The sequence below is a fragment of the Knoellia sp. LjRoot47 genome (genome assembly GCF_964253435.1).
Taxonomy (GTDB): domain Bacteria; phylum Actinomycetota; class Actinomycetes; order Actinomycetales; family Dermatophilaceae; genus Knoellia.
Genome location: NZ_CAXUQS020000001.1, coordinates 2,876,854 through 3,044,785 on the forward strand (window position 1 = coordinate 2,876,854; position 167,932 = coordinate 3,044,785).

162 protein-coding genes, 1 tRNA gene, 1 pseudogene and 1 riboswitch (1 of these 165 cut by a window edge) are annotated in these 167,932 nt (G+C 70.8%); of the genes and pseudogenes, 93 read left to right on the forward strand and 71 right to left on the reverse strand.

Annotated features, from left to right (window positions below; genetic code table 11):
• The 6 genes from ACSQ11_RS13885 to ACSQ11_RS13910 form a co-directional block, all read right to left on the reverse strand.
• Window positions 1-283, reverse strand: the 5' end (the start) of a protein-coding gene (locus ACSQ11_RS13885; RefSeq protein WP_436006351.1) for an ABC transporter permease. 1,460 nt of this gene lie to the left of the window's left edge; 283 of the gene's 1,743 nt are visible here — the first part of the coding sequence; the start codon lies at window positions 281-283; its stop codon lies off the left edge, out of view.
• Between the two features lie 10 nt (window positions 284-293).
• Entirely contained in the window at window positions 294-1,373 is a 1,080-nt protein-coding gene (locus tag ACSQ11_RS13890) for an ABC transporter substrate-binding protein (protein WP_436006353.1), read from the reverse strand.
• 135 nt (window positions 1,374-1,508) lie between these two features.
• Window positions 1,509-2,255: a response regulator transcription factor gene (locus ACSQ11_RS13895; protein WP_436006355.1), complete on the reverse strand. Its 747-nt coding sequence runs from the start codon at window positions 2,253-2,255 to the stop codon at window positions 1,509-1,511.
• Window positions 2,252-3,070, reverse strand: a complete 819-nt coding sequence (locus ACSQ11_RS13900) for a sensor histidine kinase (RefSeq protein WP_436006357.1) — start codon at window positions 3,068-3,070, stop codon at window positions 2,252-2,254. Before ACSQ11_RS13900 ends, ACSQ11_RS13895 begins: the two co-directional genes overlap by 4 nt.
• Before the next feature lie 10 nt (window positions 3,071-3,080).
• Window positions 3,081-3,329 carry a hypothetical protein gene (locus ACSQ11_RS13905; protein ID WP_436006359.1) on the reverse strand — a complete coding sequence of 83 codons (249 nt, stop codon included), beginning with the start codon at window positions 3,327-3,329 and terminating at the stop codon, window positions 3,081-3,083.
• Between the two features lie 60 nt (window positions 3,330-3,389).
• On the reverse strand, window positions 3,390-4,520 hold the full coding sequence (locus ACSQ11_RS13910; RefSeq protein WP_436006361.1) for a glycosyltransferase family 2 protein: 1,131 nt from the start codon (window positions 4,518-4,520) through the stop codon (window positions 3,390-3,392).
• Between the two features lie 286 nt (window positions 4,521-4,806).
• Between ACSQ11_RS13910 and coaE the strand changes: the two genes are divergently transcribed.
• Entirely contained in the window at window positions 4,807-5,982 is a 1,176-nt protein-coding gene (coaE, locus tag ACSQ11_RS13915) for a dephospho-CoA kinase (RefSeq protein ID WP_436006363.1), read from the forward strand.
• On the opposite strand, the gene ACSQ11_RS13920 is transcribed toward coaE, so the two are convergent.
• Complete coding sequence (locus tag ACSQ11_RS13920; protein ID WP_436006365.1) at window positions 5,967-7,049, reverse strand: Gfo/Idh/MocA family protein; 1,083 nt, start codon at window positions 7,047-7,049, stop codon at window positions 5,967-5,969. The genes coaE and ACSQ11_RS13920 overlap by 16 nt on opposite strands.
• 11 nt (window positions 7,050-7,060) lie before the next feature.
• Here ACSQ11_RS13920 and uvrB point away from each other — a divergent pair, with 11 nt between their 5' ends.
• Both uvrB and ACSQ11_RS13930 read left to right on the forward strand, forming a co-directional pair.
• Window positions 7,061-9,175, forward strand: a complete 2,115-nt coding sequence (gene uvrB, locus ACSQ11_RS13925; RefSeq protein WP_436006367.1) for an excinuclease ABC subunit UvrB — start codon at window positions 7,061-7,063, stop codon at window positions 9,173-9,175.
• Window positions 9,176-9,227: 52 nt separating this feature from the next.
• Entirely contained in the window at window positions 9,228-9,584 is a 357-nt protein-coding gene (locus ACSQ11_RS13930; RefSeq protein ID WP_436006369.1) for an MmcQ/YjbR family DNA-binding protein, read from the forward strand.
• Here ACSQ11_RS13930 and ACSQ11_RS13935 read toward each other — a convergent pair.
• Window positions 9,548-10,372, reverse strand: a complete 825-nt coding sequence (locus ACSQ11_RS13935) for an alpha/beta hydrolase family protein (protein WP_436006371.1) — start codon at window positions 10,370-10,372, stop codon at window positions 9,548-9,550. The two genes, ACSQ11_RS13930 and ACSQ11_RS13935, sit on opposite strands and share 37 nt — an antisense overlap.
• Window positions 10,373-10,855: 483 nt before the next feature.
• Here ACSQ11_RS13935 and ACSQ11_RS13940 point away from each other — a divergent pair, with 483 nt between their 5' ends.
• Window positions 10,856-11,839, forward strand: a complete 984-nt coding sequence (locus ACSQ11_RS13940; RefSeq protein WP_436006796.1) for a TerC family protein — start codon at window positions 10,856-10,858, stop codon at window positions 11,837-11,839.
• A 32-nt stretch (window positions 11,840-11,871) separates the two neighbouring features.
• Here the strand turns inward: ACSQ11_RS13940 and ACSQ11_RS13945 are convergent, their stop codons facing one another.
• The 5 genes from ACSQ11_RS13945 to ACSQ11_RS13965 are packed head-to-tail and all read right to left on the reverse strand — an operon-like array spanning window position 11,872 to window position 15,685.
• A complete protein-coding gene (locus tag ACSQ11_RS13945; RefSeq protein ID WP_436006373.1) occupies window positions 11,872-12,744 on the reverse strand; it encodes an EamA family transporter in 873 nt (290 codons plus the stop codon).
• Between the two features lie 4 nt (window positions 12,745-12,748).
• A complete protein-coding gene (locus ACSQ11_RS13950) occupies window positions 12,749-13,150 on the reverse strand; it encodes an HNH endonuclease (RefSeq protein ID WP_436006375.1) in 402 nt (133 codons plus the stop codon).
• A 21-nt stretch (window positions 13,151-13,171) separates the two neighbouring features.
• Window positions 13,172-13,837, reverse strand: a complete 666-nt coding sequence (locus ACSQ11_RS13955) for an MBL fold metallo-hydrolase (RefSeq protein WP_436006377.1) — start codon at window positions 13,835-13,837, stop codon at window positions 13,172-13,174.
• A gap of 1 nt (window position 13,838) precedes the next feature.
• The gene (locus ACSQ11_RS13960) at window positions 13,839-14,528 is read right to left on the reverse strand and encodes a maleylpyruvate isomerase family mycothiol-dependent enzyme (protein WP_436006379.1); all 690 of its coding nucleotides are present in this window, start codon (window positions 14,526-14,528) and stop codon (window positions 13,839-13,841) included.
• 5 nt (window positions 14,529-14,533) lie between these two features.
• Window positions 14,534-15,685 (reverse strand): hypothetical protein, encoded by a 1,152-nt coding sequence (locus tag ACSQ11_RS13965; RefSeq protein ID WP_436006381.1) that lies wholly within the window; start codon window positions 15,683-15,685, stop codon window positions 14,534-14,536.
• A 73-nt stretch (window positions 15,686-15,758) separates the two neighbouring features.
• Between ACSQ11_RS13965 and uvrA the strand changes: the two genes are divergently transcribed.
• Entirely contained in the window at window positions 15,759-18,968 is a 3,210-nt protein-coding gene (gene uvrA, locus ACSQ11_RS13970) for an excinuclease ABC subunit UvrA (protein ID WP_436006383.1), read from the forward strand.
• Window positions 18,969-19,111: 143 nt separating this feature from the next.
• Here the strand turns inward: uvrA and ACSQ11_RS13975 are convergent, their stop codons facing one another.
• From ACSQ11_RS13975 to ACSQ11_RS13995, 5 genes are all read right to left on the reverse strand, one after another.
• A complete protein-coding gene (locus ACSQ11_RS13975; protein WP_436006798.1) occupies window positions 19,112-19,816 on the reverse strand; it encodes an ABC transporter ATP-binding protein in 705 nt (234 codons plus the stop codon).
• A 5-nt stretch (window positions 19,817-19,821) separates the two neighbouring features.
• On the reverse strand, window positions 19,822-20,691 hold the full coding sequence (locus ACSQ11_RS13980; protein ID WP_436006385.1) for an ABC transporter ATP-binding protein: 870 nt from the start codon (window positions 20,689-20,691) through the stop codon (window positions 19,822-19,824).
• The gene (locus ACSQ11_RS13985; protein ID WP_436006387.1) at window positions 20,688-22,466 is read right to left on the reverse strand and encodes a branched-chain amino acid ABC transporter permease; all 1,779 of its coding nucleotides are present in this window, start codon (window positions 22,464-22,466) and stop codon (window positions 20,688-20,690) included. Before ACSQ11_RS13985 ends, ACSQ11_RS13980 begins: the two co-directional genes overlap by 4 nt.
• Window positions 22,463-23,386, reverse strand: a complete 924-nt coding sequence (locus tag ACSQ11_RS13990) for a branched-chain amino acid ABC transporter permease (RefSeq protein ID WP_436006389.1) — start codon at window positions 23,384-23,386, stop codon at window positions 22,463-22,465. The genes ACSQ11_RS13985 and ACSQ11_RS13990 overlap by 4 nt, the downstream gene beginning before the upstream one ends.
• Before the next feature lie 108 nt (window positions 23,387-23,494).
• Window positions 23,495-24,694 (reverse strand): branched-chain amino acid ABC transporter substrate-binding protein, encoded by a 1,200-nt coding sequence (locus ACSQ11_RS13995; RefSeq protein ID WP_436006391.1) that lies wholly within the window; start codon window positions 24,692-24,694, stop codon window positions 23,495-23,497.
• Between the two features lie 219 nt (window positions 24,695-24,913).
• Between ACSQ11_RS13995 and ACSQ11_RS14000 the strand changes: the two genes are divergently transcribed.
• The 10 genes from ACSQ11_RS14000 (at window position 24,914) to ACSQ11_RS14045 (ending at window position 34,196) form a co-directional block, all read left to right on the forward strand.
• Entirely contained in the window at window positions 24,914-25,396 is a 483-nt protein-coding gene (locus ACSQ11_RS14000) for a Rieske (2Fe-2S) protein (protein WP_436006393.1), read from the forward strand.
• 61 nt (window positions 25,397-25,457) lie between these two features.
• Window positions 25,458-27,425 (forward strand): excinuclease ABC subunit UvrC, encoded by a 1,968-nt coding sequence (gene uvrC / locus ACSQ11_RS14005; protein WP_436006395.1) that lies wholly within the window; start codon window positions 25,458-25,460, stop codon window positions 27,423-27,425.
• Entirely contained in the window at window positions 27,418-28,308 is an 891-nt protein-coding gene (gene rapZ, locus ACSQ11_RS14010; protein WP_436006397.1) for an RNase adapter RapZ, read from the forward strand. The genes uvrC and rapZ overlap by 8 nt, the downstream gene beginning before the upstream one ends.
• Window positions 28,305-29,261: a gluconeogenesis factor YvcK family protein gene (locus tag ACSQ11_RS14015; RefSeq protein ID WP_436006399.1), complete on the forward strand. Its 957-nt coding sequence runs from the start codon at window positions 28,305-28,307 to the stop codon at window positions 29,259-29,261. The genes rapZ and ACSQ11_RS14015 overlap by 4 nt, the downstream gene beginning before the upstream one ends.
• Before the next feature lie 20 nt (window positions 29,262-29,281).
• On the forward strand, window positions 29,282-30,262 hold the full coding sequence (whiA, locus tag ACSQ11_RS14020) for a DNA-binding protein WhiA (protein ID WP_436006401.1): 981 nt from the start codon (window positions 29,282-29,284) through the stop codon (window positions 30,260-30,262).
• 184 nt (window positions 30,263-30,446) lie between these two features.
• A complete protein-coding gene (gene gap / locus ACSQ11_RS14025; protein ID WP_436006403.1) occupies window positions 30,447-31,451 on the forward strand; it encodes a type I glyceraldehyde-3-phosphate dehydrogenase in 1,005 nt (334 codons plus the stop codon).
• Between the two features lie 14 nt (window positions 31,452-31,465).
• Window positions 31,466-32,668 carry a phosphoglycerate kinase gene (locus ACSQ11_RS14030; protein WP_436006405.1) on the forward strand — a complete coding sequence of 401 codons (1,203 nt, stop codon included), beginning with the start codon at window positions 31,466-31,468 and terminating at the stop codon, window positions 32,666-32,668.
• 11 nt (window positions 32,669-32,679) lie between these two features.
• Window positions 32,680-33,489 carry a triose-phosphate isomerase gene (gene tpiA / locus ACSQ11_RS14035; RefSeq protein WP_436006407.1) on the forward strand — a complete coding sequence of 270 codons (810 nt, stop codon included), beginning with the start codon at window positions 32,680-32,682 and terminating at the stop codon, window positions 33,487-33,489.
• A 65-nt stretch (window positions 33,490-33,554) separates the two neighbouring features.
• A complete protein-coding gene (secG, locus tag ACSQ11_RS14040) occupies window positions 33,555-33,800 on the forward strand; it encodes a preprotein translocase subunit SecG (RefSeq protein ID WP_436006409.1) in 246 nt (81 codons plus the stop codon).
• Between the two features lie 42 nt (window positions 33,801-33,842).
• A complete protein-coding gene (locus ACSQ11_RS14045; protein ID WP_436006411.1) occupies window positions 33,843-34,196 on the forward strand; it encodes an RNA polymerase-binding protein RbpA in 354 nt (117 codons plus the stop codon).
• Window positions 34,197-34,286: 90 nt separating this feature from the next.
• Here the strand turns inward: ACSQ11_RS14045 and pgl are convergent, their stop codons facing one another.
• The 6 genes from pgl to tkt all read right to left on the reverse strand — a co-directional run bounded on the left by pgl (window position 34,287) and on the right by tkt (window position 43,002).
• The gene (gene pgl, locus ACSQ11_RS14050; protein WP_436006413.1) at window positions 34,287-35,039 is read right to left on the reverse strand and encodes a 6-phosphogluconolactonase; all 753 of its coding nucleotides are present in this window, start codon (window positions 35,037-35,039) and stop codon (window positions 34,287-34,289) included.
• Between the two features lie 12 nt (window positions 35,040-35,051).
• Window positions 35,052-36,197 carry a glucose-6-phosphate dehydrogenase assembly protein OpcA gene (locus ACSQ11_RS14055; protein WP_436006415.1) on the reverse strand — a complete coding sequence of 382 codons (1,146 nt, stop codon included), beginning with the start codon at window positions 36,195-36,197 and terminating at the stop codon, window positions 35,052-35,054.
• Between the two features lie 100 nt (window positions 36,198-36,297).
• Entirely contained in the window at window positions 36,298-37,842 is a 1,545-nt protein-coding gene (zwf, locus tag ACSQ11_RS14060; RefSeq protein WP_436006417.1) for a glucose-6-phosphate dehydrogenase, read from the reverse strand.
• A complete protein-coding gene (locus tag ACSQ11_RS14065; protein ID WP_436006419.1) occupies window positions 37,842-39,563 on the reverse strand; it encodes a glucose-6-phosphate isomerase in 1,722 nt (573 codons plus the stop codon). The genes zwf and ACSQ11_RS14065 overlap by 1 nt, the downstream gene beginning before the upstream one ends.
• The gene (gene tal, locus ACSQ11_RS14070; RefSeq protein WP_436006421.1) at window positions 39,560-40,684 is read right to left on the reverse strand and encodes a transaldolase; all 1,125 of its coding nucleotides are present in this window, start codon (window positions 40,682-40,684) and stop codon (window positions 39,560-39,562) included. The genes ACSQ11_RS14065 and tal overlap by 4 nt, the downstream gene beginning before the upstream one ends.
• A gap of 5 nt (window positions 40,685-40,689) precedes the next feature.
• Complete coding sequence (gene tkt, locus ACSQ11_RS14075; RefSeq protein ID WP_436006423.1) at window positions 40,690-43,002, reverse strand: transketolase; 2,313 nt, start codon at window positions 43,000-43,002, stop codon at window positions 40,690-40,692.
• Window positions 43,003-43,162: 160 nt separating this feature from the next.
• Between tkt and ACSQ11_RS14080 the strand changes: the two genes are divergently transcribed.
• On the forward strand, window positions 43,163-44,104 hold the full coding sequence (locus ACSQ11_RS14080) for a heme o synthase (RefSeq protein WP_436006425.1): 942 nt from the start codon (window positions 43,163-43,165) through the stop codon (window positions 44,102-44,104).
• On the opposite strand, the gene ACSQ11_RS14085 is transcribed toward ACSQ11_RS14080, so the two are convergent.
• The 3 genes from ACSQ11_RS14085 to ACSQ11_RS14095 are packed head-to-tail and all read right to left on the reverse strand — an operon-like array spanning window position 44,044 to window position 46,886.
• Window positions 44,044-45,354, reverse strand: a complete 1,311-nt coding sequence (locus ACSQ11_RS14085; RefSeq protein WP_436006427.1) for an MFS transporter — start codon at window positions 45,352-45,354, stop codon at window positions 44,044-44,046. The two genes, ACSQ11_RS14080 and ACSQ11_RS14085, sit on opposite strands and share 61 nt — an antisense overlap.
• A complete protein-coding gene (locus tag ACSQ11_RS14090) occupies window positions 45,351-45,962 on the reverse strand; it encodes an ArsR/SmtB family transcription factor (protein WP_436006429.1) in 612 nt (203 codons plus the stop codon). The genes ACSQ11_RS14085 and ACSQ11_RS14090 overlap by 4 nt, the downstream gene beginning before the upstream one ends.
• A 36-nt stretch (window positions 45,963-45,998) precedes the next feature.
• On the reverse strand, window positions 45,999-46,886 hold the full coding sequence (locus ACSQ11_RS14095) for a COX15/CtaA family protein (protein ID WP_436006431.1): 888 nt from the start codon (window positions 46,884-46,886) through the stop codon (window positions 45,999-46,001).
• Between the two features lie 305 nt (window positions 46,887-47,191).
• On the opposite strand from ACSQ11_RS14095, the gene ACSQ11_RS14100 reads away from it, so the two are divergent.
• The gene (locus ACSQ11_RS14100; RefSeq protein WP_436006433.1) at window positions 47,192-49,258 is read left to right on the forward strand and encodes a M4 family metallopeptidase; all 2,067 of its coding nucleotides are present in this window, start codon (window positions 47,192-47,194) and stop codon (window positions 49,256-49,258) included.
• Between the two features lie 69 nt (window positions 49,259-49,327).
• Window positions 49,328-50,776, forward strand: a complete 1,449-nt coding sequence (locus ACSQ11_RS14105) for a M28 family peptidase (protein WP_436006435.1) — start codon at window positions 49,328-49,330, stop codon at window positions 50,774-50,776.
• A 78-nt stretch (window positions 50,777-50,854) separates the two neighbouring features.
• Here the strand turns inward: ACSQ11_RS14105 and ACSQ11_RS14110 are convergent, their stop codons facing one another.
• Both ACSQ11_RS14110 and ACSQ11_RS14115 read right to left on the reverse strand, forming a co-directional pair.
• Window positions 50,855-51,643: an ABC transporter permease gene (locus ACSQ11_RS14110; protein ID WP_436006436.1), complete on the reverse strand. Its 789-nt coding sequence runs from the start codon at window positions 51,641-51,643 to the stop codon at window positions 50,855-50,857.
• Window positions 51,640-52,353, reverse strand: a complete 714-nt coding sequence (locus ACSQ11_RS14115) for an ABC transporter ATP-binding protein (RefSeq protein ID WP_436006438.1) — start codon at window positions 52,351-52,353, stop codon at window positions 51,640-51,642. Before ACSQ11_RS14115 ends, ACSQ11_RS14110 begins: the two co-directional genes overlap by 4 nt.
• Window positions 52,354-52,387: 34 nt before the next feature.
• Between ACSQ11_RS14115 and ACSQ11_RS14120 the strand changes: the two genes are divergently transcribed.
• From ACSQ11_RS14120 to ACSQ11_RS14175, 12 genes are all read left to right on the forward strand, one after another.
• A complete protein-coding gene (locus ACSQ11_RS14120) occupies window positions 52,388-53,065 on the forward strand; it encodes a phosphatidylserine decarboxylase (RefSeq protein WP_436006440.1) in 678 nt (225 codons plus the stop codon).
• On the forward strand, window positions 53,062-53,982 hold the full coding sequence (gene pssA / locus ACSQ11_RS14125; RefSeq protein ID WP_436006442.1) for a CDP-diacylglycerol--serine O-phosphatidyltransferase: 921 nt from the start codon (window positions 53,062-53,064) through the stop codon (window positions 53,980-53,982). The genes ACSQ11_RS14120 and pssA overlap by 4 nt, the downstream gene beginning before the upstream one ends.
• Window positions 53,983-54,046: 64 nt before the next feature.
• Window positions 54,047-54,790 (forward strand): helix-turn-helix transcriptional regulator, encoded by a 744-nt coding sequence (locus ACSQ11_RS14130; protein ID WP_436006444.1) that lies wholly within the window; start codon window positions 54,047-54,049, stop codon window positions 54,788-54,790.
• A complete protein-coding gene (gene sufB / locus ACSQ11_RS14135; protein ID WP_436006446.1) occupies window positions 54,787-56,205 on the forward strand; it encodes a Fe-S cluster assembly protein SufB in 1,419 nt (472 codons plus the stop codon). The genes ACSQ11_RS14130 and sufB overlap by 4 nt, the downstream gene beginning before the upstream one ends.
• Window positions 56,202-57,380 (forward strand): Fe-S cluster assembly protein SufD, encoded by a 1,179-nt coding sequence (gene sufD, locus ACSQ11_RS14140; protein ID WP_436006448.1) that lies wholly within the window; start codon window positions 56,202-56,204, stop codon window positions 57,378-57,380. Before sufB ends, sufD begins: the two co-directional genes overlap by 4 nt.
• On the forward strand, window positions 57,377-57,730 hold the full coding sequence (locus tag ACSQ11_RS14145) for a non-heme iron oxygenase ferredoxin subunit (RefSeq protein WP_436006450.1): 354 nt from the start codon (window positions 57,377-57,379) through the stop codon (window positions 57,728-57,730). Before sufD ends, ACSQ11_RS14145 begins: the two co-directional genes overlap by 4 nt.
• Before the next feature lie 3 nt (window positions 57,731-57,733).
• The gene (gene sufC, locus ACSQ11_RS14150; RefSeq protein WP_436006452.1) at window positions 57,734-58,519 is read left to right on the forward strand and encodes a Fe-S cluster assembly ATPase SufC; all 786 of its coding nucleotides are present in this window, start codon (window positions 57,734-57,736) and stop codon (window positions 58,517-58,519) included.
• 11 nt (window positions 58,520-58,530) lie between these two features.
• Complete coding sequence (locus ACSQ11_RS14155) at window positions 58,531-59,817, forward strand: cysteine desulfurase (protein ID WP_436006454.1); 1,287 nt, start codon at window positions 58,531-58,533, stop codon at window positions 59,815-59,817.
• Window positions 59,817-60,296: a Fe-S cluster assembly sulfur transfer protein SufU gene (sufU, locus tag ACSQ11_RS14160; RefSeq protein ID WP_436006456.1), complete on the forward strand. Its 480-nt coding sequence runs from the start codon at window positions 59,817-59,819 to the stop codon at window positions 60,294-60,296. Before ACSQ11_RS14155 ends, sufU begins: the two co-directional genes overlap by 1 nt.
• Window positions 60,293-60,619: a metal-sulfur cluster assembly factor gene (locus ACSQ11_RS14165; protein ID WP_147065607.1), complete on the forward strand. Its 327-nt coding sequence runs from the start codon at window positions 60,293-60,295 to the stop codon at window positions 60,617-60,619. The genes sufU and ACSQ11_RS14165 overlap by 4 nt, the downstream gene beginning before the upstream one ends.
• Window position 60,620: 1 nt before the next feature.
• Window positions 60,621-61,145: an acVLRF1 family peptidyl-tRNA hydrolase gene (locus ACSQ11_RS14170; protein WP_436006458.1), complete on the forward strand. Its 525-nt coding sequence runs from the start codon at window positions 60,621-60,623 to the stop codon at window positions 61,143-61,145.
• 26 nt (window positions 61,146-61,171) lie between these two features.
• Complete coding sequence (locus ACSQ11_RS14175) at window positions 61,172-61,531, forward strand: hypothetical protein (protein WP_436006460.1); 360 nt, start codon at window positions 61,172-61,174, stop codon at window positions 61,529-61,531.
• An 8-nt stretch (window positions 61,532-61,539) separates the two neighbouring features.
• Here ACSQ11_RS14175 and ACSQ11_RS14180 read toward each other — a convergent pair whose 3' ends face one another.
• Both ACSQ11_RS14180 and ypfJ read right to left on the reverse strand, forming a co-directional pair.
• The gene (locus ACSQ11_RS14180) at window positions 61,540-61,962 is read right to left on the reverse strand and encodes a cupin domain-containing protein (RefSeq protein WP_436006462.1); all 423 of its coding nucleotides are present in this window, start codon (window positions 61,960-61,962) and stop codon (window positions 61,540-61,542) included.
• Between the two features lie 4 nt (window positions 61,963-61,966).
• Entirely contained in the window at window positions 61,967-62,875 is a 909-nt protein-coding gene (gene ypfJ / locus ACSQ11_RS14185; RefSeq protein ID WP_436006464.1) for a KPN_02809 family neutral zinc metallopeptidase, read from the reverse strand.
• Between the two features lie 138 nt (window positions 62,876-63,013).
• Here ypfJ and ACSQ11_RS14190 point away from each other — a divergent pair, with 138 nt between their 5' ends.
• Window positions 63,014-64,612 carry an ABC-F family ATP-binding cassette domain-containing protein gene (locus ACSQ11_RS14190; RefSeq protein ID WP_436006466.1) on the forward strand — a complete coding sequence of 533 codons (1,599 nt, stop codon included), beginning with the start codon at window positions 63,014-63,016 and terminating at the stop codon, window positions 64,610-64,612.
• A 122-nt stretch (window positions 64,613-64,734) separates the two neighbouring features.
• Complete coding sequence (locus ACSQ11_RS14195; RefSeq protein WP_436006468.1) at window positions 64,735-66,621, forward strand: ABC transporter ATP-binding protein; 1,887 nt, start codon at window positions 64,735-64,737, stop codon at window positions 66,619-66,621.
• 427 nt (window positions 66,622-67,048) lie between these two features.
• Here the strand turns inward: ACSQ11_RS14195 and ACSQ11_RS14200 are convergent, their stop codons facing one another.
• Window positions 67,049-68,161, reverse strand: coding sequence for a hypothetical protein (locus ACSQ11_RS14200; RefSeq protein WP_436006470.1), 1,113 nt, complete (start codon window positions 68,159-68,161; stop codon window positions 67,049-67,051).
• Between ACSQ11_RS14200 and ACSQ11_RS14205 the strand changes: the two genes are divergently transcribed.
• Entirely contained in the window at window positions 68,148-68,327 is a 180-nt protein-coding gene (locus ACSQ11_RS14205) for a hypothetical protein (RefSeq protein ID WP_436006472.1), read from the forward strand. The genes ACSQ11_RS14200 and ACSQ11_RS14205 overlap by 14 nt on opposite strands.
• Window positions 68,327-69,076, forward strand: a complete 750-nt coding sequence (locus ACSQ11_RS14210) for a class F sortase (RefSeq protein WP_436006474.1) — start codon at window positions 68,327-68,329, stop codon at window positions 69,074-69,076. Before ACSQ11_RS14205 ends, ACSQ11_RS14210 begins: the two co-directional genes overlap by 1 nt.
• On the opposite strand, the gene ACSQ11_RS14215 is transcribed toward ACSQ11_RS14210, so the two are convergent.
• A complete protein-coding gene (locus ACSQ11_RS14215; RefSeq protein WP_436006476.1) occupies window positions 69,070-69,855 on the reverse strand; it encodes an SURF1 family cytochrome oxidase biogenesis protein in 786 nt (261 codons plus the stop codon). The two genes, ACSQ11_RS14210 and ACSQ11_RS14215, sit on opposite strands and share 7 nt — an antisense overlap.
• A gap of 31 nt (window positions 69,856-69,886) precedes the next feature.
• Between ACSQ11_RS14215 and moaA the strand changes: the two genes are divergently transcribed.
• Entirely contained in the window at window positions 69,887-70,897 is a 1,011-nt protein-coding gene (gene moaA, locus ACSQ11_RS14220; protein ID WP_436006478.1) for a GTP 3',8-cyclase MoaA, read from the forward strand.
• 12 nt (window positions 70,898-70,909) lie between these two features.
• Here the strand turns inward: moaA and ACSQ11_RS14225 are convergent, their stop codons facing one another.
• Entirely contained in the window at window positions 70,910-71,110 is a 201-nt protein-coding gene (locus ACSQ11_RS14225; RefSeq protein ID WP_436006480.1) for a hypothetical protein, read from the reverse strand.
• A complete protein-coding gene (locus ACSQ11_RS14230; protein WP_436006482.1) occupies window positions 71,107-71,403 on the reverse strand; it encodes a DUF3099 domain-containing protein in 297 nt (98 codons plus the stop codon). The genes ACSQ11_RS14225 and ACSQ11_RS14230 overlap by 4 nt, the downstream gene beginning before the upstream one ends.
• 99 nt (window positions 71,404-71,502) lie before the next feature.
• Between ACSQ11_RS14230 and fabG the strand changes: the two genes are divergently transcribed.
• From fabG to ACSQ11_RS14245, 3 genes are read left to right on the forward strand one after another with little or no spacing between them, the layout of a single operon-like run.
• Window positions 71,503-72,216, forward strand: coding sequence for a 3-oxoacyl-ACP reductase FabG (gene fabG, locus ACSQ11_RS14235; RefSeq protein ID WP_436006484.1), 714 nt, complete (start codon window positions 71,503-71,505; stop codon window positions 72,214-72,216).
• Between the two features lie 38 nt (window positions 72,217-72,254).
• Complete coding sequence (gene fabI / locus ACSQ11_RS14240) at window positions 72,255-73,013, forward strand: enoyl-ACP reductase FabI (RefSeq protein WP_436006486.1); 759 nt, start codon at window positions 72,255-72,257, stop codon at window positions 73,011-73,013.
• 25 nt (window positions 73,014-73,038) lie between these two features.
• Window positions 73,039-75,258, forward strand: a complete 2,220-nt coding sequence (locus ACSQ11_RS14245; RefSeq protein WP_436006488.1) for a tetratricopeptide repeat protein — start codon at window positions 73,039-73,041, stop codon at window positions 75,256-75,258.
• 106 nt (window positions 75,259-75,364) lie between these two features.
• On the opposite strand, the gene cphA is transcribed toward ACSQ11_RS14245, so the two are convergent.
• The 5 genes from cphA to glgC are packed head-to-tail and all read right to left on the reverse strand — an operon-like array spanning window position 75,365 to window position 82,519.
• A complete protein-coding gene (gene cphA, locus ACSQ11_RS14250) occupies window positions 75,365-78,265 on the reverse strand; it encodes a cyanophycin synthetase (protein WP_436006490.1) in 2,901 nt (966 codons plus the stop codon).
• Window positions 78,266-78,301: 36 nt separating this feature from the next.
• Window positions 78,302-79,159, reverse strand: coding sequence for a cyanophycinase (locus ACSQ11_RS14255; protein WP_436006492.1), 858 nt, complete (start codon window positions 79,157-79,159; stop codon window positions 78,302-78,304).
• A 19-nt stretch (window positions 79,160-79,178) separates the two neighbouring features.
• Entirely contained in the window at window positions 79,179-80,444 is a 1,266-nt protein-coding gene (gene serB, locus ACSQ11_RS14260) for a phosphoserine phosphatase SerB (RefSeq protein ID WP_436006494.1), read from the reverse strand.
• A gap of 9 nt (window positions 80,445-80,453) precedes the next feature.
• Window positions 80,454-81,269, reverse strand: coding sequence for an LLM class F420-dependent oxidoreductase (locus ACSQ11_RS14265; protein WP_436006496.1), 816 nt, complete (start codon window positions 81,267-81,269; stop codon window positions 80,454-80,456).
• Window positions 81,266-82,519, reverse strand: coding sequence for a glucose-1-phosphate adenylyltransferase (gene glgC / locus ACSQ11_RS14270; RefSeq protein ID WP_436006498.1), 1,254 nt, complete (start codon window positions 82,517-82,519; stop codon window positions 81,266-81,268). Before glgC ends, ACSQ11_RS14265 begins: the two co-directional genes overlap by 4 nt.
• A gap of 78 nt (window positions 82,520-82,597) precedes the next feature.
• Here glgC and glgA point away from each other — a divergent pair, with 78 nt between their 5' ends.
• Window positions 82,598-83,788, forward strand: a complete 1,191-nt coding sequence (gene glgA, locus ACSQ11_RS14275; protein ID WP_436006500.1) for a glycogen synthase — start codon at window positions 82,598-82,600, stop codon at window positions 83,786-83,788.
• On the opposite strand, the gene ACSQ11_RS14280 is transcribed toward glgA, so the two are convergent.
• On the reverse strand, window positions 83,767-84,531 hold the full coding sequence (locus tag ACSQ11_RS14280) for a hypothetical protein (protein ID WP_436006502.1): 765 nt from the start codon (window positions 84,529-84,531) through the stop codon (window positions 83,767-83,769). The two genes, glgA and ACSQ11_RS14280, sit on opposite strands and share 22 nt — an antisense overlap.
• Window positions 84,532-84,573: 42 nt before the next feature.
• Between ACSQ11_RS14280 and ACSQ11_RS14285 the strand changes: the two genes are divergently transcribed.
• From ACSQ11_RS14285 to ACSQ11_RS14310, 6 genes are all read left to right on the forward strand, one after another.
• Window positions 84,574-85,356 carry an ABC transporter ATP-binding protein gene (locus ACSQ11_RS14285; protein ID WP_436006504.1) on the forward strand — a complete coding sequence of 261 codons (783 nt, stop codon included), beginning with the start codon at window positions 84,574-84,576 and terminating at the stop codon, window positions 85,354-85,356.
• 74 nt (window positions 85,357-85,430) lie between these two features.
• Window positions 85,431-85,883 carry an NfeD family protein gene (locus ACSQ11_RS14290; protein WP_436006506.1) on the forward strand — a complete coding sequence of 151 codons (453 nt, stop codon included), beginning with the start codon at window positions 85,431-85,433 and terminating at the stop codon, window positions 85,881-85,883.
• A gap of 14 nt (window positions 85,884-85,897) precedes the next feature.
• Window positions 85,898-87,040, forward strand: a complete 1,143-nt coding sequence (locus tag ACSQ11_RS14295) for an SPFH domain-containing protein (protein ID WP_436006508.1) — start codon at window positions 85,898-85,900, stop codon at window positions 87,038-87,040.
• Between the two features lies 1 nt (window position 87,041).
• Window positions 87,042-87,830, forward strand: a complete 789-nt coding sequence (locus ACSQ11_RS14300; RefSeq protein WP_436006510.1) for a sulfite exporter TauE/SafE family protein — start codon at window positions 87,042-87,044, stop codon at window positions 87,828-87,830.
• Entirely contained in the window at window positions 87,827-88,549 is a 723-nt protein-coding gene (locus ACSQ11_RS14305; protein WP_436006512.1) for a TSUP family transporter, read from the forward strand. Before ACSQ11_RS14300 ends, ACSQ11_RS14305 begins: the two co-directional genes overlap by 4 nt.
• Before the next feature lie 9 nt (window positions 88,550-88,558).
• The gene (locus ACSQ11_RS14310) at window positions 88,559-89,368 is read left to right on the forward strand and encodes a TrmH family RNA methyltransferase (RefSeq protein ID WP_436006514.1); all 810 of its coding nucleotides are present in this window, start codon (window positions 88,559-88,561) and stop codon (window positions 89,366-89,368) included.
• 145 nt (window positions 89,369-89,513) lie between these two features.
• Here the strand turns inward: ACSQ11_RS14310 and ACSQ11_RS14315 are convergent, their stop codons facing one another.
• Together ACSQ11_RS14315 and ACSQ11_RS14320 are read right to left on the reverse strand one after the other, a co-directional pair.
• Complete coding sequence (locus ACSQ11_RS14315; RefSeq protein WP_436006516.1) at window positions 89,514-89,894, reverse strand: DUF3037 domain-containing protein; 381 nt, start codon at window positions 89,892-89,894, stop codon at window positions 89,514-89,516.
• Entirely contained in the window at window positions 89,891-90,655 is a 765-nt protein-coding gene (locus ACSQ11_RS14320) for a HipA family kinase (protein ID WP_436006518.1), read from the reverse strand. Before ACSQ11_RS14320 ends, ACSQ11_RS14315 begins: the two co-directional genes overlap by 4 nt.
• A gap of 57 nt (window positions 90,656-90,712) precedes the next feature.
• Between ACSQ11_RS14320 and ACSQ11_RS14325 the strand changes: the two genes are divergently transcribed.
• The 3 genes from ACSQ11_RS14325 (at window position 90,713) to ACSQ11_RS14335 (ending at window position 93,976) form a co-directional block, all read left to right on the forward strand.
• Window positions 90,713-92,230: a protein kinase domain-containing protein gene (locus ACSQ11_RS14325; RefSeq protein ID WP_436006520.1), complete on the forward strand. Its 1,518-nt coding sequence runs from the start codon at window positions 90,713-90,715 to the stop codon at window positions 92,228-92,230.
• Between the two features lie 30 nt (window positions 92,231-92,260).
• Window positions 92,261-93,163, forward strand: coding sequence for a bile acid:sodium symporter family protein (locus ACSQ11_RS14330; RefSeq protein WP_436006522.1), 903 nt, complete (start codon window positions 92,261-92,263; stop codon window positions 93,161-93,163).
• 99 nt (window positions 93,164-93,262) lie between these two features.
• A complete protein-coding gene (locus tag ACSQ11_RS14335) occupies window positions 93,263-93,976 on the forward strand; it encodes a response regulator (protein WP_436006524.1) in 714 nt (237 codons plus the stop codon).
• Between the two features lie 73 nt (window positions 93,977-94,049).
• Here the strand turns inward: ACSQ11_RS14335 and ACSQ11_RS14340 are convergent.
• Window positions 94,050-94,134: transfer RNA gene (locus tag ACSQ11_RS14340), tRNA-Leu, on the reverse strand.
• 102 nt (window positions 94,135-94,236) lie between these two features.
• On the opposite strand from ACSQ11_RS14340, the gene ACSQ11_RS14345 reads away from it, so the two are divergent.
• Window positions 94,237-95,565 (forward strand): M20/M25/M40 family metallo-hydrolase, encoded by a 1,329-nt coding sequence (locus ACSQ11_RS14345; RefSeq protein WP_436006526.1) that lies wholly within the window; start codon window positions 94,237-94,239, stop codon window positions 95,563-95,565.
• Window positions 95,566-95,596: 31 nt separating this feature from the next.
• Here ACSQ11_RS14345 and ACSQ11_RS14350 read toward each other — a convergent pair whose 3' ends face one another.
• Entirely contained in the window at window positions 95,597-95,782 is a 186-nt protein-coding gene (locus ACSQ11_RS14350; RefSeq protein ID WP_147065665.1) for a DUF5703 family protein, read from the reverse strand.
• Between the two features lie 39 nt (window positions 95,783-95,821).
• On the opposite strand from ACSQ11_RS14350, the gene ACSQ11_RS14355 reads away from it, so the two are divergent.
• The 3 genes from ACSQ11_RS14355 to ACSQ11_RS14365 all read left to right on the forward strand — a co-directional run bounded on the left by ACSQ11_RS14355 (window position 95,822) and on the right by ACSQ11_RS14365 (window position 98,227).
• Window positions 95,822-96,169 (forward strand): hypothetical protein, encoded by a 348-nt coding sequence (locus ACSQ11_RS14355; protein WP_436006528.1) that lies wholly within the window; start codon window positions 95,822-95,824, stop codon window positions 96,167-96,169.
• A gap of 109 nt (window positions 96,170-96,278) precedes the next feature.
• The gene (locus ACSQ11_RS14360; RefSeq protein WP_436006530.1) at window positions 96,279-97,352 is read left to right on the forward strand and encodes an LLM class F420-dependent oxidoreductase; all 1,074 of its coding nucleotides are present in this window, start codon (window positions 96,279-96,281) and stop codon (window positions 97,350-97,352) included.
• Window positions 97,349-98,227 carry an undecaprenyl-diphosphate phosphatase gene (locus ACSQ11_RS14365; protein ID WP_436006532.1) on the forward strand — a complete coding sequence of 293 codons (879 nt, stop codon included), beginning with the start codon at window positions 97,349-97,351 and terminating at the stop codon, window positions 98,225-98,227. Before ACSQ11_RS14360 ends, ACSQ11_RS14365 begins: the two co-directional genes overlap by 4 nt.
• 43 nt (window positions 98,228-98,270) lie before the next feature.
• Here the strand turns inward: ACSQ11_RS14365 and ACSQ11_RS14370 are convergent, their stop codons facing one another.
• Complete coding sequence (locus ACSQ11_RS14370; RefSeq protein ID WP_436006534.1) at window positions 98,271-99,254, reverse strand: magnesium and cobalt transport protein CorA; 984 nt, start codon at window positions 99,252-99,254, stop codon at window positions 98,271-98,273.
• 29 nt (window positions 99,255-99,283) lie between these two features.
• On the opposite strand from ACSQ11_RS14370, the gene ACSQ11_RS14375 reads away from it, so the two are divergent.
• Genes ACSQ11_RS14375 through mshC form a run of 8 tightly spaced genes read left to right on the forward strand, consistent with a single transcriptional unit; the run spans window position 99,284 to window position 105,105 of the window.
• Window positions 99,284-99,976, forward strand: a complete 693-nt coding sequence (locus tag ACSQ11_RS14375; RefSeq protein ID WP_436006536.1) for an MSMEG_4193 family putative phosphomutase — start codon at window positions 99,284-99,286, stop codon at window positions 99,974-99,976.
• Between the two features lie 41 nt (window positions 99,977-100,017).
• Window positions 100,018-100,710, forward strand: coding sequence for an energy-coupling factor ABC transporter permease (locus tag ACSQ11_RS14380; protein ID WP_436006538.1), 693 nt, complete (start codon window positions 100,018-100,020; stop codon window positions 100,708-100,710).
• A complete protein-coding gene (locus ACSQ11_RS14385) occupies window positions 100,707-101,033 on the forward strand; it encodes a PDGLE domain-containing protein (protein ID WP_436006540.1) in 327 nt (108 codons plus the stop codon). Before ACSQ11_RS14380 ends, ACSQ11_RS14385 begins: the two co-directional genes overlap by 4 nt.
• A gap of 1 nt (window position 101,034) precedes the next feature.
• Window positions 101,035-101,796 carry a cobalt ECF transporter T component CbiQ gene (gene cbiQ / locus ACSQ11_RS14390; protein WP_436006542.1) on the forward strand — a complete coding sequence of 254 codons (762 nt, stop codon included), beginning with the start codon at window positions 101,035-101,037 and terminating at the stop codon, window positions 101,794-101,796.
• Window positions 101,793-102,524, forward strand: a complete 732-nt coding sequence (locus ACSQ11_RS14395) for an energy-coupling factor ABC transporter ATP-binding protein (RefSeq protein WP_436006544.1) — start codon at window positions 101,793-101,795, stop codon at window positions 102,522-102,524. Before cbiQ ends, ACSQ11_RS14395 begins: the two co-directional genes overlap by 4 nt.
• A gap of 9 nt (window positions 102,525-102,533) precedes the next feature.
• Window positions 102,534-103,043 (forward strand): DUF3090 domain-containing protein, encoded by a 510-nt coding sequence (locus ACSQ11_RS14400; RefSeq protein WP_436006546.1) that lies wholly within the window; start codon window positions 102,534-102,536, stop codon window positions 103,041-103,043.
• Between the two features lie 3 nt (window positions 103,044-103,046).
• The gene (locus tag ACSQ11_RS14405) at window positions 103,047-103,838 is read left to right on the forward strand and encodes an SCO1664 family protein (RefSeq protein ID WP_436006548.1); all 792 of its coding nucleotides are present in this window, start codon (window positions 103,047-103,049) and stop codon (window positions 103,836-103,838) included.
• Window positions 103,839-103,860: 22 nt separating this feature from the next.
• Entirely contained in the window at window positions 103,861-105,105 is a 1,245-nt protein-coding gene (gene mshC, locus ACSQ11_RS14410; RefSeq protein ID WP_436006550.1) for a cysteine--1-D-myo-inosityl 2-amino-2-deoxy-alpha-D-glucopyranoside ligase, read from the forward strand.
• Between the two features lie 46 nt (window positions 105,106-105,151).
• Here mshC and ACSQ11_RS14415 read toward each other — a convergent pair whose 3' ends face one another.
• Window positions 105,152-105,997 (reverse strand): PAC2 family protein, encoded by an 846-nt coding sequence (locus tag ACSQ11_RS14415; RefSeq protein ID WP_436006552.1) that lies wholly within the window; start codon window positions 105,995-105,997, stop codon window positions 105,152-105,154.
• A gap of 48 nt (window positions 105,998-106,045) precedes the next feature.
• Here ACSQ11_RS14415 and ACSQ11_RS14420 point away from each other — a divergent pair, with 48 nt between their 5' ends.
• The gene (locus tag ACSQ11_RS14420) at window positions 106,046-106,753 is read left to right on the forward strand and encodes an HAD family hydrolase (RefSeq protein WP_436006554.1); all 708 of its coding nucleotides are present in this window, start codon (window positions 106,046-106,048) and stop codon (window positions 106,751-106,753) included.
• Here the strand turns inward: ACSQ11_RS14420 and ACSQ11_RS14425 are convergent.
• Both ACSQ11_RS14425 and ACSQ11_RS14430 read right to left on the reverse strand, forming a co-directional pair.
• Window positions 106,682-107,527, reverse strand: a complete 846-nt coding sequence (locus tag ACSQ11_RS14425; protein ID WP_436006556.1) for a RecB family exonuclease — start codon at window positions 107,525-107,527, stop codon at window positions 106,682-106,684. The genes ACSQ11_RS14420 and ACSQ11_RS14425 overlap by 72 nt on opposite strands.
• Before the next feature lie 194 nt (window positions 107,528-107,721).
• A complete protein-coding gene (locus tag ACSQ11_RS14430; RefSeq protein WP_436006558.1) occupies window positions 107,722-108,981 on the reverse strand; it encodes an MFS transporter in 1,260 nt (419 codons plus the stop codon).
• A gap of 154 nt (window positions 108,982-109,135) precedes the next feature.
• Here ACSQ11_RS14430 and ACSQ11_RS14435 point away from each other — a divergent pair, with 154 nt between their 5' ends.
• Window positions 109,136-109,645, forward strand: a complete 510-nt coding sequence (locus tag ACSQ11_RS14435; protein WP_436006560.1) for a MarR family winged helix-turn-helix transcriptional regulator — start codon at window positions 109,136-109,138, stop codon at window positions 109,643-109,645.
• 72 nt (window positions 109,646-109,717) lie between these two features.
• On the opposite strand, the gene metH is transcribed toward ACSQ11_RS14435, so the two are convergent.
• Complete coding sequence (gene metH, locus ACSQ11_RS14440; protein ID WP_436006562.1) at window positions 109,718-113,545, reverse strand: methionine synthase; 3,828 nt, start codon at window positions 113,543-113,545, stop codon at window positions 109,718-109,720.
• A gap of 38 nt (window positions 113,546-113,583) precedes the next feature.
• On the opposite strand from metH, the gene ACSQ11_RS14445 reads away from it, so the two are divergent.
• The 3 genes from ACSQ11_RS14445 to arc are packed head-to-tail and all read left to right on the forward strand — an operon-like array spanning window position 113,584 to window position 117,404.
• Complete coding sequence (locus ACSQ11_RS14445) at window positions 113,584-114,684, forward strand: site-2 protease family protein (RefSeq protein WP_436006564.1); 1,101 nt, start codon at window positions 113,584-113,586, stop codon at window positions 114,682-114,684.
• 11 nt (window positions 114,685-114,695) lie between these two features.
• The gene (locus ACSQ11_RS14450; RefSeq protein WP_436006566.1) at window positions 114,696-115,706 is read left to right on the forward strand and encodes a tRNA (adenine-N1)-methyltransferase; all 1,011 of its coding nucleotides are present in this window, start codon (window positions 114,696-114,698) and stop codon (window positions 115,704-115,706) included.
• Between the two features lie 33 nt (window positions 115,707-115,739).
• A complete protein-coding gene (gene arc / locus ACSQ11_RS14455) occupies window positions 115,740-117,404 on the forward strand; it encodes a proteasome ATPase (protein ID WP_436006568.1) in 1,665 nt (554 codons plus the stop codon).
• 113 nt (window positions 117,405-117,517) lie between these two features.
• Here arc and ACSQ11_RS14460 read toward each other — a convergent pair whose 3' ends face one another.
• From ACSQ11_RS14460 to ACSQ11_RS14475, 4 genes are all read right to left on the reverse strand, one after another.
• Window positions 117,518-118,588 carry a hypothetical protein gene (locus ACSQ11_RS14460; RefSeq protein ID WP_436006570.1) on the reverse strand — a complete coding sequence of 357 codons (1,071 nt, stop codon included), beginning with the start codon at window positions 118,586-118,588 and terminating at the stop codon, window positions 117,518-117,520.
• Between the two features lie 139 nt (window positions 118,589-118,727).
• Window positions 118,728-119,081, reverse strand: coding sequence for a DUF3054 domain-containing protein (locus ACSQ11_RS14465; protein WP_436006572.1), 354 nt, complete (start codon window positions 119,079-119,081; stop codon window positions 118,728-118,730).
• Between the two features lie 4 nt (window positions 119,082-119,085).
• Window positions 119,086-120,075 carry a ribose-phosphate diphosphokinase gene (locus ACSQ11_RS14470; RefSeq protein ID WP_436006574.1) on the reverse strand — a complete coding sequence of 330 codons (990 nt, stop codon included), beginning with the start codon at window positions 120,073-120,075 and terminating at the stop codon, window positions 119,086-119,088.
• A gap of 22 nt (window positions 120,076-120,097) precedes the next feature.
• The gene (locus tag ACSQ11_RS14475; RefSeq protein ID WP_436006576.1) at window positions 120,098-121,066 is read right to left on the reverse strand and encodes an alpha/beta hydrolase; all 969 of its coding nucleotides are present in this window, start codon (window positions 121,064-121,066) and stop codon (window positions 120,098-120,100) included.
• Window positions 121,067-121,135: 69 nt separating this feature from the next.
• Between ACSQ11_RS14475 and dop the strand changes: the two genes are divergently transcribed.
• Genes dop through prcA form a run of 4 tightly spaced genes read left to right on the forward strand, consistent with a single transcriptional unit; the run spans window position 121,136 to window position 124,553 of the window.
• On the forward strand, window positions 121,136-122,662 hold the full coding sequence (gene dop / locus ACSQ11_RS14480) for a depupylase/deamidase Dop (RefSeq protein ID WP_436006578.1): 1,527 nt from the start codon (window positions 121,136-121,138) through the stop codon (window positions 122,660-122,662).
• A gap of 54 nt (window positions 122,663-122,716) precedes the next feature.
• On the forward strand, window positions 122,717-122,908 hold the full coding sequence (locus ACSQ11_RS14485) for a ubiquitin-like protein Pup (RefSeq protein WP_436006580.1): 192 nt from the start codon (window positions 122,717-122,719) through the stop codon (window positions 122,906-122,908).
• Complete coding sequence (prcB, locus tag ACSQ11_RS14490) at window positions 122,905-123,747, forward strand: proteasome subunit beta (RefSeq protein WP_436006582.1); 843 nt, start codon at window positions 122,905-122,907, stop codon at window positions 123,745-123,747. The genes ACSQ11_RS14485 and prcB overlap by 4 nt, the downstream gene beginning before the upstream one ends.
• On the forward strand, window positions 123,744-124,553 hold the full coding sequence (gene prcA / locus ACSQ11_RS14495) for a proteasome subunit alpha (RefSeq protein ID WP_436006584.1): 810 nt from the start codon (window positions 123,744-123,746) through the stop codon (window positions 124,551-124,553). Before prcB ends, prcA begins: the two co-directional genes overlap by 4 nt.
• 140 nt (window positions 124,554-124,693) lie before the next feature.
• Here prcA and ACSQ11_RS14500 read toward each other — a convergent pair whose 3' ends face one another.
• Both ACSQ11_RS14500 and ACSQ11_RS14505 read right to left on the reverse strand, forming a co-directional pair.
• On the reverse strand, window positions 124,694-125,401 hold the full coding sequence (locus tag ACSQ11_RS14500) for a dienelactone hydrolase family protein (protein ID WP_436006586.1): 708 nt from the start codon (window positions 125,399-125,401) through the stop codon (window positions 124,694-124,696).
• 64 nt (window positions 125,402-125,465) lie between these two features.
• Window positions 125,466-126,101: a peroxiredoxin gene (locus ACSQ11_RS14505; RefSeq protein WP_436006588.1), complete on the reverse strand. Its 636-nt coding sequence runs from the start codon at window positions 126,099-126,101 to the stop codon at window positions 125,466-125,468.
• Window positions 126,102-126,246: 145 nt separating this feature from the next.
• Between ACSQ11_RS14505 and pafA the strand changes: the two genes are divergently transcribed.
• From pafA to ACSQ11_RS14520, 3 genes are all read left to right on the forward strand, one after another.
• Window positions 126,247-127,608 (forward strand): Pup--protein ligase, encoded by a 1,362-nt coding sequence (pafA, locus tag ACSQ11_RS14510; protein WP_436006590.1) that lies wholly within the window; start codon window positions 126,247-126,249, stop codon window positions 127,606-127,608.
• A 97-nt stretch (window positions 127,609-127,705) separates the two neighbouring features.
• Window positions 127,706-128,662, forward strand: coding sequence for an FKBP-type peptidyl-prolyl cis-trans isomerase (locus tag ACSQ11_RS14515; RefSeq protein WP_436006592.1), 957 nt, complete (start codon window positions 127,706-127,708; stop codon window positions 128,660-128,662).
• A 44-nt stretch (window positions 128,663-128,706) separates the two neighbouring features.
• Window positions 128,707-129,093 (forward strand): FKBP-type peptidyl-prolyl cis-trans isomerase, encoded by a 387-nt coding sequence (locus ACSQ11_RS14520; protein WP_436006594.1) that lies wholly within the window; start codon window positions 128,707-128,709, stop codon window positions 129,091-129,093.
• On the opposite strand, the gene ACSQ11_RS14525 is transcribed toward ACSQ11_RS14520, so the two are convergent.
• Entirely contained in the window at window positions 129,080-130,264 is a 1,185-nt protein-coding gene (locus ACSQ11_RS14525; protein WP_436006595.1) for a DUF3866 family protein, read from the reverse strand. The two genes, ACSQ11_RS14520 and ACSQ11_RS14525, sit on opposite strands and share 14 nt — an antisense overlap.
• A gap of 32 nt (window positions 130,265-130,296) precedes the next feature.
• Between ACSQ11_RS14525 and ACSQ11_RS14530 the strand changes: the two genes are divergently transcribed.
• The 6 genes from ACSQ11_RS14530 to ACSQ11_RS14555 all read left to right on the forward strand — a co-directional run bounded on the left by ACSQ11_RS14530 (window position 130,297) and on the right by ACSQ11_RS14555 (window position 137,230).
• Entirely contained in the window at window positions 130,297-131,286 is a 990-nt protein-coding gene (locus ACSQ11_RS14530; protein ID WP_436006597.1) for a helix-turn-helix transcriptional regulator, read from the forward strand.
• On the forward strand, window positions 131,286-132,254 hold the full coding sequence (locus ACSQ11_RS14535; protein ID WP_436006599.1) for a helix-turn-helix transcriptional regulator: 969 nt from the start codon (window positions 131,286-131,288) through the stop codon (window positions 132,252-132,254). Before ACSQ11_RS14530 ends, ACSQ11_RS14535 begins: the two co-directional genes overlap by 1 nt.
• A gap of 29 nt (window positions 132,255-132,283) precedes the next feature.
• Window positions 132,284-132,601, forward strand: coding sequence for a Sec-independent protein translocase subunit TatA (gene tatA / locus ACSQ11_RS14540; RefSeq protein ID WP_436006601.1), 318 nt, complete (start codon window positions 132,284-132,286; stop codon window positions 132,599-132,601).
• Between the two features lie 81 nt (window positions 132,602-132,682).
• Window positions 132,683-133,456: a twin-arginine translocase subunit TatC gene (gene tatC, locus ACSQ11_RS14545; protein ID WP_436006603.1), complete on the forward strand. Its 774-nt coding sequence runs from the start codon at window positions 132,683-132,685 to the stop codon at window positions 133,454-133,456.
• Window positions 133,453-134,349 carry a YegS/Rv2252/BmrU family lipid kinase gene (locus ACSQ11_RS14550; protein ID WP_436006605.1) on the forward strand — a complete coding sequence of 299 codons (897 nt, stop codon included), beginning with the start codon at window positions 133,453-133,455 and terminating at the stop codon, window positions 134,347-134,349. The genes tatC and ACSQ11_RS14550 overlap by 4 nt, the downstream gene beginning before the upstream one ends.
• A 10-nt stretch (window positions 134,350-134,359) precedes the next feature.
• The gene (locus tag ACSQ11_RS14555) at window positions 134,360-137,230 is read left to right on the forward strand and encodes a DEAD/DEAH box helicase (protein WP_436006607.1); all 2,871 of its coding nucleotides are present in this window, start codon (window positions 134,360-134,362) and stop codon (window positions 137,228-137,230) included.
• A 13-nt stretch (window positions 137,231-137,243) separates the two neighbouring features.
• Here ACSQ11_RS14555 and ACSQ11_RS14560 read toward each other — a convergent pair whose 3' ends face one another.
• Entirely contained in the window at window positions 137,244-138,236 is a 993-nt protein-coding gene (locus ACSQ11_RS14560) for a 5'-3' exonuclease (RefSeq protein WP_436006609.1), read from the reverse strand.
• Window positions 138,237-138,277: 41 nt separating this feature from the next.
• A complete protein-coding gene (locus tag ACSQ11_RS14565) occupies window positions 138,278-138,658 on the reverse strand; it encodes a hypothetical protein (protein ID WP_436006611.1) in 381 nt (126 codons plus the stop codon).
• Between the two features lie 37 nt (window positions 138,659-138,695).
• On the opposite strand from ACSQ11_RS14565, the gene ACSQ11_RS14570 reads away from it, so the two are divergent.
• Window positions 138,696-139,118, forward strand: a complete 423-nt coding sequence (locus ACSQ11_RS14570) for an Lrp/AsnC family transcriptional regulator (RefSeq protein ID WP_436006613.1) — start codon at window positions 138,696-138,698, stop codon at window positions 139,116-139,118.
• Between the two features lie 92 nt (window positions 139,119-139,210).
• Window positions 139,211-139,630: a hypothetical protein gene (locus ACSQ11_RS14575; protein WP_436006615.1), complete on the forward strand. Its 420-nt coding sequence runs from the start codon at window positions 139,211-139,213 to the stop codon at window positions 139,628-139,630.
• Window positions 139,631-139,656: 26 nt separating this feature from the next.
• Here the strand turns inward: ACSQ11_RS14575 and map are convergent.
• The 4 genes and pseudogenes from map to ACSQ11_RS14595 form a co-directional block, all read right to left on the reverse strand.
• Window positions 139,657-140,426: pseudogene (gene map, locus ACSQ11_RS14580) on the reverse strand (type I methionyl aminopeptidase).
• Window positions 140,427-140,438: 12 nt separating this feature from the next.
• On the reverse strand, window positions 140,439-140,942 hold the full coding sequence (gene ybaK, locus ACSQ11_RS14585) for a Cys-tRNA(Pro) deacylase (RefSeq protein WP_436006617.1): 504 nt from the start codon (window positions 140,940-140,942) through the stop codon (window positions 140,439-140,441).
• Between the two features lie 22 nt (window positions 140,943-140,964).
• On the reverse strand, window positions 140,965-142,236 hold the full coding sequence (locus tag ACSQ11_RS14590; protein ID WP_436006619.1) for an MFS transporter: 1,272 nt from the start codon (window positions 142,234-142,236) through the stop codon (window positions 140,965-140,967).
• A 154-nt stretch (window positions 142,237-142,390) separates the two neighbouring features.
• The gene (locus tag ACSQ11_RS14595) at window positions 142,391-143,845 is read right to left on the reverse strand and encodes a KamA family radical SAM protein (protein WP_436006621.1); all 1,455 of its coding nucleotides are present in this window, start codon (window positions 143,843-143,845) and stop codon (window positions 142,391-142,393) included.
• An 86-nt stretch (window positions 143,846-143,931) separates the two neighbouring features.
• Between ACSQ11_RS14595 and ACSQ11_RS14600 the strand changes: the two genes are divergently transcribed.
• Genes ACSQ11_RS14600 through ACSQ11_RS14610 form a run of 3 tightly spaced genes read left to right on the forward strand, consistent with a single transcriptional unit; the run spans window position 143,932 to window position 148,361 of the window.
• A complete protein-coding gene (locus ACSQ11_RS14600; protein ID WP_436006623.1) occupies window positions 143,932-145,080 on the forward strand; it encodes an L-erythro-3,5-diaminohexanoate dehydrogenase in 1,149 nt (382 codons plus the stop codon).
• A gap of 18 nt (window positions 145,081-145,098) precedes the next feature.
• Window positions 145,099-147,156: a phosphate acetyltransferase gene (pta, locus tag ACSQ11_RS14605; protein ID WP_436006625.1), complete on the forward strand. Its 2,058-nt coding sequence runs from the start codon at window positions 145,099-145,101 to the stop codon at window positions 147,154-147,156.
• Window positions 147,156-148,361: an acetate/propionate family kinase gene (locus ACSQ11_RS14610; RefSeq protein WP_436006627.1), complete on the forward strand. Its 1,206-nt coding sequence runs from the start codon at window positions 147,156-147,158 to the stop codon at window positions 148,359-148,361. The genes pta and ACSQ11_RS14610 overlap by 1 nt, the downstream gene beginning before the upstream one ends.
• Here the strand turns inward: ACSQ11_RS14610 and ACSQ11_RS14615 are convergent.
• Complete coding sequence (locus tag ACSQ11_RS14615) at window positions 148,346-149,128, reverse strand: class I SAM-dependent DNA methyltransferase (protein ID WP_436006629.1); 783 nt, start codon at window positions 149,126-149,128, stop codon at window positions 148,346-148,348. The genes ACSQ11_RS14610 and ACSQ11_RS14615 overlap by 16 nt on opposite strands.
• Window positions 149,129-149,262: 134 nt before the next feature.
• Between ACSQ11_RS14615 and ACSQ11_RS14620 the strand changes: the two genes are divergently transcribed.
• The 6 genes from ACSQ11_RS14620 to ACSQ11_RS14645 are packed head-to-tail and all read left to right on the forward strand — an operon-like array spanning window position 149,263 to window position 154,935.
• Entirely contained in the window at window positions 149,263-150,852 is a 1,590-nt protein-coding gene (locus ACSQ11_RS14620) for a lysine 5,6-aminomutase subunit alpha (RefSeq protein ID WP_436006631.1), read from the forward strand.
• Window positions 150,849-151,664 (forward strand): OAM dimerization domain-containing protein, encoded by an 816-nt coding sequence (locus ACSQ11_RS14625; protein WP_436006633.1) that lies wholly within the window; start codon window positions 150,849-150,851, stop codon window positions 151,662-151,664. The genes ACSQ11_RS14620 and ACSQ11_RS14625 overlap by 4 nt, the downstream gene beginning before the upstream one ends.
• A 5-nt stretch (window positions 151,665-151,669) precedes the next feature.
• Entirely contained in the window at window positions 151,670-152,059 is a 390-nt protein-coding gene (locus ACSQ11_RS14630; protein ID WP_436006635.1) for a hotdog domain-containing protein, read from the forward strand.
• Between the two features lie 23 nt (window positions 152,060-152,082).
• Window positions 152,083-153,678 (forward strand): apolipoprotein N-acyltransferase, encoded by a 1,596-nt coding sequence (gene lnt / locus ACSQ11_RS14635; RefSeq protein WP_436006637.1) that lies wholly within the window; start codon window positions 152,083-152,085, stop codon window positions 153,676-153,678.
• On the forward strand, window positions 153,671-154,444 hold the full coding sequence (locus ACSQ11_RS14640; protein WP_436006639.1) for a polyprenol monophosphomannose synthase: 774 nt from the start codon (window positions 153,671-153,673) through the stop codon (window positions 154,442-154,444). Before lnt ends, ACSQ11_RS14640 begins: the two co-directional genes overlap by 8 nt.
• Window positions 154,441-154,935 (forward strand): FxsA family protein, encoded by a 495-nt coding sequence (locus tag ACSQ11_RS14645; protein WP_436006641.1) that lies wholly within the window; start codon window positions 154,441-154,443, stop codon window positions 154,933-154,935. Before ACSQ11_RS14640 ends, ACSQ11_RS14645 begins: the two co-directional genes overlap by 4 nt.
• A 206-nt stretch (window positions 154,936-155,141) precedes the next feature.
• On the opposite strand, the gene ACSQ11_RS14650 is transcribed toward ACSQ11_RS14645, so the two are convergent.
• The 4 genes from ACSQ11_RS14650 to ACSQ11_RS14665 form a co-directional block, all read right to left on the reverse strand.
• Window positions 155,142-155,504 carry an RNA polymerase-binding protein RbpA gene (locus ACSQ11_RS14650; RefSeq protein ID WP_035948866.1) on the reverse strand — a complete coding sequence of 121 codons (363 nt, stop codon included), beginning with the start codon at window positions 155,502-155,504 and terminating at the stop codon, window positions 155,142-155,144.
• A gap of 188 nt (window positions 155,505-155,692) precedes the next feature.
• Entirely contained in the window at window positions 155,693-157,078 is a 1,386-nt protein-coding gene (locus ACSQ11_RS14655; protein WP_436006644.1) for an MFS transporter, read from the reverse strand.
• Window positions 157,079-157,147: 69 nt separating this feature from the next.
• The gene (locus tag ACSQ11_RS14660) at window positions 157,148-158,629 is read right to left on the reverse strand and encodes a M15 family metallopeptidase (RefSeq protein WP_436006646.1); all 1,482 of its coding nucleotides are present in this window, start codon (window positions 158,627-158,629) and stop codon (window positions 157,148-157,150) included.
• Between the two features lie 108 nt (window positions 158,630-158,737).
• A complete protein-coding gene (locus ACSQ11_RS14665) occupies window positions 158,738-159,466 on the reverse strand; it encodes an SGNH/GDSL hydrolase family protein (RefSeq protein ID WP_436006648.1) in 729 nt (242 codons plus the stop codon).
• 165 nt (window positions 159,467-159,631) lie between these two features.
• On the opposite strand from ACSQ11_RS14665, the gene ACSQ11_RS14670 reads away from it, so the two are divergent.
• Together ACSQ11_RS14670 and ACSQ11_RS14675 are read left to right on the forward strand one after the other, a co-directional pair.
• Window positions 159,632-162,910, forward strand: coding sequence for a GH92 family glycosyl hydrolase (locus ACSQ11_RS14670; RefSeq protein WP_436006650.1), 3,279 nt, complete (start codon window positions 159,632-159,634; stop codon window positions 162,908-162,910).
• A 352-nt stretch (window positions 162,911-163,262) separates the two neighbouring features.
• On the forward strand, window positions 163,263-163,643 hold the full coding sequence (locus tag ACSQ11_RS14675; protein WP_436006652.1) for a single-stranded DNA-binding protein: 381 nt from the start codon (window positions 163,263-163,265) through the stop codon (window positions 163,641-163,643).
• On the opposite strand, the gene ACSQ11_RS14680 is transcribed toward ACSQ11_RS14675, so the two are convergent.
• Both ACSQ11_RS14680 and ACSQ11_RS14685 read right to left on the reverse strand, forming a co-directional pair.
• Window positions 163,627-163,941: a DMT family transporter gene (locus tag ACSQ11_RS14680; RefSeq protein WP_436006654.1), complete on the reverse strand. Its 315-nt coding sequence runs from the start codon at window positions 163,939-163,941 to the stop codon at window positions 163,627-163,629. The two genes, ACSQ11_RS14675 and ACSQ11_RS14680, sit on opposite strands and share 17 nt — an antisense overlap.
• Window positions 163,942-163,954: 13 nt before the next feature.
• Window positions 163,955-164,020: riboswitch (guanidine-III (ykkC-III) riboswitch) on the reverse strand.
• A gap of 59 nt (window positions 164,021-164,079) precedes the next feature.
• A complete protein-coding gene (locus ACSQ11_RS14685; protein WP_436006656.1) occupies window positions 164,080-164,541 on the reverse strand; it encodes a GNAT family N-acetyltransferase in 462 nt (153 codons plus the stop codon).
• A gap of 58 nt (window positions 164,542-164,599) precedes the next feature.
• On the opposite strand from ACSQ11_RS14685, the gene ACSQ11_RS14690 reads away from it, so the two are divergent.
• Window positions 164,600-165,043, forward strand: coding sequence for a helix-turn-helix transcriptional regulator (locus tag ACSQ11_RS14690; protein ID WP_436006658.1), 444 nt, complete (start codon window positions 164,600-164,602; stop codon window positions 165,041-165,043).
• Window positions 165,044-165,053: 10 nt separating this feature from the next.
• On the forward strand, window positions 165,054-165,464 hold the full coding sequence (locus tag ACSQ11_RS14695) for a VOC family protein (RefSeq protein ID WP_436006660.1): 411 nt from the start codon (window positions 165,054-165,056) through the stop codon (window positions 165,462-165,464).
• Here the strand turns inward: ACSQ11_RS14695 and helR are convergent.
• Complete coding sequence (gene helR, locus ACSQ11_RS14700) at window positions 165,448-167,607, reverse strand: RNA polymerase recycling motor ATPase HelR (RefSeq protein ID WP_436006662.1); 2,160 nt, start codon at window positions 167,605-167,607, stop codon at window positions 165,448-165,450. The genes ACSQ11_RS14695 and helR overlap by 17 nt on opposite strands.
• Window positions 167,608-167,932: the final 325 nt, after the last annotated feature.

Sequence of the window (167,932 nt, forward strand, 5' to 3'; positions counted from 1 at the left end):
TCCCGAGCAGCGCGACGATGATGCCCAGCTGGACGGTGTTCCACAGGATGCGCCGGTTGACCGGGTTGGTCAGCATCGAGCTGACGATCTCCCAGCCCTCGGGGGACAGCGCCACGGTGAGGATCCGCAGCAGCGGGAGCCCGACGATGACGAAGAGCAGGAGCGAGACGACCGTGACCAGCGCGATGAGCGTGAGGTCCCGGCCGGAGCCGCGGCGCGGTCGGGGCGAGGGGGTGCTCGCCCCGACCGGGTCGGCGGCTGCAGGCAGCAGGGTTGCCGTCATGGAGGCGCCGTCACTCCTTGGGGGCGGGCGCGACCTCGGCGTCGAACCGTGCGGTCAGCGCCTTCTTCTTCTCGCCGGCGGCGAGCGAGTCGTAGTCGACGAGCTTGATCTCGTCGAGCTTGACCATGTCCTCGGTGATCTTGGCGTCGGGGTTGGTGGGGATCTGGAAGCTGCCGACGGTGGGCCCGATGTCCTGGTGCTCGGGGGTGAGGGTCCAGTCGATGAACTTCTTCGCGTTCTCGGCGTTGGGTCCGCCCTTGACCATCGACACGGCACCGATCTCGTAGCCGGTGCCCTCGCTCGGGAAGGTGCTCTCGAGCATGTCGAAGCCCTCCTTCTGGTACTTCACGCAGTCGTGGCTGAAGATCACGCCGACGGCGACCTCGCCGCGTCCGGCCATCTGGCCCGGGGCGGAGCCGCTCTTGGAGTACTGCAGGACGTTCTGGTGGAGCTTGCCGAGGTAGTCGAATGTCTTGGCCTCGTCCATGCCGTTGAGCACCATCTGCGTCCACACGGCCGTGTAGGACGTGCCCGACGTCGACGGGTGGGCGATGGCGACCTGCTTCTTGAGCTTGGGGTCGAGCAGGTCGGCCCACGACTCCGGTGCACTGGCGCCGGTCTTGGCGAGCTGGTCCTTGTTGGAGCAGAACCCGAGCACACCGACGTAGGTGCCGGTCCACTTGCCGTCCGCGTCCTTGTACTGGGCGGGGATCTTCTCGGCGTTCGGACTCTTGTAGGCCTCGATGAGGCCGGCGTTGAACGCTGCCACGTGGCCGTCCGACGGGCCGCCGTAGAGGACGTCGAACTCGGGCTTGGACTTCGCGGCGTCGAGTCGGGCGACGCCTTCACCCGAGCTCATCCGCACGAACGAGGTCTTGATGCCGGAGGCCTTGGTGAAGGCCGCCGCCATGGCCTGGCACTGCTCCTCCTGGGGGGTGCACGCGACGACGACCTCGCCGCTGCCCTGGCCGGACCCGGAGCCCGAGCCGGCCTGGGAGCCCGAGGGCTCCTCGACGGCGCAAGCCGCGAGGAGGGCCGTGAGCCCGAGGGGGACGGCGAGGAGGAACGCGGACGAACGGGTACGGGACATGGCGGTTGACTCCTTTGTCAATGACCGACCGTGGGTGCTTACGGCCTGCTGGGGGCCGACCCTAGGCCGAGCCGAGTGGGTCGACGGTCACGACACGGGCGGCGAACGGTCACCGTCCTGTGACCGAACGACTCGTCAGTGGGCCTCGTCGCCGGCCCCGTTCGTCGCCGGGCCGTCCGGTCCGTCCGTCGCCGGCACGGAGTAGCGGTAGCCCACCCCGCGCACGCTCGCGATGCAGCCGCGCGCTGCGGGGTCGACCGACTCGAGCTTGAGGCGGAGGCGGTAGACGGCTGTCTTGAGCAGCTCGCGCCCGCCGAGGAGCTGGGCCTCGCCCCAGCCGAGCAGCAGCAGCTGCCGGAAGGGCAGGTCCTCGTCCGGATGGGTCACGAGGGCCGCGAGGAGGCGGTACTCGTGGGGGGTGAGGTCCACCCGTTTCCCGCGGACGTATGCCGTCGCGGCCCGCAGGTCGAGCGACACCGGTCCCGACTGGGCCAGGGCGCCGTCGCGCACGGGGGAGCGGCGCACGAGGCCGGCCGCGCGCAGGGCGAGCTCGCGCGGGTGGAACGGCTTGGTGACGTAGTCGGACGCACCCGCCTCTAGCCCGGCGATCCGTTGCGACGTCTCGCCGAGCGCCGTGAGGAGGATGACCGGCACCGGGCGGGTGGAGGTGATCCGCCGGCACAGCTCGATGCCCGACATGCCGGGGAGCATGACGTCGAGGACGACGAGGTCGACCTGCTGCTCGGCGATGACCGCCCAGGCGGCCTCGGCCGTGCCGGCCGTCACGGTGTCGAAGTCCTGGGTCTCGAGGGCGAAGGTGATGATGTCGCGCATCGCGGGCTCGTCCTCGACGACGAGCGCCCTCCAGAGCGGTGCACTCATGAGGCGCCCTTGTCCTCGCCCGCGGGGAAGGCGACGAGCATCGTCGTCCCGTGCTGGGCGATCGTGTCGACGAGGATGCGGCCGCCGTGCAGCTCTGCGATGTGCGCCGAGATGTAGAGCCCGAGCCCGGTGCCCTCGCCGATGGGGGCGCTGCTCGAGAAGCGCTCGAAGAGCCTGGACCGCTCCTCCTCGCTCATCCCGCGGCCCTGGTCGCTGATCGTGAGGATGACGTTGCCATCGGCCGTGTGGCCGCGGACGACGACCTCGTTGCCGATCCCCTCGTCGTGCCTCAGTGCGTTGGCGACGAGGTTGCTCACGAGCTGGTGGATGAGCTGCGGGTCGAGATGGACGCGCGTGGGTGGCCCCGGCGCATCGAGGGCGATCGCGCGGTGCCGGTGCACCTGGCGCAGCTCCTGGACGACCGAGCGCAGGTAGGCCCGCAGCTCGACCTGGCGCAGGTGGACCTCGAAGAGCCCGGCCTCGATCCGGGCGTGGGCCAGCATGTCCTCGGCGAGCTCGATCACGTGGTCGGCGCTGCCGGAGATGGTGTCGACGAACTTCGCCTGGGTCCGCGTGAGCGGCCCCGGGGTCTCCTCCGCGAGAAGGTCGGCCGAGCCCTTGATCAGGGCGAGCGGGGTGCGGACCTCGTGGCTGAGGACGGACACCTGGTCGGCGCGACGCAGGGCGACACCCTGCAGCCGGGCGATCTCGTGACCGCTGCGCCGCAACGCCGCCCGGAGCCGCGCGACCCACCATGCAAGGGCTAGTGTCGCGAGCCCCGTGGTCACGAGACCCACCTGGAGGGCCGACGTCATGGTGCCGACCCTACGACGTGGCGGTCTGCGGCCCCTCCCACGTGCTCGACAGGACATCCGCCCGCTTCACGGGTGAGGGCACCCACCTGCCGCCGCGCGCGGGCAGGAGCTTGCGCATGGCCAGGGCCAGGGCGAACAGCGACGTCACCGCGACGATGACGTGCAGGGTCTGCAGACCGCTCGACCACACCGAGGTGACGCCACCGGCGGTGAGGCCGGCGCCCTGGGTGAGACGGGTGATGGGTGCAGCGGAGTACATGGAGTCCTTTCGGGGGACGTCGGTCGGTGGCAGGGGTGGACGTGGGGAGGGGCTCGGGGGTCAGGCGGGTACACGCCGCCGCGGGGGCGCGGTGTCGTGGCGCCACTCGCCCTCGGTACGGCGCAGGGAGGCGAGGACCGCGCGGACGAACGCGATCTGGAGCAGGACGTCGTAGAAGAGCTCGGGCACGAGGAGGACCGCCAGCACCCGTCCACGCCACCCGGCGTGCCAGGCGGTGACGACCCGCTCGAGGGCGAACAGCACGCCCACGCCGGCCCAAAACGGCTGGAACCCGATCCGGCCGAGGACGGCGTCGGCGATCATGACGGTGAGATAGAGCGCCATGGCCAGTGCGCCGATGGCGAGCATGACCTGCTGACGGACATAGCGGCGCGTCACCGGCGTCCAGCCGTAGGTGCGCAGGTTGTCGATGGCGCCTCGGTACCACCGCAGGCGCTGGTCCTGGAGCGCGCGCACGGTCGGCATGAGCTGGGTGCTCGTTCGGCAGGCAGCCGGTGAGCTGAGCGACCAGCCCAGCGAGCTGAGGGCCAGGGTGAGCTCCATGTCCTCGGTGAGTGCCGTGGCGTCGTAGACCTCGCCGGGCGTGCCCGGGAGTAGCGTGCCGCGAGCCCTGCCCACCTCGCGCAGCGCCCTCACCCGGATGACGGACGCGGTGCCGCTGAGCACCTGCACCCGGCGGGTGCGCTCGACCTCACGGGCGTAGCGGGCGTACTCGTTCGCCTGGGCCTGTTCGAGGAATCCCCGGGGATCGGTGCCGGTGAAGATGCCACCGACCGCGCCACGTTCCGGGTCCTCGGCGAGCGCCCGCACCGCCGCGTCGACGAACCCCCGCGCGATCTCGGTGTCGGCATCCATGACGAGCAGGACGTCGTCGTCGTCGAGGGTCGGGAGCAGCACCGAGAGACCCTGGTTGAGGGCGCCGGCCTTCCTCGCGGCGTTGTCGACCGTGACGTGGACCCCCACGCCGTTCGCGCGCGCGATGTCCGCGGTGTCGTCCGTGCAGTTGTCCGCCACGACGAGGATGCGGTCGGACTGCACCTGGCGGCGCACGGCTCCGAGGACGCCGGGCAGGATTGCTGCCTCGTCGTGCGCCGGGATGATCGCGAACACGCGGGCGACCGTCGCCGGAAGGGGGCTCGGTCCGTGCCCGGGAGCGTGGACGTGGGTCATCGGTGCGGTACCTCGGTGGGATGGTGGGGGAGCCCGGCACCGTCGGTGTCGGTGACGACGCGCGTCACCGAGGGCGGGAGCCGATGGTGTTGACGAGCCGCTGTTACCCATTGGTAGTTGAGATCTGCACGGGTTCTTCCCGACTTCGGCAAAACTGGCTCGCACTCGTCACGCCGCCGTCGTCGCCCGGGATCAGGGCGCCATAGTCCTTTCGGGCCAGTTCTCGATGCAGGCGGCGCGTCGACTGGTCCACACCCGCAGGCGGCCCGCCGAGTACGTTGAGCCCATGCTTCGCGTGGGTCTCACTGGCGGTATCGGGTCCGGCAAGTCGACGGTGGCCCGGGCGCTGGCCGACCTGGGTGCGGTCGTCGTGGACGCCGACGCCGTCGCGCGAGAGGTCGTCGAACCCGGTATGCCGGCCCTCGCCGCCATCCGTGAGCGGTTCGGCGACCCGGTGTTCGGCTCCGACGGCGCGCTCGACCGTGCCGCGCTCGGCCGGCTCGTCTTCACCGACCCCGAGGCCCTGGCCGACCTCGAGGCCATCACCCACCCTGCCATCTGGCGACGCACCGCCGACCTGTTGTCGCAGGCGCCCGCGGACGCGATCCTCGTCCACGACATGCCCCTCATCGTGGAGAAGGACATGGGCGCCGACTACCACCTCGTCGTCGTCGTCGGTGTCGAGGAGGACGAGCGGCGTGCCCGGCTCGTCAAGGACCGGGGGATGAGCGAGGAGGACGCGCGGTCGCGGATCGACGCGCAGGCCGACGACGACGCCCGCCGGGCCGTCGCCGACGTGTGGGTCGACAACAACGGCACGCCGGGCCAGCTCGACGTCGAGGTGCGACGCCTCTGGGCCGAGCGGCTCGAGCCCTACAACGAGAACCTGCTGCACGGCATACGGGTCCGTCGTCCCGATGCGCTGACGCTCAGCGAGCCGCGGGAGGAGTGGGCCGCCGAGGCGGCGAGACTCGTCGCGAGGATCGAACGGGCCCTCGGCGTGAGGGCCGCGACGGTCGAGCACATCGGGTCGACCTCGGTGCCGGGGCTGCCCGCCAAGGACGTCATCGACATCCAGGTGGGCGTGGCCTCACTCGCCGACGCCGATGCCGCCGACTTCGTGGAGACGTTGGCGCGCACCGGTTTTCCGCGGGTGGACGACATCACGCACGACAATGCCAAAGACGGCGAGGAGTGGCCGAAACGGTTCCACGGCAGCGCCGACCCCGGCCGGGTCGCCCACGTGCACGTGCGGGAGGTCGGCAGCCCCGGCTACGAGTGGGCGCTGGCGTTCCGCGACTGGCTCCGGTCGGACGAGTCGGCCCGCGACGAGTACGCCGCGCTCAAGATGGAGCTGCTCGGCAAGGGCCTCACACCGTCGGACTACGCGGCGGCCAAGGAGCCGTGGTTCGACTCCGTGCACGAGCGGGTCCTGGCCCACGCGGCTCACTCGCCGGGGTAGCGGACCCCCACCTGGGCGCGGACCTCGTCGAGGACCTCCATGATCCGCAGCGTCTCGGCAGCGGGCAGGAGCGGGCTCTCGGTCCGGCCCGCGTCGATGAGGCGCGCCGCCTCGCAGACCTCGAAGTGCAGGCCGTGCTCGCGGCGCTCGGGCTCCCACGAGACGTCGGTCTCGGCGTCACGCGAGACGAAGCGGACCCGTGACGGGGCGTACCAGCGGTTGTTGGGGTCGTCCGGGTCACCGAGCTCGAGACGGCCGGCGGTGCCGTTGATGCTCGCCGTGGTGGGTGTCCGCGAGGTCATCGTCGCGTGGAGCAGACCCCGGCCGCCGCCGTTGCCGGTGACGAGGATGGTCTCCTCGGCGTCGACGCCGTCGTCGGTGAGCCGACCGGTCGCCGTCACCGTGTCGATGCCACCGAGCGCGAACGACGCGAACGACGTCGGGTAGATGCCGAGGTCGAGCAGCGCGCCACCGGCCAGCGCCGGGTCGGACAGCCGCTGCGGGCCGTTGGGGAACAGCGGCTGGCCGTGGTCGGCGAAGACGTTCTCGACATCGCCGAGCAGGCCCTGCTCGAGGCACTGGCGGACCACGTCGACACCGGGCAGGTAGCGGGTCCACATCGCCTCCATCGCGAGCACCCCCCTGTCGGCGGCGGTGTCGAGCACCTCGCGCGCCTCGGCGGCGTTTCGTGCGAAGGCCTTCTCGACGAGGACCGGCTTGCCCGCGCCCAGGGCGAGGAGGGCCTGGGCGTGGTGCTCGGAGTGCGGGGTCGCGATGTAGACCGCGTCGACGTCCGGGTCGGCGACGAGCTCCTCGTAGGACCCGTATGCCGTGTGCGCACCGAAGTCGTCCGCGAAGGTCTGCGCGCGGCCGAGGTCGCGGGAGGCGACGGCCTGGATGACCTGGTCGGTCTCGGCGCGCAGGGCGGTGGCCATCTCGCGGGCGATGTAGCCCGGGCCGAGGACGCCCCAGCGCAGCGCGGGGGCGGAACGGGGGTCGGGGGTGCGGGGTGTGGGGAGCGCGGTGAGGGTCACCGGCCCATCCTCCCACTGTCGGTGGCACGGCATACCGTGGAGGCATGCGTCCCACCACCGACCTCAAGCGCACGGTTGCGCCCTTCAAGGTCGTCTCCGAGTTCGAGCCCGCCGGTGACCAGCCGGCCGCGATCAAGGACCTCGCCGAGCGCGTCAACCGCGGCGAGCAGAACGTCGTGCTCCTCGGTGCCACCGGCACCGGCAAGTCGGCGACGACGGCGTGGCTCGTCGAGCAGGTGCAGCGCCCGACGCTCGTCATGGCGCCCAACAAGACGCTCGCCGCCCAGCTCGCCAACGAGTTCAGGGAGCTGCTCCCGGACAACGCGGTCGAGTACTTCGTGAGCTACTACGATTACTTCCAGCCCGAGGCCTACGTCCCGCAGACCGACACCTACATCGAGAAGGACTCCTCGATCAACGACGAGGTCGAGCGGCTGCGCCACTCGGCGACCAACTCGCTGCTCACCCGGCGCGACGTCATCGTCGTCGCGTCGGTGTCGTGCATCTACGGCCTCGGCACGCCGCAGGAGTACGTCGACAAGATGGTCCAGCTCCGGGTCGGTGACGAGCTCGACCGTGACGACCTGCTGCGCCGGTTCGTGCAGATGCAGTACTCCCGCAACGACCTCGCGTTCACCCGCGGCACCTTCCGGGTGCGCGGCGACACGGTCGAGATCATCCCCCAGTACGAAGAGCTCGCGGTGCGCATCGAGTTCTTCGGCGACGAGATCGACAAGATCTACACGCTGCACCCGCTCACCGGCGAGATCGTGCGCGAGGAGACCGAGATGTACGTCTTCCCGGCCTCGCACTACGTCGCCGGGCCCGACCGGATGGAGCGCGCGATCGCGGGCATCGAGCACGAGCTCGAGGAGCAGCTCAAGACGTTCGAGAGCCAGGGCAAGATGCTCGAGGCCCAGCGCCTGCGCATGCGCACGACCTACGACATCGAGATGATGCGCCAGGTGGGGTCGTGCTCGGGCATCGAGAACTACTCGATGCACCTCGACGGCCGCACCGCCGGCACTGCCCCCAACTGCCTCCTCGACTACTTCCCCGAGGACTTCCTCCTCGTGCTCGACGAGTCCCACGTCACCGTCCCGCAGATCGGCGCGATGTACGAAGGCGACGCGTCACGCAAGCGCACCCTCGTCGACCACGGCTTCCGGCTGCCGTCGGCGATGGACAACCGCCCGCTCAAGTGGGAGGAGTTCCTCGAGCGCATCGGGCAGACCGTCTACCTGTCCGCGACGCCGGGCAACTACGAGCTCGCCCAGGCCGACGGTGTCGTCGAGCAGATCATCCGGCCCACCGGTCTCGTCGACCCCGAGATCGTGCTCAAGCCGACCAAGGGCCAGATCGACGATCTCCTGCACGAGATCAACGAGCGGGCAGCCAAGGACGAGCGTGTCCTCGTCACGACGTTGACCAAGAAGATGGCCGAGGACCTCACCGACTACCTCCTCGACAAGGGGGTGCGCGTCCGCTACCTCCACTCCGACATCGACACGCTGCGACGGGTCGAGCTGCTGCGCGAGCTCCGGCTGGGCGAGTTCGACGTCCTCGTCGGCATCAACCTGCTCCGCGAGGGTCTCGACCTGCCCGAGGTCTCGCTCGTGTCGATCCTCGACGCCGACAAGGAGGGCTTCCTCCGGTCGGCGCGCTCGCTCATCCAGACGATCGGTCGCGCGGCGCGCAACGTCTCGGGCCAGGTCCACATGTACGCCGACAAGGTCACGCCGTCGATGGCCGAGGCCGTCGACGAGACGTCCCGTCGCCGCGAGAAGCAGATCGCCTACAACACCGAGCGCGGCCTCGACCCGCAGCCGCTGCGCAAGAAGATCGCGGACATCACCGACATGCTCGAGCGCGAGGACGCCGACACCGAGGCGCTCCTCGGGTCCGGCCGGTCGCGGTCGCGTGGCAAGGCCGACGGCGGGCGCGGTGGCCGGGGTGCCCTGGCGGCCGACGCCGTCACGGTCGGCACCGACCGGCTCGCCGGGATGGCCGCGGGCGACCTCGCCAACCTCATCCAGGAGCTCACGACGCAGATGCACCAGGCGGCTGCCGACCTGCACTTCGAGCTCGCGGCGCGGCTGCGTGACGAGCTGGGTGACCTCAAGAAGGAGCTCCGCCAGATGAGCGAGGCCACCAAGTGAGCCGTCGGGCCCCGGAGGGCTCCTCGGGCCGCTCGTGGGTGGGCAACGCAGCGTGACTCCCGAGGAGCTGTCCGTCTACGCGCTGGGCAAGCCCGGCGCGTGGGCGGACCAGCCGTGGGAGGGCGACGACGTGGCCAAGGTCGGCGACAAGATCTTTGCGTTCCTCGGTGGCGGGGGAGTCGGGGTCAAGCTCGGGACCCGCGCCGAGGCCGACGAGTGGCTCGCCGAGTTCCCGCAGGACGCGTCGGTCATGCCCTACATCGGACGCCACGGCTGGAACACCCTGGTCGTCGGCGGGGCGATCCCGGACGACGCGATCCGCGAGGCGGTCGACACGTCCTACGACCTCGTCGTCGCCAAGCTCCCGCGCAGTCAGCGTCCGCCGAGCTCCTCGAGCAGCTCGAGCTGACGCGACCACGCCGGTGAGTCCGGGTCGATGACGACGAAGTGGTCGCCGTCCACGAGCTCGACCGCAGCATCCGCACCGGCGGAGGTGGCTGCCGCGACGTAGTCGCTCGACTGGCTCGGGGGGACGATGTCGTCGACCCGCCCGTGGACGCACCGGACGGGTACGTCGAGGGGCAGCTGCTGCTGCGGGTCCCAGGCCTCGTCGGCGGCCGTGGCCCGGTGACCGAGCAGCCGTTCGACCGCGCCCGAGCCGAGGTCGTCCTGCGAGGCCTGCACGAGGTCGAGCACGCCGGCCTGCGACAGCGCGCCGGTGACCCGGACCGTCGCACCGCTCCACGCGGCATACCGTTGCCGTCCGGCGGCCCAGACCGCGAGGTGACCACCGGCCGAGTGCCCCAGCGTGAGCAGCGTCGTGGTGTCGACTCCCTCGAGGCCGGCCAGGCGCTCGATCGCCGCGTGCACGTCGTCGAACGTGGCGGGGGCGCCACCGCCGGCGTCGACCCGGCGGTACTCGATGTTCCAGGCCGTCCACCCGCGTTCGGCGAGGGAGCGGGCGAGAGGGCGGCCGAGCTCGAGGTCGTACTCCGCCTTCCAGAAGCCGCCGTGGATGACGACGACGACGCCCCTGCTCTCGCCCTCGGGCCGGGTGAGCTCGGCGAACTGCGACGGGTCGTCCCCGTAGGTGACGCGCATGGTCGTGAGCTCCTTGGTGCCGGGGTCGGGGCTGGTGGTGCACCCAGCGAGGGGGAGTGTTGCCGCGGCGAGGAGGAGCGAGCGGCGGGTGGGCACGACCGCAGCCTAGGCCGCCGTGCCCACCGTGCCCGCCGCCAGCATTATCGGGTCACCCGATCATGCTGGGCTCGACCCCGGTTGGCATCCGGGGTGGAGCGAGACAGAGTCGGGTCGAGCGCGGTGGGACCAGCGGAGGGCGGGCCCACTCCACGTGGACGACATCTTGCGATGCGCTCCGCGCGTGCAGCGGAGGGCGGGCCCACTCCGGTGGTCAAGATTCATCTCACGAGCGAAGCCGTGTCAGCGGAGGGCGGGCCCACTCCGGTGGTCAAGATTCATCTCACGAGCGAAGCCGTGAGAGAATCTGGACCAGCGGAGGGGAGTATCCCCAGCGCGGACTCCTCGTCATCACGGCCGTTCGACAGGCCCGGGGATCCGGTCCAGCCCCACGGGCGGGAGAGACCTCCGGGACACGTACCCGACCCTCGGAAGGTTCCGCACTTGCACACCCTCAGCACACTCGCGGCTGCGACGCCGTCGATGAACGTCGCCACCTGGCAGTGGTTCCTCACCATCGGTGTGGCCGCTGCCGTCCTCCTCTTCGACGTCATCATGATCGCGCGCAACCCGCACCGCCCGTCGACGAAGGAGCTCGTCGGCGCGCTGTCGTTCTACATCGGCGCCGCGGTGCTCTTCGGCATCTGGGTGTGGGTCAGCCACGGGAGCCAGCTCGCCGGTGAGTTCTACGCCGGCTGGCTGACGGAGTACTCGCTCTCGGTCGACAACCTCTTCATCTTCCTGCTCATCATGGCGAAGTTCGCCGTGCCCGAGAAGTTCCAGCAGACCGCCCTCATGTGGGGCATCATCATCGCGATCGTCCTGCGCGGCATCTTCATCTGGCTCGGGGCCGCGGCGATCAACAACTTCTCGTGGGTCTTCTACATCTTCGGCGCCTTCCTCATCTACACCGCGGTCAAGCTCGCGACCGAGGGTGAGAGTGACGACGAGGAGTACGAGGAGAACCGGTTCATGAAGTGGGTGGAGAACACCCTGCCGTCGACCAAGGAGTGGAGCAGCAAGCTCTTCACCAAGGAGAACGCCAAGCGGGTCGTCACGCCGCTCTTCATCGTCGTCCTCGCGCTGGGCACGACCGACCTCCTCTTCGCGCTCGACTCGATCCCGGCGATCTACGGCCTCACCAAGGAGCCCTACCTCGTCCTCACCGCGAACCTCTTCGCGCTCATGGGTCTGCGGCAGCTCTACTTCCTGCTCGGTGGCCTGCTCCAGAAGCTCGTCTACCTCAGCCTGGGCCTGTCGGTCCTGCTCGCGTTCATCGGCGTCAAGCTCATCCTGCACGCCCTGCACGAGAACGAGCTGCCGTTCATCAACGGTGGCGAGCACTTCGACGTCCCGGAGATCCCGATCGCCGTCTCGCTCGGCGCCATCGTCGTCATCCTCGGTGTCACCACGGTCGCCAGCCTCTGGAAGACCAAGCGCGACGCCAAGCAGGAGATCAACGCCTGACCCGCGCGACGGCATACGCCGTGTGAAGGCCGCTAGGACCCCGTCGACTCGGCGGGGTCCTTGCGTGCTCCCAGGCCGAGGACGATCGCGGACGCGAGGACGACGAGCGCCATCCCGAGGAGCTGGGTGCCGTGGAGGACCTGCCCGAGCACGAGCAGTCCCGCGAGGGCCGCCACGGCCGGCTCGAGACTGAGCAGGATCCCGAACACCTTGGCCGTGAGCCGGCGCAGCGCGACGAGCTCGAGCGAGTAGGGCAGGACCGACGACAGCACCGCGATGCCGAGACCCCGCGCCAGCGTGCTGGCATCCCAGTCGGGCACCGACGCGATCCCGAAGGGCAGCGTCACGACCGTGGCAACGATCATGGCCAGCGCCAGGCCCTCGAGCTTGTCGAACTCGGCCCCCGTGCGGCCGCTGAAGATGATGTATGCCGCCCAAAACGCTCCCGCTGTCGCCGCGAGTCCGAGCCCGGTCCAGTCGAGCTCGGCGAACGGGACGGACAACGCCTCCGAGATGAGCAGCACGCCGGCCGCGGCCGCGAGCACGGCGGCGAGGTCGAGGAGGCGGCGTGAGAGGACGGCGGCGAGCAGCAGGGGACCGAGGAACTCGATCGTCACGGCGACACCGATCGGCAGGTGGGCGAGCGAGCCGTAGAACGTGAAGTTCATCAACCCGAGTGCCAGGCCGAAGCCGACGACCGTCAGCCAGGCCCGGCGAGAGTGCCCGCGGAAGCGGGGGCGCGCGATGGCAACGAGGATGACGGTCGCGAACAGCAGTCGCATGACGACGGATCCGCCGGCGCCGATCTCGGGGACGAGGGTGGCGGCCAGCGCCCCGCCGAACTGGACGGAGACGACCCCGGCGAGGACGAGCAGGGGTGCGGGGACCGAGCTGACGCGCGACACCCCGTCAGGCTAGGACCGGCGGCGGACCGGCTTCGTCGGCGCCATCTCGTGAGACGGCTGCGGGCACTGTCGCGAGCAGGGTCCTGACCCGGACGTGGCGCTCGAGGAAGGCGCGCTCGTCGTAGCGCTTGCGGCGGAGCCAGCCGGTGACCTCGTCGTTGCACTTGCTCGCGTTGCACGGTCCGCAGGCGGGGGCGATGTTGTCGAGGGTGTAGCGCCCGCCGCGGGAGATCGGCAGGACGCAGTCACGCTGGAGCGGCCGGTCGGTGGCGCCGCAGTAGGCGCAGCCACCCCACGCCGACTTCAGCGCCTCCCACTGCTCGTCGCTGAGGTCGTGCTCGACCGCGTCCATCCGGCGCTTGCGGCGCCGGGCCGCCACGGCTCTCCGACTCCGCTTGACCGCCACGACGCCACTGTAGGTCGGGGCCTACCAGCCGCGTTCGCGCCACTCCGCGAGGTGCGGGCGCTCGACGCCGAGGGTGGTGTCGCCGCCGTGCCCGGGATAGACCCAGGTCTCGTCGGCGTAGACGTCGAACACGCGGGTCGTGACGTCCTCGATGAGGCTGTCGAAGCTCTGGCCCTCGTTCTTCGTGTTGCCGATACCGCCGGGGAAGAGCGAGTCGCCCGTGAAGAGGTGGGTCGGTCCGGCGGGGTCGTCGTAGGCGAGGGCGACCGAACCGGGGGTGTGGCCGCGCAGGTGCACGACGTCGAGACGGACCTCGCCCACCGTGACCGTGTCGCCGTGCCGGAGCCTCACGTCGGGACGCACGGGCAGGGCGTCCGCGTCGTCGGCGCCCGCGTAGGTGCGGGGGTGGAAGGCGTCGACGAGCTCGACCAGCGCCCGCACGTGGTCCCAGTGCTGGTGCGTCGTCACCAGGTGGTCGAGGCTGCCGCTGCCCTCGCGCACGAGGGCGGTGAGGCGGGCAGCATCGTCTGCGGCGTCGACGAGCAGCTGCTCGCCCGTCGCGCGGCAGGTGAGCAGGTAGGCGTTGTTCGACATCTCGGACACCGCGATCTTGCGGATGACGAGCCGCTCGAGCTCGCGGGTCTGCGTCGCGCCGCCGGGGGAGACGTCTCCGTCGTATGCCGTCATGTCACAGTCCCGTCGTCAGCTCGGGCAGCGTGTCGGCTCGCACGCCGCTGGGGTCCTGGCGGGCCAGCCACCGCAGGATGCCACCGCGCGAACCGGTGACGGGGGCGTCGTCGCCGCCGTCACCGAGGGTCCAGACGTCGCCCTCGTCGCTGCGCAGGGTGAGGGACGGTGCACCGGGCACGCCCTGCTGTCGCTTGATCTCGTTGTCGATGAAGAGCACCTGGAGGTCGCCGGCGAGGTCGTCGAAGCCGAAGTCGAGGTCGAGGTCGACGTGGTGGTAGACGACCTCGCGCAGCCGCATGAACGGCAACATCCCGCCCTTGAACGTCGGCCCGCCGGGCGTGCGCTCGAGCACGAGGTCGCGGTGCTGAGGGCCGAGACGGCGCAGGTCCTCGGCGAGCGGCACCGCGGTGTCCTCGACCTCACCGACGACCACGTCGGCGGGGCGCCCGACGCCGTCGTCGATGTCGGAGTCGCGGCGCTCGGGCGAGGCGTACATGGTCTCGCCGGTGCTGTCCACGGCCGAGCGGACGAGCCGGCACAGCGCCTCGGCGTTGCGGGCGAGGTGGTTGAGCACGTGGTCGCGGGTCCAGCCCTCGCAGAGGCTGGGGGCGGCGAGGTCGTCGCAGGCGCGGGCCTCCGAGACGAGCCGGGCGGTGTGCGTGTCGATGGCGGCGAGGAGGTCGGTCACGGTCGTCAGGCTACGCGCGACCGCCACAGGGTGGTGGACCCTCGCGCGTCATCCATCACGACCCACAGCTCGTCCCCGAGGGCGGCGACCGACGTGGGGGTCCCCGCGGGCCCCTGGGCGGTGGTCCAGGACGCGCCGTCGTGGCGGAGCACGGTCGAGCCCGAGGCCGTCGGAGCGACGACGACGTCGCTCCCACCCAGGGTCACGGGAGAGAGGACCGAGCCGTTCTCGTGGATCTCGACACTCGGTATGCCGTCCACCTCACCTTGGGTGCCTGCCTCCACCTTCCAGACCGAGAGGCGGCCATCGGTGACCCCGGTGAGCAGGCAGCGGGCGCCGGTGCAGCGAGCGCCCTGGACCTCGGCGGTGCCGCTGTTCCCGGTGCGCGGGAGACCCACCCGCGTCCACGGCCCGCTCGGTCCGGGTGCGGACCAGACCACCGGCGCGACCTCGACGGACCCGGGTGCGAGGTGCGTGACCGACCCGCCCAGGAGCAGCCCTTCCCCGCGGGTGGTGACGACCCGGGCGTCGGCGAGCTCCTGCGGGGTGCTCGCGAGGGGCGTCCCGGTCGACGGCACCCGGGCCCACCGGTCGCCGGTGCGGTTCCAGGTCGCGACGTCCATGCCGGTCCGCTCGCTCTGCCAGGCGCCGAGGACGACGGGTGAGCGGCCGGCATACGCGATCCCCGCGAGGTCTCCGGCGCCGTAGCTGCCGAACACGCCGAACGGTTGCTCCTGCTCCTCGACGCCCGCGGCGGTCCCGGTCCACGTCGTCCACCGGTAGTTGCCGTGCGCGCCGCCCCGGGCGCCGGCGACGGCGTCGATCCGGTCGCCGTCGGTGGCGAGCTGGAGCCAGCGCCCCTCGAAGGCGTAGGGCGACCTCGGGGTCAGTGGGACCTCGCGGAGGGATGTCGCACCGGGTCCGGCGAGCAGGTGGGGGTGGGGACGCCCGGGGCCGTAGGCGCCCACGACGACTCCCGCGGGCGACGTCACCAGCGTGACGGGTTCGAGCCCTCCGGGCAGGTCCACCCGGATCCAGTCGAGGGTGGCCGCCGACGTGGTGGGGGTGCGTGGTGAGGTGGTCGGTGCCGACGTGCATGCTCCGAGCAGCGCGACGGCTCCGACAGCCACCCCGACGAGCCCGGCACGCACGCTCACGTCCGTCACTCTAGTTCTCGACGGGCGACCGCGGACCGGCTCGGAATGGGGGCTGTCGGTGCGGACACCTAGCATGGAGGACGTGACTTCTGCTGTGACCTCTTCCTCCTCCCGCCGCTCCGGGAGCGCCACCCACGACCACCTCGTGGTGCGTGGCGCGCGCGAGCACAACCTCAAGGACATCTCCGTCGAGCTGCCACGCGACTCGCTCGTCGTCTTCACGGGGCTGTCGGGGTCCGGCAAGTCGTCGCTGGCGTTCGACACGATCTTCGCCGAGGGCCAGCGCCGCTACGTCGAGTCGCTGTCCGCCTACGCCCGCCAGTTCCTCGGGCAGATGGACAAGCCCGACGTCGACTTCATCGAGGGCCTTTCGCCGGCGGTGTCGATCGACCAGAAGTCGACCAACCGCAACCCGCGCTCGACGGTCGGCACGATCACCGAGGTCTACGACTACCTCCGTCTGCTCTTCGCCCGTGCGGGCCGCCCGCACTGCCCGACGTGTGGCGAGCCGATCACCCGGCAAAGCCCGCAGCAGATCGTCGACCGCCTCCTCGAGCTGCCCGAGCGCACCCGCTTCCAGGTGCTCGCGCCGGTCGTGCGCGCCCGCAAGGGCGAGTACGTCGACCTCTTCGCCGAGCTCCAGTCCAAGGGATTCGCGCGCGCCCGGGTCGACGGCGAGGTCATCTCCCTCACCGAGCCGCCCAAGCTCGAGAAGCAGATCAAGCACAGCATCGACGTCGTCGTCGACCGCCTCGTGTCCAAGGGCGGCGACGCCTCGTCCAAGCGTCGCCTCACCGACTCCGTCGAGACCGCCCTCGGGCTCGCCGGGGGAGTCGTCGTCATCGAGTTCGTCGACATCACCACCGACGACGACCCGAGCGGCCTGCCGCGCGAGCGCCGGTTCTCCGAGCGGATGGCCTGCCCCAACGACCACCCGCTCACCATGGACGAGGTCGAGCCGCGCTCGTTCTCGTTCAACTCGCCGTTCGGCGCCTGCCCCGTCTGCACCGGCATCGGCACCGAGCTCGAGGTCGACGCCGACCTCATCGTTCCCAACGACGAGCTGAGCCTCGCCGAGGGCGTCATCGCGCCGTGGGCGTCCGGCAGCGGTGCGTCCGAGTACTTCCAGCGGGTGCTCGGCGCCTTGGCGACCGAGCTGAAGTTCAGCGTCGACGTCCCGTGGCGGGCCCTGCCGGAGCGGGCGCGCGAGGCGCTCCTCAACGGCCGCAACCACAAGGTCCACGTCAAGTACCGCAACCGCTTCGGTCGCGAGCGCTCCTACACGACCGGGTTCGAGGGGGCGATCCCGTTCGTCAAGCGCCGGCACGCCGAGACCGACTCGGACTGGAGCCGGGAGCGCTACGAGGGCTACATGCGCGAGGTGCCGTGCCCGTCGTGCCGCGGCAGTCGCCTCAAGCCCGAGTCCCTGGCGGTCCTCATCGGTGGTCGCAGCATCGCCGACGTCTGCGCCCTGCCGATCTCGGACTCCGCGACGTTCCTCGAGCAGGTCGACTTCACGGTCCGTGAGCGCCAGATCGCCGAGCGGGTCATCAAGGAGATCAACGCCCGCCTCGGCTTCCTGCTCGACGTCGGCCTCGACTACCTCAGCCTCGACCGACCGGCCGGTACCCTCTCCGGCGGCGAGGCCCAGCGCATCCGGCTCGCGACCCAGATCGGCTCCGGCCTCGTCGGCGTCCTCTACGTCCTCGACGAGCCGAGCATCGGCCTGCACCAGCGCGACAACCACCGGCTCATCGAGACCCTCACCCGCCTGCGCGACCTCGGCAACACCCTCATCGTCGTCGAGCACGACGAGGACACCATCGCCACGGCCGACTGGGTCGTCGACATCGGCCCCGGCGCCGGTGAGCACGGTGGTGAGGTCGTCCACAGCGGCACCGTCGCCGACCTGCTCACCCATGAGACCTCGCTCACGGGCAAATACCTGTCGGGCCGCGAGGAGATCCCGCTCCCGGCGATGCGCCGCCCGCAGGACCCCGGCCGTGAGGTCACCGTCGTCGGTGCCCGCGAGCACAACCTCCACGACGTGAGCGCGAGCTTCCCGCTCGGCAACCTCGTCGCCGTCACCGGCGTCTCGGGGTCCGGCAAGTCGACCCTCGTCAACGACATCCTCTACAACGTCCTCGCCAACAAGCTCAACGGCGCCCGCCACGTCCCGGGCCGCCACCGCACCGTCACCGGTCTCGAGCACCTCGACAAGGTCGTCCACGTCGACCAGGGCCCGATCGGCCGCACCCCGCGGTCCAACCCGGCGACCTACACCGGCGTGTTCGACGCGATCCGCAAGCTCTTCGCGACGACGACCGAGGCCAAGATCCGTGGCTACCAGCCCGGTCGGTTCTCGTTCAACGTCAAGGGCGGTCGCTGCGACGCCTGCTCCGGCGACGGCACGATCAAGATCGAGATGAACTTCCTGCCCGACGTCTACGTCCCGTGCGAGGTGTGCCACGGCGCGCGCTACAACCGCGAGACGCTCGAGGTCCACTTCAAGGGCAAGACGATCGCCGACGTGCTCGACATGCCGATCGAGGAGGCCGCCGACTTCTTCGCGGCGGTGCCCGGCATCGCGCGGCACATGACGACCCTCAACGAGGTCGGCCTCGGCTACGTCCGCCTCGGCCAGCCCGCGCCGACGCTCTCCGGCGGCGAGGCCCAGCGCGTCAAGCTCGCGACCGAGCTGCAGAAGCGTTCGACCGGCCGGACCATCTACGTCCTCGACGAGCCGACGACCGGTCTGCACTTCGAGGACATCCGCAAGCTCCTCGGAGTCCTCCAGGGTCTCGTCGACAAGGGCAACAGCGTTCTCGTCATCGAGCACAACCTCGACGTCATCAAGAGCGCCGACTGGATCGTCGACCTCGGCCCCGAGGGTGGCAACAAGGGCGGCACGGTCGTGGCCACCGGCACCCCCGAGGAGGTCGCGGCCAACCCCGACAGCCACACCGGTCGCTTCCTCGCCCCGGTCCTCGCCAAGACGTCGCGCACTCCGACCCGCGCCACGGCGTCGGCCAAGGGTGCGTCATCGGCCAACTCCGCCTCGGGCAGGGCCGCCGCCACGAAGTCCTCGACGACGAAGGCCTCCGGCAAGACAGCTGCCAAGAAGTCGGCGGCCACGAAGTCGGTGGCCAAGAAGTCGGCGGCGACGAAGGCCACGGCGAAGAAGGCGGTGGTCAAGAAGACCGCCGCCGCCAGGACCGCCGCACCCGCCACGACGACGGCGCGCACCACCGGCACGAAGCGGACGCCGCGCAAGAGCGCCTAGCGCGCAGGATGGCATACCCCCGTCGTCCTGCACACCACGAAGGCCCCGCACCGAGAACGGTGCGGGGCCTTCGTGTGGGTGGGACCCGGGCTCAGGCCCACGCACGGGGCCCACGCTCTGCGTGGGCGCGTGGGACCTGACGCCTAGTCCTCGCCGAGGTAGGCCTTGCGGACCTCGTCGCTCTCGAGCAGCTCGGCACCCGTGCCGGAGAGCACGATCTTGCCGACCTCGAGGACGTAGCCCTTGCTCGCCCGCTTGAGGGCCGCCTGGGCGTTCTGCTCGACGAGCAAGATTGTCGTGCCCTGCTCCTGGAGCGTGGTCACGGTCGACATGACGGTCTTCATCATGAGCGGCGACAGACCCATCGACGGCTCGTCGAGCATGAGGAGCTTGGGGCGGCTCATCATCGCCCGACCCATGGCGAGCATCTGCTGCTCACCACCGGAGAAGGTGCCTGCGGCCTGTGACCGGCGTTCGCCGAGGATCGGGAACAGGTCGTAGGCCGCCTGGAGGTCCTTCTTGATGTCACCGTCGCGGCGGGCGAACGCACCGAGCAGGAGGTTCTGCTCGACCGAGAGCCGGGGGAAGATCCGTCGGCCCTCGGGGGAGTGCGCCAGGCCGAGCGTGACGATGTCGTGCGCCGGCGTCTCGTCGATGCGCTTGCCCTGGAAGCGGATCGAGCCGCTCGCAGGACGGAGCAGGCCGGAGATCGTGCGCAGGGTCGTCGTCTTGCCCGCACCGTTGGTGCCGATGAGGGTGACGACCTGTCCCTCGTCGACGGTGAAGCTGATGCCCTTGACGGCCTTGATCTTGCCGTAGGCGACGACGAGGTCCTTGACCTCGAGCATGGGGCTCACTGCTGCTCCTCCTTGGTCTGGTCGGACGCGGCGTCGGCTGGCCGGACCTCGTCCTCGTCGTCGTCGCCGCCACCGATGTAGGCCTCGATGACCCGCGGGTCGGACTGGACCTCACCCGGCGAGCCCTCGACGAGGACCTCGCCGCGCACGAGGCACAGCACGCGGTCGCACAGGTTGAAGATGAACCGCATGTCGTGCTCGATGACGACGACCGCCAGCCCGCTGTCGCGGATCCGGAAGATGAGGTCGCTCGCCTGCTTGGTCTCCTGCGGGTTCATGCCGGCCGTGGGCTCGTCGAGCAGGATGAGCTTGGGGTCGGTGGCCAGCGCTCGCGCGATCTCGAGCCGCCGCTGGTCGCCGTAGGGCATGTTGCGGGCGAGGTTCTCCGCGGAGTCCCCGAGCCCGACGAACTCGAGGAGCTCCTGGGCACGGGCCCGGGTGGCCTCCTCCTCCCGCCGAAACTTCGGCCCGCGGAGGATCGACGTGAGCGCCATCGAGCTGGTGCGGCAGTAGCGGCCGACCATGACGTTCTCGAGGGCCGTCATGTTGGCGAAGAGCCGGATGTTCTGGAACGTCCGGGCCATGCCGGCCATGACGACCGCCCTCGGCTTCGGGGGGATGACCTCGCCGAGCAGGCGGACCTCACCCTCCGTGGGCTTGTAGAGGCCGGTGAGGCAGTTGAAGAACGTCGTCTTGCCGGCGCCGTTGGGGCCGATGAGACCGACGATCTCGCCCGGGTGGACGACCATGTCGACGTCCTTGACCGCGGTGAGACCGCCGAAGCGCATCGTCACCCCGCGGGCCTCGAGAATCGTGCCGGACGCCGTGTCGGTGGGTGCGACGGGCGTGGTGTCGGTGGCGGTCATGCCTTGGCCTCCGCTTCCTCGAGATGGACTTCTTCGATGCGTTGCGCGAGCTCCTCGTCGTCCTCGTGGAACTCGAGCTTGCGCCGCTGGCTGGCCACGAGGCCCTCGGGACGGAACCGCATCATGAGGACGAGGACCAGACCGAAGATGAGCAGGCGGTAGTCGGCGACGAAACGCAGCTTCTCGGGGAGGAGCTTGAGGATCGTGGCGCCGACGAGCACACCGGCCACCGTGCCCATGCCGCCGAGGACGACCGCGGCGAGCAGGAACGCGGACTCGAGGAAGATGTACTGGTCGGGGGTGACGGACACGTCGTGGTGCGCCTTGACGGTTCCGGCCATGCCGGCGAGGAACGCGCCACCGGCGAAGGCGAACAGCTTGAGGCCGAAGACGTTGACGCCCATGGCCTCGGCCGCCTTCTCGTCCTCGCGGATGGCGACCCAGCCACGTCCGATTCGGCTGTTGTTGAGCCGCGTGAAGACGAGGATGATGATCGCCGCGATGACGAGCAGCAGGAAGTAGTAGTTCGCGAACCGGCCCAGCGTGATGCCGGCGATGACGTGGGGCTGCCCGAAGTCGAACCCGAAGAAGTTGAGGTCCGGGATGGCGGGGATCCCGTTGGGACCGTTGGTGAGGACGGGGCCGTTGTTGCCGTCGAGGTTGCCCATCGTGAGGCGGAAGATCTCACCGAACGCGAGCGTCACGATGGCGAGGTAGTCACCCGAGACGCGGAGTGTGGGCGATCCGATGATGAGGCCGAGGAGCGCCGAGAAGCACGCGCCGAGGAGCACCACGACGAGGAACGGTGGCTTCCAGTCGATCGTCGCGAAGGCCGAGGCGGACAGCGTCGCACCGACGTAGGCGCCAGCGCCGAGGAAGGCGATGTAGCCGAGGTCGAGCAGGCCGGCGAGGCCGACGACGATGTTGAGGCCGAGCGCGGTGGCCGCGAAGATCAGGACCTGCGTCGCGATCGACATGTTCTCGTCCGAGCCGCCTTGGGTGAACGGGAAGAGGAACGCCACCGCGAAGGCTCCGAGCATGAGCACCTGACGGTTCTTCTGGGCGATGAGACCGATCCAGGTGAACACGCCGGCCTTGGACAGGCCCCAGGCCACCGCCGCCACGAAGAGCAGGAACAGCACGAAGCTCGCGCCGTCACCCACGTCGAGGGCGTAGGCCGCCCCGAAGAGGACGAGCGCCATGAGCAGGATGATCGTGCAGATCTCGAGCCACGACGACGTCTTCGCGAAGAGTGGGTCCTTGGTCTGTCGTGACACGAGCATGAGACCTGACGCGGCGAGCATGAGCGCGCCGACCAAGGAGATCCAACCACCCGGGTTGATGTTGATGATGCCGCCGGACTTCACGGCGATGGTGCCGAGCGCGCCGAGCATGTAGGCCACGGCCCCGAGCCCGAGGGCCCGCACGGACGTCGCGGTGTCGAGCCAGGCACCGAGGTGCGCCAGCGGTCCGCGGTGCGCCAGCAGGAGCACGAGGGCGACCAGGCCGAGCACGATCATGCAGATCTGCACGCCGCCGGGCCAGAAGTTGACCGACAGGTCGCCGAGGACGTCGTTGGTGTAGCTCCACGAGAGGAACGTGCCCGCGATGAGGACGAGCGCACCGGCGAGGCCGAGCGGCCAGGCTGCCGGGTTGCCGCGACCGGGGACGCGGTCGAGCCAGTGGACCTTGACGAGCTCGTCGTCGTGGTCGGAGTGCGCGGGGGCGACCGAGGCGGCCGGCGTGGGCGGGTTCGAGGGGGTCGAGGTGCTCATGCGCGGTCCACCACCCGGGCGCCGAGCAGGCCCTGGGGCCTGAAGACGAGCACGAGAATGAGGAGCACGAACGCCCACACGTCCTTCCATGCGGATCCACCGAACTGGCCGGGGATGAACTGGGTTGCCATGGACTCGGCGATGCCGAGGACGAGCCCACCGACGATGGCGCCCTGGATGTTGCCGATGCCTCCGAGGACAGCTGCCGTGAAGGCCTTGAGGCCGGCGAGGAAGCCCATCCGGAAGTCGATGTTGGAGTTGAGCAGACCCTGCGCGACTCCGCCGACCGCTGCGAGGGACGCGCCCAGGGCGAAGGCGATGACGATGATCCGGTTGACGTTGATGCCCATGAGCTGGGCCGTGTCCGGGTCTTGCGAGACGGCCTGCATGCCCTGTCCGAGCCGGGTCCGGTTGACGAAGTACCAGAGCAGCGCGGCCGACAGGACGAGCGCGCCGACGGTGAACACCGCGGCGCGCTGGATGTTGAGGCCACCGATCGCGAGCCCCGGGCCCGTGACGACCTCGATCTCGGGGAAGCTGAGCTTGCTCTTGGCGCCGGGGTAGAACAGGCGGACGGCCTCCTGCAGGAAGACCGAGATGCCGATGGCGGTGATGAGCGGGGCGAGGCGGGGTGCGCCGCGCAGGGGTCGGTAGGCGATCCGCTCCATGATCACGGCGGTGAGCACGGACACGAGCACGGCGCCGAGCACCATGATCGGGAGGACCCACAGGCCGGTCTGGCCCTTGAAGAGGACCGTCCACGTGGCCAGGGCGCCGAACGCCCCGATCATGAAGACCTCACCGTGGGCGAAGTTGATCAGCTGCACGATGCCGTAGACGACGGTGTAGCCGACGGCGATCAGGGCGTACAGCGACCCAAGGGTCAAGCCGTTCACAATTTGTTGAAGGAACTCGGTCATCGTGGACCCGTCACCTCTCCTTTGAAGGGTTGGCACATTCAAGCAGGGGCGGACACTCGTCCGCCCCTGCTCGAATGAACTACTACGTCAGCGTGTCGGCCGGTGCCGTCAGGTCACGTTCTCGGACTTGACGCTGACGAACTTGCCGCCCTCGACCTTGTAGCCTGTGATGACCTTGACGAGGGTGTCGCCGAACTCGTCGAACGAGACCTTGCCGGTGACGCCGTCGAACGAGACCTTGCCGACCGCGTCGACCGTGGCCTGGCGGGCACCCTTGACGTCCTCGGCGTCCTTGAGCGACGTCTTGAGGGCCTCGATGATGGCGTTGGCGGCGTCGTAGGAGTAGCCACCGTAGGCAGCGGCCGGCTCGGCGTACTTCGCGGCCTCGTAGTCGGCGAGGAACTTCTTGCCGGCCTCGCTGTTCTCGGTGGGCTCACCGACGGAGGTGGCGAGGTCGCCGTTGGAGGTGGAGCCCGCGAGCTCGACGAACTTCGGGTCGAAGATGCCGTCGCCACCCATGAGCGGGACGTTGAGGCCACCGGCCTTCATCTGCTTGGACAGTGGACCGGCCTGGGGGTACTCACCGCCGTAGTAGACGGCGCCCGGCTTGGACGGAGCGACCTTGGAGACGACCGGGGCGTAGTTGGACTCGTCCGGGTTGATCGTCTCGGCGGCGACCACGGTGCCACCGGCAGCCTTGTAGGCCTCGGTGAAGTACTTGACCAGGCCCTGGCCGTAGGTCTTCTTGTCGTGGATCGTCGCGACCGTCTTGATGCCCTGGTCGATGAGGAACTTGGCCGCGAAGCCACCCTGCGCGATGTCCGTGGTGCAGGTACGGAAGAACGTCTTGTAGGGACGCGAGTTGCCATCGGCGCCACGGGTCAGGCTCGGCCCGGTGTTGGCCGGCGAGATCTGCGTGATGTTGGCGGCCGCGAAGACCGGCTGGGTCTGCTGGCTGACGCTCGAGTTGAGGTTGCCGACGACGCCGATGACCTGGTCGTCGGACGCGAGCTTGGTCGCGCCGTTCTTGCCGACGTCGGCCTTGCCCTCGTCGTCCACGGCCTCGACCTCGAGGGTCCAGCCCTCGATCGCCTTGGAGTCGTTGGCCTGCTTGACGGCCAGCTCGACGGAGTGCTGGATGCCCTTGCCGAGTGCCGACAGGTCACCCGAGAGGGGGGCGATGACGCCGATCTTGGCGACCTTGGCGCTGCCGCCGGTGTCGCCGCCGGTGTCGTTGCTGTCCTCGCCGCGGGTGCCACAGCCTGCGAGGGCGAGTGAAGCCACCAGCATCGAAGCGCCGACGGTCATGACGGAACGCTGAGCCACGTTTCCTCCTGGAATTCTTTCTCCGCGGCCTGTGGACGCGGAGCTCGCGACGGGTGTGCGAGCACCCGAACAATAGCCACGGGCCCGTCCATTTCCAGAGGACTTCGGCGATATTGTGCCGAGTCGTTACCAAGGCCAAAAGCACACAAATCTGTGCGATCTTCACAGGCAGACAACAGAATCCGTCGGCATACTGACGCGATGGAGACGAAAACCGAAGGTCAGGTCAGCCCGGCGTCCACACCCTCCGTCCTCGGCTGCTGCGGCCGCCGTGACGCCCTGCGCGCGGCCGGTGTCGTCGCCGTCGCCGGTGCCGGCCTCACGGCGTGCGGCTCCGACGTCGACGAGGCCGCGGGAGGTGCGGTGAGCGATGCGGCGTCCAGTGCGGCGGGCGCCGTCAAGGACCTCGCGCAGAAGGCGGACATCCCCGTGGGCGGCGGCAAGGTCTTCGACTCGGCCAAGGTCGTCGTGACCCAGCCGACCGAGGGCGACTACAAGGCGTTCTCAGCCGTCTGCACGCACCAGGGCTGCACGGTGACTGGTGTCGACGGGGGCACCATCAACTGCTCCTGCCACGGCAGCAAGTTCGACATCGCCACGGGTGAGGTCAAGGGCGGCCCGGCCACCAAACCGCTGCCCGAGAAGAAGGTCACCGTGGGAGCCGACGGCATCAGCGTCAGCTGAGCGGACGGCATACGCGCGTATGCCGTGTCGTCCCGTCAGGGGCTCGTCCTAGGGTTGGTCCGTGGCCCATCCCTCGACCTACCGTCCCCGGCCGGGGGAGATCCCGACCGACCCCGGGGTCTACCGGTTCCGCGACAAGGACGGCCGCGTCATCTACGTCGGCAAGGCCAAGTCGCTGCGCTCGCGCCTGTCCTCGTACTTCCAGGACATCGGGCAGCTGCACCCGCGGACCGCGTCGATGGTGCTCGCCGGCGCGAGCGTCGAGTGGACGATCGTCACGACCGAGGTCGAGGCGCTCCAGCTCGAGTACTCGTGGATCAAGGAGTTCGACCCGCGGTTCAACGTCAAGTACCGCGACGACAAGTCCTACCCCTACCTCGCGGTGACGATGGGCGAGGAGTTCCCGCGCGCGCAGGTCATGCGCGGCGCCAAGCGCAAGGGCACGCGCTACTTCGGGCCCTACGCCCACGCGTGGGCCATCCGCGAGACGCTCGACCAGGCGCTGCGCGTGTTCCCCATGCGGACCTGCTCCGCCGGCGTCTTCAAGCGCGCCAGCCAGGTGGGGCGTCCGTGCCTGCTCGGCTACATCGACAAGTGCTCCGCCCCGTGCGTCGAGCGGGTCGACGCCGAGCACCACCGCCGGATCGCCGAGGACTTCTGCGACTTCATGGCGGGGGAGAGCTCGAAGTTCGTCAAGCGGCTCGAGCGCCAGATGAAGGCCGCGTCCGACGAGCTCGAGTTCGAGCAGGCCGCCCGGCTGCGCGACGACATCGGCGCGCTGCAGCGGGTGCTCGAGAAGTCCGCCGTCGTCTTCGGTGACGGCACCGACGCCGACGTCTTCGCCCTCGCCGACGACGAGCTCGAGGTCGCGGTGCAGGTCTTCCACGTCCGCGGCGGGCGGATCCGCGGCCAGCGAGGCTGGGTCGCCGAGAAGGAGTTCGAGACCGTGCCCGAGGTCGTCGGGCACCTCCTCCAGCAGCTCTACGGCGGTGAGGAGGGCGAGGCGGTGCCGCGCGAGGTGCTCGTGCCCGTCCTGCCCGAGGACGACGGGTCGCTCGGCGAGTGGCTGTCCGGCCTGCGGGGAAGCAGGGTGGACCTGCGCGTGCCGCAGCGCGGTGACAAGCGCACCCTCATGGAGACCGTGGAGCGCAATGCGACGCAGAGCCTCGCCCGGCACAAGGTCGCGCGTGCCGGCGACCTCACCGCACGGTCGCAGGCGCTGCAGCAGCTCCAGGAGCTGCTCGAGCTCGACGAGTCGCCGCTGCGCATCGAGTGCTTCGACATCAGCCACGTCCAGGGCACCCAGGTCGTCGGCTCGATGGTCGTGTTCGAAGACGGGCTGCCACGCAAGGGGGAGTACCGCCGGTTCATCGTGCGCGGACAGCACGACGAGGACGGCGCCGCGGCGACCATCGACGACACCGCCGCCATGCACGAGGTCCTCACCCGCAGGTTCCGGCGCTACCTCAAGGAGCGCGACGAGCCGCAGGGCCGCGACGAGGAGACGGGGCGGCCGACCCGCTTCGCGTACCCGCCCCAGCTCGTCGTCGTCGACGGCGGCCTGCCCCAGGTCAACGCCGCCGCCCGCGCCATCGAGGACCTCGGCATCGTCGACGTCTCCGTCGTCGGCCTGGCCAAGCGGCTCGAGGAGGTCTGGGTGCCCGGACAGGACTTCCCGGTCGTCCTCCCGCGCACGAGCGAGGGCCTCTATCTCCTGCAGCGCCTGCGCGACGAGGCCCACCGCTTCGCCATCACCTTCCACCGTCAGCGCCGGAGCAAGGCCATGACGAACTCGGCCCTCGACGGCATACCCGGTCTGGGCGACGTCAAGCGCAAGGCGCTGCTCAAGCAGTTCGGCTCGGTCAAGCGGATCCGCGCCGCGAGTGCCGAGGAGCTCGTCGAGGTGCCCGGCATCGGTCGTGCACTGGCGGAGGTCATCCAACGCGAGTTGACTGGTGCACCAGCGGAACCGACCGTGAACCTCATGACCGGCGAGATCGTCGACGAGCCCAGGGAGAGCAATGACTGAGGATGCCGCCACGGCCTCCGGAGCCGACTTCGTCATCGTGACGGGGATGAGCGGGGCCGGGCGCACCACGACGGCCAACGTCATGGAGGACCAGGGCTGGTACGTCGTGGACAACCTCCCTCCGCAGCTGCTCAACTCGATGGCCGAGCTGGGCGACAAGACGCGTGACACGGTCGACGCCATCAAGATCGCTGCCGTCGTCGACGTGCGCAGCAAGCAGTTCTTCGCGGCGTTCGACGGCGCGGTGCAGCAGCTGCGCGAGAAGGGGTGGACGCCGCAGCTCGTCTTCCTCGACGCCACCGACGAGGCTCTCGTCCGTCGCTTCGAGTCGGTCCGCCGACCGCACCCCCTCCAGGGCGAGGGCCGCCTGCTCGACGGCATCCAGAACGAGCGCGAGGTGCTGCGCGACCTGCGCTCCAAGGCGCAGATCGTCATCGACACCTCCGGACTCAACGTCCACCAGCTCGCCCGCAAGGTCTCGCCGCTCTTCGGCAAGAACCGCGGGCCGTCGCTGCGGCTCGCCCTGCTGTCCTTCGGCTTCAAGTACGGCGTGCCTCTCGACGCCGACTTCGTCTTCGACATGCGCTTCCTGCCCAACCCGTTCTGGGTGCCCGAGCTGCGCAACCTCGACGGGCGCGACTCGGCCGTGTCCGATCACGTGCTGGGGCAGGAGGGCGCCCACGAGTTCCTCGACAGGGTGGTGTCGCTCATGGAGCCCGTCACCCGCGGCTACCTGTCCGAGGGGCGGCGCTATGCCACGCTCGCTATCGGGTGCACCGGCGGCAAGCACCGGTCGGTCGCCATGGCCGAGGCCCTCGCCGAGCGGCTGCGCACCGGTCGGATCGACACCTTCCTCGTCCACCGAGACCTGGGACGCGAGTGAGCGGGCCGGTCGTCGCGGCGCTCGGTGGAGGGCACGGCCTGTCGGCCTCCCTGGCCGCGCTGCGCTTCGTCACCGACGAGATCACCGCGATCGTCACGGTCGCCGACAACGGGGGCTCCTCGGGTCGCCTGCGTGGCGAGTTCGGCGTGCTGCCGCCGGGGGACCTGCGGATGGCGCTGTCGGCGCTGTGCGAGGAGACCGAGTGGGGGCACACCTGGCGCGACGTGCTCCAGCACCGGTTCGAGGGCACCGGCCCGCTGGGTGGCCACGCCCTCGGCAACCTTCTCATCGTCGCGCTGTGGGAGCTGCACGACGACCCGGTCGCCGGGCTGGAGCTCGTCGGTCGCCTGCTCAACGCCCGCGGCCGCGTCCTGCCGATGGCGGCGGTGCCGCTCGACATCGAGGCCGACGTGCTCGGCGCCCGGGCGGACTCCCCCTACGAGGTGTCCGTGGTCCGGGGGCAGGCCCAGGTTGCCAAGACGCGCGGACAGGTGCGTGAGGTGAGGCTGCTGCCACCGGACCCGCCCGCGTATCCGGAGTCCGTCGCGGCGATCCGCTCGGCCGACTGGGTCATCCTCGGGCCGGGGTCCTGGTTCACGTCGGTGATGCCGCACCTGCTCGTCCCGGACCTCGCCGAGGCCCTCGCCGTCACCCGGGCCAAGCGGCTGCTCGTCCTCAACCTCGAGATGGTGACGACCGAGACCGCGGGGTTCAGCGCGACCCACCACCTGCAGTCGTTCGCGGCCTACGCGCCCGAGATCCAGCTCGACGCCGTGCTCGCGGATCCGTCGGTCGTCGACGACGAATCGGCTCTCGCTGAGGCGTGTCGCGAGGTGGGGGCCGAGCTACACGTCCACCCCGTGGGCATGTCGACGTCACCGACCCAGCACGACCGGCTCCGCCTGGCGGCCGCACTGCAGGACATCCTTGGCTCGGGGAGCCGCCCCTCATGACGCGTGGCAGGATGACCGGCATGGCAATGACGGCGAAGGTGAAGGACGAGCTCAGCCGCCACGAGGTGACCAAGCCCTGCTGCCGCAAGTCGGAGGTTGCCGCCACGCTGAGGTTCGCGGGCGGTCTGCACATCATCGGGGGTCGGATCGTCGTCGAGGCGGAGCTCGACACGGCGAACGCTGCCCGGCGGCTGCGCCGCGAGATCCACGAGCTCTACGGCCAGACGCCCGAGGTGCTCGTGCTCGCGGCCGGTGGGCTGCGCAAGGGCAGCCGCTACGTCGTGCGCGTCGTCCAGGACGGCGAGGCCCTGGCGCGCCAGACCGGGCTCATCGACGGCCGCGGGCGCCCGGTGCGGGGCTTGCCGCCCAAGGTCGTCTCGGGGTCCGTCTGCGACGCCGAGGCCGCGTGGCGTGGCGCCTTCCTCGCCCACGGCTCGCTCACCGAGCCCGGTCGCTCCTCCGCGCTCGAGCTCACCTGCCCGGGACCCGAGGCCGCGCTCGCCCTCGTCGGCGCCGCGCGCCGGCTCGGCATCCAGGCCAAGGCGCGCGAGGTGCGTGGCATCGACCGGGTGGTCATCCGCGACGGTGACGCGATCGGCGCGATGCTCACCCGGCTCGGCGCCCACGACGCCGTCATGGCCTGGGAGGAGCGCCGGATGCGGCGTGAGGTCCGCGCCACCGCCAACCGGCTCGCCAACTTCGACGACGCCAACCTGCGCCGGTCGGCGCGGGCCGCGGTCGCGGCCGGCTCACGCGTCGGCCGGGCGCTCGAGATCCTCGGCGACGACATCCCCGACCACCTGCGCGAGGCCGGCCAGCTCCGGCTCCAGCACAAGCAGGCGTCCCTCGAGGAGCTCGGCCAGCTGGCCCAGCCCGCGATGACCAAGGACGCCGTGGCAGGTCGCATCCGCCGCCTGCTCGCGATGGCCGACAAGCGCGCCGAGGACCTCGGCCTGCCCGGCACCGATGCCAACCTCACCCCGGACATGCTCGACAGCTGACCCCGGTTGCGGGCCAGCATGATCGGGCGACCCGATCATGCTGGGGGTGGAGCAGCGGGACAGACCGTTCCGCACTGCGGACCTCCGCGAACGTGACCCGGGTCACACCACTAGGGTTGAGGGCATCACGGGTGCCGTGGCCCCTCCATGTGCGCCCCCAACCTCTTCGGAAGGCAGACCGCTCGTGACTGTCCGCGTTGGCATCAATGGCTTTGGCCGCATCGGCCGCAACTTCTACCGCGCCGTGATCGCGTCCGGCGCCGACATCGAGATCGTCGCCGTCAACGACCTCACCGACAACGCCACGCTGGCGCACCTGCTCAAGTACGACTCGATCCTGGGTCGCTTCGACGGTGATGTCACCTCGACCGACACCGACATCACCGCCGGCGACAAGACGTTCAAGGTCTTCGCCGAGCGCGACCCCGCCAACCTCAAGTGGAGCGAGGTCGGCGCCGACGTCGTCATCGAGTCCACCGGCTTCTTCACCGACGCCCACCAGGCCAAGGTCCACGTCGACAACGGCGCCAAGAAGGTCATCATCTCGGCCCCGGCCAAGAACGAGGACGTCACCATCGTCATGGGCGTCAACGACGACGCCTACGACGCCGGCCAGCACACGATCATCTCCAACGCCTCGTGCACGACGAACTGCCTCGCGCCCATGGCCAAGGTGCTCAACGACGAGTTCGGCATCGTCAAGGGCCTCATGACGACGATCCACGCCTACACCGGCGACCAGAACCTCCACGACGGCCCGCACAAGGACCTGCGCCGCGCCCGCGCCGCCGCGCTCAACATCGTCCCCACGACGACCGGTGCCGCCAAGGCCGTCGCCCTCGTCCTGCCCGAGCTCAAGGGCAAGCTCGACGGCTACGCCCTGCGCGTCCCCGTGCCCACCGGCTCCGCCACGGACCTCACCTTCGAGGCCGGCCGCGAGACCACCGTCGAGGAGGTCAACGCCGCGATCAAGGCCGCCGCCGAGGGCCCGCTCAAGGGCATCCTCGTCTACACCGAGGACGAGATCGTCTCCAAGGACATCGAGACCGACCCCGCGTCGTGCATCTTCGACGCCGGCCTCACCAAGGTCATCGGCAACCAGGTCAAGGTCGTCGGCTGGTACGACAACGAGTGGGGCTACTCCAACCGCCTCGCCGACCTCGTCACCCTCGTCGGCACCTCGCTCTGAGCGGACCCGACACCATGAAGTCGATCGCCGACCTGGGCGACCTGCAGGGCAAGCGCGTCCTGGTCCGCTCCGACCTCAACGTCCCGCTCGAGGGCTCCACGATCACCGATGACGGACGCATCCGTGCCTCCGTCCCGACGATCAAGGCCCTGTCCGAGGCGGGCGCGCGCGTCATCGTGTGCGCCCACCTCGGGCGGCCCAAGGGCGCCCCCGAGGACAGGTACTCGCTGGCCCCTGTCGCCACGCGTCTCGGCGAGCTGCTCGGGCGCGACGTGACGTTCGCGACCGACACCGTGGGTGAGAACGCACAGGGCACGGTCCAGGCGGCGCAGGACGGCGACGTCGTCCTCCTCGAGAACCTGCGGTTCAACGCCGGCGAGACGGCCAAGTCGGCCGACGAGCGGGCCGAGTTCGCGGGGCAGCTCGCCGGTCTCGCGGACGTGTTCGTCTCCGACGGGTTCGGGGTCGTGCACCGCGAGCAGGCGTCGGTCTTCGACGTCGCCCGTCTGCTGCCCTCGGCCGTCGGCGGTCTCGTCGAGACCGAGGTCGACGTCCTGCGTCGCCTCACGAGCAACCCCGAACGCCCGTATGCCGTCGTGCTGGGTGGCGCGAAGGTGTCCGACAAGCTCGCGGTCATCGACAACCTCATCCAGACCGCCGACCGCCTGCTCATCGGTGGTGGCATGGTCTTCACGTTCCTCAAGGCGCAGGGCCACGAGGTCGGCACGAGCCTGCTCGAGTCCGACCAGGTCGACACGGTCAAGGGCTACCTCGACCAAGCGCAGGAGCGCGGCGTCGAGATCGTCCTGCCGGTCGACGTCGTCGCGGCCACCGAGTTCTCTGCCGACGCCGACCACGAGGTCGTGGGGATCGACGCGATCCCGGCCGACCGCATGGGTCTCGACATCGGTCCGAAGTCGTCGGCGCTCTTCGCCGAGAAGCTCGCCGACTGCCGCACGGTCTTCTGGAACGGCCCCATGGGTGCCTTCGAGATGACGCCCTATGCCGCCGGCACCGCCGCCATCGCCAAGGCGCTCGTCGACATCACCTCCGACGGTGCCCTCACCGTCGTCGGCGGTGGCGACTCCGCCGCCGCGGTCCGCCAGCTCGGGTTCACCGACGACCAGTTCGGCCACATCTCCACCGGCGGGGGTGCCAGCCTCGAGTACCTCGAGGGCAAGGACCTCCCCGGCCTCACCGTCCTCGACGAAAGCTAGGTCCCCGCACCATGGCTCCTGCCTCCACCTCCCAGCGCGTCCCGCTCATGGCGGGCAACTGGAAGATGAACCTCGACCACCTGCAGGCCACCCACCTCGTCCAGAAGCTCGACTGGACGCTGCGGGACGCCAAGCACGACCACGGTGCTGTCGAGGTGGCCGTGCTGCCGCCGTTCACCGACCTGCGCAGCGTGCAGACGCTCGTCGACGGTGACCGGCTCGCGATCAGGTACGGCGGGCAGGATCTGTCGCAGCACGCCAGCGGCGCCTACACCGGTGAGATCAGCGGTGCCTTCCTCGCCAAGCTCGGCTGCACCTACGTCGTCGTCGGGCACAGCGAGCGTCGTGAGTACCACCACGAGAGCGACGAGACGGTCAACACCAAGGTCGCCGCGGCATACGAGCACGGTCTGACCCCGATCTTCTGCGTCGGTGAGGGACTCGAGATCCGGCAGGCGGGCACCCATGTCGAGCACGTCCTCGCGCAGGTGCGGGCCGGTCTCGAGGGTCTGCCGGCGGACAAGGCCGCAAGCATCGTCATCGCCTATGAGCCCGTGTGGGCCATCGGCACCGGCGAGGTCGCGACCCCCGACGACGCGCAGGAGGTGTGCGGCGCGATCCGCACGGCGCTGGCCGAGCTCTACTCCGGGGATCTCGCCGACCGCGTCCGCATCCTCTACGGCGGCTCGGTGAAGTCGGGCAACGTCGCGGCCATCATGGCCAAGGAGGATGTCGACGGCGCCCTCGTCGGCGGGGCGTCGATCGACCCGGCGGAGTTCGCCGCGATCTGCCGCTTCCGCGACCATCTCCAGACGAGCTGACGATCGCAGGTATCCTGTAGCCGCGCCCCACCGGGCGACGTTCTCGAACTACTTCAAGGAGCACCGTGGACGCGGTACGCATCGGACTCCAGGTCCTCCTGGTCCTGGGTGGGCTCTTCCTCACCCTCCTCATCCTGCTGCACAAGGGCAAGGGTGGCGGCCTGTCGGACATGTTCGGTGGCGGTATGTCCACGTCGCTCGGCGGATCGTCGGTTGCCGAGCGCAACCTCGACCGCATCACGATCGCCATCGCGGTCGTGTGGTTCACCTGTGTCGTCGCGCTCGGCGTGCTCGACCGTTTCGCCGCCTGACCCCGACCCTGCTCGGTCCGACCTGAAAGAAGGCTGATCTCGATGGCTGGTGGAGGAAACGCGATCCGAGGGAGCCGCGTCGGCGCAGGTCCGATGGGCGAGGCCGAGCGTGGTGAGGCCGCACCCCGGGTGCACGTCTCGTTCTGGTGCTCCAACGGCCACGAGACGCGGCCGAGCTTCGCGCAGGAGGCCGACCTCGAGATCCCGGAGACGTGGGACTGCCCGCGCTGCGGCTTCCCGGCCGGACAGGACAAGGACAACCCGCCGGCCCCGAGCAAGGTCGAGCCCTACAAGACCCACCTGGCCTACGTGAAGGAGCGCCGCTCCGACAAGGACGGCGAAGCCATCCTCGACGAGGCCCTCGGCGCGCTGCGCGACCGCGGCCTGATCCAGTAGCGAGAGGCTCACCCGACGAGGCGAGCCCTTATGACGACAGCCCCGGCACGAGCCGGGGCTGTCGTCATGTGTGACGGTGTGTCGTGCGGCTCAGAGCTGCCGGGCGGCGTCCGCGTCGACCAGCCAGAGCGTGCGCTCCTCGCCGCGGACCTGCGCGGCCGAGCTGACCTCTGGCGCAGCGCCGGAGACACCGTTGGCCACGGCCTCCGCCTTGTCGGCGCCGGCGACGACGAACCAGACCTGGCGCGAGCGGCGCAGTGCCTCGAACGTCAGGCTGACCCGGTCCGGCGGTGGCTTGGGGGAGTCGTGGACGGCGACCGCGATGACGTCCGTGGTCTGCTGCGCCGGGTGGCCGGGGAAGAGCGAGGCGACGTGCCCGTCCGGCCCGACGCCGAGGATCATGACGTCGAACGCTCCACCACCGCTCGCGCGCATGCTCTCGCCGTATGCCGTCGCGCTGGCTTCCGCGCTCTCCGCGGTGTCCGGCCCCGGAACCCGGTGCACCTTCGCCTGGTCCAGGGGGAGCGAGGCGAGGCCTGCGGCGTCGTTCTGGACATCGTTGCGGTCCGCGTCGCCGGCGTCGAGGTAGCGCTCGTCGCCCCACCACAGCTCGACCTGCGACCAGTCGACGGCCGAGCGGGCCGCGCAGCCGGTCACCGATGCCCACAGGTCGGAGCCGAGCGAGCCGCCCGTGAGCGACACGTGTGCCACGCCACGCTGCGCCTGGGCGTCCAGGATCGCCGTGACGAGGCGGGCGGCGATGGCGTCGCTTAGGGCCTGCTTGCCGGGGTGGACGACCACCTCGACGTCGCCCGCTGCTGCTGTCTCGTGCGGTGTCGTCATGCCGTGCCTCCGTCAGTCCTTGTTGGCCCGCTTGACCCGGACCTTCTCGAGCTTGGTCGCCGCGGCCTGCTGCACCTGCGCGGGGTCGTCGGCCTTCTCGGGCATCGGAGCCGCTTCGACCATCGCCGAGCTCGCGCTGGAGGTCGCCTCCCGCTTGATGCGAGCGGCGTCCTCGCGGGCCTCCGCGACGGAGGGGGTGATGCCCATCCGCTGCGACTCCGAAGAGGTGCGTCGCGAGTGGCTCACGGTGTCGAGGCCGTCGCGCAGTGCGTCGGCGTAGGGCTCGTCGGGGTCGAGCCGTCGGAGCTCGTCGGCGAGGCACTCGGCGTCGCTACGCGGCGGGAGCGCGATGCTGCGCTCCGGGGTGCCGGGCTGCGACAACGTCGCGGACGTGCCGTTCAGAGGCCGCACGAGGTCAAGCGGCCCGCTCTCGCGGTCGAGCCGGACGCTGATGATCCCACTGCCCACACGGGAGGGAACGAGGGTCACGGGGCAGCGCAGCCGCTTGGCCAGCCACCCCGCGAGGAGCTCGGCCGAGGGAGAGTCCGAACCGCCGGTCACGGTCGCCGCGGTGATCGGCTCGAAGGGCGCCTGGTCGAGCGCCGCGGTGAGCAGAGCCCGCCACAGCGTGATCCGCGACCAGGACAGGTCGGTGTCACCGGGAGCGTAGGAGCGCGCCAGCCGCCCGAGGGCGGACTTCGGCGAGCCCTTGGCCCGGGACACGTCGGTGACGCGCCGCTGGGCCATCGCACCGATGGGGTCGGCGCCCGGGTCCTTCGGCGGGTCGGTGGGCCACCACGCGACGATCGGCGCGTCGGCGAGGAGCAGCGGCGTGACGACGGCGCGCCCGTGGGCGGCCAGCGGGCCGAACAGCCGCAGGACGACGACCTCGCTCGCACCGGCATCGCCACCGATGCGGATCTGGGCGTCGAGCCGGGCCGCGCCACGACGGTTGGCCGTGACGACGACGATGATCCGGCAGGGGTGCTGGCGGCTTGCGTCGTTGGCGGTCTCGATCGCCTCGTCGGCCTCGTTCTCGTCGACGACGACGACGAGGGTGAGGACGCGGGTCAACGCCATCGAGCCCGTGTCCGAGCGGAGCCGGACGAGCTTCTTGGAGATGTTGGCGGTCGTGGTGCTGGGCAGGTCGACGATCACCGGGGTCCCCAATCAGTATCGGAGTCGGGTCCCACGCTCCGCGTGGGCGGGACGAGTGCGGGTCCCACGCCCCGCGTGGGCGGACTTGTCGGGGTGGTGGTCACGGGAGCCTCCACTCGCGGCCGTCACGGCTCATGAGGTCGTCGGCGCTCTGCGGCCCCCACGTGCCGGACGCGTACTGGTCGATGCTGCTGTTGTGCTTGGCCCAGTACTCCTCGATCGGGTCGAGGATCTCCCACGAGAGCTCGACCTCCTCGTGCCGGGGGAAGAGCGGCGGCTCGCCGAGGAGCACGTCGAGGATGAGCCGCTCGTAGGCCTCGGGCGAGCTCTCGGTGAAGGCACGGCCGTAGCCGAAGTCCATCGTCACGTCGCGCACCTCCATCTGGGCGCCGGGGACCTTGGCGCCGAAGCGCATCGTCACGCCCTCGTCGGGCTGGACCCGGATGACGACGGCGTTCTGCCCGAGCTCCTCGGTCGCGGTGTCCGCGAAGGGGAGGTGCGGCGCCTTCTTGAAGACGACCGCGATCTCGGTGACGCGCTTGCCGAGGCGCTTGCCGGTCCGCAGGTAGAACGGCACCCCCGCCCAGCGGCGGGTGTCGATCTCGAGCTTGACCGCGGCATACGTCTCGGTCGAGGAGCGGGCGCCGACGCCCTCCTCCTCGAGGTAGCCGCCGACCTCCTCGCCGCCCTGCCAGCCCTTGGCGTACTGGCCGCGGGCCGTGCCCTTGGCGAGGTCCTTGGGCAGCCGGACGGCCGACAGGACCTTCTCCTTCTCGCTGCGCAGGTGGTCGGCGTCGAACGACACCGGCTCCTCCATGGCAGTGAGGGCGAGCAGCTGGAGCAGGTGGTTCTGGATGACGTCGCGTGCGGCCCCGATGCCGTCGTAGTAGCCCGCGCGACCACCGATGCCGATGTCCTCGGCCATCGTGATCTGGACGTGGTCGACGTAGTGGCTGTTCCAGACCGGCTCGAACATCTGGTTGGCGAAGCGGAGCGCCAGGAGGTTCTGGACCGTCTCCTTGCCGAGGTAGTGGTCGATCCGGAAGACGGAGTCGGGCGGGAAGACGTCGGCGACGATCTCGTTGAGCTCACGCGCGCTCTTGAGGTCGTGGCCGAACGGCTTCTCGATGACGACGCGGCGCCACGAGCCCTCCTCGGGCGTCGAGAGCCCCGAGCGCTTGAGCTGCTCGCACACGGTGGCGAAGAACGACGGCGGGATCGAGAGGTAGAACGCGTGGTTGCCGCCGGTGCCGCGCTGCTCGTCGAGGTCCTTGACGGTCTCGGTGAGCAGGTCGAAGGCCTTCGGGTCGTCGAACGTGCCCGGCACGAACCGGATGCCTTCGCTGAGCGAGCGCCAGACGTCCTCGCGAAACGGTGTGCGGGAGCGCTCCTTGACCGACTCGTAGACGATCTTGCCGAAGTCCTGGTCGGCCCAGTCGCGACGGGCGAAGCCGATGAGCGAGAAGCCTGGCGGCAGCAACCCCCGGTTGGCGAGGTCGTAGATCGCCGGCATGAGCTTCTTGCGGGCGAGGTCGCCGGTCACCCCGAAGAGCACGAGGCTGCAGGGTCCGGCGATGCGGGGAAGCCGCTTGTCGCGAGGGTCGCGCAGCGGGTTGTGCGTCGCGGTGACACGCGCAGGACTCATCAGGCTCCTGAGGTCGAGAGTGCCGACCGCACCTGGCTCAGACCGCGGTCGTGGCTGGTGAGGTGCAGGCGAAGGACGGGACGGTCGTGCTCGGCGAGGACCTGGGCGTCGCCGCCTGCCTGCGCCGCGATGAACTCACCGAAGGTGAACTCCCGGCCGGGGACGGCGAGGTCCTCGTCGGGCTCGGCGGTGACCTGGATGAAGACGCCGTTGGCCGGGCCGCCCTTGTGGTACTGCCCCGTCGAATGCAGGAACCGAGGTCCCCACCCGAACGTCACCGGACGTCCCGTGTGGTCGAAGAGGGTGCGGGCCACGTGCTCGAGGTCGGCGTCCTCCTCGCGGTCGAGGTAGGCCATGACGGCGACGTAGCCGCTGTCCTGGTCGAGCTGGGCGAGCAGGGCGGTTACGGCTCCGGGCAGCGTGTGCGCGTCACCGAGCCAGTCGCCGCCCAGGGCTCGCACCTCGACGGAGCCGTCGACGAACGCCGGCTCCTCGGCGGCTGAACCGGCCTGGTCGAGCAGGCCGCGCGCGGCCTTCTTGGCGCTCTCGACGTCGGGCTGGTCGAACGGGTTGATCTCGAGCAGGCGTCCGGCGACGGCGGTCGCGACCTCCCAGAGGAGCAGCTGCGCGCCGAGGCTGCCGGACACCGTGATGAGCGACCCGGAGTCGCCGAGGCTGGCCTCGGGCACGTCGTCCGCGGGGCCGGGTTGCTCGGCGGCGATCGAGTCGGGGTGTCGAGGCGCCCCGTGGGTGTCAACGGTGGGGTCGGCGTCGTTGTCGTGCTCGTCGGTCGACGAGACGAGTCGCACGACGTTGGCGTCGGCGTAGGTGTGTGTGGGGGCGTCACCGTCGGCGACGACGGGCAGGATGCCGGTGCCGTCCTTGCCGGTGGACTCGGCGATGAGCTGCTCCGCCCACGCCCCGAACCCGACGTTCTCGGTGCCCGCGTCGACGAGGACGAGCTTGTCGCGTAGCGGCTTGGTGCCACCCATGGCAGCCCCGAGGCGCAGCGCGGGGTTGCCCTCGTCGTCGGCGGCCAGCAGGTCGGCGACCGCCTCGGCGTCGTCGAGCAGCGCGCCGACGTCCGCGCCGGCCAGACCGGAGGGGACGAGGCCGAAGGCGGTGAGCGCCGAGTAGCGGCCACCCACGTCGGGGTCGGCGTTGATGACCCGGTAGCCGGCGGTGCGGGCCTCGGCGTCGAGCGGGCTGCCCGGGTCCGTGACGACGACGATGCGCCGGGTGGGGTCGATACCGGCCTCGGTGAAGGCCGCCTCGAACGCGCGGCGCTGCGAGTCGGTCTCGACCGTCGAGCCGGACTTGGACGAGACGACGACCGCGGTCTTGGGCAGGTCGGTCGACACGGCGCGACGGACGACGTCCGGCGCCGACGAGTCGAGGACGACGATGTCGACACCGGCCGTGGCGCAGATGACCTCGGGGGCGAGCGACGAGCCGCCCATCCCGCACAGGACGATCCGCGAGACGCCGTCCTCGCGCAGCTCCTCGCGCAGCGCGGCGATCTCACCAAGCAGCGGTCGCGAGGAGCGGGGGAGGCCCACCCACGACAACCGCTTGGCGGCCTCCTCCTCGGCCGCCTCGCCCCACAGGGTGGCGTCCTGGGCGAAGATCCGGCTCGCGACCTCGTCCTCGACGAGGGTCGGGACGTGCTCGGAGACGGCGTCGGCTGCGGCGCCGCGTGCGCTGACCTCGAGGCTGCTCATCGAGCGGCCTTGTCGAGCTCGGCCTGCACGCCCGCGAGCAGCTCCTCCCACGACTTCTCGAACTTCTCGACGCCTTCCTTCTCGAGCTGGGCGGTGACGTCGGAGTACGAGATGCCGAGGCGCTCGAGGTCGTCGAGCACCTTGGACGACTCCTCGTAGGTGCCCTCGATCGTGTTGCCGGTGATCTCGCCGTGGTCCTTGACCGCGTCGAGCGTCTTCTCCGGCATGGTGTTGACCGTGCCGGGCGCGACGAGCTCGGTGACGTACATCGTGTCGGGGTATGCCGGGTCCTTGACTCCCGTGGACGCCCACAGCGGCCGCTGGGGCTTGGCGCCGTCGGCCTCGAGGCTCTTCCAGCGCGGGGTCGAGAAGACTTCCTCGTAGGCCTGGTAGGCCAGACGCGCGTTGGCGATCGCCGCCTTGCCCTTGAGGGCCTTGGCGGCCTCGGCGTGCTCGCCCTCGATGGCATCGAGGCGCTTGTCGACCTCGGTGTCGACCCGCGACACGAAGAACGACGCGACCGACTCGAGCGTGCTGATGTCCTTGCCGGCCTCGCGGGCCTGCTCGAGTCCGGTGAGGAAGGCGTTCATCACCGCGCGGTAGCGGTCGAGGCTGAAGATCAGCGTGACGTTGACCGAGATGCCCTCGCCGATGACCCTGGTGATGGCGGGCAGACCCTCGACGGTGGCGGGGATCTTGACGAGGAGGTTGGGCCGGTCGACGAGGTCGCGCAGCTCCTTGGCCTGGGCGACCGTCCTCTCGGTGTCGGCGGCAAGGCGGGGGTCGACCTCGATGGAGACCCGACCGTCGAGCCCGTCGGTGGCCTTGAAGACGGGCAGCAGCACGTCGCAGGCGTCGCGCACGTCCTGGGACGTCATGGCGGTGACGGCCTCATCGAGGCTCGTCTTGTCGGCGGCGAGCTGGGCGACCTGCTCGCTGTAGCTCTCGCCGTCGGAGAGGGCGACCTGGAAGATCGACGGGTTCGTCGTCACGCCGACGACGCCCTTGGTGTCGATGACCTCCTGGAGGTTGCCCGAGGTGAGCCGGTCACGGCTCAGGTCGTCGAGCCAGATGGAGACGCCGTTGTCGGCGAGGGCCTTGAGGGCGGTGCTGTCGGTCATGGGACTCACTTCCCAGCCTTGGCCGCGGACTTGCGGGCAGGCTTCTTCGTGGTGGGGACGTCGGTTCCGGTGTCCTTGCGGCTGCGCGGTGCCGTCTCGGTCGGGCTGGCGACGCCGGCTCCGGCCTTCGCGGCCTTGATCGAGTCCTTGGCCGCCTTGACGACGGCCTCGGGGGTGAAGCCGAACTCGGTGAAGAGGGTCTTGGCGTCAGCCGAGGCACCGAAGTGCTCGATGCTGATCGAGCGACCGGCGTCGCCGACGATCTCGCGCCAGCCCTGTGCCACACCGGCCTCCACGCTCACGCGGGCTCGCACGGCCGGGGGGAGGACCTTGTCGCGGTAGGCCTTGGTCTGCTCGTCGAACCACTCGCGGCACGGCATGGAGACGACGCGGGTGCGGACCCCGGACTTCTCGAGGGCCAGCCGCGCGTCGAGCGCGACGGAGACCTCGGAGCCGGTGGCCACGAGGATGACCTCGGGCGTCTGCTTGCCGTCCTCGCCGCCGTCGATGAGGACGTAGCCGCCCTTGGCGACGTTGCTCGCCTTGGCGTGCGTGGACCGGTCGACCGTCGGCAGCGCCTGGCGGCTCAGCGCGAGTGCGGCCGGTCGGGCGTTGCGCAGGACAGCGCCCCAGGCGGCCGAGGTCTCGTTGGCGTCCGCGGGTCGGACGACGTCGAGGCCGGGCATGGCGCGCAGCGAGGCAAGGTGCTCGATCGGCTGGTGGGTCGGGCCGTCCTCGCCGAGGCCGATCGAGTCGTGCGTCCACACGAACGTCACGGGCAGCTGCTGGATGGCGGCAAGGCGCACGGCGGGGCGCATGTAGTCCGAGAAGACGAGGAACGTGCCGCCGTAGGGCTTGGTGAGCCCCTCGAGCGCGATCCCGTTGAGGATCATGCCCATGCCGTTCTCACGGATGCCGAAGTGGAGCGTGCGGCCGTAGGGCCCACCCTTCCACTCCGAGGTCTGCTTCGACTTCGGCACGAACGACGGCTCACCGGCCATCGTCGTGTTGTTGGACTCGGCGAGGTCGGCGGAGCCACCCCAGAGCTCGGGCATGACGGGGGCGAGGGCGCCGAGCACCTTGCCGGACGCCGCGCGGGTCGCGATGCCCTTGTCGTCCGCCGGGAACGTCGGCAGGGCCGAGTCGAGACCGTCGGGCAGGTCGCCGGCGACGAGCCGGTCGAGGAGGGCGGCGGCGTCCTTGTTGCCGCGACGCCAGGCGGCGTACGCCTTGTTCCAGTCCTTGTGGGCCGCCTTGCCGCGGGCCTTGACCTTGCGCGCGTGGGCGAGGACGTCCTTGTCGACCTCGAAGGTCTTCCTGGGGTCGAAGCCGAGCAGCCCCTTGAGGCCGGCGATCTCCTCGTCGCCCAGCGCCGAGCCGTGCGACTTGCCGGTGCCCTTCTTGGTGGGGGAGGGCCACGCGATGACGGTGTGCAGGCGGATGAGGGTGGGGCGCTTGGACTTCTTGCTCGCGTTGAGCGCGGTGAGCAGGGCGTCGACGTCCTCGACGTAGTCGGTGCTCCCGGCGGGGTCGTTGCTCTGGCGCCAGTCGACGTCGACGACCTCCCAGCCGTAGGACTCGTAGCGCTTGGCGACGTCCTCGGAGAACGAGATGTCGGTGTCGTCCTCGATCGAGATCTGGTTGGCGTCGTAGATCACCGTGAGGTTGCCGAGCTCCTGGTGGCCGGCGAGTGAGCTCGCCTCGGAGGCGACACCCTCCATGAGGTCGCCGTCGGAGGCGATGACCCAGACGTGGTGGTCGAAGGGGCTCTCGCCGGCCTTGGCGTCCGGGTCGAGCAGGCCACGCTGGCGGCGCTGCGCCATCGCCATGCCGACCGAGGACGCGAGTCCGGAGCCGAGCGGCCCGGTGGTGATCTCGACACCGGGGGTGTGGTGCACCTCGGGGTGGCCGGGGGTGAGCGAGCCCCAGGTCCGCAGCGCCTTGAGGTCCTTCAGCTCGAGGCCGTAACCGGACAGGTAGAGCTGGATGTACTGGGTGAGGCTGGAGTGGCCGCACGAGAGCACGAACCGGTCGCGACCGAGCCACGTGGGGTCGGACGGGTCGTGCGTCATGACGTTCTGGAAGAGCAGGTATGCCGCGGGGGCCAGGCTCATGGCCGTCCCCGGGTGGCCGTTGCCGACCTTCTGGACCGAGTCGGCCGCGAGGACGCGCACGGTGTCGACCGCGCGGACGTCGAGGTCGTTCCACTTCGCCTTTCGCGCCGTGGGGCGGGCGAGCTCCTTGGAGCGCTGGGCCTTGGGTGCGGTGGTGGCGCGGCGGGCGTTCGCCCGGCCTGCCTTCGTCGTGGTGGTGGACACGTGAAGCCTCTCTGACGTGGCGGCGATGTGATGCAGGTCAAACGATCGTTTCCCACCCTAGACCGCAGGTTCACGCAACGGACGACCGTGTCCCGGTGCATGGGTGGCCACCGTTAGACTCACATCGACCAACCGCTCCAGAGCACCCCCGAAGGACGCCGTGGCAACCGCCCCGATCACCACCGCCTCGTCGGCCCGACCGACGTCGGGCTGGAAGCGATCGGTCGGCAACTACGTCGCGCTCACCAAGCCGCGGATCATCGAGCTGCTGCTCGTGACAACGGTTCCGGTGATGTTCCTGGCTGAGCGCGGGGTGCCCGACCTGTGGCTCGTCGTCGCCACCCTCGTGGGCGGCACGCTCAGCGCCGGAGCGGCCAACACCTTCAACTGCGTCTACGACCGCGACATCGACGCGCTCATGGACCGCACCCGCAACCGGCCGATGGTCACGGGCGAGGTCACCCCCCGCGCGGGCGTCCTGTTCGGCTCGGTGCTCACCGTCGTCTCGACGGTGTGGTTCCTCGTGTTCGTCAACGTCGCGTCGGCGCTGCTGTCCCTGGCCGCGATCGGCCTCTACGCCGTGCTCTACACGATGGTGCTCAAGCGGCGCACGCCGCAGAACATCGTCTGGGGTGGCGTGGCCGGCTGCATGCCGACGCTCATCGGGTGGTCCGCCGTGACCGGCGACGTCGGCTGGCCGGCGGTGATCCTCTTCCTCGTGATCTTCTTCTGGACTCCGCCGCACTACTGGCCGCTGTCCATGGCGTTCAAGGACGACTACGCCAACGCGCACGTCCCGATGCTCCCCGTCGAGCGCGGCGCCGTCGCGGTCGGTCGCCAGATCGTCGCCTACAGCTGGGTCATGGTGGCCGTCTCGCTGTCGCTCGTCCCCGTGGCCGACATGGGCTGGATCTACCTCGTGGCGGCCCTCGTGAGCGGCGTCGTCTTCGTGGGTGAGGCGCACCGGCTGCTGCGCCTGGCCAAGCAGGGTGCCGCGACCAAGGTACTCAAGCCGATGCGCCTCTTCCACTTCTCGATCACCTACGTGACGCTGCTGTTCCTCGCGGTCGCCATCGACCCGCTGGTCCACCTCGCCATCTGATCCGGCAGGTCGCGACCGCGCCGGTAGGGACCGACGAACACGAGCAGCGATCCCACGCCGTGCAGGGCGGCCATGAGCAGGATCGTCTCGCGCACCCCGATCCACGAGCCCAGTCCGCCGGCGACCAGCCCGGCCAGCGGCATCGTGCCGAAGTTGAGCACCGACGACGTGGCCATGGTCCGCCCGAGCAGCTCCGGCGGCGTGTAGCGCGCACGGAACGACGCCCGCACGACGTTGGCGCCGACGACCCCGACGCCGACGAAGAACGAGCCGACGGCGACGAGCACCGCGCCCGGGCCGGGCCAGGCGAGACCGATGAGGATCGCCGGCGGTCCACCGATGACCTGGAGCCAGCGCAGCGCACCGGCCCTGCCCCACCACTGCGTCGCCCGGGTCGAGAGGGTGGCGCCGAGCAGGCCGCCAACCGAGCCCGCCGCCATGACGAACCCGACCGATCCCGGCGGCAGGTCGAGATCGCGCACCATGAACAGGATGAGCAGCGCGCCGTAGCCGGTGAGGGCGAAGTTGCCCAGGCTGCCGAGCAGCGAGATGAACCGCAGGTAGGGGTCACGCGCGACGATGCGCACGCCCTCGCGGATCTGGCGGCCCATCGGCTCGCTCTCCTGGCGCTCGGGTCCCGCACCCAGGTCCTCGGTGCGCATCCGCGCCAGGCACCACCACGAGGCGAGGAACGTCACGACGTCGAGCACGACGGCATACGCGGCCGAGAGGAGCTGGACGAGGAGTCCACCGACACCCGGGCCGGCGATCTGCATCGCGGACTCCGTGCCGTAGATGCGCGAGTTGGCCCGCTCGAGGTCCTCCTGTGCGACAACGCGCGGGACGAACGCGGAGTATGCCGTCCTGAAGAAGACCGTGCAGCAGCCCAGTCCCAGCCCGGTCACGACGAGGTGGGGCAGGGTGAGCACGTCGAACGCCCACGCGACGGGGACGCTGCCGACGACGAGGGCCGAGCCGAGGTCGGCGCGCATCATGACGCGACGGGGGTCGGACCGGTCGACCCAGGCGCCGGCGACGAGTCCGAGGCCGAGCCAGGGCAGCCAGATGGCGCCGGCGAGGAGGCCCATCCAGAACGGCCCGGCGTCGAACTGGGTCACGGCGATGAGCGGGAAGACGACGGTCGTCGTCATCGACCCGAGGACGCTGATGCCCTCACCGGCCCACAGGAGACGGAAGTTGTGGCCGAGCCCGGACGGGGGAGTGGCGCCGCCCGCGCCGGGGGCGCTCACGGCTGCGCCGGGAAGCCCCGGCTGAAGACGAAGACGGACTCACGGACGACCCCGTCGTCGGGGACCTCGCGCCTGCTCCACCGCATGAGGACGTCGACGAGCTCCTCGGCGACCTGGCGGAGCTCGTCGGGGGAGAGCTTCATCCAGTTCTGGGTGGCGAAGGCGGCGTCGTCCCAGTCGGGAACCGTGGCGGCGTTGGCGTTCCACTCCTGGACGCGCTCGAACTGGCGCTGGACGGTGAGGGCCTCGGCGGCGTACGCCGCGGTGACGGCGGCGGTGTCCGAGGCGAAGTCGGCGCGCGACCAGCGCGTGCCCGGGTCGACGAGTCGCCACCAGCGCTCGCGCCGGTCCTTGGCCAGCTCGGGGGCCTCCTCGACGAGCCCGGCCTCGGCGAGCACCTTGAGGTGGTGGCTCGCCGAGCCGACGGCCTGGCCTGTGCGGGCGGCGAGGGCCGAGGCGGTGGAGGGGCCGTCGACCTTGAGGGCGTCCATCATCCGCGAGCGGAACGGGTTCGCCATCGCGGAGAGGGCCTTGGCGTCGGTGATCGTGCGGACGCCGTACGAGGGGTCGGTTGCCCGGCGGTCCGGGCGTCGTTCGTCGGGGGTCATGTCGGCGACGATAGACCCACAAGAACGCTTGTGCAACTATTCTTGTGCAATCTCCCGGAGCGCGACGAGGCCGTGTGTCAGGGCGACGACGAGGGCGGCCGCGCCGAACATGTGCGTGAGGACGAGGACCTCGGGCAGGTCGGTGAGGTACTGGACGTAGCCGATGAGCCCCTGGGCGAGGGTCACGAGGAGGACTGTGCGCCAGGCCCGGCTCACCGACGTGGGGGCGGAGGAGAGCCGGGTGGCCAGCCAGACCGCGATCACGAGGCCGATGAAGAGCATGACGGCGTCGGCGTGCAGCCACGAGATGGTGCGCGGGTCGAAGCCGAAGCGCGCGGGGGCGTCCGCGTCGCCGGAGTGCGGCCCGGACCCGGTGACGACGGTGCCGAGCGTGAGCACCACGGCGGCGACCCCGCAGGTGAGCCACGCGACGCGACGAACGAGGTCGTGGACGAGGAGCCGCGGTGTCCCGTCCGGCTCGGTACGGGCGAACCACAGGTATGCCGCAGCCGCCACGAGCGAGGCCGAGACGAGGAAGTGCGCGGCGACGGTCACGGGATGCAGCTCGGTGAGGACCGTGATGCCGCCGAGCACCGCCTGGACGGCAACCCCGACGAGCACGGTCACAGCGGCGATCTTGAGGCGGCGCACCGGGGTCCAGCGCCAGACGGCCCAGACCGCGAGGACCGCGAGGACGGCGAGGACACTCGTCAGCGTGCGGTTGCCGAACTCGATGACCTTGTGGATGCCCTCCTCCTGCTCGCGCACGGGGACGTAGGACCCGGGGACGCACTCGGGCCACGTCGGGCACCCCAGACCACTTCCGGTGAGGCGCACGAGGCCGCCCGACACGATGATCCCCACCTGCGCCACGAGGTTGGCGAGCAGGACGTGACGATGGATCCGGGGAATGCTCTCACTCACCCCCGAAGGGTAGGCGAGCGAGGCGTGCAGGCCCACGCCGGGCACGGTTCACGGGCCTCGCCGACGGGACGGGTTCCGCGCTTTGACCGTTTCTTGACCGTGGCTTGACCCGGGGTGTGCGGGGGTCGGACAAGGTCCGAGTTTGGCAAAGGATTGGTCAGATTCGTTGACGCGCCTCGGAGCCCGGCGGTTGGGTCGGACCCGCGCCGAAGCCCGTGGCACACCCGAGGCCGCACCGGAGGGGGACGACGCATCACCCGTGGCAGCACGTCACCACGTGCTGCCCGACCGAGAAGAGGCACGACGTGATTCGACGTTCCACCGGAGCCATGGCGGTCACCGCCGCACTGGCCCTTCCCCTGGCGCTGCCCGTGGCGGGCGCCCTCGGCCTCACGGCCGGTCCGAGCGCGGCACCCGCCGCAGCGGCCAAGGCCGACCCGGCGCGTGACCACGCGGCGCTGGGACTGTCCAAGGACGAGAAGCTCGTCATGCGTGCGGTCGTCACCGACAAGGACGGCACGCAGCACGTCCGCTACGACCGCACCTTCAAGGGCCTGCGGGTCATCGGCGGCGACCTCATCGTCGAGAACTCGCCGAAGGGCGCCAAGAAGGACGCCCGCTTCAACGCCTCGGGCCGTGCGTCCGTCGCCTCGACCACCCCGAAGAAGAGCGCCGCCGAGGCCCGTGGGGTCGCGGCGCAGAAGGCCGGTCGCTCCTCGAGCGTCAAGGACAGCGAGCTCGTCGTCTGGGCCGGCGGCGCCTCGCCCCGCCTGGCCTACGACGTCCTCACCGAGGGCATCAAGGCCGACCAGACCCCGACCCGCCTCCACACCCTCGTCGACGCCGACAACGGCGCCGTCCTGTACTCGTGGGACGAGATCAAGCAGGGCACCGGCAACTCGCAGTACTCCGGTCAGGTGACGCTCAACTCGACCCAGTCGGGCAGCACGTGGCAGCTGAGGGACTCGCTCGGCAACTACACGACCGACCTCAACGGCGCCACGTCCGGCACCGGGACGCAGTTCACCGACGCCGACAACATCTGGGGCAACGGGTCGACGACGTCGCGCCAGACCGCGGGTGTCGACGCGCAGTACGGCGCCGAGAAGACGTACGCCTACTACAACTCGGTCCTCGGCCGCCGCGGCATCTGGGACAACGGCACCGGCGCCCGCAGCCGGGTCCACTACGGCAACGCCTACGTCAACGCGTTCTGGGACGGCACCCAGATGACCTACGGCGACGGCTCGGGCAACACCAAGCCGCTCACGTCCATCGACGTGGCCGCGCACGAGATGAGCCACGGTGTCACCGAGAACACCGCGAACCTCAACTACAGCGGTGACGCGGGCGGTCTCAACGAGGCCACGTCGGACATCTTCGGCACCGCCGTCGAGTTCTACGCCAACAGCTCGGCCGACGTGGGTGACTACCTCATCGGCGAGAAGATCAACATCAACGGCAACGGCACGCCGCTGCGCTACATGGACAAGCCGAGCAAGGACGGGTCGAGCCCGGACTGCTGGTCGACCAACACCAAGAACCTCGACCCGCACTACTCCTCGGGCGCGCTCAACCACTGGTTCTACATGGCCTCCGAGGGTTCGGGTGCCAAGACCATCAACGGCGTCAGCTACAACAGCGCGACGTGCGGCGGCGCCCCCGCCGTGACCGGCGCCGGCCGCTCCAACATCGAGAAGGTCTGGTACCGCACCCTCTCGACCAAGCTCACCTCCGGCAGCACGTATGCCGCAGCGCGCAACGGTGCGATCGCGTCCGCCAAGGAGCTCTACGGCGCCTCGAGCGCGACCTGCACCGCGGTCCAGGCGGCGTTCACCGCCATCTCGGTCCCGGCCGGGACGGAGTCCTGTGGTGGTGGTTCCACGCCGACCCCGACGCCCACCACGCCGCCGTCGGGCAACCTCCTCGCCAACCCCGGCTTCGAGTCCGGAGCCGTGAGCTGGACCGGCACGGCCGGCCCGATCACCAACAACACGGGTCGCCCGGCCCGCACCGGCTCGTGGAAGCTCTGGCTCGGTGGCAACGGCTCGACGTCGACCGAGACGATCACGCAGAGCGTGGCCATCCCGTCGAACGTCACCAGCGCCACCCTGTCGTTCTGGCTGCGCTCCGACACCGCCGAGAGCGGGAGCACCGCCTACGACACGATGAAGGTCCAGGTCGTCGACGGGGCCACCACCTCGACGCTCGCGACGTACTCCAACGTCGGGACCAACGCGACCTACACGCAGAAGTCCTTCAACGTCACGGCATACAAGGGCAAGACGATCAGCGTGAAGTTCCTCCTCTCCGAGGACTCCTCGCTCCAGACGTCCTTCGTCGTCGACGACACGGCACTCGCCACGAGCTGACGGCAGACGTGGGCCGGCGTTCCTCGCGGGACGCCGGCCCACACCGCTGTCCCGAACGAAGGACACCCCATGGCGAACCCCACCCGCCTGACGGCCCGACTCGCCGTCTCGGCGCTGTGCCTGGCCGGCGCCGCGTCGGCCGCATCGGCGAGCGCCGCTCCCGTCGCTGCGGCTCCGACCGCCGTCACCGCGAGCCCCGACATCTCGCTCGCGAACACCCAGGCCCACCTCACCCAGCTCCAGTCGATCGCGACCGCGAACGGCGGCAACCGCGGGACGGGGCGACCCGGCTACGCGGCCTCGATCAGCTACGTCAAGGGCAAGCTCGACGCCGCCGGCTTCGTGACGACCGTGCAGAGCTTCTCCACCTCGTCGGGCACCTCGTCCAACCTCGTCGCCGAGTGGCCGGCCGGAGACCCCGACCACGTCGTCATGCTCGGCGGCCACCTCGACAGCGTCGCCAACGGCGCGGGCATCAACGACAACGGCTCCGGCAGCGCCGGGATCCTCGAGTCGGCCCTCACGTATGCCGCGAGCGGCCAGAGCGCGAAGAACCGTCTGCGCGTGGCGTTCTGGGGTGCAGAGGAGCTCGGTCTCCTCGGCTCCAAGCACTACATGAGCACCCTGTCGACGGCCGACAAGGACAGGATCGAGGTCTACCTCAACGTCGACATGATCGGCTCGCCCAACCCGGGCTACTTCGTCTACGACGACAACCCGGCGGGCAACGGCGCCCGTGACGAGCTCACCTCCTGGTACACGGCCAAGGGCATCCCGTGGGAGTACATCGACGTCCAGGGGCGCAGCGACCACGCGGCGTTCCGGTCCTACGGCATCCCGACCGCGGGCATCTTCAGCGGCGCGGAGACCCTCAAGACCTCGAGCCAGGCGCAGAAGTGGGGTGGCACGGGCGGCCGCGCCTTCGACCCCTGCTACCACTCGTCCTGCGACACGACGGCCAACATCAACGCCACGTCGCTCGACCGGGGCGCGGACCTCATCGGTCACATGCTCTGGCTGTATGCCGCGAAGGACTACGGCACGACGCCTCCGCAGCCGACCGGGAACCTCCTGCTCAACCCGGGCTTCGAGTCCGGCGCCGTGAGCTGGGCCGGCACCGTCGGCCCGATCACCAACAACACGGGTCGTCCGGCCCGCACCGGGACGTGGAAGGCGTGGCTCGGAGGCAATGGCTCCACCTCGACCGAGTCCGTCCAGCAGTCGGTCTCGATCCCGTCGACGGCGAGCTCGGCGACGCTCTCGTTCTGGCTGCGCTCCGACACCGCCGAGAGCGGGAGCACCGCCTACGACACGATGAAGGTCCAGGTCGTCGACGGGGCCACCACCTCGACGCTCGCGACGTACTCCAACGTCGGGACCAGCGCGACCTACGCGCAGAAGACCTTCAACGTCACGGCATACAAGGGCAAGACGGTCACCCTGAAGTTCCTGCTCAGCGAGGACTCCTCGCTGCAGACGTCCTTCGTCGTCGACGACACCTCGCTCGCCACGAGCTGAGGTCTCAGAACGGCGATGGGCCGGCACACCTCCGGGTGCCGGCCCATCGTCCTGCCCGGCGGAGGATGAGCGCTCGGCTCAGTCGGACCAGCGGAACCAGCGGGCGGTGGCAGCCGACGCGGCGACCGCCCAGACGAGCAGCACGAGCCACTGCGTGATCGGCCAGCCGCCGGAGACGAGGGAGTGCCGCATCCCGTCGCCGAGCGCCCCGGACGGCAGGACGCGGGCCAGGGTCGTGAGCGCGTCCGGGAGCCGGTCGGTCGGCAGCAGGACACCGAGACCGAGGAGCAGCACCCACGCGAGGTTGGCGAGTGCGAGGACGCCCTCGGCCCGCACCGTGCCGGCGAGCAGGAGGGCGAGCGCGAGGAAGGCCGCCGCACCCAGGACGACGGTGACGAGCGCGGGGAGGATCCCGGCACCGGCCGGCCGCCAGCCGAGGAACGCCGCGATGGTCCCGAGCACGACGAGCTGGAGCGCGATGACGAACCCCACGGCGCCGAGCTTGCCGACGAGCAGCCCCTCGCGTCCCAACGGGCTGGCTCCGAGGAAGCGCAGCACCCCGTGGCGGCGGTCGAAGCCGGTGGCGATCGCCTGGCCGGTGAAGGCGGTGGAGATGACCGCCAGGGCGAGCACCCCTGCGGTCGCGACGTCGACGCGGCGCCCGGGCCCGAGGTCGGGGACGTCGCTCAGGGCGAGGGCGAGCAGGGCCAGGGTGGGGAGCACGAGCGCGACGAGCAGCTGCTCGCCGTGCCGCAGGATGGCGGAGGTCTCGAACCTCGCCTGTGCCGACCAGCGCCGTGACGTCGTCGCGGGCGCGGCGGCGGACGAGGCCGAGGCGGCGGCGGGCGGGGTCGAGGCGGCAGTCATCGTCGACCCCCGGCGGTGAGGGCGAAGTAGCGCTCCTCGAGCGGGCGCCCGTCGCGGACCTCGTCGAGCGAGCCCTGCGCGACGACCCGACCGGCGTTCATGATGACGACGTGGTCGGCGATGCGCTCGGCCTCCTCGAACGAGTGGGTGGTGACGACGACGGCCGCCACTGCCGCGGTCTCGCGCACCAGGTCCCAGACCTCGAGCCGGGCGTGGGGGTCGAGACCGGCGGTGGGTTCGTCGAGGAAGGCGACGTCCGGGTGGCCGACGAGGGCAGCGGCGAGGGCGACCCGCTGGCGCTCACCACCGGACAAGCGCCGGATCGAGCGTCCGCCCACGCGGGTGAGGTCGAGGCGGTGCATGAGAGCCGGGACGTCGGCGGGGGCGGCGTGCAGCCTGGCCACGTGGTGCAGGAGGCGCTCGGCGGTCGTCGTCACGGGCAGACCGCCGTCCTGGAGCATGACGCCCACCCGGGCGCGGTGCTCGGCGGGGGCCCGCCACGGGTCGTTCCCGAGGACGCGTGCGGTGCCCGCGGTCGGCCGTTGGAGGCCCTCGAGGCACTCCATGGTCGTCGTCTTGCCGGCGCCGTTGGGGCCGAGGACCGCGGTCACGGCTCCGGACTCGGCCGTCCAGCTGGCGTCGTCGACGGCACGCACCGCGCCGATGTCGCGGCGCAGACCGACGACCTCGACTGCAGACACGGCGCACATCCTAGGCTGGGGGCCACTCGACCCAAGGAGTCCCATGGTCACCATCGACCGCGAGGCCGCCCCGGCCACCGCCGTCGCCGCCGTCCCGTCCCTCGTCGCCGCCCTCGCCGGGCGCCGCGGGACGGCCCTCGTCCTCGCCGCCCTGCCGGCCGCGGTCGCGCTGTTCTTCCGCGACCCGGACCGCACGCCGGACGTGGGTGTCGCGGGCGGAGCGGTCGACGTCGACACGGTGGTCTCGCCCGCGGACGGCAAGGTCATGTATGCCGGTCCCGGCCAGGACGGTGTCGCCCCCGAGGGGGAGTGGCTCCAGGTGAGCATCTTCCTGTCCGCCTTCGACGTGCACATCAACCGCGCCCCCTACGGCGGCCGGCTGCGCGAGGTGACCTACCGGCCCGGCAAGTGGCTCGCGGCATACAGCCACGAGAGCGCCCACCTCAACGAGCGCACCGACCTCGTGGTCGAGCGTGAGGTCGACGGTGTCACGAGGACGGTCCAGTTCCGCCAGATCGTCGGCCTCATGGCGCGACGGGTCGTGACCCGTGTCGCCGCCGGCGACGAGATCACCACCGGGCAGCGGATCGGCCTCATGAAGTTCGGCTCGCGGATGGACGTGTTCGTGCCGACCGACGCGCGGCTCGAGGTCGCGGCCGGTGCCCGCGTCGTCGCGGGCGAGACCGTCATCGCCCGATGGCCGGGCGGACTCGACGCATGAGCGAGGACACCGGGCGACGCCGGCGGTTCGACCGCTGGCGCCTCGTCTCACCGACCGGTGCAGAGGTCGTCTCGCTGCGCCAGTTGAGCAAGCGGGAGCGGCTGCGGGTCACCGCGCCGACGCTCTTCACCATCGTCAACATGATGAGCGGCCTGTCGTCGGTCCTGCTCGCGTTCCGGGGCCAGTTCACGCTCGCCGCCATCCTCATCGCGGTCTCGATCATCATGGACATCGCCGACGGCGGGGTCGCCCGCCTCGTCGGGGCGACGTCACCCTTCGGGCTCCAGATGGACTCGCTCGCCGACCTCATCGCGTTCGGCTTCGCGCCGGCGATCCTCGTCCACACGTGGGCGCTGCCCGACTACCCGATCCTGTCGTGGCTCGCCGCGTTCTTCTGGCTCGGGTGCGCTGCCTTCCGGCTCGCGCGGTTCAACGTCACCGTCGACCCCACGGCCGACAAGCGCTACTTCGTCGGCCTGCCCAGCCCCGCGGCCGCCGCGGTCGTCATGGCGACGATCTTCGCGCTCAACCAGCCGAAGGCGGGGGGCTACGACACCTCGCTCATCGTCCCGGTCCTCATCAGCTTCGTCCCGGCGGTGCTCATGGTGACCTCGATCAGGTTCCGGTCCTTCCGCAACCTGCTGGCGCCGAGCACCCAGCGCGCGTGGGTCGTCACCGGGGTCGTCGTGCTCGCGATCCTCGTCGGCCTCGTCCTCAACCCCGGGCTCACCGGGGTCGTCATCGCCTACGGCTACATCCTCCAGGCGCCGCTCGGGGTGCTCACGGCGCCGGTGCGAGAGCGGCTCTTCGGCACGGGCGCGGTCGCGCCCCGGCGGCAGCGGATGCCGTCCGTCTTCCTGCCCGACACCGACACGGGGGACGACACCACCGACGACAGCGACCAGCAGCCCGGCTGACGCCCGGAGCAGTAAGGCACACCTTCGTTTACGTTCGCCGGGGTATTTACGTAACATTGCCGTTGTGAATATCCCGGCCAGCACCGTGGTGCCGCAGGTTCTCGAGTCGCGCACGCGCGACCGGGTGCTGCAGGCCATCGGTGAGCGTGGTCCGGTGACCGCCGCCGCACTGGCCGACGAGCTCGGTCTCACCGTCCCGGCGGTGCGGCGTCACCTCGACAACCTCGCCGAGTCCGGGCTCATCGACGACCGTGAGAGCGCCCCGTCGGGCGCCGGCAGCCGCGGTCGTGGACGCCCCGCCCGGGCCTACGTCCTCAGCGAGGGCGGTCACCAGGCGCTGGAGTCCGACTACGACCACCTCGCCACCGAGGCGCTGCGCTTCCTCTCCGCCGAGGCCGGCGACGACGCGGTCCGCCGCTTCGCCGAGGCTCGCGTGGGCCAGCTCGAGCAGCGGTATGCCGTGGAGCTGGCTGCTGCCGGGACCGACACCGACGCGCGGGTCCAGGCCCTCGTCGCGGCCCTCACGCGTGACGGCTTCGCGGCGTCGGCACGCCCGGTCGGTGACCTCAAGGGGACCGGAGGCAGCGGCGTGACCGGGCTGTCCGGCATACAGCTCTGCCAGGGTCACTGCCCGGTCCAGCACGCCGCTCGGGAATTTCCTCAGTTCTGTGACGCTGAAACCGACGCGTTCTCGCGCCTGCTCGGCGTGCACGTCCAACGACTCGCAACACTCGCGCACGGAGACCACGTGTGCACGACATTCGTCCCCACCAAGGCTGAGCCCTCAACAGAAAGGTCTTCGCGATGAGCACCATCGAGGAGCTGAACCCGGGTCTGAAGGACCTGGGCCGCTACGAGTACGGCTGGGCCGACAGCGACACCGCCGGCGCCACCGCGAAGCGCGGGCTCAACGAGGACGTCGTCCTCGACATCTCGCGACGCAAGAACGAGCCGCAGTGGATGGAGGACCTGCGTCTGAAGTCGCTGCGCCTCTTCGGCAAGAAGCCCATGCCGACGTGGGGGAGCGACCTCACCGGCATCGACTTCCAGAACATCAAGTACTTCGTGAAGTCGACCGAGAAGCAGGCCACCTCGTGGGAGGACCTGCCCGAGGACATCAAGGCGACCTACGACCGTCTCGGCATCCCCGAGGCCGAGAAGCAGCGCCTCGTCGCCGGTGTCGCGGCCCAGTACGAGTCCGAGGTCGTCTACCACCAGATCCGTGAGGACCTGGAGGAGAAGGGCGTCATCTTCGTCGACACCGACACCGGCTTGCGTGAGCACGAGGACCTCTTCCGCGAGTACTTCGCCTCTGTCATCCCCGCCGGTGACAACAAGTTCGCCTCGCTCAACACGGCCGTGTGGTCGGGTGGCTCGTTCATCTACGTCCCGCCGGGTGTCCACGTCGACATCCCGCTCCAGGCCTACTTCCGGATCAACACCGAGAACATGGGCCAGTTCGAGCGGACGCTCATCATCGCCGACGAGGGCTCCTACGTGCACTACGTCGAGGGCTGCACCGCGCCGATCTACCAGTCGGACTCGCTGCACTCCGCCGTCGTCGAGATCGTCGTCAAGAAGAACGCCCGCGTGCGCTACACGACGATCCAGAACTGGTCCAACAATGTCTACAACCTCGTCACCAAGCGCGCGACCTGCGCCGAGGGCGCGACGATGGAGTGGATCGACGGCAACATCGGCTCCAAGGTGACGATGAAGTACCCCGCCGTCTTCCTCATGGGTGAGCACGCCAAGGGCGAGACCCTGTCCGTCGCCTTCGCCGGCGAGGGCCAGCACCAGGACGCCGGCTCCAAGATGGTCCACGCCGCCCCCCACACGAGCTCGACGATCGTGTCGAAGTCGGTCGCCCGTGGCGGTGGCCGCACGTCCTACCGCGGGCTCGTCCAGATCCTCGAGGGCGCGCACGGCTCGAAGTCGAGCGTCGTCTGCGACGCGCTGCTCGTCGATACGATCAGCCGCTCCGACACCTACCCCTACGTCGACATCCGCGAAGACGACGTGACGATGGGCCACGAGGCCACGGTCTCCAAGGTGTCCGAGGACCAGATGTTCTACCTCATGTCCCGAGGCATGTCCGAGACCGAGGCGATGGCGATGATCGTGCGCGGCTTCGTCGAGCCGATCGCCAAGGAGCTCCCGATGGAGTACGCCCTCGAGCTCAACCGCCTCATCGAGCTCCAGATGGAAGGAGCAGTGGGTTGAGCCTGCTGACCCCCGAGAAGACCCCCGCCGCCGGCGCGCACACCGACTCCGCCGAGGCCTTCGTCCCCGACCAGTCGCGTGCCGAGCGGACCACCTCGTATGCCGTGGCGGACTTCCCGGTCCCGTCCGGCCGCGAGGAGGAGTGGCGCTTCACGCCCGTCGACCGTCTCCAGTCGCTCTTCCGCGACGAGGCGACCGGCGCGTGCCTCGAGTGGACCGAGACGCTGCCCGACGGCGTGACCCTCTCCACGATGTCCCTCGAGGAGTGGCAGGCGAGCGGTGCTCCCGCACCGGCGGACCGCGCTGCCGTGGTCGCCTCCGCGCACAGCGGCGGGGTCGGCCTCGTCGACATCCCGGCCGAGGCCGAGCTCGCCGAGCCCGTCCGCATCCGTCTCACCGGCACCGAGCGCCAGGTCGTCCACGGCCACCTCATGGTGCGCGTCGGCCGGTTCGCCCGCGCCACGGTGATCCTCGAGCACGCCGGCCTGTCCGACTACACCGAGATGCTCACCGTCCTCGCCGGTGACGGTGCGGAGGTCACGCTCGTCACCGTGCAGGAGTGGGACGACGAGAGCCTCCACCTCGGCCAGCACGACGTCGTCGTCGGCCGCGACGCCAAGGTCCGCCACATCGCGGTGACGCTCGGCGGCGGCATCGTCCGGCTCAACACCAACGCGTCGTATGCCGGTCCCGGTGGCTCGTTCGAGGGCCTCGGCGTCTACTTCGCCGACTCCGGACAGCACCAGGAGCACCGTCTCTTCGTCGACCACGAGGCGCCGCACTGCCACTCCAACGTCGAGTACAAGGGCGCGCTCCAGGGCGACACCGCGCACACCGTGTGGGTGGGTGACGTGCTCATCCGCGCCGCGGCCGAGGGCACCGACACCTACGAGCTCAACCGCAACCTCATCCTCACCGACGGTGCCCGCGCCGACTCCGTGCCCAACCTCGAGATCGAGACCGGCGAGATCGCCGGCGCCGGTCACGCCTCGGCCACCGGCCGCTTCGACGACCAGCAGCTCTTCTACCTGCAGGCGCGAGGCATCGACGAGGACACCGCTCGACGCCTCGTCGTCCGCGGCTTCTTCGCCTCGATCGTCGGCCGCATCGGCGTGCCCGAGGTCGAGGAGCACCTCATGGCGGCGATCGACCGCGAGCTGGAGGGCACCGCGTGAGCGAGGTCAACGAGGTCGAGGCGACGACGGCGGAGTTCGTGCGCGTGTGTGCGCTCGACGAGCTCCCGTCGGTCGGTGCGGCCGCGGCCGAGATCCACGGCCGGGTCGTCTCGATCGTGCGCACCGCCGACGGTGACGTCCACGCCGTCGACGACACCTGCACCCACGCCAACGTGTCGCTGTCCGAGGGTGAGCTCGACGGCTGCACCCTCGAGTGCTGGCTGCACGGGTCGCGCTTCGACCTGCGCACCGGCGACCCGTCCGGCCCGCCGGCCACCACCCCCATCGCCGTCCACACCGTCAAGATCGAGGGTGACGACGTCTACGTCGCCCTGAGCCAGGAGAACTGATTCATGAGCACCCTTGAGATCAAGGACCTTCACGTCACCGTCGAGACCGAGCAGGGCACCAAGGAGATCCTCCGTGGCGTCACGCTCACCATCAACTCCGGTGAGACCCACGCGATCATGGGGCCCAACGGCTCCGGCAAGTCCACCCTCGCCTACTCGGTCGCCGGCCACCCCAAGTACACGATCACGAGCGGCACCGTCACCCTCGACGGCGAGGACGTCCTCGCCATGAGCGTCGACGAGCGCGCCCGCGCCGGGCTCTTCCTCGCGATGCAGTACCCCGTCGAGGTCCCCGGCGTGACCGTGAGCAACTTCCTGCGCACCGCCAAGACCGCGATCGACGGTGAGGCTCCCAAGCTCCGCACGTGGGTCAAGGACCTCAAGCAGTCGATGAGCGACCTCAAGATGGACCCGGCGGTCTCCGAGCGCGGGGTCAACGAGGGCTTCTCAGGTGGCGAGAAGAAGCGTCACGAGATCCTCCAGATGGAGCTCCTCAAGCCCAAGATCGCGATCCTCGACGAGACCGACTCCGGCCTCGACGTCGACGCGCTCCGCATCGTCTCCGAGGGCGTCAACCGCGCCAAGGAGTCCACCGGCGCCGGTGTCCTGCTCATCACGCACTACACGCGGATCCTGCGCTACATCAAGCCGGACTTCGTCCACGTCTTCGTGGACGGTCGCATCGCCGAGGAGGGTGGCCCCGAGCTGGCCGACCGCCTCGAGGCCGAGGGCTACGACCGCTTCCAGCCGGTGTCGACCCCCGAGGCCACGACTGCGGCCCACGCCTGATCGGACACGACATGACAGCGCAGCCGTTCACCGCCGAGGAGGTCGCCCGGATCCGGGCCGACTTCCCGATCCTCGCGCGCACCGTGCGCGACGGTGCACCGCTCGTCTACCTCGACTCCGGAGCGACGTCGCACAAGCCGGTGCAGGTCCTCGATGCCGAACGCGACTTCTACGAGCGCCTCAACTCTGCGCCGCACCGCGGGGCGCACGCGCTCTCCGAAGAGGCGACCGCGGCATACGAGGGTGCGCGCGAGCGCATCGCGGGGTTCATCGGTGCGCAGGCCCAGGACGTCGTCTTCACCAAGAACGCCACCGAGGCGCTCAACCTCGCCGCCTACGCCTTCTCCAACAGCCCGCACCCCGGCATACCGGGCAGCGAGCGGTTCACGCTCGGCGAGGGGGACGAGGTCCTCGTCACCGAGATGGAGCACCACGCCAACCTCGTGCCGTGGCAGGAGCTGTGCCGTCGCACCGGGGCGACCCTGCGCTGGCTCTCCGTCACCGACGAGGGGCGCCTGGACCTGTCCGACCTCGACGAGCTGCTCAACGAGCGGACCAAGGTGGTCGCGTTCGTCCACGCGTCCAACGTCCTCGGCACCGTCAACCCGGTCGAGCCGGTGGTCGCCCGCGCCCGTGAGGTCGGGGCGCTCGTCGTCCTCGACGCCTGCCAGTCCGTGCCGCACCTCGGCGTCGACGTGGCCGAGCTCGGTGTCGACCTCCTCGCCTTCTCGGGCCACAAGATGTTCGGCCCGAGCGGCATCGGCGTCCTCTGGGGCCGCCGCGAGGTGCTCGAGGCGATGCCTCCCTTCCTCACCGGTGGCTCGATGATCGAGACCGTTCGGATGGAGGGCAGCACCTATGCGCCTCCGCCGCAGCGCTTCGAGGCCGGTGTCCCGATGACGGCCCAGGCGATCGGCCTCGCGGCCGCCGTCGACCACATCGAGGGTCTGGGCATCGAGCGCATCCACGCCCACGAGCTCGCGCTCACCGAGCGGCTGCTCGCCGGTCTCGCGGCCCGCCCGTGGGTCACCGTCGTCGGTCCGACCGACCTCGAGTCCCGCGGTGGGACTGTCGCCTTCGTCGTCGACGGCGTGCACGCCCACGACGTGGGTCAGGTCCTCGACGGGTCCGGTGTCGCCGTCCGCGTCGGCCACCACTGCGCGTGGCCGCTGCACCGCCGCTTCACGGTGGCAGCGACGACGCGAGCGAGCTTCGCGGCATACAACACGGTCGACGAGGTCGACGCGCTGCTCGCGGCGCTCGACACCGTCCCGCAGATCTTTGGAGTCGCGAGCTGATGGATCTCTACCAGGAACTCATCCTCGAGCACTCGAAGCACCCGCAGCACTCCGGTCTGCGCGAGCCCTTCGAGGCCGAGGTGCACCACGTCAACCCGACGTGCGGCGACGAGGTGACGATGCGCGTGCACGTCGAGGACACCGATGACGGCCCCGTCGTGCGCGATGTGTCCTACGACGCCATGGGCTGCTCGATCAGCACCGCGTCGACGTCGATCCTCGCCGAGGAGACCATCGGTCACCCACTGGCCGAGGCGCTGCAGACCTACGAGGCCATGAAGGCCATGCTCACCTCCAAGGGTGAGGACCCCGGCGACGAGGAGGTCATCGGCGACGGTGTCGCCCTCAGCGGTGTCGCCAAGTACCCCGCACGCGTCAAGTGCGCTCTCCTCGGATGGATGGCGTTCACCGACGCGTTGCACCAGAGTGGTCGCGAGACCACCACGTCGACCACCACGCTCGAGGAAGGAACGTCATGAGCGAGACCACCGCACAGGCCAACGTGGCCGATGTCGAGGAGGCCATGCGCGACGTCGTCGACCCCGAGCTGGGCATCAACGTCGTCGACCTCGGCCTCGTCTACGGCATCACCGTCGACGGACAGAACCACGCCGTCATCGACATGACCCTCACGTCGGCGGCCTGCCCGCTCACCGACGTCATCGAGGACCAGACTCAGCAGTCGCTCGAGGGCCTCGTGTCCTCCTACCGCGTCAACTGGGTCTGGATGCCGCCGTGGGGCCCCGACAAGATCACCGACGACGGTCGCGAGCAGCTGCGCGCCCTCGGCTTCAACATCTGAGTTGACGCGCCTCGTCGAGGTCGCGCCGGAGCGGTATGCCGCGTGGCGCGAGCGCTTCGACGCCTCGAATCCCGACGGCCCCCAGCGGGTCGTCGGGATCTCGCGTCTCGAGGACCGTCACCTCGCCGTCGTGCTCATCCGTCGCGGTGGGTATGCCGTGGCGCACGTCGACGGGTCCGCCCTCGTCACGCACAAGGTCGGAACTCGTCACGTCCAGTCGCGCACCGCCGCGGGCGGCTGGTCGCAGCAGCGGTTCGCCCGGCGTCGGGGCAACCAGGCCGACGAGCTGGTCCGAGCGGTCGTGGAGCACGTCCTGCGGGTCGTGCCGGACGGCATACCGACTGCTCTGGTCGTGGGTGGGGACAAGGCTCTGGTGCGCGAGGTCCTCGACGACCCGCGGCTCGCCGGGCTGCGCGCGCTGCCGCGACGGGAGTTCCACGACATCGGTGATCCGCGACGGGCCGTGCTCGACGACGTCGTGCGCCGGGCGCGCGCCGTCCAGGTGTCCATCGACGACGGACCGTGAGCGCTCCCGGCGCGACATGATGGGGCATGGCCTCCTACACCGTGAACCGCAAGGCTGTGAGCCACTGCCGCGAGCTCATCGCGGCCGGCAAGGTCGTCCTCGACAGCGACTGGGGACGGGTCCAGCCGGATGCCGACACCCAGAACGCCTTCCTCGAGGAGCACGACTGGGCTGACTACGGGGCTTGGCACCTGGGCAAGACCGAGGGCGCCAACGACGAGACCAAGGCACGGCACGCCTTCGTCTACGGCGACTTCGACAGGGTGCATCGCAGCGCCCTCATCGCCTGCGTCTACCGGGCGTCCGAGTGGCGCCACAAGAAGGTCGAGCTCGCCGCCCACCGGCTGCTCCAGGAGCTCGACAAGAAGTACCCCGGGGGGAAGTAGCTCGACGGTCAGCGCCGCGGTCGGCCGAGCCTGATCTCGCGGCGGAAGCGCCAGAGGAGCGAAGCCCTGGCCACGGGGTTCGGGCCGGCCGCGAGCGCACGGAACAGCTCCTCGGTCCGCTGGGCGGGCGTGACCGTCCAGGTCGCACGGCACGGCCCGGGGCCGGCGTTCCACATGCGGTGGGCGGTGCGGGCCGGGACGTCGAGGACGTCGCCCGCCCGCAGCACGCGCTCGGCCCCGTCGGCGACCACCGTGAGCGCGCCCTCGACCACCTCGAAGTGCTCGTGCTGCGTCGGGTGCCAGTGGGTCGGTGGCGGGTCTCCGGGGGACCAGAGGCACTCGAGCTCGAGGGCGTCGGCGCCGGACGACAGCACGGTGAGCGTCTGGCGCGGACCGAGCCGGATCGTCTCCGGTCCGCCACTCGCACTCATGTCGTCAGCTGACCGTGTCGACGTTGAAGGTGTTGCACTGGTTGAGGTCGCCCTTGCTGTAGCCCTGGAGGAACCAGCGCTGGCGTGCCTCGGCGCTGCCATGGGTCCACGACTCGGGGTTGACCTGGCCCTGCGTCTTCTCCTGGATGCGGTCGTCACCGACGGCGGCGGCGGCCGAGAGGGCGCTCTTGATGTCGGCGTCGGTGAGCTCCTTGAGGAAGGGCTTGCCGTCGGGACCGTTGGTGGTCGACGCGTGCTTGGCCCAGACGCCGGCGAGGCAGTCGGCCATGAGCTCGATCCGCACACCGCCGCTGTTGGGGCCCTGCGGGTCCTGCTGAGCGCGGTTGAGCAGCCCGAGCTGGTCCTGCAGGGCATGGCCGTACTCGTGGGCGACGACGTACTCCTGCGCGAGGGCACCGTCGTCGGAGCCGAACTGCTTGGTGAGGATGTCGAAAAAGTCGGCGTCGATGTAGACCTTCTGGTCCAGCGGGCAGTAGAACGGGCCGACCTGGTTGCTGGCCGTGCCGCACTGCGACTGCGTCGAGCCGGTGTAGAGCGTGGTCTTGGTGGGCTGCCACTGCTTCTGGTAGCGCGGGAGCTCGGCCGTCCAGAAGGCCTGGACCGAGTTCACGGTGCCGATGACTCGGCACTGGACGTCGGCGTTGGCGTCGGCGCCGGTCTTGCACTTGTCGAAGGCCTCGCCGCCCCCGGTCGTGTCGTCGACCTGCTGGTCGCTCGTGCCGCCGCCCCCACCGGTGGGGAGGTCCGAGGGGTTGATCCCGAAGATCAGCGCGATGATGAGCATGATGATGCCGCCGATGCCGCCACCGACGACGACTCCACCCGGGGCGCCGCCGCTGCCACCGGACTCCACCTGCGAGGTGTCCAGCCTGACGTCGTCGTTGAAGCTCATCCATGGCCTCCCAGATGTGGCGTTTTCCGTGCGGAGCACGGCGCACCTAGACTAAACGTCTCAAGGCCCCCGGTGCGGAAGCGGTGCGCCACCTCTTCGGCCCGCCCGCGCCACCGAAACCCCCACGAAGGACTCCTGTTGCTCACTGCTGCCGCGATCGAGCTGCGCGCCGGTTCACGGCTCCTCGTCGACGGTGCGAGCTTCCGCGTCGCCGGTGGTGACCGCATCGGTCTCGTGGGGCGCAACGGGGCCGGCAAGACGACCCTGACCAAGGTGCTCGCCGGGGTGGGGCAGCCGGCTGCCGGGTCGGTGCAGAGCACGGGCGAGGTCGGCTATCTGCCGCAGGACCCGCGCACGGGCGACCTGCACGTCACTGGTCGCGACCGCATCCTGTCCGCGCGCGGGCTCGACCGCATCGTGCGAGAGCTCCGCGCCGCCGAGACGGCGATGTCCGAGGAGTCGGGGGAGCGGCTCGAGCGGGCCATGCGCCGCTACTCGCGGCTTGACGCGGAGTTCCAGGCGGCCGGAGGGTATGCCGCGGAGTCCGAGGCCGCGTCCATCGCCTCGGCGCTCTCGCTCGAGGAGCGCCACCTCGACCAGACCCTGGCCACGCTCTCGGGTGGTCAGCGCCGCCGCATCGAGCTCTCCCGGATCCTGTTCTCCGGGGCCGAGACGCTGCTCCTCGACGAGCCGACCAACCACCTCGACGCCGACTCCATCGTGTGGCTGCGCGAACACCTGAGGAACTACAAGGGTGGCCTCATCGTCATCTCGCACGATGTGGACCTGCTCGACGCCGTGGTCAACAAGGTGTTCCACCTCGACGCCAACCGCTCCGAGCTCGACATCTACAACCTCGGTTGGAAGGCCTACCTCCAGCAGCGCGAGACCGACGAGCGTCGTCGCAAGCGCGAGCGGATGAACGCCGAGAAGAAGGCCTCGGTCCTCATGGCCCAGGCCGACAAGATGCGGGCCAAGGCGACGAAGACCGTCGCCGCCCAGAACATGGCGCGTCGCGCCGAGCGGCTGCTCGCGGGCCTCGAGACCGAGCGCGCGCACGACCGCGTGGCCAAGCTGCGCTTCCCGGACCCCTCACCCTGTGGGCGCACCCCGCTGCGGGCATCGGGCCTGTCGCGCTCCTACGGCTCGCTCGAGATCTTCACCGACGTCGACCTTGCGATCGACCGCGGCTCACGGGTCGTCGTGCTCGGCCTCAACGGCGCGGGCAAGACCACCCTGCTCCGGATGCTTGCCGGCGTCGACGCCCCGGACACCGGCCAGGTCGAGCCCGGGCACGGGCTCAAGATCGGCTACTACGCCCAGGAGCACGAGAACCTCGAGGTCGACCGCACCGTCCTCGACAACATGAAGTCGGCCGCCCCGGACCTCGGTGAGACCGACGTCCGCAAGGTGCTCGGCTCCTTCCTCTTCAGCGGTGACGACGTCGACAAGCCCGCCGGCGTGCTGTCGGGCGGTGAGAAGACGCGGCTCTCGCTCGCCCTCCTCGTCGTCTCCTCGGCCAACGTCCTGCTCCTCGACGAGCCGACCAACAACCTCGACCCGGCCTCGCGCGAGGAGATCCTCGGCGCGCTCAAGACCTACAAGGGTGCGGTCGTCCTCGTGACGCACGACGAGGGTGCTGTCGACGCGCTCGAGCCCGAGCGGATCCTGCTCCTGCCCGACGGTGTCGAGGACCTCTGGGGCCCGGACTACAAGGACCTTGTCACCCTCGCCTGAGATGCTGGCGAGTCGCATGGAATCGACCGGTGTCGGCCGCGGTTTGACCTCATGTGCACATGAAGGTTGAGGATCGACGACATGACTGCGAGTGAGACTGAGGCTGAGACGACGGTGACGGCATGAGCATGGCGGGCTGGCAGGCGATCCACAGCCTGAGCAAGGACGCGAGCGTCCGCTCCAAGGAGCTCGCTCCCGGGACCGCCCGACGGGTGTTCTCGTACGCCCGGCCCTACCGCGGGCTCATCGGGGCCTTCCTCGCTCTCGTCGTCGTCGACGCGGCCCTCGTCGTCGCTGCCCCGCTGCTCCTCAAGAGCCTCATCGACGACGGGATCTATCCGAAGGACTCAGGGCTCGTCGTCCGGCTCTCGCTGCTCGTCGCCGCGATCGCGGTCGTCAGCGCGCTGGTCACGCTCGTGTCCCGCTGGCTCTCCGCCCGGATCGGTGAGGGCCTCATCGTCGACCTGCGCACCCAGGTGTTCGCGCACGTCATGCGTCAGCCGATCGCGTTCTTCACGCGGGCCCAGACCGGCGCGCTCGTCTCACGCCTCAACAACGACGTCATCGGCGCGCAGCAGGCCTTCACCTCGGTGCTGTCGAGCGTGGTGAGCAACGGCGTCTCGCTCACCCTCATCATCGGCGCCATGCTCGTGCTGTCGTGGCAGCTGACCATCGCCTCGCTCGTCCTCGTCCCGCTGTTCCTCATCCCGGCGCGCAGCATGGGTAAGCGTCTCGCGGGCCTGGCCCACGAGCAGATGGGTCTCAACGCCGACCTCGGGACCCGGATGACCGAGCGGTTCAACGTCGCCGGAGCCCTGCTCGTCAAGATCTACGGCACGCCCGAGGTCGAGGACCGCGAGTACTCCCAGCGGGCCTCCCGCGTGCGTGACATCGGGGTGCGGATCGCGGTCAACCGGTCGGTGTTCATCGTCGGGCTCACCCTCGTGGCGGCCCTCGCGACCGCGCTCGTCTACGGGTTCGGCGGTCTCATGGCCGTCGATGGCAGCCTCACCGTCGGCACGCTCCTCGCCCTCACCGCCCTCCTGGCGCGCCTCTACGGGCCGCTCACGACCATCTCCAACGCTCGCGTCGACGTCATGACCGCCCTCGTGTCGTTCGAGCGCGTGTTCGAGGTCCTCGACCTCAAGCCGCTCGTGGCTGAGGCGCCGGACGCCGGGGCCGTCCCGCCCGGCCCGGTGCGGGTCGACCTGGACCATGTCGGGTTCGCCTACCCGGCCGCCGACGAGGTGTCGCTCAGCTCGCTCGAGTCGACCGCGACAGGTGACCGCGAGGCTGGTTCGGTGGTCCTGAGCGACATCGACGCCACCATCGAGCCGGGGCAGCTCGTCGCGCTCGTCGGTCCCAGCGGCGCCGGCAAGTCCACGCTCACGTCGCTCGTGGCGCGGCTCTACGACCCCACGAGTGGCGCGGTCCGCATCAACGGCGCAGATCTGCGCACCGTCACGCTCGAGTCGCTGCGCGACACCGTGAGCGTCGTGACGCAGGAGGCGCACCTCTTCCACGACACGATCCGGGCCAACCTCCTGTATGCCGCCCCCTCGGCGACCGATGCCGACCTCGAGGCCGCCCTACGGGCCGCTCGCGTCTGGGGACTCGTCGAGCGTCTCCCCGCGGGGCTCGACACGGTCGTCGGCGACCGAGGTCACCGGCTCAGCGGCGGCGAGAAGCAGCGCATCGCCATCGCTCGACTGCTCCTCAAGGGGCCACGGCTCGTCGTGCTCGACGAGGCCACGGCCCACCTCGACAGCGAGAGCGAGGTCGCGGTCCAGCGGGCCCTCGACACCGCCCTCGAGGGGCGCACGGCGCTCGTCATCGCGCACCGCCTCTCGACGGTCCGGCACGCCGACGTCATCCTCGTCCTCGAGGGCGGACGCATCGTCGAGCGCGGCACCCACGCCGAGCTGTTGGCGGCCCGCGGTCTGTACTTCGACCTCTACACGACGCAGTTCGCGGACGACACCACCGTCACGACGGCACACGAGGCGTAGTCACTTCGGACGGGCCAATACACCGCTGGGTTAGTCGTGACTAGTCTCTTGTAGGCAACGATCGGGATTTTCCGACGCGAGCTCACCAGAAGTCATGAGCATGGGGCCACGGCGACGCGAACAGCGCGGCGCACGTCCACCCAGAGGGGCACCACCTCATGGCACATGACTCCAGTCGTCGACTCACCAGCGCGGCCTTCGGGCTCGCCCTCGTCCTGGGTGTGGGCAGTGCCGTGGTCGTGGCGGCCACGGCCCAGGCGGACCCGAGCGGGAAGATCACGATCTGCCACGCAACCGGCGCCGTCGGCAAGTGGAACGTCATCACCGTCGATGCCGCCTCGATCCTCTCCGGGACCGGCCAGGCCAACGACCCACGCAACGTCATCCCGCCGTTCACCTACGTCGACAACCGCGGAGTCACCACGTCCTACCCGGGACTGAATTGGCACGCCAACTGGGAGACCGACGGTGCGGGCGCCCCCACCCGGACGGTCCGTCCCGCTGACTGCCTCGCCCCGGGTGCCCCCGACCCCACGTCCACGCCGACGCCGTCGCTCTCGCTGACCCCGACGCCGTCCGTGTCGGTGACCCCGACGCTGCCCGTGATCCCCACGCCGAGCGGCTCCGCCACGCCGACCTCGAGCGACTCGGCCACGCCGACCCCGTCGGTGGAGGTGAGCTCGACGCCGAGCACCTCGGCCACGCCCACCCCGTCGGTGGAGGTGAGCTCGACGCCGAGCACCTCGGCCACGCCGACCCCGTCGGTGGAGGTGAGCTCGACGCCGAGCACCTCGGCCACGCCGACCCCGACGATCACCGTGACGCCCACGCCGAGCGACTCGTCGACGCCGACGCCGTCGTTCTCGATCACGCCGACGCCGTCGATCTCGATGCCGACCCCGACGATCACCGTGACCCCGACGCCCAGCGACTCGGCCAAGCCGACCCCGTCGGCCGAGGTGAGCTCGACGCCCAGCGACTCGGCCACGCCGACCCCGACGATCACCGTGACGCCCACGCCGAGCGACTCGTCGACGCCGTCGGTGGAGGTGAGCTCGACGCCGAGCACCTCGGCCACGCCGACCCCGACGATCACCGTGACGCCGACGCCGAGCGACTCGGCCACGCCGACGCCGTCGTTCTCGATCACGCCGACGCCGTCGATCTCGGTGCCGACCCCGACGATCACCGTGACCCCGACGCCCAGCGACTCGGCCACGCCGACGCCGTCGATCTCGATCACGCCCACCCCGTCCATCTCGGTGCCCACGCCCACGATCACCGTCACGCCGAGCCCGAGCGTCTCGGCGACGCCGACGCCGTCGAGCTCTGTGCCTACGCCGACGATCTCGGTCACGCCGACTCCGACCACCTCGGTCGCGCCCACGCCGACCGTGACGGTGACGCCGACGCCCACGGTCACGTCCAGCTCGACCCCGACCGTCACGGTGCCCGTGACCGCCCCGTCGACCTCGCCGAATGCACCGGAGCAGCCCGGCACCCCGGCCACGGAGCCCCCGCCGGCGGTGCCGGCTGACACCGCGAGCGCCCCTGCTTCCGCAGCGCCCGTCGGGCCCGCGGTCGAGACCGACCTGGTCGGACCTGACCCGTCCTCGCCCGGTCTCGTGGGCGGCGGAGCGGCCCTCGTCTTCGTCGGCGCCGGTGCCACCCTGCTGGGCTCGCGCCGCCGAGACATCGAGTCCTGATGCGACGGCCGCGTCCCCTCGTCGCCGGGGGCGTCGCCACCGTCGTCCTCGGGTCGAGCCTCTTCACGGTCGGTCTCGTCCGAGGGCAGGCGCACGAGAGTGCGGCTCCTGGGGCCACGACCGTCGCGGCCGATCTCGGTCCCGCACCTCTCGCAGAGCCTGACGATCCCGGCCAGGCCGGCTCGAGGGCCCTTCAGGGCGTGCAGACCACGACGCCGACGGCAGCCCCCGAGCCGACCGGTGTCGTCAGCCCGTCAGGCCACCGTTCGGCACCCACCTTGGAGGTCCCAGCCATCGGGCTCGACCTTCCGGTGCAGGCCGGGGGAGTGAGCGCCTCGGGGCGTGTCGTCCCGCCGGCGGGCCGCGCGATCTGGGTACGGGGCTTCGGCCGGGTCGCGCCGGGTGACGTGGGCACGGCCGTCCTGGCAGGTCACGTCGTCTCGTACGGCCGCGACGACGTCTTCACCGAGCTGAGGTCGATGCGCGTCGGTCACGAGGTCCGCATCACCGCGGACGGTGTCACCCGGATCTTCGTCGTGAGGCGGACGGCCGTCGTGACCAAGGCTGCGCTCACACATGATGCGGACGTCTGGGGTGCCAACACGTCGACGAGGAGGATCGTGCTCATCACCTGCGACGACGACCTCGGTTACCGACCGGACGGACACCGGGTGGCCAACTACGTCGTCGTCGCCGACGAGGTCCCGGCACAACCGCCACCCGGGGGCGCCGCCCCGACGGCTCAGTAGTCCTCCTCGTCCCAGATCCGGACCTTCTTCGGCTTCTGGGGGCGGTCGACGTCCTCCTCGCGCAGCTCGCGCCTGATGCCCAGCCAGATGAGGAGGAGGCCGACCGGCATCGACATCCACCACTGGAACGCGTAGGCCTGGTGCGGTCCGAGGCTGCGGTCGGGATCCTCGAGCCGGTCGGGTCGGGGTGCCTGCGTGCCGTCGGCCGTGCGCTCGGTGTCGAGCACGACGTAGCCGTCGAGAACCTCCGTCCCCCAGGCCTTCTCGACGTCCGGGAGGCTGATGCTGGCGACCTGCCCGGCAGGCAGCGTCTTGTTCTGGGTGGTCTCGAGCGGGCGCACCCAGCCGACGACCGTGACCTCGCCCGGTGGCGCCTTCGGGACGTCCGGGATGACGGCAGCACCTTGGTCGGAGTTCGCGACCCAGCCGCGGTCGACGACGACGGTGCGCCCGTCGGAGAGCTCGAGCGAGGCGAGCACCTCGTAGCCGAAGACGCTGTTGTTGGGCCGGTTGCGCACGAGCAGCTGCGAGCCGGCATACGTGCCTGTGGCGCTCACCTTGGTCCAGTCGTCGGCGGCGCGGTTCACGGGCCGGTCGGTGAGGACGTCGGTGAGCGGGACGGGGTCGGCGCGGTAGTGCGCGTCGAGCAACGCGTTGCGCTCGACCTTGAACTCGTGCCGGCCGTACTGCCAGTGACCCAGGTGGTAGGCGCCGACGGCATACAGGGCCGCGATGACGAGGGCCCCCAGCCACCGCGGGGTGAGGAGACGCCTGAACACCCCGTCACGCTACCCGGCATACGCTGGGGTCATGTCCGCCACCCTCCCGACCGCACGCCTCGCCGACCGGTACGGCCGGGTGGCCCGCGACCTGCGGGTGTCGGTGACGGACCGGTGCAACCTGCGCTGCCGATACTGCATGCCGGCCGAAGGGCTGCCGTGGCTGGCGAAGCCAGAGATGCTCAGCGACGACGAGCTCGTGCGCCTCGTCGGGATCTTCGTCGGGCTCGGCGTCCGACAGGTCCGGCTCACCGGCGGCGAGCCGTTGCTTCGACGGTCGCTGCCGGTGCTGGTCGAGCGGATCGCCGCCCTCGAACCGCGCCCCCGGATCGCGATGACGACCAACGGGATCGGCCTCGACCGGCTGGCCGCGCCCCTGGCCGCGGCGGGCCTCAACCGGGTGAACGTCAGCCTCGACACGGTCGACCCCGCGGAGTTCGCCGACCTCACCCGGCGCGACCGGCTCCACGACGTGGAGGCGGGACTGTCGGCGGCCCGGGACGCGGGGCTCACCCCGGTCAAGGTCAACGCGGTGGCCATGCGCGGGATCAACGACCACTCGGTGGCCGACCTGCTGTCGTGGTGCCTCGACCGGGGCTACGAGCTCCGGTTCATCGAGCAGATGCCGCTCGACGCCCAGCACGGCTGGGACGCCTCGAGCATGGTCGGCTCCGACGAGATCCGGGAGAGGCTGTCCGAGCGGTTCACCATCACGCCGCTGCCCGCCGAGGACCGGGGGAGCGCACCCGCCGAGCGGTTCCTGGTCGACGGTGGCCCGGCGACCGTCGGGATCATCGCCAGCGTCACCGCACCCTTCTGCGGTGCGTGCGACCGCACCCGGCTCACTGCCGACGGTCAGGTCCGCAACTGCCTGTTCTCGCAGCGCGAGACAGACCTGCGCGGACCGATGCGTGACGGCGCGAGCGACGACGAGCTCGCAGAGCTCATCACCGGCGAGATGTGGCGCAAGGCCAAGGGACACGGCATCGGAAGCGCCGACTTCGTCCAGCCGCTGCGCCCCATGAGCGCGATCGGCGGCTGAACGCCGTCCTGCTCAGCCGGCGTCGGCCGGAATCTCGTCCACCGGCACGGTCTCGCGCAGGAAACCGCGCATCGACAGGAAGTCGGCGAGGCTGACCCGGTGGTCGTCACACGCGAGCCACACCTTGCGGCGCTCTGGCGTGTGCAGCTTCGGGTTGTTCCAGAGGTGGGCCCACACGGCCTCACGCCGGCAGGCCTTGGCGCTGCAGGTCACGAGTCGATCTGTCGGCGGTGGGGGTCGCGCGGGGTGACCGATGCCAGCCGGCCCGCGGCCCGCGGGGAGCGCGCGTTGGCGAAGACCACGGCGATGTAGGGCAGGACGACGGCGAGCGCGACGCACGTCCAGCGGACCCATCCCGTGGTGAGGAAGGCCAGGACGAAGCACGTGGTGCGGATGCCCATGGTGACGAGGTAGTGCTTCATCCGGGCGTTGAGGTCGTCGGCAGCCTTGGTGCGCGCCGTCGTGACGGACTGCACCTGAGGTTCGTCGCGCCGGGCCGTGCTCACCCCCTCACTCTACGTCCGCTTCCTGAGCACGCCGCCGGACGGTTGGGCCGGATCCGACGATGCGGGCTACCCATCGGTAGTCCACTAGCGTCGTGCGCCATGAGCAGCGCACGCAACGTCCTCGTCACCGGGGGCAACCGAGGGATCGGGCTGGCCATCGCCAAGGCCTTCGCCGAGGCCGGGGACACGGTCGTCGTCACGAGCCGCAGCGGGGAGGCACCCGACGGGTTGCGGGCCGTGACGTGCGACGTCACCGACACGGCTTCCGTCGACGCCGCGTTCTCCGCGGCCGAGGAGATCTTCGGGGGACCGGTACAGGTGCTCGTCGCCAACGCGGGGATCACCAAGGACGGCCTGCTCATGCGGATGAGCGACGAGGACTTCGACGCGGTCATCGACACCAACCTCGCGGGCACGTTCCGCTGCGTCCGCCGGGCCAGCACCGGGATGATCAAGGCCCGTGGCGGCCGGATCATCCTCATCTCGAGCGTCGTCGGCCTCTACGGCGGCCCGGGCCAGGCCAACTACGCGGCGTCCAAGGCGGCCCTGGTCGGTCTCGCGCGCTCGGTCACCCGTGAGCTCGGCGGTCGCGGCATCACCGCCAACGTCGTCGCGCCCGGGTTCATCGAGACCGACATGACCGCAGCGCTCCCGGCGGAGACGCAGAAGACCTACAAGGCCGGCATACCGGCTGGTCGGTTCGCGCAGGCGAGCGAGGTCGCGGCCGTCGTGCGCTTCCTCGCCTCCGACGACGCGGGCTACGTCAGCGGGGCCGTGATCCCCGTCGACGGCGGCCTCGGCATGGGCCACTGAACCCCCTCCACCACCCACCCCACAGGAGAACGACACCGATGCTGCTCGAGGGCAAGAAGCTGCTCATCACCGGAGTCCTCATGGACTCCTCGATCGCCTTCCACGTCGCCAAGCTGGCGCAGGAGCAGGGCGCGGAGGTCGTGCTCACGTCGTTCGGCAGGACGATGAAGATCACGTCGACGATCGCCAAGCGCCTGCCCACGACGCCACCGGTCGTCGAGCTCGACGTCACGGACAGCGAGCACCTCGACACCCTCGCGGAGCGGCTCGGTGAGCACGTCGACTCCCTCGACGGGGTGCTGCACTCCATCGGGTTCGCGCCTCAGGGCGCGTTCAACTTCCTCGAGGGCACGTTCGAGGACGTGTCGACGGCGATGCATGCCTCGGCGTACTCGCTCAAGTCGCTCGCCGTCGCGGCGCTGCCGCTCATGATCCCGGGCTCCTCGGTGGTCGGACTCACCTTCGACGCGAAGTTCGCCTGGCCGGTCTACGACTGGATGGGTGTCGCGAAGGCGGCGTTCGAGTCGACCAACCGCTACCTCGCCCGTGACCTCGGGCCTCGGGGCGTGCGCTGCAACCTCGTCGCCGCCGGACCGATCCGCACGACGGCCGCGAAGTCGATCCCGGGCTTCCAGACCTTCGAGGACTCGTGGGACGAGCGGGCGCCCCTGGGCTGGGACGTCAACGACGCCGTGCCCGCCGCCAAGGCGTGCGCGGCACTGCTGTCCGACTGGTTCCCGGCCACGACGGGCGAGATCGTCCACGTCGACGGCGGCGTCCACGCGATGGGGATCTGACCGCTCGCCCAACTAGGCTCGCCGGGTGACCAGCGACCTTCACGCCGCCCCTGCCGTGACTTCCCCTGCCGTGACCGCGACCGAGGTCCGGGTCCTCGAGGGCCCGAACCTCTATTTCCCCAAGCCGGCCGTCAAGGTCACCCTCGACCTCACGGCATACGTCGATGCCTCGAAGGACGACCTGCGCAGGGTCGCCCGGGCCGCAGGTCTCGCGGCGGCACAGGTGGGGGACCCGCACACCGAGCAGCGGCAGCGGGTCGTGGCTCGGCTCGCCGAGCGTGCCGTGCGACAGGTGTCGCGCGCGTCCGGCACGAGCAGGCTCGGTGTCCGCTCGCGCCCCGGCAACGAGCTGTCGGTCGTCGTCGTGTCCTTCGTCTGGCGCCGACGGGGCTCGGCGCAGGCCCTGGGGGAGTCCGTCGCGCCGGTGCTCGAGGCGTGGCTGCGCGGCGCCGACGTGGTGGAGGAGCGTGCGGCCGTCGTGCGTCAGGCGCCGGAGGGCGCGCCCCCGCGGATCGTCACCCCGCGCATCCCCGTCGCGTCGGTCACCGGCACCAACGGCAAAACGTCGACGACGCGGCTGCTGGCACACATCGCCATGACCGCTGGAAGGCACACGGCGTGGAGCTCGACCGACGGTGTCGTCGACCACGGCGAGATGGTCGAGGCCGGGGACTTCTCCGGACCTGCCGGCGCCCGAGGCGTCCTCGATGCTCCCGGCGTCGAGATCGGCATCCTCGAGACGGCCCGCGGCGGAATGCTGCTCAAGGGGCTCGGGGTCTCGCACAACGACGTCTCGGTGGTCACCAACGTCTCGGCCGACCACCTCGGGCTTCAAGGCGTCGACACGGTCGACCAGCTGGCCGAGGTCAAGGCGATCATCACCCGAGCGACCAAGCCCGAGGGGTGGACCGTCCTCAACGGTGACGACCCCCGGGTCTGGGCGATGCGTACCGGCTCGCCCGCCAAGCCGTGGGTCTTCACCCTCGACCCGAACTCGCCGGCGATCCGCGAGGCCCTGGGTGCGGGCGGACGTGCGATCACGGTGCTCGACGACCACGTCACCGTGCTGTCCGACTCGGGTGTGCCCGACCGCCTCGTGGCCATCGTCGACGTGCCGATGACCATCAGCGGCCTGTCCCGGCACAACGTCGCCAACGTCCTCGCCGCCGCAGCGGCCGCGCTCGGTCTCGGGATCGACCGCGACGCCGTGGTCGAGGGATTGAGGACGTTCCGTCCGGACGCCGCCCTCAACCCCGGGCGCATGAACATCTACACCGCCCGGGCGGGCCTCGGCGGCACGTGCACCGTCGTCGTGGACCTCGCGCACAACGAGGCCGGGCTCGAGGCCCTCATGGACGTCTCGGACGGCCTGCGCCAGCCGGGCGCACGGATCCACCTCGGTCTCGGCGCCGCCGGCGACCGCACCGACGAGATCCTCGAGAACCTCGGCGAGATCGCCGGACACCGGGCCGACCACGTCGTGTCGGCCCACAAGGCGCACTACCTGCGGGGCAGGACGATGGACGAGCTCGAGTCGCACCTGCGCACCGGGCTGCAGCGGGCCGGCGTCGCCGACGTGGCGTCGTTCACCACGGAGCTGGCCGGTCTCCAGAACCTCGTCGAGGCGGCCCATGACGGCGATGTCGTCGCGATCATGTGCCACGCGGAACGCCAGGCGATCTACGACTGGCTCGACTCGGTGGGCGCCGTCGCCGACAGCCCGGCGGACATCCGCCGCAAGGTCATCGGCGCCCGTGGCGAGCACGAGGCGGAGGAGGCGATCGCGGCCCTGTGGGCCGACGAGGACGCCGACCGGCGGATCGAGACCGGTGCCGCCCTGCACGCGGCCTACCCGGGGGACGCACGCATCGCCTACGAGTACGGGGGCACGTTCGACTCGGCCGGCCAGGAGGAGCGTGCCCTCGAGCTCTACCGGACTGCTCTGGAGGCCGGTCTGCGCGAGCCGTACCGGCACCGCGCCGTGATCCAGCTGGCGTCGTCGCTGCGCAACGTGGGTGAGCACGACGAGGCCGTCCGGCTGCTCGACGAGCTCGCCGCCGAGCACCCGGAGTCGATCGGAATCGCCGGCTTCCGGGCGCTGGCCCTGCACTCCGCCGGTCGATCCGGCGAGGCACTGGGCAGCCTGCTCGCGACCGTCGCGCAGGGGAGCACCGACGAGGACGTGCTGCGCTACCGACGTTCGCTCACGGCATACGGGCAGGAGCTCGAGCGCGGCGAGAGGTGAGCCGCGGTCGGGGGGCCGAGCGCGGAAGACCCGCCGCGGCCCACGACCACAGGACAGACAGGAGCTGGCCGCCGCCCGTGAGGACACGGGCGGCGGCCCACCGTGGTCAGGACCGGTCGGTCGTCCCGGCCGGCTGCGGCGTGGTCTCGGACTCCGGCTCGGCCAGGTCGTGGTCGGCGAGGTCCTGGTCCGTCGCCTCCTCGCCACTGACCTGGGCCTCGGCCTGGAGGGTCGACGGGTCGAGGTCGGGGTCGGCGAGCGAGTCGGCCGTGTGCGTGCCCGGCTGGGCCTGCTGGGTCATCGTCTCGAGCTCGTTCATGACGACGCCGTGCTGGTCGACGCAGACGACGACGATGTCGCCGGGGTTGGCGCGGGCCATGACGTGGCGCACGGCCGAGAGCTCGTCGGTGACGATCTCGACCTGGCGGCAGCGCGCGCCGTCGGCCATGGCGGCCTTGGCGCCCTCGGCGACGAACCCGGCGGTCTCGCCAGGCTTGCGACCGCGCAGGCGCTCGTCCTCGCGCACCACGATGACGTCGAAGTGCTGGGCGGCGAGGGCGCCGAGCTCGCGCATGTCCTCGTCGCGACGGTCGCCCGCCGTGGCGATGACACCGAGCCGCGAGATCTTGCCGAGGTCGCTCGAGCCTGCCTTGGCGTCGGCGTAGCGCTCGACGAACTCGCCGAGGACCTTCATGCCGGGGGCGTTGTGGCAGTAGTCGACGATGACGTCGACGTTGTTGACGTTGACCTGGTTCATGCGGCCGGGCGAGAGGTAGTAGCTCGTCGAGAACGTCCGCAGGCCCTGGCGGATCTCGTGCAGCCCCGTCCCGACGGCAAAGGCCGCGCCGGCCGCCGCCATGGCGTTGGCGACGTTGAACATCGCCGTGCCGCCGAACGTCGAGGGCAGCAGGTGGGTCCAGGCGAGCTGCATGGCCCGGCGCCCGTGGCGGATGACGATCATGTCGCCCTTGTCGGACGGCTCGAGGACGACGGCACGTCCGCCGCGGCGGCAGTGGTCGTCGACGAAGTCGCGCACGGGGGTGCCCGGCGCCGACATCGTGAACCACACGATCGAGCCCGAGCACTTGCGGCGCATCTTGCGGACGAGCTTGTCGTCGGCGTTGAGGACGGCGAAGCCGTTGCGGGGGACCGCCTCGACGATGACGGCCTTGACGTCGGCGAGCTGCTCGATGGTGTCGATGCCGCGCAGGCCCAGGTGGTCCGGCGCGATGTTGGTGACGACGGCGACGTCGTTGCGGTCGTAGCCGAGGCCCTCGCGCAGGATGCCGCCGCGGGCGACCTCCATGACGGCGAAGTCGACGCGCGGGTTCTGGAGCACCATGCGCGCGGACTTCGGGCCAGAGGCGTCGGCCTTGAAGACGAGCCGCTCGTCGACGACGATGCCGTCGGTCGAGGTCATGCCGACCTTGCGGCCGACGCCCTTCATGATGTGCGCGATCATCCGCGAGGTCGTCGTCTTGCCGTTGGTGCCGGTGACGGCGACGATCGGCACGCGCGAGGGGGCGCCGGGTGGGAACAGCAGGTCCACGACCGGCTTGGCGATGAACTGCGGCTCACCGATCGTCGGGTGGGTGTGCATGCGGAAACCGGGGGCCGCGTTGACCTCGCAGATGGCGCCGCCGGTCTCGCGCACCGGGGAGGCGATGTCGGGGCAGATGAAGTCGATGCCCGCGACGTCGAGACCGACCATGCGGGCCGCCTCCTCGGCGATCTCCACGTTGTCGGGGTGGGCGTCGAAGGTGCGGTCCACGGAGATGCCGCCTGTGGACATGTTGCCGGTGAGGGCGAGCTTGACCATGGTGCCCTGCGGCGGGACGGCGTCCATCTCGAAGCCCTGCTCACGCACGAGGCCCTCGGCGGCGGAGTCGACCTTGATGCGGGTCAGCACCTTCTCGTGGCCGACACCGCGCCGGGGGTCGGCGTTGGTGATGTCCACGAGCTCGCTGACCGTGTGCTCGCCGTCGCCGACGACGTGCGCGGGGACGCGCTCGGCGATGGCCTGCATCCGGCCGCCGACGATGAGGCAGCGGTAGTCCTTACCGGTGACGAAGGACTCGACGATGACCGAGCCGCGGCGTGACTGCTCGCGCGCCACGGCGAAGGCCTCGCGCACCTCGTCATCGTTCTGGAGGTCGAGGCACACGCCGCGGCCGTGGTTGCCGTCGAGCGGCTTGACCACGACGGGGAACCCGATCCGGCGAGCGGCTGCCACGGCGTCCTGCGGACCGCGCACGGTCTCCTGCTTGGGCACCGGGAGCCCGGCGGAGCCGAGGAGCTTGGTCGTGAGGTCCTTGTCCGAGGCGATGTCGACGGCGAGGGCGCCGGTCTTGGACGTCATCGTGGCCCGGATGCGCTGGGCGTGGACGCCCTGACCGAGCTGGACGAGGCTCGCGCTGTTGAGCCGGATGTAGGGGATGTCGCGGCTCACAGCCTCCTCGAGGATGGCCGCGGTGGAGGGACCGAACGCCGTGCGCTCGGCTCGCTTGAGAAAGGCCTCGAGAGCCTCCTGGAAGTCGAAGCCCTCCTCGGCATGCACGAGGTGGTTGACGAGCCGGACGGCGAGGGTGCCGGCTGCCAGGCCCACGCCCTCGTCGGAGTAGCCGTAGATGACGTTGTAGCGCCCGGGGTGGCCCTTGACCTGGCGGGTCTTGCCACGACGCTGGTCGTGCCCGGCCTCCTGCTGGAGCTGGAGGGCGATGTGCTCGCTCACGTGGCCGAGCCACGTGCCCTCGTGCATCCGCTCGACGAAGCCACCCTTGACGCCGCGCGAGCAGGTGTGGTTCTCGAGGCCGGGGAGGAGCTCGACGAGACGGTCGGTGAAGCCTTCGACGAGGTTCGTCGGGTACTGCTCGAGGATGCCGAGGTCGACGACGAGGTGGATCGCGGGGTCGTAGGACCAGACGTTGCCGCCGCGGTAGACGCGGGACTCGACGATGGTCAGCTCGGGTGCTGCCGGGCCGGTGGGGGTCGGGCGGTCCTGCGACATCGGACTCCTCGGGGTGTGGTGGGGTTCGGGGTCGGGTCAGTGCGTCGAGCTGGCCAGCGTGGCACCCACGTCGGGGTGCTGCTCGACGAACTCGACGAGCGTGGCCGTGGCCAGGTCGAAGGTGGCCCCCGCGGGCAGGGTGTGGATGACGGCCCCCGACACCAGCAACGGTGCCCCCCGTCGTGCGTCCGGGGCGTCGGTCGTGACGTCGCGGCAGTCGATGACGGTGACGCCGCCCCGACCGTGCACGGTGAACCTCGCGCCGTCGACGACCTCGATGGCCGTGTCCTCGTCGATGCCGATGCCGAGCAGGCTCGGGGAGGACGCGACGACCGACATGAGCCGACCGTAGCGCGAGCGTTGCGCGAAGTGCTGGTCGACGATGACCCCCTTGAGGAGCCCCAGACCGGCGCTGATCTGGCTGGCCCGCTGCACCGGGGTGATGCCCTCGTCCCCCATCGAGATCATGAACTCGCTCATGATCGAGGCACCGGCCGAGGTCCCCGCCACCACGGTGCCGCGGGCGTGAGCCCGGTGCAGGGCGTCGCCGAGCGGGGTGCCGGGGAAGTACTGCGAGAGCCGGAGCTGGGAGCCACCGCTCATGAAGATGCCGGTGGCCTGGTCGATGAGGGCGACGGCGGCCTCGTCGTGGGCGTCACGCCGTGACTGTGGGTTGACCACCCCGACCTCCTTGACCCCGAAGCGGTTGAACACCTCGGTGTAGGAGCTGACGACCTCGTCCTGGAACGACGAGGCGGTGGGGATGACGACGAGACGGGCCTGCCGACCACCGGTGATGCGCACGAAGCGGCGGAGCAGGGACGCCCGTCCGACCCTGTCCTCGGCGCCGCCGATGATGAACAGCGTCTGGGTCGTCGACGGGTAGCGGGGCATTGGGCCAGCCTACGAGGTGTCAGCCGTGGTCCACGGCAGGCGCGGGCGTCGGGGTGCCATCGGCGTCGTCGGCCTCCTCGATCTCCTCGCGGGTGATGCCGAGGAGGTGGAGGACGGCGTCGAGGTAGGGGACGTTGACGGCGGTGTCGGCCTGCTCGCGCACGACCGGCTTGGCGTTGAACGCGATGCCGAGGCCGGCGGTCCCGAGCATGTCGAGGTCGTTGGCGCCGTCGCCGATCGCGACGGTGCGGGCCAGTGGGAGTCCGGCCAAGGTGGCGAACTCCCGCAGGGCGGTGGCCTTGCCCTCCCGGTCGACGACCTCGCCGAGCACCCGCCCGCTGAGGACGCCGTCGACGATCTCGAGCCGGTTCGCGCGGGCGTGGTCGATGCCGAGCTCGTCGGCGATGGGCTGGACGATCTCGATGAAGCCACCAGAGACCAGCGCGACCGTGAAGCCCAGCCGCTTGAGGGTCCGCACCAGGGTGCGGGCTCCGGGGGTGAGGCGGACGGCGTGACGCACCTCGTCGAGGACCTTGGCGTCAAGACCCGCGAGGGTAGCGACCCGGGCGTGCAGGCTCTCGGCGAAGTCGAGCTCACCGGCCATCGCGCGCTCGGTCACCGCAGCCACCTCGGCCTCGCGGCCGGCGTGCCGGGCCAGCAGCTCGATGACCTCGTCCTGGATGAGGGTCGAGTCGACGTCCATGACGACGAGGCGTCGGCCACGTCGGGCCAGGCCGGCGGGGGAGACGGCGATGTCGACGTGCTCCCGGGCGGCCACGAGCGAGAGCTCGCGGCGCATGGAGTCGAGGTCGGCCCCGCTGACGTCGAGCTCGAGGGTCGTCACGGGGTAGCGGGACAGGCGTCGGATGCGGTCGATGTTGGCGCCGTGGGCGGCCACCGAACGCGACACGGCGGCGACGGCCGTCGCACGCAACGGCGCGCCGAGGACGACGACTGCGGCCCGACCGGTGCGGCGGCTCCGGTTGTCACCGCGTCCCTCGACGACGCTCACGGCCAGGCCGAGCCGCTCCCCGACGCCCTCGACCACGTCGCGCAGGTCGCTGAGGTAGCCACCGGGCGCGAGCAGCACCGCCAGCGTGAGCTGACCGCGGACGACGACCTGCTCGAGGTCGAGCACGACGGAGCCGGTGGGTGCCACGGCGTCGAAGAGCGCGCTCGTCACTCCGGGCCGGTCGTCACCGGTGAGGGTGACGAGCAGGTTGGGGGCGTCGTCGGTCGGCGTCGCGGGCGTGGGGACGGGTGTGGCTGCGGGCTCCGGGGTCACGGGCACAGGCTAGGAGTTCTGCGCGTCCCGCCACGAGAGCAGGTCACGGACCGGACCGAGGTCGGCGTACGGCCCGCTCAGGCCGATGGTGAACAGCCGCGTGCCCACGGCATACAGGGCGTCGGCGTTCGAGGCGTAGTCCGGCACGTCCTCGGGGAAGCGGCCCGGCCGCATGGCTACCCCGGCGGAGCGCTCGATGGTCGCGGGGTCGCGCCCGACCTTCGCGCACCACTCGTCGAGGACCGCGTGTTTGTGGGCGATCGTGTCGGCGCCGCCGAAGCCGTGCCAGATGTCGGCCTGCTCCGCGACGATGCGCAGGGTCTTGCGCTCGCCGCCACCGCCGACGAGCACCGGGATGTCACGCGTGGGCGCCGGGTTGAGCCGGCCCCACCGCGCCTTGATCCGCGGCAGGTCGCGGTCGAGGGCATCGAGCCGCGTTCCCGCGCGGCCGAACTCGTAGCCGTACTCGTCGTAGTCGCGCTCGAACCAGCCCGAGCCGATGCCGAGGATGAGCCGTCCCTCGCCGCCGCGGGCGGAGATGTGGTCGACGGTCCGCGCCATGTCGGCGAGGAGGTCGGGGTTGCGGTAGGAGTTGCACGTCACGAGCGCGCCGATCTCGACCCGCTCGGTCGCCTCGGCCCACGCGCCGAGCATCGTCCAACACTCGAAGTGAGCCCCGTCGGGGTCGCCGTTCAACGGGAAGAAGTGATCCCAGTTGAAGAGGATGTCGACTCCAAGCTCCTCCAGCTGCGCGCACGTCCGTCGGATGTCGTCGTATGCCGCGTGCTGGGGCTGGAGCTGTACGCCGACTCGCGCGCGGCTCACGGCTGGATGACCGTGCCCTTGCCGACGACGGTGATGCCCGAATCGGTGACGGTGAAGCCGCGGGCCCGGTCGTGCTCGACGTCGAACCCGACCGAGGTGTTCTCGGGGAGGTGGACGTTCTTGTCGATGATCGCGCGCCGGACCCGGCAGTTGCGGCCGATGTCGACCCCGTCGAGGATCACCGAGTCGTCGATCTCGGTGTAGCTGTGGACGTTGACGTCCGGGGAGATCACCGAGGCGTTGACGCGGGCGCCGCTGATGATGACGCCCGGGGAGACCATCGAGTTGAGCGCCTCGCCGAAGCGGCCCGACGCGCCGTGGACGAACTTCGCCGGCGGGTAGGGGCCGTAGCTCGTGAACAGCGGCCAGTCGTAGTTGTAGAGGCTGAAGACCGGGTGGATCGAGATGAGGTCCATGTGGGCGTCGAAGTACGAGTCGAGCGTCCCCACGTCGCGCCAGTAGCCCTGGTCGCGTTCGGTGCCACCGGGGATGACGTTCTTCTTGAAGTCGTAGGTGTAGGCCGAGCCCTCCTTGACCATGGCCGGCACGATGTCGCCGCCCATGTCGTGGGTGCTGTCGGGGTCCTCGGAGTCGCGGGTCACCGCGTCCTGGAGGACGTCGGCGTCGAAGACGTAGTTGCCCATCGACGCGAGGATCTCGCCGGGGGAGTCGGGCAGCGGGTCGGGGTCGGACGGCTTCTCGCGGAACGCCTTGATGCGGGTGTGGTCGTCGGCCTCGACCTCGATGACCCCGAACTGGTCGGCCATGGCGATGGGCTGGCGGATCGCCGCCACGGTGACCCCGGCGCCGGACTCGACGTGCTGGTCGACCATCTGGGAGAAGTCCATGCGGTAGACGTGGTCGGCCCCGACGACGACGACGATGTCGGGCCGCTCGTCGGTGATCGTGTTGAGGCTCTGGAAGATCGCGTCGGCGCTGCCCTGGTACCAGGACTTGTCGATGCGCTGCTGGGCCGGGATCGGCGCGACGTAGTTGCCGAGCATCGTCGACATGCGCCACGTCTTGGTGACGTGCCGGTCGAGGCTGTGCGACTTGTACTGGGTCAGCACGACGATCTTGAGGTAGCCGGAGTTGACGACGTTGCTCAGGGCGAAGTCGATGAGCCGGTAGATGCCGCCGAACGGCACGGCCGGCTTGGCCCGGTCGGCGGTGAGAGGCATGAGCCGCTTGCCCTCTCCACCTGCGAGAACGATGACGAGCACCTTGGGTCCACCGCTGCGGTAAGCCATGCAGCCAACCTAGTGGAACGAGGCCGCTCATGTGATCGCCATCTCACCCGGTCTGCCAACCGGCGCTAGTGTCGACTCGTGCGCGTCGACATCCTCAGCAAGGAGTACCCACCGACCATCTACGGCGGGGCGGGGGTGCACGTCGCGGAACTGACCCGGGCCCTGCGGGAGCGGGGCGACATCGACGTCCGCGTGCGGGCGTTCGGCCCACCCCGCGACGAGGAGGGCACGACCGGATACCCGGACCTCGACGCCCTCGCCGGGGCGAACCCGGCGCTCGTGACGATGGGCGTCGACCTCGCCATCGCCGCCGACTGCGGCGGGACCGACCTCGTCCACTCGCACACCTGGTACGCCAACTTCGCGGGCCACACGGCGTCGCTGCTCGAGGGCGTCCCGCACGTCGTGAGCGCGCACAGCCTCGAGCCGATGCGCCCGTGGAAGGCCGAGCAGCTGGGGGGCGGCTACCGGCTGTCCTCGTGGATCGAGCGGACGGCATACGAAGGTGCGGCGGCCGTCATCGCGGTGAGCGACGGGATGCGCAAGGACGTGCTCCGCAGCTATCCGAGCATCGACCCGGGCAAGGTCAGGGTCGTCCACAACGGCATCGACAGCGAGCTGTGGAAGCGCGCCGAGGACCCCGACACCGTCCGGCACCACGGCGTCGACCCCGACCGCCCGAGCGTGGTCTTCGTCGGCCGCATCACCCGCCAGAAGGGGCTGCCCTACCTCCTGCGGGCCGCCGCCGAGCTGCCCCCCGAGGTCCAGCTCGTCCTCCTCGCGGGCGCGCCCGACACCCCAGAGATCAAGGCCGAGGTCGAAGAGCTCATCGCCGGACTGCGCGAGACCCGTGACGGGGTCGTGTGGGTGCCCGAGATGCTCCCGCGCGCCGAGGTCATCGCGATGCTCTCTGCCGCAACGGTTTTCGTCTGCCCCTCGGTCTACGAGCCGCTCGGCATCGTCAACCTCGAGGCCATGGCCTGCGACCTCCCGGTAGTCGCGACGGCGACCGGCGGCATCCCAGAGGTCGTCGTCGACGGTGAGACCGGGTGGCTCGTGCCCATCGAGCAGGTGCAGGACGGGTCGGGCACCCCGGTCGACCCCGACCGGTTCGTGGCCGACCTCGCCGCAGCGCTCAACGAGGCCGTGTCGGACCCCGACCGGGCGGCGCGCTTCGGCCAGGCGGGTCGGCGTCGGGCCGTGGAGTCGTTCTCCTGGGCGCGGATCGGCGACGAGACGCTGACGGTCTACCGCGACGTCCTGGGGTGAGCCACCGCCGTGACACCGGCGTTCGTCGCGTCCGCGAGAGCGCGCTCGGCCTCGCGTCGGAGGGTGCGGAGCAGGTCGAGGCGCCGCTGCTGCGTCCAACCGTCGGGTCCGTCCTGCGGTCCGTCGATCCCGGCCGCCGCGGCGGTGCTGATCGCGGCGGCGAACGTCAGGGCGCGCAACGCCTGTCCCGGCAGGTCGTCGGGCAGCGCCCACTGACCCGTGCGCGGCATCGCCTCGCGCGCTGACGCCGCGTCGAAGGGCTGTCCGCCGAGCGCGTCGAGCTGCTCGGTGACCTCCAGGACCGTGGCGGTCAGTGCCCGGGTCGTCTCGCGGGGGTCGAGCGCCTCGACCCGGTGGGTCGGGACCGGATCGCAGTCGTATGCCGTCCAGTCCAGTCGCGTGCCCGCGTCGGCGCCGCTGGCACCGGGCGCCCCGCACGTCGACCACGACGGGACGAGCAGGGCGCCGAGCCCCGGTGCGACGAGGCACTCCTCGGCCTCCACGGCGGCGTCGAGGGCCTCGGTGCCGCAGCGGGGGAGCGACGTCGGGTCGCCGCTGGACGGCAGGGCCACGAGGACGGTGCGCTCGCCGAGGTCGCGCCAGAGGCCGAGGGTGTGGATCCCCGGACCGACGGCGTCGACGTCGGGGAGGGCGGAGTCGACCGCCGACTCCAGCGACTCCCCGGTACGCCACGCAGCGGTGACCCAGAGGGCGATCCGGACGGAGGCGGGCAGCTCGGGCATGGCGTCATCGTAGGCAGCGACCGTTCAACTAGGGTTCACGTCATGAGTGACGTTCTGGCGCTGGCGGGGGTGGGCGTCGTCCGTGGCGACTCCACACTCCTCGACGACGTCGACTGGGAGGTCGAGGAGGGGCAGCGCTGGGTGGTCCTCGGTCCCAACGGGGCGGGCAAGACGACGCTGCTCCAGCTGGCCTCCGGGCGCATGCACCCGACCCGCGGCGTCGTCGGCATCCTCGGTGAGGTCCTCGGCGCCGTCGACGTCTTCGAGCTGCGTCCGCGCATCGGCCTGGCCTCGGCCTCGCTGGCCGAACGGATCCCCGGTGGCGAGCGCGTCGGTGACGTCGTCGTCACCGCGTCCTACGGCGTCGTCGGACGCTGGCGCGAGAGCTACGACTCGCTCGACCACGCCCGCGCCGGCGAGCTGCTCGTCGCCCTGGGCGCCGACCACCTCGTCGACCGCACGTTCGGCACGTTGTCCGAGGGCGAGCGCAAGCGCGTCCAGATCGCGCGGGCCCTCATGACCGACCCCGAGCTCATGCTCCTCGACGAGCCGGCCGCCGGTCTCGACCTCGGGGGCCGCGAGGACCTCGTGGCCCGACTCGGCGAGATCGCCGGTGACGTCATGGCCCCGGCCCTCGTCCTCGTGACGCACCACGTCGAGGAGATCCCGCCGAACTTCACCGACGTCCTGCTGCTGCGCGACGGCAAGGTCGTGGCCCAGGGGCCCATCGAGATCACCCTCACGGCGGCCAACCTCAGCGAGACCTTCGGGATCCCGCTGCAGCTCGAACAGCGGGGTTCTCGCTACATCGCGTGGTCCGGCTGACGGGCACGAACACCGGCATGAAATCGTTGTCTCGACACACCCGTCATCGCTGACGGGGACGAAAGGGGAGTGTCATGGAGTGGTTGACCGACAACCCGTGGGTCGCGTGGGTGGGCGTGGCACTGATCCTGGCGGCCATCGAGGCCGCCACCGTGGACTTCGTCTTCGTCATGTTCGCCGGGGGAGCGCTCGCCGGTGCGCTGGCCGCCGCCCTCGGAGGCAACATCGCCGTCCAGGTGATCGTCGCGATCCTCGTCGCAGGGCTGCTGCTCTTCGTCGTGCGCCCGATCGTCAAGCGCAAGTTCACCGACGGCGAGCACGACCACCACATCGGGGCCTCGAGCCTCGTGGGGCGCGAGGCGCGCGTGCTCCAGACCGTCACCGACACCGACGGGCGGATCAAGCTCGCGGGGGAGACGTGGTCCGCCCGGATCGCCGAGGGCACCGAGCCCCTGCGACCGGGTGACGACGTCCGAGTCATCGCCATCCACGGTGCGACGGCCATCGTCGCCGCCGACCGTCACTGATTCCGGGAGTTCCCATGATCGAGCTCGTCATCCTCGGCCTGCTGCTGCTCTTCGCCGTCATCGTGCTCATGCGCACGGTGCGCATCGTGCCGCAGCAGACCGCCCTCATCATCGAGCGGCTGGGCCGCTACCACAGCACCCTCGAGGGTGGGATCCACTTCCTCGTGCCCTTCGTCGACAAGGTGCGCGCCAACATCGACCTGCGCGAGCAGGTCGTGTCGTTCCCGCCCCAGCCGGTGATCACGAGTGACAACCTCGTCGTCAACATCGACACCGTCATCTACTACTCGGTCATCGATGCCAAGTCGGCCGTCTACGAGATCGCGAACTTCATCCAGGGCATCGAGCAGCTCACCGTCACCACCCTCCGCAACGTCATCGGCTCGCTCGACCTCGAGCAGACGCTGACGAGCCGCGACCAGATCAACGCCCAGCTTCGTGGCGTCCTCGACGAGGCGACCGGCAAATGGGGCATCCGCGTCAACCGCGTCGAGCTCAAGGCCATCGACCCGCCCATGTCGATCCAGGAGTCGATGGAGAAGCAGATGAAGGCCGAGCGCGAGCGCCGCGCCATCATCCTCACCGCCGAGGGCTCGAAGCAGTCCAACATCCTCACCGCCGAGGGCGAGAAGCAGAGCCAGATCCTGCGCGCCGAGGGTTCGGCTCAGGCCCGCGTCCTCGAGGCCCAGGGCCAGGCCCGCGCCATCCAGCAGGTCTTCGACGCGATCCACCGTGGCAAGCCCACCCAGAAGCTCCTCGCCTACCAGTACCTCCAGGTCCTCCCGCAGATCGCCCGCGGAGACTCCAACAAGATGTGGATCATCCCGAGCGAGCTCACCGACGCGCTCAAGGGCATCGGTGGCGCGCTGGGACGCGGTGAGGGCGGCGGGGGCTTCGACGACAGCGACACCGACGAGTGGCAGCCGTCCGAGGACCTGTCGACGCCGTTCGACGACACGGTGCTCGCGGATCCCGCGCAGGCTCTCGCCGAGGCCCGGGGCGAAGCGGGAGACGCCTCCCGCGAGGCCGCCGACCACGCGACGCCTCCCGCCCGGCAGCAGCCGCCGCTGACGCCGCCCGCCGACGCGGTGCCGCCGCGCACAGCGCCGGCTGACCCCGCTGCGCCGACGGACCCCGCTCCGCCGCGCGAGAGCTGAGGTGGGCGCCGCCGAGGCCGCGCTCATCCTCGTCGCCGGCATCCTCGCCGGCACGATCAACACGGTCGTCGGGTCGGGCACGCTCGTGACCTTCCCGACGCTGCTCTTCTTCGGGTTCGCGCCCGTCACCGCCAACGTCTCCAACACCGTCGGGCTCATCGCCGGTGGCCTCACTGGCTCGTGGGGCTACCGGCACGAGCTCGGCGGGATGCGTCCCACCCTGCTGCGCTGGGCGCCGATGTCGCTCCTGGGTGGAGTGGTCGGCGCGCTCCTGCTGCTCGTCCTCGACCCGGCCGCGTTCCGCACGATCGTCCCGGTCCTCATCGGGATCGGCGTGCTGCTCGTCGCGTTCGGACCCCGGATCACGGCATGGAGCACCAGCCGGCGGGGTGACGCCCCGCCGACCGCGCTCGGTGACCACTCCCGCCGGCGCGCCCTGCTCCTGGCCTTCTTCGTCTTCGCCACGGCGATCTACGGCGGCTACTTCGGTGCCGCCCAGGGCGTCATCCTCATGGGGCTCCTCACGACCCTCACGAGCGAGTCGCTGCAGATCCTCAACGGGATCAAGAACGTCCTCGCGACCATCGTCAACGCCGTCGCAGCGCTGACCTTCGTCATCGTGGCGCCCGAGCAGGTCGACTGGACCGTGGCGGGGCTCATCGCCGCCGGTTCGCTCGTGGGCGGCGTCATCGGGTCGAGGGTCGGTCGGCGGCTGCCCCCGAACGTCCTGCGGGCCGTGATCGTCGTCATCGGCGTCGTCGCCATCGCGCGCATGGTCTGGGCCTCGTGACGCCATGGTCCGTCGTGCTCGGCCTGGGGCTCGCGCTCTTCGTCGGCGCTCTCGTCCAGTCCACCATCGGCTTCGGGATGGCGGTCGTCGCCGTTCCCTTCGTCGTCGTCGCGGCACCCGAGCTCATGCCCGGCTCGGTCCTCGTCACGAGCTTCACCCTGCCCGTGGTCCAGCTCGCCCTCGCGCCGCTCGACATCGCGTGGCGTGAGCTCGGCTGGGCACTGCTCGCCCGGCTCGTGGCCACACCGCTCGGCGTGGCGGCGGTGGTCCTGCTGTCGTCGCGCACTATCTCGGTCGCCGTGGCGGTCCTCATCCTCGTCACCGTCGCCGCCTCGCTCACGACCATCGAGGTGAAGGCCGGTGCACGCAACGCCGCCGCGGCGGGCGCGGTCGCCGGGGTGTCCGGCACGGCCACGAGCATCGGTGGACCGTTCTTCGCCCTCGTCCTGCAGCACGAGCGGCCCGAGCGGATCCGCTCGACCCTCGCCGCGTTCTTCCTCGTCGGCGCGGTCATGGCGATCGGTTCGCTGTCGCTCGCCGGCGAGTTCACGCGCGAGCAGCTCATCGTCGGACTCGCCTGGCTGCCCTTCGTCGCTGCCGGGTATGCCGTCGCGTCACCTCTGCGCCGTCACCTCGACCGCGAGCTGCTCCGGCGGGTGGTCCTCGCCTTCTGCGTCATCGCAGGACTCAGCCTCGTCGTGCGCGCCCTCGTCTTCTAACCTCTCAGGGTGCCGACCCGGATCACCGACCCCCTCGACCCACGCGTCCACGACTACGTCGGCCTCACCGACGTGGCGCTGCGGCGTCGCACCGAGCCCGAGCGCGGCCTCTACATCGCCGAGTCCGAGAAGGTCATCCGCCGAGCCCTGGCCGCCGGCCACCGTCCACGCTCCTTCCTCATGGCCGAGCGCTGGCTCGACGACCTCGGTGACCTCGTCACGCAGGCCGAGCAGGACGGCATACCGGTGCTCGTGGCGGACCACGACGTCATCGAGGGCTTCACCGGCTTCCACCTCCACCGCGGGGCACTGGCATCGATGCAACGTCCGGAGCTGCGGCCCGTCGAGGAGGTCGTCGCCGACGCGCGGCGGGTCCTCGTCATCGAGGACGTCGTCGACCACACCAACGTCGGTGCCGTCTTCCGCAGTGCTGCCGCGCTGGGGATGGACGCCGTGCTCGTGACCCCGAGGTGCGCCGACCCGCTCTACCGCCGTGCGATCAGGGTCTCGATGGGCACGGTCTTCCAAGTCCCGTGGACCCGGATCGACCCGTGGCCCGCGGGCATGCACACGTTGCGGGACAGCGGGTTCACCGTCGCCGCACTCGCCCTGTCGGACGATGCCGTGGGGCTCGACGAGCTCGCGGCGAACCCGCCCGAGCGGCTCGCACTCGTCCTGGGCACCGAGGGCGACGGTCTCGGCCGGCGCACCGTCGAGGGTGCCGACGTCGTCGTCACGATCCCGATGGCCGGGGGAGTGGACTCGCTCAACGTCGCTGCCGCCGGCGCCGTCGCCGCCTGGGCCCTGCGCGCCACCTGACCGTCAGGGTCGGAGTCCGCACTGACCCCGCCCCTGCACAGGACGGTCCGCGAACCACATCGTCACTCGCGAGCCCGAACGAACCGGTTCTCGAAGAACACTCAGGTTCGCGAACGGTCTCGGGCAAGACCCGCGCGTCGATGCCTCAGCGGACGAGACGGTCAAGCAGGGCGGTGAGCTCGGCCCCGGGATCCGCTGCCGCTCCACCGTGCACACCCGACGGCTGGATCACCGTGCTGCGGGGCGCGCTGAGCCAGCCGAACCGCTTGCCCGGCGTCGAGAGCGTGGGGCGCCCACCGCCCCCGGTCCCGGCGCAGACGTCGTCGACGACCGCGAGGGAGGCGCGCACGGCGTCGACGTCGACCTCGGGGGCGAACGCACGCAGGCGCTCCTCGTCGACGTGGCAGGCGGCGCGCAGGAAACCCGCGGACTGGGAGTAGAGGACGACTCCGACGTTGAGGCACTCGCCCCGGTCGACGCGCGGGACGCAGCGCAGGACGACGTACTGGTAGGGGTGGGCGCTCATGCCGCGGCCCCCCACCAGGCGCCGGCGTTCTCGAGCCGGCGGGTGAGGTGCTCGACGTAGGCCGACCGCACCGCAGGCACGTCGTCGAGACCGGGGGCCGTCTCGAGCCACTCGTCGGGCACGATGCCGACCACCTCGGTGACGACCTCGGGCGTGAGCACAGCAGCAGCCCGAGCGTGAGCTGCTGCCAGGTCGCCGGCCACGTCGCGCAGGACGTGCTCGGAGACGTCGAAGGGCTGTGCGGCGAACCGGGAGGCGTCGGCACCCCGGCTCGGCCACGAGTGGTGGAACCAGATGGCGGCACCGTGGTCGATGGCCCAGACCTGCCGGTGCCACACGAGAAGGTTGGGGTTGGCCCAGGTGCGGTCGACGTTGGCGGTGAACGCGTCCAGCCAGACGATGTCGGCTGCCTCGTCGGGCTCCGGGGGTCGTGAGCCGTCGTAGCCGAAGGACCCGGGCAGGAAGTCCACGGCGAGGTTGTTGCCGGGGCTGGCGTTGAGGAGGTCCTGGACCTCCTCGTCGGCCTCGTAGCGGGCGATCGCCGTCGGCATGTCGATGACCGCCATCTGCGGGACCCGGATCCCGAGCCGTCGGGCGAGCTCACCGACGACGACCTCGGCCACGAGGACCTTGAGGCCTTGGCCGGCACCGCGGAACTTCACGACGTAGGTCCCGTCGTCGGAGCCCTCGACGATGCCGGGCAGGGACCCGCCCTCGCGCAGCGGGGTGACGAACCGCGTCGCGGTGATGTGGGGCAGCACGGACTCAGGCTACGGGAGGCACTAGGGTCGACGAAGCCCCCACACGCGAGGAGAAGGATGAGCCAGACGCAGGGGCGGCTGCTCGGCGGCCGCTATCGACTCGGCGCCCCCCTGGGGCGTGGCGGCATGGCCGTCGTCTGGCGTGCGCAGGACGAGATGCTGGGGCGCGAGGTGGCGGTCAAGACGCTCGACCTCACCGGCCCCGACAGCGACAACGCGGGGGAGCGGTTCCGCCGGGAGGCCCGCGCCACCGCAGCGCTCAACCACCCGCACATCGTCACGGTCTACGACACGGGCGTCGAGGACCACACGGCATACCTCGTCATGGAGCTCCTTCCGGGTCCGACGCTGGCCGAGCAGGTCCGCGACACCGGACCCCTGCCGGTCGAGGACGTCCGGACGATCGGCGAGGAGGTCGCGAGCGCGCTCCAGGCCGCCCACGACGCCGGCATCGTCCACCGCGACATCAAGCCGGGCAACATCTCCTACGCCGCCGACGGCACCGCCAAGGTCCTCGACTTCGGCATCACCCAGCTCGTCGACGAGGCCCTGGGCCAGCACCAGCTGACGATGACCGACACGATCGTCGGCACCGCCGAGTACCTCGCGCCCGAGCAGGCCACGGGCCAGCGGGTCGACGCCCGCGCCGACCTCTACGCCCTCGGCTGCGTCCTCACGACGCTCCTCACCGGCGCACCGCCATTCTCGGCGACGACGCCGGTGGCGATCCTCATGAAGCACGCCCACGACGTGCCTCCCGACGTCCGTGACCTTCGCCCCGACACGCCCGCCGACCTCGCCGCGCTGGTCGCCGCGCTCCTCGCCAAGGACCCGGTCCACCGACCGCAGTCGGGTCGCGAGGTCGCCGAGCTGCTCCGGGCGCACCGGGCCCCCGCCCTCACCGAGGTGCTCCCGGCGGCGCCCGCTGCCATGGCGCCCACCGCGGTCTCGCCCCGGCCGCTGCCCCCGGAGGAGACCTGGAGCGAGCCGGCATACGACCGGGACTGGGACGAGCCGCAGCGACGTGGGTCCCGGGCCTGGGTGTGGCTCCTGCTCCTCGCGGCGGCCCTGGCGGCGGCCGGCATCTGGTACGCCATGCAGGGCCCCGACGACGGCAACGGCACCACCCCGACGCCGTCGAGCACCCCGTCGGTGTCGCAGACGGCGCAGGAGCCGTCGAACACGCCGGAGCCCACCACGCCGTCGCCCAACCCGACGGTCACCGTCACGGACACGCCGACACCGAGCGAGACTCCGTCGTCCCCGACGACCCCGGCGGAGGACCCCGGTAAGGCCGTGAACGACGCGGTCTCGGGCTTCGAGTCGAGCCTGCGCGACGTGCGACAGTCCGACGACATCGACGGCGACGTCGCCAAGACGATCGAGGGCAAGCTCAAGGACATCGACAAGGCCGTCAGGGACGAGGACGCCGAGGCAGTGCGCTCGCTCGTCGACGACATCGAGTCCGAGCTGACCCAGGCGGCCTCGGAGGAGAAGCTGACCCAGCAGGGTGCGGCTGCGCTGTCGGACCCGCTCGCGACACTCCGGCAGGCGGCTGACTCGTTCCAGCCCTGAGCTGCCCTACTGGGCGGTACCCTCCGGCGCATGGATTCCGCGCTTCTCACGATCGGGCTGCCGGTCCCGCTCGCCGTCATCATGTTCGGCCTCGGACTCTCGCTCACGCCTGCCGACTTCCGGCGGGTGAGCCAGAACCCCCGGGCCGTGACGACGGCGCTCGTGTGCCAGCTGCTCGTGCTCCCGGTGGTCGCCTTCGGGCTGGTCGAGCTCTTCGGGCTCGCGCCCCTGCTCGCCGTGGGATTCATGATCCTCGCCGCCTCGCCCGGAGGGACGACGGCCAACCTCTACAGCCACCTCTTCCGCGGCGACGTCGCCCTCAACATCACCCTCACGGCGATCAACTCGGTCATCGCCGTCGTCTCGCTGCCGCTCGTGACGAACTGGGCCATCGGCCACTTCGTCGAGGACGGCGAGCGCATCGGGCTGCACATCGACAAGCTGCTCCAGGTCTTCGCGATCGTGCTCATCCCGGTGGTCATCGGGATGTTCGTGCGCCGTCGCTCGCCCGAGTTCGCCGACCGCATGGACCGCCCGGTACGCACCGCCTCGGCGGCCATGCTGTTCCTCGTCGTGGTCGGCGCGATGTGGACAGAGAAGGAGAACATCTCCGACTACCTCGCCGAGGTGGGTCTGGTCGCCGCGATCTTCTGCATCCTGTCGCTCTCGATCGGGTATGCCGTCCCGCGTCGCCTCAGCATGTCCGAGGACCAGGCCGTGGCGAGCGGCTTCGAGATCGGCATCCACAACAGCACGCTCGCCATCGCCATGGCGATCACCGTCCTCGGCAACGCGCAGATGTCGATCCCGGCCGCCGTCTACGGCGTCCTCATGTTCCCGATCGCCGCCGTGTTCGGGATGATCGTCCGCAACCGCAGGGTCCTCGTCGCCGACCGTTCCCAACCTGCCGAGCGGACCCGCGAGACCCTCTGACCCGAGCGCACCACGGCGCACTAGTCACATCGCACCGGTTCGTGTCCCAAAGCGGGCAAAACTGTCCGGACGGCGTGGGCGTTCTGCAAGCATGGCGATGTGAGGCCACAGGCTGAAGAACGACGAGGGGGGTCAGGACCCGTCGCCAACCAGCGCGCCACAACGGTTGTCGTCGGTGATGACCATGAGCTGTACTGCCGCGGTCTGGAGGTGCTCCTGAACAACGAGGACGACGTGGAGCTTGTAGCAGAGGCCTCGTCGGCCGCCGCGGTGGTGGCTGTGGTGCTGGCACACCGACCGGATGTCGTGCTCCTCGAGATGTCCATCGGCGGACAGAGCGGCATCGACGCCTGCACGGCGATCAAGATGTCGTCGCCACAGACCAAGGTCATCTTCCTGACCGCATCCGAACGGAGCGAGGACCTCGTCAAGGCCTTGATGGTCGGCGCCTGCGGCTATCTGCACAAGTCGCTACCGGCTGAACAGATCGTCGACGCGGTCCGCCTGGCCCACCGGGGTGAGGTGGTCATCCCGCCACCGATGGCTCGTCACCTCGTGGCCGAGTACTCACGCCTGGCCAGCCGCGCCACCGACGCCGTGGCGCAACGTGCGCGGACGCTCAGCGAACGCGAGATCGAGGTCCTCACCTGGATCACGCAGGGCAAGGCGAACCGCGAGATCGCCGTGAGCATGGCCGTGAGCGAGAACACGGTGAAGAACCATGTCCGCAACATCATGGTGAAGCTGCAGGTGTCCTCTCGGACCGAGGCAGCCCTGCACGCGGTCCGCGAGAACCTCGTCGTGTCGACCTGAACCTCGTCGGCCAAGCAACGAGAACGAGAAACGCCCCAAGCTCCTGACCTGCAGGAACTCGGGGCGTCGTCGGTGTCCGAGGGGGGACTTGAACCCCCACCCTCTATACGAGGACTAGCACCTCAAGCTAGCGCGTCTGCCAATTCCGCCACCCGGACGAGGTGTCTGCAAGCCCCGTGGGGCGGTGCCTGCAACGAGCGGGAACTTTACACGGCATACCGGCCCGAACGAAATCGACCCCTCGGCCTAGTGTGGAAGCCATGACGGAGACGACGAAGAGCCGCCCCGAGGACGAGGTCGTCGGCATCTGCCGCGACCTCATCCGCATCGACACCTCGAACTACGGGGACGGCTCCGGACCGGGGGAGCGAGAGGCCGCGGACCACGTCGACCGGCTCCTCAGGGAGGTCGGTCTCCAGCCCGAGGTCGTCGAGTCGCAGCCGGGCCGGGCCTCGGTCGTCGTGCGGATCCCCGGCGCCGACCGCAGCCGCGGCGCCCTGTGCGTGCACGGTCACCTCGACGTCGTGCCGGCCAACGCCGATGACTGGTCGGTCGACCCGTTCGCCGCCGTCGAGAAGGACGGCTGCATCTGGGGCCGTGGCGCCGTGGACATGAAGGACATGGACGCGATGATCCTGGCGTGCGTGCGGCACATCGCCCGCGAGGGCATCGTCCCGCCACGGGACCTCGTCGTCGCGTTCTTCGCCGACGAGGAGGCTGGGGGAGTCCACGGGTCGCACCACCTCGTCGAGCACCGCCCGGACCTCTTCGAGGGCGTCACCGAGGCGATCAGCGAGGTCGGTGGTTACAGCGTCACCGTGCCGACCGCCGATGGCGGCGAGAAGCGGGCCTACCTGCTCCAGACGGCGGAGAAGGGCATCGCCTGGATCCGGCTGACCGCCACCGGCCGGGCGGGGCACGGGTCGGTCCCCAACGACGAGAACCCCATCGCCCGTCTCGCCGAGGCCCTGAGCCGGCTGGCCGCCCACAAGTGGCCCCGCGAGTTCATCCCCTCCGTACGCACGCTGCTCGACCGGCTCAGCGAGATCACGGGCGTCGCCTACTCCGACGAGGACCTCGACGAGCTGCTCGACCACCTCGGCGGTGCCCAGGGGTTCGTCCGCGGCACCCTCCAGGACACGAGCAACGTCACGATGCTCGACGCCGGATACAAGCACAACGTCATCCCGCAGCAGGCGCACGCCAACGTCGACTGCCGCTTCCTGCCCGGGCACGAGGACGACCTCATGCAGACGATCCGCGAGCTCGTGGGCGAGCACGTCGAGGTCGAGGTGCTGCACCGCGACATCGCGCTCGACGCCCCCTTCGACGGCGCTCTCGTCGAGGCGATGGTGGCAGCGCTGCGCTCCGAGGACCCCGAGGCCGAGGTCCTGCCCTACTGCCTGTCGGGTGGCACGGACAACAAGGCGCTGTCGCTCCTCGGGATCACCGGCTACGGGTTCGCGCCCCTGCGGCTTCCCGCCGACCTCGACTTCGCGCCGATGTTCCACGGCATCGACGAGCGGGTCCCCACCGAGTCACTCCGCTTCGGTGCGCGGGTCCTCCAGCGCCTCCTCGAGACCTGCTGACGCACCCATGGCCCCGTCACCGGGGCGCAGCTCAGGAGGCGCGCGGGACGCGGATGATCTTGCGCCGCAACCACGTTCGGGTGACGCCGCCGATGTAGATGCGGGTGCGGTGCAGCTCCCAATGGCCGTACTCGGCCTGCTCGGTCAGTGCACGGCGGATGTCTCCGCGCCGCGTGTCGCGGCCGAAGACGAGGACCCGGTACTCGTACTCCACCATCGACACATTGTGCGGCACGAGTCCGCTACGGTTCAGGACATGAGCGCCGACCCGCGTGCCGCCCTGACCTCCCTCGTCTCCGCCTTCGAGCGTCACCTCGAGGCCTGCTCGGGCCGACGTGGGGAGGACGACCCGACGGTGGCCGCGGCGTACGACGACCTGCTGGACGCCTTCGAGACCTACGACAACGCCCTCTACGAGGCTTTCGGGGAGATGACGCCGCTCGACGTCTACACCGGCGACGACGCCGACGAGGACGAGGAGGACGAGGACCTCGACGAAGACGACGACGATGACGACGGCGTCTATGCCGGCCTCGACGACGAGGACTTCGACGACGAGACGGATGTCGAGCCGGACGACGACGAGGACCAGCGCGCTCGCTGACCCTCGCTCTGCCACGCCCGCCGACTGCTCGCTCCACGCCTCACGCGCACGCTCGCGTGTCCGCTCACCTGACTGACGCGCCCGATCCGTGCGCGACTACGGTTGGCCCATGCGACTCGCGGTGAACCTCGGCTACATGGGGCTGTCCTCCAGCGACGACATGCTCGCCCTGGCCGGCGAGGCCGACCGGCTCGGCTACGACTCCGCCTGGGTGGCCGAGGCCTACGGCAGCGACGCCGTGACCTTCCTGTCGTGGATCGGCGCGCGCACCGAGCGGATCGCGCTCGGGTCCGCCGTCATGCAGATCCCGGCGCGCACGCCGGCGATGACGGCGATGACGGCAGCGACCCTGGACCACCTCTCCGGAGGCAGGTTCCGCCTCGGGCTGGGCGTGTCCGGCCCCCAGGTGAGCGAGGGCTGGCACGGCGTCCGCTTCGGCAAGCCGCTCGGGCGGACCCGGGAGTACGTCGAGATCGTGCGCGCGGCGCTGTCGCGCGAACGCGTCGAGTATGCCGGTGAGCACTTCACGCTGCCGCTCCCCGACGGTCCCGGCAAGGCCCTCAAGCTCACCATCGCGCCGACCCAGCAGCACCTGCCCATCTACCTCGCCGCGGTCGGGCCCAAGAACCTCGAGCTCACCGGCGAGATCGCCGACGGATGGCTCGCGATCTTCTTCTCGCCCGAGCACTCGGGCGACATCGTCGAGTCGATCGCCACCGGTCGCCGCGCCGCCGGGCGGGGGAGCGAGGCGAATCCGCTCGAGGGCTTCGACATCGTGCCGACCGTGCCGGTCGTCGTCACCGACGACGTCGAGGCCGGCGCCCAGGCGGTCGCGGCCTACTCCGCCCTCTACATCGGCGGTATGGGCTCGCGCGAGAAGAACTTCTACAACCAGCTCGCGTGCCGCATGGGCTTCGAGGAGGAGGCCGCTCGTGTCCAGGAGCTCTTCCTCGCCGGTCAGCACCGTGACGCGGCCGCTGCCGTGCCCGTGGAGTTCATCGACGCGACGTCGCTCATCGGCCCGCCCGACCGGATCCGCAGCCGCATCGGTCGCTACGCCGATGCCGGCGTCACCACCTTGGGCGTGTCACCCTTCGCGCTGACGGTCGAGGAACGCCTCGACACCCTCCGCATCATGTCCGAGCTCGTCCCGTCCCCTGCCGAGGAAGTCCCCACACCGTGATCGTTGCCGACCCCGCCGTCGAGCTCAGCTACTTCCAGTCCGTCGTCCTCGGCATCGTCGAGGGCCTCACCGAGTACCTCCCGGTCTCGTCCACCGGCCACCTCACGATCGCCGAGAAGCTCCTCGGCATGCCGGTCGACGCCCCGGCCGTGACGGCATACACCGCGTTGATCCAGATCGGCGCGATCCTCGCGACGTTCACGTACTTCGGAAGGAAGATCCTGCGGCTCTTCCTCGCCTGGGTCGCAGGGCTGCGCAGCGCCGAGGCGCGCAAGGAGCACGACTACCAGCTCGCGTGGGCGGTCATCGTCGGCTCGCTCCCGGTCGTGGTCGTCGCGCTGCTGCTCAAGGACCTCATCTCCGGGCCGCTGCGCAGCCTCTGGGTGGTCGCCGGGGCGCTCATCCTCTGGAGCGCCGTGATGTGGGTTGCCGAGCGGCGACACGACGTGCTCGAGAAGTCCGGTGAGCAGCGTGGTGAGGACGCCCTGACGATCAAGGACGGGCTCGTCATCGGCCTCGTGCAGTGCTTCTCGCTCATCCCCGGTGTCTCCCGCTCCGGAGCGACGATCTCGGCCGGCCTCATGCGCGGCATCGACCGCGTCACCTCGACCGAGCTGTCCTTCTTCCTCGCGATCCCGGCGCTCACAGGGGCCGGCCTCTACGAGACGGTCGACAACGTCGATGCGCTCAAGGTGCTCGGCATCGGCCCGATCATCACCGGCTGCGTCGTCGCGTTCGTCGTCGCCTACGCGTCGATCGCGTGGCTGCTCAAGTTCGTCCAGAGCAACTCGCTCGTGTCGTTCATCGCCTACCGCGTGGTGCTGGGCGCGATCATGTTCCTCGCGCTCGGTGCGGGCTGGCTCACCGCGACCTGAGCGGCTCCTGGCCGTCCGACGGCGGCGCGGGTCCGAGTGGCGACTAGAGCCACTTGACCCGCTTGAACGTGGCGAACAGACCGACGCACGCAGCGGCCATGACGGCGAGCACGAGGAAGTAGCCGTAGTGCCATCGCAGCTCGGGCATGTTGTCGAAGTTCATGCCGTAGATGCCGGCGATCATCGTCGGGACCGCGGCGATCGCGACCCACGCAGAGATCTTGCGCATGTCGGAGTTCTGCTGCACCGAGATCTTGGCGAGGTTGGCGCTGAGCACGTCGCTGAGCAGCCGGTCGTAGGACTCGACGCGGTCTGCGACGAAGTGCAGGTGGTCGTCGACGTCGCGGAAGAGCAGCCGCAGCTCGTCGTGGGGCAGCGGAGTGCGCGGGCTCGTGTGGAGCATCCGCAGCGGTGCGATGAGCGGCGTGATCGCCCGGCGGAACTCGAGGACCTCTCGCTTGAGGCGGTAGATGCTGTCCGAGGAGACCAGGCCCTCGGAGAAGACGCCCTCCTCGATCTCGTCGATGTCGCGGGCCAGCTCGACATCGATCTCGCGGTACTGGTCGACGACCCGGTCCATGATCGCGTGCAGGGCGGCCATCGGGCCGAGCATGAGCTTGGCGGGGTCCTCCTCGAGGCCCTTGCGAACCCCGGCGAGCGGGCTGAGCTCACCGCGCCGGATCGTCAGGACGAAGTGCTCGCCGATGTGGACCATGAGCTCGCCCGTCTCGACGTCGGAGGTCGCCTCGATGTAGCTCAGGGTCTTGAGGACGACGAACACGTTGCGGCCGTAGAGCTCGATCTTGGCCCGCTGTCGGCCCATGACGGCGTCCTCGATGGCGAGTGGGTGCAGCCCCAGACCGAGCTCGTCGTTGACGTTCTCGAGCTCGGCCATCGACGGGTCCTTGAGGCCGATCCAGATGAAGTCCGTGGCGGACCCGGTCGCCCGGATGGCGTCGAGCTCGTCGCTGAGGTCGCCGCAGGTGTCGCGCCGTCCTTGGCGGTAGAGGGCCTTGTCGATGATCACCCGCGTCATTGTTGCCTACAGTGGGCGCCGTGGCTCTGCTCCTGCTCGTGCGACACGGGCACTCGACCGCCAACGCCGACGCCGTCCTCGCGGGATGGAGCGAGGGTGTCGGACTGACCGACCGTGGGCGGGCCGACGTCGGTCGGCTCGCCGAACGGCTCGTCGACGTCGAGGTGGCCCGGCTCGTCACGAGCCCGCTGCAGCGCTGCCGCGAGACCGCAGGCCTGCTGCTGCCCGGAGCCACCGCGGAGGTCGTCGACGACCTGGGGGAGTGCCACTACGGCGCGTGGACCGGTCGGCCGATCGCCGAGCTCACCAAGGAGCCGTTGTGGCGCACGGTCCAGGACGACCCCGGCTCCGCCCGGTTCCCGGACAGCGACCGGTATGCCGCCGAGTCGCTCACCGAGATGGCCGACCGGACCGTGGCCGCGATCCGGCGCATCGACGACGAGGTGACGTCCGAGCGGGGGCCCGACGCGGTGTGGGTGGCGGTGAGCCACGGCGACCCGATCAAGGCGATCCTCGCGGACGCGGTGGGCGCGGGGCTCGCCGGTCTGCAACGTGTGCACGTCGACCCGGCGTCGGTCTCGGTCATCCGCCGCACGGGCTCGCGGCCGATGGTCCTCGCGACGAACTCCTCGGGTGGAGCGGTCACGGCCGGGCTGAAGCGCTCGTCGACCGTGCCACCGGGCGACGCCACCGTCGGCGGGGGGACGGGCTAGAGTTCCTTGTTGCAAGCAGTTGGCAACAAGGAGGGCACGGCATGCACGTCCCGGATGGGTTCCTCGACGCACCGACGTCGATCGCGACCGCCGTCGTGGCGGGTGGTGCGGTGAGCCTCGCCCTCAGCCGCGCCCGTCGCGAGCTCGACGACCGGACCGCACCTCTGGCGGGCCTCGTCGCGGTGTTCGTCTTCGCCGCACAGATGCTCAACTTCCCGGTGGGCGCCGGGACCTCCGGCCACCTCCTCGGCGGAGCCCTGGCGGCCGTCCTCGTCGGACCGTGGACCGCGACGCTCTGCCTCACCGTCGTCCTCACCGTCCAGAGCCTGCTGTTCGCCGACGGCGGCATCACCGCGCTCGGCACCAACGTCGTCCTCATGGCCGTGGTCGGTGTGTGGACCGGCTGGCTGGTCTTCGCCGGCCTGCGCCGGCTCGTCCGCTCGGCCGGGGTCACGGTGGTCCCGGTCCTCGCGGGTCTCGCCGCGGTCGTGTCCGTCCCGGTCGCTGCCCTGACCTTCACCGCCCTGTATGCCGTGGGTGGCCACGCACCGATCCCGCTCGGTGAGCTCGCTGCCGCCATGCTCGGCTGGCACACCCTCATCGGCCTGGGCGAGGGCGCCATCACGTTCCTCGCCGTCGGGAGCATCATCGCCACCCGCCCCGACCTCGTCCACGGTGCGCGCGGACTCCTCGCCGCCCGGGAGCTCGAGATCCGGACGGGGGTGCACGCATGAGCGCCGCACCGCACCACCGCATCAGCACGAAGCGCCTCGTCGTCGTCGGCCTCGCCGTGTGCGCGGTGCTGGCCGGTGTCGTCTCCGCATGGGCGTCGAGCAACCCCGACGGGCTCGAGTTCGTCGCCGAGAGCCTGGGCTTCATCGACTCCGCCCGCGACCACGGCAGCGCGGGCTCGCCGTTCGCCGACTACGGCACCGCGGGGGTCGACGACGCCCGGCTGTCCGGAGGGCTTGCCGGGCTCGTGGGGATCGCGGTCGTGGCGGTCGTCGCCTTCGGGCTGATGCACCTTCTGCGCCGCCGCAGCAACGACGACGACTGACGTGGGTGCGGGTCACGGCACGCACCTCCACGTCGAGGGCGACTCCGTCGTCCACCGGCTCCCGGCACACGCCAAGCTCGTCGGGCTCGTCCTCTTCGTCCTGCTCGTCGTCGCGCTGCCGCGCGACGCCCACGCCGTCCGGGTGGTGATGCTGCTCGTCGCGGTCGGGGTCGTCACGGCGACGAGGGTGCCGCTGCGCCACGTCGTGAGTCGCCTCGTCGTCGAGGTGCCCTTCGTCGTGTTCGCGCTCGTGCTGCCGTTCGTCGCGACCGGTCCCGAGCGACAGGTCGGGCCATTCACGGTGTCCCGCGATGGTCTCGACGCTGGCCTCGCGCTGCTGGCCACCGCCACGACGAGCGTCCTCATGGCCATCGCGTTCGCCACGACGACGTCGAGCCGCGACCTCGTGCGTGCCCTGCAGCACCTCCGGGTCCCGGACCGCCTCGTGCAGATCCTCTCGTTCATGGTGCGATACCTCGGTGTCGTCGGATCCCAGGCCCAGCGGATGAAGGTCGCGCGTGAGTCGCGTGGGTTCCGCGCACGTTCCCTCGGGTCGTGGCCGGTCATCGCCTCGAGTGCCGGAGCGCTCTTCATCCGCAGCTACGAGCGCGGCGAGCGCGTGCACCTCGCGATGATGTCGCGCGGCTACACCGGTCGCCTGCCGGTCACCGACCCGCTCAGGGCTCGGCGTGGGGACTGGCTCCGGGCGCTCGTGCCGTCAGGGATCGCACTGGTCGGCCTCGTCGTGGGGTATGCCGCGTGAGCACTCCCGTCCTCGACGTCCGTGGTCTGGCCTTCGCCTACCCCGACGGGCACCAGGCGCTCTACGGCGTCGACCTGCACGTGCACAGGGGTGAGCGCGTGGCCCTCCTCGGACCCAACGGCGCCGGCAAGACGACGCTCGTGCTCCACCTCAACGGCATCCTCGAGGCCGGCGCCGGGTCGGTGGCCATCTCGGGCCTGCCCGTGACGCGGCCGAACCATCTCGAGATCCGGCGACGGGTGGGCATCGTCTTCCAGGACCCCGATGACCAGCTCTTCATGCCGACGGTGCGCGACGACGTGGCGTTCGGTCCCGGCAACCTCGGCCTGCGCGGCCCCGAGCTCGACGCCCGGGTGATGTCCGCGCTCACCGCGGTGGGGATGGAGCACCTCGCCGACCGTGCGCCGCACCACCTGTCCTTCGGTCAGCGGCGCCGTGTGGCGATCGCCACGGTCCTCGCGATGGAGCCCGAGATCCTCGTGCTCGACGAGCCGTCGTCCAACCTCGACCCCGCGTCCCGCCGCGAGCTGGGCGAGCTCCTCGAGTCGCTCGACGTCACCGTACTCATGGTCACCCACGACCTGCCGTTCGCCCTGCAGCTGTGCGAGCGGTCCGTCGTCCTGTCGGAGGGGGTCGTCGCCGCCGACGGGGACACCCGGACCCTCCTGAGCGACGAGGAGCTCCTGCGCACCCACCGCCTCGAGCTGCCCTGGGGCTTCACGGGTTAGTCTGCGGCCATGGCGATCAGTGACTTCGACCCGCCTGAGCGATTCGTCGCCGGCACCGTCGGTCCACCGGGCAGCCGCACGTTCTTCCTGCAGGCCCGTGGCGGCGGACGGCTCGTCTCGGTGTCGATCGAGAAGGTCCAGGTCGGCATCCTCGCCGACCGGATCGTCGATCTCCTAGACACCGTCGGGGGCCTCCAGGGCTCGGACGCGGTGGCCGAGCACCATCTCGACACCGAGGCGCTCGAGACGCCCATCGAGGACGATTTCCGGGTCGACACGGTCAGCCTCGCCTGGGAGGAGGACCGCTCCGCCATCGTCATCGAGTGCCACGACCGCGACCCCGAGCAGGAGACGCCGGGCGACTCGGTCCGTGTCGTCCTCGACCCGACGACGGCGCGCGCGTTCGCCCGCCGCTGCCAGGCCCTCGTCTCGGCGGGCCGCCCGCCCTGCCCCTTCTGCGGTCAGCCGCTGGACCCCGAGGGCCACATCTGCCCCCGGGCCAACGGCTACAAGCGCTAGGCCGTGCCCACCGACGCCGAGCAGCTGCTCGCCGTCGGGGAGATCGAGCTCCTCGGACGGATCGTCGACTCCTCCAACGGTGCCGTCCTCGTGCGCGTCAGCCTCGACGGCCGGTCGCGGCTCGCGATCCACAAGCCGGTCGCGCTGGAGAGGCCGCTCTGGGACTACCCGGACGGCACGCTCGCGGGACGGGAGCGGGCGGCATACGTCGTCAGTGAGGCCGGTGGCTTCGACGTCGTGCCCACGACCGTCCTGCACGAAGGCCCGTGGGGGACCGCCTCGACGCAGGAGTGGATGGGCCAGCCCGAGACGCCACCGACGCTCGTCGTCGACGTCGTCGCGCCCGGTGAGGTGCCGGAGGGGTGGCGCGAGGTCCTGCGCGGCGAGACACCCGCTGGCGAGGAGGTCGTCGTCGCGCACTCCGTGGACCCTCGGGTCCGGACGACCGCGGTGTTCGATGCGCTCATCAACAACTCCGACCGCAAGGGTGGCCACCTGCTGCTCGTCGACGACAGCCTCTGGGGCGTCGACCACGGAGTGAGCCTCGGGGTGGAGGACAAGCTCCGGACCGTCCTGTGGGGGTTCGCGGGGGAGCCGCTGCAGCCGTCTGACTCGGCCTGCGTCGAGCGGGTGCTCGACGACCTGGTCGACGGTGACCTGGCCCACCGGCTGGCGGACCTGCTCACGCGTGACGAGGTCGACGCGCTGCGCCGCCGGGCCGAGTCGCTGCTCGCCACGGGAACCCACCCGCTGCCGTCCGCGGGCTGGCCGTCGATCCCGTGGCCGGCGATGTGACGGCCCGCCGTAGGCTTCGTCCGTGATCTCGTGGCCCACCCCGTTCCTGCCCGCCGTCTCCGGACACGGTGCGACCCTCCGCCTTCACGACACGAGCTCGGGGGAGCTGCGCGAGGTGGCACCCGGACCGGTGGCCCGCCTCTACGTCTGCGGCATCACGCCCTACGACGCGACGCACCTCGGGCACGCGGCCACCTACGTCGCCTTCGACCTCGTCGGGCGGGTGCTGCGCGACAACGGCCACGAGGTGCACTACACGCAGAACGTCACCGACGTCGACGACCCGCTGCTCGAGCGCGCCGAGCGCGACGGCATCGACTGGCGCGACCTCGCCGTCGCCGAGGCGGACCTCTTCCGCGAGGACATGACCGCCCTGCAGGTCATCCCGCCGCAGGACTACGTCGGCGTCGTCGAGGCCATGCCGACCATCGCGGCACTGGTGCGGCGCACGATCGAGAGCGGGGCGGCATACGAGGTCACGTCCGAGGACGCCTCGGGACCGGATCTCTACGTCGACCTCGCCCACGTGCGCACCTTCGGGTCGGTCTCTGGCTGGAGTCGCGAGGAGATGCTCGCCGTCTTCGCCGAGCGCGGCGGCGACCCCGACCGGCCCGGCAAGCGCGACGCGCTCGACCCGCTGCTGTGGCGCGCGGCCCGTGACGGCGAGCCGTCGTGGGAGTTCGAGGGCCTGCCGACGGGCCGCCCCGGCTGGCACGTCGAGTGCACCGCGATCGCGCTCGACCGGCTCGGCGTCCCGATGGACGTCAACGGCGGTGGGTCCGACCTGATCTTCCCCCACCACGAGATGACCGTCGCCCAGGCCAGTGCGGTCGGGGTCGACGACTACGCGGCTGTCCACGCGCACGCCGGCATGGTGGGGCTCGACGGGCACAAGATGAGCAAGTCGCGAGGCAACCTCGTCCTCGTCTCGAGGCTGCGCGGTGACGGCGTCGACCCCATGGCCATCCGCCTCGTGCTGCTCGCACAGCACTACCGCTCCGACTGGGACTACACCCCCGAGCTGCTCGCGACCGCCGAGGCGAGGCTCGCCCGGTGGCGCGAGGCGCTGTCGGTCAACACCGCGCCCTCGTCCGACGAGACGGTCGCAGCGATCCGGCAGGCGCTGTCGAGCGACCTCGACGCGCCGTCTGCCCTGGCTGCCGTCGACGCCTGGGCGGAGCGCACGCTCACGGCCGGCGGCGACGAGCCGGGAGCCCCCGGGGTGCTCGCCCGGGCGCTCGACGCGCTGCTCGGAGTGCGCGTCTGAGGCGGCTCACGCCCCTCGCGTCGTCCGTGACGCGCCAGCCGCTGTCTCAGTCGTCGGTGCCGCGCTTGCGCAGGTAGCGCTCGAACTCCTTGGCGATGGCGTCACCGCTCGCCTCGGGCAGGTCCGCGGTGTCCTGGGCGTCCTCGAGCGACTCGACGTACTCGGCCACCTCGGTGTCCTCGGACGCCAACGCGTCGAGCCCGTTCTCCCAGGCGCGGGCGTCCTCGTCGAGCCCACCGTGGTCGATCGGGCTGTCGAGGAGGTCCTCGAGGCACGAGACGATCGCCCGCGTCGCCTTGGGTGAGGGCGTGTGGTGGGCGTAGTGCGGCACGGCGGCCCACACCGAGATCGAGCTGACCCCCACCTGGACGGCGGCGTCGGCGAGCACCCCGACGATGCCGGTCGGGCCCTCGTAGGTGCTGGCCTCGATGTCGTGGCGGTGACGCGTGTCCTCGTTGTCGGACGTCGCCGTCACCTGGATGGGGCGGGTGTGGGCGACGTCGGCGAGCAGGGCACCGAGGGTGATGACGGTGGTGACGTCCGCGGCCTGTGCGAGCTCCATGAGCTCGATCGCGAACGCCCGCCAGCGGAACGACGGCTCGACGCCCTGCACCAGGACGACGTCCCGGCCGATCGGCGTGTCGGTGGCCACGAGGATGCGCGTCGTGCGCCAGCTGATCCGGCGCCGGCCCCCCTCGACGACGACGCGGGGGCGGTTGACCTGGAAGTCGTAGTAGTCCTCGGGGTCGAGGGCCGCGACGGGTTCGGCACCCCACAGCTCGGCCAGGTGCTCGATGACACCGGTCGCTGCCTCACCGGCGTCGTTCCAGCCCTCGAAGGCCGCGATCAACACGGCGTTCTCCAGCTCCGGCAGGTCGTCGAGCTCGATCAACGCATCCTCCTCGTAGGTCTGCCTCCACCCTATTCGTAGACTTCGCGCATGACGTTGCCTGCCGCAGTTCTCTGGGACATGGACGGGACGCTCGTCGACACCGAGCCCTACTGGATCGCCGCCGAGCACGCCATCGTCGAGGAGCACGGGGGCGTGTGGTCCGACGAGTACGCCCACCAGCTCGTCGGCAACGACCTCATGGTCAGCGCGCAGTTCATCCGCGACAACTCCCCGATCACGTGGGAGCCCGAGCGGATCATCGACGAGCTCCTCGTGCGCGTCACGGCCCAGGTGCGCGAGCACGTGCCGTGGCGCCCCGGTGCCCGCAAGCTGCTCGCCTCGCTCCAGGAGGCGGGCGTGCCCAACGCGCTCGTGACGATGTCGTGGCGCTCGCTGGCGAGCGCGGTCGTCGAGGCGTTGCCCGAGGGCACGTTCGCGGCGCTCGTCACGGGTGACGAGGTCGAGCACGGCAAGCCACACCCGGAGCCGTACCACGCAGCAGCGCGGATGCTCGGCGTCGATGCCCTCGACTGCATCGCGATCGAGGACTCGCCGACGGGCGTGCGCTCGGCCGTGGCCGCGGGCGTGCTCACCATCGCAGTGCCGCACGTCGTGCCCGTCCCGCTCATGCGTGGCGCGGTCCAGCTGCCCAGCCTGCGGGGACTCACGCCCCACGACCTCGTGTCAGTCGTCGCCGATGAGCGCCTCGCCCGTGACGCGGGGGTCGAGGACGAGACGACCGGCGGCGGCGGGTAGCGGCGGGGGAGTGCCGCCCCACTCGGGGCAGAGCTCCTTGAAGTCGCACCAGTCGCACAGCCGCGACGTGCGCGGACGCCAGTCACCGGTCTCGCTCGCCCGGACGATCGCCTGCCAGACGGCCTTGACGTTGCGCTCGAGGCCGAGGAGGTCGTGCTCGTCGGGCTCGTAGCGGACGATCTCGCCGTTGCCGAGGTAGACGAGCTGGAGCTGCTTGGGGATCTCACCGCGCTGGCGCCAGAGGACCAGGGCGTAGAACTTCATCTGGAACAGCGCCTTGCCCTCGAACGCCTCACGCGGCGAGCGACCGGTCTTGTAGTCGACGACGCGCATGGCCCCGTCGGGAGCGATGTCGAGCCGGTCGACGTAGCCACGCAGGGTGAGTCCGTCGACCTCGGTCTCGACGTAGAGCTCACGCTCGGCCGGCTCGAGCCACTGCGGGTTCTCGAGGGTGAACCACCGCTCGACGAGCGCGCCCGCTGCGGTGAACCACGCGTCCTCGTCGAGCGCCTCGTCATCCTCGATCATCGTCGCCAGCTCGGGTCGCTCCTCGACGAGGCTGGCCCAACGGGGCTGGAGCAGCGCGAGGGCCGCCTCCGGGGTGCGCTCGGCGGCCGGCAGCTCGAAGAGGTGCTCGAGGACCTCGTGCACGAGGGTCCCGCGCGCGGCAGCCGGCGACGGCGGCCCGTCGAGCTTGTCGATCGTCCGGAACCGGAAGAGCAGCGGACACTGCTTGAAGTCCGCTGCGCGGCTCGGGGACAGGGCGGGAACCATGGACGACACCGTATGCCGTCGCTCCGACACCTCGACGCACCTCACCTCCCCGACGCGCAACGTCCGCATACCTGGTCGAGAAGGTGACCACCGTTGCGGACGCAACGGCCCGGCATACGGCAGCGTCCGCAACCGTGGTCGAGCAGGTGACCACCGTTGCGGACGCAGGCGAGCCCGTATGCCGTCCGGTCGCCTCAGGCGGCGAGGACCGCCTCGTCGGACCCGGACCGCGCGTCCGAGGCCTGCTGGGCGGCGCCGGAGCGCATGGCCCCGCGAAGGCGCCACGCGGCATACACGGCCACGAGGCTGATCGCGAGGTGCAGGCCCAGGAAGCCGTTGGCGAAGCCGGCGCCGAGCAGGGCCCCGGCCACGAGCGGCCCGACCGCCGAGAAGGTCGTCTGGAGGGCACCGAAGATGCCCAGGGTCTGGCCGACCATGCCCGCGGGGGCCAGCGACGCGGTGAGCGGGTTGAGGACGGGGCTGTACATCGTCTCGCCGACGGCGAAGATGCCGAAGGTCGTGACGAACATCGCCGACGCGACACCGGGGGCGAACTGGGCCGACGACAGGACGACCCACGAGAGCACCCAGATGGCACCGACGGCCATGAGCAGCGTGGGCGCGCTGCGGTGGGCCGTGAGGCGCACGACGATGACCTGGAGCGCGACGATGACGATCGCGTTGACCGCAGCGGCGGTGCCGATGGCGGCGGTGTCGATGTCGAGCACTGTGAGGCCGTAGGCCGGGAGCCCGGACTCGAACTGGGCGTAGAAGCCCAGGGCGAGGGTGACGGTGACGACCGCCGTCCAGCGCAGCGCCGGGTTCGCGAAGATGAGCCGGAGCGACTCGCGCGGGCTCGACGGCGCCGAGACATCGGTGGCCAGGTCGCTGCCCGGGTGGACGCCCGCACCGCGGCCGGCCAGTCCGATGATGAGCGACGACATGGCGAACCCCGCAGCGGCCGTGAGGAACCCGAGGTCGAGACCGTGCGGCTGGCGCAGGTCGACGAGGTGGCCGGCGACGTAGGCACCGGCGGCCATGCCGAGGGCCTCACCGGTGAACTTGTAGGCGAAGACCTTGCGGCGGTCCGCGCTGTCGACCCACCGGAGCACGAGCACCTGCTTGGCCGGCACGGCGGCGGTGAGCCCGAGGCCGAAGACGAACATGCCGGCCAGGAAGGCCGCGGGGGAGTCGGCGAAGACCAGCGCTCCGACGCCGAGCGCGCCGAGCAGCTGGGCGACGACGGCGACGAGCACCGGGTCGAAGCGGTCGCTCAGCCGCCCCGCGATCGGTGCCGCGACGAGCGCGCCGATCGAGAACAGCGACGACGCGGCAGCGGCGGCGAACGCGCCCCACCCACGGGTGTCGGCGGCATACGCGTACTGGAAGGGCAGGACGGCACCCCATCCGAGCATTCCGATGGACGAGGCGAGGACGAGCAGCTTGGCGCGCACGGCGAGGTTGCACCTTTCCGGTGGTCTAGGGGAGGAAGAAGACCCCGACCGCACCGGACCGGGACCTCACATCGGCTTCGATGCCGAAGAGTTCGAACCCGAACGTTCGATATCGAAAGGTTAGCATTCGAAGAACGCGTGCGACAATCGGGTTATGCCCCGACGACCGAGGTCCGCAGCGCAGCAGCACCGCGACGCCGTCGCGGCCTATGTGGCCGCCGGCGGTGAGGAGTCGGTGCAGCGCGTCATCACGGCGCTCTACGGCGTGACGAAGAAGCTCGACCAGTGGTACGCCCGTCAGCTCGCCGACCTCGACCTCACGCAGGGCGAGTGGGCCGTGGTCGCGTCACTGGCCCGTGCCGGCGAGGCCTGCCAGACCCCGAGCCAGCTCGCCGAGCTCACGAGCGTCGCGCCGTCGTCGATGACGCACCGGCTCGACAAGATGGTCCAGCGGGGGCTCGTCGAGCGCCGGCCGGACGCCGACAACCGCACCCGCACCCTCGTTTCGCTGACGCAGGACGGGTGGGAGCTGTTCACCCAGTCCATCCGCGAGTCGGACGTCGTCGAGAGCGACGTGCTGCGCGGCCTCGACGCCGGTGAGCGCGACGAGCTGGCGCGCCTCCTCGAAGAGGTCATCGCCGAGCTCGACGACGTCGACCCCTGAGCGGCCGGTGGACCGCCCGCCCGGGTGGGCGTGGGTCCCACGCTCTGCGTGGGCCGGCATACGGGAGCGGTGTCAGTCCTCCGGCTGGTAGCCGAGGTTGGGTCCGAGCCAGCGCTCGGCCTCGGCGAGGGTCCAGCCCTTGCGCGCGGCGTAGTCCTCGACCTGGTCGCGACCCAGCCGCCCGACGACGAAGTACTGGCTCTGCGGGTGCCCGAAGTACCAGCCGCTCACCGCGGCCCCGGGCAGCATCGCCATCGACTCGGTGAGCTCCATCCCGGCCCGCTCCCGCGCGCCGAGCAGCGAGAAGATCGTCTCCTTCTCGGTGTGGTCGGGGCACGCGGGGTAGCCGGGCGCGGGGCGGATGCCGGTGTACTTCTCGGCGATGAGCTCCTCGTTGCTCAGCTGCTCGGCGCCGGCGTGGCCCCACAGCTCGCGACGGACCCGCTCGTGCATGCGCTCGGCGAACGCCTCGGCGAGCCGGTCGGCGAGAGCCTCGACCATGATCGCGTTGTAGTCGTCGAGGTCGTCCTTGAAGGCCTGGATGCGATCGTGCGCACCGAGGCCCGCCGTGACGGCGAAGGCGCCGACGTGGTCGCGGATCCCGGTCTCCTTGGGCGCGACGAAGTCCGACAGGCACCGGTTGGGCACGCCCTCGCGGTGCTGCCCCTGCTGGCGGAGGCCGTGGATCGTCGTGAGGACGGTCTCGCGCGACTCCTCGGCATAGATCTCGATGTCGTCGCCGACGGCGTTGGCGGGGAAGAGGCCGATGACGCCGTTGGCGGTGAGCCAGCGCTCGTCGATGATCTTGTCGAGCATCGCGTTGGCGTCGTCGAAGAGGCGGCGCGCGGCCTCGCCGGTCGCGGGGTTCGACAGGATGTCGGGGTAGCGCCCCTTCATCTCCCACGCCTGGAAGAACGGCGTCCAGTCGATGTAGCGCCGCAGCTCCTCGATCGGGTAGCTCGTGAAGGCCCGCGTGAACTGCGCCGCCGCACGGTGCCAGTGCGAGTCGCTGCGACCCGACCACACGTCCTTGCTCTGCTGGGCGAGCAGGTGCGGACGGAAGGGTCGGTATGCCGTCCAGTCGATCGGCGTGCGCGCCTCCCGTGCCGCGTCGAGCGAGACCAGCGGCCGTTCGCTGCCCTTGGCCGCGTGGCGGGCCCGCATCGAGTCGTAGTCGGCCCTGACCGTCTCGAGGAACGGCTCGCGCTGGGTGTCGGAGAGCAGCTGGCTGGCGACGGGGACCGAGCGCGAGGCGTCCTTGACCCAGACGACCGGACCGCTGTACTGCCCGTCGACCTTGACCGCCGTGTGCGCACGTGAGGTCGTGGCACCGCCGATGAGCAGGGGGATCGTGAAGCCCTGGCGCTCCATCTCTCCCGCGACCCGGACCATCTCGTCGAGCGAGGGGGTGATGAGCCCGGAGAGCCCGATGATGTCGGCGCCCTTCTCCTTGGCCGTGTCAAGGATCTTCTGGGCGGGCACCATGACGCCGAGGTCGATGACGTCGTAGTTGTTGCACTGGAGCACGACGCCGACGATGTTCTTGCCGATGTCGTGGACGTCGCCCTTGACCGTCGCCATGACGATGAGCCCCTTGGAGCTCTGGGTGGCGAGGCCGGACTTCTCCTTCTCCGCCTCGATGTAGGGGATGAGGTGCGCGACGGCCTTCTTCATGACGCGCGCCGACTTCACGACCTGGGGGAGGAACATCTTGCCGGCGCCGAAGAGGTCGCCGACGACGTTCATGCCGTCCATGAGCGGGCCCTCGATGACCTCGATGGGCTTGCCGCCGTCGGCCTCGATCTCCTTGCGCAGCTCCTCGGTGTCGTCGACGACGTGGTCGTCGATGCCCTTGACGAGCGAGTGCGTGATCCGCTCGCGGACCGGAAGGGTGCGCCACTCCGACAGGGCCGCCTCGGGTGCCGCGTCACCGGCGTTGTTGAAGCGGTCGGCGATCTCGAGCAGACGCTCGGTCGAGTCGGGGCGACGGTTGAGGACGACGTCCTCGATCCGCTCCCGCAGCTCGGGGTCGACCTCGTCGAGGACGACGAGGGCGCCGGCGTTGACGATGCCCATGTCCATGCCCGCGGCGATGGCGTGGAAGAGGAAGACGGCGTGGATCGCCTCGCGCACCGGGTTGTTGCCGCGGAACGAGAACGACACGTTGGACACGCCGCCGGAGACGAGGGCGCCGGGCAGGTTCCGCTTGATCCACCGGGTCGCCTCGATGAAGTCGGTCCCGTATGCCGCGTGCTCCTCGATACCCGTCGCCACCGCGAAGATGTTGGGGTCGAAGATGATGTCGTGCGGGTCCATCCCGACCTCCTGCGTGAGCAGGTCGTAGGCACGCTGGCAGATCGTCTTGCGGCGCTCGAGCGAGTCGGCCTGGCCCTCCTCGTCGAAGGCCATGACGACGACGGCGGCGCCGTACTTGCGACAGAGTCGCGCCTGCTCGAGGAAGGGCTCGACGCCCTCCTTCATCGAGATCGAGTTGACGATGGCCTTGCCCTGCGAGCACTTGAGGCCGGTCTCGATGACCTCCCACTTGCTCGAGTCGATCATGAGCGGCACGCGGCAGATGTCCGGCTCGCTCGCGACGAGCTTGACGAAGCGGTCCATCGCGGCGACGCCGTCGATCATCCCCTCGTCCATGTTGATGTCGATGACCTGCGCGCCGGCCTCGACCTGCTGGCGGGCCACGGACAGCGCTGTCGGGTAGTCCTCCTCCTTGATGAGGCGACGGAACCGGGCCGAGCCGGTGATGTTGGTGCGCTCGCCGACATTGACGAAGAGCGAGTCGTCGTCGACGGTGAGCGGCTCGAGGCCGCTGAGCCGAAGGGCGCCGGGGACCTCGGCGGGGACCCGGGGCGTGCCCTGCGCGGCTGCCTCGGCGATGGCCCCGATGTGCTCCGGCGTCGTGCCGCAGCAGCCACCGAGGATGTTGACCAGCCCGCTCGACGCGAACTCCCCGACCACCGACGCCATCTGGTCGGGCGTCTCGTCGTACTCACCGAAGGCGTTGGGCAGCCCGGCGTTGGGGTAGGCCGACACGAAGCAGTCGGCGATCCGGGAGAGCTCGGCGATGTAGGGACGCAGCTCGTCGGCGCCGAGGGCGCAGTTGAGGCCGACGACGAGCGGGCGGGCGTGGCGGACCGAGTTCCAGAACGCCTCGGTGACCTGGCCCGAGAGCGTGCGCCCCGACGCGTCGGTGATCGTGCCCGAGATGAGCACCGGCCACCGGCGGCCGAGCTCGTCGAAGAGGGTCTCGATCGCGAAGATCGCGGCCTTGGCGTTGAGGGTGTCGAAGATCGTCTCGACGAGGAGGGCGTCGGCGCCGCCGTCGACGAGGCCACGGGCCTGCTCGAGGTAGGCCTCGACGAGCTGGTCGAAGTTGATGTTGCGGGCGCCGGGGTCGTTGACGTCGGGGGAGATCGACGCGGTCCGGGTGGTGGGGCCGAGCGCGCCCATGACCCAGCGCGGCCGACCGGTCTCCTCGGCGACGGTGTCGCAGGCTCGGCGGGCGAGGCGGGCCGCCGCACGGTTCATCTCGTAGGCGAGGTCGGCCATGTCGTAGTCGCCGAGCGAGATCCGCTGCGCGTTGAAGGTGTTGGTCTCGACGAGGTCAGCGCCGCCGCGCAGGTAGGCGAGGTGGATCTGCTCGATGACCTCAGGGCTGGTGAGGCTGAGCAGGTCGTTGTTGCCGCGCAGGTCGCTCGGCCAGTCCGCGAACCGTTCGCCCCGGAAGTCCTCCTCGGAGAGCCCTTCGCGCTGGATCATCGTCCCCATCGCGCCGTCGAGGACCAGGACGCGCTCGGACAGCGCAGCGGTGAGATCGGCCGTCGCGTCGGGGCGGTGGTCGATCTCTGTGTCGGGCGAGGTCGTCGCGGTGGAGGTGCTCACTGGGTCGAGTATGCCGCCGCCTCTGTAGGGTCGCGCCCATGGCCGCACCCAGTGAGACGACTTCGAGGGGGTTCGTCATCGCGCGGGTGGGCGGAGTGCCCGTCCAGATCGGCGCCAGCTGGCTCCTCCTGGCGGCCTTCATCACCTTCATCGTGGCCTCCGGTTCCTCGGAACCCGGCGTCCGCAAGTACCTCCTCGGACTCGGGTATGCCGTGGCGCTCCTCGTGTCCGTCCTCGTCCACGAGGGTGCCCATGCGGCGACGGCCCGCTTCGCGGGGCTCCCGGTCCACCGCGTGGTCGCGGACCTCTGGGGTGGGCACACGGCATACGACCCCCGTCTGTCCACTCCCGGGAAGGCCGCGCTCATCGCGGTCGCAGGACCGGTTGCCAACTTCGCGCTGGCCGCCGTGGCCTGGGTCGTGTCGGTGGCGCTGGGTGACGGGACCGCCGGCGAGCTCGTCTTCGTCATGGCGTTCGTCAACGTGCTGCTCGGCGGGTTCAACCTGCTGCCCGGCCTGCCCCTCGACGGTGGTCAGCTCGTCGATGCCCTCGTCTGGCGGATCACGGGCCGGCGCGAGAAGGGGCTCATCGCGGCGGGCTGGACGGGTCGGCTCGTCACGGTCGGCGTCATCCTCTGGTTCGTCGTCCGTCCGCTGCTGTCGGGGGACGAGCCGGCGCTCACCTCGATCATCTGGATGGCGCTCATCGCAATGTTCATGTGGCAGGGGGCCACGGCCGCCATCCGGACCGGGCAGGCTCGCGAGATGCTCGGGCGCGGGACGGTCGCCCAGGTCGTCCAGCCGGTGCCGGTCCTGCGGCCGCACGACGTCCTCGAGGCAGCGGCGGCGACCGGCGGGTGCGCCGTCGTCGTCGATGGCGCGGGGCGGCCTGCCGCGCTCTCTCTGCCCGAGGACGCCGCGGGCGTGCCGCGCGAGCGCTGGTCCACGACACCGGTGTCGGCGGTCGCTCGGGTCCAGCCCGAGACCTGGGTCGCGCAGACGCAGCGTGGGGACGACCTCACCGCCGTCGTCACCGCGATCCAGGAGACGCAGTCGTCGGTGGTCGTCGCCGTCGAGGAGGGGCGGGTCCTCGGCCTCGTCACCGTGGAGGCGGTCAACCGGGCCATCGGCGCCAACTAGACTCCCGCCTCATGAGTGCGACCGGTGCCGACCTTCGACGTGGACCCTTTGCTGAAGGTGAGCGGGTGCAGCTCACGGACTCCAAGGGCCGCCTCCACACGATCACCCTGGCGCCGGGCAAGCAGTTCCACACCCACCGCGGCTACCTCCAGCACGACGACCTCATCGGGTCGCCGGACGGTTCGACCGTGACCAACACGGCCGGGTTCGAGTACCTCGCGCTGCGACCACTCCTCTCCGACTACGTCATGTCGATGCCGCGCGGCGCCGCCGTGGTCTACCCCAAGGACGCGGGCCAGATCGTCACCATGGCCGACATCTTCCCGGGCGCGGTCGTCGTCGAGGCCGGCGTCGGGTCGGGCGCCCTGTCGATGTCGCTGCTGCGTGCCGTCGGCGACACCGGGCGTGTGCACTCGTTCGAGCGGCGTGAGGACTTCGCGGACATCGCGATGGCCAACGCCCGGGCCTACTTCGGTGGGGACCACCCCGCATGGACCGTCACCGTCGGCGACCTCGTCGAGGCCCTGCCCGAGCACGTCGAACCGGGGACGGTCGACCGCGTCGTCCTCGACATGCTCGCGCCGTGGGACTGCCTCGACGTCGTCGGGCGTGCGCTGGCTCCCGGTGGCGTCCTCATCTGCTACGTCGCGACCGCCACCCAGCTCTCCAAGGTCGCCGAGGCGATGCGTGACGCGGGGGAGTGGACTGAGCCGTCGGCGTGGGAGTCGCTCGTGCGCGGGTGGCACCTCGAGGGCCTCGCCGTGCGCCCGCAGCACCGCATGCACGGCCACACCGGCTTCCTCATCACCACCCGCCGGCTCGCTCCCGGGGTGACGCCTCCGCTGCGCAAGCGCCGTCCCGGCAAGGGCTACGAGGGTGCCGACGGCGCGGGTGACGGTGACGGCGCGCCTGTCGAGGCGCTGCCCGGCGCGACCGCCGAGGAGTGGACGCCCGAGGCCATCGGAGAACGCATCCCGTCCGACAAGCGAGTCAGGAAGGTTCGACGCAGCGTCACGGGTTAGCGTGGAGGTGCACGTCACGCCGAGGAGGCCACGATGACCGAGTTCACCCCTCCGTCCGACCGCGAAGCCACGCGTCGCCTCGAGGGCCAGGTCTCCGACCTGCGCTCCCAGGTCAACACCGTGTCCGCTCAGAACGAACGCCTCGTGCGCACCCTGCGTGACGCGCGTGAGCAGATCGTCACCCTCAAGTCCGAGGTCGACCGGCTCGGCCAGCCGCCGTCGGGCTACGGCGTCGTCGTCGAGACCTTCGACGACAAGACCGTCGACGTGCTCACCGGCGGCCGCAAGATGCACGTCGCGGTGAGCCCCACGATCGAGTCCGGCGAGATCGAGGTCGGCCGCGAGGTCATGCTCAACGAGGCCATGAATGTCGTCGCCGTGCACGGGTTCGAGCGGGCCGGCGAGGTCGTCCTCCTCAAGGAAGTCCTCGACGACGAGCGTGTCCTCGTCCTGTCCCGAGCGGACGAGGAGCGCGTATGCCGTGTGGCCGCGTCCCTGTCCGACAAGAAGCTCCGCGTGGGTGACGCCCTGCTCCTCGAGCCGCGCAGTGCGTTCGTCTACGAGCAGATCCCCAAGGCTGAGGTCGCCGACCTCGTCCTCGAGGAGGTGCCGGACATCGCCTACGACGACATCGGCGGTCTCGGCAGCCAGATCGAGCTCATCCGCGACGCCGTCGAGCTGCCCTACCTGCACCCCGACCTCTTCACCGAGCACCACCTCAAGGCCCCCAAGGGCGTCCTGCTCTACGGCCCGCCCGGCTGTGGCAAGACGATGATCGCCAAGGCCGTCGCCGCGTCGCTGTCGCGCAAGATCGCCGAGAAGGAGGGACGCGAGCCCGGGGCGAGCTACTTCCTCAACATCAAGGGCCCCGAGCTGCTCAACAAGTACGTCGGCGAGACCGAGCGGCACATCCGGGTGATCTTCCAGCGCGCCCGCGAGAAGTCCTCCGAGGGCTTCCCCGTCGTCGTCTTCTTCGACGAGATGGACTCGTTGTTCCGGACCCGCGGGTCCGGTGTCTCGAGCGACGTCGAGACGACGATCGTGCCGCAGCTGCTCAGCGAGATCGATGGGGTCGAGGGGCTCGAGAACGTCATCGTCATCGGCGCGAGCAACCGCGAGGACATGATCGACCCCGCGATCCTGCGACCCGGTCGCCTCGACGTGAAGATCAAGATCGAGCGGCCCGACGCCCAAAGCGCCACCGAGATCTTCAGCAAGTACCTCACCGCCGACCTGCCGTTGCACGCCGACGACCTCGCCGAGAACGGCGGCTCGCCGGAGGCGACCGTCGACGCCATGACCCAGGCGGTCGTCACCCGGATGTACTCCGAGGACGACGAGAACGAGTTCCTCGAGGTGACCTACGCCGGCGGCGACAAGGAGATCCTCTACTTCAAGGACTTCAACAGCGGCGCGATGATCCAGAACATCGTCGACCGGGCCAAGAAGATGGCGATCAAGGACCTCCTCACCACCGGCCACCGCGGCCTGCGCGTCGACCACCTCCTGCAGAGCGTCGTCGACGAGTTCAAGGAGAACGAGGACCTGCCCAACACGACCAACCCCGACGACTGGGCGCGGATCTCGGGCAAGAAGGGCGAGCGGATCGTCTACATCCGCACGCTCATCAAGACCAAGGAGGGCAACGAGCCGGGCAGGTCGATCTCGACGATCGCCAACACCGGCCAATACCTCTAGTCCCTACCCCCGACTTATTGCGACTTCGCAGAGCCCGCCCGCTGGACTTGTTGCGACTTCGCAGAGCGGCCCGAGTTCCACCGATTGCGACTTCGCAGAGCGTGTATGCCGGCTCACCACACCTTGCGCTCGAACTCCTTCGTGAGCGACCTTCGCCACGTGGTCAGCTGGGCGTCGACAAGGCACTCGGGTAGCGGATGGGAGCAGCACGAGCAGCGGAACACGGCGTTGACCCTCGCCGATGCGTGACGACGGGCCTCACGTTGGAAGCGCGTGTGGATCTGCGTCCCGTCGATGGCATCCCTCGATGTCCACCGGACGAAGCCCAGCCCGAGCCGGCCCATGGTGCGCTGGCGTTCCTGCTCTCGGTGCAGCGCCCGCAGCACGGAATCTTCGTCGGCCCCATCCACGAGGTACTTACCGACCCCGTCCGCTTCACCGACCAGACCCAGCTCTGGCCACAAGGTGTCCGGGCGACCGACGAACTCGCCGTCCGGCGTGAAGACGTTGACCTGCGGGATGCCGGTCGGAAGACCCCAGCCGGCCATGGACCAGGCTGACGCCGACTCGAGCCAGTTCTCGCGGCGTCCGTCCACGAGCATGAGGACGCCGTTGGTGCTGGCAACGCCTGGCCATCGTCGTTGGTGGCGCCGCATCTCCAACAGGTCGTCGAGACCGCAGAGACCGGCTCGGATGGCGCCATCGGCGATCGCCAAGGCGTCGCGCTGATGGGCCTCACGGCCGCAGTCGATCACGGCTCGTGAGGGGATGAATCCCGGGACTCCATGGCGGATGATGATGTGATCCGGTGGCGTCCTGCCGCGGTGGAACCGGCACCACGAGGCCTTTGGGCTGGTCCGCACGTCGTCGAGGACTGTCATACTGACGACCTGTGGCGGGTGCGAGGGCTGCGGAAGGCCCAGCAGTAGGGCTTGGCTCGTGTGGCTGACCACCGCATCCGGGATGAGCCGCACGGAGGCCTCGACGAGCAGGCGATGACACTCCCAGGGTGACGCCGCCTCCCACGGCGCGCGGACGGCATACAGGCCTCTGGTGGGAGAGGTCAGGAAGGCCACCCTGAGCGCATGGCTCACGGTCGTGCCCGGAAGTCCTGCGGCTGCCGACTCCCGCCGAACGAAGGGCTGGGGCAGGCCGCTCAGGGCGCGCGCGGTGAAGGGATCCACCCACCGGACGATGGGTCATCCGAGTAAGGAATGTGAGGGGCGACAGGACGATCTGTGGACAACGGCCGGCCCCCGGGTCGGCTGTGGAAACTCGCCGAGGTCGCAATCAGTCGATCGGAGGCACTCTGCGAAGTCGCAATCAGTTGGAGGAGAGGAGGTGGGCGAGGAGGCGCCAGCCGATCAGCGTCGCCGTGAGGAAGAGCGTCGCCACGACGATGAAGGACGGGGCCGTCCCGGCCGTGGCGAGCTTGCGCAGGAGCATGCCCACGACGACCGTGGCGACGACGACGACGGTGCCGAACTGCCACGTCCGCGGCGCCGCGTCGAGCGTCAGCGAGGCGAGCAGGTAGCCGGCCGCCGTCCCGCAGAGGAACGGCGCCGCCGTCTCGAGGACTCCTCCGACCGTGATGCCGTGGGCGTGCGAGCGGCGCCCGACGGTCGCGAAGACCAGGACGGCGAGCAGGTCGAGCAGTGGTGCGAGGACTCGCGACACGGGCTCAGCTCCCGACCTTGTCGAAGAGCGAGCCCTGCGGCGGGGCGTGCGTCGGGTCGACTCCGTCGAAGAGGATGCTCACCGACTCACCACCGTGGATGCGGGTGATCGCCTCGGCGAAGAGCCCGGACACCGTGCGTACCTGGAGTTCGGGCCACCCCGAGGGGGCCGGCACGGTGTCCGTGGTCACGACCTGGCTCACCATCGGGTGGTTGCGCAGCCGCTCGACGGCGCGGCCGGCGAACAACCCGTGGGTGCACGCCACGGCGGCCTCGGTCACCCCGAAGTCGGCGAGCCGGTCGAGGAGCTCAATGATGGAGCCGCCTGTGGCGATCTCGTCATCGAGGACGATGGCCCGCTTGCCCCGGACGTCACCAACGATCGAGTCGATGACGACCTTGTCGTCGCTCTCGCGCTTCTTGCTGCCGGCCGCCACCGGCAGCCCGAGCAGGCGGGAGAACTGCGTGGCCTCCTTGGCGTTGCCGAGGTCGGGGGAGACGACGACGGAGTCGCTGAGGTCGGTCCCCCGGAAGTGGTCGGCGAGCACGCCCAGCGCCGTGAGGTGGTCGACCGGGACGGAGAAGAAGCCGTGCACCTGGGGTGCGTGCAGGTTCATCGTCAGGACCCGGTGGGCCCCGGCCGTCGAGATGAGGTCGGCGACGAGCCGGCCACCGAGCGAGATGCGCGAGGCGTCCTTCTTGTCGGAGCGGGCGTAGGCGAAGTGGGGGATGACCGCCGTGATCTGCGCGGCCGAGGCACCCCGAGCCGCGTCGATCATGAGGAGCAGCTCCATGAGGTGCTCCTGCGTCGGCGGGACGAGCGGCTGGACGATGTAGACGTCGCGCTGGCGGCAGTTCGCGAGGAGCTGCGCCTGCAGGCAGTCGTTGCTGAAGCGCTTGATCTCGCTGCGCGAGAGGGGGACCCCGAGCCGGTCGCAGATCTGGGAGGCGAGCCCTTGGTGGGCACTGCCGGAGAAGACGACGATCTCTCGCATGGTCGAAACCCTAGGCCAGAGGTCAGGTCAGGTGACGACGCAGTTCACTCACGAGCTCCCACCGGTGCTGTGCCCCGGCCGCCGAGACCCTCGGAAAGCTCGCAAACCCGTGCGGCACCCCCAAGTAGTTCGTGTGACGCACCTCGACCCCCGCCTCGCGCAGCGCCACGGCATACCGGCTTCCGTCGTCCCGGATCGGGTCGAGGTCCGCGGTCTGGATGAGCGCGGGCGGCAGGCCGGCGAGGTCGCCGAACAGGGGCGACAGCAGCGGGTTCTCGTAGTCCCGCGCCGGCGCGTAGTGGTCGCGGAAGGCGAGCATCGAGTCGCGGGTGAGGATCGGCGCGTTGGCGTGCTCGTCGATCGACGGCGACGACATCGTGAGGTCGGTCGCGGGATAGAGCAGCGCCTGGTGCCGGATCCAGTCGGCTCCGCTCGACGCCACGACCTGCGCCACCACGGCCGCGAGGTTGCCGCCGGCGGAGTCACCGGCGACCGCGATCCGGTGGGCGTCGGCACGCAGGACGTCGGACTGGGCAGCGACCCACGTCGTGGCGTCCACGGCGTCGTGGGCCGCCGTCGGCGCAGGGTGCTCCGGAGCGAGGCGGTAGTCCACGCTCACGACGACGGCGCCCACCCCGGCGGCCAAGAACGTGCACAGCGGGTCGTAGTTCACGACGTTGCCGAGGACCCAGCCGCCGCCATGGAACCAGACGATGACGGGCACGTCGTCCTGCGCGTCGCGGATCGCCCGAGGCCGGTAGATGCGCAACGGGATCTCGTAGCCGTCACGCGCCGGCGCCGTCCCGTAGGTGATGCCGACCGCGGGATCCGCGACCCCCGTGACCCACGACTGCGGTGGCCTCGTCGGATAGGTCGACCCACGCGCCTCGTGCCGCTGCTGCTCGTCCATCTCCTGCACCGGCACCCGGAGCCGGTCGATCACCGCCACGGTGGCGGTGGTCAGGGGGGACATTCCGCGGTACGAGCGCATGCCGGGAGTATGCCGTGGGCATGGTTGGCTTGCACCCATGTCCTTCACCGGTGTCGCAGAGGTGGTGTCATGACCGTCCGCCGGGTCATGGGCATCGAGACCGAGTACGGCATCTCCGTCCCGGGTGCCCCGGGTGCGAACCCGATGGTGCTCTCCGGTGACGTCGTGACGACGTATGCCGCGAGCCGGGGGATCCGTCCCGCGCAGGCCTCGTGGGACTACGCCGACGAGGCTCCACTGCGCGACGCCCGCGGGTTCGACATGGGTCGTGGCACGGCCCACCCGAGCCAGCTCACCGACGTCGAGGACCCCACGATGGCCAACGTCGTCCTCACCAACGGCGCCCGGCTCTACGTCGACCACGCCCACCCCGAGTACTCCTCACCGGAGGTGACGACCCCTCGCGACGCGGTCGTGTGGGACAAGGCGGGCGAGCTCGTCATGCGCGAGGCCGTGCACAGGCTCGCCACCATGCCGCCGGGCGTCAACCTCTACAAGAACAACACCGACGGCAAGGGCGCGTCCTACGGCACGCACGAGAACTACCTCATGTCGCGCCGCACGCCGTTCGCCCGGATCATCGCGCAGCTCACGCCGTTCTTCGTCGTCCGCCAGGTCATGTGCGGGTCCGGACGCGTCGGCATCGGCGTCGACTCGCGCACCCCGGGCTACCAGCTTGCCCAGCGCAGCGACTTCTTCGAGACCGAGGTCGGCCTCGAGACGACCCTCAAGCGGCCGATCATCAACACCCGCGACGAGCCGCATGCCGTGGCCGACCTCTACCGCCGCCTCCACGTCATCCTCGGTGACGCCAACCACTGCGACGTCGCCAACCTCCTCAAGATGGGCTCGACGTCGCTCGTCCTCGCGATGATCGAGGACGACGCCTTCACGACCGACCTCTCGGTCGTGGCCCCTGTGCGCACGCTGCAGGCGGTCAGCCACGACCCGACCCTCCAGTCGACGATCGAGCTGCGCGACGGCCGTTCGATCCGCCCGGTCGAGCTGCTCCGCACCTACTTCGAGCTCGCCATCGACTACGTCGACGCGAAGTGGGGGAGCGACGTCGACCCCGAGACCACCGAGGTGCTGCACTGGTGGGACCGCGTCCTCACAGCGCTTGAGGGCGACCCGATGGACGCCCGACGCTGGGTCGACTGGGTCGCCAAGCTCTCCGTCCTCGAGGGCTACCGCGAGCGTGACTCGCTCGGCTGGGGCGACCCGCGCCTCAAGGCCGTCGACATCCAGTGGTCCGACGTGCGCGCCGACCGCGGTCTGGCCCACCGACTCGCCGCGACCGGACGGGTCGAGGTGCTCGTGTCCGACGAGGAGGCCACCCGCGCCATGGACGCCGCGCCCGAGGACACCCGGGCGTGGTTCCGCGGCGCGTGCCTGCGCAAGTTCCCCGAGTCCGTCGTGGCGGCTTCGTGGGACTCGGTGGTCGTCGAGGTGCCGGGGGAGCGCACGTTGCAGCGCATCCCGATCCTCGAACCCCTGCGCGGCACCAAGGCAGCCGTCGGTGACCTCGTCGACGGGGCGCCCGACATCCGCTCGCTCCTCGCGTCGCTCGCCGTCGCCGACGGGTCGTCGGACTAGGCTCGGTGAGCAGAGGCGCCCTCCGGGGTGCGCGGCGACACGAGGAGGACTCCCATGGCCGGCCAGGAACAGGTCAAGCCCACGCGACGAGACGACGGCCCTGACGACGCCCCCGAGCCCGCGGCCGCCCCGGCGGCGCAGGTGTCCGACTCCGACATCGACGACATCCTCGACGAGATCGACGGGGTGCTCGAGACCAACGCCGAGGAGTTCGTGCGCGGGTTCGTCCAGAAGGGCGGCGAGTGAGCCCGGTGCCCGACGGCGGACGACTCCCCGCGGCATACCTGCGCACCGGTTCGTCGTCGTTCACCGACTTCGTCGCCGAGCACGAGCCGAGCCTCATCCCGTCGCGACGCGGGCTCCCACCGGGGGCCACCATCGACGCTCCGCACGGCACGACCATCGTCACGCTGACCTTCGAAGGCGGAGTCCTCATGGCCGGCGACCGCCGGGCCACGATGGGCAACATCATCGCCAACCGTGACATGGAGAAGGTCTTCGCGACCGACGAGTTCTCGGTCGTCGGCATCGCCGGCACGGCCGGTCTCGCGATCGAGCTGGTCCGGCTCTTCCAGGTCGAGCTTGAGCACTACGAGAAGATCGAGGGCACCCTGATGTCCCTCGAGGGCAAGGCCAACCGCCTCGCCTCGATGATCCGCGGCAACCTCGGCATGGCCATGCAGGGCCTGAGCGTCGTCCCGGTCTTCGCCGGCTACGACCACCACGAGGGCCTGGGCCGGATCTTCTCCTACGACGTCACCGGCGGCTGCTACGAGGAGCACGACCACCACAGCGTCGGCTCGGGCTCGCTCTTCGCCCGCGGCGCCATGAAGAAGCTCTACCGCCCCGGCATGGCACCCGACGAGGCCCTGCGCGTCGCCGTCGAGGCCTTGTGGGACGCCGCCGACGACGACTCGGCCACCGGTGGGCCCGACGTCGGGCGGCGCATCTGGCCCACCGTCGCGCTCGTCACCGCCGAGGGCGCCCGCTTCGTCGCCGACGACGCGGTCGCACCGGTCGTCGACGCGATCATCGCCCACCGCCACGGCAATGCCGGTGGCCGTCGCGACGGGAGTGCCTCATGACCGCCGGTATGCCGTTCTACGTCTCGCCCGAGCAGCTCATGAAGGACCGGGCCGACTTCGCCCGCAAGGGCATCGCCCGGGGCCGGTCCGTCGTCGTGCTCGGCTACGACCACGGCATCGCCTTCGTCGCCGAGAACCAGTCGCGCAGCCTGCACAAGATCGGTGAGATCTACGACCGCATCGCGTTCGCCGCGGTCGGCAAGTACAACGAGTTCGAGAACCTCCGGGTCGCCGGTGTCCGCTACGCCGACCTTCGGGGCTACTCCTACGACCGCAGCGACGTCACTGCCCGTGGGCTCGCCAACGCCTACGCCCAGACGCTCGGCACGGTCTTCACCCAGGAGTCCAAGCCCTACGAGGTCGAGATCGTCGTGGCCGAGGTCGGTCGTGACGTCAAGAGCGACCAGATCTACCGCCTCACCTACGACGGGTCGGTCGCCGACGAGCACGGGCTCGTCGCCATGGGCGGCGCGTCCGACCAGATCGAGGAGCGGCTCACCGAGCAGTGGCGACCGGGGCTCACCCTGGCGCAGGCGCTCCAGCTCGCCGTCGCGGGCCTGGCGCACGACCCCGCCGGCGGTCCGGACCGCGAGGTCGGACCCCACCAGCTCGAGGTCGCGGTGCTCGACCGCACCAGGTCACGGCGCACCTTCAGCCGCATCAACGGCGACCTGCTCGGGCAGCTGCTCTCCGAGGACGACCCCACCGACGACGTCCCGCCGGCCGACCACGACACGCCCCGCCAGGCGGCGAGCAACCCGCAGACCCAGCGCCACGGCGACGGGTCGACCCCCGACTCCGACTGAGCTGCTCGACGAGATCGGGCGGACGGCACTCTCGGACGCGCGAGACGTGCCCCTCTGCCCGATCCCGGCCTCGACCCTGCGGGCGTGTCCCCGCGTGCCGAGTCCCCGCGTCCTCGGCCCTCCCCGTGTCCCGGCCGCCCTCAGCCCGCCGCCACGCCCTCCCGCACGGGGAGGTGCTCGGCGAGCCACTGCGTCGTCTGCTCCCACGCCGCCGCAGACGCCTCGGCGTGGTGGAACATCGGCGAGGGGTTGTCGAACGCGTGGCCGGCGCCGGGGTGCACCTCGAACGTCACGTCGTCCGACCCCTCCGTCACCGCTCGCTCGATGTCGCGCACCGTCTCGAGCGGGATGTAGGCGTCGTCGTCGCCGAAGTGGTGCAGGCTCGCCACCGTGACCTCGGGCGCGAGACCGAGCAGGTTCGGCAGCGCGGACCCGTAGTAGCTCACGAGGACGTCCGGCTTGGGGTCGGCCACGGCCGCCACGTTGAAGGCCATACCGCCACCGAAGCAGAACCCGAGCACGCCCACACCACCATCGACGGCGGGGTGGGCCCGCAGCGCGGCCACCGCGTCCACGCCGTCCGCGACGGCGAGCTGCCAGTCGACCTCCTCGAGGAGCTTCATCGCACGCGGCAGCCCGGCTCCGCCCTCCTCGACGACCGGATCCCCGAGCCGTCCGTAGAGGTGTGGGACCAGCACGACGTAGCCGAGGTCGGCGAGGTCCTGCGCCCGCGACCGGATGTAGTCGGTGACCCCGAAGATCTCCTGGAAGAGGACGATCCCCGGACCGGACCCCGATGCGGGCAGGAGCAGGTCAGAGGGGATCTCGAGTGCGATGTCGTCGGCCATGCGGAACAACGTATGCCGTGCGGTCCCGCGATCGGGACGGCACGGCATACGAGGTTTCGAGGTCTCAGGCGGTGGGTGCCGCCGCGTAGCGCAGGTAGGGCTTGACCTCCTCGACATCCTTGAACGTCGCGCGGGCGTCCTCGGTGGACACCGTCGGGGCGACGATGACCCGCTCACCGCGCTTCCAGTCGGCCGGTGTCGAGAACGGCCCGGAGTCGTTGACCTGGAGGGCGTCGAGAGCGCGCAGCACCTCGTCGAAGTTGCGCCCGGCGCTCTTGGGGTAGGTGAGCGTGAGGCGCACCTTGCCCTTGGGGTCGATGAGGAAGACCGAGCGCACGCTCGAGGTGTCGCCCTCGCCCGGGTGGATCATGTCGTAGAGCTCGGCGACCTTGCGGTCCTTGTCGGCGACGATCGGGTAGGTCACGGCCGAGCCGCCGACCTCCTCGATGTCCTTCTTCCACGCCTCGTGGTCGTCGATGGCGTCCACCGACACGGCGAGCACCTTCGCGTCGCGGCTGGCCCACTCGTCCTTGAGGGCGGCGACACGGCCGAGCTCGGTGGTGCAGACCGGTGTGAAGTCCGCCGGGTGGCTGAAGAGCACGGCCCAGCCGTCGCCCTTCCAGTCGTGGAAGCTGATCTCACCCTCGGTGGTCTCAGCGGTGAAGTCGGGGGCGGTGTCGCCGAGTCGCAGCGTGGCCATGGGGGTCCTCTCATCGATAACACAGCGTTGTCGAAGACCCAACATGCCGTTAGGTGCCGAATGCTGGTACCGCCGTCCCGGATGCTGGACCGGACGTGGTGCGGACCCGCCCTCGCGTCGCTGCCACCGAGACTAGGGTGACGTCATGGAGCGACGGATCTTCGGGATCGAGAACGAGTACGGCATCACCGCCTCGTCCGAGGGCCAGCGCACGCTCACCCCCGACGAGGTCGCCCGCTACCTCTTCCGCAAGGTCGTCGCCTGGGGCCGTTCGAGCAACGTCTTCCTCGCCAACGGCTCGCGCCTCTACCTCGACGTCGGCAGCCACCCCGAGTACGCCACCGCCGAGTGCGACTCGTTGCGCCAGCTCGTCGCGCACGACCGGGCGGGGGAGCGGGTCGTCGAGGGGCTCGTCGCCGACGCACAGGCCCGGCTGCGCGAGGACGGGGTCAACGGCGAGATCTACGTCTTCAAGAACAACACCGACTCCGCCGGCAACTCCTACGGCTGCCATGAGAACTACCTCGTCGGCCGCGCCGGCGACTTCCAGGTGTTCTCCGACACGCTGCTGCCGTTCCTCATCAGTCGCCAGATCACGTGCGGCGCAGGCAAGCTCGTGCGCACGTCAAAGGGCGTGGAGTATGCCGTGAGCCAGCGGGCGGACCACATCTGGGAGGGGGTCTCCTCGGCGACGACCCGCAGCCGCCCGATCATCAACACGCGTGACGAACCGCACGCCGACGCCGAGCAGTACCGCCGCCTCCACGTCATCGTCGGTGACTCCAACATGAGCGAGACGACGACGATGCTCAAGGTCGGTTCGTGCGACCTGGTGCTGCGGATGATCGAGGACGGCGTCGTCATGCGCGACCTCACCCTCGAGAACCCCATCCGGGCCATCCGCGAGATCAGCCACGACATGACGGGGCGGCGCCTCGTGCGGCTCGCCAACGGGCGGGAGCTCAGCGCCCTCGACCTGCAGCGCGAGTACCTCGCCGCCGCGGCGGCATACGTCGAGCGCGAGGGCGCACGCGACCCCGACCACAAGACGGTCCTCGACCTGTGGGAGCGCACGCTCGACGCCGTCGAGACCGGCAACCACGGCACCGTCGACACCGAGATCGACTGGATCATCAAGTACAGGCTGCTCGACGACTACGCGACCCGGCACGGGCTCGACCTCGACTCACCGCGGCTGGCGCAGATCGACCTCGCCTACCACGACATCACGCGGCGGCGCGGGCTGTTCTACCTGCTCCAGGCGCGCGGCCGGGCGGCACGCGCCGTCACCGACCCGGAGATCTTCGAGGCCAAGGTCAAGCCGCCGCAGACGACCCGGGCCAAGCTGCGCGGCGACTTCATCCGGGCGGCGCAGGAGCACCGGCGCGACTTCACCGTCGACTGGGTGCACCTCAAGCTCAACGACCAGGCGCAGCGCACCGTCCTGTGCAAGGACCCGTTCCGCAACGAGGACCCGAGGGTGCAACGGCTCATCTCGGGCATGTGAGCGTGGATGTGACCCACGGGGCGAACTCAGGGACCTGACAGGTCCAGTGGTTATGGTGGGGAGAACCCCACCCCCGCTCGATCTGAGGTCATCTGCTGTGTCCCGCGCCCGTTTCGCCCCCTTCGCCGCTGCCCTGACCGTCGGCGCCGTCGCCCTCGTCGGCTGCGGCGATGCCGGCAGCTCCGACGGCTCCGGTAGCACCAAGGCCGACACCGGCCCGCTGGCCCAGGTCAAGGTCGAGGGCTCCGACCCGGCCAAGGAGCCGACCGTCACCGTCGCCCCCAAGCCGCTCAAGCTCACCGCCGAGACCAAGCGCGTCATCACCGAGGGTGACGGCAAGGCAGCCGGCAAGACCGACATGCTCTCGATCAAGGCTCAGGTCGTCAACGGCAGCGACGGCAAAGTCGTCACGAGCACCTGGAAGGAGGGCCAGACCCTCGGCATCGACCTCACCGACCAGCAGATGCTCCCGTTGTTCACCAAGCAGCTCGTCGGCGCCAAGCCCGGCGCCCGACTCCTGCTCGGCGCTCCCACCAAGGACGTCTACGGCCCCCAGGGCAACACCGACATGGGCCTCAAGCCCGAGGACCCGATCCTCTTCGTCGTCGACGTCGACGACGTCGTCGCCCCGCTCAAGCAGGCCGAGGGCGCGACCGTCGCCCCCAAGTCCGGACTGCCCACCGTCAAGATCAACGCAGGCAAGGCCTCGACGATCACCATGCCCAAGACCACCGCACCCACCGCGCTGGTCAACCAGCCGCTCGTCACGGGCACCGGCCCGAAGGTCGAGAAGGGCCAGACCATCAAGGTCGCCTACACCGGCGCCCTCTGGCGCAACGGCCAGGTCTTCGACTCCAACGCGACCGGCTACCCGACCGCCATCGGCGTCGGCGCGGTCGTGCCCGGCTGGGACAAGGCGATCGTCGGCCAGCCCGTCGGCAGCCGCCTCCTGCTCGTCGTCCCGCCGGCCGACGGCTACGGCACCCAGGGCCGCGGCGACATCAAGGGCACCGACACCATGGTCTTCGTCGTCGACATCCTCGGCGCCGTCTGACCCTCCTGAACTGCTCCGGACCCACCCTCACCGAAAGGACACCCATGGGCTTCGACCCCGCCACCACCCGACCCGAGATCGACTTCCCCGGCGAAGAGGCTCCCACCGAGCTCGTCGTCGAGGACATCACCGTCGGTGACGGTGCGGAGGCCACCGCGGGCGCGACCATCGACGCGCACTACGTCGGTGTCGCCCACTCGACCGGCGAGGAGTTCGACGCCTCGTGGAACCGCGGCGCACCGCTGACCTTCCAGGTCGGTGTCGGCCAGGTCATCCGCGGCTGGGACGAGGGCATCGTCGGCATGCGCGAGGGTGGCCGACGCCGCTTGCTCATCCCGCCGGCCTACGGCTACGGCGACCGCGGCGCGGGCAACGTCATCAAGCCCGGCGAGAGCCTGATCTTCGTCGTGGACCTCGTCAGCGTCCGCTGAGTCGCTCCATCCGCTGTGCCGCGGCGACACCGGCGACGGCGCTGACGACGAACCCCGCGAGGTCCTCCTTGAGGCCCCGCCCCATCGTCGACAGCCGCACCGGGCTCTGACGCAGCGCCGCCAGCACACCTTCCGTGCCGATCTCGACGACGTCGAGGTCGGCACGGCTGTGTTGGGCGAGCCTCGCGGCCTGGGTGCGGACGAGGGCCGCGAGCTCACCGCCTCCGGCCGGGACCGGGACGATCGCGGGTGACAGCAGGGCCTTCCCGTATGCCGTCGTGCTGTGGTGAGAGATCCCGCGGTGCCGTGGTCTCGGATCGGCTCCCGAGACGCGAAGGGCGGCGATGCTCGTCCCGCCGAGGACGTGGGTGGCGTGGAGTGCGTCGGCCACCGCGATGCCGGAGTAGCCCCACGGCGTGCCGGTGCCGACGTTGCCGGGGCCCTGGACGACGACCGTGACGTCGGCGCCCACGACGTGCCGGGCGGCGAGCAGACCACTGTGCAGCGAGACCGCCTCGTGGTCGCCACCGAAGGCCTGACCGACGGTGATCGTCTCAGCGAGCCAGCCAGCCTCCTTGAGACCGGCGACCGCGCGCGAGAAGGCAAGGGGGAGGGCCCCGCCGTCCGTCATGACGTAGGCGACCCGCGCCCCCGGGTCGATCATGCGGATGCCGGCGATGATCGCGGGCAGGGCCGAGTGCAGGTCCGCCACGACGACGGGCATCGCGTCGAGGGACTCGGCGTCGCGCAGCACGTGGTGGTTCGGGCTGTCCTGCTCGTCGACGGCGAGGAACATCTGCTGCTGCGGCGTGTAGCGGGCCTTGACGATGTGGCCGGGGGAGTCGGGGGCGTCGGCAGGCAGCCGGTCCGGCATCGCGACGACGAACGCGAGGCCACCGGTGCCCAGGCCCTTGAGCAGCGCCGACGCGTTGAGGACCACCCGGTCGCCGGGCTCGGGGCGCCCGACCATCGCCGTGTAGGCCAGAGCCCGCACCTCGGGCGAGCCGTCCCCCAAGTCGCCCCCCGAGTCGCCACTCGTGTCGACGGTCCTGTCGGCGGTCGTGGCTGCGCTCGGGGCGCCGGTCCCGGGAGGCAGGCGGACGGCATACTCCACCGCCCCCGGCCACTCACGGACCTGCCGGACGACCACGCCCTCGCGCCACTGCATCACGGGAGGCAGGGTATCGACTACCGTCGGACATCATGAGCGCAGCGCAGGGGCCGGCGGCCAAGACCGAGCGGCTCCTCAACCTCGTTCTCGTGCTCCTCTACACCCGCCGCCCGCTCGCCAAGGCCCAGATCCGGGGCCTGGTGCCGCAGTACGGCGAGACGGCGTCGACCGAGGCCTTCGACCGGATGTTCGAGCGCGACAAGGACGAGCTCCGGGCGCTCGGCGTGCCCCTCGTGACCGAGGAGATCGACGTCCTCCACGAGGACGAGCCGGGCTACCGGATCCACCAGCGCGACTACGCCCTGCCCGACATCGAGTTCGAGCCCGACGAGCTCGCCGTCCTCGGGCTCGCCAGCCGGAGCTGGGCGCAGGCGTCGATGGCGGGGCCGGCCGCCCAGGCCCTGCGCAAGCTGCGCGCCTCCGACGTCGAGCGCGACGAGGGGGCCCTCATCGGGATCGAGCCGCGTCTGCGCACGACCGAGCCGGCCTTCGAGGCGGTCAAGGACGCCGTGCTGAGCCGCACCCCGATCACCTTCGGCTACCGCCGGCCCGAGCGCCCCGAGGCGCAGGTCCGCACCGTCCAGCCCTGGTCGCTCGTGCAGTGGCACGGCCGCTGGTACCTCGCGGGCCACGACCTCGACCGTGACGACACCCGCGTGTTCCGGCTCTCCCGCATCGACGGCTCGGTCCGCAGCGCCGGACGGCCCGGGTCCTTCGAGGTTCCCGCCGACTTCGAGGCCAGGGTCCTCGTCGAGCAGTCCGCGCCGAGCGGTGAGACCCGCGTCGCCCGCCTCCTCGTCCGCCCGGGAGCGGGCCACAGCCTGCGCCGCCGGGCCACGCGTTCGGCCGAGACGGATGGAGGCTGGACCGAGCTCACCCTGGACTTCCACGACGTCGACGGCTTCGCCTCCGAGGTCGCCGGTCACGCCGACGACGTGCAGGTGCTCGATCCGAGCGAGCTGCTCGACCGCGTGCAGAGCCAGCTGCGAGCGGTGCTCGCCGTCCACGAGGCAGGTGCGTGATGGCGACCGAGACCGCGACCAGCCGCCTCACCCGGCTCCTCACGATGGTCCCGTGGCTCGTCAACCGCCAGGGGATCGAGCTCGAGGAGGCCGCCCGAGGGCTCGGCGTCACCGTGGAACAGCTCGAGTCCGACCTCAACCTGCTCTTCCTCTGCGGCTACGGCCAGATGCCCGACGAGCTCATCGAGGCCGACTGGGAGGAGGGCCGGGTGTTCGTCGGCAACGCCGACACCATCTCGCGCCCCCTGCGCCTCGGCGTCGACGAGGCGGTCACCCTCATCGTCGGGCTGCGCACCCTGCTCGACGTCCCCGGCCTCACCGAGCGGGACGCGATCGAGCGGGCCCTGGCCAAGCTCGAGGCCGCCGCCGGCACTGCCGCCGAGCCGGCCTCGCGGGTGTCGGTCGACCTCACCGACGCCGTCGACCCGCAGGTGCTCGCCCAGGCCCGCCAGGGCGTGCAGCAGCACCGTCGGCTCCACCTGACCTACCACGTGCCCGGTCGCGACGAGTCGACCGAGCGCGACGTCGACCCCATGCGGGTCATCGCCGCCGAGGGCCACTGGTACCTCGAGGGCTGGTGCCACCGCGCCGAGGGGGTGCGGATGTTCCGCCTCGACCGCGTCGAGGCGCTCAGCGTGCTCGACGAGGACGGCACGCCGCCCGACGGCGTGTCGCCGCGCGAGCTCGGCGAGAGCATCTTCAGTGCCGCCGAGTCCGACCTGCTCGTCACCCTGCGCCTGCTGCCCGGGGCGCTCTGGGTGAGCGACTACTACCCGGTCGAGACCGCGACCGACGCGGAGGACGGGTCGCGCACGATCACGCTGCGTACCGCCGACACCGCGTGGCTCGAGCGTCTCGTCCTCCGGATGGGCGGGCACGTCCTCGTCGTCTCACCGCACCATCTCAGCGAACGCATCGCCGTCCGGGCGTCCGCGGCCCTGGCTCCACAGACCCACGACGTAGACTGAACCAGACCCTCACCGGAAGAAGGCAACTCATGTTTGGTGGCCGACTCGGCGCCCCCGAGATCATCATCATCGCGGTTCTCCTCATCGTCATCTTCGGCTGGAAGCGCCTGCCCGACGCGGCTCGCAGCCTCGGCCGCTCGGCTCGCGTGTTCAAGTCCGAGGTCGACGAGATGAAGAACGACGGCAAGGACACCAAGACCGGGACCGTCCCCGGCGAGACCGTCCGCCGCGAGGCCGACGTGGACCCGACCGCGGCCCACGGCACGTCCCCCATCCGTGAGGACGCACCCCGGACCGACAACGCCTCCGGCGAGCAGACCGGCGACGCGACCCGCAAGATCGTCTGACCCGATCTCCCCATGGCCCGAGTTGCGAGACCCGGTCGTCCTCGCCTGCCCCGACGGCGCGAGCGCGACCCCGAAGGCAGGATGTCGCTCGGCGACCACCTGCGTGAGTTCCGGCGACGCCTCTTCATCGCGGCGGCGGCGCTCATCGTCTGCTCGGTCATCGGCTGGTACCTCTTCGACACGATCTACGAGCACCTCACCGCTCCCATCGCCAACATCGCGGAGCAGCGGGGCGAGGGCTCGCTCATCGACCTCAACTACGCGGGACTCACCGCGGCGTTCTCGCAGCGCCTGAGCCTGTCGATCTGGGCGGGGACGATCATGTCGGCGCCGATGTGGCTCTGGCAGGCCTGGGCGTTCGTCGTCCCCGGGCTGACCCGCAAGGAGAAGCGCCTCTCGCTGATGTTCGTGGCGGCGATCGTGCCGCTGTTCCTCGGTGGGTGCTGGTTCGGCTACACGACCCTGCCCAAGGCCGTCGAGATCCTGCTCGGCTTCACCCCGGAGGGCGCCGCCAACCTGCCGGAGGCGTCGCTCTACTTCGCCTTCGTCACCCGCTTCATCCTCGTCTTCGGGATCGCCTTCCTCTTCCCGGTGGTGCTCGTCGCGCTCAACGTCGTCGGCGTGCTCCCGGCGCACGTCATGATCAAGGGCTGGCGCCCGGCCGTCGTGCTCATCGTCGTCTTCGCCGCGATCGCCACGCCGACGCCGGACCCCTACACGATGCTGCTGCTCGCCACACCACTCATCGTCCTGTACTTCGTGGCCTACGGCATCGCCCGGCTGATCGACCGACGCAGGTCGCAGGACCGGCCGGACTGGCTCGACGCCTCCGACGAAGAGGCCTCTCCGCTGTGAGCGAGCGGCTGCGCGTCGGCCTCGTCATCAACCCGACGGCCGGCAAGAACACCGGTGCGCGCATCGGTCGTGAGGCTGCTTCGCTCCTCGCCGCCGCCGGCCACGACATCGTCGACCTGTCGGCCATGGACGGCGCCCACGCCCTCGAGCGGGGTCGGGCCGCGATCCGGGACGCCTCCGTCGACGTCGTGGTCGTCGCTGGCGGTGACGGCATGGTCCACCTCGGGGTCAACCTCGTCGCCGGCACCGACGTGCCCCTCGGTATCATCGCGGCGGGCACCGGCAACGACAACGCCCGCGAGCTCGGCCTCCCGGTCCGTGACGCGGCCAAGGCCGTCGAGCGGATCACGCGCGGGGCCACCCGGCGGATCGACGCCGCCCGCGTCATCGACCCCCACGGCGACCCTCGCTGGTTCGTCGGCGTCCTCGCCGCCGGGTTCGACGCCGTGGTCAACGAACGCGCCAACGGCTGGCGCTGGCCCAAGGGGCAGATGCGCTACAACCTCGCCATCGCCCGCGAGCTCGGGGTCTTCAAGCCCATTCCCTACGTCGTCGAGATCGACGGCACCCGGCACGAGACCAAGGCGATGCTCGTCGCGGTCGCCAACGGGCCGGCATACGGAGGGGGAATGAAGGTCGTCCCGGAGGCGAGCTACGACGACGGGATGCTCGACGTCCTCATCCTCCACGAGGTCTCGATCCCCACCCTGCTGCGCGTCTTCCCCAAGGTGTTCAAGGGCGAGCACGTGAGCCACCCGGCCGTCGAGATCCTGCGCGGGCGCCGGGTCCGGCTCGAGGCCAAGGGCATCGTGTCGTACGCCGACGGTGAGCGGTTCGAGCCGCTGCCACTCGACTGCGAGGTCGTCCCCGGAGCGGTGACCGTCCTGACGTAGCCTGACCGGCATGAGCACCCCGGGCCCACATCTGGCGGCATTCACGGCCTCGTTGGGGTTCCCCCTGGACGACTTCCAGGTGCAGGGGTGCCTGGCCGTCGAGGCCGGTCAGGGCGTCCTCGTCGCGGCGCCCACCGGCGCCGGCAAGACGATCGTCGGGGAGTTCGCCGTCCACCTCGCGCTGGCGACGGGACGCAAGGCGTTCTACACGACGCCGATCAAGGCCCTGTCGAACCAGAAGTACCACGACCTCGTCGCCGTCCACGGTGTCGACAAGGTCGGTCTGCTCACCGGCGACTCCTCGGTCAACGGCGAGGCGCCCGTGGTCGTCATGACGACCGAGGTCCTGCGCAACATGGTCTATGCGGGGAGCTCGACGCTGCGCAACCTCGGCTTCGTCGTCATGGACGAGGTCCACTACCTCGCCGACCGCTTCCGCGGCGCCGTCTGGGAGGAGGTCATCATCCACCTGCCCGAGTCGGTACAGGTGATCTCGCTGTCGGCCACCGTGAGCAACGCCGAGGAGTTCGGCGACTGGCTCGCCGAGGTGCGCGGCAACCACGCCGTCGTCGTCTCCGAGCACCGCCCCGTGCCGCTGTGGCAGCACATGCTCGTCGGCAGCTCGCTGTTCGACCTCTTCGTCGACGAGACCGCGGAACCGCGCGAGGACGGCTCGACCCCACGGGTCAGCCCCGACCTCGTCCAGGCCATCCGGGGCGCCGAGCAGCGCCGCAACGACGACGGTTGGGTGCGGGGGAGCACCCGGGACCGTGGTCGCGGCCGCGACGTGGGTCGCGACCGTGGACGCGGTCCGGGACGCGGCCCGTCCGGGGGAACGGGGTATGCCGGCCAGGGCCACCGTGGGGGACCGGGTGGCAACGGCGGGGCCCGCGGCTCCTCCGGCCGCGACGACCGCGGGTTCGTGCGGGGCGGACGCCCCGGTGGGGGCGCCACCCGTGCCGAGGTCATCGCCCAGCTCGACCGAGACGGTCTGCTGCCGGCGATCACGTTCATCTTCAGCCGCATGGGGTGCGAAGCGGCCGTCGGGCAGCTGCTGTCCACCGATACCCGGCTCATCCCGCAGCGCGAGGGCGAGCGCATCCGGCGCCACGTCGAGGAACGCATGGGTTCGCTCGCGGAGGAGGACCTGGGCATCCTGGGCTACTTCGACTTCGTCGAGGGGCTGTCGCGCGGCTTCGCGTGCCACCACGCCGGGATGCTCCCGCTCTTCCGCGAGATCGTCGAGGAACTCTTCACCGCGGGCCGGATCCGCGCCGTCTTCGCGACCGAGACACTGGCGCTGGGCATCAACATGCCGGCGCGCACCGTCGTCCTCGAGAAGCTCGTGAAGTTCAACGGCGAGGCGCACGTCGACGTCACCCCGGCCGAGTACACCCAGCTCACGGGCCGGGCCGGACGTCGTGGGATCGACATCGAGGGCCACGCCGTCGTGCAGTGGAGCCGCGGGCTCGACCCGATCGCCGTCGGTGGGCTGGCGTCCACCCGCACCTATCCGTTGCGCTCGAGCTTCCGCCCGACCTACAACATGGCCGTCAACCTCGTGGCGCAGGTCGGTCGTCAGGTGGCTCGCGAGATCCTCGAGACGTCGTTCGCGCAGTTCCAGGCCGATCGGGCCGTCGTGGGACTCGCCACCAAAGTGCGCCGCAACGAGGAGGCGCTCGACGGCTACGCCGAGTCGATGCACTGCCACCTCGGTGACTTCCGCGAGTACGCCGCTCTGCGCCGAGCGATCGCCGACGCCGAGAAGGACGGCGCCAAGAAGCGCTCGGCCAGCCGGCGGGCCGAGGCGGCGATCAGTCTCGAGAACCTCAAGGTCGGTGACGTCGTCAAGGTTCCGGCCGGACGTCGCTCCGGGTGGGCGGTCGTCGTCCAGTCCGCGCGCACCGGCAAGGGCGCGCCGAGCGGCCCCGGCGTGGTCACCGAGGACCGGCAGTTCCGCCGACTCACCCTCACCGACGTGCCCGTACCCGTCGAGGCGGCGACGCGCATCACCGTGCCCAAGCACTTCAACCCCAAGTCGCCGAAGTCGCGTCGCGACCTCGCGACGACGATGCGGATCGCCGTGCCCCATGACCCGCCACCGAAGGCGATGTCGGCCAAGGAGGCCGGCCTCGAGGCGGCGCAGGAGAACGACCGGATCGCGCACCTGCGCACGGAGCTCAAGGCGCACCCCTGCCACCAGTGTCCCGAGCGCGAGGACCACGCCCGCTGGGCCGAGCGCTGGCACCGGCTCAAGCGCGAGACCTCGGGGCTGCAGCGCAAGGTCGAGGGCCGCACCAACAGCGTGGCCCGCACCTTCGACCGGATCTGCGTCGTGCTGCGACAGCTCGGCTACCTCGACGACGACAGCGCGGTGACCGACCGCGGGGAGCGGCTGCGCCGCCTCTACACCGAGCGCGACCTGCTCGCCGCGGAGTGCCTGCGCCGCGACGTGTGGAAGCGCCTCGACGCCCCCGGGCTCGCTGCCTGCGTCTCGACGCTCGTCCACGAACCGCGGCACGAGCAGGCCGACCCCTCGCCGCGCATGCCCAACGACGAGGTGGCGGCGGCGGTCACCGAGATGCAGCGCCTCTGGAGCGAGCTCGACGACCTCGAGGGCGAGCACGGCCTGGAGACGACCATGGCCCCTGACGGCGGCATGGCGTGGATGGTCCACCGCTGGGCGAGCGGCGAGCGGCTCGACGCCGTCCTGCGCGGCCAGGACATGGCCGCCGGTGACTTCGTGCGACGGTGCAAGCAGATCGTCGACCTGCTCGGCCAGATCGCCGACGCGGCCACGGACACCGAGCTGCGCCGGTCGGCGCGCAAGGCCATCGACGGCGTCCGGCGGGGAGTCGTGGCGGCCGACCGCCTCGACTGAGAACGCCTGCGGCTCAGGGGATCTGGAGAGCGGCGAGCACCCGGTTGATCGGGTTCGTGATGCCGTAGGTCGAGGCCAGCTCGCTGAGCAGCCGGGTGTCGGCCACCGCCGTGGGCAGCGCGGCGTCGACCGTGGCGACGGGCGCGTCCCGCGCGACGCGGACCACGCGCGGCGCCACGTCGAGGTATGCCGCAGCCGCCTCGAGGTTGGCCCGTCGCGCTCCCTTGATGGCCGGGTCGCCGTCCTCGATCGCCTTGCGCAGGCCGTCGAGCGTCCCGTATGCCGCGATGAGCTGGGCCGCGGTCTTGTCACCGATGCCCTTGACGCCGGGCAGCCCGTCACTGGTGTCCCCGCGCAGGATCGACATGTCGGCATACGCGTCCCCGGTGGGGACGGCATACCTCTCCTCGAGGTAGGCCTGCGTGCCCAGGTCGGGCTCGCGCACTCCGCCCTTGCCGGTGTAGAGGACGCGGACGGCGTTGTCGTCGTCGATGAGCTGGAGCAGGTCGCGGTCGCCGGTCACGACGTCGATCAACATCGTGCCGCGGTGCCGCTCGACGAGGGTGCCGATGACGTCGTCGGCCTCGTAGCCGTCGGCGCCGAGGCGGGGGATGCCGAACGCGGCAAGGGCGTCGGCGATGAGCGGGACCTGGGGAGCGAGGTCGTCCGGTACCTCCTCGGCCGCGGTGTCCGCCGAGGCGGGGTGGGCCTGGTCGGGCGCGTCCCCGGGAGCGGGGCTGGGCGCCGTGGCAGCCGGACCGCCGACGCGGTGGGCCTTGTAGCTCGGGATGAGGTCGACCCGGAACTGCGGTCGCCAGTCGTTGTCCCAGCAGGCGACGAGGTGCGTCGGCTGGTGTGCCGTGACGAGCGTGGCGATCATGTCGAGGAAGCCGCGCAGGGCGTTGGTCGGGTGCTCGTCCGGGGAGGTGCGCTGGTCCGGGACGCCGTAGAAGGCGCGGAAGTACAGCGAGGCGGAGTCGAGGAGCAGCAGCCGGTCCGTCGTCATGGCGGCAGCCTAGTTGGGTGCCACCCGGGGCAGGCGACGGCTCAGAACGCGCCCGCCACGGCGCCGACGAGCCAGAGGCCGAAGCCGACGAGCAGCAGCCCGGCGACGACGATGTCCCACACCGTCCGGGGAGAGCCCCGGCCGATCCGGACCAGCCGGACGACGAGGGTGACGGCGAGCACGAGCGCGGTCAGGGGAGCGACCACGATGGCGCCGACGAACCCGGCGACGTCGTGGGGGGTCAGGGTGCACCCGAAGCCCAGGCCCTCGCACTGGCCATTGGGGTTGCTGTCGGGTGCCACGAGGTAGGCCGCACCCCAGACGAGCCACACCAGCACGAGGGCACCGAGGACCAGGAGCGAGCCGCGTGGCATCGGGGTGGTCGTCGTCGGCGTGGCCGCCCGTTCCGTCGGTGTGGTCATGCCAGACATCGTGCCCTGTGGAACTAGGGTTGGTCGCGTGGAGGACCTGGATCGCAAGATCGTCGACCAGCTCACGACCGACGGTCGCATGAGCTACACCGACCTCGGGCGCGCCCTGGGCATGTCGACGTCGGCCGTGCACCAACGCGTGCGCCGTCTCGAGAAGCGCGGCGTCATCAAGGGCTACACGGCACGCGTGGACCACGCCGCGATCGGCGTCGCCATGACGGCCTTCATCTCGATCACGCCGCTCGACCCCGCGGCCCCCGACGACATCCCGGACCGCCTGCGTGACGTCCCCGCCGTCGAGGAGTGCCACTCGGTCGCCGGCGACATGAACTACGTCCTCAAGGTCCGCGTCGCCACGCCGCACGAGCTGGAGGAGCTGCTCGCGACGATCCGTGCCAAGGCCAACGTCTCGACGAGGACGACCGTCGTCCTGTCGACGCCCTGGGAGTAGCCCAGGGCGCCACGCCACCGCGCCACGGCGCCCGGCGTCGTGCTGTGGAAAAGTCCGCGGCCGCTACGCGGTGTCCGGGCACGATCGGCGGCATGACCTTCGAGAACCTGCCCCCGAACTTCCGTGACCGCGCGCTCGACGACCCGGTGCTGCGCGCCGACGCCGTCGACCTCTTCGTCTCGCACGCCGACCGTGAGGCCGGCTGTCTCGCACTGGTGTTCCTCGACGAGGAGCACCGGGTGACCACGCCCGTCGTCATCGGCGAGATGGGAACGCCCACGACCGAGCAGGTGGAGTTCGTGCTCGTCAAGGTCGTCGCCGACCTGCGACCGCCGGCTCTCGTCGTGGCGCTCGGCCGACTCGGCTCGTCGCTCTTCACCGACGACGACCGCGCGTGCCACCAGGCGGTTGTCGACGGGTGCCGAGCGCTCGGGGTCGAGCTGCTCGCCACCTACGTCGTCACGGGCAACGCCGTGCGTGAGCTCCCCGACCACCTGAGGATGGCGTCCTAGCGCGTTCCAGCGCGTTCTGGCGCGCCTCAGGGCAGCGTGAGGATCTCGGCGCCGTCGTCGGTGATGGCGATCGTGTGCTCCGTGTGCGCGGTGAGGCACCCGGTCGCGCTGCGCAGGGTCCAGCCGTCCGCATCGGTGACGAGCTCGGCGGTGTCGGCCATGACCCACGGCTCGAGGGCGAGCATCAGTCCCGGACGCAGCGTGAAGCCACGACCCGGCCGGCCGGTGTTGGAGACGTGCGGGTCCTGGTGCATCGTCGAGCCGATGCCGTGCCCACCGAACTGGGTGTTGACCGGGTAGCCCGCCTGCGTGAGCACCGTGCCGATGGCGTGAGAGAGGTCGCCGATCCGGGCGCCCGGGCCGGCCGCCGCGATCCCCGCCTCCAGCGCCCGCTCGGTGGCGGCGATGAGGGCGCCACCCTGTGGCTGCTTCTCGGCGCCACCGACGACGAACGTGATCGCCGCGTCGGCCGCGACCCCTCCTTGAGGACTGCGAGGTCGAGGGTGAGGACATCACCGTCGGCGAGCGCGTAGTCGTGCGGCAGGCCGTGCAGGACGGCGTCGTTGACCGAGGTGCAGATGTAGTGCCCGAACGGCCCGCGCCCGAAGGAGGGCTCGTAGTCGACGTAGCAGGACTCCGCGCCGGCGTCCTCGATCATCGCCCTGGTCCAGGCGTCGATCTCGAGGAGGTTCGTGCCGGCCGTGCTGCGCGCCTTGACCGTCTGCAGGATCTCACCGACGAGGGCGCCGGTGACCCGGCCGCGCGCGACCTCCGTGGGGCTGAGGATCTCGATCATGGAGCGACCCTCTCACGCCGCCGGACGGGCGATCGGAGCCAGGGTGGCGCCGGTGGCGCGGACGAGGTCCTCGGGGGAGAGCTCGAGGTCGAGACCGCGACGACCTCCGGAGACGAGCACCGTGTCGTGCGTCGTCGCCGACACGTCGACGACGGTCGGGAGCGACCGCTTCTGGCCGATGGGTGAGATGCCGCCGACGACGTAGCCCGAGCTGCGCTCTGCCGCATCGGGGTCGGCCATCGCGACCTTCTTCACGCCCAGGGCGGAGGCGATCGCCTTGAGGTCGAGGGTGCCGTCCACCGGCACGACGCCGACCGCCAGGCCGGTGCCGGTGTCGACGAGGAGGGTCTTGAAGACCCGGGCCGGCGCGACGCCCAGCGCCTGCGCGGCCTCGAGGCCGAACGACTCGGCCGCGGGGTCGTGCTCGTAGGCGCGGACGGCATACGCGATCTTTGCGCGGGTCAGCGCTGCGGTCGCCGGAGTGCCGACCGAACCACCGCGGTCCTTGCGTCCCATGCCGCGAGGGTATGCCGTCCGCTCACTCCTTCGTGCCGAACGTCCGCAGCAGCGCGGCCGAGCCAGAGAGGACGACGACGGCAAGCCCGTAGAGGGTCGCGGTCGTGGCCAGTCCCAGCTCGGGAGCCGCAAAGCCCGCAGCCACCGCGGGCAGCCCGAACGCGAGGTAGCTCACGACGAAGACGCTGGAGAAGAGCTCACCGCGCTGCTCCGGGCCGACCGTCGGGGTGATCGAGCGCATGATGCCGAGGAACGACGTGCCGAAGCCAGAGCCGGCGACCACCGCGGCGAGCAGGAAGCCGGCGAGCGACTCCGCGTGCAGGGCGACGAGCGTGAGGACGGTGCCGAGCGCGAGCATCGTCGTGCCGTAGATCGTGATCTGACGCGGGGTGCGGTTGCGCCACAGGTAGGAGCTGAGCGAGCCCGTCCCGGTGAGGACGGCGACGACCGAGCCCTGGGCGACGTGGGAGGTGCCCCCGAGGAGCTGGCCGACGATCGGCGCGCCGAGGGAGAGGTAGAGGCCACCGGTGGCCCAGCCCGCGAACAGCGCCGGCGCGCTCCGCCGGAAGGCCGGGCGGGCCGGTGCAGGGATGCCCACGCGGGGACGCAGCGACCGGGCCCAGCCGTCGTGGCGGGGTGAGGTCTCGGGGAGTGCGAGGACCGCCAGGGACAACACGACGTAGGCCGCGGTGAGTGCGGCGAAGACGATGGTGAGTGCACCGGTCGGCGAGGCGTCGAGGACCGCACCGGCGGCGAGCGCACCTGCCGCGAGGCCGAACAGCGGCGTGACACTGTTGAGGGTTGCGGCGAGGCCCGGGCGTGACCGGGGCTCGAGGTCGGTGACGGCAGCGGTCATCGTCGACAGGAGCAGTCCGCCTGCGACGCCCTGCACGACGCGGGAGAGCAGCAGGGTGGTGACGCTGTCGGCGTGCCAGAAGCCGGCCATGCTCGCGGCGAGGACGACGAAGCCCACGGCGAGGACGGGGCGCCGGCCGATGTGGTCCGAGAGCGACCCGGTGACGAGGAGCGTCGCCAGCAGCGCCAGGGCATAGACACCGAAGATCGTCGTCATCATGCCGGCGGAGAACCCGATCTCCTGCTGGAGCACCGGGTAGAACGGCGACGGGGCGCTCGCACCGATCATCATGGCGACGACCGCCGTGAGCGCCACCGCGAAGCCGGCGCCGCCCCGCAGCCGCCCGGTGCCCGAGGACGACGACGTCGACACGGCTCGATCGGTTCCACCCGGCGCGACCTGCCCGCCCGACGTGGTTCGGGTGCTCGTCGTGCTCATGGGGGCCTCTCGAACGGAAACGGCGGTACGAGAGGAGAAGAACCGCTACCGCCGCCTGCGCATTCCCCGGGACGACCGACGGGCCCGACCCTCGCCGTGAGGATCGGGCCCGTGCGGGTCGGCGGTCGGCGGTCGGCTCAGCCGGCCGGTGAGGTCAGTCGAGGTCGCGCGCCGACGCGTCGCGGCTCGCTCCGGCGCCGGCGAGCGCAGCGGCGTGCACCTCGTCGACGTCGGTGTTGGAGCGCCACCAGTCCTGGCCCGCCTCGGGGAGGGTGTAGATCGGGTCGTAGTAGACGTACTCGCGCGACAGCGCCTGCTCGTCCGAGCCCTCGATCGAGGTGCGGTAGTTCTTGCGCCAGAACGACATGCCCTTGTCGCGGTCGTAGCTGTCGACCTGGTGCACCCAGCGCTTGCCGACGAACGGGACGTCGCAGACGATGCGCGGCGTCGCGAAGCCGGGGAGGTAGCCCATGATCGAGTGCTGCAGGTGCTGCGCCTCGTGCAGGGCGAGGCGCCAGTGCTCCGAGAACGGGATCATGTCGCACATGTAGAAGTAGTACGGCGTGATCATGGCCTCGTCCTGGAGGGCGAAGCAGAGGTCGAGCAGGTCCTCGCTCGTGTCGTTGACACCGCGCATGAGGACGCCCTGGTTGCGGACGTCGCGGACGCCGGCCTCGAGCATCGCCTTCGCCGCGTTCGCGACGAGCGGCGTCACCGAGTTCGCGTGGTTGACGTGGGTGTGGATGGCCAGCGACACACCGCGCGAGCGGGCGAGGGCCGAGACCCGGGCGACACCCTCGACGACGTCGTCCTGCAGCCAGTGCTGCGGCAGGCCCATGAGCGCCTTGGTCGCGAGTCGGATGTCGCGGATGTTGTCGATGCGCAGGAGCTTGTCGAGGAAGCCCTCGAGGTTCTTCCACGGCATGTTGGCGACGTCGCCACCGGAGACGACGACGTCACGCACCTGCGGGGTGCGCTGGAGGTAGTCGAGCATCGCGGCGTGGCGGTCGACCGGCTTGCCGGCGAGCTTGAGCTTGACGATCTGCGGCGTCGAGTTGCCGACGAGGTCCATGCGCGTGCAGTGGCCGCAGTACTGCGGGCACGTCGGCAGCATCTCGGCGAGGACCTTGGTGGGGTAGCGGTGGGTCAGCCCCTCGACGGCCCACATGTCGTGCTCGTGGAGGCTGTCACGGGCGGCGAACGGGTGCGAGGCCCAGTCGGTGCGGCGGTCGCTGAAGACGGGGAGCATGTAGCGGCGCACCGGGTCGGCGAGGAACGCCTCGGTGAACGCCGCACCGGCAGCCGGCATGGCGCCGTCGGCCCAGCTCGTCTCGCTCACCATGGTGTTGAGCATCTGCGGCGGCACGAGCATCGACATCGTGGCGCGCTCGGCCTGGTCGCGCTCGAGGTCGGCGTAGAGCTCGTCGGTGAGGAGGTCGCCCATGAGGTCGCGCAGCTGTCCGACGTTCTTGACGCAGTGGGCTCGCTGCCACTGCGCGCTCGCCCACTCGGCGGCGGTGACGTCACGCCACCCCGGGAAGCGGGTCCAGTCGGGCTCGACGAGCTCCGTGCGCCGGTAGACGTAGGGCTGCTCGATGTTCGTCGTCATGTCTGCGAGGATACGGACAGATCACTCGTTCGTCACATCACTACCGCAATATTTGTTGCCGCGTGTCGCCTGACAGGAGAACTTTCGTGCCCGCCACGACCTCGCCCCCCTCCACCACCTCGTCGCCGCTCGGGGTCCACCGGGTCCTCGAGCCGGCGGGGGAGTCGCTGCCCCAGGCAGCCCGCGTCCTCGACGCCCGACCGGAGATCTGGCCCGACGAGGTCCGGATCGACGTCGAGACGCTCAACCTCGACGCCGCGTCCTACCGCCAGCTGCACGACAAGCACGGGGGAGACGGCGACGCGATCCGCGCGGAGGTGCTCGAGATCGTGAGCACGCGCGGCAAGATGCAGAATCCCGTCACCGGCAGCGGCGGCATGCTCATCGGCACCGTCGCAGAGGTCGGGCCGGGGTCGACGCTCGGCCTGTCGGTCGGCGACCGGGTCGCGACCCTGGTCTCCTTGTCGCTCACGCCGCTCGCGATCACCGACGGCCTCGCCCGCTGGGACGGGTCGGGGGAGCGGGTGCCCGCAGCCGGGCACGCGATCCTCTTCGGCCGCTCCATCGCCGCGACGCTTCCGGGCGACCTCTCGCCCGAGCTCGCGCTCATGGTCATGGACGTCTGCGGCGCACCCGCGCTCGTGGCCCGGACCGTCCGGTCGTATGCCGGCCGCCCGGCGTCCGCGCCCGGTGCACCTGCCGATCCTGGCGTCTCGGGCGACTCCGTGGTCCCGGCCGGCTCCGGCACCCCGCACGCAGGCCCCTCGGTCGTCGTGCTCGGTGGCGCGGGCAAGTCCGGATCGCTCTCGCTCGCGGCTGCGGCCGACGCGGGCGCCACCCGCCGGGTCGCCGTCGTCCGCGACGCCGCCGAGGCCGCGCTGCTCGAGGGCACGGGGCTCGCCACGCATGTCGTCGTCGCCGATGCCCGCAGCCCACTGGGGCTCAGCGAGACGCTCGCGACCGTCGGAGGTCCGGCCGACCTCACCGTCGTCTGCGTCGACGTCACGGGGTGCGAGCAGCCGGCGATCCTCGCGACCGCCGAGGGCGGCACCGTGATCTTCTTCTCGATGGCGACGAGCTTCGCGGCCGCGGCCCTCGGCGCCGAGGGGCTCGCCGCCGACGTGACGATGCTCGTCGGCAACGGCTACGTCCCCGGCCACGCGGCATACGCGCTCGAGCTGCTGCGCGGCAACACCTCGGTGCGAGCCCTGTTCGAGGGCCGGCTCGAGCGCTAGCACGGTAGTTTCGCGACTGTGGTGACGAGCATCTACATCGCCGGGACCGAGGCACGGTCCGGCAAGTCGGCCGTGGCGGTCGGTCTGCTCGACCAGCTGTCCCGGCGTGCCGGCCGGGTCGGGGTGTTCCGCCCCATCGTCCGTGCGGGTGGGCCGGACGAGCTCGTGCAGACGCTGCTCTCGCGGCTGCCCGGATCCCTCACCGTCGAGCAGGCGTGCGGGGTGACCTACGACGAGCTGCACACCTCGCCCGAGCGGGCGATGGGAGTCATCGTCGACCGCTTCCACGAGGTGGCCCGCGAGCACGACGTCGTGCTCGTCGTGGGGTCGGACTTCACCGACGTCGCGGCCCCGACCGAGTTCTCCGTCAACGCTGCCGTCGCCGCCAACCTCGGCTCACGGCTGCTGCTCGTCGTCCCGGCGCTCGACCGTGACGCCGGCGAGGTCGCCACGACCGCCGAGATGGCGGTGGCCGCGGCGCGGGGCGTCCACGCACACGTCACGGGGGTCATCGCCAACCAGGTCGCACCCGACCGGCTCGACGCGACCCGCGAGGTGCTCGGCAGCCGTCTCGGCGTGCCGGTACAGGCCCTCCCGGAGACACCGCTGCTGCGTGCCCCCACCGTGGGCGACCTCATGGCGGCCTGCGACGGGCGACTGGTCCACGGTGACCCGGCCTTCCTCGACCGCGAGTGCATGGGGCTCGTCGTGGCGGCGATGACGATGCCGCACGTCCTCGACCGGCTCATCGAGGGCGGTGTCGTCATCGTCCCCGGCGACCGTGAGGACGTCGTCATCGGCGTCCTGCTGGCGCACCGCTCCAAGACCTTCCCATCGCTGTCGGGCATCGTCCTCAACGGTGGCTTCCCGCTGCCCGCCCAGGTGGAGCGGCTCATCGAGGGTCTCGACGTCGTGCTGCCGGTCATCGCGACCGATGGCGGCACGATGACGACGGCCTCCCAGCTCGGTGCGGCGCGTGGACACCTCACCCCGACGTCCGCGCGCAAGCTCGCCGCTGCCGTCGCGATGGTCGAGACGGGAGTCGACGCAGAGGAGCTGCTCGGCCACGTCGAACCCACCGACGGGGGAGTGGTGACCCCCCTGATGTTCGAGCACCGGCTCGTCGACGCGGCCCGCGCGGTCGGGTCGCACATCGTCCTGCCCGAGGGTACGGAGGACCGCATCCTCCAGGCCGCGGACACCGTGCTCGCCCGCGGCATCGCCCGGCTGACCCTGCTCGGCGACCCCGAGCTGATCCGCGCCGCCGCGGACCGGCTCGGCGTGGACGTCTCTGCCGCCGAGGTCGTCGACCCGGCCACCAGCGCCTGGCGTGAACGGTTCGCGGCGACCTACGCCGACCTGCGCGCCCACAAGGGCGTGACGCTCGACGAGGCCCGCGACCGGGTGCTCGACCCGTCGTACTTCGGCACGATGATGGTCCACGAGGGACTCGCCGACGGCATGGTCTCGGGGTCCGTCACGACGACGGCGCACACGATCCGACCGGCGCTCGAGATCGTCCGCACCGCGCCCGACGTGTCCGTCGTGTCGAGCGTCTTCCTCATGTGCCTGGCCGACCGGGTTCTCGTCTACGGCGACTGCGCGGTCAACCCCGACCCCACCGCCGAGCAGCTCGCCGACATCGCCCTCTCCTCGGCACGGACCGCCCGCCGATTCGGGATCGAGCCGCGGGTGGCGATGCTCTCGTACTCGACGGGCGAGTCCGGATCCGGAGCCGACGTCGACAAGGTGCGTGCCGCGACGGCACTCGTCCGCGAGCGGGCACCCGAGGTGCTCGTCGAGGGCCCGATCCAGTACGACGCAGCCGTCGACCCGCGCGTGGCAGCGACCAAGCTCAAGGACAGCTCCGTCGCGGGGCGTGCCACCGTCCTGGTCTTCCCCGACCTCAACACCGGCAACAACACCTACAAGGCGGTCCAGCGCAGTGCGTCGGCGGTCGCGATCGGGCCCGTCCTGCAGGGCCTCAACCGACCGGTCAACGACCTCTCCCGCGGCGCCCTCGTGCGCGACATCGTCAACACCGTCGCCATCACCGCGGTGCAGGCGGGCTCCTGATGGCTGCCGCCCGCTGGGTCCTCGTCGTCAACGCCGGCTCGTCCTCGCTCAAGTACCAGGTGCTCGACGCCGCGTCGGGGGAGACGGCCGCGTCCGGCATCGTCGAGCGGATCGGCGGAGCAGGACGGATCGAGCACACCACGGACGGTGAGACCCACGAGCAGGACGTCACGTGCCACGACCACGCGGAGGCGCTCGACGCCGCCCGCGCCGCCCTCAGGGAGCACGGACCCGACCTCGCGACGCTCGACCTCTTCGCCGTCGGTCACCGCGTCGTCCACGGCGGCCCCGACTTCACCGAGCCGGCGCTCGTCGACGACGACGTCCTCGCCGCGGTCGAGGAGCTCGTGCCGCTCGCCCCGCTGCACAACCCCGCGAACCTCGAGGGGATCCGCGGCGCGCGGTCGACCTTCCCCGACGTCCCCCAGGTCGCGGTCTTCGACACGGCCTTCCACCAGACCCTGCCGCCGGCCGCCCACACGTATGCCGTCCCGAAGGCGTGGCGCGAGCACCACCGCGTCCGTCGCTACGGCTTCCACGGCACCTCGCACCGCTACGTCTCGCGCCGCACGGCCGAGCTCCTGGGCCGTGAGCCGGAGGACTGCAACGTCATCGTGCTGCACCTCGGCAACGGCGCCAGCGCCTGCGCCGTGCGCCGCGGGGAAAGCGTCGACACGTCGATGGGGCTGTCCCCGCTCGAGGGTCTCGTCATGGGGACGCGCTCCGGTGACGTCGACCCGGCGCTGGGCGCCTACCTGCAGCGGGTCGCGGGACTCGACGGGACGGCATACGACACCGCCCTCAACAAGGAGAGCGGCCTCCTCGCGCTCGCCGGCGTCTCGGACCTGCGCGAGGTCGAGTCCCGCTGCGAGGCGGGGGACGAGGACGCGGCGCTCGCGGTCGAGGTCATGGTCCACCGCCTCCGCAAGTACGTCGGTGCGTATGCCGTCCTGCTGGGTCGCGTCGACGCCATCGCCTTCACGGGCGGGATCGGCGAGAACAGCGCGATGGTGCGCCGAGAGGTCGTCGAGGGTCTCGGCATCCTCGGTGTCGAGCTCGATCACGGGGCCAACGACGCAGGCGACCCGGAGCGGGTCGTGACGACGCACGGCAGCGCGATCCCGGTGTGGGTGGTGCCCACCAACGAGGAGCTCGAGATCGCCCGCGCCTGCCTGACGGTCGTCGAGGGTCAGGGCAGCCGGTAGACCGACACGTGGGAGGGTGACTCCGACGTGAACGGTGTGCCGCTCCAGTCGGCGTGGCGGGACTCCAGCTCGAAGCCGGCCAGGCGCCCCATGAGGTCGAGCTCGGACGGCCAGATGTAGCGGTGCGGGGTGAAGGCGATGCGCGCCTCGCGCCGCTCGGGCCCACGGGCGTCGGGGTCGAAGCGGACGTGGTGCGACAGGAGCCGCTGGGTCGTCGTGTCGATGGCGTCGAGGCCGAGGTAGCCGTCCTCCACGGAGAAGACCTGCGCCGGAGCGGTGCGTGAGACCCCTCTCAGGTCCGGCACCCAGAGCTCGATGACGAACCGGCCGCCGGGGGAGAGGTGAGCCGCCGCGTTGCGGAAGCACTCGACCTGCGCGTCCTGCGTGAGGAGGTTCGCGATGGTGTTGAAGACGAGGTAGACGAGCGAGAACGTCCCGTCGACCCGCGTCGTCGCCATGTCGCCGTGCACGGCCGTCACACCGTCCGCGCCCTCGGTGCGGCCCAGCTGGTCGAGCATCGGTCGGCTCAGCTCGATCCCGGTCACGCGAACGCCCCGGCGGGCGAGCGGGATCGCGACACGGCCGGTACCGATGGCCAGCTCGAGCGCCGCGCCGCCGCCGGCGAGGTCGGCGAGTCGGTCGACCGTCGGCCCGAGGACGTCGTCGGCGAACATGCCCTCACCGGGGGAGTCGTAGGTCGTCGCGGCCGTCTCGTCCCACAGCTCGTCCTGGGACAGCGAGTCGAGCCGCGTGAGGTCGAGGCTCATGGGGTCCAGCCTGTCGGCGTGGTCAGAGGCGCACAACCGGTTTTGCCGGCGTCCCGGCGAGGCGGTCGTGACGATCTTGCGGCCCCAGGCGAGGCTGACCGCAAGATCGGCGGTGACGTTGGTAGCCTGCCGTCGTGTCTTCACGTCCCCGCCCCCTGCTCGAGCTCGACAAGGCCGACGTCCGCCGGGCCCGCTCCCTCGCCCGCTCCGTCGGGAAGCCCGTCGTCAGGATCGCCAACCAGCACACGACGGTGTCGGTCGAGCGCGCCACGCTGCGCCTCGCCGGGCTGTCCGGCGCCGACCACGAGCGGGTGCCGTGGGTCAACCACCTCGTCGACGCCGTCCGTGAGGGCGTCGGTCTCGAGCACGGTGTCACGCTGCCGGTCTGGGAGGCCCTGCGCCGCGGCGCCGCACCCGACCTGCTCACGCTGGCGCAGATGGCGAGCAGCCGCTCGGTCGACTTCCGCATCCCCGAGGGCAAGGACGCCACCGCGGTGGGCAAGCAGTCCCGCTCGGCGGTGGCACACGGCATACGGACGATCGACAGGCAGCGCGCCGCGCGCGACCGCCTCGTGAAGCGCCACGGAGACCCGAAGCAGCGCCCCTGGATCTATCTCATCGTCGCCACCGGCGACATCTACGAGGACATCCCGCAGGCTCAGGCCGCAGCACGCGAGGGCGCTGACGTCATCGCCGTCATCCGCTCGACCGGGCAGTCGCTCCTCGACTACGTGCCCGAGGGCGCGACGCGCGAGGGGTATGCCGGGACGTACGCCACCCAGGAGAACTTCCGGCTCATGCGGGCCGCGCTCGACGAGACGAGCAAGGAGGTCGGGCGCTACATCCGCCTGACCAACTACGCGAGCGGGCTGTGCATGCCCGAGATCGCGGCGCTCGCGGGCATGGAACGCCTCGACATGATGCTCAACGACTCGATGTACGGCATCCTCTTCCGCGACATCAACCCGATCCGCACGTTCGTCGACCAGCGGTTCAGCCGCCAGGTCCACGCCCGCGCCGGCATCATCATCAACACCGGCGAGGACAACTACCTCACGACGAGCGACGCCGTCGAGGCCGCGCACACCGTGACGGTGAGCCAGCTGCTCAACGAGTACTTCGCCAAGGAGGCCGGGCTCGAGGACTGGCAGCTCGGACTGGGCCACGCCTTCGAGATCAACCCCGACCTGCGCGACAGCTTCCGGATGGAGCTCGCCCACGCGCTGCTCGCCCGCACGCTCTTCCCCGACGCGCCACTCAAGTGGATGCCGCCGACGAAGCACATGACCGGCGACGTCTTCCGCGGCAACCTCCTCGACGGGTTCTTCAACCTCGTCGGCGCCCTCACCGGGCAGGGCATCCTCCTCGTCGGGATGATGACCGAGGCCGTCGTCACCCCGTGGATCTCCGACCGCGACATCGCCCTGCAGAACGTCCGCTACGTCCTCAACGCCGCGGGCGGCCTCACCGAGGACTTCCACCCCCCGCGCGACGGGTTCATCCAGACCCGCGCCCGCCAGGTGCTCAGCGAGGCGATCGACCTGCTCCAGCAGATCAGCGACGAGCCCGGCAAGGCGCCGCTGCTCGAGGCCATCGCCGACGGCACGTTCGGTGAGATGAAGCGCCCGGCGACCGCCGGCAAGGGCCTCGACGGCGTCGTCGAGCGCGCCGACGGCTACGACAACCCCGCGATCACCCTCCTCGAGACAGGGGCCACCCGATGACCGCCAGCTCCACGCCGAAGCGCAGCACCGACGTCGCCGAGGTGGCCGAGATCCCGCAGGTCGTCCGGCCCTACGGCGACCAGACCGGCGACGGCATGGTGCAGGTGTCGTTCACCCTGCCGCTGCCGCACGACAAGCGCGCCGAGGGCGCGGCCCTGCAGCTCGCCGGCAAGATGGGCATCGAGCCCGCGCTGCTCGTGCACGCCAAGCCGATCGGTGACGGGTTCACCTTCTTCGTCGTTTACGGCTCGGTGAAGCACCTCGTCGAGCCCGGGCTCGTCGAGGTCGTCGAGCGCGAGTTCCCGCTGCTCTCCGGCAAGGAGATCAACACGGCCATCAAGCGCCATCTCCGCCGCAAGCTCGTCGTCGTCGGTGCCTGCATCGGCACCGACGCCCACACCGTCGGCATCGACGCGATCCTCAACATCAAGGGCTTCGCGGGGGAGAAGGGCCTCGAGTACCACCGCGAGGTCAAGGTCGTGAACCTCGGCGCCCAGGTGCTCATCCCCGACCTCGTCGAGCGCGCCCGCGCCGAGAAGGCCGACGCCGTCCTCGTCAGCCAGGTCGTCACCCAGCGCGACGCCCACATCCACAACACGACGGCGATGTCGGCGGCGTTCCGCGAGGCCTTCCCGGCGGGCAAGGTGCCGCTGCTCGTCGTGGGTGGTCCGCGCTTCGAGGAGGGCTCGGCCGCCACCCTCGGCGTCGACCGCATCTTCGGCCGGGGCACGACGCCGGGCGAGGTCGCGAGCTATCTCGTCCACGCCCTCGTCGCGCCCCGCGCCTCCGCCGGCCAGAGCAAGGGAGCATGAGCACCATGAGCGAAGCCACCGTGGGGCGCACCGTCACCCATCGCCGCTACGTCCCCTACAGCCACGCGCACTACGCCGGCAACCTCGTCGACGGCGCCCACTCGCTCGCGGCGTTCGGCGACGTCGCCACCGAGATGTGCATCGTCACCGACGGCGACGAGGGCCTGTTCGCGTCGTACAGCGACGTCCAGTTCCTCGCACCCGTGCGGGCCGGCGACTGCATCGAGATCGAGGCGACACTCGTCCGCGTCGGCACCCGCAGCCGTGAGATGGAGTTCGCCGTGCGCGTCGTCGCCCGCGGCAACCCCGCGCGTGGCGAGTCCGCCGCCGACGTCCTCGACCCGCCCGTGGTCGCCACGACCGCCCGCGGCGTCGTGGTGGTGCCACCGCGCTGAGGTCGGTGACCTACGGTGGCCCCGTGCCACCGAGAGTTCCGTATGCCGTTCGCCTCCTCGGCGCGCTCGTCTCGGGTGTGCTCCTCTGGCTGGCGTTCCCCACGCACAACCTCTGGTGGCTGGCTCCGGTGGCGGTCGCGCTGCTGGGTGGCGTGACGATCGACGTCGGTGGCCGCCGCGGGTTCGTCGTCGGCCTCGTCGCCGGGTGGGCCTTCTTCGTGCCGGTCCTGTCGTGGTCAGGCGTCTACGTCGGCAAGGTCCCGTGGTTCGCGCTCGCGACCCTCGAGGCGCTCTACCTCGCCGTGATGTGCGCGGTGATCGGCTTCGTGGGTCAGCGCCTCCGCCCGCGCTGGGGCGACTCCGCGTACGCCGTCCTCCCCTTCGCCTGGGTCGCCCAGGAGCTCGCCCGTGGCACGACGCCGTTCGGCGGATTCCCCTGGGCCCGGCTCGCGTTCAGCCAGGCCGACAGCCCGCTCGCCAACCTCGCGCAGCTCTTCGGGGCTCCTGGTGTGACCTTCGCCGTGGCCGTCGTCGGGACACAGCTGCTCATGGCTCTCGACATCGTGCGCCGTCAACGAGTGCAGGCGCTTGTCATGGTCGTGGTCACGATCGTCTGGGTGGCGCTGGCCGGCCTCCTGCAGCCCTCGGTCGACGGGCGGCGCGTCACCGTCGCGATGGTGCAGGGCAACGTCCCGCGCCCGGGCCTGGAGTTCAATGCCGAACGCCGCGCCGTCCTCGACAACCACGTCCGCGGCACCGAGCTCGTGGGGGAGCGGGTGGCCAGCGGGAACCTCGACGAACGCGTCCCCGAGCCGCTCAGCCTCGTCGTCTGGCCCGAGAACTCCTCGGACATCGACCCCATCCGCAACCCGGATGCCGCCGCACAGGTCCAGCGCGCCCTGTCCGCCGTCGGCGTCCCCGTCATCGTCGGAGCCGTGCTGCAGGAGCCCCAGCCCGAGGTCTCCAACGTCTCGCTGCTCTACCGGCCTGGGGGAGGGGAGCCCGAGCGCTACGTGAAGAACCACCCGGTGCCGTTCGCCGAGTACATCCCCTACCGCTCGTTCTTCCGGAACTTCAGCGACAAGGTCGACCTCGTCACCAAGGACTTCGCCAAGGGCACCCGGCTCGGCGCGTTCCGCATCGACGCGCCGTCGGGCGCCTACTGGGCGTTGCCGACGATCTGCTTCGAGGTGGCGTACGACGGGCTCATGCGCGAGTCGGTCACGCAGCCCGGCAAGGACGCGGGCCTCATCCTCGTCCAGACCAACAACGCAACCTTCGGCTACACCGCCGAGTCCGAGCAGCAGTTCGCCATCTCGCGCATCCGCGCCATCGAGCACGGCCGCTCCGTCGCCCACGTGTCCACGGTCGGGGTGTCCGGCTTCATCGCGCCGGACGGGTCCGTCACCGGCAAGACCGGGTTGTTCACCGCTGAGCAGCGCATCGGCTCGGTCGCGATCCGCACCGACCGCACCCTCTCCGACACGCTCGGACCGTGGCCCGAGCGCCTCGCCGTCGTCGTCCTGCTCGGCCTGTGTGCCGCGGCCGTGCTCCGGGCGCGGCGGGATAGGGTCGACCGACCCGATTCGGCGCGAACCACGAAGGACCCCGTTGACTGAGCGTTCACCCCTCGACCGCGTTGTCGTGCTCATCCCGACCTACAACGAGCGCGAGAACCTCCCGACCATCGTCGGACGCGTCCGCAACGCCGTCCCCGAGGTCGACGTCTGCGTGCTCGACGACAACTCGCCCGACGGCACGGGCGACGTCGCCGACGAGCTCGCCGACGCCGACGACCAGGTCCACGTCCTGCACCGCGCGGGCAAGGAGGGTCTCGGGGCGGCATACCTCCACGGGTTCGCCTGGGCGCTCGAGCACGGCTACGACGCCGTCGTCGAGATGGACGCCGACGGGTCGCACCGTCCCGAGGACCTGCGCCGCCTGCTGGACGCCGCGCAGGACGCCGACCTCGTCATCGGCTCGCGCTGGGTCCCCGGCGGCACGGTCGTCAACTGGCCGACCCACCGCAAGGTGCTCAGCGTCGGTGGCAACATCTACACCCGCGTCCTGCTCGGCATGGACGTCCACGACGCCACCGCCGGCTACCGGGTCTATCGGGCCGAGGCGCTGCGCGAGCTCGACCTGCACAGCGTCGAGTCGGCCGGCTACTGCTTCCAGGTCGACCTCACCCGCCGGGCGGTGCTCGCCGGGCTCGAGGTCGTCGAGGTCCCCATCACCTTCGTCGAGCGTGAGATCGGGCAGTCCAAGATGGACCAGAGCATCGTGCGCGAGTCGCTCGGCCGCATCACGGCCTGGGGCGTCCAACGCCGCACCGAGCAGGTGAGGGAACGGCTCGCGTCGCGTACGCGTTGGCACAGGTTGTGAACCACCCGATCGGCTCCACCCCCTACGCGCGACGGCAGCGGCGACCACGCTGGCTGACGTTCGTGCTCGTCGGCCTCGTCCTCGCTCCCGTGATCGAGATCACGGCGCTCGTCCTCGTCGGCAAGGCCATCGGGATCGGCTGGACGCTGCTCGCGCTCATCGCGCTCACCCTGCTCGGCACGTGGCTCATGCGCCGCGAGGGGTCACGGGCGTGGAAGGCGCTGCGCGAGGCCTTGCAGACCGGGCGGATGCCGAGCCGCGAGATCGCCGACGGCGCCCTCGTCCTCATCGGTGGCGCGTTCCTGCTGCTGCCCGGCTTCGTCAGCGACGTCATCGGGCTCTTCTTCGTCCTGCCCTTCACCCGCGTCTTCGCGCGCCGCCTGCTCGAGGCGTTCGTCGCGAGCCGGGTCCTCGTGGCCGTGCCGTTCCCCGGCCGGGGCCCTGGCGCGACGGGCGCGCAGGGCACCATCCAGGGCGAGGTCGTCGACTGACGCCAGGGCCCACACCCCCACCACACGACTGATTGCCCCACGGCGAGGCGTACCGCCTCGCCGTGGGGCAATCAGTTGGGGGACCGGACCCGTGGGGGGACCGACTCGACACCTGGTGGGCCATCTGTGGCTGGCCCAGAAATGCACGTATGCCGTGTGCCCGAGGTGGGCACACGGCATACGACGTCTGGAAGGAGGAAACCGCGTCAGGCGGACTTCTTCTTGCCCGGCTTCTCACCGCGCGAGGCGCGCAGCAGGGTGAGGCGCTCCTCGAGGAGCTCCTCAAGCTCGGGGATCGAGCGACGCTCGAGCAGCATGTCCCAGTGGGTGCGGACGTGCTTGACCGGCTTGGCCTCGGGCTCGGGGCCACCGCCCTGGAGCTTGGCCTCCTCGCCGCAGCGGCACTCCCACACGGAGGGGATCTCGGCCTCGATCGAGAACGGAAGCTCGATCTTGTGACCCTGCGGGCACAGGTAGGTGGTGATCTGACGCTCGCTCGGGACGACGTTCTCGTCCGTCTCCATGCTGAGGGCGCCGAGTCGGCTGCCGCGCAGGCTGCGTTCTGCCATGGGGTAACTCCCAACGAATTCGTGGATCCCGGCGGATGGGTGCGGACGCCGGGTGTCACAGGGTGAAACGGATGAGGAACACTCGTTGTTCCGAGAGCAGCGAAGACTTCGCGGCCCGCCTGGCAGGGCTCGTTTCCCCCATGTGACTGAGCACGCCCGTGAGGACGCGACATATCAGTCTAGCGGATCTAGACGACTGCTGGCACCTCGTTGCCGGCCTCGCGGATTCCCTTGCGCATGTCGACCTTGGCGAGGAGCACGCCACCGAGCACGAAGAAGACGATGAGCGCGAGGATCGCAGGGCGGTAGGAGTCGGTGAGCTGGTGCACCACACCGAAGATCACCGCGCCGAACCAGCTCGTGCCGCGCTCGAGCGCCTGGTAGAGGCTGAAGAACTCGGCCTCGCGGTCGCGGGGGACGAGCTGCGAGTACATCGAGCGGCTCAGCGCCTGGGTGCCACCCATGACGAGGCCGATGCCGACTCCGAGCGCGAAGAGGGCGGCGAGGGCCTTCTCCGGGACGAAGAACGCGGCGACGATGACGAGCACCCACATGCCGATCCCCCCGAGGACGGTGCGCCACGCCCCGAGCCGTCGAGCCACCTGCCCGAAGATCAGCGCGCCACCGAAGGCGACGAACTGCACCATGAGGAAGAGCGTGAGCATCGTCGTCTCGGAGAAGCCGAGCTCGGCCGTGCCGTAGAGGCTCGACTGCCCGATGACGGTCTGGATCCCGTCGTTGAAGAACATGTAGGCCACGAGGAAGAGCAGCGTCTGGCGCAGCCCGAGCAGGTGCTTGAAGGTGTCGGAGAGCTGACGGAAGGTGCCCCCGACGACGCCGGCCTTGGCCGCCACGACGGGCTTCTCGACCCCGCGCATCTGCCACATGCCGAGCACGGGGATGAGCGTGAACAGGCCCCACCACAAGCCGGCCATGAGCATGCTGATCCGGACCGTCTGGCCGGTGCCGCCGAACGTCTCCTCGTTGCTCAGCATGAGGAAGTTGACGGCGAGCAGGAGGCCACCGCCGAGGTAGCCGAGCGCCCAGCCCCGCGAGGAGACCTTGTCGCGGTCGTCGGGGTGGGCGATCCGCACGAGGATCGCGTCGTAGACCACGAGCGAGGCACCGAGCGCGATGCTGGCGACCATGAGCAGGATGACGCCCAGCTGCCAGTTGGTGCCCTCGACGAAGAACATCAGGGAGGCGGCCACGGAGCCGATGCCGGCGAACAGGGCCATGAGTCGCGCCGGTCGCTTCACGCGGTCGGCGATGGCGCCGACGAAGATGAGGAGCAGCGCCCCGACGAAGGTCGACAGCGCCACGGTGTACGGGTGGAGCGAGCCCGGGTCGATGGGCAGCCCGAGGACCTCGAGGTCGGTCGTGCACTTGACGCCGTCGGCCAGCCCCGGGCACGCGGCCTCGGTGGCGATCGCGGTGAGATAGGGCCCGAAGAGGACCGTCGCGGTGGTCGTCACGAAGGCCGAGTTGGCCCAGTCGTACCAGTACCAAGGGCGTTGGTACCGGGCGGTGTCCGCGTACTCGTCGAGGGCGGGTGCGGCCGACTGCGTCGTCATGAGCCGAACTGTCGCACACGAGGAACCGCGAGGGGGCGAGTATCACTACTCACCGAGGACGTGTCGTCCTCAGCCGGAGAACTCCCAGTGCCAGGGCTCTGGCGTGGCCCCGCCCGGCGCGGCCCAGCTCGGGTGGAACCAGCCGTAGAGCGGCGCGTTCTGCTTCATCCAGAGGTGGGCGGGGGAGCCGAAGTTGTTGATGCCGCCGCAGAGGTCGAGCGCCATGCCGAGACCGTGCCGGCTCGTCCCCGGTCGCGCGGCGAAGCGGCCCCGCTTGGCCTTGGTGACGTACTGCTGGCTCAGCGAACGGTAGGAGTCGGTGACGCAGATCGGGCTGCCGGTCTGCTTGGCGTACGCCTGGCTCATGGCGTTGAACGCCGCAGCTGCCCGTGGGGAGAGCGTCTCACCGGGCGCCTGCCACAGCGGGCAGAGGGCGCTCCTGGGGAAGAGTCCGTTGGGGTAGCTCGACGAGGAGGTGCTGCAGGGCTTGCCGATGCCGGTCGTGGTGATCGAGGCGCCGAGCACCTTGACGAGCTTGGCGTAGGCCGCCTTCGCCTCGGGCAGCTGGATGCCGGCGAGATAGGCCGCGATCGGGCCTGCCTTGGCGACGTCGGCCGCGTGCGACTTCTGCAGCGCGGCGAGCTTGGCCTGCTGCGCCTTGAGGAGCACGTCGAGCTGGGCCTTCTCGCGCACGATGGTCGCGGCCGCCGCCGTCGCGGCTGCCTGGGCGTCGGCCCGGACCTCGGTGAGGTGATGCTGACGGGCGCTGAGCGTGCGCACCTCGTCGACCGCGCGCACCCGTTGGTCGGTGAGGTAGGAGATGTCACCGAGCGGGTCGCCGACCTCGGCCTCCTCGGCCTTCATGGCGTCGAGCACCGAGAGCATCTCGCCGGTGCTCCCACCCTCGGAGTAGGCCTGGAAGGCCCACTCGCGCACGATGGCCCGCGCCCGGTCGAGGCGGCCCCGCACGACGCCGAGCTCGACCCTGGCCTGCGCTGCCGACGCCGTCGCGGCGGCCTCGGTCGTGCGCGCCTCGGTGAGCGACTCGAGCAGGGTGTTGGACTGGGTGGCCAGGCCCTGGACCTCCTTGAGCGCCACCGCGAGACCGGTGTTGGAGGCGGTGATCTGCGCCCAGATCTGCTCAGCCGCGGTGACCTGGTCGGCCAGCTGGTCGATGCTCAGCGTGACGTCCGGGTCGAAGGACCGGGGGCCGTCGTCGGACTGGCCCGGGCTCGGCGGCTGCCACGGCATCCGGGGAGTGGGCGTGGGGTCCGGCGTGGGCTCCGGGGTGGTGGTCGACGGCGGGGGCGTCGTCGTGCCCGGTGTCGGCGTGGCGGTCGGTGTCGACGTGGGACGCGTCGGCGTGGGCGTCGGCGTCGGGGTGGGCGTCGTCGGCGTGGGGGTCGGGGTCGGGGTGGGCGTCGTGGCCTCGGCCGGCACCGGGTCGGTGGGGAGGACGGGCTCTGCCGAGGCGACACCAAAGGTCAGCACCACGGCGGCCGCACTGGCGACCGCTCCTGTCGCGACCCGCGACAGCATGTTGCTCGACATGGTGATCCACTTCCCGGGCGCGCACCTGCGCGCTCCCTGCGCTGGCGGGTCACGGACCCGCCCGTCGGTGGCCTTCAGCCTAAGGGAGGCCCCTCCGCCTGTCAGCCGTTAGGGCTTCATCGACTGGGTCACGGCCCTGGCGAGTGCGGCGTGCCCGGCATCGTTGGGGTTGGTCCCACTGGCGACCATGAGCTCGGGCTTGTCCACGAGCGGCTGCTCGGTGTCGAGGTAGGTCGTCCCGGTCGCCTTGGCGGCGTCGGACACGGTCGTGGTGAGCGCGTCGAGGGACTCGGGCAGTGGCCGGAGGTCCCACCACGGGTTGACGACGTAGATCTTCGCGTCGGGCAGCGCCTTCTTGAGGCCGGACAGCGTTGCCGTCACGGCGGCGGAGACGTCGTCGGCGGGCAGCCCGGTGTCGTTGCCGCCGCCGGTGACGATGACCGTCGAGGGCCGTGCCGCGACCACCGCCTTGATCGAGTCCTTGAAGCTGGGGCAGGCGGCGTCGCCGCAGGACCCCTCGGGCCCGATCCGGAGGTAGCCCGTGCGGGCGTGCCCGAGGTTGACCTCCTTGAGGCCGAGCGAACGAGCCACGAGGGCCGTCCAGCGCTTGCCGGGCGCGGTCGCGCTCTTGCCCTCGGTGACGGAGTCGCCGAGGAAGACGACGGGCCCCTCCGCCCTGGTCGGAGTGGGGGTCGGCGTCGCGCTGGCCGAGGAGGTGGTGGGACGGGCGTCTGCGGGGGCGGGGGAGGAGCCACGGCTGCGGAGTGAGAAACCGACGAGGACGAGTGTCAGGACGAGGAGCCCGGCGAGAGCACCGTTCTGGAGTCGGTCGTTCATGTCGTGCAGTGTTCCACGCGCCCCCGTGCGGAGCGTGGAGATGTCGCGTTGTCCGGTGGGTCGTCCTCACCGGACAAGCCGTCGGCCAGCGGTTGCCGCGACGTCGTCGGCGCCGCAAGGGTGACAGGAGCTCGTGGATCACCGTCGCCCCACTAGGAGCATCACATGCCTCGCCGTCTCTCCAGATCCGTCCCACTCCTCGCCGTCGCCGCGGCCCTCGGCGTGACCGCTCCCGCGGTCGGCGCAGGGCCGCTGCCCACCGCCGAGGCTGCCGCTCCCCTCACGTCCGAGGTCAACCCGTTCGTGGGCACCCAGGACAACGGCAACACCTTCCCCGGGCCGAGCGCGCCCTTCGGGATGGTCCAGGTGAGCCCCGACACCGGGGGAGAGGGTGGCTACGACTACTCGCAGTCCCTCATCCACGGCTTCAGCCAGACCCACCTGTCCGGTGTCGGCTGTCCGGTCGTCGGCGAGCTCCCGGTCATGCCGACGACGGGAGCGGTCACGACGACCGACTCCACGGCATACCGGAGCGGGTTCACGCACGACGACGAGGAGGCGACACCGGGGTACTACCGGGTGGGTCTCACGAAGTACGACATCGACGCCGAGCTCACCGCGACGGACCGGACCGGGTGGCAGCGCTACACCTTCCCGGCCGGGAAGCAGGCCAACGTCCTGTTCAACACCGCGAAGGCCAACAGCACGGTCTTCGACTCCGAGATCCACGTCGTCGGTGACCGGACCATCGAGGGCCGGATCCACAACGGCAACTTCTGCGCCGGCAAGGACGAGCACACCGTCTACTTCTCGGCGCAGTTCGAGAAGCCGTTCGCGTCGTTCGGCACGTGGTCGGGCTCGACCCGGACGCCCGGCGCGCGCGACGCGTCGACCAAGGGCGGCGCGAACGGCGCGTGGGTGACGATGCCCGAGGGCACCACGAGCAGCACCCTCAAGGTCGGCCTGAGCTACACCGGCGTCGCCGGGGCCCGCGCCAACCTCGTGGCCGAGACCCGTGACTCGTTCGACTTCGACGCCACGCGGGCGAGCCTGACGCAGCGCTGGGAGAAGGAGCTCGGCAAGGCGCGGATCACCGGTGGCTCCAAGGACCGCCGGACCGCGTACTACACGGCGCTCTACCACGCGCTGCTCCACCCGAACCTCGCCGAGGACGTCGACGGCAAGTACTTCGGCTGGGACGGCAAGGTCCACACCTCCGACGGCTGGACCGCCCGCCAGAACTTTTCGCTGTGGGACACCTACCGGCCGCAGAACCAGCTGCTCGAGATCCTCGCGCCCGACGTCGCCCGCGACTCCTACCTGTCCGTGCTCGCCATCGGGCGCGAGGGCGGCTGGCTGCCCCGCTGGGCGCTCGCCAACAGCGAGACCAACATCATGACCGGTGACCCGGTGACGCCGTTCCTCGTCGAGGGCTGGTCCAAGGGCTTCCTCGCCGGCCACGAGGCCGAGGCGTACGCCCTGCTCCGCCAGAACGCCACCGAGCGCCCGCCCGTCGACAGCCAGTACAACGGCCGCAGCGGGCAGCACTACTACGAGAAGCTCGGCTACATCCCGTTCGGGCTCGAGCTCGGCAAGGACTGCGACCACAAGGGCGGCGACAACGACTGCGTCCACCCGGCGTCGGCGACGCTCGAGTACGCGGCAGCCGACGCGTCGCTCGCGATCATGGCCAAGGGCCTCGGCAAGAAGGCCGACGCGGCGATGTTCGACGAGCGGGGTCGCAGCTACCGCAACCTCTACGACACCCAGACCAACACGTTCCGCCCACGCCTCGAGGACGGCACCTGGCTCGACCCGTACGAGCCGGTCGCGGCGTCGCACGCCTTCCACGAGGGCGGCGCGTACCAGTACCAATGGCTCGTCCCGCAGGACCCGGCCGACCTCGTCGAGCTCATGGGCGGGCGGGCGGCCACAGCCGACCGGCTCGACCAGTTCTTCGCCTACGACAAGCTCCTCACCGACCCCGCGGGCACCGCACGCACCGACTGGATCGAGGCGACCTACGCCTACTACAGCAAGCCCACCTACAACCCGAACAACGAGCCCGACCTCCTCGCGCCCTACATGTACGCATGGGTCCGGGAGCCGAGCAAGACCGCGACCGTGGCGCGGGCGGCATACACGCTGTTCAACCCCGGACCGGACGGCATGACCGGCAACGACGACCTCGGCACGATGTCGGCCTGGTACGTCATGTCCTCGTGGGGCATCCACCCGCCGATGAGCGGCGCGAACTACTTCGTCGTCTCGAGCCCGCAGTTCGAGCGGACCGACATCACGGTCGGTCGCCCGCAGACGGGAACGGCCCGACAGGGTGGCCAGCTGACGATCACGGCACCGGGCGTCTCCGACGACCGTCGCTACGTGCAGTCGCTGACGGTCGACGGCAAGAAGTCGACGAAGAGCTGGGTCGACTGGGACGCGCTGCGCTCCGGTGGCTCGATCGAGCACGTCGTCGGCACGCAGCCGAGCTCGTGGGGCACCCGCCCCTCCGACGTCCCGCCGTCCGTCTCGACGTCGAAGGGCTCGAAGGCCGTCTCGCTCAGCATGTCGGTCAAGCCCAGCCCGCTCGTCCTCGCACAGGGCGACACGTCCGGGACATTCGTCGTCGACCTCCTCGGCCAGGCGCAGAAGAGCCTGCCCGTGAGCGTCGAGGTCACCGCGCCGGTTGGCTGGAAGGCCAGCCCGGCGTCGACGAGCACCGTCCTCAAGAGCAACGGCGTCCCGGCCTCGAGGTCCGTGCCGGTGACGCTCGCCGTGCCGGCCGGTGCGACGGGTGACCACGAGGTCGTCGTCACGGCGTCGGCGCCGGGCGTACCCGACGTCGTCCGGACGCTCCCGGTGCGGTTCCAGGTGCCGCTCACCTGTGCCGCTGCAGCGGCGCCGTGTGCGGTCGACCTGGCCGCCGAACGCAACCACGACGGCACGGCCACCGTGGCGGCCTCGACCGAGGGCAACTTCGACGGGGGCGGCTGGAGCTACGACGCCGCGCTGCTCCCGGCTGCCGGCTCGTGGGTGCACGACGGCGTGACGTATGCCGTCCCCTCACCTTCGGGGACCACGGCGAACTTCGTGGAGGGTCGCGGCCAGACGCTGCTGCTCCCCGCCGGTGCGCGTTCGACGCTGCGGGTCGTGGGAGCCGCCCACGGCGGTGACGTCTCCACGGCGCTGCGGGTGACCTACACCGACGGGTCGGTGGCGGACGTCCCCGTCTCGCTCACCGACTGGGCCGCTGGCAGCGGGAGGAACGGCAACACCGTCGCGATCGCCATGGACCACCGGATCCGGGCCGGGCAGGGCGTCGACGGGCCGCCGGTGCAGCTCTTCGCCGCCTCCGGCGCCACCGACGGGTCGAAGCAGCTGCGCTCGGTGACGTTGCCGAACGACCCGCGGTTCGAGGTCTACGCACTGACCCTGCAGTGAGGTGACCTCGCCGGTGCCCGTCGTCCTCATCGGGCGGCGGGCACCAGTGCGTCCGCGGCACCACGTCAGGGCTTCCGGCGCAGCCCGTCTGCACGAGCTGGTACCGCCTCAGGGCAGGACGGCCAGGCCCCGGACCACGTGGTTCCGGGGCCGTGCTGGGTGCGGGGTGGTTGTCGACCACCGGGTCGTGCTGCCTGCCGGGTCCGGCTGCCCGCCGGGTTCGTCGTCCACAGGTGCCCGCCGTCCCTCGCGCCGTCCACAGGCGCCGCGCACGGGGCTGGCGACAGGTCTGGCTCCCGCCGCATGGTGTGACGGCGGGAGTCGGAGGTGCCGACCCGGGGAGGGGATGAGCATGGCCAAGCAAACGCGAGCAACGACACGGACAAGGGCTGCGACGAGCGGCTCGGAGGAGGTTGACGAGGCGGTCAACAGCGTCGAGCTCTCCGGGCGGGTGAGCGGCGAGCCCGAGACGCGCGAGATGCCGAGCGGCGACCCCCTCGTCACCCTGCGACTCGTGGTGGCCCGGCCGGCCGGCGGACCGGTCGACACCATCGACCTGGCCTGCTGGTCACGGTCGACCCAGCGAGCCGCGGCCCGGCTCTCTGACGGCGACCGGGTGCGCGTCACCGGCGCCCTGCGCCGGCGGTTCTTCAGGACGCCCGGCGGTGCGGCGAGCCGCTACGAGGTCGAGGTGGCCAAGCTCGCCCGTCGGCCGGTCAGTGGGTCAGCTTGAGACCGACGACGCCGGCGACGATCATCGCGACGAGCAGCACCCTGACGAGCGACGCAGGCTCGGCGCCCGTGGCCATCGCCCAACCCACGGTGCCCACGGCGCCGATGCCGACCCACACGGCATACGCCGTCCCGATCGGGAGGTCGCGCATCGCGTAGGCGAGGCCGCCCATGCTCAGGACGAGGGCGACCCCGAAGGTCACCGTGGGCGCGACGCGGGTGAAGCCCTCGGAGCGGCCGAGCGCGGTGGCCCAGACGGCCTCGAGGACACCGGAGAGGACGAGGACGATCCATGACATGACGAGTCACTCCTGTGGGCCGTCTTGTCGCGTTGCCGGGTACGGCGCCCCTCGTCCGGGAGCCTGTCACAGGCTCTGGATCGAGAGTCCCACACGGGGGAGGGGGAGGCAAATCCGTTGCGGTGAGCGCGGATCGGCTCAGAGCTGCTTCTCGTAGTAGATCGCCATCGGGCCCGACCCGCGCCCCTCGTGGCAGTCGAAGCCGAGCGACTCGTAGAGGTGGCGTGCGGCCTCGTCGTCCTCGGAGGTGTTGAGGTCGACATAGGTCGCGCCGCGGCTGCGGCAGTGGTCGAGGACGTCGGTGAGGAAGACCCGACCGAGGCCCTGGTGGCGCGACTCGGGCGCGATGTAGAGCTCGGCGACGTAGGCCTCGATGTCGTCGGCCCACGTCGCCGTGCGGAAGCGCACGATGGCGAAGCCCACAGCCGGAACGCCAGCCAGCAGGACACTCGTGTCGCCGCCGCGCACGAGCCGACCAAGGTGCTCGGTCATCTCGTCGACCTCTGGCACCGGGTCGTCGTACTCGCGGTTGAAGTCGGCGAAAAGCACTGCAGCACAGCGGAAGTCATCCTGCGTGCGAGCCAGCCTGCCAAGGTCCACGACACGAGCGTAGACCGCACCGGAGCGCACGCCTGCCCGGACGGTGCAAGATCGACGTGTGAACGAGCACTCGGCGAACGCCGACCGGCTGCGCGACCTCGCCCTCCTTCGGCGGGTGCGTGACCGCATGGACCGTGAGTTCGACCGGCCCCTCGACGTCGAGTCACTGGCGCGCGACGTGCACATGTCGTCGGGACACCTGAGCCGGTCGTTCAGGGCGGCGTACGGCGAGTCGCCCTACAGCTATCTCATGACCCGTCGCATCGAGCGCGCGATGGCGCTCTTCAGGCGCGGGGACCTCAGCGTGACCGACGTCTGCTTCACGGTCGGGTTCTCGTCGCTGGGGACGTTCAGCACCCGCTTCACCGAGCTCGTCGGGATGTCTCCGAGCGCCTACCGCAAGCGCGCCGACGAGTCCGACGGTGAGCTGCCCTCGTGCGTCACCAAGGCCGTCACCAGACCGGTCAGGAATCGAGAAGCGCAGCCGCCGGCCTCGAACTAACGTCGACGGCATGGACATCAGCATCCACCACACCTTCCTCCCGCACACCGACCCCGAGGCCTCGCTGGCCTTCTACCGCGACACCCTCGGCTTCGACGTCCTCGCCGACGTCGGCCAGGGCGCCATGCGCTGGATCACCATCGCCCCGGCGGGCAGCGCGACGCCGTCGATCGTGCTCGCCCCGCCCGCCGCGGACCCCGGCATCACCGACGACGAGCGCACGACGATCGCCGAGATGATGGCCAAGGGCACCTACGCCACCATCGTCCTGTCGACCCCGGACCTCGAGGGCACCTTCGACACCGTCCAGGCGAGCGGGGCCGAGGTGACCCAGGAACCCACGGACCAGCCGTGGGGCGTGCGTGACTGCGCCTTCCGCGACCCCGCCGGCAACCACGTGAGGATCAACCAGGCGTCGTGAGCATCACGAGCTCCCGGGTGGCACGCGTCATCGCGACGTAGCGGTCGACCGCGCCACGCACACCCGAGCCCCACCGGTGCGGGTCGACGAGGACGACGAGGTCGAACTCCAGACCCTTGACGAGCTCCGGCGCGAGCGACCGAACCCGTGGGATCTGGACGAACGACGGGTCCCCGATGACGCACGCCACGCCCTCGTCGTTGCGGGCCAGCCACTCCTCGACGATCGCGTCCCTCCGGGTCGTGTCGTCGTGGCGGACCGGGACGCCGGAGCTGCGGACCGAGGTCGGGACATTGGCGTCGGGCAGCGCGGCGAGGATGACGGGAGCAGCATGCGCCATGACCTCCTCGGGCGTGCGGTAGTTGATGCTCAGCGACGCCTGCTCGACGGACGTGAGGCCGACCCGACGCAGCCGCTCCTGCCACGACTCGGAGAAGCCGTGCCGGGCCTGCGCCCGGTCGCCGACGACGGTCAGGCTGCGTGACGGGCACCGGGCCACGAGCATCCGCCACTCGGCGTCGGTGAGCTCCTGCGCCTCGTCGACGACGATGTGCGCGAACGGCCCCGCGAGCATGTCGGGTCCGGTGCGGACGAGGACCTCCTCCTCGACGAGGTTTTGCCTGATGTCGGGGTGGCGCAGCATGGTCACGAGTCCCTCGCCGTCGTCGTCGGCGGCGATGAGGTCGTCGATGACGCGGGCGACCTGCTCGCGCTCGGCCTCCTCCGCGGCCCGTCGACGCCGACGGCGCGCCGAGGCCTCGGGGTCACCGATCCGGCGACGCGCCGCGTCCAGCAGCGGGAGGTCCGAGACGGTCCACGCCGTGGGGTCCTCGCGCTGGAGCGCGCGCACCTGGTCGGCGGACAGCCAGGGCGCGCACCGCTGCAGGTAGGCCGGAACGGTCCACAGGTCTCCGACGAGGTCGCCTGCGTCGAGCAGCGGCCAGGCACGCCGGAAAGTCTCGACGAGCTCTTCGTCCTGGCGCAGGACGCGTCGTAGGAGGTCGTGCGGTGCGTCCGCCTCGGCGTCGTCGTGCTTCTCGACGATGATCTCGACGAGCTCGTCCCACACCTCGTCGCGACCGTCGTTGTGTGGAGTCCCCGGCGCCGGAGCGTCGAAGGCGACCGCCCAGTCCTCGGGCCCGACCCAGACGTCGGCCCACGGCGTCTCGACGGTCAGGCCGTCACGCGGCGCCTCCTCGTAGAGGCGCACGGCAGGCTCGATGGCCCCGACCATGGCCGCCGTCGCCTTGAGCGACGCCACGGTGTCGTCGACCTCCTCGGGCGCGTCGGCACCCTCGGCGACGAGGTCGCGCACGGTGCAGGTGAGGACCCCTTCCTCGCCGAGGCTGGGGAGCACCCCGGAGACGTAGGAGAGGTAGGGCAGGTGCGGTCCGACGACGAGCACCCCGCCCTTGCGGTGTCCCAGCCTCGGGTCGGAGTACAGCAGGTATGCCGTCCGGTGCAACGCGACGACCGTCTTGCCGGTGCCGGGGCCGCCGTCGACGACGAGGGCGCCCTTCGACCCGGCGCGGATGATCGCGTCCTGGTCGGCCTGGATCGTCCCGAGCACGTCGCGCATCCGGTCCGACCGGTTCGTCGCCAGGCTGGCGACGAAGGCGGACTGGTCGTCGAGCGCAGCCCGGCTCTCCAGGCCCGAAGAGGTGAAGACCTCGTCCCAGTAGTCCGTGACCCGCCCGTCGGTCCAGCGGTAGCGACGTCGGCTCTCCAGACCCATCGGGTCGGCATGGGTCGCGCCGAAGAAGGCCTCGGCGGCGGGGGAGCGCCAGTCCACGAGCAGGACCTCCCCGTCCTCGTCGGTGAGGCCGAGCCGTCCGATGTGGATCGGGTCCGACCCGTCGGCGGGGACGATGCGCCCGAGGCAGAGGTCGACACCGTGGCGACCGAGGGTCCTGAGCCGGGAGGTGAGGCGGTGCGTCTCGAGGTCGCGGTCCAGGGCGGCCCGGCCCGCACCGCCGGGCGCCCGGCGGCTGGTGGCCAAGCGGTCGCGGAGCTCGGCGAGGGTCGCCTCGAGGCTTCCGGCGATGGCGGCGAAATGCCTCTCGTCAGCCGCGATCAGGCCGGGTTCGGCCTTGGGGGAGAGGCGGGGAGGGAGGTCGAAATAACAGGTCGTCGTGGTGGTCAAGAAGCGCTCCGATCGGCCGGAACGTCCGGCCACGACCGTCAATTCTGGACACGAGCAGCCGCTTGCCACAAGGCCCCCCATCGGCTATACCTTGGAAGTGGAAGGACGCTGCGGCGTCCTTCCATTGCGTTGTGGCACAGCGCGGTCCGGCTCCGGTGGCCGCGGTCCGGTTCCGGTGGCGAGGTCAGGGGCCGGGGGGGGGGGGGGGGGGGGGGGGCGCGGGGGGGGGGGGGGGGGCGGCGGGGGGGGCGGGGGGGGCGGGGGGGTGGGCGTCGGCGGCGGCGGGCGCGGCCACACCAAGGCCCCCCGGCGGCCGGGGGGCCCC

Excerpts from the sequence above, each read along its gene's own strand:
- ACSQ11_RS13890 (WP_436006353.1), bottom strand. The coding sequence starts at position 1,373 with ATGTCCCGTACCCGTTCGTCCGCGTTCCTCCTCGCCGTCCCCCTCGGG.
- ACSQ11_RS13895 (WP_436006355.1), bottom strand. The coding sequence starts at position 2,255 with ATGAGTGCACCGCTCTGGAGGGCGCTCGTCGTCGAGGACGAGCCCGCG.
- ACSQ11_RS13900 (WP_436006357.1), bottom strand. The coding sequence starts at position 3,070 with ATGACGTCGGCCCTCCAGGTGGGTCTCGTGACCACGGGGCTCGCGACA.
- ACSQ11_RS13905 (WP_436006359.1), bottom strand. The coding sequence starts at position 3,329 with ATGTACTCCGCTGCACCCATCACCCGTCTCACCCAGGGCGCCGGCCTC.
- ACSQ11_RS13910 (WP_436006361.1), bottom strand. The coding sequence starts at position 4,520 with ATGACCCACGTCCACGCTCCCGGGCACGGACCGAGCCCCCTTCCGGCG.
- coaE (WP_436006363.1), top strand. The coding sequence starts at position 4,807 with ATGCTTCGCGTGGGTCTCACTGGCGGTATCGGGTCCGGCAAGTCGACG.
- ACSQ11_RS13920 (WP_436006365.1), bottom strand. The coding sequence starts at position 7,049 with ATGCCGTGCCACCGACAGTGGGAGGATGGGCCGGTGACCCTCACCGCG.
- uvrB (WP_436006367.1), top strand. The coding sequence starts at position 7,061 with ATGCGTCCCACCACCGACCTCAAGCGCACGGTTGCGCCCTTCAAGGTC.
- ACSQ11_RS13940 (WP_436006796.1), top strand. The coding sequence starts at position 10,856 with ATGAACGTCGCCACCTGGCAGTGGTTCCTCACCATCGGTGTGGCCGCT.
- ACSQ11_RS13955 (WP_436006377.1), bottom strand. The coding sequence starts at position 13,837 with ATGACGGCATACGACGGAGACGTCTCCCCCGGCGGCGCGACGCAGACC.
- uvrA (WP_436006383.1), top strand. The coding sequence starts at position 15,759 with ATGGAGGACGTGACTTCTGCTGTGACCTCTTCCTCCTCCCGCCGCTCC.
- ACSQ11_RS13975 (WP_436006798.1), bottom strand. The coding sequence starts at position 19,816 with ATGCTCGAGGTCAAGGACCTCGTCGTCGCCTACGGCAAGATCAAGGCC.
- ACSQ11_RS13980 (WP_436006385.1), bottom strand. The coding sequence starts at position 20,691 with ATGACCGCCACCGACACCACGCCCGTCGCACCCACCGACACGGCGTCC.
- ACSQ11_RS13985 (WP_436006387.1), bottom strand. The coding sequence starts at position 22,466 with ATGAGCACCTCGACCCCCTCGAACCCGCCCACGCCGGCCGCCTCGGTC.
- ACSQ11_RS13990 (WP_436006389.1), bottom strand. The coding sequence starts at position 23,386 with ATGACCGAGTTCCTTCAACAAATTGTGAACGGCTTGACCCTTGGGTCG.
- ACSQ11_RS13995 (WP_436006391.1), bottom strand. The coding sequence starts at position 24,694 with ATGACCGTCGGCGCTTCGATGCTGGTGGCTTCACTCGCCCTCGCAGGC.
- ACSQ11_RS14000 (WP_436006393.1), top strand. The coding sequence starts at position 24,914 with ATGGAGACGAAAACCGAAGGTCAGGTCAGCCCGGCGTCCACACCCTCC.
- rapZ (WP_436006397.1), top strand. The coding sequence starts at position 27,418 with ATGACTGAGGATGCCGCCACGGCCTCCGGAGCCGACTTCGTCATCGTG.
- whiA (WP_436006401.1), top strand. The coding sequence starts at position 29,282 with ATGGCAATGACGGCGAAGGTGAAGGACGAGCTCAGCCGCCACGAGGTG.
- ACSQ11_RS14030 (WP_436006405.1), top strand. The coding sequence starts at position 31,466 with ATGAAGTCGATCGCCGACCTGGGCGACCTGCAGGGCAAGCGCGTCCTG.
- tpiA (WP_436006407.1), top strand. The coding sequence starts at position 32,680 with ATGGCTCCTGCCTCCACCTCCCAGCGCGTCCCGCTCATGGCGGGCAAC.
- ACSQ11_RS14045 (WP_436006411.1), top strand. The coding sequence starts at position 33,843 with ATGGCTGGTGGAGGAAACGCGATCCGAGGGAGCCGCGTCGGCGCAGGT.
- pgl (WP_436006413.1), bottom strand. The coding sequence starts at position 35,039 with ATGACGACACCGCACGAGACAGCAGCAGCGGGCGACGTCGAGGTGGTC.
- zwf (WP_436006417.1), bottom strand. The coding sequence starts at position 37,842 with ATGAGTCCTGCGCGTGTCACCGCGACGCACAACCCGCTGCGCGACCCT.
- ACSQ11_RS14065 (WP_436006419.1), bottom strand. The coding sequence starts at position 39,563 with ATGAGCAGCCTCGAGGTCAGCGCACGCGGCGCCGCAGCCGACGCCGTC.
- tal (WP_436006421.1), bottom strand. The coding sequence starts at position 40,684 with ATGACCGACAGCACCGCCCTCAAGGCCCTCGCCGACAACGGCGTCTCC.
- ACSQ11_RS14090 (WP_436006429.1), bottom strand. The coding sequence starts at position 45,962 with ATGACCCCCGACGAACGACGCCCGGACCGCCGGGCAACCGACCCCTCG.
- ACSQ11_RS14105 (WP_436006435.1), top strand. The coding sequence starts at position 49,328 with ATGGCGAACCCCACCCGCCTGACGGCCCGACTCGCCGTCTCGGCGCTG.
- ACSQ11_RS14110 (WP_436006436.1), bottom strand. The coding sequence starts at position 51,643 with ATGACTGCCGCCTCGACCCCGCCCGCCGCCGCCTCGGCCTCGTCCGCC.
- ACSQ11_RS14115 (WP_436006438.1), bottom strand. The coding sequence starts at position 52,353 with ATGTGCGCCGTGTCTGCAGTCGAGGTCGTCGGTCTGCGCCGCGACATC.
- ACSQ11_RS14120 (WP_436006440.1), top strand. The coding sequence starts at position 52,388 with ATGGTCACCATCGACCGCGAGGCCGCCCCGGCCACCGCCGTCGCCGCC.
- pssA (WP_436006442.1), top strand. The coding sequence starts at position 53,062 with ATGAGCGAGGACACCGGGCGACGCCGGCGGTTCGACCGCTGGCGCCTC.
- sufB (WP_436006446.1), top strand. The coding sequence starts at position 54,787 with ATGAGCACCATCGAGGAGCTGAACCCGGGTCTGAAGGACCTGGGCCGC.
- sufC (WP_436006452.1), top strand. The coding sequence starts at position 57,734 with ATGAGCACCCTTGAGATCAAGGACCTTCACGTCACCGTCGAGACCGAG.
- ACSQ11_RS14155 (WP_436006454.1), top strand. The coding sequence starts at position 58,531 with ATGACAGCGCAGCCGTTCACCGCCGAGGAGGTCGCCCGGATCCGGGCC.
- sufU (WP_436006456.1), top strand. The coding sequence starts at position 59,817 with ATGGATCTCTACCAGGAACTCATCCTCGAGCACTCGAAGCACCCGCAG.
- ACSQ11_RS14165 (WP_147065607.1), top strand. The coding sequence starts at position 60,293 with ATGAGCGAGACCACCGCACAGGCCAACGTGGCCGATGTCGAGGAGGCC.
- ACSQ11_RS14175 (WP_436006460.1), top strand. The coding sequence starts at position 61,172 with ATGGCCTCCTACACCGTGAACCGCAAGGCTGTGAGCCACTGCCGCGAG.
- ACSQ11_RS14180 (WP_436006462.1), bottom strand. The coding sequence starts at position 61,962 with ATGAGTGCGAGTGGCGGACCGGAGACGATCCGGCTCGGTCCGCGCCAG.
- ypfJ (WP_436006464.1), bottom strand. The coding sequence starts at position 62,875 with ATGAGCTTCAACGACGACGTCAGGCTGGACACCTCGCAGGTGGAGTCC.
- ACSQ11_RS14195 (WP_436006468.1), top strand. The coding sequence starts at position 64,735 with ATGAGCATGGCGGGCTGGCAGGCGATCCACAGCCTGAGCAAGGACGCG.
- ACSQ11_RS14210 (WP_436006474.1), top strand. The coding sequence starts at position 68,327 with ATGCGACGGCCGCGTCCCCTCGTCGCCGGGGGCGTCGCCACCGTCGTC.
- moaA (WP_436006478.1), top strand. The coding sequence starts at position 69,887 with ATGTCCGCCACCCTCCCGACCGCACGCCTCGCCGACCGGTACGGCCGG.
- fabG (WP_436006484.1), top strand. The coding sequence starts at position 71,503 with ATGAGCAGCGCACGCAACGTCCTCGTCACCGGGGGCAACCGAGGGATC.
- fabI (WP_436006486.1), top strand. The coding sequence starts at position 72,255 with ATGCTGCTCGAGGGCAAGAAGCTGCTCATCACCGGAGTCCTCATGGAC.
- cphA (WP_436006490.1), bottom strand. The coding sequence starts at position 78,265 with ATGTCGCAGGACCGCCCGACCCCCACCGGCCCGGCAGCACCCGAGCTG.
- ACSQ11_RS14255 (WP_436006492.1), bottom strand. The coding sequence starts at position 79,159 with ATGCCCCGCTACCCGTCGACGACCCAGACGCTGTTCATCATCGGCGGC.
- glgC (WP_436006498.1), bottom strand. The coding sequence starts at position 82,519 with ATGGCTTACCGCAGCGGTGGACCCAAGGTGCTCGTCATCGTTCTCGCA.
- ACSQ11_RS14280 (WP_436006502.1), bottom strand. The coding sequence starts at position 84,531 with ATGCCCGAGCTGCCCGCCTCCGTCCGGATCGCCCTCTGGGTCACCGCT.
- ACSQ11_RS14285 (WP_436006504.1), top strand. The coding sequence starts at position 84,574 with ATGAGTGACGTTCTGGCGCTGGCGGGGGTGGGCGTCGTCCGTGGCGAC.
- ACSQ11_RS14290 (WP_436006506.1), top strand. The coding sequence starts at position 85,431 with ATGGAGTGGTTGACCGACAACCCGTGGGTCGCGTGGGTGGGCGTGGCA.
- ACSQ11_RS14295 (WP_436006508.1), top strand. The coding sequence starts at position 85,898 with ATGATCGAGCTCGTCATCCTCGGCCTGCTGCTGCTCTTCGCCGTCATC.
- ACSQ11_RS14315 (WP_436006516.1), bottom strand. The coding sequence starts at position 89,894 with ATGAGCGCCCACCCCTACCAGTACGTCGTCCTGCGCTGCGTCCCGCGC.
- ACSQ11_RS14325 (WP_436006520.1), top strand. The coding sequence starts at position 90,713 with ATGAGCCAGACGCAGGGGCGGCTGCTCGGCGGCCGCTATCGACTCGGC.
- ACSQ11_RS14330 (WP_436006522.1), top strand. The coding sequence starts at position 92,261 with ATGGATTCCGCGCTTCTCACGATCGGGCTGCCGGTCCCGCTCGCCGTC.
- ACSQ11_RS14345 (WP_436006526.1), top strand. The coding sequence starts at position 94,237 with ATGACGGAGACGACGAAGAGCCGCCCCGAGGACGAGGTCGTCGGCATC.
- ACSQ11_RS14350 (WP_147065665.1), bottom strand. The coding sequence starts at position 95,782 with ATGGTGGAGTACGAGTACCGGGTCCTCGTCTTCGGCCGCGACACGCGG.
- ACSQ11_RS14355 (WP_436006528.1), top strand. The coding sequence starts at position 95,822 with ATGAGCGCCGACCCGCGTGCCGCCCTGACCTCCCTCGTCTCCGCCTTC.
- ACSQ11_RS14360 (WP_436006530.1), top strand. The coding sequence starts at position 96,279 with ATGCGACTCGCGGTGAACCTCGGCTACATGGGGCTGTCCTCCAGCGAC.
- ACSQ11_RS14380 (WP_436006538.1), top strand. The coding sequence starts at position 100,018 with ATGCACGTCCCGGATGGGTTCCTCGACGCACCGACGTCGATCGCGACC.
- ACSQ11_RS14385 (WP_436006540.1), top strand. The coding sequence starts at position 100,707 with ATGAGCGCCGCACCGCACCACCGCATCAGCACGAAGCGCCTCGTCGTC.
- ACSQ11_RS14400 (WP_436006546.1), top strand. The coding sequence starts at position 102,534 with ATGGCGATCAGTGACTTCGACCCGCCTGAGCGATTCGTCGCCGGCACC.
- ACSQ11_RS14420 (WP_436006554.1), top strand. The coding sequence starts at position 106,046 with ATGACGTTGCCTGCCGCAGTTCTCTGGGACATGGACGGGACGCTCGTC.
- ACSQ11_RS14425 (WP_436006556.1), bottom strand. The coding sequence starts at position 107,527 with ATGGTTCCCGCCCTGTCCCCGAGCCGCGCAGCGGACTTCAAGCAGTGT.
- ACSQ11_RS14435 (WP_436006560.1), top strand. The coding sequence starts at position 109,136 with ATGCCCCGACGACCGAGGTCCGCAGCGCAGCAGCACCGCGACGCCGTC.
- ACSQ11_RS14445 (WP_436006564.1), top strand. The coding sequence starts at position 113,584 with ATGGCCGCACCCAGTGAGACGACTTCGAGGGGGTTCGTCATCGCGCGG.
- ACSQ11_RS14450 (WP_436006566.1), top strand. The coding sequence starts at position 114,696 with ATGAGTGCGACCGGTGCCGACCTTCGACGTGGACCCTTTGCTGAAGGT.
- arc (WP_436006568.1), top strand. The coding sequence starts at position 115,740 with ATGACCGAGTTCACCCCTCCGTCCGACCGCGAAGCCACGCGTCGCCTC.
- ACSQ11_RS14470 (WP_436006574.1), bottom strand. The coding sequence starts at position 120,075 with ATGCGAGAGATCGTCGTCTTCTCCGGCAGTGCCCACCAAGGGCTCGCC.
- ACSQ11_RS14475 (WP_436006576.1), bottom strand. The coding sequence starts at position 121,066 with ATGCGCTCGTACCGCGGAATGTCCCCCCTGACCACCGCCACCGTGGCG.
- dop (WP_436006578.1), top strand. The coding sequence starts at position 121,136 with ATGACCGTCCGCCGGGTCATGGGCATCGAGACCGAGTACGGCATCTCC.
- ACSQ11_RS14485 (WP_436006580.1), top strand. The coding sequence starts at position 122,717 with ATGGCCGGCCAGGAACAGGTCAAGCCCACGCGACGAGACGACGGCCCT.
- prcA (WP_436006584.1), top strand. The coding sequence starts at position 123,744 with ATGACCGCCGGTATGCCGTTCTACGTCTCGCCCGAGCAGCTCATGAAG.
- ACSQ11_RS14500 (WP_436006586.1), bottom strand. The coding sequence starts at position 125,401 with ATGGCCGACGACATCGCACTCGAGATCCCCTCTGACCTGCTCCTGCCC.
- ACSQ11_RS14505 (WP_436006588.1), bottom strand. The coding sequence starts at position 126,101 with ATGGCCACGCTGCGACTCGGCGACACCGCCCCCGACTTCACCGCTGAG.
- pafA (WP_436006590.1), top strand. The coding sequence starts at position 126,247 with ATGGAGCGACGGATCTTCGGGATCGAGAACGAGTACGGCATCACCGCC.
- ACSQ11_RS14520 (WP_436006594.1), top strand. The coding sequence starts at position 128,707 with ATGGGCTTCGACCCCGCCACCACCCGACCCGAGATCGACTTCCCCGGC.
- ACSQ11_RS14530 (WP_436006597.1), top strand. The coding sequence starts at position 130,297 with ATGAGCGCAGCGCAGGGGCCGGCGGCCAAGACCGAGCGGCTCCTCAAC.
- ACSQ11_RS14535 (WP_436006599.1), top strand. The coding sequence starts at position 131,286 with ATGGCGACCGAGACCGCGACCAGCCGCCTCACCCGGCTCCTCACGATG.
- tatA (WP_436006601.1), top strand. The coding sequence starts at position 132,284 with ATGTTTGGTGGCCGACTCGGCGCCCCCGAGATCATCATCATCGCGGTT.
- tatC (WP_436006603.1), top strand. The coding sequence starts at position 132,683 with ATGTCGCTCGGCGACCACCTGCGTGAGTTCCGGCGACGCCTCTTCATC.
- ACSQ11_RS14555 (WP_436006607.1), top strand. The coding sequence starts at position 134,360 with ATGAGCACCCCGGGCCCACATCTGGCGGCATTCACGGCCTCGTTGGGG.
- ACSQ11_RS14560 (WP_436006609.1), bottom strand. The coding sequence starts at position 138,236 with ATGACGACGGACCGGCTGCTGCTCCTCGACTCCGCCTCGCTGTACTTC.
- ACSQ11_RS14565 (WP_436006611.1), bottom strand. The coding sequence starts at position 138,658 with ATGACCACACCGACGGAACGGGCGGCCACGCCGACGACGACCACCCCG.
- ACSQ11_RS14575 (WP_436006615.1), top strand. The coding sequence starts at position 139,211 with ATGACCTTCGAGAACCTGCCCCCGAACTTCCGTGACCGCGCGCTCGAC.
- ybaK (WP_436006617.1), bottom strand. The coding sequence starts at position 140,942 with ATGGGACGCAAGGACCGCGGTGGTTCGGTCGGCACTCCGGCGACCGCA.
- ACSQ11_RS14590 (WP_436006619.1), bottom strand. The coding sequence starts at position 142,236 with ATGAGCACGACGAGCACCCGAACCACGTCGGGCGGGCAGGTCGCGCCG.
- ACSQ11_RS14595 (WP_436006621.1), bottom strand. The coding sequence starts at position 143,845 with ATGACGACGAACATCGAGCAGCCCTACGTCTACCGGCGCACGGAGCTC.
- ACSQ11_RS14610 (WP_436006627.1), top strand. The coding sequence starts at position 147,156 with ATGGCTGCCGCCCGCTGGGTCCTCGTCGTCAACGCCGGCTCGTCCTCG.
- ACSQ11_RS14615 (WP_436006629.1), bottom strand. The coding sequence starts at position 149,128 with ATGAGCCTCGACCTCACGCGGCTCGACTCGCTGTCCCAGGACGAGCTG.
- ACSQ11_RS14625 (WP_436006633.1), top strand. The coding sequence starts at position 150,849 with ATGACCGCCAGCTCCACGCCGAAGCGCAGCACCGACGTCGCCGAGGTG.
- ACSQ11_RS14630 (WP_436006635.1), top strand. The coding sequence starts at position 151,670 with ATGAGCGAAGCCACCGTGGGGCGCACCGTCACCCATCGCCGCTACGTC.
- ACSQ11_RS14650 (WP_035948866.1), bottom strand. The coding sequence starts at position 155,504 with ATGGCAGAACGCAGCCTGCGCGGCAGCCGACTCGGCGCCCTCAGCATG.
- ACSQ11_RS14655 (WP_436006644.1), bottom strand. The coding sequence starts at position 157,078 with ATGACGACGCAGTCGGCCGCACCCGCCCTCGACGAGTACGCGGACACC.
- ACSQ11_RS14660 (WP_436006646.1), bottom strand. The coding sequence starts at position 158,629 with ATGTCGAGCAACATGCTGTCGCGGGTCGCGACAGGAGCGGTCGCCAGT.
- ACSQ11_RS14665 (WP_436006648.1), bottom strand. The coding sequence starts at position 159,466 with ATGAACGACCGACTCCAGAACGGTGCTCTCGCCGGGCTCCTCGTCCTG.
- ACSQ11_RS14670 (WP_436006650.1), top strand. The coding sequence starts at position 159,632 with ATGCCTCGCCGTCTCTCCAGATCCGTCCCACTCCTCGCCGTCGCCGCG.
- ACSQ11_RS14675 (WP_436006652.1), top strand. The coding sequence starts at position 163,263 with ATGGCCAAGCAAACGCGAGCAACGACACGGACAAGGGCTGCGACGAGC.
- ACSQ11_RS14680 (WP_436006654.1), bottom strand. The coding sequence starts at position 163,941 with ATGTCATGGATCGTCCTCGTCCTCTCCGGTGTCCTCGAGGCCGTCTGG.
- ACSQ11_RS14695 (WP_436006660.1), top strand. The coding sequence starts at position 165,054 with ATGGACATCAGCATCCACCACACCTTCCTCCCGCACACCGACCCCGAG.